This is a genomic window from Vibrio sp. J2-4 (assembly GCF_021728155.1).
Taxonomy (GTDB): domain Bacteria; phylum Pseudomonadota; class Gammaproteobacteria; order Enterobacterales; family Vibrionaceae; genus Vibrio; species Vibrio diabolicus.
Map to the genome: position 1 here is coordinate 344,407 of NZ_JAKKCN010000004.1, position 230,686 is coordinate 575,092.

Sequence of the window (230,686 nt, forward strand, 5' to 3'; positions counted from 1 at the left end):
AGCGGTCATCGGAGCGATCAATGCTTTTAATATGGTAGATGGTATTGATGGCCTGCTAGGTGGGCTTTCTATTGTAACCTTTGGCGCTCTTGCCTATTTATTAAGAGTAGATGCCCAACACGGCTTAGCTTATCTCTGTGTGGTTATTATTATTGCCATGCTGCCGTATATTTTCATGAACTTGGGTATTCTTGGCCGCGCTAGAAAAGTTTTTATGGGCGATGCAGGCAGTATGATGATAGGTTTTACTGTAATCTGGTTATTGCTGGGGGTTAGCCAAACAGAGAGCAAACCTCTGATGCGTCCGGTTACGGCATTATGGCTAATTGCCGTTCCGTTGATGGATATGGCTGCAATAATGATTCGCCGCGTTCGCCGTGGGGACTCGCCATTCAAACCTGACAGAGAACACTTACACCATATTTTCCAACGCATGGGTTTAAGCCCTAAGCAAACTCTAGTAGCAATCTGCGGTATCGCAACCCTCTATGCTGCTTTTGGTATTTATGGCGAGCTGACAGGCATTCCTGAACCAGTCATGTTCTATACCTTCATCGCCTGTTTTATTGTGTATTCAATTTTACTTGCTTATGTGTGGCGAATTACGAGTTACTTTCGAAATAAGTTTAGCAAACTCAAAGCAATCACTATTTCAAACAACTAACTAGATTTGTAATAAACTAAAAATACCGGTGTTCGTGATTCATCACGAACACCGGTATTGAAGTGTTGTTATTAAACCGTGAAATATTGTAAACGCTTAAACCTTCTTAGTTCCAACCAGGAATAAGTATTTTATGAGTTTTAATTGTCGAGTAACTCGAGTGGGTTGACAGGCCAAACGATAGAACCACTCTAAGTTGTATTTCTGCGCCCAATTCGGAGCACGTTTCACTCGATTCGTAAATACATCATAAGTACCACCGACGCCCATATAAAAAGCATCGGGATAGACTTCACGACACTTGTTAATGAAGTTTTCTTGTCTGGGAGAGCCTAGTGCTACTGTTACAATTTTTGCCTGGCTTTCCTTTATTTTATGTATAAGCTCCGCTTCATCTTTAAAATAACCATCACAGGCATCAACAACGTTAACTTTGAGCTCCTGCTTTAGTTTATCAACTGTCTGTTGATTAACTTCAGGCTTAGCACCAACGATAAATACTGGCACATTGAGCGGTGCAGACCCTTTCATTAGTTCTAACCACAAGTCACAGCCAGGGATCCTCGCACTTGGGCAACCACGCTTTGACATGACCAAAGAAACCCCTGCTCCATCAGGATAACGAATGCTTGCAGACTCTAGAGTTCTTTTTACATCAGCCTGCTCGTAACTTGATACGATTTTTTCAGCATTCACGGCAACAGCAAAGCCACTAACAACATTTCCCTGATGTAAGATAGAATCAACTGCGTGGTCCATACTGTCGAATGCAGATATATCTAGCCCACCAATTTTGCATGTTTTATTCATTTTCGTACTTCTTTTCTACTTCTTGGGCATTTCTATATTTGATTACTTTTGCTGGTACGCCCCCAACAATTGCATAGCTTGGGACGTCTTTTGTAACTAAAGAACATGCACCTACAATTGCACCTTTCCCAATAGTCACACCATGCTTGATAACCACATTGCGGCCAATCCAAACATCATCTTCAATGATAGGAGGGAGACCAAATACATCTTCTTGATCAACCATCGGAATATCTAGTCTTTCGTAACTGTGTGTGCTGGAAAGAATTGCTACGTTTGGCGCAATCATTACATTGTTACCAATTGTGGCACTTTGAATAAATGCATTCTCGTTGATACGAACGTTTTGACCGATTTTTAACTCAGAGGCATTGGATATGTAAATTCGATTTTCTAATCGATTTTTAGGGTGTGCACTCACCACTTTCAACACTCTGCTCAAATACCAGCAACGAAGTTTGCTAAAAAGAGGCAAGTACCTAGAGTTAGGTAAGTTGTAGAAAAATAGATAGTAAATTACGAGCTTTAGTTTTTTCATAGAGGTATTTTGGCACTATATATCCATAATTTGAGATGCTTTAGTAATGAAGATTATATTTTCGTCCTCCCCTCCCACCTTCATTACGTTGTTTTCAACAACATCAAGCACATAAGTTTTACCAAGAAGCTCCAGGGCTTCAAAGTGGCAGGAAGAAAATATTGAGAAGTGAGCTTTAGATGCACCAATTAACGTCAGCGTATCTTGGTAAGCCTCTCTATCAATGACCTTAAAGTTGTCATTTTTTACTAGAGCTAAAAGCTGTGTGTAGTTTTGATGCTCTCGTGGATGAGGTCGATAAACAACGGTGTAGTCTGGGAACTGCTCAATTAGACCTGTAACGAACTCAGCAACGTCTGTATAGCAAATACCCTGCCCAGTAAAAATAAAGAACTTATCGTTACCCACTTGTTTGAATATCTGTTGTTTTACCTCTTCACAAACTTGTGGCAACGCACCTTCTACTTCGATCTTATCCTCAGGTACAAAGTTGGCTTCACGCATTTTCATTTGCCAAAAACTTGAATAAAGCTTCAGACGTGTAGGTAACATGCTGCTGCGCCATAACTCCGCACCGGCATAGTGATAAGAGGGATGGTAAGGTGCCAGTAGACCGTGCTGGTATTCGAGTGTCTTAATGTCTAATTCACTAGCTGCACTAACTATAGCTGGCTTGGTATATGCTGACACGATTTCAACATTCTGAACTCCAAGCCATTTCAGCAATTTCTTATACGCCGCCTTCTTGCATTCGTAGTCCAGTAAAATAGCTTCTACTTGCTTCTGAGAGACACCATACTCTCGGATTAATAACTCAATAAACTCTTCAGAGAAGCTAGGAGTTCGAGAATACCAACCAAAACGTTTAATGAATAAAACGAGTAACTTTACGATAAGGTTTTCAAAGATCACCCCGCGCTTAAAGCATGTTAGAACTTTTGCACCTTCAAAATTTGAGCAGTGATATAGAATACATAGTTTTTGTTGCTTTTCTGCGGAAACGAATTCATCGCAAATCATGCCATCATTTATTGATACACGAGAAAAAGCGCCAAAATAAGCCGTGCTCTTTTTGCTAAACTTGGCTCTAAATAAATTAAGGAAGCTAACAATGAGAGGAAGCAGCAATGACATATATGACTTTGATGTAAACTCCATATCCTCCACCCCTTTAGACAGAGTGATATAGCGAGTCAATTGGTATTTAAGTAGAGGCCAAACTTCAGCTTCGTTGCTAAGGTTGTTTTCAATAATATGTGTTTCTACGACTTTATGCATTTGCTCGCTTCCGACTATGAACAAAAATAGCGTTGTTCGAAGTCAATATTCCTAGTAAAAAGAAAAGCAATAATCCTATCATATTCCCCATAATGGGTACCATCGAGCCAATCCCAACAAGCATTAAAAATCCATTAATACGAATCAACCTAACATGGACAACCTGGTCAACATAACCATCTTTTTCAGCAAAAAAAGGCTGAAAAATAAACCACATGACAAATATAATACCAAGACCATACTCAGCAATCAGTGAGACAAAAAACAAGTCAAAAATAGGGCCTTCAATCTGGCTTCCATAACCGATAATGGCTTTATCGACTTTAAAGAAAGTATAAACATCGGTATACATTTTGGACATTACGGTTCCGTATGTACCTGGCCCTGACCCAAATGGGAAATTATACTCGAAGATCTCCATTGCATAATAAAAGATCTTGTAACGAACATAGTTCTCATTGAAGTTCTCAAGAACAGAGTCGCCAATTAGTATCCAAAGTCCTCCTAAAACTATCGGTGTGGAAACAAAAAGAGCTATAGAACCTAGCAATCTTATTAGGCCCTTATTTTTATACATAATTGTTATAGCATATGCTAATAACAAAAGGAGCAACTCTTTACGAGAGAAAGTCAAGAATAATAAAACAAATGCAAATACAATTAGAAACCAATAATACCTAGGGCGATAAATAAAGTATTTTTTTGTAATCTCGTCATATTTAAATGAGAGAAGAAGGATGCTATACAGCAGCAAAAAACCAGAATATAAAACCCGAGAACCAAAAAATGAACCAGGTGAAACGCCCATAATTCCCCTTCCATCTTTTGCTAATGAATACAAAACATTCGGTATCAAGTAATCACAAACAACGAAAATAGAAGAAAGTAGAACTATGTAAGTTAAAAAAGCAGTAAACTTTGCTAAAATAAGAGGTCTGTCTGCATTTAATGCATAGGCCATTACAAAAAAGACAAACACAAATTTTAGCGTCAAAAAGGTTTGCAGAATATTAATTAATGGAACTCCACTCCTAATAACCATAAAGCCAGAGTACGCAAATAGAAATACAACTAAAAATAAAAATTGACGTTTTACTGGTTTATAGAGTACACATATAAAAAAAGCAGAAACACAAATTATTACATATATATGACTAAGGTAAGATAGCGCACCCAAATGAACTAAATTTTGGCGCGATATAAAAAATAAAACCACAATTGCTATCATCAGGTATAGGTAGCTTTTTGCAGAAAAAATCATAGAAAAACCAGAGTATTATCAACCAATTTAAATTAAACCTTCAAAACTAAAACTTGAAATTCAAAGAACCTTAAACCGAACACAACCAAACTACAACTTGTTATACAAATAAACCTCAATATAAGTTCAGCTTAGAATTAAAATAAAAGAGGATTAAAACTGTAGATAATGAGAAAGAAAAAAATATAAAGCTATCTTTAGCAAGGTAATATTTTTCAACCTTGACATTAACAAACAGGAAAAGAATAAATGCTGCGAAAGTGCAACTTGCCAAAGTTGATATCGAAGCTCCTAGAATCCCAAACTTTAATGTAAAGAAGTAACTGAGCGGAACATTTACAAATGTAGCAAACAAAAAGCCAAACATCTTATACTTCGCAGTACTCTCATCCAATGAAAGAACATTAGTAAATAATATATATAATGTATTTAATAAAAAGCTTAAACTTAGAACTAAAAACACGCCATAGTTAAAAGTAATTTTTTCACTATAAATATAGCCAAATAAAATAGGTAATATAATAATACAAAATAAAAATATAAAATAATTTGCCACCATGACTCTTTGAGTATCTTTTTTCATTTTATCTAACGAAAGATAGCCATGTTGTGAATATAGCTTGAGCAACTTTGGCATGTAGGCTTTATTCATGGCCAAAATTACAATTTGAATAGAACCAGAAAGTAAAAAGATAGATGTATAGTTTGCTAAATCTGCAACAGATAAAAGTGATGTAATATATACCTTGTCTATCATAGAATTTACTATAGAGAACATTGTCACAGGTAAAATCATCATCGAATATTTAATAATTCTTAAGTATACCTGTTTATCAAACGCCAAGAAATCTCGATTGGATAAGCTTTTTTCAAATGTTTTATATAAAACAAACAATGCAAACACAGTATTGAGAAACAATATTGAATTCAAGTAAGAATCAGAGCTTTCAAATATATAAATAGAACCTAAACCAAATAAAAATTTCAATAAGAAATAAAATACAAACCAAAAGAAATAATCAGTTTTTTTAAAGTCCAAACGACTAGAAAGAAGAAATATGTTAAAAAAATATTCTAAAAAAGCTATCAATAACATTTTTGTCATTTGATACTTTAACGATATTATACTAAACAAAAGGTTATCATCAAAATATGACAGTACTAGAGTAAACGCAGTAAAAACAACATAACCAGTCGCTGCAACCATTATGCTATTGATAAATAAACGCTTTTTATCCTTTCCTAATTCCTGATTATAGAATATAGAGAAAGCCGACTCACTTGACAAACTTACCACAGGAACTAGAGCCGTGAGTAAAGCTAAGAATAAAGTTAACTTCCCATACTCATCAATGCTAAGTAAATGAGATGCTGTTGGCATAAGAAAAAACTGCATACTCTTTACCAATACATCAGCCAGTAGATAAATAACCACTGGCTTTAGTAACAGTAGTTTAAAACTACTTATATTCATATTTGTGACACTTACAGTTAATAATCTTTAGTTGTACTATTATGTTTTTCTATCATTCTAATTAAATAGTTATACTTTGAAAGTTTTCTAACATCAGCTCCTTTAAAAACATCTATATCACAAAAGTTATAAGGGTTTGAGTTATACATATCTACTAGTTTTTCTTTTATTTTACCATTTTTGTCCGGAGTTTCATTCTTACTAGTTCTAACTTTAGAATAAAGCTCTTTCAAAGTTCTATGCAAGCCAATCTTATAGATATAATTCTTTAATTTTTCCTTAAACGCTTCAGGTTTTGCTAGCTTCAACGTATATGTCTTGCTACAAAAAATGTTGTTTCGGCAATGGGAAAATATAGGCAACTTAAGGAGCTTTGGATCTAGACGGTTAACTACTTTCAACATTAAACTAGAGTTAGCTTTCTCTTTAGCTGGTATCTGTTTGATCATTGTCTCGATTTGAGGCAATGAGAGTAAGTTTATAGAATAGCAGTAATAGTTCATCATGTTTACTAAAGCCGTATCTGCTGATTTTCTGTATTCATTATGTATTTTACAAAAATCATCTTTACTCAGATGTTCTGTGTCCAAATTATACCTCACACACACACCTTTCGCTTTTTGATACAAATATTCTCTAAACTCTTCAAATTCTAGTTGCGTTAAACTAACTTTAGCATTTTTATCAAGATAAATATCATCTATAAACTGTTCTAATGTGAATATATCTTTTTTAAAACCAGAAAGAGATTCAACATTCCTTAATGGTTCGCCGAAATAGCCAAAGTCGACTAAATTATCACCATCAAATTCAGATAAAGACTTGTGAACGTTTGGTATCCCTGAATAAACACTACCTAATAAGCCAAATTTCTCAATTAACCGCCCCCATGAATTATCAATATCTATATCTGCTGACCAGTCCATGACTTTCAAATTTAAATCAAACTCATCTTGTACTAATTTAACGATTTCTAGATCTCGCATTTTAGTATTTGTTAGAGATGAATCACCTACCCCATAAAACAATGATGGTGTTACTCCCGCAGATAAGTAAGATGAAAGTGCAATTCTCGAATCTAACCCGCCAGTCATACAAACAGAAACATTCTTATATGAAGATGATATGATTTTAGCCATGTCAGTACATTGTTTAGTTACTACTTCTGTGTAATCTAAATCTTTATACTCTTCTATATCAAAGTATATATTCTCATGTTCTAATACTAAGGGAACCTTAATTTCATGTGAGAAATATAGGTATTCATAACCTTTCAACCTAAATATAGAGTTAAAAATTGTTTGATTATCCAAAATTCCATTTTGAATAACCATCTCTAAAATGGCATTTTTATTCGCTTCAACTTTCCCATCAATTGCAGCAACAACATCATTAAGATTATTGGAAATTGCCCAGTTGCCTTTATCTAGAAAATAGAAAAGATCAAAGATATCATTACCGTCACAAAAACAATAAAACTCATTTTCTAATTCAATAGTAATTGAATAGTTACCAATAATATTTGACTTTAACTCAGCAATACTTTTATGAGAGAGGAAGTCTATCAGAACATTCTTTAAACCATCAGAACCTGTTTGATTTCTGTAGATAAAACTACCAACTGAAGACACTTTACCAAGTTCAGAGCTAAAATAGTCTTTTTTATCATTGTTCAATTTTTCATAAGAAACATGAAAGTAGCCTTTAGATTTTGACTTAGTACAAATGGAAAAATTATTTTCTAATGAACTCTCGATATTGTTATTAAAACTACGCTCTGTACTGCATAGTAAAAATTTAGACATTATATTACCTTTTATATAAAATCAAAAACGATTAGTAAGGCTAAGATATTTTATATATTTACCTTTCCTAAGTATTTCTTAGAAATTAAATTTATCATTAGATATTGATATTAGACTACTAAATTTCATAACTAACTGTTATTAAAACTATATTTTTGGAAGAAAAACTCTGCCATGTCGAAGTCAATTTGGTTATCAATATCAATCGATGCGTCGTTTGGCATCTTATAGGCATACGTATCTTCTCTATATGTCATTTCACCGGTAGCTAATAGTCTATGAAGATCATATACGTATATAGCACCATTTAAGCGAAAAGCTTCCCCAAGATCTTGAGAGCGTTTCCCATCACCTAATCGAAGGAAATCTTTCATTGAGCCATTGTCAGGTAAGGTATTTGCCCATTGGGGTGGGTGCTCACATGGTGTAACCGACACAACAGAAAAAGCCGACTTTTCAACCAAAGACTCTATTGCCTGATCGATATGGCCAGAGCTACGAAATGGCGAGGTAGGCTGAAGTAAAACAACAATATCGGCGTCTTTGCCATATTTCTCTAAAGTATAAAAAAGAACGCTTTGAGTTGTCGCAGTATCTGTCGATAGCTCTTTCGGCCTTAGCTCAGGTACAGTTATACCAAACTGACTCGCTACATCTGCAATTTCTTGGTCATCAGTACTGATGAAAATATCATCAATATAAGCACTGTTTTGTGCAGCTTCAATTGTCCAACCGATCAGAGGTTTTCCTCCCAATGGAAGTATATTCTTCCTTGGAAGTCGCTTGCTTCCCCCCCTTGCAGGGATTACAGCAATCACTTTCTTACCATCTAACATTACTCTAACCCCAGAGATAGTATATCCATCTGCGCACGGTTAAAGTCGTCCATACGGCCAATATCAAGCCAATACTCATGTATTGGGAACATAAGTACTTTTTGGCGCTCTTTCATATGTTGCTCAAGCAACGTAGGCATATCGATTTTTTGGTTTTTTTCGACTGATCGAATCACTCGTGGAGATACAACATAGATGCCTGCGTTAACAAAAAATCGCTGAATCGGTTTTTCGACCATGCTGGTAATTTGGTTACCATTGCCGTTGATCACGCCATATGGAATCTGGTAGTCGTATTCTCGAACACACATTGTCGCATCTGCTTCATTTTCCAAATGGAAATTCAGCAAGCGTTGAAAGTCTACTTTGGTCAGCACATCTCCGTTAATCATAATCAATGGCAAATCTCTTGGCATGTCCTCGGGCAGTAACCCAAGCGCACCACCAGTACCAAGCGGTATATCTTCGTGGACATATGAGATACTGACACCTAAGTCACTACCATCACCAAAATGTTGGTGAATTTGCTCCGGCATATAGTGCGTTGAGATGTAAAAGTTGCTAAACCCGGCTTTTATAAAGCTCTTGATTACCGTCTCTAAAATAGGTTTATCACCTACTTTTAGCATTGGCTTAGGGCACTTATCCGTCAGCGGCCGTAAGCGAGTACCAAACCCACCAGCCATAATAAATACAGGGTTTTGATATTTGTCCTTACTCAGAGCGCTGTGAAGGGTTTCCAAGCCGACGACTTTCTTGTCTTGATCGAGTAATGGAACCGAGAGAATTTGCTTTTTTTCCATTAACTCTACGAGGTGTTCTTTTGTTGCACCCAACTCTGCGGTTGTAGGCTTAGAGTTCATCACCTTGACAACAGAGTCGGTTAACACCAGATCATTTAATAAGCCACGTCGAATATCACCATCGGTAATCATGCCTAGAAGCTTTTGCTCTTGATCAACAACCACAGCAACACGCAATGCTTCGCTATTGATGATTTCTAATGCATGCTTAATTGTGCTTGACTCAGATATCAGCGTTTTTTTCCAACAATGACTCATATCCTACCTTTTGTTTTCTAAAAATTTGTTTTAATTACTGCTCTAGCAGGGTATGCAATGGTATTTTCTTCTAAAGACTGAGTGAGGCCAGCACCAGCACCCACGATAGCACCACTACCAATAGACATCCCTTGGATAACTGTTGAACTAGCTCCAACATAGACATTTTCTTGTGTCTCTACTTGACCACACAACGTTGCTTTAGGAGCGATATGGTTATAAGCACCTATTTTACAATCATGCTCAACCAGAGCACCTGTATTAATTATACTATGGCTACCCACTGTAGCCCCAGTCTGAACAATCGCCATAGGTAAAATCTGAGCGCCAGTTTCTATTTTGGAAAAGCATGAGACATATGCGCTATCCGCAATAACTGTCTCAAACTGATAACCTAATGAAAGAAAGTACTCATTGATTTTACGCTTAAAACCAGAGTTCGGCATCATTCCAATACCGTTTACTAAGAGAACTTTTTCTTTACTGAACGCCAACACATCTTCGTCATTTTTTAGATGTAAAATTCCATTGAACACTGGACGTTGACTTATATTTTCCGGGCTTATAACAGCAAGAATTTCTCTTCCTTGACAAATTAATATTTCAGTAAGGACGGAAGCATGGCCTCCTCCCCCAATCATTACAATTGGGGGAATTGACTTATTACTCAATGATGAGCTCTCCAGCTTTATAACCTTTTGTCGCTTTAGAACCGATAAGTTCCCAATAGCGGTACGGTGACAGACCAGAACCTGGACGCTTAATCGTTAGATTACATTCCGTTAGCTCTTCACCTTCTTTAATGTCTGTTGCCGCAACCAAGCTTTTACGTGCCACCGCTTTGTTCTTCACTTCCGAAACGGTCGGGGATTTTACTGCCGAACCCAACGCCACTTCTACTTGGCGAATAGCTTTCACCATCGCAGCCAATTCATAGGGTTCAAGTGAAGCCTTGTGATCGGGGCCTTCCATACGTTTATCAAGGGTAAAGTGTTTTTCAATCAACACTGCTCCACGCGCCACCGCCGCAATTGGGATAGTAATCCCTTCGCTGTGGTCAGAATAACCCGCAGGTAAAGCAAAGGCATTGCCGAGCGTATCCATTGCTCTAAGATTGATTTCAACCATCGGAGCGGGATATTCAGTGGTGCAGTGTAAAATGGTCACTTTCTCTTTGAGGGCTTTTTGCCCAGCAGCAGAGGCGTAAGCTTGTTGAAACTCCAATACCGATGGCACTGAGCTCTCCGCCGCAGTATAACCAAATGCGATGACTCCGAGTGCCATTTCGATCTCGGCCAGCGTCGCCATACCGGTGGAAACAATCAAGTCGCACCCGGTACGTGCATGCTCAAGCACTAACGGAGCATTGGTGAGTTCGCCAGAGGGCAATTTAAGGCGCGTTAATCCTAAATCGTTGACTAGAAAATCTAGGCTTTCAGAGTCAAATGCCGTCGATAGAAACTCAATTCCTAGGGACTGGCAATGCTTGACTAATTGGTGATGCGCGGTATAGGAAAGTTCAAGACGACTAAGCATCGCCAATTGAGACTCTTGTTTTTGCGTATTAGCCACTTGGTAATCGGCTTGCTTGGCTTGCTCAGTGACTAAGTTTTTTGCTTTAAAGGTTTGAAACTTAACGATGTCGGCACCGGCTTGATACGCAGCATCCACAAGTTGAAACGCCAGCGCTTCATCTCCGTTATGGTTTACGCCAGCCTCAGCAATAATAAGTGTCATAATATCTCCTTTATAAGCATAAATGCTTCAGCCGCGTTCGCATTGCACTGTACTCCTCTTATGTAAGCCAAAGACTCCAATGCTTTTCGTGAGCGAGGAAATGGGAAATCGTGTACCTCAGACTCAAAAACTTCTAATATGTCAAGCTTTGTCTTGAGGTACGTAGATATATCAATAAATACATTCGGTTTAAATCCGCCATCTTCAGGTTTCATGCCGAAATCAGTTTCAGAAAGCGTCTCATAGGCAAGTATTTTTCTAACAAACGGGGCGCGAAATGATTTCGTCGCAGACACTACCGAATCGTATACTATTTCGTGATCGCTGTGAGCATCATTCCGGAAGGGGACAAATATAATTTCAGGCTGTATCTCATGTATAATATATGAAATATCAGTCACAATATCACCTTTAGATATTGCATCAAGTCTAGCTGGTGGAAAGTTCAATTCATGAATAGCGGTAAATTTATATAAATTTGCGACATTTTCTATTTCTTTTTTACGAATTTCTATTTGTTTTTTTTCAAATCCAACTTCTTCACTCATTCCAGTGACAAGCAACCAATGAACACTATACCCCTGGGAAATAAGTTTTAGTATAGTACCTCCACATCCTAAAGTTTCATCATCAGCATGAGGGGCAACAATTAGTACCGATTTATTATTCAACATATAGTGGATCCTCATACTTTTTATATATCTCAGAAAAATCTATCGATTTTATAAGTTCAACAGCTTTATCCGTTGCATTTCCATCGCCATAAGGATTAGACACATTGCGAATTGATGATAAAAATTTTTCGTCTTTTATTTTCATGAGTGCATCTTTTATCTGATTTAAATCAGAATCCACAAAAATAACATTTTCCGCACTCAAACGCCCACGCTGTCTCAAGCCAACATTGATACATGGAATTGGCACACTTGCAGCCTCAAGAATACCTGCTGATGAATTCCCGATGATTAAATTACAAGCTTTAAATAATTGGACAAATGAATCTCTTGGTAGATTTCCGTATAAGGAAACATTAACGTCACTAGCATATTTTTTCAAAACTTTCCTAATTCCTGAATAACCATGATCGCTATTTGGTAAACCAATAAAAACATGATAATCATTTTTAATAAGTTCACAAATAATATTATCAACAAGGTTTGGAGCTATCTCTATTTCATCTTCAACTGGATGAAAAATAAAAAGAGCCGCCGGTCTTGCAACTTTACGATCTGCAACAACCTCTAATATGTCTTCACGAGTAGGTACTTCTTTAAATTTATCTAGTGCAACACTTCCAATGTTAAAAATTCTACTTGATGGTTCACCTATTTTAAGCAATCTTTTTTCATGCTCGGCAATACTAACAAAATGACAAGTTGACAATTTCGATACTGCATGTCGGATGGGATTATCTATATGTCCATCACATGCATGATCACCACCAAAAAAATGAACGGTAGGAATTCCAAGATATCCACCCAGAAGAGCTCCTATCATAACATCTTCTCTATCACCAGCATAAATTATCAGATCTGGCGAAAATGCATTAACCATATCAATGCACGATAGCAATAAAACCGAGGCGCTTTTTAATCTGGCTGCATTAGAATCAGAATCAATCAAACTATCAATTTGACACAGTATATTAAAACCATCGTTCTTTATATCTTCAACTGTTAAGCCAAACGATGGTGAATTATGACAGCCTCCGACCAAAAGACGGAGATCAATTCCAGACTCTTTATCGAGTTTTTTATAAACATAACTCATTAAGTCATATTCAGAGCGAATTGATGTTATTGCTAATATCTTCATTAAAAAACATCCGACATACACATTTGAACATTGAAAGAAATTTCATTCTCCATGTTGAATGTTCGATACCCAAATCTATATGGAAATAATATATCTCTACCATCTTCATTCTCTATATTAGAAAATGGTGAAACTATATTTACAGGTTTATCTGGTTGGAATTCAAATAAATCCTTAACTGTGGAATAATACATAAGATCATATGCATTATGTATTTCCTTTACACCAATTCCATGATGAATATCCCAAGTTTGATTAGGTTTATTGCAGCGCCATTCCTTAACTTGTTTTTCTGACATATCAAGTTGGAAGGAACCTTCAATTTCTGCGTTCTGTATAAGAGAACATTGACAACGCCAATCATTAGGATGAATTTGTCTTACTTTATATTCATCAGATATTATCCATCCCAACCTCTTTCTAAATCCTGCTATAGAGTTATTGTTTGGAAAGCCGTAGACAACACTTGGGATATTACTAGCATCAATCTTACTATATACTCGCTCGGCTAATAATTGAAAAAGGCCAAAGCGGCGAAAATCAGCTGATACCATCGTTGTCATTGATAAATAGCCTATAAGATTATTCTTATTATTTGTTAACATCTGAGGTATAACCGCATAATGCCCAATGACTTTTCCATGAAACACAGCCAAAGAAACTACGGGCGTTCCACATGGGTTATCTAAATATGCCCATTCCCATAGCTCTTTATTTAATTCTTTTCCAAAACACTCAGCAAAAAGAGATTTAATTTGAGGAAAAAAACTTACCAGAACATCAGTATTATTGACATCAATATATTCTATTTCATCTTTCATGATCAGATCTCTTTTACTTTGTTATTTTTGTTCTGGAATATATATTTCAGCACTTCCAGTAATTACCTTAGAGTTACCGACTTTACAGTATGTATTAAAATAAACTCTTCTTCGATTTAAATCGATATCTTTGACTTCTATATATGCTGTAACTGTATCACCAATATAAACTGGTTTTCTAAACTTAAGGTTTTGAGAAACATATACACATCCAGGTCCAGGAAGCTTCATCCCAAACAAAGCAGAAAAAAAGCTTGTACTAAACATTCCATGTGCAATTCTTTTTCCAAACCTTGATTGTTCCGCATATAACTCGTCCATATGGACTGGATTTCTGTCACCAGAAATATTTGCAAAATTTTTCACATCAGCTTCTGATATTGTTTGAGAATAGGACTCTGCCATACCAACTTTAATATCTTCCAACTTGTACATAAATTTACTCTCTTTTGTTAACCATTTCGCGCTTTAGTCAATCAAGGTTGGGAAGCTTGGTAGATTGATCAAGTGCGCTTCTAGCGACTGTGAATAACTAAGATCACCACGTAAAGCATGCTCAAACATCGGCAAGCGGTGCATAAGCTGCCAGATTGGACGAGTCATCACCCCAGCGGCATTGGTCTGCTCAAGCAGCTCATCGCGCTGCTTAGCATCGGCGCAAATGATGGCATTAAGCCAGTAGTTCGATTGCGCGTATTCTGGCTCGACCACAAATGTCACATCGCTGCCGGCGAAAAACGCTTGATACTGATGTGCCAGTTGGCGTTTGTTCTTTAAGTAAGGCTCCAGAACTTCCATCTGAGCACAACCTAGAGCCGCATTCAAATTCGGCATACGGTAGTTAAAGCCAGGCTCGTCATGGAAAAATTCATAAGGATGAGGAATTTTCGCTGTTGTTGTAACATGCTTAGTTCTTGCACCTAACTCTTGAGTTTTACATAGAACCATACCCCCACCACCAGTAGTAATGATCTTATTACCATTAAAGCTGACCGCACCAAAGTCACCGATAGTACCTGTATGTTTGCCCTTATAGAAAGAACCAAGGCTTTCTGCTGCATCTTCAACTAAAGTAATGTTCCATTTGAGACAAATGGCAACCAACTCATCAAGTTCTACTGGATGACCAAATGTGTGCATAGGTACAATAGCTTTAATTCTTTTACCTGTTGCTTTATGAATACAATCAGTCTCGGTTACTTCCGCGTACTCATTTAAAAATTCTTCAACAGCTTTAGGACAAAGACCTAAACTTGCAGGAGAAACATCCAAAAAAATCGGTTCTGCGCCCATATGGTATAGAGCATTGCAGGTTGCAACGAAAGTCAAAGCTTGCGTGATGACCAGGTCGCCTCTTTGAACATCAGCCATATACAATGCAGCATGTAATGCCGCCGTGCCATTAACTGTCGCTACTGCTTTAGCCGTCCCAGTATAAGCCTCAATCTTTCGCTCAAAGTCATCAACAAACTTACCAACACTAGAAACAAAAGTACTTTCAATCGTTTCCATTACGTAAGATTTTTCGTTGCCATCGAACTTTGGAGAGTGCAATGGAATAAACTCGTTGGTTTTGTAGGTATCCCTAACAAACTCAACAATAGATGTAGCCTTCATTGCTTTCTCCACTCACATCTTGCTATCGAGGTATTTACCCGTTTCTTTGTGTCCAAAATCAGGAATCATTGTAAAGAACAATTCTACAATTTGCTCTTTAGTCCAAGCTCGCTCACCTTTCATCTCAGAAATACTGCTTTCAAACAAAGTAAGAAGCTCTTGCTTATAAAGAGGATCATTTTTGATAATGCCTAGATTTTCAAATCGAGACATATCCAACTCTTCTTTGTCTGTGAAAAACTCTTCAAAGTCTTTCTCGCCAGTGGTATCACTCGTTGTAAACAAGCATGGCCACATACCCTGCTCTGGAAGCGTATGTGCTAGTTGACGCGCTTCTTCTTCTGTTTCACACAAATGAGGCTTATAGCCCAATTGCTCTAAGTACTTCACTGCAATATCAGCAAACGAGATAAGGTGCAAAGCTTCACTCAGTTTCGGAAAGAAAATGTCACGGTTTTCACCAAAGATACAAGACATTAAACATAGTTCACCCGACTCTTGAGGCGTAACAAAGTAGCGTTTGATGTCATTTGGCGCCACGATAGGTTGGCGCTTTTGGATGCGTTGGTTAAATCCGTGTAGCAGCGATCCATCAGAGAATGCGACATTTGCAAAGCGAGCAGTTGAGATTGTCATTTGCTCACTTTTACGCATCAAGAACATCTCCATAATACGCTTTGACGCTCCCATCATATTAACTGGGTTTGCGGCTTTATCTGTTGAAACACAGAAGTATTTTTTCGAGCCCGCATCAATAGACTGCTGAATGGTTTTATCTGTATTAAAGACGTTTACATCAATCATACGCATCAATGTATAAGGATCTTTTTCACTTCTAACATGCTTGAGCGCAGATAAGTTCAATACATAGTCAAACTTACCATCGGCTTTTATGAATGCGTCGTACTCTAGAGAACCAATATCCAAAGCAAATGTCTGGAAATCACCATCAATGTAACCAAATGAGCTACGGATATCTCGAACAAGCTCTACCATGTTGTTTTCACTAATATCGACAACATGCAACTTCTTAGGATTACGCTTGAAGATTTCTTTAGTTACAGCTTGGCCAATGGAACCTGCACCACCAAGAACAAGGAAACTGGACTCAGAAACAATGCGTGAGAGTTCTACTTCATGGTTTTCAATATCTTGTGTGAATAAGGCTTCGGTACGGCCGATTAAAGGCAAAATAGCGTTCATTACCAAATCCCCTTGGTATCTACTAAGTATGATGAGTTTAGTGACTCAGCTTTAAATTCTTTATGGTCAACGAGCATTACATGAATATCAGCTGTCGACTTTGCAAAGTCAAAACTCTGAAGTTCAACCTGCTCTAATGAATTCGGTAATTGATGGATATTAGGTTCAACTGCAATTACATTCCCAGTGTGGAAAGAAGCAATTTCTTTTACAATCTGCATTGCTGGGCTTTCACGTAAATCATCAATATCAGGTTTAAACGCTAAGCCATAGCATGCGATTGTAATATCTTTAGCGGTTTTATCAGAGTTCTGTTGCAAAAAGTCTGCAATAGCCATTTTAGTTTTACTCACAACCCAGCCGGGTTTGCTGTCATTCACTTTTCTTGCTGTATGGATAATTTGAGCTTCTACTGGCGTTTTTGAAACGATAAACCATGGGTCAACTGCAATGCAATGCCCACCCACACCTGGTCCTGGTTGAAGGATGTTCACACGAGGGTGACGGTTTGCTAGCTCAATCAGCTCCCAAACATTAATTTCTAACTTGTCACAGATAACTGAAAGCTCATTTGCAAATGCAATTTGGACATCACGAGAGCTGTTTTCTGTCAGTTTCGCCATTTCTGCAGTTCGGGCATTGGTAACAACACATTCCCCCTGAACAAATGTCTTGTATAACTCTACCGAACGTTGTGAACATTTAGGAGTAAGACCACCAATAACACGATCGTTTTCCACTAATTCACGTACAACATGTCCAGGTAAAACACGCTCTGGGCAGTGTGCAATATTGATATCTGCCTGTTCTCCATGAGTTTGTGGAAAAGTAAGATCTGGGCGTGCCCGAAATAGCCAGTCAGCCATCTGCTCTGTAGCACCAACTGGAGAAGTTGACTCTAAAATTACTAGGTCACCCTTTTTCAAGACTGGCGCAATCGCGTTACTGGCGGCTTCGATGTAAGAAAGGTCTGGTGCAGGTATTTCATTCTCTTTACAAGGAAGAAAAGGGGTTGGTACTGCAATAAGAAACGCATCAGCGGTTTCTGGAGTATTCACCGCTTTTAGATAGCCTTCTTTTACCGCCGCATTTACGATCATATCAAGCTCAGGCTCTACTATATGAATTTTACCTTGATTGATAGTATCGACAGCATGTTGGTTAACATCTACACCAATTACTTTTTTCTTACGTGATGCAAACATCGCTGCAGTTGGTAGGCCAATGTAACCTAGGCCTACAACCGAAACTGTTTCAAAAGACATATATACTTCTCGTTAAATTAAATTATTTTGCTAGAACATCTAGAATTCGTTGACATGCTTTTCCATCCCCATAAGGGTTATGTGCAAAGCTCATTTCTTTGTATGCTTGTTCATCTTGCAGCAAAGTTGTCAAACCTGTAACGATTCTATCTACATTAGTGCCAACCAACTTAACCGTTCCAGCTTCCACAGCCTCTGGACGTTCAGTGGTATCCCTCATAACTAGTACTGGTTTACCTAAAGAAGGGGCCTCTTCCTGGATACCACCAGAGTCCGTCAATATAATATGCGCCTTATTCATCAGATAAATAAATGGCAAGTATTGTTGAGGCTCGATCAAATGCACATTGTTGATGCCCGCAAGAATTCGATTAACGGGTTCTCGTACATTCGGGTTCAAATGCATTGGATAAACAATTTGAGATTCTGGATGTTTTTGTGCTGTCAAGGCTAGAGCCTCACAAATACGCTCAAAGCCGCCACCAAAACTCTCTCTTCTGTGACCTGTAACGAGTACTAACTTTTTATTTTCACAAAGGAATGGGAATTGCTCCGATAACTGCTGCTGAAGAGACTTATCATGATCAATTTTATCTTTAATTATAAATAGTGCATCAATAACCGTATTCCCCGTAACAGAGATATTCTTTTCATCGAAATTCTCTTGTAACAAGTTGTTTTGGGACGTGTCTGTTGGTGCAAAGTGATATTGGGTTAGTGTACCCGTCAGCTTTCTGTTTGCTTCCTCAGGCCAAGGCGAGTAAATGTTACCAGTTCTTAGACCTGCCTCTACATGACCAACTGGAACTTGCTCATAATATGCTGCAAGACTCGCTGCAAATGTAGTTGCAGTATCACCATGAACTAAAACAACATCGGGTTTAAACTCTTGTAATACTGGTTTTAATTCTAACAAGATTCGTGCGGTCACATCGTTTAAAGATTGCCCTGCTCTCATTAAATCTAAGTCATAGTCTGGCTTAATATCAAATAGTTCAAGCACTTGATCTAGCATCTCTCGATGTTGAGCTGTAACACAACACTTTGCTTCAAATCGTTCATCATTAGCTAAAGCATGTACCAATGGGGCCATCTTTATTGCTTCTGGTCGGGTACCAAATACCGTGAGTACTCTTTTCTTTGTCATCATTACTGGCCTAATGAAAATCTTAAAAAATATCCTTACAGGAGCATGAACTCAGTGTTATTTCAAGCCCCCATCAATCTCTGTATGATTTGCTTTGAGTCAACAACTCATCACTTCGACTCTAACTTGTCTCTTTTAGTAAACACGAAGCGGATTAGTACAATCATAATACCCAGCATACCGCCAAGCAGTGTACCCGCAATACAGATCAGAGCCCTTTTAGGTGACGCTTTTTCTTCTGGCACCACTGCTGGATCGATTACTTTAAATACGAATTCTTCTTGAGCTTCAGCAAGCATTAGGTTCTTTGTCTGCTCTTCAATTAGCTTGTAAAATGCAGATTGCATATCAGCAACAGCCGTTTTCTGAAGCTGTTCACTCAAGTAAGTTAGATTTTTATTAGTATCTCGAATTGTACGTTCACGCATGACTTGGTTAATATCTTCAATCAGCCAATTAACCCATTGTTGAGCTACATACGGTGAGTAGTGGTTAACCGATAGTCTAAATAAACCAGACTCTTTATCTGGCTCAATACTCAAAACCTCAGTAACGAATAAACGGTAGGCCTCTTGAGCTGTAGGCTTAACTCCCTTTAGTCCTTGAGGTTTTCTCAGCCAAACTTGTTTCTCTTCATCGTAAAGTTCATCATCTAGTATTAATTTGTTGGAACCCATGTCCCAGCCTTTGCTGCCCATAAGAGGAACTAAAATGTCATGTTTCTCTACAAAGGATTCAATAAACTGACGAGACTTAATGACTTGAACAGCTAAGTCAGTTTGATTACTTTGGCTTGGTAAGCTCACTCCGGCAAGTGACGCCAATCCGCCAAGTTGACCAGACATAGCCGCCAAGCCACTAGCATTGGTGTCTTGCGTTGGAGATAAAAGAGCGTCTGCTCTGTAAATATTCGACTTTGATAGTGCAAATGCCACAGCAGCGACAGCAAAAATGACCGTAGTAACAATGATGATCCATTTCCCCTGCCAAAATGCAGAGAGTAATTCACGTAGGTCTATCTCATCTTCGGCAGGAATGTAGGTATGTGGATATGGGGGCAGGTTTGGGTGTTGCTCAGATTTCATTTTACTTTATCCCAGTCAATTAGCTTCTTGCTCATTGATTAAATACAGATATATACAAAATACGTGAGCCCAGACATCACTTAGACTCACGAATGTTTTGCTATTTCAAAGCGTTAATTGCTACACCAGTTTGATATAGTATTTGTGTTGCCGCGGTCCAAGTACTCAACGCATCACGGTAATCCGTATCAATAGGTACAACAATTGTATCGCCAGCTTTTAACCCTTCTTTGTTATTTCCAAACCAGTAACCAGAGGATGGCTTATATACAGAACCATCTGCACGCACTACAAAAATACGGTCTTCGTCCGCTTGTTTCTTAGCTCCACCAGCTTTGTTCAAGTAATCATCAACATCAAGTTTGTTGTCTAACAAGTAGGTAATTGGAACCTGAACTTCTCCCATAATCGATACAGTATTACGGAAGGTTGGGACAAAGAGGAAGTCTCCATCTTCTAGCATAAAATCTGCTGAACGCTCCCCCTTTAAGATGCGATTTAACTGTACCACCATACGGCCAAGTGCTTTGCTGCGACTTGCTTCTTCAACAAATGCTAACGTTTTTTCTGGTTCTGAAATTACAGAACCTATATTGCTATCTGCTCGGAACGTTTTCTTCGCAGTTTCTTTACGCATATCCGCTGCGTATTGATTCAACAGTTTCTGCTCTTGTAAGCGCAATGCTTCACGCGTAAATATTGCTCCTTGAGGATGAGCAAACTCGGTTAGGCCGCCTGCTCGGTCCAATAACTCACTTAAGGTTTCACCCTGGCGCACTGTATAGGTGCCAGGGAAGCGGACTTCACCCTGCAAAGTGACTGTGCTTTGTAGTTTCACATTTGGCTTTTCTAGGATGTTCAAACGATCTCGGCCCACGATAATTGCATCGTCTGAAGCACTGCCTTGGATTGCTTTACGCAAATCAATGCGTTCAACATCAATATACGCACGCTCATCCGCACTATTTATCGCGGTTCGTGCTAGTTCTGCATTAATTGTGAATGCGTTGTAAGTCAAACCACCAGCGGCTTCAATCAGCGTTGATACCTTCATTCTGGGAGTAATCGGGTAGCGCCCAGGGTGCTTCACTTCACCAAAGACTTCAGCAATTTGAGGGGCTAGCCCCAAACGAGACTGTTGCTGAAGTTGTAACAACACTGGTGCAAGTAAAGTGCGACGAGTATTTTGCTTCAGCTTTTCAAAGTCTTCCTCTGTAATCTCTTTACCACGGAAAATGATTTTAGCTGGTTTCGCCAGCTCTGTGGTGTTCTGGTTGTTCAGCATACCGTTTTCTGAATGCGAAACGGCAACAGAAGAGCTCATCACTTCTTGCTCTTTCTGTTGTTCCAGCTCAGCTTGCTCTTGCGCTTGCTCCAATGTTTTTGCTTTTGAAACAGCCTCTTGTGTTGCCAATGTATCCAAGTCTTCGTTATTAAAGCGGTTGAAAACCAATATACGATCTCGTGATTGTAACTGGAGGTTGTCTTGACTACCTGGTGATAGAATTGCGTTGGCTAAACTTAGTTGGAACACTTCAATATCACGCTGTGGATTAACCTCTCTTACCACAACGGCATAGTTAACATCAGCTGTAGAATTAAAAGCTGAGTCAACAGATTTGAAAAGATCGGCAACACGAAGGCCATTGTGCCATTCCACATAGCCAGGATGACGAACATCCCCCTCTATCTGCACGTAACGAGTAAGCTCTTCGCTTTTTTTCAAGATCTTGATGGCGTCGCCATTTTTAACTTTACTCTGTCGATCTTGCGTTTTATTGAAATCAAGCGTCAAAGCCTCACGAGCGCCATGTGAAGCGTAGCGTTTTATCTCCAACTGCTCGACATGAGCATTCGCAGTAAAACCACCTGCCATCTGAATAAGTTGTTGGTAAGTTTCACCGGCCTTGACTTCATAAATTGCCGGACGGTTGATCTCGCCTTCTATAGACACTGTATCGTTAACAGAACCAATTAAAACAACATCATCCGGTAGTAAGCGCACATCATTACTTGCATCACCTTTTAGTAAAAGGTCATACATATCCAACTTACGAATGATTTTACCATCACGCTTTAGCTGGATATCTCTCAGCGCCCCACTTTCACCAAAACCGCCGCTGTAATAAATAGCTTGTGAAATTGTCGTTAATGCGCTAACCGTGTAGGCACCAGGCTTATATGCATCCCCCATGACAAACACTTGCATGGTGCGTAATTCCCCCAATGAGATATCACTGCGCACACCAATCATTTGCTCTTTTACACGTTGCGTCAGAGAGTCTCGAACATCAGAAAAGTGCATGCCAGCAACATTTACCGGCCCAAGTGAGGGAAAGTTGATTGTGCCCGCACGATTTACGCGTAAACGATGCGTTTCATTCTCCTTACCAAACAACTGCACAATGATTTCATCACCTGCACCCACGGTGTAATTTGCTGGCACAGGAACATCACTGATCGGAGCAAAAGTGCTTGGAGAACCAGCAAAAAGATCTAAACCAAAACGTTTAAGCTCTTCCTGCTCACCTTTTTTGAGCCATTGTTCTTCGATATTGGAAGATACAGCGCCACTAGATTCAGCTCTAGGTTTGATTACTTGCGGGTTTTCGTAAGGAGACTTGTTTGAAGATGAACTAGAAGGAATGGAGAGACCATATTTACTCGCCAAGGCCTGTTGTTGATCGGCGGGTAGATTTTGAAACATTTTTATTTGTTCTGGAGTGGGTGTTTGTGCCATCGAATAAGACGCAAACGTACTTGCCAATATAAAAGCGGCAATAGAGAAATATCCTTTAAACATGGTATGTCACTATAATAATTGAATAAAAGACCCTAGCCCCAAGTTTGAGCTCTAGGTATTTAAATTAGAATCGGTGCTGAAAACCCAGTGTAATCGAGTTAAGGCGAACTTGGTCTTCAGAGACGTTATCAACGAACTCAAATATCACCGCGCTTTGGTTATTTAAAGCGTAGTGCATACCTAACCCAAAACTAAATCCTTGTTCTTTATGAGAACCTACATTTTGTAGATCAAGCTGAACACTTGAATACCCAGCTAAACCATAAAGTGCAACTCGCTCTGAAACTGGCATATTCAACTTAACAAAGCCGCTCAAAACGCTATCAACGGCAAGACCACTGTCACGTTGAACTGATGTCCCATAACGTCCTTCGAGACCAATATAGTCATTAAAGAAGTACCCAGCTTGCGCACTAAGAAGAAAAGGACTCCCCTCTTTTACGGACTCAGAAGACGAGCTTTTCAATTCTGCATTTGAGTAGCTCACTAACGCACCAGCATAAAAATCGGCTGACGCTGAAAAAGAACTCAGGCTTAAGCCCAGTGCACTAAGTATTCCTAAACAATGCTGCTTTCTTATCACGTAAAAGTCCCTAGTACTGGTAATAATATGGGCTGCCAAAGCAAAGTTAAGCGTGCTATGCAGGCCATTAAATACTGAAGAGTTGGCACGCTACCGCCCTGAGGCGTTGAGCGTAAGCCACTGTATCGCTTTCTATATGGTGTAAGTAAAAACGGACTATTGACTCCAAGCCTCTAGTGCTGGAGGAAATAGACCGACAAATTATGCACTCTTGATAGTTTATCAGCAAGCAAGGGAGCAAGATAACCGCACAATGTCACGCTGGTGTTAGAAATGAGATCGTAAGCCATAGCAAAATAAGAAACTATTTACATGCTAAGGCTTTTTTATCTAGAATATAATTTGGAGCATTTTTTATGCTACCAAACATCGATGTTTTTATACCGGATATACAAGGATTAATAATGAAGAATACAGCTCTAGCTATTCTTATGGCTCTAAGCGCATCAACTGCATTTGCAGCAGAAGAAGCAGGTTCAGCAGGCGCAGCTTCTGCATCTGCAACAGGCACAACAGCTGTAGCAGTAGGTGCAGCAGCAGCAGTAACTGTAGTAGCAGTTGCAGCGTCAGATAGCGACTCAACATCTACTTCAACATCTACTTCTACTTCTACTTCTACAAACTAATTTCGTTTTGTAGATAGAAGATAATCGCCCTGAATGACTCAGGGCGATTTTATTTGTAAGAGGGAATAATGAATATCTTCCGAACGTCTAAATGGATACAACCACTCCTCACTCTTCCGCTTTTAGGTTTACTCTTTGGCTGCACACAGAAATTCAATGATGTTTCAGCAACCATCCAAGAAGCTTACGGTAACTACATTGATGTAGAGATGACACCAGAAGAAATAAATGCTGTTCCATATGCCAGCGCCTACTTGAAACTTGGAAATCAAAAACAGGTGTTTGTTGTTTTAGCTTTCGCGGAACGAAACCCACTCAGTGGTAAAAAACAACTAAAATGGGTAAGCGCCGATAAAGCAATGCTCGTTACGGAAAATGGACATATTGTCAAAACGATTGGTCTACAGAGTGGGGACTTAGCGGGCGTTTACGGTGACGTTCCAGATTTTTCTTTAGATTCAACCTCTGTCAACTACGCACTCTCATACGATTGGGCGACACAATACCGTTATGGCTTTCCAGCAAATGTAACACGCTCTTACTCAGGCCAAGAAACGTTAACAACACCTATTTCTAGCACTATAACCAACGTATATAGAGAAGTTGTTGAGTTTAGTAGCCTTTCTCGAGCGGTCGAAAACTACTATTGGGTCAATGAACAGGGTCAGGTTGTTAAAACCTTACAATATTTAGGACCTAATATGATCCCGGTTGAGTTGACAATTTTAAAGGGGTATAGCAAATCATGAGCAAGCGACTAATCACATTATTCTGTTTGGTCATGCCACTTTTGAGCTCATATAGTTTAGCTCAAACAGAAACCTCTACTACACAGCCATTAAATGTTGAGTTGCTGGACGTAGGCAAACAGCTACAATTCCAAGGTTCAGCTCGTTTAGAAAGTGTGTTAGAACTTGCTAAGGAGCAAAGCGCCTCTCTGCAATACTCTCTTGGTACGACGTTGTTTGACAAATCGGATCGTGCCGAGAAAACCTCTACCGCTTTAAAGAACTCGGTACTCAATCAAATGATTCAACACAATTTGGTTGCACACCCATTCTACAAATTCATTAAGAAGCAAAGCTTTGCTCCACGCTTACTGTCCGCGATCGATGTTGATAAAATTCGACTAAATAAATTCGACAACCCACTGTTGCGCGGCAATTACCTACTCGTAAGCCCTCTACGCGAGGAGAAAGTGTATTACTTGGGAAACCTAAATAGCGTGTATTCCGTTAAGGACCAGGCAGGCATCCCTTTGCAGAAACAAATAGAGAATTTGAAAAGTAACATTGGTACGTTATCAACGCCGCCAGTGTTGATCTACCCAGATGGTCATGTAGTTAAACCGCATCACGGAGCTTGGTTAACAACACAATATTATTTACCACCTCTGACATTGGTATATGTCCCGTTTGGTGATCTTGAATACTCCGAAATGGACCAAGATATTGTCCGCCTACTCACTCAACTGATACCAAATTCCACAAAGAGACCGCAATGATGCCAATTAGAAAAAGCTTAACCCTTTCTTTAATGGGCCCAGCATTGGTTTGGGCTCAAGACATGCCCTTTGAGGCTCCCACGTTACAGCCTTCTCAGTCTGACTTTGGTGGTGTTGGCTTAATCCAGATGCCAACCGGACGTATGGCCCCTGAAGGGGAATTCAACTTTTCTGTCACAGGTAGTAATGAGTACCTTTTTTACAACGCTACAATACAGGTGATGCCGTGGGCTGAAGCGACTATTAGATATACAATTGTCGATGGACTTCCATACTGTACGGATCCACGATTTTGTGGAGATAACGAATACACAGATAAAGGTATTGATTTTAAATTCAGGCTTTTAGAAGAAAGTCAATATGTACCAGAAGTGTCCTTTGGTGTTAGAGATTTTGCAGGTACTGGCCTTTTTGACTCTGAATATTTTGCCGCAACCAAACAATACTCCAATAGAAGTGTAGGGACACTTGATTTTACACTCGGTATTGGCTGGGGTTCTTTAGGCACCAGAGGAAATATCACCAATCCAGTATGTAAGATCTCCGATCGATTTTGTTCTCGCCCAGGTGATTATCAACTAACAGGTGGAACAACAAACACTGACCGTTTTTTCAAAGGCCCAGCTGCTTTATTTGGAGGTATTGAGTATCAGACTCTGCACGAACCTTTACGCTTAAAAATAGAATATGACAGCAATGATTACAGCGGGGACTTTCCTGTAACAAACGGTGGCGTGGACATGACTCCACATACACCGTGGAACTTTGGTGTACTCTACCGTCTAGGCATGGCCGATTTTCGTTTAAGTTACGAACGCGGAGACACTTTAGTGGCTGGCTTAACTCTAAACACTAATTTCAATGACATGCCATCTTTCTGGCGAGACACACCTACTCCAAAAGTAGAAAGCAATCAGCCAGAAGAACTGTCTGATGTTGACTGGGAACGTGTAACAGAAGACTTAGACAAAATTGCGGGTTACCAAAACACTCGCATTTATGTTGATGACAACACCGTAACTGTCGTTGGTGAGCAAAAGAAATATCGTGACCGTACAGAGGCACATGAAAAAGCGGCGGCTGTACTTCATAATGGAATGCCTGAAGATATTGATACCTATGCGATCAATGAACGTAGCCGAGGCTTAGTCGGCGAACAAACAATTATTTCCAAGGAGAAATATCGCGACTTTGCCCAAGTTAATTACATCAATCCCAAAATAGAAGATGCAACCGCAAAAGCTAACAATAAGCCAAGTGGAGAATCTGTCTATGATGGTTTTGAACGTTTTGATTGGGGCTTTGCACCGAAGCTTGTTCAAACTCTCGGTAACGCAGAAGACTTCTACCTCTTTAGTGTAGGATTAAGCGGTAATGCCTCATACTGGCTGACGGACAACCTTGAAATTGGCGGCTCGTTATACTGGGATTGGTATAACAACTATGATAAGTTTAATTATGTCACTCCACCTGATGGTACTACCGTTCCCCGGGTTCGTACCATGTTCCGTGCTTACCAAAATGAACATGCTGTAACCATGTCAAACTTACAATTGACTTGGTTCCAAGAGTATTCCGATACCATGGTTCAGCAATTCTACGCTGGCTATCTGGAAAGCATGTTTGCAGGAGTCGGTACCGAGTTTCTTTACCGACCACAAGGAGCTAACTGGGCGATTGGCGCTGACGTCAACTTAATTTCTCAACGTGATCCACAAAGTTACTTCGGTGTTTACGATGAGAAATGGCAAAACGTGCCAGAATATGGACGTCCGTTCCAAGTTATTGATAAAGGATTCACTGGTTTTGTATCTGGTTACTACTACCCTCAATGGGAATTCCTGCAAGATTTGATGATCCAAGTCGATGTTGGTCAGTTCCTAGCTGGCGATGTTGGTACACAAATCAATGTTTCTAAGCAGTTCAAGAGTGGCGTAATTGCTGGCGCCTTTGCCTCATTTACGGACTTGTCTGCGGACGAATTTGGTGAAGGTAGCTTTACTAAAGGTTTCTACTTGTCGATTCCGTTTGACATCATGACCGTTAAGCCAAGTAACAATCGTGCGAACTTTAGTTGGCAGCCTCTTACTCGTGACGGAGGGCAGAAGCTCGGCCGTAAATACAGCTTAATTGAGTTAACTGACGAACGAAATCCTTGGTACCAAAGACCTAACCGTTCGGATGTGGAATAATAAAATAATCAAGGGAGCTGCGGCTCCCTTTTTCATATATAGATACTGAGTCATAGAAGACTAAAACCTATCTTCCTGCTTCCAATAGCGCTACTTTTCGTTTCTTGCTAGAATTCCTGAGAAAATTTTAATCTATGGTGGAAGTTCTATGATCATCGTAACTGGTGGCGCTGGCATGATCGGCAGCAACATTGTTAAAGCACTAAACGAAGCTGGTATTAACGATATCCTGGTTGTCGACAACCTAAAAAATGGCAAAAAGTTTAAGAACTTAGTTGATCTGGACATCACAGATTACATGGATCGTGACGACTTTCTGACCCAAATTATGGCGGGCGATGATTTTGGTCCGATTGAGGCAATTTTCCATGAAGGTGCTTGTTCTGCAACGACTGAGTGGGACGGTAAGTACATGATGCTAAACAACTACGAGTACTCTAAAGAGCTGCTTCATTACTGTTTAGATCGCGAGATTCCATACCTATACGCTTCTTCAGCAGCCACTTACGGCGATACAGATACTTTCGTTGAAGAACGCGAATACGAAGGCGCACTGAATGTATACGGTTACTCGAAACAGCAGTTTGATAACTACGTTCGTCGCCTATGGCAAGACGCTGAAGAACATGGTGAAACCCTTTCTCAAATCACCGGCTTCCGCTACTTCAACGTATATGGCCCACGTGAAGACCACAAAGGCAGCATGGCTTCAGTCGCATTCCACCTCAACAACCAACTTAATGCAGGTGAAAACCCTAAGTTGTTCGCGGGTAGCGAGTCATTTAAACGAGACTTCGTTTACGTTGGTGATGTATGCAAAGTAAACCTGTGGTTCTTAGAAAATGGTGTGTCAGGCATTTTTAACTGCGGCACTGGCCGTGCTGAATCTTTTGAAGAAGTAGCAAAAGCAGTTATCAAGCATCATGGCAACGGTCAAATTGAGACCATCCCATTCCCTGAGCACCTAAAAGGCGCTTACCAAGAATTCACACAAGCGGATCTAACCAAACTGCGCGCCGCAGGCTGTGATGTTGAGTTCAAGACGGTTGCAGAAGGCGTTGCCGAATACTTAACTATCCAAAACCGTTAAGCACCACAAGGTGGCAGAACCATAACCTGCCACCTTTACTCAAGTGTAATAGCCTGTATCATTCCTTAATATCTTTTTTCTCATTTAAACCACTTCGCCAGTACACGAATAGGTAACTAGACACGCCATGACCATAAAACGTGATGACTTCGACCCTAAAGCATATAACCCTGAGTTTAAGCGCCACTTCCTGTCGCCTAAGTACTGGGGCACGTGGTTAGGTGTTCTCTTATTTTTACCTTTATCATTAATGCCACTGGGTTTACAAAAGTGGTTGGCGAAAACCGTAGCCAAAAAACTGTCGAAATCCCACAAAGGGCCAGCTCACCGAGCGAGGGTTAACTTTGAGCTGTGTTTTCCAGAAAAGTCGTTCCAAGAACGTGAAGCTTTGATAGAAAAAACACTCTACACAGCAGCCATGTTCTTTTTTCGCTTCGGGTTACTAAGTTTACGCTCACCAAAGTGGCTTCAGAACCGTTGCCAAATTCGCGGCCTAGACATTTTACGACAGCACATTGATAACAACGAAAATGTGATTTTAATGGTTCCCCACTCGTGGGCTATTGATGTGCCTGCTATCTTGCTCGCTTCACTGGGAATGCCAGTTTCTGCAATGGCGAAGAAACAAAAGAATGATGTTGCTGACTGGCTGATGCACAAGCAAAGAGTCCAATACGGTGGCCGTGTTTATGAACGCTCAGGTGGCATTAAGCCTTTTCTGAAATCCATTCGAGATGGCTATGTGGGGTATTATCTACCCGATCAAGATCACGGCCCAGAGCATAGTGTGTTTGTCGATTTTTTTGCCACGCGTAAAGCAACGCTACCTGGTTTAGGCAAAATTGCAAAACTATCACGCTCAAAAGTACTGCCTCTATTTGCGTCGATGAACACAGAAGATGGTACGTTTGATATTGAGATTTTACCAGCGTTTGAGCTGGATAAAGGCGAAGAGCAAGATGCTCGTACCTGTAATGAAGCCATTGAATATTTTGTCGGTGATAAACCCGAACAATATATGTGGGTATTGCAGTTGCTACACTCTCAAGAGGACGGCAATAACTATTACAATATCTTCAAGCCTAGATATGATACTGATTGGCAAGTAAATAAATGAAAAAGATTTTAATTATTGGCCCTGCATGGGTCGGCGATATGGTAATGTCGCAATCGTTATATATCGTATTAAAGCAACGCCATCCAGATAGCCAAATTGACGTTATCGCTCCAGGATGGTGTAAACCGATTCTTGAGCGTATGCCAGAAATCCACCAAGCGATTGAAATGCCTATCGGTCATGGTGAATTTAACTTATTAGGCCGCAGGGAAATTGGTAAATCATTACGTGAAAAGCAATATGACCATGCCTATATCTTGCCTAAGTCAGCGAAATCAGCACTGATCCCATGGTTTGCCAACATTCCTCTTCGTACTGGCTGGAAGGGAGAAATGCGCTATGGTTTATTGAATGACTTACGCCCTAACATGAAGTCTTTTCAGTACATGGTAGAGCGCTATGTAGCGTTAGCTTATCCAAAAGCAGAAATGGTGGATTCTAACTCTCTTGGCGGGCTTGAAACCTTACCTCGTCCACGCCTTGCAATCAACGCGGCAGAGCAACAAGCCACGCTCAAAAAGTTCAACTTAACGCAAGACCAACCAATCATTGGACTGTGCCCAGGAGCAGAGTTTGGTCCTGCCAAAAAATGGCCCGAAACACACTACGCTGAAGTTGCGACGCAAATGGCTCGATCTGGGCATCAAATCTGGTTGTTTGGTTCTCAAAAAGACTTAGAGACTTGTAACAATATCCGCGCACTTGTCCCGACGCAATTCCATAAGAACATTCATGTTCTAGCAGGACAAACCAGCTTAATTGAAGCGGTCGATCTACTTGCTGCATGTAAGACTGTTGTCGCGAACGACTCCGGCTTAATGCATGTGGCAGCTGCGGTTGGTTGTAATGTTGTTGCCGTGTATGGTTCAACTTCACCGAAGTACACACCTCCACTCGCAGAAAAGGTGGAGATTGTTCATACCGATATTGATTGTCGCCCTTGTTTCCAGCGTGAATGTCAATACAAACACCTTAAGTGCTTGACAGAACTTTCGCCTAAGCAAGTGCTAGATAGCATCCAAAAACTTGACGCCATTACGATAAGCTCATGTTAGTTCGTATTGTTTATACCTTACTACTCGCTCTAGCGTCACCGCTGCTTTTATTTGGTTTGTACAAGAGCAAACCAAATAAGCCTCAGTTTGGCTCTCGCTGGAAAGAGCACTTTGGCATAACTCCCAAGCTAAAAAGCAACGCCAAACCTATTTGGATACATGCCGTATCTGTTGGTGAAAGCATAGCTGCGACACCTTTAATCAAAGCCCTTAAGGAACAAAACCCCGAACAATCTATTCTAGTTACTACAACAACAAGTACCGGAGCTGAACAGATTGCTAAGTTGGGTGATTTAGTTGAACACCGCTATATGCCAATTGACTTTGGGTTCGCTATCAAAGGCTTTCTTAAAGCAGTGCAACCAAAACAGATGTTGATCATTGAGACTGAGCTGTGGCCAAACACGCTTCACAATGTTCACAAAGCGGGTATCCCTATAACTGTCGTGAATGCGCGCCTCTCTGAAAAATCGTGTCAGAACTACGCCAAAATACAGCGGCTTTTTAACCAGCTTCATCCATGCCTAACTCAAGTACTCTGCCAAACAGATTCAGATGCAGAGCGCTTCGAACGCTTAGGCGTCGAGAAAAAGAAACTATCCGTTACCGGTTCGATTAAGTTCGATATTCAAATATCAGAGCAAGTGAAACGGCAAGGACAGCAGCTTCGTGCTCAGATTGGAAACGATCGTCCGATTTGGATTGCAGCTAGCACCCACAAAGGCGAGGACGAACAGGTATTAGATGCACATAGACAAGTTTTAAAATCTCATCCAAATGCATTACTTATTTTGGTTCCTCGCCATCCAGAACGATTTGATGATGTGTTCACGCTTTGCCAACAGCAAGGCTTTAACACTGTGCGTCGTACTTCAACGCATTCAGTAGAGATAAATACTCAAGTATATCTCGGCGATACTATGGGTGAGATGCTAACTTTGATGGGTGCAGCGGACATCTGCTTTATGGGTGGAAGTCTAATTGGGGATAAGGTTGGTGGGCATAATGTTCTAGAGCCTGCTGCGTTAGGTATAGCTACTATTACTGGTCCCAGCTTTTTTAACTTCAAAGAAATTATAGAAATGATGCAATTTGAAGACAGTATAATACTGATTAAAAATAATCAGGATCTTACTTCTATCATTACATCGCTGATCATTGATGAGCAAAAACGCCAAGAACTTTGTGTAAAAATAACTGAGTTCGTCGCTCACAATACTGGCTCCTTGGAAAAAATACTTAAAGCGATAGAAGAAACATAGCAATGAAGATATACGTAATTAATTTAAAAGAGTCGGTTGAACGTCGCGAACAGGTGAGAAAAAAACTAGATTCAGTAGATTTTGAGTTTTTTGACGCAGAAAGTATAAAAAAAGATCCACATCACTTTATCTACTCACTTTATGATGAAAGAAAAACACTTAAATATAAAGGCTATAAACTAACGACTCCTGAACTCGGTTGCTGGGCTAGTCATATATCCCTTTGGCGTAAATGTGTCGAAGATAATACCCCTTTGTTAATACTGGAAGATAATATTGAGCTGTTTGATGATCTCAACAAGCAATTAGACAACATCAAAAAGCTAACGGATAAGTATGGTTTGGTAAAACTAGGTAATATCTTTGAACGTAAACATGTGGTAATAACTGTAATCGATACAACGTATAGCCTTATTTCTAATTTGAAAGGAGCTTGCGGCACCTCAGCTTATGCGATAACACCAACAGTAGCGGCGAACTATCTTTCAAAAACTGATGGCTTCTTTGAACCTGTTGATGATTTTATGGACAATGAATGGCGTACAAAGCAAACTGTCTATAGTTACTACCCTCAATTAGTCTCTCGTAGTGATACTGTCTCAACGATAGGCCAACGTAAAGTAAAGTTAAAAACTGACTTTTTAAATAAAATTAGCATTGAAGGTTACCGATTATTTAAACAATGGAATCAAAAAGTTTATAATAAGAGATATAAAAAATGAACTTGTTTATAGTATCAACTCCATTCCAGCTTATTAATGCCCTTGAAGCAATCAAGCAATATAAATGCAAATCAAACATTATATTGCTGAGGGAGCAAGAAAACGAAAATGCAGAAGAACAAATAAAAAAACTATTGAGTCATCATCAATGGGTGGGTATTGTAAAAATAAAAAGAACTCCCCAGACAAGCATATTCCCAAGATTGGTTCTTGTATTAAAAAAAATCAAACAATTAAATCCAAGCATGGTGTTTGATAATGTATTCTATACTGAATATCCAAGTAGAAGAGTAGCAACAATTTTAGGAAATATTAGTATTTTAAATAAGGAAGTAATGTATGATGATGGAACATGGACATTAAAGGCATTTGAGGACTACCTTCAAAAAAACATTAGAGTCAGTTACTCTAACTTTAAGCGAAACTTAATTCTAAATTTATTTGGATTCAAAAAACCAAAAGATTTTCATATACATGAAAAATTTGAACTGTTCACTTTGTTTGATATAGATTCTACTAATTTTAAAATATCTAAAAATAATCTAACTCTTTTAAGAGATCATATAGCTTCTCAAAGCCCAATGTTTAAAAGCACTAATCAAAGAGTTGCTTTCATTGGTGATGGAGCCACTAAAGATGGAATTAATCTTACTGAGTATAAAAAACAATTATCTAAACTAGCAAAAAGCGTTGATGAAGTAATATACTTCCCACATAGAAATGAAGAGAAAGATATCCAGCTATTACTTAGTAATATAAAAAACTTAACATACGCAAGAAAAACAATTCAACCAATAGAGTTTGAAATATGTAAGTATAGCAATATTACTGCTATTTATGGTTACTATTCAACAGCACTTTTTACTCTAAGTAAAAGCTACCCTAATTTACCTATTTATACTAGAAAGCTACGTGATGATGAAATTTTAAACAAGGCTCTTATTAATAGGTTAATACAACTAATTGATAAATATTTGAAGGGTAAAAACATTAATCGATGGCAGTAGTGAAAGTCTATCAATATAGTATTAATTATAATTAGTCTCACACTCTAAATTCATTACCATTCTGTAAATAATGTCACAGCAATCAAAATACTTATAGATACTTAAAAGTTATTTCTGCTACTGCTAATAACGTGACGAATAACTCACTAGACTTTACAATAAGAAAATACCTTAATTCTAAGGTGTTTTCTTCATAAAAAATTCAGCAAATTCAAAATCCAACATCTGGTCGATATCAAAAGAGACTCGGTTATCCATGACATAGGCGTATGACTTAGCGGTATAACGAATTTTTTTGTTCCAGCAGCTCTCTGGCATCAAAAATGTATATCGCTCCATTTAGTCGGTAAAATTCTCCGAGGTCTTGTGAACGATTAAGCGCTTCTGGCCTCAGAACCCGCCCCATCGAGTCATCTTCCGGAAGCGTGTTCGACCACAGCGGGGGGGGGGGCTCACATGGTGTTACAGAAGCCACTGACAAAGTTTGCTTTTCTATGAACAACTCCAGTGCTTCATTAATGTGCTGAGTGGTACGTAAAGGGGATGTCGGTTGTAACAAGACAAGTATCTCATCGCCATTACCAAACTTTTCAAGCGTATAAATCAACACACTTTCTGTTTTCGCTGTATCAGAAGCCAAATGTTTCGGCCGCAATTCAGGAACTTCAGCCCCCGAATTGTAAGGCAATATCTGCGATTTCTTGATCATAAGTACTCACCAATAATTTGTCGATGTATGAGCAACTTTTCGCTACCTCAATAGACTACGCAGCGGTAATACATTTTTTCTAGGCAAGCGCTGCTACCCCTACGAGCAGGAATGAGCGCAATTACTTTTTACCATCAATCAATACAATCCCCCCCCTAACGTATGGATATCTGCTTGAGCGCGATTAAAATCATCCATTCTACTAATGTCAAGCAGTACTCGTGAATTGGAAACATGAGTACATTTTCACGCTCGTTCATATGTTGCTCAAGTAAAGTCGGCATATCAATATGATGATTTCTCGGTACGGATTGGATGACTCTCGGAGATACAACGTATATTCCGGCATTAACAAAAAAGTTGGCTTGGTTTTCTACCATACTGGTAATTCTATTGCCATCCCCATTGATAACACCATACGGGACCTGATAATCAATTCACGGACACACATCGTTACATCAGCTTGATTTTCTGTATGGAACTCAAGAAGTCGCTGAAAATCAACTTTCGTTAAGACATCGCCATTAATCATTATTAATGTCAGGTCTGCTGGTAAGTCCTTAGGTAGCAAACCCAAAGCACCGCCAGTGCCTAACGGAGACTCTTCATAAACGTAGGTGATATTTACTCCGAGCTTAGAACCATCACCAAAATACGGCTCAATCTGTTGCGGCATGTAATGAGTAGAAATGTAAAAATTGGCAAAACCAGCCTTAATAAAGCTTCGAATAACCGTTTCTAGAATAGGCTTACCACCAATTTTGAGCATTGGCTTAGGACAAGCATCAGTCAGAGGCTTCAATCGAGTACCAAAACCGCCAGCCATGAGGAAAACGGGGTTTTGATAGGTTGACTGACGAAGAGCACGTGTAGTGTTCTAGGTCAACAACTTTTCCGTCTTTTAGCAATGAAATAGCAAGTACGCTACTGCCCTCCATTGCTGCAATTAACTCTTCACGAGGAGTATTAATATTAGCCATCAATGGGTTGGTATTCATCACTTGCGCAACATCAGCAGTCAAAGGCAGGTTTTTAGGCACCCCACGACGAATATCACCATCCGTAACGCCCCCCAAAAGATGGTCATTATCGTCAACAACTAGCACAACCCTCAACGCTTCATTGCTTATAACTTATAACTTATAACTTATAACTTATAACACATCAATAACATCTTCATAACACGCTTAGACGCTCCCATCGTATTGACTGTATTTGTTACTTTGTCTGTCGATACACAGAAATATTTCTTCGCTCCAGATTCTATGGATTACAGGATTGTCTTATCTGTATTGAATACATTCACGTCGATCATACGCATAAGTGTGAAGGGATCTTTTTCACTGCGCACGTGTTTCAGCACTGACAACTTCAGCACGTAATCCAGCTGACCATCAGCTTTTATAAACGCATCGTATTCAAGAGAACCAAATCTGCCATGTTATTTTCATTAACATCAACAACATGGAGATTTTTTGGGTTACGTTTAAAAATCTCTTTAGTGACCGCCTGCCCAATAGAGCCTGCCCCGCCTAAAAGCAAGAAAACGAGATTCAGAGACAATCTTTGAGAGCTCAACTTCATGATTTGCGATATCTTGAGTGAATAAAGCATCGGTTCGACCGATAAGTGAGAGTACGTTGCTTATAAACTGCCTAGAGTTTTCCGACTCAGATTTGATTGTTTAGCTGTGCTAAGCATGGAGAGAGAACTTTACTCTTCTTGCTTAATTTTAATAACATTGGCTTTCTATATCGACATAGTAAGGTGCTACTCTGTGAGCGTATCTACTTATTGACTTTGCCATTAAGCGGGCGTTTCACGAAGCGGTTTATACTTTACAGCCGCGATCATAACCGTCCTGAAAATGCTCAAAATCGGATTCTTGCCAAATAATCTGTCGCTTTAAACGCTCTTTATTAAATGAACGCAGGAGTCTATTTAGATTTTGAGCCTTCCAGTCACCAGAAGCTTCAAAACGGCACTTATCAAAATCGATAATCCATACCTTATCTTTGTCGTCGATCAAGATATTGTGGATATTCAAATCGGTATGGTTAACGCCAACCTGATGCATCTTGGCAATTTCTTGCCCTATTTTTTGATACATGTCTGCCGATAAAGACTGTTCTTGCAAAATACTAACCAGATCTCTGGCGTTTGGGATTCGCTCACTTAATAAATCAGCTTGATAGAAAAGTCCTGACTTTACGGCTCTTGCTGCAATAGGACGAGGAACGTGCACCCCAGCCTCGATTAGCGCCAACAAAAGCTGAAACTCTTGCGCACAACGGGTGTTATCCCAGCCAGAGAACCAATAATGATCGTTAACTAACTTCCCAAACAAACCACCACGACGGTAATGACGCAGTGCCGCTTGCATGTTCTCTAGTTGGATAAACCATGTCGTGCCTCGTCCCGTCGCACTGCCAACCACCTTGTCTAAGGACTGCCAGTATTCCGCATCAAATATCGGTTGGCTAGGATCTGTAATGATCTCGTCATCAAACCATATCACTTGGTTGTTGTTTTTGTACTGTTGAGTCATGCGCTCACCCTCTAGCCTAAATATCGGCTCGCTAATATATACAACCAAGTAAATCCGGCGAACGCCAATGCAACCATAACGGCAGCAGAGCCTATGTCTTTAGCTCGACCACTGAGTTCATGCCGCTCAATACCGATACGATCAACCACAGCCTCAATAGCTGAATTCACAAGCTCTACAATCAAGACTAACACCACGACCCCGATCATTAAGATACGCTCAATCATGCCGACATCCACTAGCCAAGCCAAAATCACAGCGAGACTCAACAGAGCCAACTCTTGTCGAATGGCAGCTTCATGCTTAAAAGCCGCTTTTAATCCTTGGATCGAATAACCCGTCGCTTTAACGATGCGCTTTAGCCCGGTATTACCCGGTTTGCCAGATTCTTGCGATTGATGCGGTGTTGTCTTTGACATTGCAGAACACTTATCAGTACTTAGCTATATTCGAGCCGTGTATTTTACATTTATTGGGGATGTCTGCATAATTTACCTGCCTCTATTCATCGAATCAGACAATAATTATGTTCACTTCTGCCCCATCGTCACTATGCGTCTTGCGTTTGTCCGCTATTGGAGACGTTTGCAATACTATCGCCACCATTCAAGCTATTCAGAAACACTGGCCTTCGACCCAGATTACTTGGATAACGGGTAAACTTGAAGCCCAGTTATTAGCCGCCATCGATGGTGTAGAAGTGATTGTTTTTGATAAAAAAGCGGGACTTGATGGCTACAAATCGCTTTGGCGACAGCTGAAAGGCAGAGAGTTTGATGCGCTATTGCATATGCAGTACGCGATTCGAGCGAGTGTCGCGACGTTGGGCATTAAAGCAAAATACAAACTTGGTTTCTCTTCTGATAGAAGCCAAGATTTTCAGACGCTATTTACCAATGTCAAAGTGCCTTCCCCGCAATCTCTTCATGTCGCAGATGGCTTAATGGCCTTTGCCCATCAAATTGGGGTACCAAAGGCAGAACTAGACTGGGTACTTTCTTATTCAGACCACGACCAAGCTTGGGCAGAGTCTCATATTTCTCGTAGTAAACCTAACCTGCTGATTGTGCCTGGTGCGAGCAAAGCTTATAAAAACTGGAACGCGGAAGGTTATGTGGATGTGATTCATCACGCCAGAGCAAAAGGCTGGAACGTGATTCTGGCAGGCAGCCCTGCTCAGGTAGAATTGGACCTGGCAGAGGCCATTCAATCTCGCTTGGAAGAACCGTGTCTAAATTTAGTTGGACAAAGTTCAATTCTGCAAATGCTTGCGTTGATAGATAAGGTCGAAATGGTCATCGCTCCCGATACCGGACCAGCACACATGGCGAATGCAATGAAAACGCCAATCATCGGGCTCTATGCACACCATAATCCGCTGCGAGTAGGGCCTTACCGTTATCTAAAATACGTTGTCTCAGTGTATGAAGAAACGATCTTTGCGGAAACAGGCAAAAACAGTCACGAGTTAAGCTGGCGAACTCGCGCTAAAGATGAAACGGCAATGAACCGCATTACTAACACTCAAGTAATGAGCATGTTCGATCAAGTCTTAGAAGATTTGTATCCTCAATACCAGTAAACTTACTGTCTTGATTTGTTAAGAAGGAAATGACCTTGTCCAAACCAACCTTAGCCGTTGCCTTAATTGTAAAAAATGAAGAGAAGCACTTACAAGCTTGTCTAGACACAGTAAAAGATTGGGTCGATGAGATTGTCCTTCTAGATTCGGGCAGCACTGATCGTACCGAAGAAATCGCCCGACAATACACAGATAAGTTTTACACCAACCTAGATTGGCCAGGATTCGGTAAACAGCGCCAACTTGCGCAGCAATACGTTACGGCAGACTACGTTTTATGGCTTGATGCAGACGAACAAGTCACTCCAGAGCTAAAAGAAAGTATCTTACACGCAGTATCAGCCAATAAGCCGAACGTTTTATACAAGCTTAACCGACTAAGCTCAGCGTTTGGTAAGTTCATCTACCATTCTGGCTGGTCTCCAGACTGGATTGTGCGTTTATATCGCACCGAATATACGCAATATAATGATTCGCTCGTTCATGAAAAAGTTGATGAGAAAAACTATCAAACTGAAAAACTGGATGGTCGACTGCATCACTACACTTACGAGCACCTTCATCATTACATCAATAAGACGACTGGTTACCTTAAGGCCTGGACGGATGAACGTGAAGGTAAAAAGAAAGCGGGTTTAACGACCGCTATCGTTCACGCTCTTGCGAGCTTTTTGAAGATGTATGTTCTCAAACGAGGCTTCCTTGATGGCAAACATGGTTTCATTCTAGCTTGGCTAAGCATGCACTCTACTTTTGTAAAATATATCGATCTCTACTTACGTGAACAGGCAAAAAAATCATGAAAACGACTTTAATTATCACCACTTACAACTGGAAAGAAGCATTAAAAGCGGTGTTAGAAAGCGTGAAACGTCAAACCGTTTTGCCTGATGAAGTCATCGTTGCAGATGACGGTTCTCGAGACGATACCAAAGCAATGATCGACCAACTGCGTGACGGCTTTCCCGTACCACTTATTCATAGCTGGCACGAGGATAATGGCTTTCAGCTTTCAATGAGCCGCAACCGTGCGATCGCCAAAGCATCAGGTGACTACCTCATCATGATTGATGGAGACATGGTGCTGTCCCAAACGTTTATTGAATCACATAAGCAAGTCGCAAAACCAAATTGGTTTGTGCAGGGTGGACGTGTGTTAACGGATGAAAGCTGCAGCAAGGCCATCATGGAAAACGGCTTAGTGCCTTCCATTTTCAGCAAAGGCATTCGCAATCGTAAAAACTGCATCACCAACGCCTTGCTATCGAAATGGTTCTCTTACGAGCGTAATAACGATAAAGCCACTCGCGGTTGCAACATGGCGTTTTGGCGACAAGATGTCTTAGAGGTCAACGGCTTCAACCAAGATTTTGTTGGATGGGGACGCGAAGACAGCGAGTTTGTTCATCGCATGTTGAATGCGGGTAAGTCACGTCTTTACCTAAAATTCGCAGGTGTAGGCTACCACTTGTACCACGTAGAAAACTCTCGTGCGTCACTCGGACAAAATGACGAGATTTTAGAAAACACCATTAAAAACAAGCTTAAACGCTGTGAGAATGGTGTTGATCAATTTCTGGAAGCTTAAGATTATAAAAAGGGGCGTTTCGCCCCTTTTTTATTGTTGCTGAGATAAAGCGAAGTACTTATCGGCAACCATCAATGAGATCAAACGCTCTTTACGTTTATCTTTGAACTGCTCAACCCACTGGTGCGCATTTTCAATGATCGCTAATGCTTCTTGCTCATTCGCTAGATAATAGTCCATCTTTTCGGGCAAATCCGAATAGTCATCCTTCACTTCAACATAGTGGACACCAGCCTCTAACTTACCTTCCATAAACCAAGTCTCATATTTTGGCTTTGACATAATAACCAAGGAGTTAGACGACATAGCCCACTTAAGGTTGGTGGCCACATCATTGCCTTCTATACACAACAAGAACTTGTATTGAAGTTGCTCCTCAATGCTCATAAAGCCTTTTTCCCAAGGCTGCCCTTCTACCGGGCGGGTCTGGCCAATGTTGCATTGCGGATGGTTGTAGAACGCATGAATCACCTTTTGACGATGAGGCTGAAAACCCACACCACGCCAAGCGACCATGTCCTTTTTATCTTGATAGCGAACAGGATCATCAACAAATTTAAAATGACGAACTTGGTTGAGTTTCAATACCACTGAATTTTGGTTGCTACCAAAAATAGGGCGGCTTTTTATAAAGCTCGGTACATTGGGAATGTGTGTAACATCACCGTTGATGTAGTTAAACGCAAAACTGGAAGGGAAATAGCGTACAACTTGGCGAAGATCGAAAAAATACGTCCAACCTTTCGTTTTTTTGAATGTATCGACAGTCGCGTAACTTTGTTCTCGGCTATCGACTGAAAACGGCGTTTCACACTTGTTGTAATAGTTCACCCGCTCAAGGCAGAGTTGCTTCTCGGCTTCAGTTAAATTCGAAAGTAAACGCTTTGCTTGTGCTTGATATACAAAACGAGGGATAAGTATCGAGAGAGCGTTTGAGAAATAATAAGGGAATTTACTGTCTTTCATTCAGTTTTTCCCCAATCGCGATGGCTACTGGCTTGGGAACGAACTGATCGATACTTCCGCCATGAATGGCCACTTCTCTCACGATAGTCGACGATAGAAACGCAAACTCTTCTTCAGGTGTCAAAAATACACTTTCGATACCTGGTAATAGCTTTCGGTACATGTTGGTCAGTCCAAACTCGTATTCAAAGTCTACCGTTGTTCGCAAACCACGAATAAGAACCTTAGCTTGCTCATCTCTCGCGAAGTCCACTAATAACCCAGAGAACCCCTTTACCGTCACCCCCGGTAAATGCGCTACAACGTCCTGCATCAGTGCAACGCGCTCTTCCAATGAAAACATGGTGTTCTTCGATGGGCTTGCGGCTACGCCAATCACAACCTCATCAAACATTTCGTGAGTACGTTCTATTAGATTGAGGTGACCATTAGTCACTGGATCAAAAGTGCCCGGATAAATGACTTTCATATAATTTACTAAGTTATTCGAAACTGATTGAATTATTGAGGCTCGAGCGCAAGATTACAACAACTTAAGCTCTATATTAGTTCGTCTTACTTCTGACAATCATTACAGAAGAAGGTATTACGTTGGCCAATCTTTAGCTCTTGAAGTCGTTCGCCGCATTCTGGGCATGGCTCTCCGGCTTTTCCGTAAACTAATAACTCTTGTGCAAAGTAACCCGGCTTTCCATCGGCTTGCGCAAAGTCTTTCAGCGTAGTCCCACCTTGCGTAATGGCAATCTCAAGTGTCATTTTGATATTTTCAACAAGTAACCCCCACTCTTGAGAAGTCAGCTTACCTGCGGGCCTTGAAGGGTGAATTCGAGATTTAAACAACGACTCATTCGCGTAGATGTTCCCGACACCAACTACGACTTTGTTGTCCATGATGAACTGCTTGACGGCGACACGCTTATTTTTAGCTTTCTCCGCTACATATTCCGCATTGAACTCTTCAGTTAAAGGCTCAGGCCCCATGTTTGCTAGTACAGCATGTGACTCGCCAGGAGCACACCACAGCCATGCCCCAAAACGACGCGGATCGTTATAACGCAGTATTTTTCCACTGCTTAGTTTGAGATCCACATGATCGTGCTTTGCTGGCGGAAAGTCGGCATCTAGAACACGTAAAGATCCCGACATGCCCAAGTGAACAATGGCTGTACCCGTGTTTGTCTCGATCAGTAAGTATTTCGCACGACGGCTAATCGCACGGATCACCTGCCCTTCCAATTTTTTAAGCTCTATAGGAATATCCCAGCGCAATTTAGGCGTTCGAAAAGTAAACGACTGGATCGTTTGTCCAACCATGTGGGGGCTAATCCCCATACGACTGACTTCTACTTCTGGCAACTCAGGCATTAGATTCTCCAATTCACCGGCTAATAGTTCTCGCTGCTAGCATAATCGAAAAGAAAAACGATAAATAGAGAAGCTTATTAGGGGTATAGACGCAAAAAGGCTTTACTCTGGCATAAGGTAGTTTTCATCGACGGAGATAGCGACCCATTTGTCTTGCCAGGTTTTAAATAGCCAGAAATCAGGTAAACGAAAGAAAGTCACCCGCTGCGGCTCTTCGAGATCTTGATACCAGACTTCTACCGTTTCAGGTGCCGTCAGGTTAGGTTTTAAGTGATCGTACTGTTCTGAGGTAAGCTCGGTCCCTTCCAATGATTGCCAACGTGATACAAGTTCACTGATCGGTGCGTCGACTTTGATGTTGGATTGCCATCGTCCATTATGCAGTTCGAACTCCCAGCCACTATAGTACAAAGACTCCACCGTATAGTCGGAGCGAAGTACATTTGGGTAGGGGTCTGCTTGGTCTGTTAATAGGTAAGTTTTGATCCACATCGGCGCATTTAAGATCACTATAAACGCGATAATGCCCAGAATAAGAATATTGTTCCATCGGCGGCGACGAGCCGGACTCACACGCATAACCATCTCTACTCTCTTATAGTTATGAGTAAACTACCAAAGAGTATTGAGCTTGACTAGAACAACGGTGTGCAAGTGTGTAGGGAAGTGGTAACTAAGCGGCAGAGAGCGATCAATCAAAAAATTCGAGTATAGAGTCGGACCAGTAAAATAACTTCGGCAGTACTTTATAATCCGATGACGTACTGAACCTTTTCTTCAGCACTTTTATTCAGGTAATAAAAAACCCAACTCGAAAGTTGGGTTTTTCAATTCATCAAAGAGACTGAAACCAATTATTTGATTTTTGCTTCTTTGTACATAACGTGCTGGCGAACTACTGGATCAAACTTTTTGATCTCAAATTTGCCTGGCATATTACGCTTGTTCTTATCAGTTGTGTAGAAGTGGCCTGTACCTGCAGAAGATACTAGACGGATTTTCTCACGAACGCCTTTCTTTGCCATTGCTTATTTCCTCTTAAACGTTTTCGCCACGTGCACGCATGTCTGCAAGAACAGTATCAATACCTTTCTTGTCGATGATGCGCATACCTTTAGCAGATAGACGTAGTTTAACAAAACGTTTTTCGCTCTCTACCCAGAAACGATGAGTTTGTAGGTTCGGCAGAAAACGACGCTTAGTAGCATTTCGTGCGTGTGAACGGTTGTTACCCGTTACTGGACGCTTACCAGTTACTTGGCATACTCGTGACATGAATGTCTTCTCCAAAATCGTTTCAGCTCGATATCAACCTTGGTGGCCGAACCTCTCTATCTCTCGAAAAGAAGTTAGAGGTTAAGAACCGCTATGGAAAATCCATACAAGGCTATCAAAGGTCGCGCATTATACTAACTTGATATGCATTGCTCAAGACCCGAACAGATCCTTTTTACAGGTTTTCGTGATCTTTTTTTAGACAGCAGATTTTTTTAGCAGTCCAAGCTGAATTCAGTTAAAAATTTAGTGGCGTGGATGATAGCAGATTTTTAGCAACTAACAACCTAAAAAACGCACAGTTATATCCAGCCTCTTTCAGCAAAAGAGACACTTTCCCCATCTCCGATAACGAAATGGTCCAAAATACGAATATCCACCAATGCTAATGCGTCGGTGAGACGCCTTGTAATCCTTCTGTCAGCTTGGCTCGGCTCAGCAACGCCTGAAGGATGATTGTGCGCCAAAATCAAAGCCGCCGCATTATGATGCAAAGCACGCTTGACGACTTCTCTCGGATACACCGACGCGGCATCCAACGTTCCTTCAAATAAAATTTCATCTTTTATCACTCGGTGCTGGTTATCGAGAAAAAGAATATAAAAAGCCTCTCTTTGCCGATCCCTTAAAATAGAAGAAAGATATAACTTAGTTTGGTCGGGGCTGGTTAAGGCGTCACCACGCTTTAGCGTTTCCGCTAAATAGCGCTGCGTCATTTCTAGTACCGCTTGCAACTGAACATACTTGGCTTGTCCCAACCCTTTATGACGACAAAACTCTTGCTCTGATGCTGAAAATAGTTGTCTTAGCGAACCAAAGTCTTGAATAAGGAATTCTGCAAGTTCAATTACGTTCATTCCGTGGGTGCCCGTCCGCAAGAAGATGGCCAGTAGCTCAGCATCGGTCAATGCTTGCGGTCCTCGTTGCAACAACTTCTCTCTGGGCATGGACTCAGTTGGCATAGCTTTCAGTATCATCTGATGTCTCTTTATATGGAAAGTGCCCCTATTCCACAAAACAAAAAGCGAAAGTCGAGTGTGACTTTCGCTTTCTTCGTACCATCAGTGCTTTCAATGCAACTTAACAGTTCATCAGAGTTTAAAGTTGCCAACCAAGCCGTGAATTTCTGTTCCAGATTGTGATAGCTGCGTGCTGATTGACTCGGCATGCTGCAACGTCTCATTAATGTTGTTCACGATCTGTTGAATAGCCACTAAGTTTTGGTTGATGTCTTCTGCAACCGCACTTTGCTCTTCGGCAGCAGACGCGGTTTGAATACCCATATCTCGAATTGTTCCGATAGAATGATGAACACTAGAAAGAGATTGCTGAATGAGCGCCGATTCTTCCACCGTTTTTACACCTCGTTTTTGGCTCACCGACATCGTACTGACCGCTCTTGATACACCATTTTGTAGCTGCTTAAGCATGTCACCAATTTCATGAGTACTATTTTGCGTACGACTGGCTAGCGAGCGAACTTCATCCGCAACGACGGCAAACCCTCGGCCTTGCTCACCCGCTCTAGCCGCTTCAATCGCCGCATTTAGGGCCAACAAATTCGTTTGCTCAGCTATCTCGCCAATCACATCCAGCACTTTGGTTATTTTTTCGGTTTGTAAACTCAACTCAGAAATTGCATCTGACGTACTGTCTATCTCCCTCACTAGCTCGGTAATGCCTTCAATTGCTTGTTCCACTTCACGCTGAGCTTCGGTAACTTGACTGTTGGCATCCTCAATCGCCTGTGCAGTCGCATTGGTATTGCTCGCTACTTCTTTCGCTGTCATGCTCATTTGTGTCACCGCAGTCACGACTTTGTCCGTCTCTAAACAGTGATCCTGCATTTGACCGCTCGCTTGGCTGGTCTGAGTGTTCAGGCTTTGAGAAACGGTCTGTACTGTCGTCGCAGAGCGGTGGATATCCTGCATCAGTGGGTGCAGCTTATCCATAAACTCATTAAACGCGGCCGCCACTTCACCGACTTCATCCTGACTTTCGACTTTTAAACGAGCCGTTAAGTCACCGCCGCCTGCGGCTACATCTTTCAATGACGCCGCGACATGTTGTAATGGCTGAATGCCTTTCGACACCACGATACTGGTGAGAACACTGGTAATGATCAACCCAACAACGGAAATCAACACGGCAGATAACGTATGCTCTTTTAGCTCTTGAGTCTTTAACTCTCTGTGCATCGCAACTTGCTGGTCGATGTCATCAATATAAACACCAGTGCCTAAAACCCAGTCCCATTTCGATAAATATTCTGCATAGCCTAGCTTAGGCGCTTGTGCGTCAATGGTCGGTTTGTGCCACGAGAAATAGAGGAACCCATCCCCTTTTTGAGAAGCATCAATCAAGCCCGCGATAACTGCGACCCCATTTTCATCTTTTAAATCGTAAAGGTTTTTACCCTCTAAAGAAGGTTTGATGGCATGTAACGTATTCACACCTTGAGAGTCGTAGGCAAAAAAGTAACCATCGCTTTCAAAGCGCATGGCTTTCAGAATTTCTTTTGCTGCCTCTTTATTACTTCCATTTACATCCGTGTCGTATAACGGTTTTATCGCCGTCACACCCATCATCATGTAGGCTTGTAACTCTTTCTTTTTCGTTTCGATGAGCTCTTGCCTGTCTCTTGCCAGCTCCGCTTCCAAACTTTTACTGCTGTTGATGTAATACACCACTGAGATCAACGTAGTGATCAACAACAACGGAATTAGGGTTATCAGCAGCAATTTGTTTCGACTTTTCAACACCATGGTTTCCAGCACCTCTTTTTCTTTTCAGACTTGCAAACTCCGCGCAACTTGTCTGTGAGGTAGGCGAGAATTTTCCCTTCCTCGGTCAGATTAATACTCTGGAGTTTGATGTGAATTATCTTCTCGTTATATATGCTCGGGCGGTCAGACTTTGAATTGTGTTAAAATCCGGTCATCAAATTGGAGATCTCACATGCAAACACTAGCAGGAAAGAAAATTCTACTCGGCATCAGTGGCGGTATTGCCGCGTATAAATGTGCGGAGCTAACCCGTCGCCTCATAGAGAGAGGAGCGCAAGTTCAAGTGGTAATGACGAAAGCAGCAAAAGAGTTCATTACCCCTTTAACCATGCAAGCCGTTTCGGGCCGTCCAGTCTCGGACAGTTTACTAGACCCAGCAGCGGAAGCCTCTATGAGCCATATTGAATTGGCCAAATGGGCAGATTTAGTGCTATTAGCGCCCGCGACCGCGGACTTAATCGCGCGCATGTCCGCAGGCATGGGGAACGATTTACTTACTACGCTCGTGCTCGCGACGGATTCCCCTGTTGCTGTTTCTCCTGCGATGAATCAACAGATGTATCGCAATATCGCAACCCAAGAGAACATCGCTACGTTAGCGCGTCGTGGTATGCACATCTGGGGCCCTGCGGCAGGAGAGCAAGCCTGTGGTGATATAGGACCAGGTCGAATGCTGGAACCAATGCAGCTAGTACATCTATGTGAACAGTTCTTTCAACCAAAATTGCTAGAAGGTAAGTCGATACTCATTACCGCCGGACCAACTCGCGAAGCGATTGATCCAGTGCGTTACATTACGAACCATAGCTCCGGGAAAATGGGCTATGCATTGGCGATCGCCGCAGCGCAGATGGGAGCAAAAGTCACCCTCGTGAGCGGTCCTGTCAGTTTAAATACGCCCGTAGGTGTTGAGCGCATAAATGTTTCCAGTGCACAAGAGATGCACGAAGTCGTTATGACACACGCAAACAAGCATGATGCGTTTATTAGCTGCGCTGCTGTTGCCGATTACCGCCCACAAACGATCGCGTCTCAAAAGTTGAAAAAGACAGAAGACAACGACGAAATGGTCATTAATATGGTTAAAAATCCTGATATTGTTGCATCTGTGGCAGCAATGACGGAGAAGCGTCCGTTTACCGTCGGTTTTGCGGCTGAAACCAATGATGTAGAGACCTATGCTCGAGGCAAGTTAACAAAGAAAAACCTCGATATGATCTGTGCAAACGACGTTTCGGTTGCAGGGCAAGGATTTAACAGCAACGACAACGCAATTACCCTTTACTGGCCTGAAGGTGAACTTGCGCTCGCTTTAGAATCAAAAGAAGCATTGAGCTTTAAAATTCTCGAAAAAATGCATCAATTGATGTAACTAACGTTTGAAAAACCTGCCAATTTTTTACAAAAGCTGGCATAAATTTGGTACAAAAATGACAACTAAGGGTGTTAAATCTCCCATTCCACCCTTAGTGGTCTAGTTTGAGGCGAAATAGCGTCTTATAATCCCCTCCGCTCAACTTTGTATTTTGAAAGGAAGTAACTAATGGCCGGCAGTAAAAAATCCAACCGTCGTGAAGAGATCTTACAAGCATTGGCAGAAATGCTTGAATCAACAGATGGCGCTTCACGCATTACTACGGCAAAACTGGCCAAGCAAGTCGGCGTTTCAGAAGCCGCGCTGTATCGTCATTTCCCAAGTAAAGCGCGCATGTTCGAAGGGTTGATTGAGTTCATTGAAGAAGCCTTGATGACACGTATCAACCGTATTCTAGACGACGAAAAAGATACTCTAGAGCGTATTCGTATGGTGATGCACCTGATTTTGGCGTTCTCTGAACGTAACCCTGGTCTGACACGCATTTTGTCGGGCCATGCTCTAATGTTTGAAAATGAACGCCTACGTGAACGCATCAATCAACTCTTTGAGCGCATAGAAACACAATTGCGCCAGATCCTGCGTGAACGTAAGATTCGTGAAGGGAAGTCTTTCCCTGTCGAAGAGCGCATCCTAGCCGCGCAAATTCTGGGACAAGTTGAGGGTAGCCTAAACCGCTTTGTGCGTAGCGACTTTAAATACCAGCCGACTGCAAACTTTGACGAGTACTGGGCGCTTTTGAGTGCACAAATAAAGTAAAAGATTATGAGTAAAGACAAATACACGCAGCCCGAGTTTTCTCTTTCACTTCTTCACCCTCGTAACTGGGGCGTATGGCTTGGGTTTGGTCTGTTGGCCATCCTCGTCAATATTCTTCCTTATCGGCTGCTGCTTTCATTAGGTCGTTCACTCGGCAAACTTGGCATGCGCTACGGTAAAAAGCGTGTCCACGTTGCTCAACGTAACTTAGAGTTGGCCTTTCCAGACAAAACACCTGAAGAGATTCAACATATTGTTGAAGAGAACTTCAAAAATACCGGTATGGCACTCATAGAAACCGGGATCACTTGGTTCTGGCCGACTTGGCGCTTTAAAAACCTGATCGTCGAGAAAGATCTCGGCGCACTGCGTGAAAAAGCCAAAGAAGGTAAAGGCGTCCTACTTTGTTGTGTCCATGCTCTTAATCTAGAGATCACTGCGCGTGCTTTCGCCGTGTTAGGCGTGGCCGGGTACGGCGCGTTTCGTCCGCATAATAATCCTGCTTATAACTTTATCCAGTATTGGGGACGGACACATAACGGCAATAAATTGATTGATCGTAAAGATGTAAAAAAGATGATTCGTGTATTACGCAGTGGTGAGCGTCTGTTCTATCTGCCGGATCACGATTACGGTCGAAAAAAATCTGTATTTGTGCCCTTCTTTGCCGTAGACGATACGTGTACGACAACAGGTACAAGCATTCTGGCGTATACCTCAAAATGTGCGATCATCCCAGGCTCAGGGTTTCGCAATGGTGAAGGGAAATACGACATCATCGCCGATAAGTGCATTGAAGCCGACTATCCACAAAAAGACGAAGTCGCCGCTGCCGCTTATATGAACAAGTATGTGGAAGAGGTCATCCTACGCGCTCCAGAGCAATGGATGTGGCTCCATAAACGCTACAAAACCATGCAAGATGAGCATGTCGAGAAAGGCATTCGCTATAAGTAAGTCGTCAAGGCGATAAATCCAAAAACAAAAAAAGGGCAGATGGATATCCATCTGCCCTTTTTACTTTTTCAGAAAAATAACAAATTAAATGCCGTATTCCGAGCGATAGGCTTTAACTGCTTCCAAGTGCTCAGCAGCGTCACCTTTCTCTTCTAAGTAAGTCACAAGATCACCCAAACTTACAATTGAAATCACGGCACAACCAAAGTCACGCTCAACTTCTTGAATCGCAGAAAGCTCGCCCTTGCCCTTCTCTTGGCGGTCGATAGCAACCAGTACACCAGCAAGGTCTGCGCCATTTGCTTGAATGATTTCCATCGATTCACGAATCGCAGTACCTGCTGTGATTACGTCATCCACTAGCATGATTCGACCTTCAAGCGCAGAGCCTACAAGGTTACCGCCTTCGCCGTGATCTTTCGCTTCTTTACGGTTGAAGCAGTAAGGCGTGTCGATATCGTGGTGATCCGCCAGCGCGACTGCCGTTGTCGTTGCAATAGGAATACCTTTGTACGCAGGGCCAAACAGTACATCGAATTCAATGCCAGAATCAGCGAGCGCGGCTGCGTAAAAACGGCCTAGACGTGCGAGATCACGACCAGTATTGAAAAGACCAGCGTTAAAGAAGTACGGGCTTTTACGGCCAGATTTCAAAGTAAACTCACCAAACTTAAGAACTTCTTTCTCAAGTGCAAACTCAATAAACTCACGCTGGTATGCTTTCATTATTTTCTCTCTATGTCCTTGGTTTCTTGTGTCTCTTCTCGACAATCATTCATTTCTCTATTGTCGAGATAAAAAAATAGCCCCCATAATGGGAGCTATCTAAATCAATTGGCTAACGCCGCCTTCTGCGCTGCGACAATTTCCGTAATGCCGATTTTCGCCGACTCGAGCAATGCCATCAGCTGTTCGTGACTGAACGGTTCACCTTCTGCGGTGCCCTGAATTTCAATCATCTTACCTTCTTCGGTCATTACAACGTTCATGTCTGTGTCTGCCGCTGAATCTTCAACGTACTCAAGATCACACAATACTTCATCGCCTAGCAAACCAACTGAAACTGCCGCTACGTGGCCTTTCATTGGATTCGCTTTTAGCTTACCGCTATCCACTAGGTGTTGGAACGCATCGGCCATTGCAACACTTGCGCCGCTGATCGATGCAGTACGCGTACCACCGTCAGCTTGGATAACGTCACAGTCAACGGTGATCATGAACTCACCCATGGCTTTTAGATCGACAACGGCACGTAGGCTTCGCGCGATAAGACGCTGAATTTCCATCGTACGGCCACCTTGTTTGCCGCTTGCCGCTTCACGACGAGTACGAGAATGTGTTGCTCGAGGTAGCATGCCGTATTCAGCTGTAACCCAGCCTTTACCTTGACCTTTTAGCCAACGTGGCACAGATTCTTCGACGGTCGCATTACACAACACTTTGGTGTTACCGAACTCAACTAGCACTGACCCTTCAGCGTAAGCTGTGTAGTTACGAGTAATTTTGATAGGGCGAACTTGATCCGCCTTGCGATCGTTTGGACGCATGGGCATCTACCTTAAATATGAGGAGAAGACGATTTGGTTGGGCGAAGATTATAACGGAATCGATTCCGGATTCATAGGTTACGCCGCTGGCACAACATAAACAATCCATACATCCCGCGCACCTATCGACGCAGCGTGATACACTCTTGAAGTAATTTTCAAAAAATGAAGACAGGAAAATTCGATGATTTACAGTATGACAGCGTATGCACGCAAAGAAGTAAAAGGCGACTGGGGTTCTGCGGTATGGGAAATCCGCAGCGTGAACCAGCGTTATTTAGAAACATACTTCCGCATGCCAGAACAATTTCGTGGATTAGAGCCCGTTTTACGCGAGCGTTTTCGTAAGCGCTTAGCGCGAGGCAAAGTGGAATGTAATCTGCGTTTTGAAGCAAACCCTGCTGCAAAAGGTGAGCTTAGCATCAACGAAGCGCTTGCTAGCCAGGTAATTAAGGCCGCTGAACAAGTCATGCACATGACTGGTGAACTGAGCCGAATCAATCCATTTCAAGTCATGCAATGGCCGGGGGTAATGGAAACGCCAGAGCAAGACATGGATGCGGTAAATAAAGTGCTACTAGAAGCGTTTGATGGCGCAATGGATGAGTTTATTGAAGCGCGTGCTCGTGAAGGCGAGAACATGAAAGCGCTGATTGAACAGCGTTTGAACGCCATTTCTGCAGAAGTCGTAAAAGTGCGTGCGCGCATGCCAGAAATTTTAGAATGGCAACGTGAGCGACTATTCTCGAAGTTCGAAGACGCTAAAGTGGAACTGGATCCGTCTCGTATCGAGCAAGAGTTGATTTTGCTAGCGCAAAAATCGGATGTTGCTGAAGAGCTCGATCGCTTGGACTCTCACGTAAAAGAAACCACAAACATTCTGAAAAAAGGTGGCGCAGTGGGTCGTCGTCTGGACTTCATGATGCAAGAGTTCAACCGTGAATCGAACACGCTAGCGTCGAAATCCATCAGCACCGACATCACCGCATCGGGCGTTGAACTGAAAGTTCTGATCGAACAGATGCGTGAGCAGATCCAAAATATTGAATAAGGTATTTTGAGTCTTTTTGAGCTTACTTAAGCTTACCAAGCCCCTGTAAATAGGGGCTTTTTTGTTTTCAGAAGATTTCAGGTCTTGGCCTCTGTTTTCAACCAACTGGTGAGTTTAGTGGTGAGTAGGATTGATCTAGTATGCCCTTAAATGGTGAGTAACTTTCCATGACAAGGAGAACACTATGGGCAAGCTCAATGCACGTAAAGTCGCCGCTTTAGCCAAAGATGAACCACGCAAAACCGCAGACGGTAATGGCCTGTACTTCGTTGTACCCGCATCTGGAGAACCGTTTTGGATCTTGCGATTTTCAATCAACGGCAGTCGTCCAGAAATGACACTGGGTCCTACCCAGAACTATCCCTTGCTGACGCACGCGATGCCGCCTTCCAGCAGCGAAAGCTCATTAAACAAGGCATAAATCCACTGGCCGAACGTCAACGCCGTCAATGGTCAGGTATAGAAACCGTCGAGCAACTGTTCGATGATTGGTATAAAAACGATCTTCAAGTAAGACTGCAACACGCCAACATCCCCAAGCGTATCTACACCAAAGAAATCCACCCAGTGATGGGCAAAATAAGAATCGATCAAGTCACTGCTCTTGATGTAAGAGAAGTAATCAAGCGCGTCGTAGATAGTGGCCGCAAAAGCATCGCAAATGACACCTTGATGTACATGAAACAGCTTTTTCGACATGCAAACAAACTCGACCTCACACAGTTCAACCCGGCAGCAGCTTTTCGTGTCAACGACGCAGGAGGTGTTGAAAAAAGTCGAGAGCGTGTTTTGACCGAAGACGAGATAGCAACTGTGTTTCGAGTGTTCAGAGAGAACAATGTAAGCTTTACACGAGAAAACTATCTAGCTTGCTGCTTATATCTAGTGCTAGGCGTCAGAAATAGCGAGCTCTGCCAAGCGCCTTGGGATGAGTTTGATTTAGATAATGGGATCTGGGAGCTCCCCAAAGAGAGAACCAAAAATGGCATACCATTAACTATCCCACTTCCTCGCCAAGCTGTGGAATGGCTGCAAGAACTCAAAATCAGAGCTCTTGATTCCGATTATGTATTTCCGAGTAGAAGGAGGAGCAAAAATCCATACATGGGCTCAGATACAATAACCACCGCTATTAAATATCTGTTTGGTCGTGACAAAGAGAGGCCAACCAAAAATAAAATGGAAGGGGTTGATTACTTTGTTGTCCATGACCTGCGTCGTACCTTCAGAACACTGGCTTCAGCCGAGGGCATTGATGGTCAAGTGGCTGAAAGGTGTCTAAATCACAAACTCAAAGGGGTTGAAGGCATCTACAACCGCCACGATTTTCTGGAGGAGCGACGAGAAGCACACCAGAAGGTTGCAGATCGTATATGCCACTTACTGTGATCGACAAGGGTACGCATTCTTAAATGCATCATACAGATTTACCCTTAAACCAGGCCCTGTAAGCAATGTACTGGGCCCTGGAGTAAAATCAGGCTGTTCTCGATACAGCAGCTCAAGGGATCGATCGACATGAGATCTTACTGATTCAAACTGAATGTTTCTTGGTAAGCAAAGCTGACCATTATCTTGAGGCATACTGACCCAACGCACGACATCATTTGCTCTTTTAAGATCAGGGCGAAGTAACGCCGCATCTTCAACCCACTGAGTCCAAAAAGAGGCTGATTGCAAAAAACCTTTTAGGAAAAAGTTGCACGCTTGGTTAGGCTGACCGCACATCTGCTTCCAGTCACCATATGTGAGCTCATAACTAGGCACAGCATATGCTTGGGCAGATAAACCTACCGATAAACATACACTGAGGACTTTCAACGGTACACCACTTCTCGTTTTTCTTTTAAGTGCAAACTTACTAGGCATTTTTGCTCTCCATGACTATTCCATCAACCACAAAGCTTAGATATCCTAAGTATACAGAATCATAAAAAACTTAGAAGATCTAAGCATCTAGAGATTGTCGATGAATGTGATTTGCCAACCCCAAGCCCCCTACCAACACGCCTTAAAGAGGCAAGAACGCGAGCAGGCATCAGCCAAAAAACGCTCGGTATTCGTATTGGTATGGACCCAAGTGTGGCGAGTGGACGCATGAACCATTATGAGAAAGGCCGCCATACGCCTGATATCAACACGTTAAGAAAAATGGCAGAAGAACTAAACGTACCCATTGCGTTCTTTTTCTGTGATTCACCAAAGACAGCTGAACTTCTATGCCTTATAGAAAATCTCTCAGAAGAAGAAAAAAGCACACTAATTCAAAAGTTAGCTAGCAACCAGCCCCACACCTCAAGTAAATCCTAAATTCACAGGGAAATTGGGAAACGTGGGAAATCGGGAAAACTACCCCTCCTTGTTACTCCCACCCCGCTTTGCCTGATATGCGGCATACCAGTAGACACATCCAACAGCAGCTATTGCCAACATCAGCCCCGCGAGCCAATACCAAAGCAAATCCATACAGCCTCCTTAAATCGTTGAATCAAAGGGATCGCATCTAATACCACCACAGTCAAAACCAGTATCAATGCTAGTCATGCTGTCATTCCCAAACACATTACCGCCGATATCAATGCAGGAGTTTTCCACCATGGGAAGACCGCTTGCTGGATTGATATAACCACACCAAAATGAGGGGCTCGAATCAGAACTGGAATCTGCGATATCAGGCATCAATTCTGCACTCGCTGCACTGACCAATCCAGCTCGGTATACTCCTGAACTTGATAACCCAGATAACGAACCATCTCGCATCGACATTTGTCCATGTCCAGCGAACCTTCGCCCCCTTCTTGACCTGCCATAACGTCGATGTAGCTTGTTCACGTAATAAGATGCAGTGAACAAAACAGTCAAAAATGAAATTGGGCTGGGCAAGGAAAACAACAGCACCACAAAAAGAATCCATTTCACCATTAGTTTTAGCGGCCAGAGCCAATCACGGTGAACGGTTGTCTTCGCGTCTTTTTCTGTGAAAGCATGTGGCTCAAAACCTGTGCAACCAGGGTGCTTTGCAGACACTTCATCAGAAACGGTATGCATCTTCAGAATCATGCTACCTCCTCAGCCATAGAGTGACTCAACTGGGAAAAAACAGTGACTACCAGCCAGTGAGTCTCCTGTGGCACTAGCAAGAAATATAGATCTCCCGTGGGGTGGTGCCAGATTTGACTGCCGTCGTCACCGTACTTCAGCAGTTTCTGAAATCGTGTACGATCTGAGAGTCTCGCTTGACGAAGCTCAGGGTTGCAAAGTTGACGTTGTAGGCTCAACCAGGGAGATTTCGTGTAACCGTGACGAAAGCGCTCTTGGTAACGCTGTATGGCATGGCGACTGATTGCCACTGGTCCCAAAACTGGTGAATCAAACACGGGCTGAGGTGAATGATATGGCTGGATCACAGGTATCTGTTCAGTAGAAGCAGCAACACCGACAATTTCATCTGGTTTGAGTTTCACGCCACCCAGCCACGTCTTTAAATACTGACTCGCTCGCAGCAACTCATCACTTGAGCACTGCTCCAAAGACTGAAAGGTCACATGCGGAAACCCTATCTCAAGACCTTTACCGCTACCAGGACGATGTCCGAAGACCTGACAGTCCCAGAGCAAAGAGCGTACTGCTGTTAACTCTGCAATAGCTACACGGTTCTCAATTCGCCCAATTTCCACATCAACTATCCCATATCTCGACAACCCAACGAACCAAGCAACGCTGACTGCGTTATGGCTGGCAGATACTGACTGAACTTTTAACTTCATCACTGGCATATCCTCCTTTTTACTACCAGCGTATCATCGAATTTTAAAATGCAACCCCAGACTCAAGGAAAGAAAAGCCTCACCCAAAAGCTAGATGAGGCTTTATTAAAAATCAATAACCAATTGATCTATTTAATCTTTGTTATGCCGGTGCAATTTATTCCTTCGCTACACTTTCATCGAAATGCTGACGAAGCTTGTTGAGGCGATTTTGATATGCCTCAGCCTTACAACGAAGCTGATTTGCATGCTTTCGGAGATCTCTAATAATTTCGAAAGCATCTTCCGTCATGTTAATTATTGGTAGCTCCCAATCTCGCGCATACTTAAATGTTCTCTGGGGATAGCGTAATCCTTTCCCCTTTGGAAAATGTTGCGACCTAACAGTATATTCAGGGTGACTTACATTCTTAATTTCAGTTTCGCTGAGAAACTTATTTTTGAACCATACTGCTTCAAATTTATTTTCTTTAATTCTAGCGCGGCATCCATAAGTACCCATTTTCACATCGCTACGGTTGCGGTACTGCTTATTGTGTCGCCAAAAGTGATTACAATAAATGTTGGCAATACACTCAAGACGATAGCCCTCGACCTGAGCAATTTCTTGAATGCTAGTAGCGAACTCAGTGGACTGCTTGAGCGCAAGCTCAAACAACTTATCTTCATGAACTACTTGCATGGTTTGAATCGTACGATGCCAGTCACGGGCAACTTCATTTTTTTCTATAAAATCCATGGCGTTTCTCCTGTGTTTTGGATCAACACCAAGTTACCGCACTAGCTAAAAGAACACCGACTCGGAAATTGCCCTTCCAGGGCGCGATGTGTCGAAAGTGCAAATTATTTGGGACTAGAGCTTTAGGAAATCTGAACTCAGGGTGGATGTCTAAACAGCTGTGACTCAATTCATCCAAGGCACCTAAGAAAATAGCTTTTTCTAATAGTAATAACCGGACCTTTCCAATTCCTTTCCAGATAACTATCTTTTTTGGGACTCTTCGCTTCGTTTTCCATGAAAATAGCCGTTACCTCTAATGGGACAAGTGGCGATAATTTCCCTATTATTTGGGACTACGATACGTAGCCTTCAAGCGCAATGGGACTTACCGTTAAGCTAGCCAATAAGTTTTGGGACCTTTACCTGCACTTTCACATGTGAAACTTCCCCTCCAAGGGGAGTTTGCTAAAAACCAAACTCCGCTAACAGATCACCATCATTAGCGACTGTTTGCTTCCATTCAATCAGTGACCAAACATCACGCAAATATCCCTGATCTTTATTAGCTAAGAATTCATAAACTCGATACCACCAAAACCGCCACTCAGCTTTCTTAACATCCAAGGGAAACCGCTGGGTATGCCGGTTTAACTGGTTGCAAAAATCATTGAAGTCCTGTGGCATCAAGTCCGAGGCTACCCGTTCACAGAAGTGGGTTATAACATGCTCTTCAACTCGGCTAGGAACTTGATAAACCTCTTTCCAAACACTGATTTTGACAGCGATCTCAGCGGGCGCAGTGGGAAACGTAACTGGAGCCGAGGCTATTGGGTCCTGCCAATCTCCACCATGCAGTTCAGCTAACCCTCTAAAACTAGGCTCTATACAAGCATACTGATGGCATGACTCTTGTGATGGTGGCAAGGGATAAAAAGCCGTTCGGCGTTGTTCTTGAGAACCGACAAGTACGTTCTTCGCCCCTTTTGCCTTACTGTTACAGATATGGCAAGTAGGGATGAAGTTTCCAGGGTGAGCCGTGTAAATCGGGTATTTATCTTTGCAAAGCACATGGTCGTAATCGGCTCGCCATTGCTCATCATCATCTAAGTTTGTTCTATCTTGCGACAGTAGTGAGGTACCACATAAAAAGCACAATTGGGAATTATTGTTTTCACGCCTAAACTCTTGAAAGTGTTGCTCTATCGAACTATCAGCCTGTTGCTTTGCTCCAGATAAATCTTTAGTCCGAGTGAATAAATGGGATGTCAGAGACTTAAACACTTCAAATAAGCTATCCTCTAACTCTGGTAGTGGAGCAGCTAAATCATCAAAATACACTGTGATATCTTGGGAGTTTTGAACAAGTTCAAATAATTCACGTCGAGTCTGTTGTTCTAAAGGCTCTAAAGCAAGCCATAGCGCTTCAAACTTTTCTTTCGTAGCCTTATTGCTCCAACAGACACTTATTGTTTGTTGACCGTCATGTTGGTACTGAGAAAACAGATCTTGATTGAAGCTGTTCGCCTGAACAGCTGCCTCTAAGAAATGCAAAAGCTCACTATTTAGTACCTCAAAAACACGGCACTGAGGGGTATTGGGATTCAATGGAAACAACATTAGCTTTGCAACTTCCTTAGCAAGTAGGCTTTTTCCATCGAGTCACCAAGATTTTCCTCAATCCACTCACGTGCAGCAGCTAGTGACTCAGGACGCTCATCCTTAGGTAGAAATTCTTTTACAGCTTCGACAACCGTCTGCGAGATAAGGGAGCGCAAACCAAAGTGGTTTTTGATCAACACTTCAAATGATGCACCGTATGTCTGGCTATCCACTGGTTTCATTTGAATCAAACCGTTATCAGTTCTCTCAAAGAGCATTACATCTTCCCGCTTCAGCGATGACACCATGAATGGTGAGTGGGTAGATATGAATAGCTGACCTTTCTCATTATCTTCGCCTACAACACCTTCTACAAAAGAGTGGAAGTACGTGCGCCAGGATGGATTTAGGTGGGTTTCTGGCTCATCAAGTAAAAACAGTGCCCTGCTATCTTTGTAGATATGAGCCATGGATAAAATCTGAATCAGCTGAGCTTCACCATCGGATAAGTCATCAAATTCAATATACTGGTGACCATCCGTCAACTTTAGCGATAGAACATTAATGGGCGATTTCCACTTTTGTGGCCTTTTTGCTGAACGGTCGAAATTATCTTGTCTAAGCTCTCGTTTGGTTTCACCCTTCCAAAAGTCTGCAGCCAGTAGATGTAAGCGGTAGAGCTTTTCAAACAACACTTGTGAAGTAAAAAAGCTGCTTTCCAAAACATCTCGCACACGATGGTCGCTAAAGTCAATCGTGAGTTCACCCGCTAAGTAGTCCAACTCGAACTGGTCAAAGAACTCTTCTGATGTTTTACTCACGCTTGGCAACGGCTGAAAGCTACAAGATGACAAATCCGCTAAAATGTCAATCAATTTAGCGATGTCCAACAGTGCACCCGTATCATATGTAAACTTGCGCAGATCATAACGAAACTTAACGGAATGAATTTTGTTGAAGCGCTGTTTGCCTTGCCAAATATCTAACTGCACTTCTCCTGGCAACATTCCCATGCTTGCCAACATCAAGGTTGTTGTGTCTTGGTCAAAATATTTAAGACGTGGTAGGGGGGTTGCCCTCAAACCAATATTGGTAAGGTCTACTATTGTTGAGCCTTGCGGTAAGGGGGGAAATATTGATGGGTGTCGAGTTTGATAGTAATCATATGCCTCTGAAAATTTCTCACCAATTAAATCTATATCCCCTTCGGTTAGGTACTTCCCTCTTTCATCTCGAGATTGATTGATCGAAGAGAGTCGTCGCTCCCACGCACGCCGAACATTCATTACGTCTAAGAATTGCACCGTGTTCTTCAAGAAAGCCCGCTGCAAATTTTCGTTGAGACCTGATGAATAACCAATAACTTGGCTTGGTAAAATCTGTTCTTCTATCCCTGAGTTTTCGTCACTACCTAGATCAATCAATATGTCATCGCAATAGGCAGTTACGATACCGTGCTCATTAATGTTGACAGAATAACGGTTAACTTGACCTTCTGAGTCATAGGGCTGGTTGGCATAACAAATTTCGATAGCTAGTGATGGGAACCAATTGCGACATTTATAATCTTTGCGTAAATCACGCTCTAAGTAGCCAAATATTTCCGCCACTAACTCAAGTAACTGGGACTTACCAGAACCGTTAAGACCGATTAATGCGACTATGTTTCCCTGAGTTCGAGAGAAATCAAAATACTGATCTTTAAGCCCTTTGTACTGGCCGTTCAGTTTTAACGAGAGTAACTTCACGAGTGTTATCCTATACGCTTGCGCCATCACCCCACGCTTATGGGGAAAATGATTTACCACGCAATGTGGTAATATAGTGCTTGAATTTTTTCTGGGCTGTCCACTATACTAAGCGCAAGTGGATTGGGAGTGCCCGGTCGGCGTTGGAACCTCGGTGAGTATCATCGAGGTTTTTCGCTATCTGGAGGTTAGCAAATTTGAAATAACCTCATAAAAATACTATGGAAAATGCTTTAGTCCCCACTGGTCATAGCCTTGACCAACAGCACACCTGCCACCCTCACAGTAAAACTTCTTCTGCAAGATATCGAATGCTTGGTTTGCCTGAGCTGGGTTGAGTACATGCCTACCGATAGGTCTCGCCACTAAATCTGCCAACTGTAACCCAGCCGAATTAGAGGTTTTCGATGCCATGCGTATCTTAAAAGGCAAATCTCGCTGATACTTGTTTTCACCATCACAGATGCGGCGAAACTCAAGCTCTAGTTCGTTGTCTTCTTTCTTGCCTCGACACTCTACAATGACATGAGTCTCAAGCTCTTGTTGCCCCTTCTCGGTTACCAGGTCATACAAGGTTTCTAAGCAGTGCTTGAGAGCAATGTGGTAAGGGTTACCCATCTCTTCAGGGTTGCGTATCTTGTTCTTCTCAATCACACAGGAAGCAAGAATAAAGTTGCTGCCGTCGATGATTTCACTTAAACGACCTAGGAATTGATTTTTGTCTGATCGATTCTTGAAAGTGGTGAAATCGCCTTTCTCTTTGCGGATTTCATGCTCATGTAAAATCACTAAATCGTGGCCAAAGTAGTCAAACTTAAGCTGTTGAAGCTGGGGCACAACATTAGATAGATAGTGCCCCTTATAGAAAATGCAAAACGCCAACACGAAGACAGGGTAATCCTGATCGATTGATGTCAGGCTATGGTCGCCACTTTCATCGACATAAACCACAAAGTCACTAAAACCGCGCTTTTGACCAATCAGCGCCTCTTGCTCTTTTGGTTGTGACTGATTTTCAACACTCGGGGTCATGCGCTAGTTGTCCTTGCTTTGCGCTTAGGCTTTGTAGCCGCTCGCTCTGCTTTAATCTTTTTCAGCAGTGCTTCTGCAGAGTTATCACCGGAGATGAGTTCTGGGTTTTCTTTGCGCCATTGCTCGGTCAACTCACCACGAAAAGCCTTGGCAAGGATCGATTGAGTAAGGTTATTGACCCGTTCTAATGCTTGATTAACTTGTTGTTCGGTAGCATCTGCGCCAGCAAATAGTTTTTCTACGCGACGGACAATTTCTTGCTGCTCTTTGAGCTGAGGTAACGGGATTTCTAACGCAGCTAGTTCTTTGCTATTGATATTATTTACACCTGAGGTTGATCTGGCATTAACTTCAATAACTTGCCTTAATTGAGGGCTATTTAGACAGAAAGACACATAGTGACTATCCACAAGGCTGGAATCCAGACGCACTCGAATCAAATAACCAGCAAATAAGCAGTGCTCATCATCTTGAGAGATAACAGCATTCTTACCCACTAGATCAACACTACCGTTGGAGCGTATGAGCAGCAAGTCTCCGCTTTTCAACGATAACTTTGCTAGCTCTTTTTCATCAAACTTCGCATACTTCAAATCATCCAAAGATATTTTGCCATTAGTTATATTTGGAATTCGCAGGACTGGAGTACCTATCTGTTCTGGAGAACATTTTTTAGAGGTTCCGTAGCGTATATCCTTGGCAATTGAGCTTATCGGTTTCGCTGCTGCAAACTCCTTTCGGTCACGCCAACCTTCCGTTAATTTTCCACTCACTGCTGCAGCCAACACCGATTGACGGAACTGCTTGAGCGTTTCAAGCGTGCTTTCTAGTCGAGCTTTGGTCACTTCTACCTGTGCAAGTAAAGCATCAATCTTTACTGTGATGACTTTTTGTTCAGCTAGAGGGGGAAGCGGTACGCCTACCTCTTGAAGCCCCTTTCCAGTAATTTGAGGCTGAGCTGAACCAGAAATAGTGTCTTCTAGCCCGCGAGCTTTAAGTGCATAAAATAAAAACTCCAAGCTAACTAGATCAGTAGGTTGACTATCTAAAGCCATCGCATTGCCATTTATGTAAGAGCACGGCTCAGAGATGTGCAGATTGCCACATGTTGCACCACGGCAAGTTATCATAAGAGTTGGCTTTTCATGCGTGTACTCGCTGTAAAAACCAATTTTTCCATTGGCACCGTATACTACGTAGCCTTTTTCAATTAAATTTTTAGTTGGGATTGTCTTCCATTGCTTTGGAGTAACCAAATCCACTAAAAGAGGTGATTTCCAATGCTTTGGAATATTGTTTCCAATCAAACCTAGGGACATCAGTTAATCTCCACCAAGTTCTGCAAGCAAGTTGTCAATCTCAGCCAAAGCATCATTCAATTGTTGCTTGGCTTCTTTTGCCAACACACTAGGCTCAGGAAGGCTTGAGGCATCGACACTGTCCTTGTCTTTTAGCCAGCTAATATCAAGAGAATCGCCTTTGCTTTGACGAATCCAATCACGGCTAAAGCAACGCCAACGGCTATGCGCCAAATCGTTATCAACGTTTTGGTTTTCTTCGCTAGCGGACTTGTCGACTTCAATTTCAAACGCATCGAATGACCATTCCCCCTCTTGGCGCGGGCTTTGGCCATTGGCATCCTCACCATAGACCTTTTCAAAAGGCGCAAGGTGGCTTTCATTAAATGGATTGCGCTTACCAAAGCTAGGCATATTGGTTCGAAGATCGTATAACCAAACATTCTCTGTACAGTTTTCTTCTTGCAACTTGTCCTTTGCGCTGCCCTTAGTGAAAAAGAGCACATTGGTTTTAACGCCTTGAGCGTAGAAAATACCGGTTGGTAGTCGCAGAATAGTGTGGAGATTACATTTGTTCATCAGGTCCCGACGAACATCCGTACCTACACCTGATTCAAATAACACGTTATCAGGCAACACAACCGCAGCGCGTCCGCCCGGCTTCAAATTGCGATAGATATGCTGCAGGAACGCCAGTTGTTTGTTGCTCGTTGGGTAGGTCAAATCATCGCGGGTAATCGACGCCTCACCACCTTTGCTGGTACCAAATGGTGGGTTGGCCAGAATCACATCTGCTTTTTCTAAGTTAGCTCCGACTTGACCTAACGCGTTACCTAAGTGAACCACGCCTTCATCATCACCTTCCATGCCATGCAGCAAACAGTTCATTAATGCTAGGCGACGAGTCGACGGTACAAGTTCCACACCAATAAATGCTTTGTTCTTTTGGAACGCCTGCTGCTTTGCATCGAGGTCGAAATAGTCATCAGTCTGACCTTTCATGTAGCGATCAGCAGCAATCAAGAAGCCTGCCGTGCCTGCTGCAGGGTCTTGAATCACTTCTCCTGGCTGAGGTTTGATGCAGCGCACCATAGAATCAATCAGGCTTCTTGGTGTGAAGTATTGCCCTGCACCAGATTTAGTTTCATTAGCGTTCTTTTGTAGTAAGCCTTCGTATAGGTTGCCAAGGCCATCTTTTTCATTGCTAAACCAATCTTTAATCTGATCGAGTGACTTAACAAGTTGTTCTAGATGGCGAGGCTCGCGTAAGCGGGTTTGTGCATCGGCATAAATCGCACTGATAAGCGGGTCGGTGTCTTGAGAGAGGTCGAGCAACATTTGCTTATAATGGTTGAGCAAATTAATGCCTGACTTGTTGTTCAAATCCGTCCAACGACAACCTTCAGGCAAAATATGCTTGTCCAATGTTTCGGCTTCAGTATTCTCGTGCACCATCTTAATGAATAGTAGCAGTACTAGTTCAGTTACATAGTCGGAGTAGTTGATACCGTCATCGCGCAGCACATCACAAAGGTTCCACAATTTTTGTACGATATTATCGTTAGTCATCTTACTTCCTATTTTGCCTGCTTACGCCATGACATTTGGCGGAGGCACTCAATTTGTTTCGGGTTTAGCTCGCTACCTGAGTAGGCCACATCGCTTCACTTAACTCAGCCAGCACGGTATCTAGCTGATTCACTAATATTTTATCCAATTGCTTGGCCCCACCATGATCAGCAAAACGTTGGTTGACGAACTCACGGTCAACAATGACTTCATGTACAAGTTGTTTGGCAAGCCGGTCAAGCCATTTTCGCTGTGCTGTAGTCCACTGATGATTGGTATAAATCCGGTCCATCGCCTGAGCAACACGCTGCTCAAATGGTAATAATGGTTCACCAAAAGCCGCACGGCGAATGTGTCCGATGATACTGGCCGCAATGTCTTGGTTGGTTTGGTTACGCACTGCACTTTGTAGTTTCGCTTCGGCGTAACCCGCTCCATCAAGAAGTAAGCGCACTTCTTTAAGCTGCTCTCGCGTTAAGTCTCTTGGCTTATTGACCACTACCGCTAGCGCAGCAGATTGATTTAACTGTTCTTTAATGAACTGGTTAAAACTATCGAGATAATCTTCAGGGCGTTGGTAAGCACCATAGCTTTGAGTGCGCTCTCGTATTTCATCTTCATGGTTGGAGAGCACAGGTTTACGCTCACTGCCAATCAGCAATGACACTTCCGCCAGTTGATTCAGTAGGCCGCTTTGCTGAGTTACAAACTGCGCCGCCTGTTTGGGCCCCAACTGATGCAAGTGTTTGTGCAGCAATTTAGGTTCAACTCCCCATAGCTCCTGTAATTCCCCTAGCTTCTCTTTCAGCTTTGGGTTTGATTCAGATTTTTTCTCGGCCTTACGCAACACTCGCATCAGCTTTTGGCTCAGTTGGCTAAGAATGACGTCCGCGTGCGATTCACCTTGTTGCTCACCAGGACTATTTAGCGCTTTATCCAACGTTTCGGGGTCCGTCAGCTCATCCACTAACTGCTCAATAGTGACATTCGGATCTTTCACCAAAGGCTTCATGGTGTTGACCTCGCTCAACGCTGCATAAATATCGACGGGGTCATAAATCCGAAATACGGTTTTACCGATCTCGTCACAACGGCGAGTAGCACGCCCAATCATCTGCTCATATAGAATGCGTGATTTTACGCGACGAAGAAAAACAAGGTTAGCTATTTTGGGAACGTCTATGCCTGTCGTCAGCAAATCTACGGTAATGGCAATGTTCGGATAACGTTCATTCTTGTATTGGCGAATGAGCTTATCGACTTTGTCACTTTGGCCAGTAATCTTAGCCACTGCTGCCTGATTATATTCACCGTTGTAAAGTTCTTTAAATGCAGTGTCCAACAGACGCTTCACCATATCGGCATGCAGGTCAGTCGCACAGAAGATCATGGTTTTTTCGTCACCAAATGGATCAAGTTCCTGTACCAGTTGCTCACAGATGACTCGATTAAAGTTCTCATTGATCACTCTGCGGTTAAACGCATCAACCTCAAACTTAAGCTCATCTTCCAGTTCTGATGATTCAACCTCACCTGTTTGGGTGTTGATCGCAGACACTTGTGAGCCTTTTTCAAAGGCAATGCCATTCTGGGTCAACAAGGTTTCGTAACGAATTGGCGGCTCATGATCAATCAGCCAGTCATCTGCGACCGCTTCGCGATAGGAGTAGGTGTAAACGGGCTTACCAAATATGTCACTGGTATGCTTTGCTGGTGTGGCGGTTAAGCCAATTTTAACGGCATCAAAGTAATCGAGTACTCGGCGGTAACTTGAGAGATACTGACTGCTATCACGAGTGACCAACTCTCCTTCAGTCATTTCTTGATCTAGGGTGTAGCCTCGGTGAGCTTCGTCAACAATGATACAGTCAAACTGATCCACTGACGGTGGGTTATCTGACATGAATATACGCTTGACCATGGCCTGCACCGTCGCAACCTGTACCCTCGTTTCCGCTTCCGCAGCCATATCACCTAGCTCTGCAACGTTGTAGATCTTGGACAAGGTCTGGTTTTGCTCCAGTGGTGCTTCGTTGAATGAATCTATCGCTTGTTGACCCAAAGCAGTTCTATCGACAAGGAACAAAATACGCTTAAAACGCTCCGCCTTTAAAAAGCGATACATCAAGCCAATGATGGTACGAGTTTTTCCCGTCCCCGTAGCCATCGCAAGTAACGCACTACGAATATTTTTTGCTAACGTGTTTTCTACCGCCGTAATCGCTTTTTCTTGGTAGTCGCGCAACTTTAGATACGCAAACCCTTCTTTCTGCAAGGCGTGCTCCGCCTCTTGTTTACTCCGTTTCAACAAGTCCATTAAACCATCAGGAGTGTGGAACTGCTGTAAAGCACGCTTAGTATTACTAAAGTCACGCACATCACGAAACCAGGTACCAGACTGCTCCTTAAGCTGTGGGAGATATGGGCGCCCATTGCAGGAGTAGACGAATGGTACTTTGTAGTGGTCATCGAGCTCGTCTGGCCATGCCACCGTTTGTCCTTCAACTTCCCACGCACCTTGCATTTGACCCTCGAGCTGAAAACCTTTGCTATAGCGCTCTGCTTGAGGAATCTTACCCGCGACATTTGTATTTTCTTTTTTTGCTTCTACCACGGCGATTGGTATCAGACCATGGAACAATACGTAGTCTGCTCTGCCGCCTTCACCATTGTATTTTGTTGGCCATTCTGCAATCGCTTTATTAACGCCTTTTTCTGGACGAGCGCCGTTTTGGTATGTTTGCTCTTGGCTATCAGCGGCCCAACCAGCTTCCGAGAGTTGTTGGTCAATCAGAATACGCGTTAACTCTTCGCTTAATACAATGTGCTGGCTTGCTCTACGCGCATTAGCGCTTACTTTTTGTTTCTGAGCTGCCGAGGCTTTTTCATCTTGCAACTCTAGCTTCTTCTGGAGGGCCAGCAGCTTAGACTCATATTCTTTTTTCTGTTCGGCTAACGCTAACTCGTGCTCTTTGGCGAGCTCAGCAAGTTGTTTGGACTCTTCATCCATCGCTAAAGCCAACGCTTCAAACTCTACTTTTTCTTGCTTGATTAAGTCATTCAGTTGTTTGCTGGAATCTAACTCTACATTGGCATTGGTGAGATCCGTTTTCAGTTTCTCAATTTCAGACTGGAGTTGACGCAGTTGGCTACTAGGATCTAAAGGTGGAAGGAATGGCCCGGGTTTAAAACTTGAGCCTTGCTTGCTAAAAGATTGATGAAACCAGATAGCGAGTGCTCTAGCGACTTTAAGGCCGTCGAGAGCTTCTCGATGTTGAGTTCTAAACTTATGAGTCGCTTTGTTACCTTCGATGCGGAGGGTATGGAAAAGTTCACGAACAACAGGCTCGAGCTTCAATTCGCGATTAAGACGATATATTAGATCTGCTTGGGTAGTTTTCTCATCAAATTCAACACCAATAAGTACGGCAATGTGCTGTGCTAGAGCTTCCCCTAGCTGCCTTAATTTGATTAACGTTGTATTTGGATCGCTTGAAAAAACGCGCTCCGCGCAGGAGGCTAGTTCAACAAAAAGTGGATCGTGTTCTTTCAGAAAAGCAAAGCTTGATGTTGTCTGCATTTTACCTTCCGTATCCTTACTTAATTTCTGGTACTAAAGCCAAGATAAAACTTATGCTTAAGCGTGATCCCGTTCCAATAGCTCACCCACACTGCAATCAAAAAGAACACACAAACGTTCTATCGTTTCCAAGTCCACTTTTTGAGCGGTTTCTTTGTAGAGGAGCGTTACTGTATTACGACTAAGGCCCGTCTCACGGACAACATCAGCAATACGCAACTTACGCTCTCCCATCAAACGAGCAAGATGGCATCGAATCATAGTTTCTATCCATATAGATGAAGTTATGAGGAACAAGATTTTATCACAAACTCCTCGCGATGAGAAAAAATACAACTTGAAATGAAATTATTAGCGGCAGGATGAAATTCGTGTTAACCCTCTTCCCGTACTCAAAATAACTCTAACTTGCTCTATCAGTACAGTGAATGCAGCGGAAACTGTACCGATAGAGCGGCACAGTTCGAAAGCGGTACACTTACTACAACAGTTTTTTTATTCCCCTCTTCTGTTTTTTCAATTTATTTCAGCACTGCGCCATGACTTTCACATGTGAAAGTAAAACAGGAAAAATCTACAAAAATAACGGCCAAATGGCCCTCTGGGGGCAACTTCAGAGCGCTAAAAAATCAAGCCTCTGAAATACCATAACGGTGTCGACAAAATGAACTGAAAACATTTGAAAACTATAGCGCCGCGGCCTATTTATTGAATAGGAATTTTTATGAACCAGAACGTTATAGCCAAGAAAGTTGGCTTGATACTAGAAGAAAAAGATAAGGATCCAATACTAATCGCAGGGCCAACCCATGTGAAAGCCTTTACCTATGATCCAACCTTTATGAAAGACTTCGGAGTGCTTTTGCAGTGGACATCTCGCTCAGGAAATGCTCACGAGCGCGTTTTCAAAATGAGAGATATTTTGGCTGACGGTGGTAAAAGCATGCTTCAAGCATTAGCTGATACTGGTTTGTTTATTCACCACAAAGCAAAGTACTGGCACTTTATTCTCGACTACCTTATGTCTGAAAATCCAGATAAAACAGTAGTAACCGTAGAGAAAACTGGTTGGTTTTTTGGCCAATTTGTCACACCAAGCTGGGTCGCTGGATTTGGAGAACAGGAGGTTATGTACACGGGTGATACGCCAGAAAAGCTTAACTCCAATGGAACGTTTTTTGAATGGCAAGATTCCGTCGCTGCACTATGCCAAGGTAATGCATTGATGATGGTCGCTTTGTGTGCAGCATTTGCAGCACCATTACTCGAAAAACTTGGTTGGGACTCATTCTTAATTCATCTGATGGGTTCATCAAAAAATGGCAAAACAACATTAATACGTTTATCAGCATCCGTTTATTCTGATTTTCAATATCGAGACACATGGAAAAGTACTGATGTTGGCCTTGAACGTCGAGCTACAAACAGAAACGGCATGCTAGTGCTACTTGATGAATTTAACCAAGCTAAACCTGACGAGGTGTCTGAATCTATCTATCAATTAGGAAATGGAGTATCCAAGCTCCGTAGCGAGAAAAAACTAGCTAACAGACCACAGGATTTCTGGAGCTTGATTGGTCTATCAACCGGTGAAATTAGTCTGGAGCAAAAACTAGCAAAGTCGAATGAAAAGCCACAAGCAGGCCAACTTATGCGCTTTTTCGAGATTCCTCTGTTTAAAACATTTGGTGTATTTGAAAACTTACATGGATCTAAATCGCCAAAAGAATTCGCTGAACGGATTGCTGATGTAACATCAGAGCAATATGGAACCGCTTTACAGCCATTTTTGAATCAGGTCTCTGCGATTTCGGATTTAAAGAATAAACTACTCAAACATGTAAAACAGATTTCCCAAGCTTGGATTCAAGATCTTCAGATTAATCCAAGTAACCAAATCTCTTTTGCTTTGGATCGCTTTGCATTCCTTGCTGCTGTCGGTGAACTCGCTATCGAACTGAGCACTCTCCCTTGGGAAAAAGGATCAGTAAAATATGAGGCCGGTAAAGTCTTTGAAGCATGGCTAGCCAACTACAGCGAAGAATTTGATTACGAGGAACGACATATTCGCGAGCAACTGCGCAAATTTCTTCCAAAGAACCAGTATTCAATCAAACCACAAGGTGCGGAGACTAAGGTCGGATGGTGGAAACTGAGTGGTCATGAATTGAGTTGGCATGTCCGCCGTGATGCTTTTAAAACTGGCCTAAAACTCGAATTTGATCATCAAATTATTCAAGCCGCCATGATATTAAAAAAGCAAGGCTGGCTTCAGACTAACGAGCCATCACGAGGCACATTTAAAAGTAGCATCTCAGGGAAAGCAGAAAGGCATTTCAAACTATTTCCCCGCCAGATCGCAAAGGACCTAAATATCAACATTGATTTCAGCCAGTTCCAACAAGGAGGTGAGGCATGATTTCCCACTTTCCCATTTCCCAAAAGGAACGAGCGGAAGCTAAAGCGCTGCTGGCAGATATCAAAACCGCCACAGAAGAACTCCGCACCTTGATAACATCGCAGAAGCAGTTTCTTAGTGCTGAAGAGACCGCCCAATACACAGGTCTGTCAGTTAAGTACATATACAAGCTGACCCATGCTAAGCAGATCCCGCACTACAAACTAAGCCGCAAGCTGTACTTCAAGCGTGATGATCTCGATGCTTGGTTGATGTCCCATCGCGTGGAAGAGGAGAAGTAAAATGAATTATACTGAACCTACTCTTGCACAAAGAGCGGAGATTTTGAGTGTATACGGTGAATCTGAGCGCCTAGTGAGAGAAGCTGAGCGCAAGCAGATCACCTCGGTCAGCAACACCACATGGTGGCGACTAAGCCGAAAAGGTCAAGTTCCGACAGCCAAGCAAGTTGGTACAACCAAGTCTTGGTTACTCTCCGATCTGCTGCTGTGGATGCAACATCAGTAAGTTAACCAAAATTTTTTTGGTGAGTATATCGGTGAGTAACAAATATGGGTTACTCACCATAATTTATTGAAAGCATTGATTTAAAGGGCATTATCAATGCTATTCTGCGAGCAGATCCAAAATATTGAATGATCTAAAAGTCATCGAGTATTGAAACAAAAAAGCCCCGCTAGTACGGGGCTTTCTTTTATTCATCTTTTTCCAAGGTTCTGTTATCAACGTAGGGCCAATAATGATGCCCGACTCTGATGAGCAACGTTGCCGCAGCTAAGATAAACGCTGCCAGAGATAACCACACAACCAAAACCGCATCCAGTTCTTTCATTCCGAGTGTGATATAGCGGGCGATCGCCATCATCGCGATATAGATAGGATAGCGTACCGGAATTTTTCCGTTCATCACGAACTGCTGCACCATGGCGAGCACTTCCAGATAGATAAACATCAAAAGAATATCCGTGAGTAAGACACGCTTCTCGACAAATACGTGTACAAACTCTTGCATCATGGCGTACAGCGTCGCCAAGGTAATAGAGACTAATAATACCGCCTCCAAAATATGGAAGATTTTCAGGAACGGTCGACTAAAGGATTTCGGTAAATTCGACGGCATGGTCCATTATCCAGACAAAGAAGATAGGCCTTGAGTTTAGCATGCAACGATCTTCAATCAATCATAATACTCAGGCGTCAATCAACACCAAGACCTAACATAGACCTATAAAAATGCTCCGCTTATTTGGCGGAGCGTTTTTGTGTTATAGGACCTGTGGCATCACTTACGCCACTTGCTGCTTTTTTTCAGCCAGGCGCTTTTTCTTCCGATATTTAGGGTGGGTGATCGGAATCGCAGATAGGAGTTTCTTGGTGTACTCGTTTTGCGGGTTTGCATAAATTTCTTTCGCGCTGCCTGCTTCTACCACTTTACCAAAATACATCACGGCAACTTTGTCAGAGACGTGTTTCACCACAGAGAGATCGTGAGAGATAAAGATGATCGCCAAGTTCATCTCTTGTTGCAGTTGTAGTAATAGGTTCAAGATTTGTGCCTGTACCGACACATCTAACGCAGATACCGATTCATCACAAATCAGTAATTTAGGCTTCAATGCTATCGCGCGAGCAATACCGATACGCTGACGTTGGCCGCCTGAAAACTCATGTGGATAGCGGTTGACTGCCGTTTCTGGCAAGCCCACTTTGATTAAAAGCTCTTTTACCCACTGTTTGCGCTCGGCTGGCGTACCGATTTTATGAATAACAAACGGTTCTTCTAGAATCATACCGATGGTATGACGCTGATTGAGTGATTCCATTGGGTCTTGAAAGACGATTTGCATGTCTTTACGCAGCGATCGCATCTCTTTGACAGACAGTTTAGTGATGTCTTTACCTTCAAAGAAAATCTTACCTTCCGTTGGCTCGTATAACTTTAAGATCGTGCGCCCAAGGGTGCTTTTACCACAACCTGACTCACCAACTAGTCCCAGTGTTTCACCTTCAGAAACAGACAGTGAAACCCCGTCTACCGCTTTGATGGTGTAGCCTTTCTTGAACAGCCCTTTACCAGAAACAAAGTGCTGCTTAAGATTTTCAATTCTTAATACTTCTTTTGCCATAACATCCTCTTTTATGACTCGTTCACTTTGCCCAGTTAACTGGCAAACATACTGGCATCAATAGGCTTGATATCGATCATCTGCTTCGGCTCATTATCTAAGCTCGGCATCAACCCCATCAAACGCTCTGTGTATGGGTGCTGTGGGTTATCAAACAACTCAAAAATTTCTGCTTTTTCGACAATACGCCCACCATACATCACGGCAACATCATCACACACTTCTGCCACAACCCCGAGGTCGTGAGTAATGAAGATCATCGCCATGCCTGTTTCTTCCTGAAGCTCATTCATCAGTTCAAGGATAGACGCCTGAACCGTAACATCCAACGCCGTAGTCGGTTCATCACAAATCAGAATGTCCGGCTTACAGGCCAACGCCATCGCGATCATGACACGCTGGCGCATACCGCCAGATAGGTTATGGGGATACTCATTCAATCGCTTCTCTGGCATTGGGATTTTGACTTTTGCCAGCATCTCAATCGAGAAAGCCTCCCGCTCCTTTTTGTCGAGCTCTGGTCGATGGAGTTCAAGCACTTCACATATTTGACGACCAATAGTGTGTACTGGATTGAGCGCCGTCATCGGATCTTGGAAGATGATCGAAATGCGATCGCCACGCATGGCGTACATCTCTTCCGCAGGCAAATCAACTAGGTTGGTGCCGCGATAATTCACTTCACCTTTGATGATGTTGCCATATGGCTTAGGCAGTAGCCCCATGATCGACATTGAGGTTACGCTCTTCCCACTGCCTGACTCTCCCACCAGACCGAGTGTACGTCCAGCTCTCACATCAAAGTTCACACCATGCAGCACCTTCACTGGTCCATCATCGGTGGTGAATTCAACTTCGAGATCTTTAACACTTAGGATTACATCGTTTTCCATAACCAATCCTTACAGCTTATAAGTGTCATCTACGACGACGACAGGTTCAAAAGCTTTGCCTGATTTCATCGCTTGTTTGGTTTCTTTCTTGATATCGCTATCAATCCAGTAAGTGCCATCCCCAATGATGCCACCACTGAACAACGCCTCTGTCATGCGATTCATTGGCTTATCAGGAAACTTTAGCCAGCGCCAGTGACCGTAGCGGACATAAGGAATCATGTAGCCTGTTACGATAACGTGCGCATCAATGATGTCACGCTGAATCTCATGACCTAGCTGGATCTTTTTATCCATATCCATGCTAAAACGATACTCGATGATCTTTTCATCCAGCTCTGGCGTGCTGTAGTTTGTGAAAGAGTTAGTTTGCGGCTTGTTCGCATTGACTGAATGGAAGTACTCCCAATACGTTGGGATCTCGGAAGTCCCCATATCTAAGAAAGCCAAATCGTGCTTTTTCTCACGGACGTATTTGAACATGGATGAGCCATCAACCAACTTGAGCTCAATATCCAACCCTGCTAGCTTGGCTTGCTCACGCAAAAATGCAATACGAGGAGTATGAACAGGTGTTCCGTAGGTCAGCTCGAAGCTTAAACGCTCACCTTTATCATTGACACGAATACCATCGGAACCAATTTTGTTAAAGCCTGCGGCTTCGAATGCCTCGGCCGCTTTTGCTGGGTCAAATTTCGGCGCTTTCGCGTCTGGTAGGGTGTATTTACCATGGCCATAACCGGTCGGGTTTGGCTTACGGGAGTAGTCACCACGCATGATATTCTCAATCATGCCATCAAAATCAATTGCGTAAGTAATGCCCTTGCGAACGTTTAAATCATCCAGTAAAGGCATCGCGGTGTTCATCCATACGCCGCCCGCACCGACTGGAAATTGGTTGTAACCCCAGAACTTTTGAATGTAGCCTTTTTGGTACGGTTCTGTGTTCGATTTATCGTGCCATAGACTTGGCAGAACCAGACCAAATGCATCCAACTTACCCTTTTCAAAATGCTTCATCGCAATATCGCTATCGCGGATCACTGTGATGCGAATCTTGTCGACATTGTAGCGATTTTGGTAGTACTTATTGCTGTAACCCCACCAATCTTCACCAACATGTTTGAAAGTCACACTTCTACCTTTTTTGATATCATCTAGGTAGTACGCACTGGTCGTTGGTTCACTCTTAAAGTTGTAGTAACGGACAAAGTTGTCGTGAATACCATCACCATTTTCATCCTTTGAAGGATTGGCATAAAAGTGTGCGGGACGCGGGCGTAAAGCCCCCATTCTTAGCAATAATTCTTCCGGATTGAACTCTTTCGCGGCCTTAACAGCAAACGTATGGGCGTCATACTTAATAACGTCCGCAATGGTTTTGTTGTAATAATCGTTGTACCAAGGCTCTAGGATATCCTTAGAACGATAAAACTTAAGCATGAATACAAAATCGTCGGCAGTCACAGGCTTGCCGTCCGACCATTTGGCTTCTGAATTGAGTTTGAAATAGACGGTTTTATTGTCGCCAGCTAATGCCCACTCATTAGCAAGTTCAGGGATGAACTCTAAAGTGTCTGGGTGGCGAACCACCAATCCAGGGGTTTCATCCAAGATAAAGGAACGCAACCCCGCATTGGCGTCTGGGCCAACACTACGTAACGTCTGTGGAAAACTTGACATGAAGGTGCGATAGGTCCCTCCACGTTTCGCTTCAGGCGAACCATATTGAGGCTCATCCCAGTTTGTTTGCCAGTTTAAGTCCGTCGGAAGCGTTGCTGACATTGCACCAAAACTCAGGGCGCTCAGCGTGGACGCTAAAAATAATTTCTTCATAAAACTTCCCTTTTTTATGTTTTGCTCACAATGCTCGCTTAAACATAGCGTGTGAATTTTTTCGGGTCGAAGGCCGCTCGAATGGCTTCACCAATAAAGGTCACCATTACCAACACGAGTACAATTGACGTCACCACTGAGGCAACAATCCATGGCGAGTCTAGGTTAGATTTACCTTGTTGTAGCAGTTCCCCCCAACTTGGCGTTGGTGGCATCAGACCTAAACCTAGATAATCCAAAGCGGTCAGCGCAGTGATGTTTGCTGCAATAGTGAACGGCGCCAATGTCACAATCATTACCATCGTATTCGGTAGGATGTGATTAAACAAAATACGTCCCGTCGATGCCCCTAAAGCACGTGCCGCCATTACGTATTCTCGTGCCGCTTCTTTATAAGTCATGGTCCGCATGTACCATGTCATGCCCATCCAGGTGAAAAGCACGTTAATAGCGACAAAGAGAGCGAACGTCGGTTGAACGATTGAGACAAGAATCATAATGACGTACAAAAACGGTACCATTGACCATATTTCGATAAGTCGCTGTACAAACAAGTCAAATTTACCGCCCCAAAAACCCATAGCACAACCAACTGCGGTACCGATCGCGTAGGAAATTGCCATGGTGAGCAACGCAAATCCCATTGCCGTTCTGAATCCGTAGACAAGTCGTGCCAAAATATCGCGACCTATCACATCTGTACCTAAATAATGCTTGTTTTCGGCACTAGGCGCTGTTGGCGGGAAATCACCACTAAAATCCTGTTCATATGGGTTCCATGGCACAAGCGGCAAAATAACAAAGTTGTCGCTCCCTTCGGCCTCAAACGCTTTTTGCAGTACGCGATAATCCGCTTCGCTGGATGACTCTTGGCCGAATTCACTGCCTAAACGGACATCACTGACAACAGGAAAATAGTAGCTACCATCGTACTTGACGACTAGCGCTTTACTATTAATCAGAAGTTCAGCAAAGAGCGACAGGATCAACATGATTGAGAGAATGACAAACGACCAATAACCTCGTTTGATCTCTTTAAAGTGGCGAATTTTCTTTTGAGTTAATGGACTAACTTTAATCATGTTACGCTCCAAACTTCACACGTGGGTCGACTAAAGCAACACAAATATCTGAAATAATGTTACCAATGAGCAGCAACAGCGCATTAATGGCGACAATACCCATAACAACAGGGTAATCACGCTCCATGATTGATTCGTAACCCAATAAACCAATGCCATCAATATTGAAGATAACTTCAATCAGGAAGGCACCAGTCATGAAGAACAACAAAGAGTTACCAAAGTGACTCGCGATTGGAATTAAGCTGTTACGCAACGCGTGCTTACGAACCGCCTTTTTGAAAGGTAAGCCCTTCGCGATAGCTGTACGGATATAGTCTGAAGAAAGGTTTTCCATCAGGTTGTTTTTCATCGTCATTGTCAGTGTTGCAAAGTCGCCAATGAGGTAACAGATTAAAGGCAACACCGCGTGCCACATGATGTCCTTGGCGCGTTCAAAGAAAGTTTCGTAATCGTCGAAGTCATCGCCGACAAAGCCTCCCATCGGAAACCATTCCAAGTGATAACTAAATAGCGTGATGAGCAATACACCCACCACATAGCCAGGCAAGGCATAGCCCACAAAGATGAGTATTGAAGAAGCGGAATCAAACACAGAGCCGTGCTTGAGCGCCTTGTAATAACCAAGAGGGATCGAGATAAAATAACTGATAAAAAAGGTCATGCCGCCATAAAATAACGACACAGGTAAACGCTCTGCAATCATGTCAGAGACAGGTTCGTAGTAACGTGTTGACTCACCAAGGTCTAGCACGACCAAGCGACTTAGCCACTCCACATACGCTTCTGTCACTGGCTTATCCAGACCGTAAAACGCATTTAGCTCAGCGATTTGATCATCAGAAAGGGCGGTATTGCCACCAGCAGACGTCATTGATGCGGCACCATCCCCTTGAGACTGCATTTGTGACAACATGCGTTCAACAGGTCCGCCCGGCACGAAACGAGTGATAGCAAAGATAAGAATAGTTATCCCGAGAAACGTTGGTATCACCAACGCCAAACGGCGTAAAAAGTACGACAGCATATACAACTTGCTCCTTGTCTACTGTCCAGTTCAGGCGGAGTGAAAGAGGAAGTTCCCCGCCCAAAGTGGTGCATATTTATCTCGTAGTAACTAAAACTGTTGAAACACACTCCCTGCGTTTCAAGAACCAGACTTTTCTACTACTGCAATAATTTCAGCGTCATATTTATCTTGAATCCACATCAGCTTCAAGTGTTTGAAACCAAAACATGACAAACTTCCTCCGAAGTCGAAAAACAGAAATGTTTTTGTAAAAAATTATAAAAAACCACAAAAATAATTCACACAGAATATCAATCTAGGCTGTTTAGAGCCAAAACCCTACATAAAAATGCAAATACATGGAATAAATAGACATATCCACCACATGTATATTTGACCTAAAAATACGAGTGAGCCCTTTTACAGCAATGGGTATCATATTTTGATACCACCCTATAAGTTCGAGTCACCAAAGTATGGATTCGATATAAAACTCATCTCAGAACAATTCACTGGAAAAATATCTTTTTTCAGATTCAATTACCCACTAAAAAACCATAGGCAAGATAAGTCATTAAAGTTTATAAGAAACACAAAATACGGTGTTTTATTGAAATTTGATGTCGCCTTGGTAAGGCTATTTAGTTTTTTATTCCGCGTTTTAAACCAACCCTGGTCATTTACATCTTTTTTACATTTAAGCATCCCCGTTTACCACTGGTTTGACTTCCTTTTTCATCTCGGTTATACATTGGCCGAACGTTAACGAAATATTAACGTCACAATTGGCCGCTATGCGGCCAGACATAGGAAATAATAATAATCGGAGCAACAAGGATGTATAAAAACACAACCGCTTTATCTGTTGCGATAAGCCTTGCGTTAGGGACAGCAGCAGTCGTAGCCCCAGCAACAGCACTGGCAGAAGAGCAACAAGTTGAAAAACTTCAAAAGATGAAAGTTACTGGTTCGCGTATCTCCACGACGGATATGGAAGGTCCTTCACCAGTTACTGTTATTAATAGTAAAGATATTGAATCTAAAGGTTTTAACAGCGCGCAAGACGTGTTGAACAGTTTGACTCAAAACACCGGTGGTGTAATGGCTCAAACGAACTCTTTCTCATTCACACCTGCAGCACAGTCAGTCAACTTACGTGGTCTTGGCGCTTCACGCACATTGATTCTTATCGATGGTCGTCGCCTTCCTCAATACCCACTGGCTCAAGATGGCACATCTAACTTCCAAGACATTGGTCAAATCCCTGTTGCCGCTATCGAGCGTGTTGAAGTAATGACTGATTCAGGTTCCGCTATCTACGGCTCCGACGCGATCGGCGGTGTCGTAAACTTCATTTTAAAGAAAGACTTTGATGGCGTTTCTGTAAAAGTACGTGCGGGTGACGCAACAGATGGTGGCTACCAAAATGGCCGTTTAGACGTTGTTGCCGGTAAAGATTTTGACGATAAACGTATTCTCTTCGTTGGCCAATTTGCGGGCAACGAAATGCTTAAACAATCTGACCGAGATGATTGGGCTGGCGATGACGGTTCAAGCCGTTCTCAGCTAAGTGGTTACTCTAGCTACGGTGCAAACTTTGAAGGCGCAAACGGAACACTTCTAACACCCGCTGATGCTGGTTCTTCATGTAAAGAAGTCGTTGGTGATGCCGCTATTGAACGAGCGGATGGCAAGTGTGGTGTTAACCGCTCTGCATACCGAACGTTGAAACCAGAGAACAAACAAGTAGACCTGCTTTTACGCGGTGAAATGGACATTAACGACAATGTTACTGCCATGGCAGAAGCCCGTTTTGGCTACAAATCTACAGAATCTGAATTCGAACCTAACCCTTACAGTGTCGAAGTTGATGCCACTCACTTCCGCGGCGAAGGTGAATACACTCGCCGTATGGTCGAATTTGGCCCACGCGAAAGTAACACTGAAGCCGATTCTTTTGGCTTAACCTTAGGCTTGAACGGCCTGCTTGCTGATACGTATGATTGGGACCTATCAGCTGGTTACTCAGAGCAAAGCGTTGAAACAAGCAACCCAGCAATCTACCTAACTCTTGATCAAGCAGTACAAAATGGCGATGTCGATCTTCTAGGGCCTATCTCTCAAGACGTTGTAAACAAATACAGCGGCACATCAAGCAAAGAAGCCTACTCAAAGCTTTACTCTGTTAACGGCTCACTGGCTGGTGATTTGGTTGAACTGCCTGCTGGTATGTCTGGCTTTGCTGTTTATGGTGAATGGAACCGTACTGACTACAATGAAACGATTGATGCGACAACAGCAGCTGGTGGTTTCTCTGGTCTAGGCGGAACATCAGGTGGCGGGGACCGTGATCAGATTGGTCTTGGTGTCGAAGCCCTAATTCCTATCATTGAAGATTTGGAAATGACTGTCGCTGGTCGTTATGACCACTACTTCGACGACTCGGCAACAGGCGGAGCCTTCACTCCTAAAGTAGCACTAGCATACCGTCCTACTGACACTCTATTGCTTCGTGGTAGCTACGGTCTAGGTTTCCGAGCTCCTGACTTGAAACGACTATTTGGTGATCAAACTCGAGGCTTTGGTTCTGGTTTTGACCCTGTGCTTTGTGCCAACGCTGGTGGTAGCGGCCCACAAGATAAAGATAAGTACCCAGAGTGTGATACTCAATACTTCGATACGCTTAACGGCCCTAACTCTGAGCTGAAAGAAGAAACAAGTACAAACATTAACCTGGGTCTAGCTTGGGAACCTGTGGATGACCTTGGCGTAACCGTTGACTGGTACCACATCAAGATGGAAGACGTCGTAACAGCACCAACTTACCAAGACGTAATTAACGATCCAGGTAAATACCCAGGCACAGAAGTAGTTCGTAATACAGACGGTACAATCAAGTCCGTATCTTACGGCCCAGTCAACCAGTCATATGAAGAGCGTTCTGGTGTTGACCTTGCTGTGAAATATGCTTACGACACTAATGAGTTCGGTTCATTCAATACGCGCGTAGCTGTAACTAAGATCTTGATTGCTGAATATCAAGAAAACGACAGTGAGCCAGTAACGGATGAAAGAGATTTCATGCCTGAATATACCGCAACGTTAAACCTTGGCTGGGCATACGAAGATGTCGCTATCAACCTATTTGGTAAATACCGTGACCGTATGTGTTCAAGCTATGCGAACCGTTACTACTTTGATGACTGTGACTCTGCTAAGAAAGCTGGTTACAAAGCAGAAATCGCGAGCATGACAACATGGAACCTAACGGCTTCTTACCAATTCAACGAGAGTGGTCGTGTAACTCTTGGTGCTATCAACATGTTTGACAAGGTACCGCCTGCCGATCCTCTAAATGATACCTCTCCATTCTATGCAACTGGATATGACGATCCAATCGGCCGTCAGCTTTACATCGAGGCATCATACGACTTCTAAAAAATATTTGGCGCGGGTTTTCCGCGCCCTTTTCGACTGACTAAAACACTGACAAGGATGCAACCATGAAATTCAAGGAATTTGGTCTCAGTGCCATAGCTGCAGCATTGCTTACTATCAGTAGTAGCTCTGTAGCGGCCAACTCTGGTGCTGTCGTTTCCACACAAGCAAAAGCAAATCAATCTTCAGAAGCTTCGCAACAAAAAATCGACAACTATGCCGAAAGCACTGAAGGCATGTTGGCAGAATACAAAGGCTTACTTCGTCAAATCGACAGTATGAAAGTCTACAACGAGCAAATTAACCGTATGGTTCAATCGCAGCAAGGCGAGTTGGACTCATTAAATAACCAAATTGCTCAAATCGATCAAACGGCAACAGAAGTGGTGCCACTTACATTAAAAATGATCGATGCACTCGACGAATTTGTGACTCTCGATCTGCCTTTCCAGAAAAAAGAGCGTAATAAACGTGTCCAAGAACTGCGTCGTCTCATGGATCGCGCCGACGTAACAACTTCAGAAAAATTCCGTAAAGTAATGGAAGCGTACCAAATTGAAGAAGGCTTCTCTCGCTCAATCGAATCTTACAAAGCTAGCCTAGACCGAAATGGTGAAATCGTGACTTACGATTTCCTACGTATTGGTCGCACAGCACTTCTATTCCAATCTCCAGACGGTGGTGAGACAGGTATGTGGAACCAACAAACACGTCAATGGGAAACATTACCAGAAAGCTACCGCATCGCGGTACAGCAAGGCCTTCGTATCGCGAAGAAGCAAGCGCCACCAGCGCTAATCAAACTGCCTGTATTTGCTGGGGAGGAATAAGAGATGAAAGGATTCAAAACGCTAGCCGCTGGCCTACTAGCGAGCTTATTTATGGTTTCTGGCGTACAAGCAGAAGCGCCTAAAAACTTATCTGAACTACTTAAAAACGTAAAATCAGAAAGCATCGTTGAGTCGAAAGAGAACAAAGCCCGTGAAGCTGAGTTCAAGAACAATCGCGATAAGCAAGCGGCATTATTGCAACAAGCTCGCGAAGAGTTAGCTGCGCAGCAAGCACTGGGCGATCAACTTAAAGCAACATTTGATGAAAACGATAAGCAGCTAACTGAACTAACAGAAACCCTACGTGTTCGCTCTGGTACTTTGGGCGAAATGTTTGGTGTGGTCCGCCAGTATGCGGGAGAGTTTAAGGGCTTATTTGCAGCCTCTCAAAACGCTGTTCAGTTCCCAGAGCGTGACGCTCTACTAACGAAACTGGCTGAAAGTAAAGAACTGCCGTCAACACAAGAGCTAGAAGCTTTCTGGCATACCATTCTTCAACAAGTGGTTGCTTCTGGCGAAACTGCAACAACCCAAGCAACGGTTGTTTATGGCGAAGGTAAAGAAGCGGTTCGCGATGTCACTCTCGTCGGTGAGTTTAACGCGATTGCCGATGGTAAGTACGTCACTTATGTACCTCAAACAGGTAAGTTCGAAGAACTCTCTCGACAGCCTCGCACCAATATTACACGTCATGTTGCAGGCTTTGAGTCAGCGTCAAACAGCTATGAGCCACTGTTTATTGACCCATCCCGTGGTGTCATTTTGTCTCTACTTGTGCAAAGTCCTACCGTTCAAGAACGTATTGATCAAGGTGGCATTGTAGGTTATGTCATCCTTGGTATGGGTGCAGTTGGCGCTATCATTGCTCTAATTTGCTTCCTACGCCTTCAAGTGATTAGCGGCAAAATGCGTAAGCAAGCAAAATCAGAAACCGTGATTCCTGGCAACCCATTGGGTGAAGTTATCCAAGCTTACCAAGAGCACAAAGGTGACAACCTTGAAGATCTGGAAGCGAAGCTGGACGAAATCATTCTACGTAATGCTCCAAGCATTGAACGCTTCATCAGCTCAATCAAGCTATTTGCTTCTGTAGCACCTCTACTTGGCCTACTGGGTACGGTAATGGGTATGATCGGCACATTCCAAGCCATTACTCTGTTCGGTACCGGCGATCCTAAACTGATGGCTGGCGGTATTTCTGAAGCTCTTGTTACCACTATGCTAGGTCTGGTTGTCGCAATTCCATTGCTGTTCCTTTACACCATCGTACACAGCAAAGGTCGTCGTTTGGTTCAAACTCTTGAAGAACAGAGTGCAGGCTTCATCGCTCGCTATCAGGAAAAACTGCATAAAGCCGAAAGCTAAGGAGGCGTTATGTGGTGGTTAGTTGGAGAACTTGAATCAATTAGGCGCTTCTTGGGAATGGGTGGCGATGTACTCGTCGCCATCTTCATCCTCAGCTTTATGCTGTGGGCAGTATTGTTAGAACGTTGGTTCTATTTTGCTGCCGTCGCTCCAAAAGCCATGAAAAAAGCCGTTGGCTCATGGCAAGGGCGCTCAGAGCATCAAAGTTGGAACGCTAAGATGATCCGACAAGAAATAGTTTCTCGTCAGGATATTGAGAATAAAAAGGGACTACCAATCGTGAAAGTATTGATTGCACTTTGTCCCCTACTGGGTCTACTCGGCACCGTTGTCGGCATGATCCAAGTATTCGACATCTTAGCGGTAACAGGAACAGGAAGCCCTCGAGCAATGGCCTCGGGGATCTCAAAGGCAACAATCCCAACTTTAGCCGGGATGGTGGCTTCTCTATCAGGACTGTTCTTTAGTTCACGTCTTGATCATTTAGCCAAAGTCACAACGCAAAAGCTGGAAGATAAGCTAAAGCATATTGCCTGAGTAAATGGAATTAGAGGTATAGGTCATGAAAAGACGCTATAGCAGTGATAGCAGTGATGAAACCGCTATCGATATGACACCGATGCTCGACATCGTATTTATCATGTTGATCTTCTTTATCGTAACAACATCGTTCGTAAAAGAAGCAGGTCTAGAAGTAAACCGTCCGACGGCAAGCTCAGCGCAAACCGTTAAGAAAGGTAACATCATGGTCGCAGTTGGTGCGGCGGGTGATGTTTGGGTTGATAAACGCCGCATCGAAGTGGACGCGGTTCGCGCGAATATTGAACGTCTTCGTGCAGAAAGTCCTGATGGCGCAGTTGTTATCCAAGCCGACACTGAAGCAAATGCTGGCGTAGTCGTGAAGGTTATGGACCAGATCAAAATGGCAGGTGTAGAAAGCATCTCCATTGCCGCAACCAATAAGGATTAAGCTTATGCGGTATCTGGCCTCAATTGCACTGGCGCTCATTGTCTCCCTCGGGTTGTTCTGGGGGATGGACAAGCTAGTAAACAAAGAGCGCCACGAGTTAGTGTCGAATGATGACCTGCGTATGGTCGAGTTTATTCGCATTAAACCAGAAGAAAAAATACAGGAGAAAAAACGCGAACTTCCAAAACCACCACCACCTAAGCGTCCGCCGCCGCCACCAGAAATGAAAGTGACAGCGACAGTAAAACCGGTGATGGAGCAGACCCCAATGGACATGCCAAAACTTGACCTACCCGTAAATGTTACAGGTGGCTCGGTGCTTGGACATTATAGCCAGGGTGGAGGTGCACAATTAGCGGGTAGCGGAGGTCCGACCCCTCTTGCAACATTCCAGCCTCAAATGCCTAGAAAGGCTGCGAAAGCAGGAATTGAAAAAGGGGTTGTCTTACTAGAGTTTACTGTAAACGCACGTGGTGCCGTAGAGGACATCAAAGTTCTTAAAGAGCAACCACGACGCTTAGGCCTCGGTCGAGCGGCAAGAAAAACAGTCTCTAAATGGACATTTAAACCAAAATTGGTTGACGGAAAACCTGTTAGCTCGCGCCTATCGCAAGAAATAGAGTTCTCAACCAATTAAGGAGTCACGATGAAAAGTTTATGGAAAAGCAAAGTGGCTTCTTTAATTCTCTTCGCAGGAGTGGCATTTGCCGCTCCTACGATGGCAAAAGAAGCTCCTCAGTTATCAGATCGGACATTTCGAACCGTCAACAAAGTGCAAGAGTTGATCGCAACTGAAAAATATTCAGCAGCGAAAGAAAAACTAGCAAGCGCTTTAGAAAGCACAAGTTCGAAAAAATACGACCGAGCAGTTTTACTTCAGCAAACGGGCTTTTTGTATTCGCTACAAGACAATTATGTGCAAGCCGCGAAATACTTTGCCGAAGCATTAAAGCTCGATGCGCTTCCCGTTCCAGTCGCTCAACAAGTTCGCTACAGCTTGGCTCAGCTTTACCTAGCTGAAGAGAAGTACACGTTGTCTGTGAAAACGATGAAGGAATGGTTCAAAGTTGCAGAAACAACCAAAGAGAAGCCTCAAGCTCATGCTTATATCACGTTAGCAAGCGCTTATGTTCAGTTGGAAGATTACAGAAATGCAATCCCACCAACCAAAAAAGCAATTGCGATGAGCAAGAGCCCAAGTGAGTCTTGGTACTTAATTCTCGTTGCCTCTCACTACGAGTTAGGCCAGCTGAAAAGCGTTGCCAGTGTGCTTAAAACCCTTACTTCAAAGTACCCTCAGAAAAAGCGTTACTGGATGCAACTTTCTGGCGTTTATATGGAGTTGGGTCAAGAGCAAAACTCTTTAGCAACCTTAGAAATGGTTTACAAAATGGGGAAACTGGAAGGAGAGAAAGAGTACTTACGTTTTGTAAACTTCTTAGCTTACCAAGGTATTCCATATAAAGCGGCCAAAACTCTTGAGAAGGAGATGGCATCTGGAAACATTGAAAAGACGAAGGAAAACTATGATCGCTTGGCCAGCTTCTGGCAGCAAGCTAAAGAGCTAGATAAATCGATTCTCGCTTATAAAAAGTCATATAACATCGCTCCTTCTGCTAAAACGCAAATTCAGATTGCTCGCTTAATGGTACAAGACAAGCAGTATTCTGAAGCGACTCGCTTTGTAGAAAACGCGGCATCGAATGCCTCTAAAGAGCAAAAGGCAGAACTTGAATACATTCGCGGGATGGCCTATTTCGAGCTTAAGCAGCCACAAAAGGCCTTGCAGGCTATGAAAGGCGCGGCTCAATCGCCAAAATTCAGGTCTACCGTTAGCCCTTGGATAAATTTCCTAGAATCCCAAGGATAATTTGAAAATTAAGTGTGAGTCAGTCGCACGCCTGGGGAAGTGAAAGCTTCCCCTTTTTTCGTTTGTTTTGTGCGCACGCGAGCTCTTTTCAACATTTAAGTAAGAAGAAAAGATCAACTGGTAACAAAATAGAGATCATGATACTCTTCGCCTCCATTTTTCTGGCGGGATTATCACCAATATCCATCCCTTTGGTGGTTGATTTATCATTGCCAGTGCTATCGTTAAAAGAATGTCGGACTTTCCTTCGGCACTCAATCAATCCAATCAAAAGTGGAACAGTACAATGGGCAAAGGTACTCTCTATATCGTATCTGCACCTAGCGGCGCAGGTAAATCTAGCTTGATCTCAGCGATGTTGGAACGCAATCCAACCTACGCAATGAAAGTGTCTGTGTCTCATACCACGCGTAACATGCGACCTGGTGAAGAAAATGGTGTCCACTACCATTTTGTAGCGAAAGATGAGTTTGAAGCCCTGATCGCTAAAGGTGATTTCCTAGAATACGCTGAAGTGTTTGGTAATTATTACGGCACCTCTCGTGTGTGGATTGAAGAAACGCTAAATAAAGGTATCGACGTTTTTCTAGATATCGACTGGCAAGGCGCACGCCAAATCCGTGAGCAAATGCCAGAAGCCAAAAGCATCTTCATTCTGCCACCATCAAACGGTGAACTAGAGCGTCGCTTGAACACTCGTGGTCAAGATAGCGATGAAGTGATCGCAAAACGTATGGCTGAAGCCAAGTCAGAAATCTCTCATTACAGCGAATACGACTACGTGATCGTAAACGACGATTTTGATACCGCTTTGATGGACTTTAAAGCCATCTTGCGTGCAGAGAGATTGAAGGAAGAAAAGCAAGCTGCTAAATATAAAGGTATGCTTGACGCGTTGTTAGCAGAGTAACTTCAAAAAAGTCACGCTGTAAAACATAAAGAATTTCTCGTTTTTTGCTCAGTGCGAAAAACACAATAAACTACCTGAGAAAGTCCACAAACGGTGGCTTGTCTAATTGCTAGTAAATAAAGTAGTTAGGTTGTATACTTTCTCGTCATTCTAAAATTTTAGTTAACTATTTGGAGTCCTCATGGCACGCGTAACTGTTCAAGACGCTGTTGAAAAAGTTGGCAACCGTTTCGACCTAGTACTGATTGCGGCTCGCCGCGCTCGTCAAATGCAAACTGGCGGTAAAGATGCACTAGTGCCAGAAGAGAACGATAAGCCAACGGTTATCGCTCTACGCGAAATCGAAGAAGGTTTAATTACTAAAGAAGTTCTAGACGCTCGTGAACGTCAAGAACAGCAAGAGCAAGAAGCGGCAGAGCTAGCGGCAGTAAGCAGCATCGCTCACAACCGTTAATTCTGACTTTAGAATTCAACAACCTCCCGGGCCTATAATTTGTATCTATTCGATAGCCTCAAAGACGTTGCCCAAGAATACCTAACAGAGCCTCAGATTGAGGCTCTGCGTCAATCTTATGTGGTAGCGAGAGATGCCCATGAAGGGCAAACCCGCTCTAGCGGTGAACCATACATCATCCACCCTGTCGCTGTGGCTCGTATCTTGGCCGAAATGCGCCTTGATATCGAAACCCTCCAAGCTGCTTTGCTACATGACGTCATTGAAGACTGTGATGTAACTAAAGAAGATCTCGAAGAGAAATTCGGCAACACTGTCGCAGAATTGGTTGATGGTGTATCTAAACTGGACAAACTCAAATTCCGCGATAGGAAAGAGGCTCAGGCCGAGAACTTTCGTAAGATGGTTCTGGCCATGGTGCAAGATATCCGCGTCATTCTGATCAAACTGGCTGACCGCACGCACAACATGCGTACGCTTGGCGCGCTTCGACCAGATAAAAAGCGTCGTATTGCTCGTGAAACGTTAGAGATTTACGCGCCACTCGCTCATCGTCTTGGTATTCACAATATCAAAACCGAACTCGAAGAGCTGGGCTTTGAAGCGCTATATCCCAACCGCTACCGCGTACTAAAAGAAGTGGTAAAAGCGGCACGCGGCAATCGTAAAGAGATGATCCAACGTATTCACAGCGAAATAGAAGGCCGTCTGCAAGATTTCGGCTTGAATGCTCGCGTCGTTGGTCGTGAGAAAAACCTGTTCTCTATATACAACAAGATGAAAACCAAAGAACAGCGCTTTCACACCATCATGGATATCTATGCGTTCCGAGTCGTTGTTGATACCGCTGATACTTGTTATCGCGTTTTAGGCCAAGTACACAGCTTGTATAAGCCACGTCCTGGTCGCATGAAAGATTACATCGCGGTACCAAAGGCGAACGGCTACCAATCGCTACACACTTCCATGGTTGGCCCACATGGCGTACCTGTTGAAGTTCAGATCCGTACTGAAGATATGGATCAAATGGCGGACAAAGGTGTCGCGGCACACTGGTCTTACAAAGACAAAGGCGACAAGTCTGGCACCACTGCGCAAGTGAAAGCTCAGCGTTGGATGCAAAGCCTGTTAGAGCTACAACAAAGCGCGGGTAACTCATTCGAATTCATTGAAAACGTAAAATCCGATCTTTTCCCAGATGAGATTTACGTCTTCACACCAAAAGGTCGTATCGTTGAATTGCCTTTAGGCGCAACGGCTGTCGACTTTGCCTATGCCGTACATACCGATGTAGGCAACTCTTGTGTTGGTGCTCGTGTTGATCGTAACCCTTACCCATTGAGTAAGGCATTGAAAAACGGTCAGACGGTGGAAATTATCAGTGCCCCTGGTGCGCGTCCGAATGCGGCATGGCTAAACTATGTCGTGACTTCTCGTGCCCGCACTAAGATTCGACAAGTACTGAAAACGATGCGTCGTGAAGAGTCGATTACTTTAGGTCGTCGCCTACTTAATCACGCACTTGGCCGCCACTCGATTGATTCAATTTATCCAGAAAATATCCAAGAAGTCTTGAATGATCTTCGCCTAGAAAGCATCGATGATTTATTGGCAGCTATTGGATTGGGTGAGTTGATGAGTATTGTGATTGCACGTCGTCTCCTTGGTGATACCGAAGAGCTCACGACAACAAGCTCAATCCCAACGGACTCGAAGAAGAAGCTTCCGATTCGTGGCGCAGAAGGCTTATTGCTGACGTTTGCAAATTGCTGTCATCCTATCCCAGATGATCACATTATTGCTCACGTATCGCCTGGTCGTGGTTTGGTTGTTCACCGAGAAACATGTCCGAACGTTCGTGGTTATCAGAAAGAGCCAGACCGTTATATGGCTGTCGCTTGGTCTGACGACTACGACAAAGAGTTTATTGCTGAACTTAAAGTCGACATGCTGAACAACCAAGGTGCTCTTGCAGAACTGACCAACGTGATCTCGAAAACAGGGTCAAACATTCATGGTCTTTCAACGGAAGAACGTGATGGTCGTTTGTACACTGTGACTGTGCTGTTGACGACGAAAGATCGCGTCCACCTTGCTGGTATCATGCGTAAGATTAAGGCAATGCCTCAAGCAACCCGAGTCAGACGCAGAAAGAACTAACCTCTATCGCCACCTACCCTGTTAGGTGGCGATTTTTTATACCTCAATAAATATGAACCTAGAACGTTACAACCGCATTCACCAAGTCCTAAAAACTCGCCAAACTGATCTGACACTTTGTCTCGAAGAAGTACATAAGCCAAACAACGTCTCTGCCGTGATCCGTACCGCTGACGCGACAGGTTTACACAAAGTTCATGCCATTTGGCCTGACAAAATGCGTACGCTGAGCCATACCTCAGCTGGCGCGCGTAACTGGGTTGAAGTTGATACTCACGATTCAATTGAAACTGCGATTACCGAGCTCAAAGCGCAAGGTATGCAGGTTTTGGTGACCAATCTTTCAGACACCGCCGTCGATTTTCGCGAAATCGACTACACCAAACCAACTGCCATCATTTTAGGCAGTGAAAAAGTTGGCGCTTCAGATCAAGCCAAACAACTTGCCGATCAAGACATAATTATCCCGATGATAGGCATGGTGCAGTCACTAAACGTATCGGTTGCCAGTGCTGTAATTTTGTATGAAGCGCAACGTCAACGTGAAGCCGCAGGCATGTACGACCGAGAAGAAAGCGCTCTGCCTAAAGAGACAATCAACCGTATTCTCTTTGAACGTGGTCACCCAGTGCTGGCAAAGGTCGCGAAACGAAAAGGGCTCGTTTACCCACCACTCGATGAAGAAGGTCAAATCATCGCCGATGACGCGTGGTGGCAAGAGATGCAAAGCAAGTAACAGACTTTCGTCATCCTGAACAGCGGCGAAGGGGCGTGATTCAAGATCTAATTCTGGAGTATACAGATGCTGGTAGTGTTAACTTCAGCGACATACTTGTTGGAAATAGAATCCTGATGTCGCTAGGCTCCTCGGAATGACAGGTTATAAGTCAGATCATGACACTAACTAAAGCATGACTATTTTTTCCTGTACAAAAACACAGCTCCATGGTTAACATACTGCTATGTTAACCATTTTCTTGAGCCCTCTATGTCCGCCCAAATGTTATCTGCCGTCCCATTAACCTCCCTTTCTGGGGTTGGCGCGAAAGTCGCAGAAAAACTCGCCAAAGTTGGCTTACATAGCGTTCAAGATTTGCTGTTTCATCTTCCACTGCGCTACGAAGATCGTACCCGTATTTATCCTATTGCTAAACTGCATGCCGGCCTTTGGGCGGCCGTGCAAGGCAAGGTCATGGCAGTCGATACCATCTTCGGTAAGCGCAAAATGTTAACGGTAAAAATCAGCGACGGTAATGGCACTATCACGCTGCGCTTTTTCAACTTTACCGCGGCCATGAAGAACAATTTCACACAAGGTAAGTTAGTACATGCTTACGGTGAAATTAAGCGCGGTGGCATGGGCTTGGAAATTGTTCATCCTGACTACAAGTTTTACGTCAGCGAGCAAAAGCCCGATGTAGAACAGAGCTTAACCCCTGTTTATCCCACTACAGATGGTTTACGCCAAATCACATTGCGCAACCTTACCGAACAAGCTTTAGCCCTGCTTGATAAAACCGCAGTGCAGGAATTACTTCCAGCCGGGCTGTATAACCATCAAATCACGATGTCGCAAGCGCTGCACACCATTCATCGCCCACCACCAACCATTAATTTAGATGAGTTTGACGAAGGCAAACATCCTGCCCAAATCCGCTTAATCATGGAAGAGTTGCTAGCACAGAATCTCTCGATGTTGGCGGTGCGTAGCAAAGGTCAGAAGGATTCAGCGCTACCTCTCGGTCCTTGTAATAAACTAAAAACGCAGCTTTTAGCCCAACTGCCTTTCTCTCCTACAAACGCTCAAACCCGAGTAGTACAAGAGATTGAAACCGATTTAGAAAAACCCCACCCAATGATGCGCCTAGTGCAAGGTGATGTGGGATCGGGGAAGACGTTGGTTGCCGCTCTGGCCGCCGTTCGTGCCATTGAGCACGGCTATCAGGTGGCACTCATGGCACCAACCGAACTATTGGCTGAGCAACACGCGATCAACTTCGCCAACTGGTTTGAAACAATGGGCATTCAAGTCGGTTGGTTAGCGGGCAAACTCAAAGGTAAAGCAAAGGAAGCCGAGCTGGCTCGCATTGCCAGTGGTGAAGCGCAAATGGTAGTGGGTACTCACGCGCTATTCCAAGAGCACGTTGAATTTCATCACCTTGCTTTGGTCATCATTGATGAACAGCACCGCTTTGGTGTCCATCAGCGATTAGAGTTACGTGAAAAAGGCGCTAAACAAGGCGCCTACCCACATCAGTTGATCATGACGGCAACGCCCATTCCTCGCACGTTAGCGATGACCGCTTACGCAGATCTGGAAACTTCCGTGATTGACGAACTGCCACCAGGTCGAACGCCGATTCAAACCGTCGCCATTCCTGACACAAAACGTGACGACATCGTCGAGCGTGTCCGAAATGCCTGTTTAAACGAAGGTAAGCAGGCATATTGGGTGTGTACTCTGATTGATGAGTCGGAAGTATTAGAAGCGCAAGCCGCGGCAGATACCGCTGAAGAGCTTCAACGTAAGCTACCGGACGTAAAAATTGGTCTAGTACACGGCCGAATGAAGCCGGCAGAGAAACAAGCGGTGATGCAAGATTTCAAAGACAATAAACTACATTTGCTGGTCGCAACGACGGTGATTGAAGTTGGCGTGGATGTGCCAAACTCTAGCTTGATGATCATCGAAAACCCCGAACGTCTTGGTTTAGCACAATTACACCAGTTAAGAGGTCGCGTGGGCCGAGGCTCCGTTGCTAGCCATTGTGTGCTGCTGTACCACTCCCCACTGTCGAAAACCGCGCAAAAACGTCTGGGAGTACTACGTGAAAGTAACGATGGCTTCGTCATCGCACAGAAAGACCTAGAAATTCGTGGCCCAGGCGAACTCTTGGGTACAAAACAGACTGGTCTTGCTGATTTCAAAATCGCAGACTTAGTTCGAGATCAACGCCTGATTCCCGAAGTTCAGCGCATTGCGCGTCATATTCATGACAATTACCCGACTAACGCAACAGCGATTATCGATCGCTGGTTGGGTGAGCGGGATATTTACTCCAAAGCGTAATGATTGAAAGCGAGCCAAATGGCTCGTTTTTTAATACGCTAAAAACCAAAGCAATCGTTTGCTTTTTAAGTAAATCTCTCTATAATCGCGCACAAATTTTTAAGTGTGTTGCATCACACTCCACCAACCTGAGTTGACTCTGATTAACAGCAATCACAGGTAACGACGTCAACTCCACCCTGCTCTCCCATTCAGCGAGATCTGGGAATATATTGCGACTAGCGAGACAAACAATGACAACTTCAAACCGATCTTCGGAACTGGTTTATCAACTCAATGATCGACCACCTTTGCCTCAAACCATTTTTGCCGCACTTCAGCACTTATTGGCGATGTTCGTCGCGGTTATCACTCCGTCACTGATCATCTGTCAGTCTTTGGGTGTACCAGCAGACCAAACGAATACCATCATCAGCATGTCTTTATTTGCGTCAGGCGTGTCTTCGTTTATTCAAATTCGCACCTTTGGCCCAATTGGCTCTGGTTTACTCTCTGTTCAAGGCACCAGCTTTAACTTTTTAGGTCCTATTATTGGTGCAGGCCTATCGCTGAAAGCAGGTGGAGCAGACATCAGCACCATGATGGCAGCCATTTTTGGTACGATTTTAGTGGCATCATTTGCAGAGATTTTCCTATCTCGCGTATTAGAGCATGCCCGTCGCATTATCACTCCGCTCGTTTCAGGCATTGTCGTCACTCTTATCGGTCTCACACTGATTCAAGTCGGCTTGGTATCAATGGGGGGTGGCTACGCGGCATTAAATGAAGGAACATTCGGCAGCTTAGACAAACTGGCGCTCGCTGGAACGGTACTTGGCTTGATTGTGATATTAAACCGCTCGAAAAACCCATACATCCGTGTGGCTTCGATTGTGATTGCGATGCTGGTTGGCTACATCATGGCGTATTTTATGGGGATGGTAGATACTTCTCAGCTAGGCACAACCGAGCTTGTAGCACTACCGGTACCAATGCAATATGGCTTATCGTTTGACTGGTCTCTGTTCATTCCGCTGGTACTGATTTTCTTTATTACCGCACTAGAAGCCATCGGCGATATTACCGCCACATCCGAAGTGTCTGGCGAGCCAGTCAAAGGCCCTGTGTACATGAAACGCATTAAGGGGGGTGTACTAGCAGACGGCTTAAACTCTGCAATCGCAGCCGTGTTTAACAGTTTCCCGAACTCCACCTTTAGCCAGAATAACGGCATCATTATGCTAACAGGGGTTGCGAGTCGTTACGTGGGTTACTTTATTTCTGGCATGTTAGTGATTCTTGGCTTGTTTCCTGGTGTCGCTAGCTTTGTTCAGCTGATTCCTGAGCCAGTACTTGGCGGCGCAACGATTGTCATGTTTGGTACGATTGCTGCCGCTGGTGTGCGTATTATCTCTCGTGTTGAGCTCGATCGCCGCGCAATTCTGATCATGGCCTTATCCTTCTCAATGGGGCTTGGTATCGCGCAAAAACCAGAGATTCTGCAATTCATGCCAGAATTTATTAAGAGTATTTTCTCCACTGGCGTTGCTGCAGGTGGTATCACAGCGATCATTTTAAACCTACTTCTGCCAGAGAAACTGGAAGACGAAGATGAACTTCCTCAAGAAGTGAAAGAGTCTTAATAAGATTGTAGAGAAAAACAAAGCCCAAACGGTTTAGGTTGGGCTTTTTGTTTTAAATGGTACAGTCACCGACTTACTTGGTAGGAAAGCTGATTTGAGCGATTAAACCGCCTTCACTGCGATTACGCATCACCACAGAGCCTGAATGCTGGCTGATTATACGCTTCACAATCGCCAACCCGAGCCCAGTGCCTTCACTACCGCGAGCTGTATCACCACGCGTAAAGGGTTCAAATAACCTCGCGATTTGAGAATGCTCGATACCCGGTCCGTTGTCCTCTACTGAAATCCACACTAGCTGCTTATCTGCTGTCACACCAGTGCTGATTTTGACCCAGCCATTGCCATAACGTAGCGCATTCACAACTAAATTACTGATCGCCCGCTTAATCGCAATCGCACTTCCTTTGGCTGGTGGCAAGTTAAGATTAAGATCCGTTTCAATTTCAACCTCATAGCCACCTTCAGAACTGGCTACGTCACTGGCAATCGTACTGATATCAACCGCTTCAAACGATTCTTTGTTCACCGGTTTGAGGTAGTCCATAAACTGACTAATGATCTCATTACACTCTTCCGTATCGCTAATGATCCCTTCAGCAAGGTAGCTGTCCTCGGGAGACATCATTTCTGTCGCTAAGCGAATGCGCGTCAGCGGTGTTCGCAAGTCATGGCTAATCCCCGCCATTAATAGGGCGCGATCTTCTTCGAGCTCCTGAATGCCTTTGGACATTTGATTAAACGCTCGAGTTACAGAGCGAATTTCCGATGCGCCTTTTTCTGCCAACGGTGGCGGGATTTCACCTCGACCGACGTCTTTCGCGGCTCTCTCTAAAGCCAAAAGTGGGCGGTTTTGTAAACGAATAAACAACCAACCACCAGCAATGATCAGCAGCGCCATAATCAAGCTGTTACGAAACAGCGGTGCAAAATCTTCTTCTTGCAGCTCAGATAAAGGAATACGAATGATGGAGTTCGGCAACTTTTCGATGTGCATCCACAAGATGTAACTTTCATCACCAAGCAATAAGCGCACTTCGGTCGGCGAACCTAGCTCTTGGCTCATTTCTTCAGACATCAAATCAATCGACATCGCGTGATGAAATTCAACCGCTTTATCGCTGTCGAGGCTGTGAACTGTCACCCCCAGCCTTTCTAATAATTGACGTCTCAGCGGTGCATCAGATTTTAATGGCCCTTCATCATCAAGCACCAAATTGAGCTCATGGGCGAGAATTTTATTGAACTGCTGCAAACTCGGCATCAACGCGTAGTTAAAAACGGCGTAGTAAGAGAAAACTTGGCTAGCGAGGAGCAAAGAGATGAACAGCAGAATAGATTGTGTCAGTGAACTTCGGATGCGCATGGAACGTTCCTGGTGGTCCTAATCGCGAAATTTCAGCCTTCGAAGGAAAGGGTTTGAAGGCTGAAGTTGCTATAGCCAAGTGCTGGCTATGGAGTGAGGAGATTACACCTCTTTACCGTCTGGGACGAAAACGTAACCTAAGCCCCACACGGTTTGAATGTAGCGTGGCTTGCTTGGATCATCTTCTAACATGCGACGCAAACGTGAGATTTGCACGTCAATAGAACGTTCCATCGCAGAATATTCACGGCCACGTGCCATGTTCATCAATTTGTCTCGTGACATCGGCTCTCGCGCATTCGTCACGAGCGCTTTCAGGACAGCAAACTCTCCTGAGGTCAGTGGCATTGCCTCGTCACCGCGGAACATCTCGCGAGTGCCTAGATTGAGTCGGAACTCACCAAACTCCACTACTTTTTCTTCGGTGCTTGGCGCGCCCGGCAACTCTACGGTTTGACGGCGTAGTACGGCTTTAATGCGAGCGAGTAATTCACGTGGGTTAAATGGTTTTGGCAAATAATCATCCGCCCCCACTTCCAGACCCACAATGCGGTCCACTTCATCACCTTTCGCGGTGAGCATTAAGATTGGCAGCATGTTGTTCGCGTGGCGTAGACGGCGACAAATCGACAAACCGTCTTCACCTGGCAACATTAGGTCTAGCACCATTAAGTGAAAGTTTTCGCGCGTTAGTAGGCGATCCATCTGTTCGCCATTAGCGACACTTCGGACCTGAAAACCTTGCTCAGAAAGGTAACGCTCCAATAGAGCACGTAAACGAGCATCGTCATCAACCACTAAAATTTTATGATTTTCTTGCATTGAAACATCCTTTCAGAAGCATCTATTGTCGAAAATGTATCACTGTTTTTCCTAACGTGCTCAAGCAAATTGTTACTCTTTTTATCTTAAGCGCTTTATTCTCTCTCTAGCAGGTATTTTCAGCACCTACTATTGGCCATAATTCCATTCCAGTTCACGTTTGGCCTCAAGTAACTCTTGCTGTGCCTCAGCCAATTTGTGACGTTTTTTCTCGATTTTGTCTGCTTTCCCTGAACGCTGCGCTTCCGCTAATTCTTGCTCACGCTCCTCAACGTCTCGCGCCTTTTCGTCCACTTCCGCTTGCAGTTCTTGACGCAGTTCACCTTCCGAACATTCATTCTGGATAGCGGTAAGTGCCTGTTCTAAGCCTTTAATTCGATGTTCATTACCTTGTGCTTTCGCATACTCAAGCTGCTGTTCTACCGCTAACTCTTTGGCGTCACAGCCTTTCACTTCATCTTGAGCAAAAACTGAGAGTGAGAATCCTATTGTTAGTGCAGCACCACACATGACTGCTTTGTTCATTTTACTTCTCCGATAAAGGCACCATGCCTTTGTATCCAATAAGCTGACGTTGAGACTCAAGTCACTTCTAGTGAACTTCAAGAGACTTGAATCGGTGATAAAGCCTCAGTCTTCCAAGGCTGGTTTGTTGTATTCAATCGAGTTAATGAACCACTCTTTTTCACCTTCTGGGGTTCGCACCGTGAACTCTTCATCCACTTGTTTTTTCAACATCGCTCGCGCCATAGGTGAATCGATAGAGATGTAGTCTTTCGCATCTCCATAAATCTCTTCAGGCCCAACAATGCGGAACTTCTTCACCTCTCCAGCCTCATTTTCTATTTCAACCCAAGCACCAAAAAAGACTTTGCCTTCTTGCTGCGGAGAATAGTCAACGATCGTGACTTCAGGCAGAAACTTGCGAAGAAATCGAACACGACGGTCGATCTGACGAAGCAGACGTTTATTGAAGGTGTAATCCGCATTTTCTGAGCGATCGCCCAGGCTCGCCGCCCAAGTGACGATTTTGGTGATTTCAGGACGCTTTTCATTCCAAAGGTAATCATGCTCTTGTTTGAGTTTGTTATAACCTTCACGGGTAATCAGCTTAGTTTTCAAGTTAACTCCTATCTCAACTAAAAAATGCCGCTCTTGAGCAGCATTAAGGAGATGATATACCCAAAGCACTGGCTTCGTTCGGGCTTTGGGTATCAAGATAATAAGGCGGCCAGAGTGCTACTTTTCGTAATCTGGTTTTTGCGTCACGATGTAATTCGTATCACTCGAAACAACCGCGCCATGTTTTAGGAAGTTTTTACCTAAAATCATGCTGTAATGGAAGCGACCTCGGTCTTGCAAATTGACTCGGATCTTCTTCTCTAACTCGCCAAGCTTAACGTGCATTTCTACTACAGGCCGTTCATTGGCCTTTTCTCCTTTTTTGGCCGTTATACGCATGACATCCACCACCTCACGGGTAAACGCCTTGGTCATGCCTAGATCGTTTTCATAAGTAAAGCTCACCATATCTTTACCGTCTTTTTGAAAGCGCTTGATGTCCTTGGCATTAATCGAGCTCACGTCAGCACCAGTGTCCAATTTAACAGGGAAAGACATCCCTTCCACTTCAGCCACTTCGATATGACCAGCTTTGAAAAGTGGCCTTGCATCTAGTAAATGGTCGGCGCGAGTATTCAGCAGCACACCGCCTTTGGCGATGTCATGACCAAAAACGAAAAATGGTTGCGTCTCGTCTTCATCTAGCACATCGAGTGCAAATTCCATTGATGTCTCTTTGCTACCGAAAAGGAAATCGCCATCAACAACGGGACGCACAGTGCTACCCACTTTGAGCTTTTTCACCACGGGCTTGGTAATTTTTTCTTCTTTACCCTCATCGTTCATTAAATAAAACGTGACGGATTCATCCTTACCTTTTTCTGTTACTTCAAAGCCATTTACACGCAGTAATGGCGTTTTCACCGTAAACGTGGGGTAAGCAGGAACGGTATAACCATCAATGGTGACTTGTTCTTCCGGTGAAATCACAAGGGGCTTTGACTTGAGTGCGCTCTTGAACGTTTTTTCAACACCGCCCAATAGGTTTTCTCTGTCGGTATCAATCACAAAGTGTTGGCTCGCGACATCCTGACCCAAGCGAATTTGTGAACTGAACTTACTGCGGTCACGCAAATAGACTAACCAACGTTGAGTTTCGTTTTCGTCGATTTTCACTGGTAAGTAGACTAACGGACGCTCGCTCTTAGTGGTTTTCAGCATGCGTACCAAAGGTAACGTCATTGGATGGCGCTTGCCGTTTTCACCTTCTAGCGTGAAAGAAACTGCATTGTTCTTTTTATCAACCTTGATATCCAGTGCGTGAACGTTGGTGTAGCGGCTGGTGGTTGATATGCTGATCTTGTATGGCACGCCCTCAACTTCAACCGTCTCTTTTTTGCCGATCATTTTTGCGCTTGGTTGCTCTTGAAGATAGTCGTAGCCAGCAAATACCCACGCATTGTTATCGAGATAGGTTTTACCAATCAAGATAGGAGAAGAGAATTGCGTGCGCTTGGTCAGGTTCACTTCTGTATCAACGGTGTGGCCTGCAATCGTCATCGGCATTTTTATCGTCGGGCGTAAAATAGGCTTTTTGCTTGTTCGACTACGAATGGCGCTCACTCGCTCCAGATCATCGGTAATCTGTATTTCTTTTCCTGTGTAAGGATGAGGAACCGTAAAGCTCACCTTCACTTGATATGGTTTAAAAGTATCGGCATCCCACTTCGCCTTCGTCCCACCTAAATCATCGACAATCGCCCACAACAACTCGTTGTCTTTCAAGTTCTGGTAGTCAGGATGAGAGCTACTGACATGGATGTTCTCTGCATGCATAGACGTGGTGTCAGCACCAGTATCAATCTTGCCAATAAATGGTACCGCTTTTAGCTCTGGAATATCACTGTAGTAAACGCTCTCCACTCGTCCAAGCACCAACTTGTCATCAAGCTGATATACAGGGTCTTGTGTGGTTGCTGATATGGATTGTGCCCAACTAAGCGGGGCGACAAGTAAGGCACTCGTAAGCGCTAACGCCAAAGACATTTTTTTCATCATGATTATCCGTATAAGCCGAGGTACATTTAGTTATATCAATAACCGTGGATATAGGTTAGTCGATAGTTGCGGATATAAGTTCTCAATTTAATTACAGTTTTGACACAAATCTGACTGATGTCCACCAGCGCCCGGTAAATTTTTGTCTCGTTAATTTAAAACATTGCAAATTCTTCGAACGACCCCAATGTTCTATACAACCCAAACCGAATTGAAAGAGAAAACACGGATGAGCCAAGCTATCTGTCGTATGATTGCTCAAGAACTGAATGTTCGCCCAGAGCAAGTCAACGCCGCTGTCACCCTAATTGATGACGGTAACACTGTCCCTTTTATTGCACGTTACCGCAAAGAGGTGACGGGTGGCCTTGATGATACCCAACTGCGTACTCTGGACAGCCGTCTGTCTTACCTTCGTGAAATGGATGACCGCCGTCAAACCATTCTCAAATCGATCCAAGAGCAAGGCAAACTGACGCCTGAGCTTGAGCAAGAAATTATTCAAGCCGATAGCAAGACTCGTCTTGAAGACCTTTACTTACCTTACAAACCTAAACGCCGCACTAAAGGCCAAATCGCCATTGAAGCCGGCCTAGAACCGCTAGCTGACATGCTGTGGAATCATCCGCAAACCGAGCCAGAAAGCGAAGCAAGTAAATATCTTAATGCCGACAAAGGCATCATAGATACCAAAGCCGCCCTAGACGGTGCCCGTGCGATCATCATGGAACGCATTGCTGAAGACGCAAACTTACTGGAAAAAATCCGTAACCACTTAAATCGTAATGCGGAACTTGTCTCACGAGTCGTTGAAGGAAAAGAGCAAGAAGGTGAGAAGTTCAAAGATTACTTCAATCACAAAGAACCGCTGAGCAAAGTCCCTTCTCACCGTGCACTTGCGATGTTGCGCGGCCGCAATGAAGGCTTCCTAACTTTAGCCATGAACGCTGATCCAGAGCAGGAAGAAGGTGCTCGCCAATCTTACTGTGAAACCATCATTGCCGACCATTATGGCGTGACGTTAAGTAGCGCCCCAGCAGATGCATGGCGCAAACAAGTGATCAGCTGGGCATGGCGCATCAAAGTATCGATGCACATGGAAACCGAGCTAATGGGCGCAATGAAAGAGCGTGCTGAAATTGAAGCGATTGAAGTATTTGCGACCAACCTAAAAGATTTGTTGATGGCGGCGCCGGCAGGCCCTCGTGCAACACTTGGTCTCGATCCTGGTCTGCGTACCGGTTCAAAAATCGCGGTTGTCGATTCAACGGGTAAAGTTCTGGCTACGGAAACCATCTACCCTCACCCTCCGCAAAAACAATACGACAAATCAGCGCAAATCGTTGACCAGTTAGTGCGTAAGTACAACGTGGATTTAATTGCGATTGGTAACGGCACGGCTTCTCGTGAAACCGATAGCTTTGTCGCAGACGTAATCAAACGCGGCAACCTAAAAGTTCAGAAAATCATCGTCAGCGAAGCAGGCGCATCAGTGTACTCGGCCTCTGAACTCGCAGCGAAAGAGTTCCCGAATATGGACGTATCACTGCGTGGTGCAGTGTCGATTGCGCGTCGTTTGCAAGATCCATTGGCTGAGCTCGTGAAAATCGATCCGAAATCGATCGGTGTGGGTCAATACCAGCACGATGTAAGCCAATCTATGTTGGCAAAACGCCTAGATGCGATTGTAGAAGACTGTGTAAACGCGGTTGGCGTTGATGTGAACACGGCTTCTGCCGCACTATTAACGCGCGTAGCAGGCTTATCAAGCACCATCGCGCAGAACATTGTCGACTTCCGCGACGAAAATGGCCGCTTCGAAGCACGTACGACGTTGAAGAAAGTACCTCGCTTGGGTCCTAAAGCGTTCGAACAGTGTGCTGGCTTCCTACGTATTATGGACGGCAAGAACCCACTTGATGCTTCAGCGGTCCACCCGGAAGCGTACCCAGTAGTCAAAGCAATCGCTGAGAAAAACAGCAAAGACATCAAGGCACTGATTGGTGACTCAGCATTCCTTAAAGGCTTACACGCTGTGGATTATACCGATGAACACTTTGGTGTCCCAACGGTTACCGATATCATCAAAGAACTGGATAAACCGGGTCGTGACCCACGTCCTGAATTCAAGACCGCTACGTTTGCAGAAGGCGTCAATTCAGTTTCTGATCTAGAACCGGGCATGATCCTCGAAGGCGTGGTCTCGAACGTAGCCAACTTTGGTGCCTTCGTCGATATCGGTGTTCACCAAGATGGTCTGGTCCACATTTCTGCGCTGACTGACCGCTATGTTTCTGATCCACGTGAAGTCGTGAAAGCAGGTGACATCGTCAAAGTAAAAGTGATGGAAGTGGACGTACAGCGTAAGCGTATTGGTCTATCGATGCGTTTGAAAGACGAACCGGGTCAAGATAACCGCAGCCAACGCTCTTCAGCCGCACCGCGTCGTAATGACCAAGCACAACGTCGTCAGCCTCGCCGCGATGAGTCTTCATCGAACAGTGCAATGGGCGGTGCTTTTGCGGCAGCGTTTGCTAAAGCGAAAAAGTAACCTTACCTAGGTTTCACTGCTAAAAAGAAAACGCTCCAATCAGTTCAATCTGCTTGGAGCGTTTTTGTTTGAGTAGGATATTGAGTCGTCATAATACTGCTATCACTTCTGACGGGGTATGGGGAGCGACTGCATGACCATAATGAAACTTGATCACCTTCCTGCGCTTTTCCATTAATCCTTCATTGATCGCAGCATCCAAAATGCGCTTTGGTAAGCGAAAACGAATTGCGTAGCCCTTACCTTGGTCTTCACTGTACGACTTGAGCGCAAGCAAACTAAAAAGCCGTTCTAGTGTATCTTCCGGCTCTTCTTGATAACGCGTGTCGACTTCTGTTTCCATGTCATAATCAGGATGCTCTGAAGGATCCCAAGAAGACTGACGTCGGCGCTTGTCATCACCTTTTACTTTTCGCTCTGCATTGGTTTTGGCCAATGCGACCGTTGGCGTCACAGGCTCTCGGACTTTATTGTCGCGAGCTGCTTGTTCCGTCTGCACATTCACGGATGGGGCGATCAGTGGCACACTTACGTTGGTCGGTGACACAATCATTGCGAACCCTCCTCAGAGTCGCCCAACTCGTCAATATGGCTTAGCTTTATTGGCTAATAAAACCTCACCAACCTTTATGTCGACCACTTTTTAAACAGCTTGAGCTTTTTCCGCTCGTATTTGATTAATCGTGAGCAAACTCTCGAATTTGGGCACAAAACTCGTCATGTTCAGTCATAAAGGGCGCATGAGAGGACTGATTGAAAACAAACTGCTGAGTATGAGGTAACTGTTCACTTAAATCATTCGCCACTTTAATCGGCACCAATCCATCCAAACGACCATAAAGACGCAGCATTGGTACAGAAAGAGACGTCAATGCATCGCGCAGGTCCACATCAGCAAGGATGTTTAGCCCAACCAACAGCGACTCAGGGTTTGGCTGAGGGCGCGACAGTACCGCTTGCTTGAGTTGTTTCACATCTTTGCGTGCAGATGGACTGCCCATCGCTTGCAACGCCATAAAGCGCTCAATGGTCAGTGAAAAATCTTCTAACAACTGAGAGGTGAACGCGCTCAGTACATTCGGTTGAATACCGCGCCAAGGCTTCTCTGCGGCAAATTTTGGTGAACTGGCGACGGTGATCAACTTAGTCACACGCTCGGGCATGTTTAATGCGACATGCGTCGCCACTAAGCCTCCGAGGGACCAGCCAAGCCAAATCGCTTTCTTTGGCGCACTTTGCGCGACCAAGTTAGCAATATGGTCTAAATCTTCACCATGATGCTCGGCACTGTGTCCATAGCCCGGAAGGTCAACAACATGAACACGGAAATCAGTTTGAAGTGATTCGACGGTTTGCTGCCAAACCGCGCCATTCATACCCCAACCATGTAACAACACCAGATCTGGTCCTTCACCAAACGACTGCCAATGTAATTTCGTGCTCATGCTCTCAATCTCTCCCACTAATTTTATTCCCTACGCCATCAGCCAAGCGTTAGGCTGAGTAAAATATCACCATGAATAAGCGCTATGTTATCTCATCACTGGCAAAACATCATGCATCGCGTGTTGAGCAGTCAATGCGGTCTGTGTCGATTCCCGATTCAAACACCAAACCACACGCATGCTCTGCGTTGGTGTGAGCACTGCTTACAACACCTAACTCCAATCAAGCGATGCCAACGTTGCGGTTTAACGTTACAGAAAGAAGAGATGAGTACGGATAGTATTTGTGGTGAATGCCTTTCAGAACCACCGCCATGGCAAAGGCTATACACGTTAGGCGATTACGACTTTCCCCTTTCACGGGAAGTACAACGCTTTAAAGATCATGGAGAGTCTTGGCATGTAAAAGCACTAACCCAGCAACTGGCGCAGCACATCACAACACCAGCTCCAATCATTACCAGTGTACCATTGCACTGGCAGCGCTACCTACACCGGGGATTTAATCAAAGTGATGTTTTAGCCCGACATTTAGCCCAGCAATTGCAGACCAATTTTGATGCGAAGGTCTTTCGCCGGGTCAGACTCGCCCAATCACAGCGCGGCAATACTAAAGCGAGCCGTGAACAAAACCTAAAAGGCGCATTTGTTCTCAATAAGCGACCGCCATCTTCCCACGTTGCCATCGTCGATGATGTGGTCACCACAGGCAGTACCGTCCGACAATTATGTCATTTACTACTTGAAGTTGGCGTAGAAAGCATCGATATTTACTGCATCTGCAGAACACCTGCTCCTCGTTCTCTCTAGATCGCTTCGCCATGCCTTAGCATCAAAAAGACTAGACCCATACGTCAACAAGAGTAGAATAGCAGCAGTAACCTACAAATTTACTCGGGTATTCGTCGTGTCAAATATTACTATTACAGAAACTGCGCAAACGCATTTCGCTAACCTTTTAGGTCAACAGCCTGAAGGGACTAACATTCGTATTTTCGTTGTGAACCCAGGTACACAAAACGCTGAGTGTGGCGTGTCTTACTGCCCACCAGAAGCAGTAGAAGCGACCGACACTGAAATCCCTTACAGCGGTTTTTCAGCTTACGTGGATGAGCTAAGTCTGCCATTCCTTGAAGACGCTGAAATCGATTTTGTTACCGATAAAATGGGCTCTCAGCTAACGCTAAAAGCTCCGAACGCTAAAATGCGTAAAGTTGCGGACGACGCGCCACTGGTTGAGCGCGTTGAATACGTTATCCAAACTCAAGTCAACCCACAGCTTGCTGGCCACGGTGGTCACGTAAACTTGGTTGAAATCACTGAAGACGGCATTGCTATTGTTGCATTTGGTGGCGGCTGTAATGGCTGTTCTATGGTTGACGTAACACTAAAAGAAGGCATCGAGAAAGAACTGCTAAACCAATTCATTGGTGAACTCACCGCAGTTCGTGATGCAACAGAACATGACCGTGGTGATCACTCTTACTACTAAGAGTAAATACGGTCAGAAAATGGGAGGCTTCGGTCTCCCATTTTTGTATCGATACTGAGGTAACCTTGAGATGCTTAGTGCTGCCCGCAAAATCCGCTAGAAACTCAGGCGGAGTTCTCATATATTAAGAATCTTACGCATCTCGTAAACGCCAACGACACCAAGGAGCCAGCGCCATGTCGAAACGGACCCCACCAGAGATACTCTCATGCCAAACGGTCGCAAAATCCAAACTGTTTGCCGTGGAAGCGCTCGACCTTCGTTTTTCCAATGGTGAACACCGTACTTATGAACGCATGAAGCCAAGTGGACGCGATGCGGTGATGGTGGTTCCTGTGACTGAGCAAGGCGATTTATTACTGGTACGTGAATACGCCGCTGGGACTGAACGCTACGAGTTGGGCTTCCCGAAGGGGTTGATTGATCCAGGTGAAACCCCACACCAAGCTGCGGATCGAGAGTTAAAAGAAGAAATCGGCTTTGGCTGCAATCAGCTGACTCCGTTGAAACAAGTTATCCTCGCGCCGTCTTACTTTTCGAGCAAAATGACTCTATTTTTAGGACAGGCGCTTTATCCAGAGAAGCAAGAAGGCGATGAGCCTGAGCCACTGGAAATTGTGCGTTGGCCACTTGCGCAAGCCGAAGAGTTATTAACTCACATGGACTTCTGTGAAGCACGAAGCATCACCGCGCTAATGTTGGCACTGAAACACTTACCAAACACCACTCACAAACATAACCAATAACGGTCATGAGAACCGAATAATACTGTGAGTAAGGACTATCACTTATGCCAATGACAAAAGATCTATCTCACCTGCTTCCTCAAGTCATCGAAATTGCCCGTAGTGCCGGGCAAATGATCCTCGAAATATATGAAAAAAAACAGTACGAGGCCTACACAAAAAGTGACGAGACTCCGGTAACGAGCGCAGATATCGCGGCTCACAAGCTCATCACTGAACGCTTGAGTGAACTCACACCCGACATTCCCGTATTGTCAGAAGAAGACGCAGACATCAGCCTCGAGCAACGAGCTCAGTGGGAACGGTATTGGTTAGTCGACCCTCTCGATGGTACTCAAGAATTCATCGCTCGCAGCGGCGACTTTGCGACTATTATTGCACTGGTCGACAACAACAAACCAACCATGGGGGTCGTTTATGGCCCTGTCTCTGGCGTGACTTATTACGCTTATAGTGGCAAAGGTGCTTGGAAAATTCCCGACATGTCGGACAGCGTAAAAATCCATACGCACAAACACGAGCAGCCAGGGCAAAGCATCGCGATTGCTATTAGCCGCCGTCAAGATATCAATCGCATCACTAGCCGCATGAGCAGTGCTTGGAATTACGATTTAATTCCGCTCGGCTCTGCGGCATTAAAAGCGTGTCTTGTTGCAGAAGGCGCTGTGGATTGCTATCTCAGACTAGGACCAACAGGTGAGTGGGACACCGCCGCGACACAGTGCATTGTTGAAGAAGCGGGCGGTCGCATTCTCAGCACGCAATTGGAGCCGCTGTCATATAACGAGCGGGAAACGCTAGAGAACCCAAACTTTATTGTGCTTGGTGACGCGGATTTACCTTGGAATGAGATTTTACAACGCAAAGATTAAGCGCTCTATCCGTAAAGTTAGCGCCTAAATACTAGCAATTGAAAGGCCACGAATATGTTCGTGGCCTTTTCTTTTTGACCTGTTTGTACAGCGTTAGGAGCATTTGGCCTACTATGTTCCAATCGCTTAAAGTGCTGAACACAAGAAAATAAACCCCTTAGAATCATAACCTTATAATTACATCCTATTATCACCACGATCTTTGTACAGCGAATAGAGGGTTTCGCCTACTATGATCCAAAAGCAAAAAGAGCTGCACAATCGCAGCTCTTTGAGAATTTTGGTTTTTGTCACGATAGGTTAGAAGCGACCTTGGTAATTAAACTCGTATTGACCTTGAGGGTTCGGCTTGCCCAACCATTTCAGTTGCTCACTCATGCTGGATGGGAACTCAGCTCCTGGCTTAAACCAAGCTTTGGTTGAGTATCGCTGATTAGGCATCAGCTCTGCCGAAAACGCCGCTGAGACTTGTTTGCTGCTTTGCTCACCAGTCGCTGTCAACACACTGTCCTGACAGTTTAGATCGGCAATCACAGGACCGAGTTCAAGGCTACCAACAGGGCTTTGAATACCACTGGCATTCCATACCAAAGTGCCTTCACCATTCTTACACCAAGGCGCGGCATAAGTCGCATGACGAATATTTAACTCAAGTTGCCCATCAACGCCGACGGGCACAGGGAGACGTGCTTGCTCAACAACTTTTACTGCTGGGATCGAGGCAACTAAGTTTTTGGCATAAGGGCCATTACTCAAGCTATAGCCAACAAAACCGCGACCACGAACGTCCATTTCACTACCACGACCAAAGCGTACGGCAAACTCAGCTTTACCAGTTAGTAGACTCGACCACTGGAAATCCCAATTAACTTCTCCAAGGTTCTGGCGCTGCCAACGAACACTAGAAGCTTGACCTTGCCATACAGAGCCATTGGCACCCTGAATGTCTAGTCCTCTCACGGTTGGTGCTTGCTGTAACACCCAAGAAACGGGTAATCCCATTAAAAGACTGACTGAAAAAAAGACGATAAAGATAACAACGTAAAGTACTGCTCGCTTCACCTTAACCTCGCTTAAACTGAAGGCGGTTCACATCAATCATGCCCGCTTGATCCGTTCGGTCGATATCTAAAAATTCGACTTCAATACCCTGTTGCTCTTTCAAGTAACGTAACCAGTCCACCAGCTGATTAAACGCGAGTGGTTTGATCCACACCTGAACACTCTCATTGCGAGGTTGTACTCGAATCAACTCAACTTTATAACGACGGGCTGAAGAAGAAACCAGTTGATTCAACGGTTGGCTAGAGTAGCTCACACCGCTGCTTTTGCGCAGTGCAGTAATGCCATCCGCTTTATCTTGTACCCAAGCCAGCAACTGTTTTTCACTTTGAATACGTGATTGAGCTAGCTCCGCACGTTGGCTCATTGGCTGTAGCAACCCCCAATAAATAATGCCGATAACGGCAATAGCGCCACATCCCATGACCAAACGCTGCTCACGCTGAGAGATGCTGCTCCACCAAGCCTGAGCTTGAGAAATTAAGTTTTTCATCATCACCTCACAAACGCTTCAAAACAAAGCTGCCAACCACAACGTTATCGCTACGGTTCAGCTGTCCTTGCTCAACATTAAACTTCTCTGCCAATTTCACGCGAGCCTGCTCAAAAGGTTGGAAGTCTGAACTGCGAGCTTGAATTCGCACTTCGCCACGTTGACCATCATATTTAAAGCTGGTGATTTCCAAATCGCTGACCTGACCCAGTGTCGCTGGCAGTGCCGCCAACCAAGACAACATCGCCTGCTGACCGCCACCACCAGATAAGCGGCGCTCTTCATCATCCATTTGTCGTTTGAGATAACTAACGGTAGGAATTCGTCGTTTATTCGGGAACACCTGGCGGAAAATACGCTCACTCTCCTCACGATACGCTTGTGCTTGTGCTTCGTACTTGTGGACGACGAGCAACTGCTGCGCAACCATAACAACGATAAGCACGCCCGCAGCAATGGTGGCTTTTTGCCAGAGCTTCCAGTATTTCCCCCAAGAGGATTTAGGCTTGAAGATCCCGGTCAGCAAATTGACTTTGCTTTCTGTAACCCCCTTCGCCAGTAACCCCATGGTCATTTCTTCTGGCTGCGGCTCCCATACTTCAGGTAACGCAGATTCAGGGACTGAGCTATAGCAATCGAGCTTCCAACCTTCATGATTTTGTAGATAAGAAGAGAGGTAAAGGTCTAACCAAGAAGCATCGACAACCGCACCCTCTGTCGCTGAGTGACGAATCAACCATTGATCACCAAGCATCGCGGCACTGCTATGCTCTCCCTGAACAGGTAACGCAAGCACATCTGGCAAGATGCGTTTGATGGTGATGCCTTGGCTTGAAAAACGCTGCAATACGGTCTGAATCCAAGCGCGTTCAACAGCGCACACTTGCGCTTTATCCGCTTGTTTACCTAACACGGTAAAGTGAAGGCCATCAACGTCCTGCGCGACTTCATCTTCCACGAGGTACGGTAACATCGCGTCGAACTGACGTGTTGCGCCAGGCGGTATATCCACTTGCGTCAAGACCACATCATTACTCGCCAATAGCGCCACAACTTGGCGCTGACCTGCATAAGAGATCAACTCATCTAAATGTTCCCATCCGGCGATTTCACCGCTGGCAATCACTTCCTGTTGATCTGTCGACCACACCACCCAAGGAATGGTACTTTGTTGTTCGCTACTCAGCCGAACGGTCAGAAACTCGCTCACTGATCCCTCCAAAACGACGGCGAACTACGGTCACCGTCTCTCTATTTGTACTTTGCAAAAGGCTTCGGATACGTACACGTGATTCATCCACCAACACTTGTGCATCCAATTCAAAAAAGGCGCTATCCACACCCAAATAGCCTTTGGCGTTTTTCTTTACATCTTCACTTAAGCCAGCCATTTCTGACTCTGCTAAAAATTCATCAATGCTATCCCACCCATCAAATGGGCGTTTTTCAATTAGCTGAATCGCATCACTACTGCTTAAGTTTGGTGAGAACATTGCCACCAAAATCGGAGCTTGCTCGACTTCAATCGTATTTACGTTTAAACGCCAGTCATCACTAGGCAATGCACAGACCAGCGGTTCCAATTTTTGGAAAATTTCACCACTCACCTGATAGACAGCCCGTAACTCGGAAGCATCTGCCATCCAGCCATTTGACGCTAAATACGCGGGTTTCATCGCTTCATATGTGCTGTCTTCGACCCCGGTTGTGGAGCGAACGGTGTCATCAGCATCAATGTATTCCCAGGTAGAGTCTGCAATGATTTCTGCCTGATACGACTCCACATCCGATTCTTCCAATAAACGCTGCAATACATTGACTAAATACGGTCTTGCGATTTGCTGTCCCGTCGGTTGCACACGGCTCAATACATTGAGGTTAAAGCACGCTTGTTTGTCTCTAATTCGTCCCGCCGCTTGACCATAATCTAGCGGATAGACTTGTTCTTTTATTGCCCACGGCTGACTCATATTGATCGTATCGGTGTCTTTGTAGCTTTGCTCGATACCGACTTTTGCCAACGCCTCTACCCCAAGGCTATACCAATACGCTTGCTGGTAGTTAACTTGATTGGCGCCCCGCTGAAACTGCAAAAACAAACGCTCCGACATGCTGGCGGCAACTGTCGCCATAATCGCCAGTAACATCAGCACAATAATCAAAGCGACACCGCGCTGACGATTAACCATTATTGCTGCCTCCTGAACTTCCTTCTTTCTGACTCAATGTGCCATCAGGAGTCAGATAAGTGCGGGCAATCTCTCCATAATCTTTTAGAGTAAGGATCACAGAAACCGCTTTCGGTAGCGACTTTTCATCATCCCACTCTTTTTTCCATTGTTTACCATCGTAAAAACGCATATCAAACGATTCGACCTGCGTCAGCAATGGGGTAACGATGCCTTGTTGACCCACTGGCGTGTCAGGGTAGCGCCACCATACTCGTTGTAATGTTTCTTCTTTTAAACGATAGCCAACCTTAGTGACCTCCCCTCGGGGAAACTGCAGTTGAGGGTTGTGCCATCCTAAGCGAGCAAACATTAGCCCTTTAGTATCGGAGTCGAGCAAGTAATCTGACCAAAAAATCAGTTGGCTCGCGGGCTCTTCACCATTTGTCCGCGTTTGGCGCATCGCCATTTGACGAAAGTCATTATCCATCATCACCATGGCGCGCTGAATTTCATTTAAGCGCTGAGTTCGCTCTTGTGATAGTGCATTGCTGCGCTGCACTTGCGATACCACTTGATACGCGGCGACACTTAAACTGGCAAAAATGGCAATCGAGACCAGCACTTCAATAAGTGTAAAACCTTTTGCCAGTTGGCGCTTACTTGCGCGTGGATTCTTATTGCGCCACATAACTTCGTACCGTCACGACTGGGCTCGCGTTTTTCTCGAGCGCGACACTCACATCAAATGCTTTCAGCAATGGCTGCGTGGTGGCAACAGGCGTGATTTTCCAGTACCAAGTGCGGCCAGCCAGCTCTTCTGTGCCGTTCTTTACTTTAAGTTCACTGGTACTCAACATCACGTTGGCCATCTGATTATCCACAACCATGGCTGCAAACATTTTTTCTTCTAAATAACTGATCGTATTAATATGCTGGCTCACCGAGCGAATGACGCTGATGGCAGCGGTGGCGAAAATAGCCAGTGCGACCAATACTTCCAGTAGTGTCATGCCTCTCGTCCGGCGATGACTCCAATGTGGGCGAGCTTGCTTAGAATTGCGCATTCTCATCCTCTTTCACTTCTTCGCCCGGCGCTAGTAACAAGATTTGTCCACTTTCTTTGCCGATGACTCGCCACCCGTCATTAAAGGCGTCACCATTTTGCGGAAAAAAAGACAGAGTAAATGGCGTAACTTCTGCACTGGAAAAGATAAACACTTGCGGTGGCTTAACTTTCTTTTCGTCGTCTTCTTCTTCAGCAAACATGTCTTCATCAAAAAGAGAGCCCGGTTTGAATAGGCGATCATCATTATCCCAAGCACCGCCACCTAGCTCGAGCAGTAGCGTAATGTCATCTTCCAACTTGGTTTTGCTCGGAATCTGCTTTAACTCCAGAGGCTGCCAACCTTCCGCGGTCAAACTCAGTAGAGCGTACGTTGATTTAGCGTCATCCACTCGAACGCCAAAGTCTTTACCGCTTAGTACGGCCTCTTCGTTAAGTAGCTGTAAACGCTGAAAAAAGCTTTGAGCATACTGTTTGGAAAGATCTTTTTGGCTGGTCGGTAATGTCGTGATCACGGCCACTGCCGTGAGGGATAGCAAAACCAGCACCAATAGAATTTCTATCAATGTAAAACCGTTGTGTTTTCGCATTTGCTTCATTAGTGCTGGCTTAGGCTCTATTTATTGGAAATCTTGCATGTTCCAGTTGCCAATATCTGCAGCTGGACCTTCTCCACCCTCTTGGCCATCTGCGCCTAGAGTGAAGATGTCAATCGTACCGTTATCGCCTGGGCTTAGGTACTGGTACTGGTTACCCCAAGGGTCATTAGGAAGACGTTTGATGTAACCGCCATCACGATAGTTGCGAGGCTCTGGGTTAGAAGGTTTGCTAACTAATGCTTCCAGGCCTTGGTCTGTCGTTGGGTAAACGCTGTTATCCAACTTGTACATGTCTAGGGCATTTTCCAGCGCTACGATGTCCGTAATCGCTTTTTGTTGGTCAGCCTTCTCTTTGTTACCCAATAGGTTTGGAACAACGAAACTTGCCAAAATACCAAGGATAACGACAACAACCATCACTTCTAAAAGTGTGAAACCGTGTTGTTTACTACGTTTAAATTTCATTTTTTTCTCCGAAAGTTAGATTCAAGCCATGCCGTAAGTAGACACGTCTTAATTCGAATTTATCCGCTCATCAAGTTATTCATTTCCAGCATTGGCATCAAGGTCGCCATCACAATGAACAACACTAATCCAGCCATTAAAGCAATTAATGCAGGAGTGAATACGCCTAACGCAATATTGACTGTAGATTCAAAGTTTTGATCTTGGTTATCGGCAGCACGCGTCAACATGCTCTCCAATTCACCACTTTGCTCACCACTGGCGATCATGTGTAGCATCATTGGCGGAAACAGACGAGTTTGATCCAACGCCTTACGCAGGCTGGCACCTTCTCGAACGTTATCCGCAGCAAGCAATACTTGCTGCTTCACGTAGCGATTAGACATAACATCCACCGCGACACGCATGCCTTCTAGAATTGGGATCGCACTGGAAGTACAAATCGAAAGTGTTCGTGCGAATCGTGCGGTATTCAAACCTCGAGAGATTTTGCCCAATAGCGGTAGACTCAAGATTTTTCTATCCCAAGCTAAGCGAAAGTCTGGTTTTTGCAACGCCAGTTTGAGCCCATAGAAAAACACCACCAGCACGACGAAGATGATAAGCCCCCAATCTTGCACAAACTCACTGGCTGCCAGTAAGAACTGCGTTGACTGAGGTAACTCTTGTCCCATCTGAATGATTGGCTCAATGATTTTGGGTACCACTGTCGCTAATAAGAAAGAAACAATAACAACCGCAAACACCACTAAAACCACCGGGTAGATCATGGCTTGAAGCAGTTTGGAACGCATCTTCTGACGGTTTTCGACGTAGTCCGCCAAACGCTCTAATACCGTATCAAGATGGCCTGACTTTTCACCCGCCGCAACCATGGAGCGATAGAGTTCATCAAACACGTGTGGGTAATCAGCAAAACTGTCGGCGAGCGGATAACCCTCGGTTACTTTCGAGCGAACCGCAGCCAGCATAGAACGAATTCTCGGCTTTTCAGCCTGCTCAGAGACCGCGCGCAAACATTCTTCCAGAGGCATACCTGATTGGACTAACGTGGACAATTGACGTGTGATTAGTGCCAGCTCAGATGTTGAGATGCCGCGCTTAAAGCTGACTGAGCCTGAAGACTTAGCCGATTTAGCTTTCGTCTCAACCACTTCAATCGGGATCATCCCTTGCTCTTTGAGTCGCTGGCGCACTTGTCGGGCGTTGTCCCCTTCTATCGTGCCTTTTTTATGCTTGCCTTTTGCATCTAGCGCTTTGTACTCAAATGCCGCCATTAGGTTTCCTTCGTCACTCGCATCACTTCTTCAAGTGACGTAATACCACGACGTACTTTGCTTAGACCATCACTGCGAATACTTGGCGTATGGGCGCGAACGGCTCTCTCAATTTCTTGCTCACCAGACTCTCGGTGAATCAATTCTTGCACTTGCTCATCGACCATAATGAGCTCGTGGATACCTGTTCGACCTCGGTAGCCTTTTTGGTTACACGCTTCGCAGCCTTTAGCACGGTGTAGCTCTAGTGGTTCATGCGCTTCCATACCAAACAGTTTCTTCTGTTCAGCATCGGCTTCATACGGTTCTTTGCAACTCGGGCAAAGCGTACGAACCAAGCGCTGTGCTAACACACCCAATAACGATGAAGAAATAAGGAATGGTTCAATGCCCATATCGCGTAGACGCGTGATCGCACCAACAGCGGTGTTGGTGTGAAGGGTCGACATTACTAAGTGACCCGTTAAGGACGCTTGCACTGCAATTTGTGCGGTTTCTAAGTCACGGATCTCACCGACCATCACCACGTCAGGGTCCTGACGCAGAATAGCACGCAAGCCACGCGCAAAAGTCATGTCGACCTTCGGGTTCACCTGAGTCTGACCGATGCCATCAATGTCAAATTCGATCGGGTCTTCGACCGTTAAGATATTGCGTTCGTTACTGTTGATCTCTTGCAAGCCAGCGTACAAAGTCGTCGACTTACCAGAACCCGTCGGGCCGGTGACCAAGATAATACCGTGAGGACGCTGAATAAGATGACGGAAATTGTCGTGCACGGAAGGCGTCATACCTAAGCTATGCAAATCGAGACGCGTCGCGTTTTTATCCAACAGACGCATAACTACTCGCTCACCATGTGACGACGGCATTGTAGAAACACGCACATCAACCGCACGACCACCAATACGCAGCGAGATACGACCATCTTGAGGTACACGCTTTTCTGCAATATCCAGCTTCGCCATGACCTTCACTCGCGACACTAACAGTGGTGCAAGCTTACGACTTGGAGTGAGCACTTCACGCAATACGCCATCGACACGGAAACGAATCGAAAGGGTTTTCTCGAAAGTTTCAATGTGAATATCCGACGCCCCTTCTTTGATCGCTTCACCCAACATCGCATTGATCAACTTAATGATTGGTGCATCGTCTTCTGACTCTAGCAAGTCTTCATCCTGCGGCAGCTCTTCAGCCAATGAGAAAAAGTCGTCGCTATCGGCACCGATGTCTTCCATCAATTGACGCGCTTCAGACGAGTCACGTTGATATGCTTCGGTCAGCTTTTTATCAAAGGCTTCTTTATCGATAGGCTGCGGTACGAAGCTTTTCTTCAGCACACGACGGACTTCGACCAGAGCCGCTGGGTTGAGCGGCTCGACATAGTAAAGAATGGGCGGACGCTCAGGATGCTCTGTCTCCAGCACCAGTTTAAAGCGATTGGCGAAACTGAATGGCAGACGACGCATACTTGGCGCTGTGTCTAACATATCAACCATTAGTTATTTTCCATTTGATCAATAAACGCTTGGATCTCAGTTGGGTGCTGACGCTCCTGGCCAAAGGCCGGCATTACGGGGATCTTCTCGTCAGCCATCAACTTCAATCCTTGATCCGCTTTGTAGAGCTGCTCTGCGCGAATAAAGTTGTATTTGCGCTGTGTAATGCCGTCTGCTGTCATACCATCACGAATAATCGTCGGCTTGATGAACACCATCAAGTTACGCTTTTCTGTTTGCGTACTGGTTGATTTGAACAGATGACCAAGTACTGGGATGTCACCCAGTAGCGGTACTTTTGACTCACTTTCAAGTGCACGTTCATCAACCAAACCACCAAGAACCAGCATCTGACCATCTTGGATCATAACTGAGGTATTTAGCTGACGCTTAGCAAATCGAACGTCAACCGCACCGTTTGCACCCAATACATTGGACACTTCTTGCTCAATATTTAGCTGAACAGAGTCACCTTCGTTAATTTGTGGCACAACCTTAAGCTTGATACCAACTTCTTTACGATCAACCGTTTGGAATGGATTGTCATTGTTTGAGCCAGCAGTAGAACCTGTGATAACAGGCACTTCTTCACCAACAATAAATGATGCTTCACCATTATCCATTACAGTGATACTTGGAGAAGATAGAATGTTTGAGTTGGAGTCGGTCGCTACTGCACTGACCAAAGCAGTCCAGTCACCCATCACGATGCTCATCGCAGCACCGTTAACACCGCTCAGTGCCGATGCAAGAGTAGAATAGTCACCAGATTCAGTAACATCATATGGCGTTCGTTCGCCATTCGCATTTGTGTAGTATTCAGTTCGAGTTTGATCTTTTGCTTCTTCTAGACCAACCATTACCTGACCAATCGGTGCACCAGAGTTACCGTACTGAATCACCGCACCGGTTTCCAGTGAGCCCCACTGAACACCTAAGTTAATGCCGTCACCTTCTGACATTTCAACGATCAGCGCCTCAATCAAGACTTGAGCACGACGAATATCAAGCTGAGCAATAACATCTTGTAGCGCATTCATGATATCTGGTGGAGCCGTTAATACTAAGGCGTTGGTCGCTGCGTGCGCAGCAATCACCACTTCACCACGCTGGGCACCTGACGCTTTCTGGCCGACTTGCTTTTCAGCTTGTAGGTTATCGGAAACACCTTTTAGTACATCCACCAAATCTTCAGCTTTCGCGTTCTTCAGGTAAACCACGCGGTTGTTACCTTTGGTCGCCATTTCAACGTCAAGTTGACGAATCAATCGCTTCAGACGCGCACGTACTTTAGGATCGCCAGAAATCAAAATCGCGTTGGTGCGTTCATCGGCAACAATTTTAGGCTCAAGGAACTCAGGCGTGCTCTTCTGATTGGTGCTTTTATTCAGTGCTTCAACAATACGCACCATTTCGGCAGCAGAAGCATTGCGCAGTTCCACCAGCTCAATTTCTTTATCACCCGCTTGGTCAACACGCTTAATGATTTCCGCTAAGCGATTCACGACCGCCGCACGACCTGTGATCAAGATGATGTTCGCAGGATCGTAGTGAACTACGTTACCAGCACCAGCATTATCAATCAGTTGACGAAGTAGAGGAGACAACTCACGAACCGACACATTACGCACCGCAACAACTCGAGTGATAACGCTGTCGCCTTGCGCGCTGCCATCACCTAATACAGGGATTGCTGACGTTTTTGAGTCTTTCGCTTTGATAACCTTAAGTACACCGTTGTCCATTTCTACGACGGCGTAGCCGTATACTTCGAGTACGTTAAGGAAAAAGCTGTAGTATTGCTCTTCGTTAAGCACGTCATAGCTGCGGACATCGATTTTACCGCGCACTGAAGGGTCAACAATGATGGTCTTTTCGAGATTACGACCCACTATGTTGATGAATTCTTGAATATCAGTGCCTTTAAAGCTGGCACTAAATTCGTTTGCTATTGCACCTGGGACGCAGAGTAAACTTCCTGCTAGTAGCCAAGCACTTTTGCTGAACCAATGTTTCACGTATGTCTCCCTGAACTTACGCCGGTTGCCTAAGTCTTACAATTGGATATAGATATCGTACTGTTGGCCGTCGCGCTCAACAGTTAAATTTAATTCTTGCGGATCGCTCATCACTTGCATCAGTTGTACTGAAGAAGACGGGTCGCTTAAATCGATCCCGTTAAGTTGCACCGCAATATCACCAGGTTCTAGACCCACATCATTAAACAGCGCGGCATCACGACCAGGTGACACTCGATAACCAACAATGCCCCCGTCTCTTTTGACGGGTGAAATGGTGATGTATTTGAAAACACTTTGTGGATCTTTCGCAATTTCCTCTCGGATTTGCTCTAATTTTTCTCCAACGTCAGACGTTGATTCTGCTCGTTGAGATTGGGCTCTGGCTATCTGCGGCGATTCAGATAGCTTCTTATATTCTATACCCTGCATCATTAAGGTCTCGTCTCGACCTTGGTTATCAATGATGACGCGATCCACTAATACGGCTTTTAGTGTCGCACGCGTACCTTCAATTTCTTCACCTAAACCATACGTTGCTTGCTTACCGCGGTTGGCAATGACAGCAAGACTGGTATTCGCATCACTGCTTGCAACCGCGCCAACCAGTGTAAGGTTAAGGCGCGTCTTAGGAGCGTCTTTAACAACAGGTTGTTCTACAACTGCAGGCTTTTGTTCAGTGAATTTACCGAATAGGTTGGCATTCTGAAGGGCATTAAAATCTATCGCGTCGCCTTTATTGCTCGCAACAACGCTGCTCGTCGATGGACGCCATTGCGGCACTTCCGACGATTGAGGTATGGCTAACCATACAATTTTGCCAAGTATCCATCCGGTTATCGCAATAAACAGACAGGTGAGCAACAAGCTAAGTTTGGCTTGAATTGTATAATTATTGGACTTGATCTGAGCCAGTAGCGGTCTGCTTGATAATCCTGCACTTAGCTCTAAACGTTTCACTGAATGGATTCCTTTATTCTAACGTTCGTCATTTAAGCTATAACAATAGCTATCGACTTTAAATTGCTAAATTTGCAATAAAATTATTACTCAACAAAGAGCAGTGAACTATATCACAAGTTGTCTTTCATACCTTTTTCTTATGCAGTTTTTGCCAACTCCCTTGAAAAAAATACGCCTTGACTCCATCTGTAGGTGAATAATCCATCACTCATTGCCATATTCGGGCAGTGATTAGATAGCGTAGTGTTCTATGAGTTCCCTAAATGAAGCCGTTAGGCTAGATAAATGGCTATGGGCCGCAAGATTTTATAAAACCCGCTCTATCGCTCGTAACATGGTCGATGGTGGTAAAGTCCACTATAATGGCCAACGAAGCAAACCGAGTAAAATCGTTGAAGTGGGCGCCGAAGTAAGACTTCGTCAAGGCAACGAAGAAAAAACGGTGATCATCGAAAAAATTTCTGATCAACGCCGAGGCGCTCCCATCGCACAGACCTTGTATCGCGAAACTAATGAAAGTATAGCGAAACGTGAGGAACACGCGACTCAACGTAAGCTTAATGCCCACAACCCAAGTCCAGAACGCCGCCCAGATAAAAAGCAGCGCAGAGACATCATTAAGTTCAAACACCAATAAAAGCCGGAATTACCAACGAGGAAAGCACTCCATGGCAAATAATGTTTTAAACCGCTACCTATTCGAAGATCTTTCAGTACGTGGCGAGTTGGTACAATTGGATGAAGCGTACCAACGTGTTATCTCCAGCAAGGAATATCCGGCAGCAATAGAGAAACTGCTGGGTGAGCTACTCGTTTCAACCACTCTTTTAACTGCCACTCTTAAGTTCGAAGGCTCAATCACCATTCAGCTACAAGGCGACGGCCCTGTATCTCTTGCCGTTATCAACGGTGACCACAAGCAACGCGTTCGTGGCGTGGCTCGCTGGGAAGGCGATATTGCCGATGATGCAAGCCTCCACGATCTCATGGGCAAAGGTTACCTCGTTATCACTATCGAACCGAAAAACGGTGAGCGTTACCAAGGTGTCGTTGGACTAGAAGGTGATACTCTAGCCGACGTACTAGAAGGCTACTTCGCAAACTCAGAGCAGCTAAAAACGCGCCTATGGATCCGCACGGGCGAGCATGAAGGTAAAGCCCATGCAGCAGGCATGTTGATTCAAGTAATCCCTGATGGCACTGGTTCACCAGATGATTTCGAGCATCTAGAGCAACTGACTGACACGGTAAAAGATGAAGAGCTATTTGGTCTAGAAGCTAACGAACTACTATACCGCCTATATAACCAAGACAAAGTGCGCCTTTACGAACCGCAACCTGTCGAATTCCATTGTGGCTGTTCTCGTGATCGTAGTGGTGCCGCTATCATCACCGTTGAGAAAGCTGAAATTTATGACATTTTGGCTGAAGTAGGATCCGTTTCTTTACATTGTGATTACTGTGGCACGACCTATACGTTCGACGAAGCGGAAGTCACCGAGCTGTATGCACAAGCTTCTGCGGACAAGAAAACCCTGCATTAATTTACATAGCTTATCAAGCACGTAATTTACCCTACAAAATGCCAGCTTAATGCTGGCATTTTTGTGATCAACCCCTCGTAATGCCTCGCTTCAAGCGTAATAAAACAACTGCTTAATTTTAAACAATTAATAATGATTTTGCCCTAGCGCAAAGGATTGCGTGCACGATAAACTATTCCCACCAATATGTGACGGGTTACCTAAAACCTTATTGAAATCATGGATAAATTTTGAGCTATCTCCCTGTTTTCTCCCCGCCCCGTTGCTAGCATGGTGAGCAGATTAAAATTAAAACATTCTTACAAAATCCCTACAAAAATCCTTATAAGGAGCACCTATGACCGTTATGGAACATACTAAGGCTGCAACACTTGATCTAACCAAGCACGGACTGCATAACGTTAAAGAGGTTATTCGCAACCCTAGCTACGAAATGTTGTTTGAGGAAGAAACGCGTGAAGACCTAACAGGTTATGAGCGTGGCGTGGTTACTGAACTAGGTGCGGTTGCCGTTGACACTGGCATCTTTACTGGTCGCTCACCAAAAGATAAATACATCGTCAAAGACGCTACGACAGAAGAGCATATGTGGTGGACGTCTGATCAAGTAAAAAATGACAACAAACCAATCACTCCAGAAGTGTGGGACGAGCTGAAAGAACTGGTCACAAACCAACTTTCTAACAAGCGCTTGTTTGTTGTTGACGGTTACTGTGGTGCAAACCCAGATACGCGTTTGAGCATTCGTGTTATCACGGAAGTCGCATGGCAAGCGCACTTCGTTAAAAACATGTTTATCCGCCCAACAGAAGAAGAATTGAAAACATTTGAACCAGACTTCGTGGTAATGAATGGCGCAAAATGCACTAACCCAAAATGGGAAGAGCAAGGTCTGAACTCAGAAAACTTCACCGTATTTAACCTAACCGAGCGCATGCAACTTATCGGTGGTACTTGGTACGGCGGTGAGATGAAGAAAGGCATGTTCGCAATGATGAACTACTTCCTTCCATTAAAAGACATCGCATCCATGCACTGTAGCGCTAACATGGGCAAAGACGGCGACGTAGCGGTATTCTTTGGTCTCTCTGGTACGGGTAAAACCACACTATCGACTGATCCTAAACGTGCGCTGATTGGTGATGATGAGCACGGTTGGGATGATGACGGCGTTTTCAACTTCGAAGGTGGTTGTTACGCGAAAACCATCAAGCTATCGAAAGAAGCGGAGCCGGACATCTACAACGCAATTCGCCGTGATGCACTGCTAGAAAACGTAACGGTACGTAGCGATGGCTCTATTGACTTTGATGATGGTTCGAAAACAGAAAACACTCGTGTTTCTTACCCTATCTACCATATCGACAACATCGTTAAGCCAGTATCAAAAGGCGGTCACGCGAATAAAGTGATCTTCCTATCAGCGGACGCATTTGGTGTGCTACCTCCAGTGTCTAAATTGACACCTGAGCAAACTAAGTACCACTTCCTATCTGGCTTTACTGCAAAACTGGCAGGAACAGAGCGTGGTATTACTGAGCCAACACCAACCTTCTCTGCATGTTTTGGCGCAGCGTTCCTAACGCTTCACCCAACTAAATACGCAGAAGTACTGGTTAAACGTATGGAAGCAGCAGGCGCTGAGGCTTACCTAGTGAACACAGGTTGGAACGGCACTGGCAAACGTATCTCGATTCAAGATACGCGCGGAATTATTGATGCGATTCTTGATGGTTCGATTGAAGATGCACCAACTAAGCACATTCCTATCTTCAATCTTGAAGTACCGACTTCACTACCAGGTGTGGATCCAAGCATTCTAGACCCTCGTGACACGTACGTTGATCCACTTCAGTGGGAAAGCAAAGCGAAAGACTTGGCTGAACGCTTTATCAATAACTTTGATAAATACACGGACAATGCAGAAGGTAAATCTCTGGTTGCCGCTGGCCCTCAGATTGATTAAGTCGCGTAAACCACAGTGGTAAGTGGTCAGCCACTTATCACTTTTACGTAGACCAAGTTACAAAAAAACCGCTTCAAGCCCCTCTTTTGAGGGGCTTTTTATTGAATACCGCAGAATATTGATACAAGCTAAAGCCTATCTAGTTTTATTTAATAGCAAACGTAGGTTCTAGCAGGGATGAAAACAGCGCGTCGAGTTCTAATTCTGTTACTGGTTATCTTAGTTGCCATTCCGGCCACTATGATTGCGCTGTTAACAACATCTTACGCCGATGCAACTTGGCGTCTGCTATCAAACAGCCTCTCCCTGCCCTTTCAAGCAGAAAGCGTGCGTTACGATTTTCCCTACCACCTAACTTTACAGGGTGTGAACACAAACGTAGACGACGGCTCTTACATCGAGCAAGTCGATTTATGGATGAATCCCGATGTTTATCGCGATGGTAAATGGATCGTTGATAGCTTATTGATTGATGGACTTAATTTGCAGTATGGCGCGCCAAAGCTCCCGCCTTTAGATAACGTTTTATTCCATCAAATCGCGCTCAAAAATATTGATTACGCCGACGAGCAGTTTTCTGGTAATGGCATTGACCTTCAAATTCAATCACCACAATGGAATGGCCAGTTAATACCATATGGCGAGGTTCAACTTGCAGCCGACCAGATCTATTGGAATGGCGAAGCCTTTAATCAGGTCTTGGTCGACATGGACTACAAACCGCAAGACAGTACGCTCTATGGCACTTCATTTAACTGGCGTAACAGTCAAATTTCAGGGCAAGGCGAGCAGTATCCACAAGGCTGGTCTTTAGTGAATGTGACCATCAATAAGTTGCAACTCAATCATATCCAGCTCCAATCACTGCTTGCTAAACCTTGGCAAGCAATACCATTCAAGATTAATCACATAAATAGCTTAGACTTACTGAACGCCGATATTGAATGGGGCGATTGGCACTGGCAAAACTTAGAGCTCTCCGTAGAAAACGCCACACTGCCACTGTCTCTCTGGGAGACAACGGCTCAAGTTTCATTGCAGGCGGATAGCGTCCGATTCCAACAGCAAACCGCAATAGAGCCGCGTTTAAGTGCTGCTATAGAGCCTGGAAAAATCCAGCTCAACGATCTCAGCTTAGATTGGCAGCAAGGTCGTGTGCAGGTCTCTGGGGTGTTCACTCCAACGCAATGGCAACTCGAAGAAGCCTCCATTCAAGGCCTCAAGTGGGCAATACAACCTGAAGATAACCAAAACTGGTGGCACGCAGCCATCAGTAAGTTAGATCATGTAACAATCCAACGACTCGACATCGAGCGCAGCCAGATCATTCAGCTATCTCACGAACCTTATTGGCAGTTCTCCGGTTTAAACATCGAAGGGCAGCAGCTTGATCTTAAACAGGTCAATCAACGTTGGGGCCTTTGGCATGGCGATCTGGACGCTAGCGTTGTAAACGCCAGTTATAACCAAGTGCTCACGTCTCATGCTGCACTTGCCATGCAAAGTGAGAATGGCTTTTGGAAACTGACACGCCTTTTTGCACCACTCGAGCAAGGCTACGTAGAAGGCATCGGACAGATAAACCTAAGTACTCCGAGCCAGCCTTGGGCACTCAACCTCAATGCCGATGGCATTCCCTTATCACTCTTCCACGATTATTTACCCAACACACTGGCCATTGATGGTTTTTCCGATCTCAGCCTCGATCTACAAGGGTTATCAGGTGATCGCAACATGCTGGCCTACAGCTTATCGGGTGAAGTGGAAGCCAACCTACGAGATACCCGTTTTAAATCCCAAGCGAATCATTCGCTCAAAGCCATTACCTTAAGTCCGCTGCGTTTAAGCGCGCAACGAGGGAAAGTCGCCATAGAACCAGTCATCATTTCAGGGAAAGCTATGAGTGGTAGGGTTTGGGGCGAGTTTGATATGGCCAACAACCCGCTAAATGGCATTGTTTATCAGTTGAAAGAGTCGTGCGGGAGCGTTGAAGGCGATCTACTCAGTGGCGAAATCCATCATAATGAATGTTTAAAAGCACCAGCTCCAAAAGAACCGGCTGATGTTGAAAGTACTCCACAAACAAGTGAATCATCCATTGAGCAGCCAACTGCGATCGATAACATCAATGTGGAGATTCAAGAGGAAGAGCTTTCCGAAGAAATTGTCGAAGAAGACGAAGCATCTGTCACTGATCCCACCACAGAGGAACACATCCTCCCACCGACAGAGCAAGAAAGCGAAAAGAATAAGCGCCCTACAGATCAGTAAGGCGCCCTCTCAATTAACAACTGAGTAATTGCGAATAGTTCGGTATCAGCATATAGGTACCAACAAAATCTACGGCTGGCGTGTCGCCACTATAAATCACCACGTGAATGACGATGCGTGCTTTGCGCCCTGACTCCAGTCGATCTAGGTCACCACTGATCCCATCCAACGAAGTGCTCGCCACAGGGTTTTGCTCGACTGGTTGACGATAACGAATCGAACTGTCGGCCAACACAATATCACCATGCAGACCGCGCTCTTTAAGCAGCAGCCACGTCATACCCCACCCCGTCAAGGTGGCTAAAGTAAAAGCCGACCCCGCAAACATGGTGTTATGCGGATTAAGGTTCGGATTAAGTTGCGCGCAGCATTCAAACTGATAACCCGTGTACTGGTTAATTTTGATCCCCATTTTGTCGCTAATTGGGATCTGTTGCTCCCAGCGCTGCTGAAGTTCAGTGCACCATTCTGGGCGACGCAACACATTCGCCATCGGATCCAATGGTTTCACCATTTGTTGGTGACGCACAGGACCGCGCTCGTCGGTCAGTTCACCGCGACGCTCAAAGCCATTTTTCTCGTAAAAGGCGATGGCATCTTCACGGGCATTACACACCAAGCGCTTCGCCCCTTCTTGGCGTGCTAACGACTCTAGCGCGACCAGAACCAGCGAGCCCATACCTTTACTGCGGCGATTATTTTTAACCGCCATATAGCGGATTTGGCCATCATTATCCGGCGTAATGTATAAACGACCGATCGCCATAGGACGACCTCGGCCATCAACAATCATACGGTGATGGCTCATTTCATCGTATTCATCGCGTTCAGAGCCAATTGGCATACGCCATGGCTCACGAAGCAGTTGCCAGCGAAACTGATAATACTTGTTTATCTGATTATCGGTTTTGGGAGTAATGAGTTTGAACATATCAATCCTTTGAAAGCACAACACTAATAAATGTCGGGAAAATCACTCCAAGCCAATTCCATGAGCTTGGAGTTAAAGCTTAGACCATGGCGCTTGTGTTACCAGACTAGACCTGCAACCAAAACGTCACCGGACCGTCATTCACTAAGGACACTTTCATATCGGCAGCGAAGCGGCCACGCTGTGTGGGTAAAACTTGTTCACACAAATCAGAAAAGTAATCATACAAGCGCTCAGCATCAGCAGGATGCGCACCGCGAGAAAAGCCAGCACGAGTGCCTTTTTTTGTATCCGCAGGTAACGTAAATTGAGAAACCACCAGCACTTTGCCTGCTACCTGTTTGACATTCAGGTTCATCTTACCTTCATCATCTTCGAACACGCGGTAGGTCGTAACACGCTCCATCAAGCGTTTTGCTTTGGCCTCATCGTCGTCTTTCTCTACTCCTAATAAGACCAGCAGACCACGATCAATTTCCCCTACGACTTCACCATCCACACGGACGGCAGCTTCACTGACTCGTTGAATTAGCGCTATCACTACTCTCGCTTCCTTCATCTGTTAACTGAGATTCAGCGGTCGAGTGTATCATGTCTAAATCTTCACTCCAGTGCTCTCGCTCACCAAGCGCAGCTGTGACTTCCGCACCCAATAACACGATCATCCAGCATAAATACACCCAAACAAACAAGATAGGAATCGCGGCTAACGCGCCGTAAATGAGCTGATAAGAGGGGAACTGCGTGATGTAGAGTGCAAAGCCCTTTTTACTTAATTCGAACAGTATCGCAGCGACTGCTGCCCCCATCGCGCCATGAGCCAGGTGCACTTTTTTATTCGGCACCAGAATATATAAGCCAAGGAAAGCGAAAAAAGACAACAACAGCGGTAACCAACGTAAAAACAGATTGAACGCACCAGATAATGTCTCGTTCTCTAAAATTTGCAGTGAGGTCACGTACGATGTAGCCGCGATACTCGCACCGACCATGATCGGCCCTAACGTGAGTACCATCCAATACATAGAGAATGAAAATACTAAACGGCGCTTATCTTTAACTCGCCAAATGTAGTTTAAGTTCTTATCAATGTTCGAAATCAGCATGACTGCAGCAATGAATAAAAACCCACCGCCAACCGCGCTCATTTTGCCCGTATTCGCCACAAATTCCTGCAATGCCGTATGTACAGCTTCCCCAGATGCCGGAACAAAATTCTCAATAATGTAGCCTTGCAACACCTCACCGACGTTCGCAAAAACGGGAAATTTCGACAATATTGATAACAATACCGTCAGCATTGGCACGATGGATAACAAGGTAATATAGGCAAGATAGCCCGCGTTCACATTGACGCGATCATGCGTTAATCGCTTAAGAAGATACTTAAAAAACGCGACGCAACTTGGCAGTAGATTGATTAATCTTGCCTTGTAACTCTCTGATAACTGGTTCATAGTTCATCCCATAATTAGCGTCGAGGACATAAGAATGCCTTATTTATTAGCAATTGTACTATCAATTTTCACTTTAACAGGGTGTCAATCTGCTTATTACTCAGCGATGGAGCAAGTTGGGTACCATAAACGAGATATTATGGTCGACCGCGTTGAAGATGCCAAAGAATCTCAACAAGATGCACAAGAAGAATTCACCAGTGCGCTCGAAGCCTTATCTGCGATCACTAATTTTGATGGTGGTGAGCTAGAAAGTGTCTACAACAAAATCAATGACAAGTACGAAGACAGCGAAAAAGCGGCGCAAGACGTTCGTGACCGCATTGCTGCGATTGAAGACGTTTCCGGCGCACTGTTTAATGAATGGCAAGACGAACTAGAGCTGTACTCGAGCGCGAAATTGCGCCGTTCAAGCGAACAAAAGCTACGTGAAACCAAAGCTTCGTACAAAACCATGCTTAGCGCAATGAAGCGTGCAGAGAAAAAGATGACACCTGTACTAAATACATTGCGCGACAACACGTTGTACTTGAAACACAACCTTAACGCGAGTGCGATTGGCTCTCTACAAGGTGAGTTTTCTAGTCTAGAGAAAGACATTCAGTTTGCAATCAAACAGATGAACGAAGCGATTGCAGAGTCTGATAAGTTCCTGCAAAAGCTCAATCAAAAGTAAATGATTCAAACCTCCTCCTAGCGAGGAGGTTTTAGTCTGTGACCTCACCAACTAAACCGATGACTCTTCGAACAAAGCCTACTCGTTCTAGCACACTGCCCCATGGCACTTCTACCACTTCGTAACCCAACTCAGCATAGATATCCACTAAGGATTGATGAATCTCCAATGCTTCTTCAAAGCTGTGTGGACGCACTTCATCTTGCACGTAAATGGATGCTTCAGGTCGACAAGTAAACACCTGACTATGGTACCCAGCACTTTCGGTTAAGAAAGCTTGGTCAACCTTACAGCCGCCCACTTGTAGGTATGTAATGATGTCAGGGATGGCGCGATCAACAAACGCAACGTCATGACAACGCGCATCATTCTTTTGCTTGCTCATCAAGTCGAGACACAATTGAGCAAACTCAGGCAGGTTCGTCCACGGCAAGATACCGTCGTCTAACTGGTTTTGCTGTTCAATTAGCGTACGAGAGCTCTCTGCAAACGTCGCATACCCTTGCCGCTCTAATGCATTCAGTAGGGTGGTTTTCCCCGCACCTGGGCCACCAGTAATCACAATTGGCTTCATGCTGATATGTTCATTCTCTAGATACAAAAAACCCTGAGCATAACTCAGGGCTTCTTCTTAATTGAATCGCTTAACGAAAATTATTTCGCGCCACGAGAAGCACGTTTACGATCGCTTTCCGTTAGGAATTTCTTACGGATACGGATGCTTTCAGGTGTTACTTCTACTAGCTCGTCGTCATCGATGAACTCAAGCGCTTGCTCTAGTGTCATGATGATTGGCGGAGTTAGAACCTGTGCGTCATCTGTACCAGATGCACGAACGTTGGTTAGCTGCTTACCTTTCAGTGCGTTTACTGTTAGGTCGTTGTCGCGGCTGTGAATACCGATAACCATGCCTTCGTAAACTTCCACACCGTGACCGATAAATAGACGACCACGTTCTTGAAGGTTGAACAGTGCGTTAGTTAGCGCTTTACCCGCAGCGTTAGCAATCAGAACACCGTTGATACGCTGACCGATGTTACCGCCTTTGTGTGGGCCGTAGTGGTCAAACGTATGGTATAGAAGACCAGAACCAGAAGTCAGTGTCATGAATTCCGTTTGGAAGCCGATCAGACCACGAGATGGCATGATGAAGTCCATACGTACACGGCCTTTACCGTCTGGAGCCATATCTTTCAGCTCACCTTTACGTAGGCCGATATTCTCCATGATACCGCCTTGGTGCTCTTCCATTACGTCGATAGTTACCGTTTCAAACGGTTCCATTAGCTGACCATCTTCTTCTTTGATGATTACTTCTGGACGAGATACGGCAAGCTCGAAGCCTTCACGACGCATGTTTTCGATCAGGATAGACAGGTGAAGCTCACCACGGCCTGATACGCGGAATTTGTCTGGATCGTCTGTTTGTTCAACGCGCAGTGCAACGTTGTGTACCAGTTCCTTCTCTAGACGCTCAAGGATGTTACGTGAAGTGACGAACTTACCTTCTTTACCAGCGAATGGAGACGTGTTTACTTGGAACGTCATGGTTACTGTTGGTTCATCAACAGACAGTGCTGGTAGTGCTTCTACTGCGTTTTGTGCACAGATAGTGTCAGAGATTTTAAGCTCGCCAAGACCAGTGATTGCAATGATATCACCCGCGTTAGCTTGCTCAACTTCGTGACGCTCTAGGCCTAGGTAGCCCATTACTGTACCCACTTTACCGTTGCGAGTTTTGCCGTCTGCACCAACAACCGTTACTTGCTGGTTTGGCTTAACGCTACCACGAGTTACACGGCCAACGCCGATAACGCCAACGTAAGAGCTGTAATCCAACTGAGAGATTTGCATCTGTAGTGGACCATCTAGGTCAACTTCTGGTGCAGCTACTTCGCCAACGATAGTTTCGAATAGCGGTTCCATGTTCTCGCCAGTTTCGCCTTCTTCTAGAGAAGCCCAACCGTTAAGAGCAGAAGCGTAAACCACTTTAAAGTCTAACTGTTCGTCAGAAGCACCTAGGTTGTCGAATAGGTCGAACACTTGGTCCATAACCCAATCAGGACGTGCACCAGGGCGGTCAATCTTGTTGATAACAACGATTGGTTTTAGACCATGAGCAAACGCTTTTTGTGTTACGAAACGCGTTTGAGGCATTGGACCATCAACCGCGTCAACGATAAGTAGTACAGAGTCTACCATCGACATGATACGTTCAACTTCGCCACCGAAGTCCGCGTGTCCCGGAGTATCTACGATGTTGATACGGTAATCGTTCCAGTCGATTGCTGTGTTTTTAGCAAGAATGGTAATACCGCGCTCTTTCTCGATGTCGTTCGAGTCCATGACTCGCTCTTCAGCTTCACCGCGAGACTCAAGCGTGCCTGATTGTTGTAGCAGCTTGTCAACCAACGTGGTTTTACCGTGGTCAACGTGCGCGATGATCGCGATATTTCTTAATTTATCAATCTGTGGAGTAGCCATGGATATTGATTCACTTAGATAGATGAAATGCCCCCACGCTGAGAACGGGTGCTCTCTGGCGACATTTGCTGATTAAAAAAACGGCCATAATGTACCAGATTTTAGCAAAAAGCCTAGAAATATGTGATCTACTCCCGAGCATTTCTGCGATTTTTACGCTTAATGCCCATTTTCTTCCTCAGAACGAATTGATTAAACGCAACTTTATTCCAATCGATGCATAATTCAAATTGACTCTTGCTCAAAAACTGGGCTGAATAAGCAATGCGCCTGTCACATTATGGTGCAATAATTATTTTCCGCACCACAATAGTGCAAGTAAAGATCATTTTGGTGCAATCATCTGCACCAAGCTAGCGCCAAAAAACACAATTGCTTGAAATTAATGGAATATTTTTTTTGGCACGGTTTTGGCTTTAGTTAAAACAGCATCGATTAATGAAAAGTCAAATTGATTAATCAATGCCAGGTTTCATGAATAATTCATAAATCGAGCTTTTACCGCTTATTAACACTGGAGGTTATCCAAGATGTCAGTAGAAAACGTTCTATCGCTGATCCAAGAAAACGAAGTTAAGTTTGTTGACCTACGCTTCACTGATACAAAAGGTAAAGAGCAGCACATTTCGATCCCTGCTCACCAAATCGACGCAGACTTCTTCGAAGAAGGTAAAATGTTCGATGGTTCATCAGTTGCTGGCTGGAAAGGTATCAACGAATCAGACATGGTAATGATGCCTGACGCATCTTCTGCTGTGCTTGACCCATTCACGGAAGACGCAACACTAAACATCCGTTGTGACATCTTAGAGCCGGCAACAATGCAAGGCTACGACCGTGACCCACGTTCTATCGCAAAACGCGCTGAAGACTTCATGCGCTCTACTGGCGTTGCAGATACTGTACTTATCGGTCCTGAGCCAGAATTCTTCCTATTTGACGACGTGAAATTCGCGACTGACATGTCAGGCTCTTTCTTCAAGATCGATGACGTAGAAGCAGCATGGAACACAGGTTCTGATTACGAAGAAGGTAACAAAGGTCACCGTCCAGGCGTTAAAGGTGGTTACTTCCCTGTAGCTCCAGTGGATTCATCTCAAGACATCCGTTCTGCTATGTGTCTAGTAATGGAAGAAATGGGTCTTGTTGTTGAAGCGCACCACCACGAAGTGGCAACAGCGGGTCAAAACGAAATCGCAACTCGTTTCAACACGCTAACAACCAAAGCTGACGAAATCCAAATCTACAAGTACGTTGTACACAACGTTGCTCACGCGTTTGGTAAAACGGCAACATTCATGCCTAAACCACTTGTTGGTGACAACGGTAGCGGTATGCACGTTCACCAATCTCTAGCGAAAGATGGAGTAAACCTATTTGCTGGTGACAAGTACGGCGGTCTATCTGAAATGGCGCTTTACTACATTGGCGGTATCATCAAACACGCTCGTGCAATCAACGCATTTGCTAACCCATCAACAAACTCGTACAAACGTCTTGTACCAGGCTTCGAAGCGCCAGTTATGCTTGCTTACTCTGCACGTAACCGCTCTGCTTCAATCCGTATCCCTGTGGTACCAAGCCCGAAAGCACGTCGTATCGAAGTTCGCTTTGGTGACCCAGCGGCTAACCCATACCTATGCTTTGCATCAATGCTAATGGCTGGTCTTGACGGTATTAAGAACAAGATCCACCCAGGCGAAGCAATGGATAAAGACCTTTACGATCTACCAGCAGAAGAAGCAGCAGAAATCCCAACGGTTGCATACTCACTGAAAGACGCACTAGCAGAGCTAGATGCTGACCGTGAATTCCTAACAGCGGGTGGTGTATTCTCTGACGACTTCATCGACTCTTACATCGAGCTGAAATCTCAGGACGTAGAGCGCGTGAACATGACAACTCACCCAGTTGAGTTCGAACTTTACTACTCTGTATAAGGTCGACACTGTGTAAAATGTAAACACAGCAACAAAATATTAGGCTCGCCTCGCAGGCGGGCCTTTTTTGTATTCGTCAGTCAAGATTCGACGTTTAACATGAGGGGATAATAAAAATACGCTTGGACTTTTTACCTTGTAGGTCAAAGAGCTAAGCCATTGAAACGTGAAATCATCGATCAAAAGAAGGTGAGCAATGAAAGTTCAGCTTATTCCATCGCTATGTGCTCTCAGCGGATTATTAATCGCCTCCATCGCATCAGCGCAGGTTGCTTATACATGGGTAGATAAAAATGGCGTGGTTCATTTTAGTGATACGCCAAACCAAGGTGCAAAAGCCATCGCGCTGCCAAACCTTGAAGCCAGCGCACCGGCTCCTAGGGTAGAAAGCACGGAATCACTCGCCCCTCAGACCAAGCCATCGAAAGAGCCACAAGACAAGCCAGAAAAGAAAACCGATAAACCTCTCCCATTAAAGCTCTCGATGCTGACTCCTCAACATAACGAAACCATCCGCAGCAACCGAGGCATCATCAATATTCAACTGGAAACCAATCGCAAGCTTGGTATCGGTGAACAGTTGCAACTGCTGCTCGACGGAAAACCTTATGGTGCGCCACAAAGCCATATGACGTGGCAGTTAAACAATATTGACCGAGGCACCCACACACTGGCCGTGCACGCGAAAAGAAGCGGCAAGCTTATTGCATCTACTAGCCCTATAACGGTGCATTTACATAGAGCAAGTGTTAAGCCGACCGTAAAAGGGGCAAAATAGAATATCTGGTGAAAAAAATAGCATCACTGCGGTGCTTTTCACTTTTTCTTCTGAGATTTATTCGCCATACTTAACGTTCAATTGCACCATTATTGTGCAACGCACAATCTTAAAGCAAAACAAGGACGTAATGTGGATACCAGTCTTCCTAGTGCCATTCTCAACAACATGGTGACAGCAACACTGATTCTTGATGATGGATTGGCTATCCGTTATGCCAATCCGGCTGCCGAGTTGCTGTTTTCTCAAAGCGCGAAACGTATTGTTGAACAATCGCTTTCTCAATTGATTCAACATGCGTCGCTGGATCTCGCGCTGCTCACTCAACCATTGCAAAGTGGCCAAAGCATCACCGACAGTGACGTCACTTTCGTTGTTGATGGCCGCCCCTTAATGCTAGAGGTGACAGTTAGCCCAATCACTTGGCAAAAACAACTGATGTTACTCGTCGAGATGCGCAAAATTGATCAACAGCGCCGACTCTCTCAAGAACTGAACCAGCACGCCCAGCAACAAGCGGCGAAACTGTTAGTCCGAGGGCTTGCACATGAGATCAAAAACCCGCTAGGTGGATTACGTGGTGCAGCGCAATTGCTAGAAAAAATGCTGCCAGATCCCTCTCTCACCGAGTATACGCACATCATTATTGAGCAAGCCGACCGTTTAAGAGCGCTCGTTGATCGATTACTCGGGCCACAAAAGCCAGGTAAGAAGACACAAGAAAACTTGCATCAAATTCTGGAAAAGGTTCGCCAGTTGGTTGAATTAGAATCGCAACGTTCAATCGTGATTGAACGCGATTACGACCCGAGCTTGCCAGAAATTTTGATGGATGCGGACCAAATCGAACAGGCGATGCTTAATATCGTCAGTAATGCGGCGCAAATTCTTAGCCATCAAGAACACGGTAAAATCACCATTCGCACCAGAACGGTGCATCAAGCTAATATTCACGGCAAACGCTGTAAACTCGCTGCGCGTGTCGAAATCACAGACAACGGCCCAGGCATTCCACCGGAATTACAAGACACGCTGTTCTATCCCATGGTCAGTGGCCGCGAGGGAGGAACTGGCTTAGGGCTGTCTATTTCACAAAATTTGATCGACCAGCACAATGGAAAAATAGACGTAGAAAGCTGGCCTGGTCACACAACATTTACTATTTATTTGCCGATCTGATTGCGCTAATGGACTTCAAGTCGCATCAGTTTTTCGGTTTGCTGCAAGGATTACTACATGAGTAAAGGATATGTTTGGGTCGTTGATGACGACAGTTCCATTCGCTGGGTGATGGAGAAAACGCTCTCCTCTGCCAACATAAAATGCGAAACCTATGCCGATGGGGAAAGCGTTTTGATGGCGCTCGAACGCGAAGTACCAGATGTGCTGGTATCAGACATTCGCATGCCGGGCATTGATGGATTAGAGCTGCTAAAACAAGTACAGCGCGATTACCCAGACCTTCCCGTGATTATCATGACCGCCCACTCAGATTTGGATGCGGCAGTGAATGCGTACCAAAAAGGCGCCTTTGAATACTTACCAAAACCTTTTGATATCGATGAAACCTTAACGTTAGTTGAGCGAGCGATTGCACACAGTCACGAAAATAAACGTGAGCAACTCTCTCCAGAAGACATTCCAGCAGAAACGCCAGAAATCATCGGTGAAGCGCCAGCCATGCAAGAAGTATTTCGCGCCATTGGCCGTCTTTCTCGCTCCTCAATTTCAGTATTGATTAACGGTGAATCGGGCACGGGTAAAGAGCTCGTTGCTCATGCGTTGCACCGCCATAGTCCTCGCGCCAACAAACCTTTTATTGCACTCAATATGGCGGCGATTCCCAAAGATCTGATTGAGTCAGAGTTGTTTGGTCATGAAAAAGGGGCATTTACCGGGGCGAACAATGTTCGTCAGGGTCGATTCGAACAAGCCAATGGCGGCACCCTATTTTTAGACGAAATCGGTGACATGCCGTTAGATATTCAAACCCGTTTGCTGCGTGTTCTGGCCGATGGACAGTTTTATCGAGTGGGCGGTCACTCCCCAATCAGCGTCGACGTAAGGATTGTCGCGGCAACACACCAGAATTTAGAAAAGCTGGTGCATGAAGGCGATTTCCGTGAAGATTTATTCCATCGCTTGAACGTGATTCGAGTGCAGATTCCGGCATTGCGTGAACGTAAGCAGGACATCGAAAAACTTACGCAGCATTTTCTTATCCGAGCGGCTGATGAGCTGGGGGTCGAAACCAAAACTCTGCATCCGTCGACCGTTGAAATTCTTAACCGCCTTGATTGGCCGGGCAACGTGCGTCAATTAGAGAATATTTGCCGTTGGTTAACCGTCATGGCCAGTGGTAGCGAGGTATTGCCAAACGACTTACCAAGCGAACTGCTCGAAGAGAAAAAATCCATTTCGGACTCTGAGCATGGCAGCTGGCAAGAACAATTGGCGGATTGGGCACGTCAATCACTCGCGGCAGGAGATAAAGAACTACTTTCTTATGCTTTACCAGAATTTGAGCGCATTTTATTAGAGGCAGCTTTGGAGCACACTAAAGGTCACAAGCAAGATGCCGCTAAAGTATTAGGCTGGGGGCGAAACACGCTTACCAGAAAATTAAAAGAATTGTACTGACAATCACTTACGTGGTGCGTTAACAACGAGAGTCGTTTGTCACTCGATATTAACAAAAATATCAGTACAATTGTGGCGCACCACCATCTATGTGATTAGGCAATGTCTACTGCTACGACTCAAATTACACTGCGTACCGCTGTTCTCATTCCATTTGTCATGATCTTCTTACTGGCGATCGGTGTCATTGTCTACGTCCAAAAGCAAAGCTACGAAGAAGTGGTCAAAGATATCAGCGACAAACAACTTTCCGTGTTAACCGAAAGTGTCCACGACCACCTTAATAGCTATCTGCGCAAGCCGTTTACTGCGGTTATGGCTCTCGCGCATAACGTCAGCTATCACAACCTTTATCATCCTCACGACACCTCAGATATTCAAAGCTACCTGCTGAGTGCATTCAAAAACCTTTACCAATCGATACCGCAGTTGGATGTCATCGCATTTGGTTCAGAAAGCGGTGACTTTGCCGGGTTCCGCCGCGAGCTTTCCGACGATTACACCTTAATGGTTCAAGATCGATATACCGATGGTGATCTGATTATTTATGGCACCAACCATGTGAGTAATAGCATTCGAACGGTTATCTCTCCATACGATCCTCGCACTCGCCCATGGTATACGCCCGTCGCAGAGACTCAAACCTCGATGTGGTCTGAGATTTATACGAATGCCGATGAACGCCAGGATATTACGCTGTCAGCCATGACACCGGTGTATAAACACGACCAATTTGCTGGCGTGTTGGTGACAGACATTCGCATCAACACATTTAACGAATTTCTACGTGAGTTAAAATACAACACCAAAGCTTCGGTCTACATCATGGACCCAGAGCATCGTTTAATCGCTCACTCAGGCCCGGGAAGCGTTATCTCATGGGGCACAAAGTTTTCTGATAAAGGGCAGCGTTTGTTTGCGGCTGAAAACGCAGATCCGATCATCAAAATCAGTGCGAGCCGCGTTCGGTCGTTTGATCTCAACAATACTAAGCAACCTTACACCTTTTCATTTGAGCATGACGGCCAACGTATTTTCAGCCGACTAACCCCATACCGAGATCAAAACGGTTTAACATGGTTTATTGGCACCTCTATATCTGAATCCGAGTTGCTGGGTACATTGCCGAAAAGCCAACAAAAGAGTTGGCTGGTCGGGTTTATCGTCAGCTTATTTGGTATCGCCATCAGTTGGATCATTTTCAACCGAGTCACCAGACCGATTAACGCGACGGCCGACGCCGCCCAACACCTTGCGAATGGCGATTGGGACAGCAGTATGCCAAAACCTGGTTATGTGTATGAGACAACGGTACTTGTGCATGCCTTTAATGAGATGACGAGTAACCTCAGAGCCTCATTTAAAGCGTTGCGTGAGCAGTTGGTTTATGACTCTCTGACACGCTTATACAGTCGTCAGGGCTTGGTCGAAATCTGTGAGAACCAATCTCACCTGTGCCACGGCAGTTTATTTTTACTTGGTATCAACAAATTTAGAGATATCAACGACAGTGTGGGTCATCATAACGGTGATCAACTGTTGGTCAGCATCGCAGAAAGGCTAAAACAAGAGTTTAGTGATAACGCGTTACTGGCTCGGATTGGCGGTGATGAGTTCGCAGTGTTTCTCTCAAACGCCGATACTGAAGCCCAAGTTAAACAAACCGAGCGTCGATTACAGCGACTCTTTTCCACCCCATTTATGGTGGAAGGTGAGAATGTAGTGATGAAGATTTCACTTGGCATTGTGCAAACCCAACCAAATGAAACCATGCCGCTGTGGCTTCGCAACGCCAGCATCGCATTAAGCTACGCCAAGCAAGATTCACTGACCGGTGTCTGTCATTACAGCCCTGAACTGGCAAGCGCTTCAAAGTTCCGCACCCAAATGCTGACTAAGATTCAAACTGGCATCGAAAACCGAGAGTTTATCCCTCATTATCAACCTATTGTGGATCTCGCTAGTGGTAATGTGTGTGGCGCAGAAGCGCTGGCGCGCTGGCACAGTGACTCAGGAATGGTGTCACCATTAGATTTTATTCCAATCGCAGAAGAAAGCGGCATGATCAAAGCCATTGGCCAACAAATTCTGTTACAAGCTTGCCGCGATACATACCAAGCCATTCAAAGTAATCAGTGGCCATCAGACTTCCAACTGCATGTGAACATCTCCGTTAATCAACTGTCCTGCCCTGATTTTGTCGATACGGTGACCAACGTATTGGATATCACAAAATTACCCGCCAGTAACCTAACACTGGAGATCACCGAGTCGCGCATTATTGATAGCGCACCAACCACACTGGAAAATATGACCAAACTGCGTGATATGGGGATTGGTATCGCGATCGATGATTTCGGTACCGGTTACTCATCACTGGGTTATCTTCACTCACTGCCATTTACTTGTTTGAAGATTGATCGCACCTTCATCAATCAACTCACGCAAGAAAACTTAGACAGTTCGGTCGTTGCTGCGGTCATCAATATCACCGCGGGCCTCAAAACCAATGTCGTCGCAGAAGGCGTAGAGGATAGCAATCAAGCACAATTACTACGCTCTTTAGGCTGCAACCAAGTGCAAGGCTTCTATTACAGCCGTCCAATGCCACTAGAAGAGTGGCCAACACATTTGGTTAACATGAAGTAGAAAAGAGCGAGAATCGTTGATTTCCTAGTCATCCTCTACTGACAATCTACCTAACTGTTATTTATACTTAACTGCAAATCTTACCCATGTATTGTCACAGATGATGTTTGGGCCCTGTTCCAGTTCATAACTATCCGGATCGACATAATGATAACGAAGAACCTTCCTCTTACTGATTTGCACCGCCACCTAGACGGTAACATTCGTACTAAAACGATTCTTGAGCTTGGCCAAAAATTTGGTATTGCTCTGCCAGCGTACGATATTGAGTCTCTAACTCCTCACGTTCAAATTGTCGAAGCGGAACCCTCTCTTGTTGCTTTCCTTTCTAAGCTCGACTGGGGTGTTGCGGTACTGGGCGACCTAGATGCATGTCGTCGTGTGGCGTACGAAAACGTAGAAGACGCACTAAACGCTCAAATCGATTACGCTGAACTGCGTTTCTCACCATACTACATGGCAATGAAACACAAGTTACCAGTAGCGGGTGTTGTTGAAGCAGTCGTGGACGGTGTGCAAGCGGGTATGCGCGATTTTGGCGTGAAAGCCAACCTGATCGGCATCATGAGTCGCACATTTGGCACCGACGCATGCCAACAAGAACTGGACGGCATTCTGAGCCAAAAAGATCACATCGTTGCCGTCGACTTGGCGGGTGACGAACTGGGCCAACCGGGCGATCGCTTTGTGTCTCACTTCAAACAAGTACGCGACGCTGGCCTTGGGGTAACGGTTCATGCTGGTGAAGCAGCAGGTGCAGAGAGCATGTGGCAAGCAATCAATGAGCTGGGCGCAACTCGTATCGGTCACGGCGTAAAAGCGATCCACGATCCAAAACTGATGGATTACCTAGCAGAAAACCGCATTGGTATTGAGTCTTGCCTAACATCAAACTACCAAACAAGCACGGTAGAAACGTTAGAAAACCACCCTCTCAAACAGTTCCTAGAGCATGGCGTTCTTGCGTGTCTGAACACTGACGATCCAGCGGTTGAAGGTATCGAGCTGCCATACGAATACGAAGTAGCGGCACCAGCAGCTGGTCTGAGCCAAGACCAGATTCGCCAAGCACAAATCAATGGCCTTGAGATTGCGTTCCTTTCAGAAGCAGAAAAAGCGGAACTGAAAGCAAAAGTAAAAGATCGCGCTTAAATCCAGCGAAAACATAAAAAAATGCCAGCATCTGCTGGCATTTTTTATATCTTGAATCGGCGTCTATGATTAGATAACACGAGAGAATTGTTGCTGACGCGCCTTCGCTCGCAGGTACTTATCGAAGCTCATACAAATATTACGGATCAGCAAACGACCTCGCAGCGTCACACGAATTTCATTGTCATCCACTTCCACCAGCTCATCGTTGATGAAGGTCTGAAGTAGCTGCAAATCTTCTTTAAAGTACTGATCAAACTTCACTTTAAACTCAGACTCGATCGCTTTCTTGTCTAGTTTAAAATTACAGATCAGCTGCTTGATCACTTCGCGACGTAGCAAATCATCAGAGTCCAGCGAAACCCCTTTCCACAGTGCATGACGAAGTTCGTTGACTTGAGCGTAGTATTTCTTCAGCTCTTTCTGGTTTTGCGCGTATGCATCGCCGATCATCGAGATTGCAGAGACACCAAAGCCAACCAAATCACATTCACCTTGTGTGGTGTAGCCTTGGAAGTTGCGATGCAAAATACCTTCGCGCTGAGCGACGGCAAGCTCATCGTCCGGTAAAGCAAAGTGGTCCATGCCGATAAATTGATAGCCAGCGCCAGTCAGTGTCGCGATGGTATCTTGCAGAATCGCCATCTTCTCTTCTGCTTTAGGCAGATCTTCGTCTTTAATCTTACGCTGCGCTGCAAATAGCTGTGGCATGTGCGCGTAGTTAAATACGGACAGACGGCCCGGCTGCATTTCCAGTACTTGTTCTAACGTCTTGGCAAAAGAGACTTTGGTTTGCTTTGGCAAGCCGTAGATCAAATCTAGGTTTGTCGAACGGAAACCCAACTCTTTTGCGCGCGCAACCATCGCAAAGATGAACTCTTCATCTTGCTCACGGTTCACCAGTTTTTGCACTTCTTTGTTGAAGTCCTGAACACCGATGCTCAAGCGGTTAAAGCCTTCGCTACGCAGGTGATCCAACATGGTGATCTGAATTTCACGCGGGTCAACTTCGATACTGATTTCAGCATCACTGCTAAAGGTAAACTCTTGGCGCAACAGGCTCATTACGCGTGTAATTTGCTTTTCAGAAAGGAACGTTGGCGTACCACCACCAAAGTGCAATTGCGTGACCGTTCTGCCCACCAATAAGGCTGCACGTTGACGAATCTCATGCTCAAGCACATCGAGGTATTCGTCCGCTTTGTGCGAGTGGCGCGTAATGACTTTATTACAACCACAGTAGTAACAAAGCTTGTGACAGAACGGAATGTGCACGTACAGCGATAATGGGCGGTCTGGGTACTGAGTGCATGCCATATCATAATCAGAAATGGTGAACGCTTCATGGAACTCCAGCGCCGTTGGGTACGACGTGTAGCGAGGACCGGAATAGTTGTACTTATCCAATACCGCTTGATCCCAGACGATTTGCTGCTTCGATTCAGTGTGTTGATTCGACATGGTGGTACTTTCCGTTAAATGCTAGGGCAACGAAAGCCGTCACCCGATATTCAGAGCCGCTATTTTGCCATACGACGATGACAAGCGTGGCAACGCCGACTGGCTTTTTAATTATAAAACTAAAGAAGTGCTAGCGTGATCACGATACCCCCAACAGTCATAAGGAAACCATTGGGGGTAACTATTAAATCATCTGAATATTGATTTGATTATTCAGTGGCTGGACGTTTTTCTGCAACACTTTGAGCTCCTCAATAATCGCGTCAGTGAGGCGGCTTTCCGCTTTATGACGCGTCAAGTTCTGTTGCATACGCTCTTTCTTGGCAAGTTGTTGGCGTTCTTCACCACGCGCCATATCTTTCACGATATGGTAAAGCTCAGAAATTGCAGGGTACGTTTTATCGAAATCGACACGGTCTTCACCTTGTACATAATCCATGATGTTATACACACGAATACTGATTTCAGATAAATCGCATTGGCCTTGAATACCCGCCTGACACAAGGTATGCACATTCTCAAAAATGTTGGCGTTACGTTTATCTATCGCCAATTTTTGATGCTTTAGCTGCAATTCCTTTTGCTTTTTCAATTGAAGCAGAAGGTAACCTGCATAAGAAGCAAGTGCGATGATAATCACAACACCAGCAATAGCTAATAAGGTTACATTCATAGCTTAATTATCCTTTGTAGTCGTCGAAGTTAATGTCGTCGAAATCTGCCAGCAAGTCATCATCATTGCGCGTGCTTTTCTCAGCAGGAGCAGTGAAGTCTTCCTCTTCTTCAGGTTCCAACAAACCTAGTTGGTCCATTAGCTTCTCAATGCGGTCGAGCTTCTCATCGACGTATTTCTGTAGACCTGTGCCTAGGTTTTCACCCGCTTCAATACGGTCTAGCAACACGTTCAATTGCGCGTCATTTTCTAGCATCTCTAGTTCTTGCTCTGCCGACAAACGACGCTCTTGCTTCGTCATTTTCTTCGCAGGCTCAACAACCAGAGGAATTTTCTTTTTACTGCCTAAACGCGGGTCGCGGTTTTGTGCAGCAGCTTGCTTTTTCTGCTCGTTAACTTCTGAGTTACGGTTACCCGTTTTCAAGCCTTTGCGCTTTTTAGCACGCTTGCGTAGGCGGCCTTCCACATCAGACTCTGTACGGTTACGAGTTACAACAAACTCAGGTGCGCCAGCGGCACCTGGCTTTCTAGATTTTTTACTACGGCTCATTACTGGGGTTTCCTCAGTAAAATTACATCATTACCAATAAATTCGAGTTCGAGCTTATCCCGCTCTGCTAGGAACTGGAACGTGTCACGACTAAAGAACACTACATGAGTGAGATCGTTCTTATAATGCCATGATTTGAAAGCCTCCACGTCGATGACCATTTTCGTCATCAGGCCTATCCAGCCCCCTGGCTTAACTAAATTCAACCATTGCTTCCACACCAAATCTGGGTGGTAGAGGTGCTCTATCACCTCTGTTGCTGTCATGAAGTCATACGTTTTATCTAAAACCGACGTATCAGGGTGGTAGTAGAGATCGTACAACGCCATGTTGTGCCCCGCCTCTTCCAGCATCAAGGAGAGCGTTGGGCCAGGACCACAACCAAAGTCGATACCATTTGATTGTGGAGAAATTCGCTCTGTGATCGGGTCAGCAATACGCGACAAAAAGCGTCGGTAACCTAAATCTTCAGGGTTGTTCTCATGCAAATCATAGTGAGCTTTTTCGGTTTCCGCATCCAAACGTTGGTCTGGATTCACGAACACCAAACAGCACTGCTCACATTGAAGATATTCACGTCGCTTATCTTCAAAATAGTGGTGAGTACGCTGATTTTGGCATAAAGGACAGGTATGCATGCTGACTTCCTCAAACAGGGATGCGAAACATACCAGAAAGTGAACTCAGATTGGAGTGTTGCTGAGCATTTTTTCAGCAATTTTTGTTAAAAAACTTTGTTTACAACCTATAAAGCTAAATAAGTGCAGTAATCTCAATTCAAGTTACGACTGAGCAAGTCAACGGATATAAAAAAAGCGACAGTCAGACTGTCGCTTTCTAAGTGCCATCAATTGGCGAAACTGTGTTGCACGCATTTGGTGCATCAATGTTCCCTTTGTTTTTCGAGCTTTCCCTGCCAAAAAGAGTTGTTTTTCATCTTCCTGATGAGTTTTGGCTATCCGTTTACTTCCTGTCTACTGAGCAACTTCCTGTGCCTGATCCGTTTCACTGTCTTAACCGTCAGACGAGATGACCATCCTTATCAGATAGGCTCCCTACCTATCTAAATCCCTTTCTAAATCACCAAGCATCCGAGCTACATCCTTGGAGACCTAAACCGTGGTCTTAAATCCTTACATTCACCCCCTGTGAACAACTTCTACTTTACGCCATCCCGCGATGCTCACAAGTAATGAGTTGAAAAAATCATCCGCCTATTTTTCTAAAACATCAAAATTATCATTTAATCAAAAACTTAAAAACACCAACAAGAAAAAGCCAACATCAAGTATGGCAAATGTCTCACAAACTGCCGAGCCAACTATCGCTTTCGCATCCAAACTCGACTGTGATATCTGTCACGAACAAAAATGCCCTAGTGGATTCACTAGGGCATTTTTGTACAAGTTGCTCGAACGATGTAGGGACATCTACCCAACCAGCTCAAGATGCAGGATCTTGAGCGATTTAGGTATATTAGTGCAGACCGCCAACGTATTTAGACAGCACTTCGATATCTTCGTCTGTCATTTTCTTCGCGATGTCGCGCATCATGGCATTCATATCATTACCACGGTCGCCATCACGGAATTTTTCTAGCTGAGCTTTGATGTAGTCAGCATGCTGACCAGAAATTTTCGGGAAACCTGAAAGCTCAGTACCATTGCCACGAGGACCATGACATGCAATACATGCGGTTAGGCCACGCTCGGCATCACCAGCGGTATAAAGCGTTTTGCCTTTTGCTACCACATCTTCAGGTGTTGAGTTTTCTGAAACTGGTAGCGAAGCGTAGTAAGCAGATAGGTCTGCGATATCTTCATCGCTCAGTGGCATTGCCATACCACTCATTACAGGATCGTAACGACCTTGTTTACCACCACTTGTCATGCCTAGCTTAAGTTCTTTTAACTGCTTCTCAAGATACTTAGCGTGTTGGCCTGCGAGTTTCGGGTACGTTGTTATTGCACTGTTGCCATCTGCTCCGTGACAGGCGACACAGGTTTGTGATTTTGCTTTACCAGCCTCAATATTACCTTGGGCCCATACTGAGCAACTGGCTAAAAGACTCAAAATTAGCGCTAATTTCTTCATGACATTCCATTATAATTATCAAGCTTCCAGTACCACGGAATGTGAACATACCGCGTACACTCATGGTACAATAGGCGACCTTATGCCGAGCACGGTTATTTTACACATTTTCACAAAAAAGTAATCAATCGACTACACAAAGTCGAGATGGAGTTAACAGTGAGCGTAAAAATTCATTACCAAAATACGCATTTCATCACCAGCGCACCCGATATTCGTCACCTACCGGAAGACGAAGGTGTCGAAATTGCGTTTGCAGGACGCTCAAACGCTGGTAAATCGAGTGCACTTAACCGTCTAACTAATCAAAAAAGCTTAGCCAAGACATCAAAGACACCTGGTCGTACGCAATTAATCAACCTTTTCAAAGTAGAAGAAGGTTGTCACATTGTCGATCTACCTGGGTACGGTTTTGCTCAAGTACCGGTAGAGATGAAAAACAAATGGCAGAAATCTTTGGGTGAATACCTACAGAAACGCGAGTGCCTAAAAGGCTTAGTGGTTCTGATGGACATTCGTCATCCAATGAAAGATCTCGACCAGCAAATGATTTTCTGGGCCATCGATAGCCACATTCCTGTGCAAGTTTTGCTAACCAAAGCAGATAAACTAAAAAGTGGCGCACGCAAACAAACCCTGCTGAAAGTTCGCAAACAGGTGGAAACTTTCGGTGGCGACGTTTCCGTTGATGTGTTCTCTTCCCTTAAAGGATTAGGCGTTGATCAGCTGCGTGCAAAACTGGATACCTGGTTTGCACCGGCGCTCGCACACCTGATAGAAGAAGGCGAACTGGATACCCCAGCAAGCGACGAAGAATAATTAACAATATTTGTTAAATTTTTTCGACACGGCCCTACCATTTGGTGGGGCTTTTGTTTATCTGAGCTAAATAACAGGCAATAAAAATCCCCACCTTCCTGGCAGGGATAACGGGAGAGAAAAATTGGTAATTATTGTTATGTGACGAAGCATTGCTGAACTATCGGATGATTTCAATAGCTTAAAAAGCCGCCTAACTTTAGCTTTCGCTTAATTAACTCACAACCATAACCAATAAAGAAAATACAATTCAACAAGTTAGACAGAAATCTACCCACTTCCACGTCAACTTAGTTTCCTTCAAGAAAAAATCATAGTGTGATTGGCATAAATTTACAGATTGAATAGTTTGCGAGTTTTTGAAGAAAATTGGAGTGTAGACAATAGGTTAAAGATGGGAGAAATATAAAGACAAGTCGTTACCAACCCAACACATTGAACAAAAAGAAAAATTTTCTTTCGCACAATAAAAAACGCCCCAGTCAAAAGCTGACTGGGGCGGCTGAATCAGCCTAATCCAATAACGTGAAACAAAAGGTCTGAAAGATAGAACATCTTACCTCTGTACCCTACGAGTATTAATGTACAACAATTGGTCAGAATTGCAAAGAATTTTTGTAGTTTTTTTTCATGAATTTTTTATTAAGCAACATCAAAATTAACTTTGTGCTAGCTTTTTTAATCGCAAAAAAAAGCCAGCGTTTGTGCGCTGGCTCATAATTAATTGGTTATTTTGGTCTAAAAGTGACTAATGAGCTTGATCCCAGTTATCACCGTGCCCTGCTTCTGCAACCAATGGTACTTTTAGCTCTGCTGCAGATTCCATCAATTTCTGTACTTTACTTTCAATTTCGGACAATGATGACTCTTCAACTTCAAAGACCAATTCATCGTGTACTTGCATTAACAACTTCACACGGCCATTGCCTTCTTCCTGAATCCACTGATCAACCAACAGCATCGCTTTCTTAATGATGTCCGCAGCCGTACCTTGCATCGGTGCGTTGATTGCCGCACGTTCAGCAGCTTTACGACGCATCCCGTTGCGCGATTTGATTTCTGGTAAATGCAAACGTCGACCAAAGATCGTTTCAACATAGCCCTTATCTGCAGCCGTGCTGCGCGTGTCTTCCATGTACTGCATAACGCCAGGGTAACGCTCAAAGTATTTATCCATGTAGGCTTGTGCTTCGCCGCGAGGGATACCAAGCTGCTTCGCCAAACCAAATGCACTCATGCCATAGATAAGCCCGAAGTTAACGGCTTTAGCACGGCGACGCTGCTCGCTCGATACCTGTTCAATATCCAGGCCCATAATTTCTGCCGCAGTTGCCGCGTGAATGTCTTTACCATCACGGAAGGCATCCAATAACGCTTGGTCGCCAGAAAGGTGCGCCATGATGCGCAGTTCGATTTGCGAGTAGTCGACCGCTAAGATTTTATGGCCAGCTGGTGCGACAAACGCTTGGCGAATACGACGGCCAGCTTCGTTACGAATTGGAATGTTTTGTAAGTTCGGATCGGTAGAAGATAGACGACCAGTTGCGGTTACTGCTTGATGGTAAGAAGTATGCACACGCCCAGTTGTTGGGTTGATCATCTTCGGCAGCTTGTCCGTGTACGTCGATTTAAGCTTCGCCAAACCGCGATATTCCAAAATCAATTTTGGCAGTGGGTAATCTAGCGCGAGTTCTTGTAGCACTTCTTCATTCGTCGATGGTGTACCTGATGGCGTTTTCTTCACCACCGGTAAACCCATTTTTTCAAATAGGATGGCTTGTAATTGCTTTGGCGAGTTCATGTTGAACTCTTGCTCTGCAATTTCATACGCTTTCTTTTCAAGCTCATCAAGGCGAGCGGTAATCTCGACCGACTGCGCACTCAGCTTCATTTCATCGATAAAGACCCCAGTGCGTTCAATGCGCGAAAGAACTGGCACCAACGGCATTTCAATCTCTTCGTACACTGTCTTTAGGCTTTCATCCTGCTCGATATTCGCAAACAAGCGATTGTGCAGACGAAGGGTCACATCCGCATCTTCTGCCGCGTATGGCGATGCTTGTTCCAACTCGATTTGGTTAAACGTAAGCTGATTTTTGCCTTTACCTGCAATTTGCTCAAAAGAAATGCAACTATGTTGTAGGAAGCGCAGCGCCAAGCTGTCCATATCGTGTTTACCGCCGACACTGTTGTAAATGTACGATTCCAACATCGTGTCGTGCTTGATACCTTTTAGCTCAATATCATAACGAGCCAATACAGACGCATCATACTTTAAGTTTTGACCAACTTTTGCTTTCGCTGCATCTTCAAGAATTGGCTTAAGCTGTCCTAGAACCCAATCACGATCAAGCTGTTCAGGTGCATCTAGGTAGTCATGTGCAACAGGCACATAAGCGGCAATGCCTTCATCGACAGCGAATGAAAAACCAACCAGGTTCGCTAGCATGTAATCTAGGTTGTCGGTTTCCGTATCAAACGCAAACAACTCGGCCGTTTGAAGTTTGTCTAGCCACGCATTGAAGGTTTCTTCATCCAGAATCGTTTCATATTGGCTGCGGTCGATTGTCACTGCGGAAGTTTCCATCTCGGCATGAGAAGCAGAGGCTTGAGCAGAGCCAGCAAGCTCAACAGCTTCTACCGACCCAGAACCGCCTTCAAGTAGCTCGTTCAACCAAGATTTAAACGTCAGTTGACCATACAGCTTCACTAGTTCGTCTTTATTTGGTTCCGCTTTCAGCAGTGATTCTGGCGTTTCTTCAAGTTCAACATCCAATTTAATGGTCGCGAGCTCGTACGACAGCATGGCATTTTCTTTGTTATCGATGAGCTTCTTCGCCATGGTTTTAGAACCACGGAAGCCAAGCGCAGCAATGTCATCGAGATTTTCATACAACTTCGTCAGACCACCAATACCTTGCAGTAGTGCAGTCGCTGTTTTGTCACCCACGCCTGGTACACCAGGGATGTTATCAACTTTATCGCCCATCAGCGCTAGGTAGTCGATGATTAACTCAGGTGGAATGCCAAACTTTTCAACCACACCTTCACGATCCATCACGACGTTCGTCATGGTGTTGATCAAGGTAATATTATCATCCACCAACTGCGCCATGTCTTTATCACCAGTACTGATCAATACAGGCATGCCTTTTTGTGATGCTTGATGCGCCAACGTACCAATGACGTCATCTGCTTCGACACCAGGAACGCAGATCAGTGGTAAACCCATCGCGCGAATAACATTGTGCAATGGTTCAATTTGGCAACGCAGATCATCCGGCATTGGCGGACGATTAGCTTTGTATTCTGCATACATATCATCACGGAAGGTTTTTCCCTTCGCATCGAAAACCACCGCGATGCGCTCAGACGCAAACTGACGCATCATGCTGCGTAACATGTTCACGACACCGTAAACGGCATTCGTTGGAATTTCACCATTGCTCATGGTGCCCGGGTAGGCGTGAAAAGCGCGATATAGGTAAGAAGAGCCGTCGATAAGGATCAACGGATTTTCAGGAATACTTGCCATAATTGTCTGTATCCAATTCAGTACTTGAGAGATCTGCCTAGGATGCCATGACTGCTGATCCGAATCTATCTTGTTCGCTCGATCTAGGTCGCGTAAATTTTTCGATTTTATTCACGAAGATAACCTCACCCTGTGGATAACTCTGTTTATAGAAATTATCCACTGGTTATCCAATGATAGAAAACACAAAAAACACGTACGTTAAGTTATTGTTTTTAAAAGTTTGTTTTACAAAACGGCGAGAAGATCAACGGTCCTTAAATGATCATCGTGTGTGGAAAAAATACGAATAGTGACGTCAAATAGAAATCGTAGAAAAGAAAAAAGCGACCCGAATGGGGTCGCCTAGCAGAAGTGGTAAAGCAAATTCTGTAAATAGAGCAGCTTAACCAAGAAGCTATAAATTACACTGGAAGCAATGTGAGCAATGTCGTGTCAAAAAGAATTCGTGCAAGTTCTCGGAAAAATGTTTCATCACTTCTCAACTTTCAGTTAATCAACTTCTGTTAATAAGTCATTCAACGTCCTTGTGAACTCTTCCTCATTCCCTAAGACAGGTTTAATAATAATGATTCTCATTTCGTAGTCAACAGTTAAATGAGAAAAAATCTCATTTATTTTCACATCGCTTTAATGAAATGAACTCGAGATTCACGAAGATTAATTTTTTCTTCAAATTTTTCAATGATATAGCCATTTCTCAATAACAATCGAAGCATAGCAGGAAACTGATTTCGAGATTTCACTTTTAACGTGTTATAGCCTTGCTCAGCCGCCCAATCTTCTTGTGCTTCCAAAAGCAATTGTGCCACGCCTTCATTTCGAGCCTCAGGAACAACACCACCCAACCAGCTATAGAAAACACCATCCTCTAATTCGTAACCTATTTTGAAGCCGACAATCGTGCCATTTTTTTCTGCAACGAGGATTAAACTGTTTTTCTCTTCTAAACGTTGAGTCATGGAGTCTGCCGTTTCTCCTTTCGAAAATTCGGTAACACGTGCCACAACTTGAAGTGCTTCTTCCAATGTGCCTTCACGAATCAGCATTGTCATTGTTCTCTTCTCCAAAATAAAAATACCCAAGCACCTTGGATTGTTACTGTTGTAATCCGCCTGAGGTTACTTGGGTATATACAGACGAACAACTCTTGTTGGTCTGGTGTTTCTCACTGAGCGATAATTACTCTTCAGTCGCTTCCGGAGTACGATTTAGGTGTTGAGCAGTTTGTGCATTCTCTTCTGCCAACCACTCAGCCACATCTTTCGCAAAGTACGTTAAGATGCCGTCAGCACCTGCACGTTTGAAGCACAGTAGTGATTCCATCACAATTTCGCGCTCTTTGAGCCAGCCATTCATGATCGCCGCTTTATGCATCGCGTACTCGCCAGATACTTGATAAGCAAATGTCGGTACTTGAAGTTCAGTTTTTACTCGGCGAACTACATCTAAGTATGGCATACCAGGTTTAACCATCACCATGTCCGCACCTTCATTGATGTCTAGCGCCACTTCGTGAATCGCTTCGTCAATGTTTGCTGGGTCCATTTGGTAGTTTTTCTTGTTGCCGCCTTTTAGATTTGAAGAAGAGCCAACCGCATCACGGAATGGTCCGTAGTAGTTCGACGCGTACTTAGCCGAGTAAGCCATGATTTGTGTATGAATGTAGCCCGCATTTTCTAATGCTTCGCGGATCTTACCAATACGGCCATCCATCATGTCTGAAGGCGCGACAACGTCAGCACCCGCTTCAGCGTGAGACAAAGCCTGCTTAACCAGTACTTCCGTGGTTTCATCATTCATTACGTAGCCATCTTCATCGATGATGCCGTCTTGGCCGTGCGTCGTGAATGGGTCAAGTGCCACGTCTGTGATCACACCGATTTGAGGAATATGTTCTTTAAGCGCACGTACTGCTCGCTGGACCAAACCTTCCGGGTTGTAGGCTTCAGTAGCACATAAGCTTTTAGCGTCTTGGTTTACGACAGGGAAAAGCGCGATTGCTGGAACGCCTAGATTTGCAAGGTATTGCGCTTCTTCTAGCATTAAATCAATCGACAAACGCTCTACACCCGGCATGGACTCCACGCTCTCACGACGATCTTTACCCATAAGAATGAACATTGGGTAAATCAGATCATTAACAGAAAGTTGGTTCTCAGCCATCAAACGACGACTAAAATCGTGCTTACGTAAACGACGCATACGGCGTGCAGGGAATGGACCTTGAATTGATACAGACACCATTTTCTCCTTGTCTGGACGGTTATGATGATCAAATCATCTGGTGAACAAAATCATATCACTCTTGATGCATGTTGCGAGTGACAATCTGGAAAAAGGTAATGAAAAAAACTGAAAATGACCCAGCACTCACACTCAAGTATACTTCGAATACGAAACCAACCATGAAGCACAGAGAGTAACGATGATCGATACCCACGCGCACATCTATGCCAGCGAATTTGATAACGACCGCGATGAAGTAGTACAACGCGCCTTAGCGCAAGGCATTAATAAGATCCTGTTGCCAAACATCGATCTGGACTCTATTGAGCCCATGCTACAAACCGAAGCGGCGTATCCTGACGTGTGCCACTCAATGATGGGACTCCATCCTTGCTATGTGGATAACAACGTTGAGCAAACGCTGGAAATCATCCGCGGCTGGTTTGAGAAACACAAGTTTATTGCGGTGGGCGAAATTGGTATCGACCTGTATTGGGACAAAACCTATCGCGCCGAGCAAGAGATGGCATTCGTGACTCAGCTAAACTGGGCAAAAGAGATGGATTTACCGGTCGTGATCCACACTCGTGATTCGATTGAAGAAACACTCACTTTGCTAAGACAAGAGCAAGATGGTCGTCTGCGTGGTGTATTCCACTGTTTTGGCGGCAGTTTAGAAGAAGCGCAAGCAATCAATGAGCTAGGCTTCCACTTAGGCTTGGGTGGCGTATCGACCTTTAAGAATGGCGGGATGGATAAAGTCATTCCACATTTGGATATGCAGTGGGTCATTTTAGAAACCGATTGTCCATACTTAGCGCCAGTACCGCACCGTGGTAAGCGTAATGAACCAGCCTACACTTCTCTCGTTGCACAACGTGTTGCCGACTTGCGTGATGTCGATGTCGCAACTATCGATGCCATAACGACTGAAAATGCCAAAAAGCTGTTTAATATTTAATTCACGAAAATTGAAAAAAGCGACGAAATCAACGTCGCTTTTTATTACCTAAACTATTGAATGAATGATTCAACCTATTGAAATAATAGAACAACCCACACAAAGTTATTGATAAACATAACAATTAACTAGCAACTCTACTTACCTCTCATATCGCCACTTTACTTCGTCTGTTTTGCAAAACTGTCGACAATTAGACATATTCTTTTTCTATACTGCTTTATGCCCATTAATTAGCACAAATGTAAAACAGCATGAATATGGAAGTTGAAGTGTGTACACATGGTGCTTACTTACAACGCGTACCGCGCAGTTTTTTTCAAAAGCTGCTGGGCATCAAGGAAGTATACGTATGCACAAAGTGTGGTTACGTCATGAAAGTTAAGTAGTTAGCCCAAGAAACAAACCAACCGCAAAAAAAGCGGCTCAATTGAGCCGCTTTTTACATCTACAGTAAACTTATTCTTCGGTTGCCTCTTCGCCTCGACGCGTATAAAAACGCGCAAAGAATAAACCGACTTCAAACAGTAAGCACATCGGAATGGCGAGTAAGGTTTGTGAGATCATGTCTGGCGGTGTTAATACCATACCAACGACAAACGCAGCCACAATGATATAAGGCCGTTTCTGTCTTAGATCTTCTGGTGTGGTGGCCCCAGTCCAACACAACAAAATAATCGCAACAGGCACCTCGAATGCGATACCAAACGCCATAAATAGCGCCAGTACAAAATCGAGATAGCTAGAAATGTCGGTCGCAAACTCTACACCACCCAATGAGATAGCAGTAAAGAAGCCAAACACTAGTGGAAACACCACAAAATACGCAAATGCCACACCGCAATAAAACAGCAGTGAGCTGGAAAACAGCAACGGCATAATCAAACGACGCTCATGTTTGTATAAGCCAGGAGCAACAAAGGCCCAAACTTGATACAAAATAAACGGCACCGCAATAAATACCGAAGCGATTAACGTCAACTTCAGTGGCGTGAAAAAGGGTGAAGCCACATCCGTAGCAATCATGGTTGCGCCTTCAGGTAGACGCTCTACTAAAGGTGCGGAAACAAACTCGTAAATGTGGTTAGAGAAATAAATTAGTCCGACAAACACCACCAACACTGCCAAAATTGAGCGCAGTAGTCGGTTGCGAAGCTCCAACAAATGACTAATTAAAGGTTGTGTCTGCTCGACGGTAGACATGGCAAACCTCTTATTAAAAACCAGATCAAAAAGGAGCTACCAATCACTAGTAGCTCCTCCTAATGAGACTATTCGGCTTTCTTATCTGCCGCTGTAACCTTGCTCTCTTCCGCTTTCTCTACCTTTTCTGCTGCTGGCTCTGTTTTTACAGGCTCAGCCTCTGAATCGGTGTTCTTTGCGTAAGGACGATTTACAGATTGCGCTGCCTTCTTCAATTCTTCGACTGAAGATTTCAACTCAGGAGACAAATCATCCATCCCCATTTGCTCTGCTTTGCGCAAGTTTTCTTGCAGCTCTTGGACTTTCAGCTCGTGTGACAATTCGTCTTTGACGCTATTTGCCATACTCTTAGCGGCACCGATAAAGCGAGACACGCTGCGAATAGCATGAGGCAAACGCTCCGGCCCAAGAACGACCAGACCAACAACAGATATTAATACCAGTTCCCAAAAACCGATATCAAACACGTTTTACGCCTGCTCTTTGTCTTTTTTCGTTTCAGGAGCAGCTTCTTTTTTCTGCTGCTCTTCTAGACTTTTTGGTTCGAAGTCTGCGTCTTTGTCATTTTTCGCAGGTTCATCTTCGCTCATCGCTTTTTTGAAGCCCTTAACGGCACCACCCAGATCGCCACCGATACCGCGTAGTTTCTTAGTTCCGAATAGCAATACAACAATTACAGCAATGATTAGAAGTTGCCAAACACTGATACCACCCATTCTCTTTACCTCGGGTCTTTAAATAAACAAAAATATTTCAAGAGTTTAACGTCTATTGACGATAAGCTCGCCAACTAAGCAGCCAAAATGTGACACCTGCGATACCGCTGGCCAACGAAAGCTGCTCAAAAGCATTGTTCACCAATATTGCCGAGCATACGACTAAAGTGGCGCCAACGCCAAATAAAAACTTTCCTGTCGCCTGCTGGCGCTTGCTCTGACGATACCCTTGGTAAAGCTGATCCATGCGTTGGTTCATCGCTTTACCTTGTTTCAGGCTATCGTAAAGCAGCTCTGGCAGTTCCGGTAACTTCTCCGCCCAAAATGGTGCGCGATCTTTAATTGCATTCACCAAAGCTTGCGGCCCAACTTGATTCATCATCCATTCTTCAAGGAATGGTTTTGCGGTCTCCCACAAATCAAGCTGAGGGTACAGCTGCCTACCAAGACCTTCCACGTACAGCAGCGTTTTTTGCAGCAATACAAGCTGTGGCTGAACCTCCATATTGAATCGACGTGCCGTGTTGAACAAATTCAACAGCACATGACCAAAGGAGATTTCGCACAGTGGCTTAGCAAAAATAGGCTCACACACAATGCGAATCGCGAACTCAAACTCATCGACATTGGTATCGGCAGGCACCCATCCTGAGTCCACATGTAACTCTGCCACTCGGCGGTAGTCTCGATTGAAAAACGCCAGGAAGTTTTCCGCCAGATAACGCTTGTCTTCACTATTAAGTGTACCAACGATTCCGCAATCTAGCCCGATCCACATTGGGTTCTCTGGATGTTCGGGTTTGACGAACACGTTCCCCGGATGCATATCGGCATGGAAGAAGCTGTCTCGGAACACCTGAGTGAAAAACACACTCACGCCGCGCTCCGCGAGCAATTTCATATTGGTGCCATTTGCTTTCAAGCCATCAATATCAGAGACTTGAATGCCATATATTCGCTCAGAAACCATGACAGTTTCATTACTGAAGTCAGGAAAAACTTCAGGAACATACAATTCTTCGCTGCCTTCAAAGTTGCGGCGCAACTGAATGGCATTCGCCGCTTCACGTCGTAAGTCGAGTTCATCAAGCAATGTTTTCTCGTACTCACGTACAACTTCAACCGGTTTCAAACGACGTGCTTCAGGCATTGCTCCGGCGACTATACGCGCCATTCGGTGCATCAGTTTTAGATCTGAATCAATGACCGGGCGAATATCTGGGCGGATAACCTTTAATACCACTTCTTGGTTAGAGTCTTTTAAACGCGCAGTATGCACCTGAGCAATCGATGCTGACGCCAGTGGTTTGATATCAAACTCGGTAAACCAGTTTTCTAACGGGCCACCTAATGCTTGCTCCATCTGCTTTTTTGCTAGCTCACCATCAAATGGCGCTACTTGGTCTTGAAGCAAAGCCAGGGGATCAGCAATGTGCGGAGGAAATAAGTCACGGCGCGTTGACATCATCTGACCGAACTTAATCCAAACCGGCCCCAGCTCTTGCAACGCTAAACGCAGGCGCTCACCGAGTGGTTTTTCTGGATGCTTGTTCTTAATCCAGAACAGGCTTTTGCGCAGCAATAACGGAGCTTTGGTCAGTTGGTGATCGGGAAGCAGCTCATCTAAGCCGTATTCCAGTTGTACTTTGGCGATGTGGTATAAGCGCTTTAGTTCTGCTGGCGTCATGGTTTCTCCAATGCCGGCTTATCCGCATCCAGCTTATTCAGCAAAGCAGTCAAGCGAGCTTCAACGCGAGAAGCCTGGCTGCGCACCTCATCAACCTGGTCGCAAAAATACGCCACTTCTAGAGGAGCAGGTGCCAACTTCCACTCTTCAGTCACTACTTGCGCAAGATGACGCTGGTGTTTCTCTGCTTGAGATGCGAGGAAGTTGCCTATGTTTTTTGAACCTTGCACAAAGGTATGTGCGGCGACATCGCCAGTTACGCGAGACAACCACTCTTCAACATCTGGTTTGCAATCCACCATCAACTGAGAGAATTTCTGCGCCAATTGAATATCGCCTTCAAGCTCGAGTTTATCTTGTTTAATAAGGCGAGTGATGTTGGCCTGGTCACGCAGCTCTGGCAACACGCTCAAGTTGAGCGATAGATAGCAGTTTGGCTGTCCTTCGTAATGACCGAGCACATCAATTTGCTGACTAAAAACGAATGTCAGTGTTTTATTGATCTCTTTCAGGTGAACTTGAATAACTTGACCTTTTAGACGCGCTAAACGACGGCCCAATGTAGGGTCGTCTTTGATCAGAGTATTCAGTGACGTTTCAATCACAGCGGTGATAAGTGGTTCAAATGGCATGCCGTTAACCCTTAGAATTTATAACCGCGATGCAAAGCCACAATACCACCAGTTAAGTTGTAGTATTTGGTGTTTTCAAAACCTGCGTCTTGCATCATGCCTTCCAGCGTTTCTTGGTCTGGATGCATACGGATTGACTCCGCTAGGTAGCGGTAACTCTCTGAGTCATTCGCAACTAGCTCACCGATTCTCGGCAACAAGTGGAATGAATATGCGTCGTATACTTTCGATAACGGCTCTAGCACTGGTTTTGAAAATTCCAACACCAATAGACGGCCGCCTGGCTTCAGTACGCGGAACATTGAACGAAGCGCTTTGTCTTTGTCAGTCACATTACGCAAACAAAAACTGATGGTGATGACATCAAAATAATCATCTGGGAACGGCAGTTCTTCTGCGTTGGCTTGAACGTAATGCACGTTACCCACAATTCCGTTATCGCGCAGTTTATCGCGGCCAACGTTAAGCATTGAATTATTGATATCAGCAAGGATGACATGGCCTTCATCGCCAACAATGCGCGAGAATTTCGCCGTTAAATCACCCGTACCACCACCTAGGTCAAGAATACGTTGGCCAGGGCGAGCACCACTACAATCGATAGTGAAGCGCTTCCAAAGGCGGTGAATACCACCAGACATCAGGTCATTCATGATGTCGTATTTTGTTGCCACGGAGTGGAATACTTCGGCAACCTTAGTCACTTTTTCGTCTTTTGCCACTGTAGAGAAACCAAAGTGGGTGGTTTCATTCTCTAACGCTGTATTGGATTGCAAACTTGTGTCCGTCATTCTAATTCCTCTTAGGCAGCGCTTTCTCTCTGCGGGGCGTTTGCTGACAAATAAAATCGCCCACTGCACTGCGGGCGATTAGTTTACTTTATCCTCAGCCGGATGTCTTTCTACTAACGGGTCATTTTCTGAAAATGAATCACTCTGCGCTAACTGTGCGAGGTCAGAAGAAATTGGTCGTTTGATTTCAACCCCAAGGTGCTTAAAGCTTTCGGCTTGACGAATCACATTCCCGCGCCCTGTGGCAAGCTTGTTCATTGCGCCTTGATAGCTTTGATTCGCCTTATCCAGCGCACCGCCGAGCCCTTCCATGTCGTCCACAAACAATCGTAATTTGTCGTAGAGTTTTGTCGCGCGCTGCGCAATCATTTTGGCGTTTTCATTCTGGCGTTCATTGCGCCATAGATTATCAATGGTGCGCAGTGCCACCAGCAACGTTGTTGGGCTCACCAAAATGATGTTTTGCTCCATCGCGTCTTTGATCAAACTTGGATCGGCTTGAATCGCGACTTGGAACGCAGGCTCAACCGGAATAAACATCAGCACATAGTCCAAACTCTGAATACCTTTGAGTTTGTGGTAGTCCTTCATGCTTAAACCCTTAATGTGCGCACGCAGTGCGGCTAAGTGCGCACTCAAAGCCTGATCTCGCTCAGCATCAGTTTCGGCGTTGAAATAGCGCTCATAGGCAACCAGCGCCATTTTGGAATCCACAACCACTTGTTTGTTTTGTGGGAGATGAACAATCACATCAGGTTGGTAGCGCTTGCCTGCTTCATTTTGCAAATTCACCTGAGTCTGATATTCGTGCCCTTCACGCAGTCCCGACTCGGCAAGTACCCTCGCGAGCACCACTTCGCCCCAGTTACCTTGCTGCTTGTTGTCCCCTTTCAACGCTTGGGTCAAATTAACCGCTTCTCGCGTCATTTGCTCATTCAAACGTTGCAGGTTTTTGAGCTCATGCACTAAGGTATGGCGCTCTTTAGCTTCTTGGCTAAAGCTGTCATTAACGTGCTTTTTGAATCCTTCTAGCTGCTCTCGGAGCGGTGACAACAAACCTTCCAAACTCTGACGGTTTTGCAAGTCGACCTTCGCGGTTTTTTCTTCAAACAGTTGGTTGGCCAAGTGCTCAAATTGCTGTTTCAGGCGCGCTTCCGCTTGCTCTAGAATTTGCAGTTTTTCGGCATTGGCTTGGTTGATTTGCTCATGACGTGCTTGCTGCTCACGCAGTTGCGTTTCTAGACGTGATTTGTGCTCACGCATCTGACCAAGCTCATCAAAGTATTGTTGGCGCTCTTGCTTTACGGCCTCGAAGTAACGCAGTTTTTCCATTGCGGCCATCAGCTTTCCGTGTGTTTGGCGTACTTCAAACGCGGCTTTATCGCGCTCATCATCTAATTCATCCAACTCTTGCTGAGCATCGGCAAGGCTTTGTTTAACCTGTTCAAGCTGCTGTTGGTGAAGCTGCTTTTCTGAAACAAGTTGTTGTTCGAGAAGCTGAGTTTGGGTGATAAAACGCTGTTTCACCCACCAACCGACGGCGACACCACTAAGCGTGGCAGCGCAAAGAGAAGAGAGAATGAGAGATTGGTACTCAAGAATCCATTGCATAATAGCGAGTTAGCCTGTGTTTTGTATCTATAACAATGGTATTTAGACACTGGATAAATGTCCAGTTTGTTGGATGAAAAATCCTCGCATACACTAGGCCTTCCTATAATATTCTTTCTTCCGCTCAAATGAACCAAACCGAGCGGCACATCATCACGCAGAGGCATCATGAACGAGCGTCGCGCCCTAGGATTTGGGCTCTCAGCAGTATTACTTTGGTCTACCGTTGCAACCGCATTTAAACTCACGTTGGCAGAATTTACGCCAATCCAAATGCTGTGCATTGCCAGTATCGTCTCTGCGATTGCGCTGACGATAATCTGTGGTGTGCAAGGCAAGTTGGGCCAGTTAAGTGCCACCTTCCTCTCAAACCCTTGGTATTACCTACTGCTTGGGTTGATTAACCCCTTGGCGTATTACGTCATTCTCTTTAAAGCGTATGACTTGCTGCCTGCATCCCAAGCCCAAGCGATCAACTACAGCTGGGCCATTACCTTGACGCTAATGGCTGCTGTTTTCTTAGGGCAGAAGATCCGTGCTAAAGATTGGCTCGCTTGCGGTTTTAGTTATGTAGGCGTGATTGTGATTGCCACACAAGGCAATGTTCTCGGCATGCAATTCGAGAGCCCGTTGGGCGTGGGGCTGGCGCTGCTATCGACACTGTTGTGGGCTGGTTACTGGATTTTAAACACCAAAAATAAGGCCGACCCTGTGGTTGGTGTATTACTTGGTTTTTTGGTCGCTATTCCATTTGCCATTGGTTTAAGTATTTATGAAGGTGCGAGCTGGCAGGCAATCTCAATTAAAGGCTGGGCAGCGGTGACGTATGTCGGGCTATTTGAAATGGGGATTACTTTCGTCCTATGGCTAAGCGCCCTCAAATCGACGCAAAACACAGCCCGCATCAGTAATCTGATCTTTGCTTCGCCATTCATCTCACTGATGCTATTGGCAACCATCATTGGTGAAGAAATTCATCCATCAACCTTGATTGGTTTAATACTGATCATCAGTGGATTAGTGGTCCAACAACTATCGTGGGGTAAAAAAACCAAAGCCATGAGCACTTCTCAATGATGAACAAAAAACCTCAATAAACGATGCAATGAGTTGGATAAAAAAGAGATATAGCTAACAGTTTAATGATAGAAAGCGCCTTACGCTGCTGGGAATTACCTAAGCGTTGGATACGATACCAACACGGCCCAATAGCTTAAGCTAGATTCTAATACCACTATCTTTGGGCGCTTCAGGACACGTTATTAATTATGTTTCGCTTCGCTATTCCTTCGCCTTTGATGGCAGACTGGCAACAGGCTCTGCAACAATGCTGTGATGCTACTCAAGCTCAGGGACAACTTTATACTCTGAGCGATACCCAGCAGTGGCTATCAACTGAGGTGTCCACCTCGGTTCAAAATCATTGCGCTATCGTCGAAGTGGTAGTGCAAGTTGCCGATCAATTTAAACCGACAGACTTGACGATAAGCCACACATCCTTTGGACAGCAAACCTTGAGCATAGGTCCAATTTGGCTACCAAATGGCGATCTGTTTGCCGTATTAGCGCTAACTCACCCTGACGATCAAATCACGGTAGTGTCTGCTTGGCTGAGTGCATTAGTGGGGCGAATGAGCTTTGATGTCAGCTCACACTACCAGCAAGAACGAACACGCCATCAAACTGCAGCGACCACACCATTACCGACGCTGCAAGAGTTTATCGACTGTCTTGAAGACCATATTTGGATAAAAGGCATGGATGGTCTTTATTCGATGACCAACCGAAGCGTAGAAAATGCGTGGCAAAAGACCAATAGTGAGATCATCGGCAAAGATGATTTCGCACTGTTTAGCCACGAGCGAGCAGAGAAGTTCATTGAGGCCGATAACTTGGTCGTGGCGACAGGCACGCTGAACATCGTCGAAGAATGCCGCCAAATTGATGAAAACAATAACCCAACTTGGCTAGAAACCATTAAGTCTCCTGTCCGTGATAATGACGGTAACTTAATTGGCATTCTGGGCATGACGCGCAACATCACACGCCGGAAAATGGTCGAAACGCAACTCTCATTGGCGTCCAAAATTTTTAATAACTCACAAGAAGGCATGGTCATTACTGATCGCAATGCCAACATCATTGATGTAAACACAGCCTTTACTCAAATCACCGGCTATCGCTCTGAAGAGGTGATTGGAAAGAACCCTAGAATTCTGCGCTCAGGTCATCATGACCAAGGCTTCTATAAACAGTTGTGGCATCAGCTCGAAACCAAAGGTCAATGGAAAGGCGAGTTCATCAACCGAAAGAAAGATGGCAGCATTTACCCGCAGTTAGCGACCATTAGTGCCGTAATGGACGATAAAAATCATCTCATTAACTACATCTGTGTATTTGAAGATATTTCCGTGCGTAAAGCACACGAAGAAAAACTGCAGCGCATGGCCTTTTATGATCCGTTAACGAATCTACCTAATCGCACCCATTTACTTAGCTTGCTTGAGCAACACATTGAAACCGGGCACAAGAACCAACAGACGTTTGCCACCCTATTTCTGGATATCGACCATTTCAAGCACATCAACGATAGCATGGGTCACTTTTGTGGTGATCAGTTGCTGTCTAAGTTGGCTATCCGTCTGCAAGATATTCTTCACTTAAATGCGCATGTGGCTCGTATTGGCGGCGATGAGTTCGTGATCATTTTGCCGGACGTCCACAGTGATGTGGCTTTGCTGGAAACCGTCGGCAATATTCTCAGCGTTTTCCAACAACCGTTCGACTTGGCAAATCACGACTCACTGCGCGTCTCGACCAGTATTGGCATAGCCTTATACCCGAGAGACGGCCAAGACAGCGAAACCTTACTCAAAAACGCAGATACAGCAATGTACTTAGCGAAGAAAAATGGGCGCAACGGCTACGCATTTTACTCGCCAGATTTAACCGATAAATCCGTATCTCATGTGCGCATTCAATCTGCTTTACATCAAGCGATAGAAAAACAGCAGCTTCGATTAGAGTTCCAGCCACAATATAACTTGGAGCAACATGCGATTGTTGGCGTTGAAACCTTATTACGCTGGCAGCACCCCGAATTTGGCCTTGTACCACCAGCCGACTTTATTCCAATTGCAGAAAAAACGGGGCTTATCCAAAGCATTGGCGAGTGGGTCTTGCTACACGCTTGTCAGCAAGGAAATGCTTGGCTGAAACAAGGCGTTGAGTTTGGCAGAATTGCGGTTAATGTGTCGGCATTACAGCTTCAGCAATCGAATTTCATTCAGAGATTGAGCGATATCCTCAATCAAACCGGTTTTCCTGCTCAACGGCTGGATTTGGAGATCACCGAGAGCTTTTTACTGATCGACCCTCAACAAGCCATAGCGTCGTTAAATCAACTAAGAGGCTTAGGCATCGAGATTTCTCTGGATGATTTCGGCACAGGCTATTCGTCTTTGTCTTATTTGAAAGGTTTACCCATCAATAAGCTGAAAATAGATCGTTCGTTTGTCAGTGATGTACCCAGCAATAGCGATAGCAATGCGATTGTGAATGCGATTATCGCCATGGGAAAAACACTGTCATTGAAAGTCGTAGCGGAAGGAATAGAAACTCAGGAGCAAGCCGATTACTTGTTCGAAAAAGGCTGTGTTTACGGTCAAGGGTATCTTTTTAGCCAGCCAGTAAGTGCGGAAAAACTTTTTCGTTGAGCCAGCTTGTAGCCCAAGTCATTCTCGTGGAGCCACATCCTCGGGGATGGTTTGGCTTGGTTGACTTTGAGTTGATTGACACAGCTCCAGACGCTCAACCAAAATATTAATGCAGACCAATAGCGGTACACCGATTAAGAGCCCCATACCGCCCCAAAGCCAACCCCAGAACACGAGCCAAACGAAGATCACTAACGGATTTAAGTTGAATCTTTTCCCTAATAACGTTGGCGTGACAAACTGGCTTTCAATCAAGTTGATCAACAAATAGATAGACACCACAGTGAGCATAAAACTGACCGACTCCAACTGCAGATAAGCCACAAAACCGAAACTCACCATGGAGATGACTGGGCCAAGATACGGCGCAAAATTCATCACGCCAGCAAACGCGCCCCACAAGAATGGGTCCTCAAGGCCTAAAACAAAAAACACCGCCCCAACACTCAACCCAAGTCCCGCATTCACTAACGTGATAGTACCAATGTATCGAGATAGGTCTTTCTGTAGTGCTTTGACCAGTTCAATCGCTTGGCGCTGCTTGGCAAACCCATGCAAGTACGACACTGACTTTCGAAATAAGCTGCGTCCGTGATTGAGCATAAAATAAACCATAAACAGCACTATCATCGCTTGTGTCAAAATGGTCGGCGTCGTGGTCGCGAGTGTCTTCACCAAAGAAAAGACGGTATTGTTCCCGACTTCATCCATACCCATATCGCTGGCAATATTCAGCGGCGTATTAAGGTGATCCGCCGAGGCTTGAGTCACTTCGCTCACTTCTTGCGACACATTTTTCACGATACTGGGCAGTTCAGACCACCACTGCTTGGCAGGCTCCGACATGGCAGCAAGGCCAATAATTGAAGCACCAACCAAGAATGACAGAGTCACCACGACGGTAATCGCGCGCGGTAAACCTTTGTCTTCAAGATAGTTAATGAAAGGACTGCATAACAGAGAAATAAAGGTACTAAGCACAATAGGTAACAAGATTGGCTTAGCAAAATACAGCCCAGGAACGAGCAATAAGACAAGAAGGGTTGCACCAATCGCGGTGTTGGCAGGGATGTTCAATTTCGCTGTCATAAAAAGGCTCAAGGCCGGTAGGAATCATTATCGGCGAAAGCCGTTATTGGGGTTGTTCGACTTCTGTTTCTGTCGCGGTCTCTTCTGTCGAAGCAGTATTGCTTGCTTGTGGTTCAGCATTTTGACCTTGTTCTACGCCCGACTGGTTAGAAGACGCTGCCATAACTGGCTTGGCAAGCGAATCCGTCAGTTCGGAGACACTACTCGCCAATAGCCCCATGGAAGAGATAGAGGAAGTCAATCGAGACAATCGACCTGCTTTGGCAGCGGTAACGGCAACGACAGCACTAATACCTAGCGTCGTCCAAGGATTTTCTTTCACAAACTTCTTAGTGGTAAACGTGAACATTTCCATCGACAAGCAGCATTGCTCTAAAGATGCCTTACCTTCCATCCGCTTGATTCGCATGGCTTGATTGAGCTTTTGTAGCGAGCGCATCCCACCCCTCCTGCAACTGTTCTGTCGTATTTTTGAATCCAAGGAAACCAACTAAACGCTTCTGCCACCAAGCTAAAGACAATAATGCTAAACCTAAGGACGCAATAAATACGCCCACTGCAACATACACGTTAGCGGTCAGCTGATAAGCCACCACACCAGAGGCAAGGCACAAACTGAACACGAACAATACCGACAATAAGGTAAAAACAATGGCGCACAGCAAAATCTGTCGCGCTGCGGACGCATTAATTTTCACCTCCAAGAGGAACAAATCCAACGTTGAACCCGACCACGCTTTCAGCGATTGAGTCAATTGGTCCAGTTGTGAAAGAATACTGCTCAAACCATTGATGGTTTGTTGGATATCCTGCTCTTCTGCCCCACTTGGGGCTCGACCGCTGTCTGCTGCGGCCGAGCCTGGTTGCTGGTTGGTGACTTGTCCGGAGTTATTCATTGGAACCCTCGCCTTCTGTTATGTGGCTTAATCCGTTGGACCGCGATTATTTGATCAGCTTCGAAACCGCCCAACCCGCAAGGAAGGCACAACCAATGCTCAGCAATGGACGCTCCTTGATAACGTTCTCTGCCGACTTGGTCGCCTGCTGAACGTGTTCCGCGCCCACATCAAATTTCTCTTTAGCTTGGTCTTTCATTGCGCCGACGGCTTCCGTCGTGGCTTGCTCCGCTAAGTGATATGCTTCTTCTAACTGCTCTTGAGGTTTTACTGTGCTTTCTTTTGTTGTAGCCATAACTAGCCTCCGTTGATGAGTTGAGTAGTAAATCAAGTGAAACAACTTTTGAACTCACTTACTCACTACAAAGCCATATTCGTGCCAAAATTATAAGCACATGTTTTTAATTGGTTTTTGTTTTATTTCACGACAAATCCTTATCTGTACGTGTAATTCTTTCCAGACTTCCCCAACATTCTTGTAATTTTTTCTTAGCGCCTCGTCTGCAACCCTCCAATTCTTGCGCAATAAACTCATAACCAATTGATTAATAGAAAAATAACATTCATTGGCATACAACCTGCAACTAAAGATGAAACATTGGTGTTTGTTCCCCATACGTACAAACACTCCCATCACCAACCAAATCAGGAGTGAGATATGAAAAATGAAAATATCGCCTCAATCATTGAGCTTATCGAGAGCGGAAATGACATTTACAACAAGGCCATTGAGAACATTGACAACACTTCTTTGAATAATGTGTTGGTAGAACTGCTTAGAGTACGTGAGCGAGCGGTGCTTGAGCTTACTCCCTACACATTGGCAAATAACCAGGAAGACTCTGCCGACGACACTCCGGTTTCCTACACCATTAAAGCGCGTGAGGTATACAGCGATGTGATGAAGGAGGTGTCTTCTGACAAAGAGTCCATGTATTTGGAACAGCTCGAAGGTGTTGAAAGCAAGGTGCTCAAAGAGATCGAAAACCTAATTACTAGCCACCCAGAGCAAGCGGATAATTCGGTTCTACTGAAAGTTCGCAGTGATATCAAAAGCTGTAAAGAAAAGCTCAGCAGCATCAGCCTTATCAGCTGATCCTTAGTGGTCGCCTTTGCAATCAAGCGCTGGCAGAGAAAATGGCCAACTCGTTTTGGCCATTTCTGATAAGACCACAGGCACCTCAATACAACCAAAACTAGAAAACACTAAACCGAGTAATCAACACGGTAGTCATAAATAAAGAGGTCAGTATGACATTGGATAATAATCGAGTAAGGGAGCTACTCGTAAAAATGACACACCATCGCCAAACGTGTTTGCCTCTCGTTAATCCGCAATCGCATATGACACTCGCAAGAGCGGCGTATCGATTCGTTAAAATAGAAAAAGTGATGATCAAAAAGATGGCGAAGTTGTTCTTCGACCAAGATGGTGAACAATTCATTGCGGAAAATGCCACCGAATACGGCGTTGCCGAACTAGGTAATTACAAAGAAATGCATTTCATGAACAAGTTGTTGTTAGATGATTTAAAAGCGCTACTCAGAGCCATTGACGACACAAACTTAACGGCGCTTGTTTCTTACTGGTTAGCTGCTTTACAAGTCGAAAACGATGAAATTGAAAAGCACTTACCCCAGGGTGAGTAGTCATACTCACCCCCTTCTTCCTTTCACTTCGAGAACGATAAATAGACGCTCTCTCAGATACAAAAAATGCCGATATAAAAAAGCCGCTGCACCTACGCAGCGACCTTATTGGTTCCTTCAAAACTACGACTAAACCGGTAAACAAAGGCACGCTATAAAGCACTAGGCAAATGGTGCATTATCCACTGCTTATCTGTTTTAAAGCTAAGCCGATTTACTTCTCCCGCTTGGGACAAATACGTTCAACGATTTTGGACGAAGCTTGATCGCTAATTGCTCATCAGAATAAAGCTCACCATCAATCACATACTCAATCGGTTTGTTCGCAGAAATAGTGACATTCTGAGCCGTCGCGTATTGAAAATGAGTCGATTCCTCCTGCGCACCTACGCTGGTTAATGTCAGATCAGACAATGCGATGAGGCGTCCGCCTAAAGATTCGGTGTTATCTAAATACGTGATATGCAGCTTGCCATCGTCAGGCTGCGGAGCACCACCACCTTGCGCGAGCAACGTACTAAAAGGAGCGATGTTCGCAACGACAAAGCTATGAACTTCTAGCGTTTGTGATCCATTTTCGCGGTTTCCGTCTTCAAATGGCGCATCCATCGCAACAGTCAACGTCTGCGTCTCTTCCGCCACCACCGCGTTAAAAAAGCCCGTTAAGTAGGCCAATTGTCCAAAGGTGTTTTTCTCTTCTCGCTGCGCATGTTCGATCATTTTCTGCTCTAGGCCAATACCTAGGACTAACAATATAAGCCTCTGATTACACTCCGCCGTATCAATACGTTGGCAGTGACCTGCTAGCAATGCTTCACACGCTTTTTCGACTGGTGAGAATTTTGCGCCAACGCCATAGAGCACATGACATAACGCATTGGCGGTTCCGAGCGGAACAATACCGAGTTTGATATCGGTACCTACCAGCTGGCTCGCCACTTCCGTCACTGTGCCATCGCCACCCGCTACGATAATTTGCTTAGCACCACTTTCTTTTGCCTGTTGTGTTAGCTGCTCGGCGCTGAGATTTGTGGTGGTTTGATGAATACTCAAGCGATATTTTTTGGTTAGTTCACGAATCAAGTGCTGTTCGTTTTCCTCCCATTTGCCGCCACCTGCAACAGGGTTAACTACCATCCAAGTGGACTGATCCAGACCCAGTACGCCTTTTTCACTTATCGCTCGTAACGTTTTGATCTGCAATTTATTCAATCTCGCGGTACTGCGCACGTCATTGATTTTTTTCATCACAGATTCAACCGTCAGCGACGGATCTTTGCTCAGTAGATACGCCGCAACAACAAACACCGAGCGACCACGCCCTAACGCACAATGCACAACCACAGCTCGCGAGCACGAGATTTGCGTATCAATCCAGTTAATCGCATGGCGAAGGCGCTCTAGCGTTGGGGCTTTGTGGTCAAGTACCGGAATCGAAAGGTAATGAAACTGCTTGTCGGTCATCGCACTTTCAAGCCCAGCAAATTCTGCTGTGACATCGACAATACAAGAGATGTCATTGGATTCGAGAAAATCTAAGTCACTCTGAAATAGCCGACGGGAGAGGTATAAATTATCGCTGACTTTTTGGATCGGAGGCACAGTATCGCGCCGTCTTTCCCAGGCATTATACGCTCTAGCGCCCAGTAAAAAGGGGATGAATGCCCAGCGGATCCACCTGACAATCTTGCCGTCTTGGTTTTTTCTAAAAATGGAGGGAATGTCGAAAACGTAGGCTACGCTGACTAATGCTAAAGAAAGAGATACCCATAAGAACAACAGGCTAACCATGATTTGGGGAATATAAATAGCGGCCAATAAACTGATCAGAGCGCCAAGAATATAATATTTGATGATAAACATTCGCTCTCCTTGCCTTCAGCGAGTGCGCTTTTTTAGTGAAAGTGAGAATAAGCTGGTTTTAGTTTAGGCTAATTAGCTTGGTAAACGCTTTGATTGGGCCCCTTCCCGTGCCGAAATGGCACGAAAAGGACCAATACTCCACCTAACTAGCCATTTCTTCGACGTAGCTATCCGCTAGTTTCATTTTCTGCTGATCGGTCATCACCTTACCGGCCAATTGGAAAAAACGCTGCTCTTCTTCTTCGAGGTGGTGCAATACTTTGTGACGCAAAGTTTTCATGAGGTTGAGCCATGCTGGCGAGCTCATGTCGGTTGCATCAAGCTGTGCAATCACTTTATCAATCTCGTGGTGCTCTGCGATGCCATGACGAGTAAGATCGATGGTTTTATCGCTCTCGATTAAAGGCGCGTAGAAAAAACGCTCTTCTGCGGCGGCGTGCTGTTCGAGTTCATCCTTCAGATTGTGGTAAAACTCTTCGCGTGCAGGGGAATCTCCAGACGTTTCCATCAGAGCATCGAGTAAAAGGCGTTGCTTTTCATGACTCTCTTTTAGTACATCAAATATGTTTTTCATCTTTGACTCCTCATCTGATTGTAAACACTTGGGATAAAAGGAAGGGCGGTGATTGACCGCCCTTCTCTTACATTGCTGTGAACAAAAAGCTGACCTGACTCGACTAACAATCTTGGTCTTCTGCGTTCAAGTTCTCTTTAATATTTTCACACTCATCTTCAATCGCATTTTGAGTTTCTTCGGCGGCTTCATCTATCTTCTTGCCTGCCTGTTCCATTGGCCCTTCTTCACTACAAGCAGCCAGTGCGAACACCAAACCAAATACTGCGGCGATACGGTAAATTAATGACGTAAGTCGCATGAAATCTCCTATCTATTTACGTTTTTTCTTCCTAGCAGAACAATCACTATTGATACAATTAATGACAATAGGAATAGGTAAAATATCACTTGCGCGATAGAGGCCGCCGCCCCTGCAATACCAGTAAAACCTAGTAGTGCAGAAACCAGTGCCAAAGCCAGAAAAATAAACATCCAACGAACCATAGTGTTACCTCCTAATAAAAGTGGGTTAGGTCACTCGGCTCGTTATTATTGAACCACTTCTAGCTTATCAATCACCTTATTTACATCATTGGTATTATTTGCAATTGAAAGTGCAAGATCATGCTCCGCATCTGAATTAACCTTACCTGCCAACGTTACCGTTTTACGTTCCGTCGTTACATCAATGTCCGTACCACTTACATTGGTATCCATCAGTAGGCGCGTTTTAACTATAGTCGTGATTTTAGAGTCGGTCAGTGTGGCTAATGCCTCTGAATCGGTTTCTTTCTTACCTTCATTCACCACTGACAATTCGTTATTTACTTCTTTCACACCATCAAGACCTGTTACAAGCTCTTCGGCAAGCGATTTTTCAAGGTCATTGTTTACCGAACCAGAAAGGGTAACTACCTGATTTTCAACATCGGTGTTGATATCAAAAGAGTTAAGGTTACTGTTTAGCAGCAGCGTAGTTTCGGCTTTACCATCTAGCCAAGCGTCCATGGATTCTTTTTCCCATTTATCACTCGCTAAGACTGCTGTAGATGAAGTAGCAAGAACTGACGTAAGTACAATTTTAGCTGCGATGTTATTCATGGTAATTCTCCTTTATTGACGTTGTATTTCCATAGGAGCAAACCATGTGCCAAGTTTTTAACCAATTGTTTTTAAAGGAATAATAAAAACAAAAGATAAAAATAAGACAAACAAGAAAATATAAGCATGAATTATTTACACAGAAGAAATGTAATTTTTAATCGTTAATAATTTCGCAATCAATTACATAATACGCCAATAAAAGATGAGACATTATTTCTTCAACTTTACTTAATCGCAGAATTATTATTTAAAACGTGAGATACCCGAATAAAGAAGCAATATTTATCAGAATTATTACTGATATATACCAAGATAGGTTCAACAACATTAAAATAGCCTACAGACCCTTAAATCTCTGCTGACAATATTTTGTCTTGTGCACTTAGAATAATCCACGTACATTGTTTCTGTCATAGTAAAGAGGACATTTCTATGTCGTTGCCAAGCCTGTTTCTACGAATACAAGACCCGACACTTAAAGATGCTATCGCCTCTTGCCAGGAACTGAACAAATTTCGTCTGCATAATACCGATGCCGCAGATGGTTGGATTGAAGATTTCCTACAACTCAAACCGGAAGTTGCGATTGTTGAAGTCGCCCACTTTACTAGCGCAGATTACCAGCGCCTTTCTAATATCGAAGACATCTACGATATGGACTTGATCATCATTAGCTCTGGTGCTCCAAACGAAAATTTGGATAAGCTAATGAACTTAGGTGCAATTTTTCACTACAGAAAACCCGTCGATATTGCCATTTTGACGGACACCCTAAGCGAAGTCAGCCAGTACTATCAGCAAAAACAAGATCAAGGACGTAAAGTGTCCACTAGCGATCTCGACCAATTTGGCCTTTTGGTGGGGTCCTCATCGCCAATGCATCAGCTCTATCGCATGATCCGACGCGTCGCAAAAACAGAAGCCAACGTCCTCATTGTCGGTGAAAGCGGCTCAGGTAAAGAGTTAGTCGCACAGACCATTCATTTAGCCAGTGATCGCAAGCAACAACCCTTTATCGCGATTAACTGTGGTGCGATTAGCCCAGAATTGGTCGATAGTGAACTGTTTGGCCATGAAAAAGGCGCCTTTACCGGAGCGAATAAAACTCACCAAGGTGTATTTAAACAGGCAGAAGGCGGCACGCTGTTTTTAGATGAAATCACCGAGATGCCTATCGAGCATCAAGTGAAGCTATTGCGTGTGTTGGAAACCGGAGAATATCGCCCAGTGGGCAGTAATACGGTACATATCGCCAACACTCGCATCATTGCCGCCACCAACCGTGATCCTAAAGTCGCCATTGAAGAGCAGTTCTTGCGTGAAGATCTGTTTTTCCGTTTATCGCACTTCCCATTAACGATACCGCCGCTGCGAGAGCGAGGCGGTGACATCGTCGGTCTGGCTAAGCACTTTATCGCGCACCGCAACGCAAATGAGGCTAAAACCAAAACCATTCTTGATTCTGCCATCCAAAAAATCGCCGTGCACGATTGGCCAGGTAATGTCCGTGAGCTCAAACACACGATCGAGCGCGCGTTTATTTTGGCTGACGACACCATCCGAGATGAACACTTGATATTCGATACGCCACCATTGGAAACAGGCACCAGCATCGAAGACCTTGTTCCAGCGGGCGTTTCGCTAGAAGAGCTAGAAAAAGCCGCCATTCTCAATACCCTTGAAGAGAATCAAGGCAATAAAACGGAATCTGCGCAAGAGTTAGGCATTAGCGTTAAAACGCTCTACAACAAACTCGAAAAGTATCAAGACGAGTAACTCGCTGTGGGAATACAATGAGAATATAAAAAGAGCACGGAATACGATTCAGTGCTCTTTTTTATCTTATCTTTTATGTGGATGTGCAGCGTTTGATTTGTGCAGCAACAATAAAGATTGCCCGTAAGAACATTTCTAGACAATAAAGTTTGCCCGTAGTAACAACTCTACCTGAAAGCATCTACCTTTCTGAACTCATTCTGCATTCTGAGAGACTGTCCTGAATACAGATTATAAAGTCATATACGCTGCATCTAGAATTCAATCGTCACACTTCAACTCTAAACAATTGATTATAAAATCGTTTTTTACTTCGCCGCTCAATTCTTTGGAGCTTATCTTTACTGTACAAGTGTTTGCTTCTAGGTATTCATTAAAAGATTCAAAGTCTTTAAAGAGACTTTGGACACATAACCAAAACACATCTGGTGGTACAGATCTGGTTTTATTCGTAAAGTAATTTCGTAAGCGCTCTCCTCCTAAAAACTTAGGAATAGATAACTGAGTAAACTTGATGCTTTGCCTGTCGTCAAAATGTATTCCATTGGCTTTAATTACAGCCTCATCGACAAATTTACGCGTCAATGAGCTTGAAAAATAAGGATAATTTTTCTTAAACACTCTGTATTCACTTGTGAAAGGAAGCTTAGCAAAGTCAAGAGGCTTAATTTTTTCAAAAGACTGTTCGTTACAAAGTGAAAAATTACAAAACCTACAACACCGATTCAAATAACTAAGCATCGTATCAAACTGGTTTTCTAAACTCTTACTACAATTAGAACAAATTGGCAGGCTCAACCTAGCCTGGTGTTTCGAGCAAAAGTAATGACCGTCTAAGCACCAATCTATATCAATCCAGATAAAACCAAAGTTAACTGCTCGTTCATACACACAATCAAAACAAAACTTAAAAATACGACTGCGGCTAAATACTGAATATGGTGCACCACGCAACCCCATCGATAGTCCTTCTTGGTATGATTCCATACAACTATCAATAAATTTAACTACGGTATCTGGGGGCAAGGTAGGAGCATATGCTTTTAATGCTGTATGTTTAGCTAGCAGGTCAACATGAGCTTCCGAGCTACCTCCATCCTTTTCACAAATATCCCCCATATATATTGAAGGTATATTTTTCCACCCCCTATCAGTAAATACTGCTTTACGCACATGCTGGGTAAACAGTGAGTCAGTAACATTTTTCTTTCGAACCAAAAAGCTAGTTAAAGACTCACCTCTTCTTATCCACATTGAACTTTCTCATAACACCGTTGAGTTATCTTACTCAGTAAACACTCTGCCCTTGCCCAGGATACTTCTCATAAACATGCATATAAACTTCAGAACAAGTCTTTGGCCATAGTTCATCATCGTATGATTCCGGTAGACGATCTAAAACATCTTCAATATAACTGCGAACACGAGCTTTGGTTCTCTGCTTCTTACGCCAGTCGATAACCAGCAACTCCTTCATGTTATCAATCAAGTCTTTTGCTATACGTTTAACCTCGTTTCGCTCTTTTTCATTGAGCGGTAATTCCTGAGTCATCAAATCAAAGACAGCTAACTCTTCTTCACTAAGCCCTTCTCTAACCGTTCTTTTCTCTTCGTGGTCAAGGTCATGTAAGAATCCAGAAAGCCGTTGGAAGAACTCCTCTGCGGTATAAGCGCCAAGGTTATATTCATCAATGAGATCTTGGAATTTTTGCTGTAAGTCCTGACGTGACTTATTTTTCAGCATCATTGGTTGCAGCTTTCGTTCAATGATATTTCTTAAGCGTTCGGCATCCGACTTCTGAGGCTTTTTAACCTTCGTTACCATTTCAGCCAGAGCATCAAAATCGATACCCGCGATATTGATTGGCTCTGGGAGATTGCTCTTTATCTGGATAGTCGTAATAGACTCATCAAGCAGTTCATTAACTTGATGGCGCACCACATCCAGCACATCTTCATCATCAATTGAAACACCTGATTTCTGGCGCATCTGAGCATAAATCACATTGATAGCAATGCGATGAGGTACGTATTCATTTGCATCATCATCGGGAAGAACGGCTTTGAAGATCCGATTTATTTGGCGAACAAAGGCGGTGAACTCACCTTTGAGGTCTGGAGCAAGCAGTATTTCACTCGCATCATCAAGCATTTTCAGCTTTGTAAATCCTTCGGCTGGGGCTGATATAACTGCATCGATGTCAACATCGTGCTTTGATAAGAAAGCCTTTAGCTCACCAATCGCAATGGCTAATGCTGCAACTAGTTCTCGCTTATCTCTGGCAGGGCTATCAACACCATAACCCGCACCTGGTTCTGCGACTTGCCCTCCACCATAGAGGCCAAGAGCAATCTGTAATGCACTAAAGATATTAATATAATCGACGACCTGACCCGCACTCTTGCCAGGGAATACTCGGTTCGCACGAGCAATCGTCTGCATCAAAGTGTGGTTCTTAAGTGGCTTGTCTAAATAGAGGGTCGAAACTGATGGTGCATCAAAGCCAGTAAGCCACATCGCACAAACGAATACGATACGAAGGTTGTCATCTGGATCTTTGAATTTTTCATCAATATCCTCTTTGACCATACGTTCTCTGTGTGTTTTATAGTCGAGACCTTTCTTAGCCAAACGTTCTTCATCATTCTGTTCACCAGACACAACCACTGCCATGTCTGTCGACTCCATGTGCTCAATTTGAAACTCTAGTTTCGCAAGTCGACTACCTTTCGCAAACTTAGCCTGAGACCTTAGGCTTTTTAGCTTAACTTGCCACGCATCTGATACTTTATCGTACATTTTAATTGCAGTAGCTTTATCAATTGAAACAACCATTGCTTTGCCCAACAGACCTCCTTGGAAAGGAGCTCTATTGATATAGTGCTCGACTATATCTTTGGCTATTGTTTCCAAGCGATCGCCACGGGTGATGATGTGATAAGACTTACTAAATTCTCGCTCTAGCTTTTCTTCTTGCTCATCAGTCAGATCTGCTTGTTCAATAATATCTGCAATTTCATCACCAACATCGTCACGGGATAAGTTGACTTCAGGAACTCTGTTTTCGTAGTACAATGGCAGTGTTGCACCATCATCAACAGCATCTGCAAAGTTATAGATACTGATGTAGTCACCAAATATCTCTTGGGTTTTTCCGCTCTCGTTGCTTCCTTCTTCTGACATCTGGTCAGATAGCAAAGGAGTACCCGTAAAAGCCATATAGGAAGCATTTGGCATGGAACTACGCATGTTCATCGCTAAAGAGTCATATTGACTTCTGTGCGCTTCATCGGTGATTACAATGATGTCATCACGTTCAGACAAAAGAGGGTAATTTCCTTTTTCATCCCCTTTGAATTTTTGAATCAATGTGAAAACGAAACGGTGGTCTTCTGCGAGCAGTGCTTTTAGCTCAGCACCCGATTCAGCTTGGCAGTTCTCAGTTAACGCCCCAGAAGAGTGGAAAGTTTTATATATTTGGTCATCTAAGTCTGTACGATCTGTGATAAGTACAAATGTCCAGTTTCCGGTGTATTTTCGGAATGCTTTTTTACAGAAGAAAACCATTGAGAAGCTTTTACCACTACCTTGTGTATGCCAAAAAACACCCAACTGACCTGAACGCTCTTTTACATTGGTAAGCCCTTCTAAGGCTTGGTTTACCCCAAGGTACTGATGGTATTTAGCAACGATTTTTAATGTCTGCTTTTTCTTCACAAACAATATGTAGTTTTCAATAATATCTAAGAAGCGAATGCGATCACACACACCTCTGATAACAACTTCGAGACTTACGCGGCGAGGCTCTTTTTCACTCTCAACTTTCTTCCATTCTGCAAAGTGTTCCCATTGGCTAGAGATAGACCCCACTCGCGATTGAATACCGTTTGAAAGGACAATTATTTGGTTGTAGTGGAACAGTCGAGGAATAGTATTGCGGTAGTCTTTTAGATTACTTTTGTAGGCATTAAAGAGGTTCTTATGGCTCGTTTTAAGCTCAATAAACAACAAAGGTAAGCCGTTTACAAAGCCTAATAAGTCTGGGCGTCGAGTTTCGATCTCTCCGGAAATTGACATTTGGCTGCAAAGCAAAAAGTCATTATTGTCTATTGTTTCCCAATCAATGTAACGGACAACAAAATCTTCTTCATCATCAGAAGTAGACGTATAGGTATAGCCATCTTTCAGCAAAAGATATATTGCTTCATTTGCAGCGATATCGCTCATAGAGGAGCGGTCACGACACATTTCATCCATTGCTTCCTGCAATATTAGAGATGGAATACCTTCATTTAACTTCAGCAAAGCTTTACGAAGACGGCCAGCTAAAACAACATCATTACGAGTTTCACGTCCAAACGCGAGATCACCTTCGGCATCACTGCCAAAAACCTCATCCCAGCAAGTTTCTGTATGCCAATCAAGGCTATCAAATAGCGCAATAGCTGGCTGCTCAACTAATCCATCTTCTGTGTATGTCATTTTCAACCTAATTTATCTGGTAACGGTCCGTTGTCCAAATATTTTAATAGTTCAGGGGTAGCCAATACTGATTTGTAGTAAATAGCAGGCCAAGAGTTTATTGACTTCTCTAATTCTGGCTCTAGATACATTTCAATCAAATCCTCTACCGAAGAAGGATTGCTACGCTTTCTTCTTTTAGCCATTAATTTCAATAAATGCATGTGTTTAGACCTACAAAAAGACTTCAACCTTTCTTGAAAGTCCACCCCAATAACATGCCTAATTAGTAACTTAACTACACTTAGTTCACCACGAACAATCTTTACTTCAAATGTTGGTGAGTTGAAGGGTGGGCGAATTTCAACATGAAAATAACTTTCATCTATGTTGTCAAAATAAGGATGAATATACGCCTTTCGATTAGCGGCAGTTAAATACTTCGTATTTTTCACTTCCTGACATCGATTACACATAGGCGTCAAGTTAGCTAAGCAAACTGAATACTCCGGAAAGATATCTTTGGGAAGATAATGGTCAAGAGTTCCAGGAGCCCCTTCTTCTCCACAACTTGGGCAACATAGAAGGCCATGATCCCTTCTCATATCCTGCAATATTTCATAGGGCAACTGATGTGGTTTTGGCGAGTATAAATTGATAAGAGTCTGCTTTCTCTCTTTTGGGTTATTGGTAACTTTTTGAAGTTCAAAAGGCTTAATAAACTCGGGGTTGCCCTTCATGCTAAGATACAACCTAAACTGATCAGTTAATTGAGGTCTTACATCATCATAAAAATCTTTTAGTGGAGGGTACTTACTTCGTTCATCTATTACAGAGTTCAAAATAGATAGTGAACACTCAATTGGCATATCTAGCTTAGCAACCATATTTATGCCCTAATTCCATTATTTTCATGATCATTTCTTCATTAACTTCTCGACGAAGCTCTCTGATCAACTCCCTACTACCATGCTCAACTACTAACTCTTCAAGTCGTTCTTCGAAAGGCTTACTTACAGAGTTTTCCCCAAATACATAAGTTGAAATCCTTTGCATATCACCACCAAACGTTTCGAATGGTGGAGAAACAACATCTAAGCCGTGCCCTTGATCTCTAAAAATATGAACGCATTTTGAAGGCACTTCTCTTACAACGGCTAAAGAGTGAGTAGCAAGAATAGCTTTTGATTTAAACGGCTCTAAAACCGTTTTTAATAGAGACACAAACTCAATCTCTAAGGTTGGGTGCAAAAACAGCTCCGGCTCATCAATAACCACCAAGCTATTTTCTTTCAGTTCACCAACAACATTAATCGCTATGTAAGTGAAAAGTCTTTGACCGGAGCTTAATGTACATAAAGCTTCATCCTTAAGGAAAATAACACCTTTCTCCAAATCGCATGCAGTCGTCAACACACCTTGCTCAATGAATTGGGGAATATATGAATCGAGTAGTAGATACTGCTTATCATTAATTGTTCTCAGACCGAGCGAGAGAAAGCCCAATTTTGATGGGTCTTTTACTTCTATGGCTAAGTGCTCAAACGCGAAAGCACTGCTTAGCGCTTCGTTGAGCTTTGGGAACTTTTGAACCCGACTTGCTATAAAGTTAAGTCTTGCATCATCATATATTGCTTTGATAATAGACAAAGCAGAATGATATGCAGGCAAGTTACGATTAATACCTATTGAGCCATCTGGTTTCTTATGGCGGAAACCAAAATATGTGTACGCTTGCTTATCCTGTAAGCGGTGTTGTTCCAAATCTAACTCAAACTCTTCAAACGGACTATAAGAGACTAAGATCAAGTTTCTAAAGTTAGGCATTTTATCAAAAGGCTGGTGACCTGACTCTTCAAGCAATTTAAGATCGCCAATACCTGTTTTTAGCCAGTACTCAACAAGAGACTTAATACTATAAGACTTTCCTATTCCATTAGGGCCAATAAGAACATTAATATCATAAGGCAGCAAAGGAGACTCAAACTTGAACGGTACATGTCTAACCCTCTGATCTTTCGTTAAAAGGTTTAACTTAAAATCTTTGATTTCAATAGACGTTCCATCAAAGATACGCCAACCATCCTCAAACGATTTAGTCGCTCCACTTTCTCTTAATAGAGAAGCTGAAAAATCAGGACTCATCAAGAGGTCAGTAAAAGTATCGTCCTTTATGACATTCTTCTGTAATCCAGCATCATTTAGGACTTCCAGAAATCTTCTAGCATTTTCAAGACCAAGTTTTGATTCGATTATTGAATAGAACTCAATATCAGAAGGTAACGAAATATAGTTGCAACTTGGAATGGGGAAAAAACCATCCCAGCCACCATTAGCTTTCATTTCATTCAGAGTAGCGGCTGTATAATCACTGCCTTCGATCAATACTTTTATATGAAAATCAAAATCCAACCTTTGACCTTCAAAATAAAGGCTGGCATTCAGTGTTGTTTTTGTACCATAGTCATCCCAATTGTTACCACTTAGAGCTAAAAGGTTAGGCTCTGTATCAAGACCTGATGGCGTATGATTATTACACCCGCCTTGTCCATGATAGAAAATTTTCATAGCTCAATTTCCCCTGAGATCAGCTTAGGCAGTAACATATCACGCTGTTTTTTAAGGTTTTCATTCTTGCGTTTGAGTACGTTAATTTGTTTATGATTAACACAAACAATATTTTCAAACTTTTCGATAAGCTCTTTAGGAGGAGCGATAACAGGGTTACCATGAACATCATTTCGATTTAAGGTCGGTACTGATGCGCCAGAGTTAAAACGTTCTAGACCAATAGAGTCCAATAAATAGTATGCGTAAAACGCAGTACACCCTTTAAACTCTTTAACCCATAGAGATGTGTTTAATGGCCAGTGATCTTCAAGTACCAAGTTAACAATACCAAGGGTTCCTGAGCGTCCAGTCACTATACCTGGACCTTTAGCTTTTACTTGGTCGTGATATCCGTTGATACCAGAAGCTGCATAGATTGGAACGCAACCTTTCTCATTACGTTTTTTCTTCGGAAGATCAAAACCACGTTGAAGAGTTACAAAGTCATCCAAACGCTTAACCTCCCACCCCTCAGGAATTTGACCTAGTGGCGAGTCGACGAGTTTTGGACTGCCGTCGGCATCAAGGTTATCTTGATAGCCTAGATAGCGAAACTTAACAAACCACTCGCGATAAAGTGATTGCGCCATGTCTTCTAAGATAGCGATCCGCCGGTTGTTGTTTTCGATTAGGTTGTCGTAATTTGCTCTAGCTTTGGCGATAAAATCCCTAGATGATTTACTGGGGTACGGGATATCAAGATTGCCAATATCAATTGCACTAACATTTGGTTGACCAGCACCAGCGCCAAGAGAGTATAGCCGTTGCTCAAATTCATCTAATGCAAGTACACCAAAAAGATAGTCAGCAATAGAGTCATCCTCACACTTGGGACGTACAATGCCAACACGCTGATTTACAATGTATTGTCCTTGTTGATTTGTCATTTTACCTATTCGACCCAAGCTGCCTTGTCCTGTCATAGCAACTAAAATATCGCTTTGTTGTAATAGATACTTTTTCAGCCTTTCGGTAACCAAGTCATCAGGCAAGAATTGATCACATTGTTTAGATACAATTTTATTATTTACGTTTTTAATTTTGACTACGGGAATACCACTTTCGCCTAGATCTTTACTTTTGAAGGCATAGCCAGAGAATACATCTGCAAGTTCATGCAATTTCTTAGTTGCAACAGTCATTACAATGCTCCCAAAACTCTTACTATATTTTCAGATATTGAATTTTCCAGCTCATGTGATTCTGTATTCAATATTTCTAACTCTTCTTGAAGTGCTCCCAACTTCGCGGCAAAGTCTTCATCGTGTTCCTGTTCACCTTCTGCAACCCCAACATAGCGACCAGGATTTAAGCTATAGCCCTGCTCAATAATTTCTGCTTTAGACGCTACTTTACATAGGCCTGCAATATCTTGATAAGCAAGTTCACCACTATCATTGGCAAAGAAGTCTTCTAGTTTGAATTTACCATCGTTTCCTGCGTCTGGATGCGTTTCAAGGTAGGTGTTATCAATATCTTGACCACGGTATAAACGCACAATATTGGCGATAAAGTTAAGTTGCTCACTTGTGTAATCACGCACTGCTCGTGTAACTTGACGGAAGATATGACGAGCGTCGATAAACAGCACTTTGTCTTTGTTGTGCGTTGCTTTGTTCTTGTCTAGGAACCACAACGCACATGGCAAGGTTACGGTATAGAAGAAGTTGCTTGATACTGCCACCATGACATCAACTGCATCATCTTCAATCAGCTTCTGACGGATTTCCTGCTCAGAAGCACGAGCGTCACTGGCTGAGTTTGCCATAACAAAACCCGCACGACCTTTTTGATTCAGTGCTGTATAAAACATTTGAATCCAAAGGTAGTTGCCATTGTCATTGCGTGGCATTCCAAATGGAAAACGCTTTTTGTCGTCTTCCAATCTATCTTTTTGAATTTCATTAACGTTAAACGGAGGGTTAGCCATTACATAGTCAAATTGACCATGTTGCTTACCGTCCACAACTTCGCCTTCCGCTAAATCAAATGGGTTTTCGTAGTAAGAGTTGCCTTCTCGAATATCACCTTGTAATCCATGAACAGCCAAGTTCATTTTCGACAGTCGAACCGTATCACCTGTTTTCTCTTGACCAAAAATAGATAGTTGATCTGAAGCATTCTTATTGTGGTTCGCTACAAAGTCAGCCGAACTTACAAACATGCCACCACTACCACAAGCAGGATCAAACACCTTGCCATGGTAGGGCTCAATAATCTCTGTAATTAAGCGAACCAATGCTGAAGGCGTGAAGAACTCCCCCCCGCCTTGACCTTCTGTTTTAGCGAATTCGTTAAGGAAGTATTCATAGATACGACCAAAGACATCTGACCCCATACTGAAGTCGATTGAGGAGAAATTTTTCAGCAACCCTTTTAGGATATCGTTATCAAAACGAGTGTATGTTTTCGGTAAGGCATCTTTAATTGCCTCGTTTTCGGCTTCAAGAGCCTTCATGGCATTATTGACATTAACACCAATATTCGAGCCTTCAGGCAGTGCTAAAAGGTTTGAATACAGTGCATCATCAGGTACATACATTGCACCCTCAGCTTGTATCTTCGATTTAATATCACTACTACCACGACGGCGAGAGTTACCTTGACTTTCAATATTGGCTTTAGCTTGAGTAAAGCGAAATTCTGCATATCTCAAAAATATCAGACCTAGGATTGGGCGAGAGTACTCTTGGGCTGTTAAGCCTGTATTTGCTCGCAAGCTATCGGCGGCGCTCCAAAGCTGTTTTTCTAATTGCTCAATCTTCTTAAAATCTGACATTTACGCATACTCAATATGAAATTAACTGAGTGATATTCTATCAAACTTAAAAGGTTAAGAAGTATTGCTTTATCAACAACTATGGCATTCTATGAATCAGAGGGAAGCAGGCCTTTCTCGCGAAGGAGTTCTCTTGTCTTGGGCAGTTTTGTAATTTTGGATGTGAGCCAACCATGTCCACCCAAGGATTTATCTAATTCAGTGCGGGATGGCTTATTACTTGAGGAAAGCAGCAAGTCACGAATCACGTCTACAAGTTCATTATCTCGCTTATACCAATCCACTCTATCAACATGCTGCGTCTGACTTGCAGTTGGAAGCACCGCTTCAAACCACGTATATTCGTGATTATATAGCCAGTAATAAGCTGCTTCATGGGCTCTCTTTATCTCTTGTCGACTCACATTAGGGTTCAAGTTAATAAACCGTACTATCTGACAACGGTATCTGCGCCTTAGAGAGTCAACTTTGCATTGCTTACGCCATTCAACAAGACCAGTTGTCGTCGAGATAATCTGCTCGACACTGCCAGAAGAGATATGATGCTCTTTTGCTATAACGTCTCTATGAAAGCCTTTTAGCGCCAGTTGTACTACCGATGCCTTTATGCTTTCCGTAATTTTCCTTGGCTTCAGATTGACCGGAATACTATTCCTCAAAGCAACACTTTTAACATAACAACGACTCTTATCAACCTCGCGACTTACAGCAACCATTGATAGCCCCGACTTCAGTAAATCACAACATTGTTCTTCTTTATTTATAGCAGTCTGAGTGTTTAAACTCTCGTCTGTCGCTCCCTTAATTGATTGGCAGCGAGACAGGAAAAACTCAAAAAGTAAGTGCTTAAATGGGTGCTGAGAGTACTCACCAGAGAGCAATGTCGATACAAAACTGAAATCTGACTTTGATCTGACGGACAAAAGTGTTGGTGAAAGCAATAAGCCTTCGGATAACTCATACAGCCCCTCTAAGATGCTCTTTCTTCTCACTCGGCCACTTGCTGTCAAAAAGCCACTCAAGCCTAGCTGGTTTTGGTAATCCTTACTCAATACCGCGTGGGCCTGTTTATGATTATTTGCTTGTAAAACTTGAACTCGCTGAGAAACAAAAAACGCGAAGTCAGTTGAGACACTAGTGCAGTGTATAGGTATCTTTTTTGGGCTAGGAAGGAAATGACAACACACATGACTGCGACCAGGCAACTCTTGATGAACTAGCCACGTTCTATGTATTGAACATGCCTCTACGCCTGGAATCTGATGATTTAGGTGCCAATAGGCAACGCCATATTCATACAAATCATTTTTTGCGCACACTGGGCAATATTTAATAGATAAACACTCTTTTTCACGAAAGGTTGAAAGCTGGCTCGCTCTTATAACCTCATTTGTGCTGGCAGCTACATCTTCAATCACGTTTCGATATTGTGGCAGATAATAGGAAAACAATGGACGCAGTGTTTGAGACGATAAGAGTGTCTTTGATGATTCATCAGCTGACTGAGCGAGAAAGTGTAAGTTTGATGTGAGGTACGGATGAACAGCGGCTCTCTTATCACCCACAAGCAGCTCTAAAGCTTGCTCAGTAGAATGTTCACAAACTGATAAGCAACGGCATATCCGACTGTGTAAGGACTCATCAGGTAGTGCTTTAGGCAGCTGCATGATGGGTCTCCTTAATTGATAATGCCTATATCTTAACTATAGGATAGCTCTGAAAGAGGGTCATCCAGAACAACATTACAAGACCTTAAGTAGAGCATAGGATCTTCCAAGCCAGCAGCTTGTTGAAATAAATCAGGGTCTTTAATTCTATCTAGTAGGTCTACCGCTCCTACTAGTTCGACAAGCTTAGAAGCAAATTCAGGGTGCTGAGGCTTAGTGATATCACCAGTTTTATCGACAGTCTTAACCGTTGGCTCATCTTTGCGCTGAGAGTTACGTTGCTTGCCTTTGGGTAACGGAATAAGAGCTACCTTTAAGCTATCCACTTCTTCCGTTTGCCTCGATAAACCACAAGCAACTGCATTACCGGCAGATAATGTTGCTGGTGTAATACGTTCATCATCCGAGCCAATAACCAAGCGTTGGGCTTCTCTATAGGTTCTACTTGCCATATCTATATTACCAACAGACAAAGAATGAAGAGCATCATTTAGCTCTTCCGTTAGCTCTGTATAAACGTTGGTCCATTGGTACTGCCATAGTTGCTCTATAAACGCATTCCATGAAATGCTGTCTCTTGGTAAAACAGACATAATATGGTGATAACCGCTTTCAGCTCGACGAGCAGCTTTGAGCTCTTTAATTAGAGACTGGTCAAACGGAGGGTTTGCGACAAAGAAAAGCGGAACACCTAACTTGTTCATTAGTCGATGTAAAAATTTTAATAGATTGTTCTCTCCACCTGTTCTTTTAAACTTTAGATTTTGCATTTCATCAATAACTAGCATGCCAAGAAAGCTTGATTTGATTGACCGCTCTAACTGCCGAATTAATTCTCCAATTGTCCCTGCTGGTTTTGTTCTTTCCCTATCCAAGGTTAAGTCTAGTGTTGAGAGTATCTCTTCACATAAATCCCTAACGCTAGAATTACTAGGACAGTCCACTTTTATCCAGACTACTTGTTTTCTTAGCTCAAGCGGCTGGCCTTTATAAGACTCGTGCACAATTACAGTTGGAAAATATCCTAGAACTTGCTCAACCATAGAGGTTTTACCAACACCACTTTCTCCGATTAGAGTCAGCCCATCCCCTTTAGGTTGAAAGTACCCTGTTCTCGGTTCAATATCTGGTCTTTCATCAACCAAATAATGTAAATATTGAGCAGTCGTAGGGCTCAGTGGATTCTTGGCCGAGTAGCCCTTTTTTATGGCTCTTTCCACAGCTCGGAAACATGATTCATAGTCGGTCAGAGGCTGTCTAATCTCTTCAATGCGATTCAGATATTCATCACGAACTAATGGGTCAGGATGGTCAGCTATCTCTTCTGAATAATCAGGATAATTACTAAACTCCTCCATAACACTTATCCATGCTCTTTTAACTGGAAGAGCTTCTATTATTGGATTGCCTTGATGCTCCGGAAGAATTGCATCTTGATACACTGCAGACTCAATTCTCATGACTCACCTCTACTCGTTCTTCTTTTTCGGCCTTTTGGTAATGGAACTACTTTATCGCTGAAGGGCGTTGTATCAGTCGTATCATTACCACCTGAAGCTACTGACTTTGGTGTAATCATGTTTGTTGTCGTTTCTAACTCGTCATTACGTCGCTGACGGATGTTTTTCGTTCTATCCGTTAAAGAAAGTTTACCCGCATCTTTATTTCTGTGTTTAGCTTGTCGAGTAACATCCTGTTGATGCTTATGGCCATCAATCGAAGTTACTGAAATTGGTGTTAGCTCCTTTTTGGAATCGAGCCAGTCTTGGATGAAATTGGACTCAAATATCGATTTATCGCTGAACATCCTGCTGCGAGGTAGAAGATCGCATCTAACAAAACCTCTATTTTTGTCCAAACGAACATAGATGTAATTGGTTGTATTTTCGTCGATTCTAGCTTCAAGCCTCCAACGACCTGAAGACCTGGCTACAGAAGCGAGGCTTAGCTCTTCTACCTCTGCACATGAGTAGTACAAACCATTAAAATATATACCACTTCGAGTCATACTTACTTCTGCTGAAGGTAACAACCTAGCGATAACTTCATCACTTTTAGCAAACTGAAGATCGTGTCTATGTTTTGCAAGATGTATTTTCCAGTAGTTGAGAGGCGTTGGGGATAAATCATGCTCAATGAGTAGAGGACTGGAAAAAGCCAAGTCATCGAAAATGGATCGGTTATGCTCTAGTACTGTTTTAATTATTTCGGCAGTCACTTCTTTTAGGGTATAGAGTGCCACTTTTCTTGGGTCTTCATTACCTCTAACAACTGGCCCACCTCTTGTTGAGCCTAGCAGATCATGAAGTAGTTCTTTATTAATAATATCAAACCGTTTCTCCACAACCCCTTTGCAATCAGGTCGATATGGTGGAGTAAATGATAATTGCGTCATTGGCGTCAGCGCTTTTTTGGGTTGCACTCCAATCATTTCACCATTATCACATACCAACTCTTTAGGGATGTGAGCACATGGCCACTCTGAGTCTTCTACGTCGATACCAAAGCTCTTGCAGTAATCAGATTTAGGCAAGAAAGCATTGGTTAATGCCTGTCGAGCTGCACGCCATGAAGCATGATATAGAGATACATGCATACCAACGATCATTCGACTTGCTCTATCCGCTACGATGTAAATCGTTGGTCGCCCTAAGATCTCTTCTGGCTTAAGTTCAGATACGATATGCACGTCAGCAACAGTCGCATCTATTTCAAAGTGAGTGCCCGGCAAATAGCTTCGGTCTGTAATGCTGCCTAGGGTTCCTCTTTTATTTCTGAGGTAATCATTTTCTGACGTTCGTTGTTTGATTATCTGCTCTTTACTAAACAACTTTGTACGCCAGTAACTGAACTGCTTCTTTGTTGGTACCAAAGGAGGTCTACCCATCGCCTCTGCGTGTCTGATTTCTTTTGAATAACTATCTTTAAGCAGGTTTTTATAAGTTTTTGCCAACGTAAGTCCAGATTCTTTAAGGTAGTACTTCTTTAATGCTTTCTTGAATTTCTTCTTGTCATCATTGCAAACAATATACTTCGCTGCTCTATCAACAGCTATCGTTCTAGGTTGTTTCGGTGCACCTAATGGTTTCGTTGTTGGAGCTCGCTCTTTCCCAGAACCACCACTATTCGCAAATGCCGGTAATAGAGCCATCTTATTCTGACCGTTTCTCCAATATAGAGTGAGCAATCTGGCTAAAGATTTGCGATCCGCTCCCAACTTCCGTGCATGTTCGCTTAGCTGAGGAAAACGCTTCTTGGTCGCATAGTCGAAAACAAAGCTCTGATCGAATATTACTCCTTCGATTAAATCATAATTTTTATCTCGGCGAGCTATATACTCTTCTGAAATTTTTTCTTCATCGACCATTAAATAAGCTGGCAATTTATATTGTGCTTTTTTCGTTTCACTACTAGAAATGGATTCAATGAAACCTTCCAAGGAAACTGCGACAGGCCTAACTACTGTAGAAGAATTCTCTAGCGAGAATAAAATGACAGACTCAACATCATGTAATAGATCCAACAATCGATAGAGGCCGTCTTCAAGCAAGTTTGAATTACTCACTCTCCAAACACTGTTTTTAGGAAGCTCCATATAAGATACCCCCTTGTTGTTCAGTGACATACGTAATATCAATAAGCCCTGATTCAACAATGTTTGTAGAAAGATCTACATCGATATATCTATCAGCGATTAGAAAACGAATTAACAATAGAGCATCTTCATGAGTAGTAACATTCAATGAGATTAGTTGATTACAAAGGTCTTCAATGAAGTACTGCCGAGCGGTTAAGATAGAGAGCGCATAATTAACCTGCTCGGACGAAAAGCTTACAGGGTTCTTACGGAAAGGGGAGGTAGCCCAGTGGAGGTTGCTGCTTTGGACTCTTGTTAATTCATTGCCAGTAAAATAACTGAACTTGATCCCTAGTAGCTCCCAGAAAACACGTTCGATATCTATTTTTTCAAGTACCCTTAAATAACTAGAGTCATCTTCGGGTTTAACAGAAACAGCGTGATATACAGTACCTTTTGGGGAGTCTATCGTGAGCAACTGATCTGTTGTAATTATCACTGGTTCTTTCGTTTTCGGGTGCTTGGGATGTTCAACACCAAGGGTTTTAGCAATTTTCTGAGTGAGGTTTAGAGGAAAAAGGGGAAACTGCTCTCTAATATCAACGACTTGATGGGAAAACTCAGCAAGATGGAAATGCTCACTCTCTATTGAAGACATCATATGATGGTCTCTTTGAGACTTCCTACCATAAATCAGTGAGCGTGTACCTTTAGATTTTACATCCTGAATCCTAAGCCAAGGTTTGTAGTTAGCACCTTGACCCTTTCCATATTTGTTCTTTAGATGCCGTTGATAATCATCCAACGACTCAATTTTTCGACCACGTCCCATACTCAATCCAATACAGCTTACCTGCATAGAGCATAGTAATGCGCACCACTATGGGCAAACTTTATTGTTTAAAAATGTTGTTATGGGCAAGCTTTAATGCTTACGGACGAACTTTATTGTCTCTACACATGATTACACCCACTGACCCGCGACAAAGCCGCTCGACCAGCACCACTGAAAATTGTAGCCCCCTAACCAGCCAGTCACATCCATCACTTCGCCAATGAAGTACAGCCCTTTGATGTCTTTGCATTCCATGGTTTTCGAAGATAAGTGATCGGTATCCACACCGCCTAGTGTCACTTCCGCGGTTCGGTAGCCTTCAGTGCCATTCGGGGCGATATCCCAATGTTCTAAGCGCGCCACAATCGCCGCAAGCTCCTTTTGATTGAACTGCTTTAGCGGTTTATCGACCAGCTCTTTACGTTCAATCAAGACTTCAACCAAGCGCTTTGGTAGCACTTTAGCGAGCGTATTTTTGAGCGACTGATTCGGATGCTTTTCACGGCTGCGTTCTAATAACTCGGCAACATCATCGTTTGGCACCAGATTAATCGACACCTTTTGCCCCGCTCGCCAGAATGATGAAATCTGTAAAACGGCTGGGCCAGATAAACCACGATGTGTGAACAACAGGGCTTCTTTGAACATGGTGCCATCTTCAGCTGTAATTTCCGCAGGTACCGCGATACCAGATAACTCAGCAAAATCTTCTTTGTCTTCTTTATGCAACGTAAATGGCACCAGCCCTGCCGTAGTTGGGATAACTCGAAGACCAAATTGTTCCGCGACTTTATAGCCAAATGGTGTCGCCCCCAGTTTTGGCATCGACAAGCCACCTGTTGCGATAACTAAAGACTCACACTCAACAATCTCAGTGCCAGCATGCAAACGAAAGCCTTCATCGATTTTCTCAATTGAGTGAACATCGCATTGGTAACGCTGCTCGATATTCGGCATATCACATTCAGCCAGCAGCATCTTCACGATGTCTTTCGCCGTAAACGCATCGACACAAAACAGCTGACCGTGATCGCGCTCTTCAAATTCAATACCATGCTTACACACCATCGAGATAAAATCCCAGTTGGTGTATTGAGAAAGCGCCGACTTAACGAAATGCGGGTTTTGGCATAGGTAGTTGCTGGCTGAGACGTCGTAATTAGTGAAGTTACAACGGCCACCGCCTGAGATAAGGATTTTACGTCCTGGCTTTTTAGCATGATCGAGCACCAAAACACGGCGGCCTCGCTTGCCGGCTTCTGCAGCACACATCAAACCCGCTGCACCTGCGCCAATTACAACAACATCAAATTTCTTACTCATCGGTAGCTCTTAGACTGATTGGGATCGAATCGAAATAAAAAAGGATGTGCACATTGCACATCCTTGCTTTCTAGGCGCGACATTCTACCGACAAATCTCGAAGGGGAAAAGCGCTTAAACGGTAAGCGCTATGCATACCCGTACAATCCTAGGAGATTAACTCGCTAGATTATTGATTCTTTAAAGAATGAAGGCCGCGAGTAGGGTAACACCGAGCAAAGCGGTCGATAAAACAAATAGCTCACGCACCCTTTCGCACTTACCAGTAAAAATCTCATCGTGGTGATGGTGATATTCTTTACTTTTGATGTAGTGGAACAAACGCACCTGTTTGGTGACATTTCCATGGGTGGTAAAAAAGCCATTGCCATCAACTTGCTGATATAACAACGGATGCGCTTCACGCATGATGTAAATTAGAGAACGAAGAGCGGTGAGATACCGGATCATGTTGACTCCAGTTACCACCATTAGCGCAAATAAGATTGTGTCTCCACTGATCATCTTTTCCTCCCTACATCTTCAACAATGCTCAAGAGAAAAAGACGATCAATGCTTCGTCTTTACCCGCTACTTATAGCGTCAAAAAACGCGTTTACGCAGCTGGAGCATCCATGATTGAAGATGAACCTTCTTTCGCCATTTGTGCTAGATCTTTGTCGATGAAGAACAATGCTTTACCATCTTCACCTACTAATTCGATCTTATCTAAAATCCCTTTAAACAACTTCTCTTCTTCGTGCTGTTCAGACACGTACCACTGTAGGAAGTTAAACGTTGAGTAGTCTTGGCTAGTAAATGCAACATGTGCCAATTTATTGATTTTTTCCGTGATCATTTGCTCATGTTCGAAGGTCTCGCGGAAAACATCACCTAAGCTAGCAAAATCATGCTTTGGTGCATCAATAGCGCCCAAAATTGGCATTGAGCCAGTTTCACTTACGTAGGTGAATAGGCGTTGCATGTGCTCCATTTCTTCTACGGCGTGAGCGCGTAAAAATTCAGCCGCACCTTCAAAACCTTTGTCTTCACACCAAGCACTCATTTGTAAGTATAGATTGGATGAGAAAAATTCTAGGTTAATTTGCTCATTCAATTGTTCGACCATAGTTTGAGACAGCATGTTAACTCCTATTAATGTGCATGCAATATACCCAAGTAACCTCGAGATAAACGACGCCGCGAGATTGACTTGCTCTACATCAGAGGCAAGGTTTTACTTGAACTATAGTCAGTAACGGAGCGCTGAACTCCGCATCTCAAAGTCACTTGGGTATAACGCCACTATAACATGATTACTGAGACAAGACTTTGTACCTACGACACTGATATGAGATCACTTCAGCAAATTTTTTTGGGGGTTAGTGCTAATCTAAAACTATGACCTTACAAGGAGATAGCAATATGAGTTACAAACACATACTTGTGGCAGTCGACCTGTCAGACGACAGTAAAGTGTTGATTAAAAAAGCCGTATCACTGGCTAAACCTCTGGATGCGAAAGTCTCTTTTATTCACATCGACGTGAACTACGCAGAGCTCTACACCGGGCTTATCGACATCAATATGGCAGAAGCGCAACATCAAGCAATGGAAGCGTCGCGCACACAATTGGCGAATTTCGCAGAATATGCGCAATACCCAATAGCCCATACGTTGGTCGGTAGTGGCGATTTGAGTAATGAGCTGTGCGATACCATTCAAGACTACAGTATCGATTTGGTGGTTTGTGGTCATCACCAAGATTTCTGGAGCAAGATTCTGTCTTCGACTCGACAACTGATTAACTGCTCTCCAGTCGATATGCTGGTCGTACCGCTAAAAGACTGATTGGCGCGACGTTAAAACTTGGTTAGACTGCGGGCACATTTGTTGTTGATAAAGATTCTCATCCATGGCTTATCTATCCGCAGTTACCCTACTTTGGGCATTCTCATTTAGCCTGATCGGCGTTTACCTCGCTGGTCAGGTTGATTCTTGGTTCTCGGTGTTCATGCGCGTGGCACTGGCGAGTCTGGTTTTCATTCCCTTTTTAAAATTCCGCGGCGTTAGCAAATCCTTAATCGCGAAACTGATGACGGTCGGTGGCTTTCAGCTTGGTCTGATGTACTGCTTCTACTACCAATCTTTTTTGCTCCTTTCCGTGCCAGAAGTATTGCTGTTCACCGTATTCACACCCATTTACGTCACGCTGATCTATGACTTCTTGAAAGGTCGCTTTTCACCTTGGTATTTGGTTACCGCGGCGATTGCTGTATTTGGCGCAGCCTGGATTAAGTTTGCAGGCATTAATGAAGACTTCCTGCTGGGCTTTTTGGTCGTACAAGGAGCAAACCTCTGTTTTGCCATTGGTCAGGTAGGCTACAAATACATCATGGAAAGTGAGCCGGTTGATTTGCCACAACACACCGTGTTTGGTTACTTCTACTTAGGTGCGCTTTGTGTAGCAACCGTGGCTTTCGCTCTGATGGGCAACCTCGACAAACTACCCACCACCGCAACGCAATGGGGCATTCTGACGTACCTTGGTTTAATTGCTTCCGGTTTTGGTTACTTCGCGTGGAACAAAGGCGCAACCATGGTGAACGCAGGAGCACTGGCAGTAATGAACAACGCATTAGTTCCGGCGGGTTTGATTGTGAACATTGTGATTTGGAACCGCGATGTTGACGTCATGCGACTCGCCATTGGCGGTGCGATCATCATGCTATCGCTATGGATTAACGAAACCTGGGTGAAAAAGCGCGTCGAAATGAGCTACGCCAAGAAGTAAAGCGACCGCTCCCAACACACATACCGACAATAAAAAACGCTCTCCAACTGGAGAGCGTTTTTTTGGATTAGATTAATGCACTTTCATTTGCGAACTTGCGCTCATCAACGCCTTGGGCGACGTTGGCAACAACACTTCTAGCTTGGCATTGCGCGCTTCAAGCTTGCGCTGACGCTTAAGTAACTTTTGTTGTTTTTTCGCTACTTTTAACAACTTCTTCTGCTGCTTATAATGCTTTTTCAGTGCTTTTTTCGCTTTCTTAAGCGATTTTTTATCCGCTAAATCAAACCATACTGGTGCGTCGGTTCTTACTGGCTCCAGGGATTTTTCGGCTTGCTTTTTCTCTTTCACGCGCTCAACAACACGCTTCACAATCGCGGCTTTTTCGTTGCTTTGTTTTGTTGTCATAGGAATCGGTTGTACTGGCAGCGCTTCAGCCAATAAGCCACATGATTGTTGCTCGTTCAATGGCTTGTCTTGGCATTTTTGCGGCGGAATAGCGGCTGGCTTACACAGGGTATCTTTGGCCGCTGAAGAACGTGCGCAAGAGCGACAAACAAACTTTGGTGCGACAACTAAACGATGGATATCGCCAAGCTCCGCCGCGATCTGTTTACGACTCATTTTACATAAGCGTTTAGCCATTCTACTACTCCAGCTTCCCAATTATCGACCGCATCACAACAAGTGAAATAATAATAATTCTTAGTTAGATATACAGTCAGGGAGGAGAATTAGCAAGAGAAAACTATCAGTAACGATTCAGAAAGAGAGGCTTTATCACAGCACGATACACCGTACTGTGACAAGAAAAGTTGAGCGGTCAGGAAGTTATGCCATTGAGGCTTTAACATAGACATCAAAGCGATTTTTTTTGGTTTCAATCGCCATAGTCGGCTTTTGCTCGTTCAGCCAGTTTGCATAGTCTGGGCGCTTCACCACCACGCGTTTTGTGGCTAACGCCATGGCAGGATCTAGCAAACCATCGGCGTCCAAATCGGCGCCAACCAACGATTGGAAAACGCGCATCTCTTTTTTTACGAGCGCCGATTTCTTCTTGTTTTCTGGGTGCGGATACATAGGGTCGAGATACACCACATCTGGCTGAACAAAGTCTTCATCTTGTGCCAGCTGTTCCAATGCATCATGACTGGAGGCATGGATCAGCGACATACGCTCTGATACCCAAGTTCCAATTTCAGGGTCTTGTTTCGCACGCGCTAAGCCGTCATCCAGCAACGCTGCGACTACCGGGTGTCGCTCCACCATCTGTACCTTACAGCCGAGCGAAGCCAAAACGAATGCGTCACGTCCCAGCCCCGCAGTGCCGTCTAGAACGGTTGGCGTTGCCCCTTTGTTCAAACCTGCGGCTTTTGCGATGGCTTGGCCCTTACCACCACCAAATTTTCGGCGATGTCCCACTGCGCCACCAATTAAATCGACAAAAATAGCGCCCAACTTTGGCTCATCCACTTTACGCAGCTCTAAACGCTCGGTGGTCAGCACCAAAGCAAAATCGCTCTCGTCAGTGTGAGAAAGCTGCCAGCGCGCAGCCAGTTCATCCAGATGAGATTGTTGAGACGGGTCTTCACAGATCAATTGCAGTTGCAAAAGGAGGCTCCAATAAAAAATCGCGGTAACTGGCGCTGAGTGTATACCTAAGTTACCTCTCAATGCTAGGTTGAGCTTGATATGACAGACTACTCAGCCGTCAGTCGCTCAACTAACTCAGAAAGCGGTTGAGGATGCCCAATACCGTAGCCTTGGCCATAATCCACACCAAGATCGATCAAATGCTGCATGACTTGTTCGTTTTCGACAAACTCCGCCACCGTCACTTTGCCTAGCTGTTTTGCCAGATCATTGATCGAGCGAACCATCACACGGTCCATTTCATTTACGTTGATATCTCGCACGAAAAGGCCATCAATTTTCACGATATCAACGGGAAGTTTCTTTAAGTAACCAAATGAAGACAAGCCCGAGCCGAAATCATCCAATGCAATAATACAACCCAACGCTTTGAGCTTGGTGAAGAGCTCAATGGCTTGCTCAAGATTACTCATCGCTGCTGTCTCGGTGATTTCTAGACAGATTTTTTCACACGGCATAGACGAACGTTCCAGTCGTTCCAATAAGAAATCGATAAACTCTTGATTCCCCATAGATTGACCTGAAAGGTTTATCGAACAACGACCGAGTTTTTCAACCACCTCCGGGCGTTGCTCAAACCATTCTAGCGTTTGAGTAATGACCTGTTTATCAATCCAATGCGCAATGTTGTAGCGCTCGGAAGCAGGAATAAACAATGCAGGAGAAACATAATCACCATATCCATTGCGAATGCGCACTAAAATCTCAAAATACATCTGAGCATCGTGCTGTTGTAAGCTTTTGATCGGTTGAGCAAACAACTCTAAACGCTGATTCGACAATGCCTCATGCACCAAATTGACGCTCTGCATTTCCATCTGGCGACGTTGTAGCTCTTCGTTATCTAAGCTGAACAGATTGTAGCGGTTACGGCCTTGCTCCTTGGCGGCATGACACGCAGAGTCTGCTTGAGCGTGCACCATTTGCGGCGTCTCTGCCGTATGGTCGATGATACGAATACCAATAGAACAACTGATGAACAAGCGTGTATCTTCCCAAATAAAGAGATGTTCACTCAACGTCGAGATGATCAGTTTGGCGATATTAATGGCGCCGTATTCGTCGCAATCTTTGAGTAGTACCGCAAACTCATCGCCTCCCATTCGAGCCAAGATGGAATTGTATGGCAGCACTTCCTCTAACATGCTGGCGCAAAATTGAATCGCCGCGTCACCCGCATCATGCCCAACCGTATCATTGAGGACTTTTAGCTGATCTAAGTCGAGGTACAGCATGGCGTGGACGCGACGATGGCTGTCCACCTCACGCAGTGCGGTCTTGAGCTCTAGTTCAAAGTGGTTTCGGTTATAAGTACCTGTCAGTAAGTCATAACGCGCTTGATATTCCAATTTCTCGGAAAGCTGTTTGGTTTCTGTAATATCTTCACCCACAATCAATAGCTGATCAGATTCACTCAGTGGACGAATGTTCTCGCGTACCCAAACACGATGACCGTTTGCATGGCGATACTCGACTTCACGTCGCCAGACCCCATGCACCTGTTGATTGGGTTGCAATAGCACTTGGCGAGGAAACAGTACCTTGTCATCAAAATAAAACTCCCTTAGGCGGTGTCCGAGCATGTCCATCGGTTTGTAGCCGAGGAGTAGCTGAGCAAATCGATTCACTTCTTGAATGCGGTTATTGCTGTCGAGTGTCACCATCATGACGGGCTGTTGCTCATAATAGTTACGCAGGGTTGATTCGCGTTGATAGAGCTTATCTTCCATCAACTTACGACTAGTGATATCGCGCGCTTCAAACAAGTATTGCTTTTGATTTCCTACTTGCTGAGAAAAAGGCTTGAGTGAAATTTCCAACACCAATGTACCGTGCTCTTTACTCCAAATTTCAGCCTCAAACGTCGACACTTGATGGTGAGGCGCGTGGAAATACGCCTCAAGCAACGCTTGCGCTTTCTCACTCCAATTGGGATGAAACCAAAGTGGTCGATCTAAACGCAGCCCTTGGTGATACAGCAAAGATTGCAGGTGATCGTTGCCCGATTTAAGTACACCGTTGGCATCCAAAATGCCCATATACTGCATGCTCTGATCAAAAATCGATTCTAAGATGGCTTGGCTTTCTCGCGCGGCACTCTCGCTGCGACGCATCCGCTGTAAATAGTAACCCATCAACAAAATGACCACCGACATCACCACAAACAGGCTACCAAACAAGCGAATTTCTTTGGCAAAACGCTCAGAAAACTTCATCGGTTTATTAAAAAATACCGCAGAGACCTCTTGCTCAGCCCCCAGCCCCCAGCGCACTACAGCTTGATAATCGAGCTTGATTTCAGAATCACTTTTCTTCACGGCTGGCAGAGCTTGGTCAGGGTTATCCAACACAAACTCAAGTATCTCAGCGCTCTCAATGCCATGCCGATAACCACTTTGGATCACGCCACCAACCGCACCATGCCCTAAGCCAATGTCGTGCACCATAAACAGCGGCGCATTTGAGGCTCTGTTGACGCCAATCCAGTCACGTTCACTGCCAACCACACCTTGTTTATCTCGGTAATAGGTCCAAAACAGGACGACTTTATCTTTATTCAGCTTCGCCACTTGTTGCTTTAAGTCAATGATACTATCGGGAATAACTTGCACGATTTTGTCGCGATATTGCGGATGTTCATGTACAAAATCGTCGATTTGATAGCGTAATACCTCTCCCGTTACGGAATGGTCACTGACAATAAGAATTTGAGTGTAATCAGGGTGTAGGCGCTCTATGAGGGCTAAATTTGCCTCCAAATCGACATCTTCTGTTACTCCTGTTGCGTTCAGGGATTGGTGCAAAGAAGGATGATAATTGTTGATGCCGTTAAATATAACCGGGGTGTCTTTGATGATTGGTGCCAAACGCTGCATCAGTTCAAGCGCGTTGTTGTCGCTCACTAAAATGGCATCGAATCGTTCTTTGCTTAATTTCGTACGATATAAGGATTCAAGCTGAGCGAAAAACTGCTCACTCTGGTTACGTTTCGAGTCTAAATAGAGCACGCGCATATCCAGCGATCGATCACCCAATTGCTGCTCGATACCTCGCTGTATGGAATCCGTCCAGAAAAAACCTTGATGATAGGAGTGCACGACCAAAACTTTCGGATCTGAGGCCGCGGCAAACGCGCTCCAACATAGCGCGACAATAACCAGAAAACGCTGCACATTATCTCCATAGCTCGGAGTTAACCCGCAGTTACTCCTGCCAAACCTTGTGAATCCTATCCGCTATGAGTATAAAAGGGAGGTAAAACTCTATCCCTAACGGAAATAATAGTATGAATGCGAGCCTGCCGAAACTCGACGACCTTGACCGCGCAATATTAAAAACACTGATGGCTGACGCCAGAACGCCCTACGCAGAAATGGCAAAGCAGTTCGATGTCAGCCCTGCCACTATCCATGTGCGTATTGAGAAGATGAAATCGGCTGACATCATCGAAGGAACGGAGGTGATCGTAAATACCAAAAAGCTCGGCTACGATGTGTGCTGCTTCATTGGTATTAACCTAAACGCAGCTCGCGATTACCATTCCGCGCTAGAAAAACTCAACGCGCTCGACGAAGTCGTTGAAGCTTACTACACCACGGGCGCGTATAACATATTCGTCAAATTGATGTGCAAATCGATTGAAGAACTGCAATTTGTGCTGATTGATAAGCTGCAAGCCATTGATGAGGTTCAGTCTACGGAGACATTGATATCGCTGCAGAACCCAATTAACCGCAGTGTGAATCCGTGAATTTTTTATAAAAAATGGACAAAAAAAGGCCAACCGAATGGTTGGCCTTAGTATTTTTGGAAAGACAGCGTGCGCTTACGCAGCAATACCAGAATGGCGCAATAGCGCATCAATTTGTGGTTCACGACCACGGAAGCGCTTAAACAGCTCCATTGGTTCTTCGCTACCACCCATTTCTAGGATGTTATTCAGGAAGCTTTGACCCGTTTCTTTGTTGAAGATACCTTCTTCTTCAAAGCGAGAATAAGCGTCTGACGACAGCACTTCAGCCCACAGATAGCTGTAGTAGCCCGCGCTGTAACCACCAGCGAAGATATGACCAAAGCTGTGCGAGAAGCGCGCCCACTCAACGGCTGGAACCACCGCGACTTTCTCTTTCACTTTCGCTAGCGTTTCCAGCACACGCGCGCCCACTTCTGGGTCGTATTCGGTGTGCAGAGTAAAGTCGAACAAACCGAATTCTAGCTGACGCAAAATGCCCATCGCCGACTGGAAGTTCTTCGCCGCGAGCATCTTATCTAGCATCGCTTTTGGCAACGGCTCGCCTGTCTCATAGTGACCAGAAATGAACGCCAGTGCGTCCTCTTCCCAACACCAGTTTTCCAGGAACTGACTTGGCAATTCAACCGCATCCCAAGGTACGCCATTAATGCCTGATACCGCGCCAGTTTCTACTTGCGTCAGCATGTGGTGGATGCCGTGACCAAATTCATGGAAAAGTGTCACAACTTCATCGTGCGTAAACAGTGCTGGCTTGTCGCCCACTGGACGGTTGAAGTTACACGTTAGGTAAGCCACCGGCGTTTGCAGTTCACCAGAGAGCGTAATACGACGACCACGACAGTCATCCATCCACGCGCCGCCACGTTTGTGCTCACGTGCGTAGAGATCTAAGTAGAAACTGCCACGCAGTGCGCCTTCAGCGTCAAAGATATCGAAGAAACGCACAGATTCGTGCCAAGTGTCCACGCCTTCGCGCTCAGTAACTGTCATGCCAAACACGCGGTTTAGCACTTCAAACAGACCACTGACAACCTTAGACTCAGGGAAGTACGGGCGCAGTTCTTCATCCGAGATTTGGAACAAGTGCTGCTTTTGTTTCTCGCTGTAGTAAGCAATATCCCACACATTCAATTCTTCAACGCCAAACTCACTTTTCGCAAACTGACGCAACTCTTCGACTTCACGTTCACCTTGCGGTTTCGCACGTGTCGCTAGGTCATTCAAGAAGCCCAACACTTGATCTGGCGTTTCGGCCATTTTCGTTGCTAACGATTTCTCGCTGTAAGTATTGAAACCCAACATGCGTGAAATTTCGTGACGCAGTCTCAGTTGCTCAGTAATGATTTCTGAGTTGTCCCACTTACCAGCATTTGGACCGCGATCAGAGGCGCGCGTCACATACGCTTCGTACACTTCTTTACGCAACTCTTGGTTGTCGCAGTACGTCATGACAGGTAGGTAAGATGGGATATCCAGCGTAATGAGGTAACCATCTAACTCTTTTGCTTCTGCCGCGGCTTTCGCTGCTGCCAGCGCCGATTCTGGCATGCCAGCAAGGTCTTTCTCATCCGTGATGTGCTTGGTCCAACCCATGGTGGCATCCAGTACATTGTTAGAGAATTTAGAGCTGAGCTCAGACATGCGCTTGCTGATTTCGCCGTAACGGTGCTGCTCATCGGATGGTAAACCAATACCCGATAGCTCAAAGTCTCGTAACGCATCGGTGATGGTTTTTTGTTGAGCGCGAATCAGCGTTGCGAATGCATCACTGGCTTTAATCGCTTTGTACGCTTCGTACAGGCCTTTGTGCTGACCAACCCAAGTGCCGTACTCTGACAAAATTGGCAAACAACTTTCGTACGCTTCACGCAGATCTTCGCTGTTCACCACGGAGTTCATGTGACCCACTGGCGACCAAATACGGCTTAAGCGGTCATCCGCTTCTTCAATTGGCGCAATCACACTGTCCCAAGTTGGGTGAGCATTATCTTTTAGAACTTCATCGATTTTCGCTCGGCATTCAGCAATCGCTTGTTCAACGGCAGGCTTGATGTGTTCTGGTTTAATTTGAGAAAACGGAGGTAAGTCCGTAAACGTCAGAAGAGGATTAGACATGAATAATTCCTTTTGTGTTTTGACTCTGTGATTGCCTGTCTATTTTGTGTAGATAGGCCAACTCAATGTACAGACGAGCCAGCAACATGGATTGGGGGAGCTCCGTTCCCTTTCTCTATGCTGCGATGACCATATAGTCAACGAGCGCTACTCTGTCCTTGAGTCTTGTTATACCTAAATGAGATTTCACACTCTTTGAGCACGAGAAACTCACCTAGTTCAATTCGATTACCAATAGTAAGTGTGGGTGACTTAAAGAAATTTCAATAGTGAGCCCCTAGTTAGAGGAACGGATTTGATTGGAAGTTCTACATCTTTAAGTTACTTGAGTATAATACCGCCATAGAGTGAAAATCACAGACCACACTCAGCCAAAGAGTGTTTCGAGAGTTTAATTTGTTAAGTTACCGCCACAGCTTCCACGCTGGCAACCATGCCGACGTGGTCAAACACATCGTTCAAAGCCTCATTCTTGATGCGCTGAAACAAAAAGATAAGCCATTCGTTTATCACGATACCCACTCGGGTGTGGGCCGTTACGATCTGACTCACGAATGGTCTGAAAAAACGGGCGAATACAAACAAGGCATCGCACGTATTTGGGATAACCCAAACATTCCTGAAGACATCAAAAGCTACATCGATGCCATCAAAGTGCTCAACAACGGCGAGAAGCTGCGTTACTACCCAGGCTCACCACGTGTGGCGCGCGCGCAAATCCGCCCACAAGATCGCATGGTGCTGACCGAGTTGCACCCAGCCGATCACCCATTGTTAGAGCAAGAATTCCATCGCGATCGCCAAGTGAGCATCTTCAAAGAGGACGGATTCCAACGCCTAAAAGCAAGCTTACCGCCACAAGAGCGTCGTGGTTTGGTGCTGATTGACCCACCATACGAGCTCGCGAAAGAGTACCGCGATGTAGTGCGCGCGATTCATCAGAGCCATAAGCGTTGGGCAACCGGTATCTACGCGATTTGGTACCCAGTGGTAAACCGTCACGACATCGAAGATATGATCGAAGGCCTGGAAGCACTGGGCATTCGTAAAATTCTGCAAATCGAGTTAGGTGTCGCACCCGATACCAACGAGCGCGGCATGACGGCATCCGGCATGATTGTGATTAACCCGCCGTGGAAACTGGAAAGCCAGATGAAAGAGATTCTGCCATTCCTGCAAGACGCGATCGCGCCAGCAACTGGCCACTGGAAAGTGGACTGGATTGTGCCAGAGTAAGCTCATCTGCACCGAAACCTTCTAGCGCAACGACATGCTCGTTGCGCTTTTTATGCTCTCAACCCCGCCGTCTGATCGCGCTTATTCTTCTTTTTGTGCCTCTCATCGCTATTTGTCATAAGTATTGTCGCTTTTTCCCATTTAGGAATTAGTCGAATTAGATTTATGATAGTGGGATAACGGTGGCATTGAGTTCGGGCAAGGTCATCCCAATCTATCTATGTACCAGATAAAATTTATAAGCTCTTGGAGAAAGTAATGGCGACTCATTTTGACTATATCTGTATCGGTGGCGGCAGTGGCGGCATCGCATCTGCAAACCGTGCGGCGATGTACGGCGCGAAAGTTGCGCTAATCGAAGCTCAAGATCTCGGTGGTACCTGTGTAAACGTAGGTTGTGTACCGAAGAAAGTGATGTGGCATGGCGCGCAAATCGCAGAAGCAATGAACCTGTACGCAGAAGATTACGGTTTTGATGTCGACGTGAAAGGTTTCGACTGGAGCAAACTGGTTGAGAGCCGTCAGGCGTACATTGGTCGTATTCACCAATCTTACGATCGCGTTCTTGGCAACAACAAAGTAAACGTGATTAAAGGCTTTGCTAAGTTTGTTGACGAAAAAACTGTCGAAGTAAACGGTGAACACTACATAGCGGATCACATCCTGATCGCGGTTGGTGGTCGTCCTACTATTCCAAACATTCCAGGCGCTGAATACGGCATCGATTCAAATGGCTTCTTCGACCTAGCAGAGCAACCAAAACGCGTTGCGGTTGTGGGCGCAGGCTACATCGCAGTTGAAATTGCTGGCGTACTGCACGCGCTAGGTACAGAAACGCACCTGTTCGTACGTAAAGAGTCACCACTACGTAGCTTCGATCCAATGATCATCGATACGTTGGTTGAAGTGATGGACGCAGAAGGTCCAAAACTGCACACCCACTCTGTACCAAAAGAAGTGGTAAAAGAAGCCGATGGCAGCCTAACTCTGCACCTAGAAAACGGTGAGAGCCAAAACGTTGACCAACTGATTTGGGCAATCGGTCGTCACCCAGCGACAGACGCAATCAACCTAGCGTCAACTGGCGTGGCAACGAACGAAAAAGGCTACATTAAGGTAGACGAATACCAAGAAACCAACGTGAAAGGCATCTACTGTGTGGGTGACATCATGGAAGGCGGTATCGAGCTAACACCAGTAGCAGTGAAAGCGGGTCGTCAACTTTCTGAGCGTTTGTTCAACAATAAACCAAACGCGAAGATGGACTACGATTTGGTACCAACTGTGGTATTTAGCCACCCACCAATCGGCACTATCGGTCTTACAACGCAAGAAGCGGAAGAGAAGTACGGCAAAGACAACATCAAAGTCTACACATCTGGCTTTACTGCGATGTACACCGCCGTTACTAAGCACCGTCAACCATGTAAGATGAAGCTTGTATGTGCGGGCGAAGAAGAAACGGTTGTTGGTCTACACGGCATCGGTTTCACGGTAGATGAAATGATCCAAGGCTTCGGCGTAGCAATGAAGATGGGCGCAACCAAAGCAGACTTCGACTCTGTTGTGGCTATCCACCCAACGGGCTCTGAAGAATTCGTAACGATGCGTTAATTGCGCGCTAATCGCATTGCTGATTTCAGCGAATCATTCGAAAAGGTCACCTTAGGGTGACCTTTTTTGTTTGCCCATGCTTAACTCGCATTCTCCAATAACGTGCGAATACACTCGGCTTTGATAGCACTCTCCTGCTTACCGTCATGAATCAGACACAAGTCTGCACGCAGTGACTCTTTCAGCTTGATAAAACGAATCCCATGCCAATGATGCTGAGAAAACGTCGACGGCACCAACGTCACGGTATTGCTGTTTGCTACATACGCCATCAAGGTGCTTGGCTCCACCACTTGTTTGCCAATATGGGGTGAAAAGCCTTCTTGCAGACAGGCATTGATGATGAAGTTTGCCGAGGCAGAATTCGCCAAGCTCATAAACGCAAACTCACACGTCTTTAAATCTTGGAGCCGCAGCAAAGATTTGCTGGCTAACTCATGTTGCTCCGACACCGCCACCACAAACACATCTTTGCCCAAAGATACCGACTGATACGGATAAATGTTGAGTGCATCGGCAAAACGAACAATGCCTACATCGATTTTCTTCTCGCTCAGATGTTTCTTTTGCGTCTCTGGGTTGAGGTCAAAAATGTCGGCGTGATAAGTGTCATGCTCAGCATGGAAGCGCTGTAACAGACGATCAAATCCGCCCCAAAATGCGCTACTTACCACACCAACTCGCAGGATATTTCTCTGGTTCAACCCCACTTGCTGCACTTGATTGAGCGAGACATCCAAGGTCTGAAAAATCAGTTGGCATTTGGACTCCAACAATCGCCCGGCCTCCGTCAGCATGACGTTTCTTGAATCACGCTCAAACAGTTTGACGTTAAGCACCTCTTCCAACTCTTTGATGCGATTGCTCAACGGTGAATTGGTGATATTGAGGTTCTCGGCCGCCTTAGTGAAATGCTTGGTTTGTGCGACCTCGTAAAAGTAACGCAGCATCTTCAGCGTCACGCGCTCAAATGGTTCTGACTTCATGCATTGAGTCCTAGCGAATTTCATCATCCTCTTTTTAAGGATGATAGTAGCGAATAAAGCAAAGATAACCAGCGCAGAAAGTCACACAATGGAATCAACACACAACCAGAAGGTGACTAACATGAATCACGATCCAGTAATCGGCGCACTACAAACCATTCGCGAACGCAAACCAAACTTCCAACCTAAAGCAGCGTTTATTTTAGGCTCTGGCTTAGGCGTATTGGCAGACGAACTACAAGACAAAGTGGTCATTCCATACGAAGAGCTCGAAGGCTTTCCGGTTAGCACCGTGCAAGGCCACTCTGGTGAGTTGGTGCTTGGTACCATGGGCGGCGTAGACGTAGTGTGCATGAAAGGTCGCGGTCACTACTACGAACACGGCTCAATGAAGGTCATGACCACGCCCGTGCGCACCTTTAAAAAGCTGGGCTGTGAGTTTTTGCTCGTCACCAACGCAGCAGGCTCACTTCGCCCTGAGCGTATTGATGTCGGTTCTCTGGTGGTATTTCATGACCACATCAATACCATGCCTGAATCGCCAATGATCGGTCCGAATGATGAAGAGTACGGCCCGAGGTTCTTCAGCCTCGCCAATGCGTACGACAAAGACCTACGCGCAGAAGCGTTTGAAGTCGGCAAAGCCAATGGTATTCACCTGAATGAAGGCGTGTTTGTCTCTTACACTGGCCCCAACTTTGAGACCGCAGCCGAAATCCGCATGATGCAAATCATCGGTGGTGATGTAGTGGGCATGTCGGTCGTGCCAGAAGTGATTTCTGCAGCGCATTGCGGCTTACCCGTATTGGCAGTGTGTGCGATCACCAACATGGCAGAAGGCTTGGGAGATGTAGAATTGTCTCACGCCCAAACATTGAAGTGCGCGAAGCTAGCCGAAGCAGATTTCATTCGCTTTATTAAGCGCTTTATGAAGCATCACTTCTAAAGCCGCTTCATTCCAAAAAGCAAAAGGGTCATCAAGTAACTTGATGACCCTTTTTCGTATCACGTTTTCTAACGTTCGGGGGTATTTCGGAGCCGTTTGTGCGTTTTACTTAACTGCGCGAACCAATTCAGCAATACCTTCCCAATCGCCGTTGTCCATCATTGCGGTTGGCACCATCCAAGTACCGCCACAAGCAACAACCGATTTCAGCGCTAGGTAATCTTCCACGTTGGATGGGCTTACGCCACCTGTTGGCATGAATTCCACTGGGTAAACCGCCGTGAGTGCTTTCAGCATGCTTACGCCGCCTGATGGCTCAGCAGGGAAGAACTTCAACGTACGCAGACCCATTTCCATCGCTTGCTCAACCAAGCTTGGGTTGTTTACACCTGGTACGATAGTCACGCCACGTTGCTGACAGTATTTCACTGTGGTTGGGTTGAAACCTGGGCTAACGATAAAGTCCACGCCCGCTTCGATCGCGATATCCACTTGTTCTGTGGTCAGAACGGTGCCCGCGCCAATCAACAGTTCTGGGTACGCTTCACGCATGATGCGAATCGACTCCGCCGCCGCTTCGGTGCGGAATGTCACTTCCGCACATGGTAAACCGTTTTCTACCAACACTTTTGCCAGTGGCAGAGCGTGTGCTACGTCGTTGATTGCGATAACTGGGACGATTTTGATTTCTCTTAATCGTTGTTCAAGTGTTGTCATGGGGAACCTCTAAAGAATAAAGCTTAATGTTGCGACGATAATAAACGCGATACCACCAAGTAACGTTTCCATTACCGTCCAAGTTTTTAATGTGGTTTTCTCATCCATCTCAAGGAGACGAGATACCAACCAGAAACCAGAGTCATTGAAGTGAGAAAGCACTGTTGCACCACCCGCAATCGCGATTACGATAAAGCAAAGGTCTAGTTCACTCAAACCTGTTGATGCTGCCACAACTGGCGCGATAAGAGCCGCCGTCGTGGTTAGCGCTACGGTTGCCGAGCCTTGAGCAACACGCAGACAGGTGGAAATCACAAACGCCGCCACAATCACAGGCATACCTGTGTCTGTAAGAACGTCAGCCAGTGCATCACCAATACCGCTTGAGCGCAGTACGCCACCGAACATGCCACCTGCGCCTGTTACTAGGATAACACCACAGATTGGAGCCAATGACTCACCACATAATTTTTCTAGTTTTGCCATGCCGTAGTCTTTGGCAAACACAGCCAGACAGACAATCAAAGTGATCAGCAACGCAACTGGGGTTTTACCTAGCATACGTAGGAACTCAACCAGTGCCGTTTTGCCATCAATCACACCCGCAACCGCCAGTGTGTTCAATACCGTATCCAAACAGATTAGCAGGACTGGCAGCACAAGGATGGTCATAACCGTGCCAAATTTTGGTGCGTTGCGCTCATCCACCATCGCTTCGCCATTAAAGAAGGCTTTAGATAGTGGGATATCGAATTTTTTGCCCGCGTACAAACCAAATAGGTAAGCGCCAAAGTACCAAGTTGGAATAGCAACCAAAATACCCACCACCAATAGCAGACCGATGTTTGTGCCAAGGAATTCTGCCGCTGCAACCGGACCTGGGTGTGGTGGAACAAACGCGTGCATAACCGCAAAAGCACCGGCAGCAGGCAACGCGTATTTAATTGGTGAGCCACCAAAACGAGCCGCCACACTTAGGATGATTGGCATCATCACTACAAGGCCAGCATCGAAGAAGATTGGGAAGCCAAACAGTAATGAAGCGACGCCCAAAGCAAATGGTGCGCGCTCTTTACCAAAGCGACCAATCAAAGTGTCTGCCAGCACTTTCGCACCGCCAGTCACTTCAAGAATTTTACCGATCATCGCACCAAGACCAACCAGCAATGCCACGGAAGCCAGTGTGCCGCCGAAGCCGCCCATCATGGTCGATACGACTTTCTCAGAAGGAACGCCAGTGGCGATTGCTGTGCCTAAACTCACCATAGTAAGGGAAGCAAAAGCATGGACTTTCAGTTTAATGATCAGAACGAGTAACGCTGCAATGGCAAGGCCTGCAATCGTCAGTAGGAACGTAGGATCTGGGGCTTGGGTTAATTGCTCCATAGGTTCACCTTTAAGAATTATTGTTTGTGTTATGGTTCACATTTATTTCAGTTACCGGTAACATGTTACCGATAACATGAATAAGATAAACCCATATTTTAAAGTGAATTCAAAAATTGAGATCACGCGCAAATTTGGTTATGAGGATAAGTTATGGCTGGTAGTAGTGTCATCGTTATGGGCGTTTGTGCTAGTGGTAAAAGCACAATTGGTGAGCATCTAGCGAAAAAGCTAGGGCGTAAATTCATTGATGGTGATGATCTTCATCCACGAGCGAACATTCAGAAAATGGCATCGGGCCAACCTCTGAACGATGATGATCGCAAGCCATGGCTAGAACGCATTCGTGATGCGGCGTACAGCCTAGAAAGCAAAAACGAACACGGCATTATTGTCTGTTCAGCACTGAAAAAGATTTACCGCGATCAGATCCGCGAAGGCAACGACAACGTGACCTTCCTGTTCCTTGATGGCGATATGGAGTTGATCCTTAATCGCATGCGTATGCGCAAAGGCCACTTCATGAAAGAAAACATGGTGAAGAGCCAATTCGAGACGCTAGAGCGCCCAGATAACGAGCCTCAAACTCTGATCATCAGTATCGACGGAGACATCAGCGACGTGGTGGAACGCTCTGCCGCTGAGCTAATCAAAATGCAAGCGATCGAGGTGGCGTAATGACTCACTCTGTTGTTCTTGAGGTCACACAACGTTTGACCGAGCGCAGCCGTGAAGCGCGCGCTGCGTTTCTTGCTCGCACCGAAGTGCAAGCCGAAGCTGGCAAAGGCCGTGTTGGTTTATCTTGTGGTAACTTAGCCCATGCAGTCGCCGCTTCTTGCTCTTCTGAAAAGAAAAATATTCTCGATTTTACTCATGCCAATGTCGCGCTGATCAGCGCCTACAACGACATGTTGAGCGCCCACCAGCCGTACCAAGATTACCCAGCACAAATCAAAAAAGTGCTGGCGGACTACGGACATACAGCGCAAGTCGCAGGTTGTGTGCCAGCGATGTGCGATGGGGTGACTCAAGGTCAAGCAGGCATGGATATGTCGCTGTTTTCGCGTGACTTAATTGCGCAATCAACGGCGTTGTCTTTGAGCCACAATGTCTTTGATGCCACATTGCTGCTTGGCATCTGTGACAAAATCGCCCCGGGGCAACTGATGGGCGCGCTGTCTTACGCGCACCTACCGACTGCGTTTGTACCAGCGGGTCTGATGGCAACAGGCATCAGCAACGAAGAGAAAGTCGACGTGCGCCAAAAATACGCAGCGGGTGAAGTCGGCAAAGACGCTCTGCTGGATATGGAGTGTCGCGCTTACCACTCTGCGGGTACGTGCACGTTTTACGGCACCGCCAACACCAACCAGTTGGTGTTCGAAGCCATGGGCTTGATGCTGCCAGGTTCGGCATTCATTCATCCCCATACCCAACTGCGTAAAGCGTTAACCGATCACGCGGCTCTGAAAATCGCCTCAATGACGGCGGGTTCTGTACACTTCCGTCCGCTGGCCGAGGTGGTCACAGAAAAGAGCTTGGTCAACGGCATCATCGCTCTACTTGCATCTGGCGGCAGCACCAATCACACCATTCATATGATCGCCGTGGCGCGTGCTGCTGGCATCTTGCTCACGTGGCAAGACATCAGCGATCTGTCGGATGTGGTTCCTTTGTTAGCTCGCGTTTACCCGAACGGCCCAGCCGATATGAACGCGTTCCAAAACGGGGGGGGCGTGCCAGCGTTATTGCACCGCTTGAACCAATCCGAGCTTTTACATCGCGATGTGAAACCCGTGTTTGGTGAATTTGAAGACCAAATGACGCTGCCGAGCCTTGTCGATGGCCAACTGACTTGGACACCGTGCCAAGGCAGCCAAGACGGTGACGTGATCGCCAAACCGGACGCCACTTTCCAAAACACTGGCGGCACTCGCGTACTGACTGGCAACTTGGGCAAAGCCGTGGTGAAAGTGTCTGCGGTGAAAGAAGAGCAACGCGTGATTGTTGCACCTGCGATCGTATTCCAATGCCAACATGAAGTGGAAGCGGCGTACAAACTTGGTGAGCTGAACAAAGATTGCATCGTTGTGGTCACACACAACGGCCCAGCGGCAAACGGCATGCCTGAACTGCACAAGCTGATGCCAATTTTAGGTAACGTGCAAAAAGCGGGCTTTAAAGTGGCGCTGGTTACTGACGGTCGTTTATCTGGCGCGTCAGGTAAAATTCCGTCTGCGATTCATGTTTCTCCAGAAGCCATTCGTGGCGGCGCGATTGGTTTGGTGCGCAACGGCGATTTGATTCGCCTTGATTGCCAAGCGGGCGAATTGAACAACTTAAGTGACACCACTGGTCGCGATTTGATTCATTTCGACACCGAATCTACCCAACAAACATGGGGACGAGGCTTGTTTAGCGTGATCCGCCAAAACGTCTCTAGCGCAGAAGAAGGCGCAAGCTTCATTGTTTAAGGCGAGAAGAAAGACCGCGTCATTTCGACAAGCCTAAGCAAGATCAGGAATTTAATATCAACGTGCTGTGAAGCCAGAGAAAACACCTCTGCCACAGCACTTTTTTGTTGGTAGATTCTGAATCACGCTCGTCCCTCGCTGTTCAGAATGACGAGCTTTGGGGTTGGTCACTGTTCTTCTTAAAAATGAATGACTCCGTCATTTCGACAAGCCTATGCAAGATCAGGAATTTAATATCAACGTGCTGTGAAGCCAGAGAAAACAACTCTGCCACAGCACTTTTTTGTTGGTAGATTCTGAATCACGCTCGTCCCTCGCTGTTCAGAATGACGAGCTTTGGGATTGGTCACTGTTCTTTTACAATAAACGAATTAGTCCGTTATTCCGACGAGCCTAAGCGAGATCAGGAATCTAATAGCAAAATGCTGTGAAGCCAGAGAAAATCCCTCTGCCACAGCACTTTTTTGTTAGTAGATTCTGAATCACGCTCGTCCCTCGCTGTTCAGAATGAAGATATCTGGGGCTCAGAGGATTGCATTAAGCGGTTTTCATCACCACGACCGCAGCAATCACCATAAAGATACCAAACCAGCCGATTGGCTTGAGTTTCTGCTTAAACAGTAAGGCACCACCCACTGCGGTACCCAAGATACCGATCGCGCCCCAAGAGGCGTAAGCAATGGCTAAGTCGATCTCTTTCACCGCTTGCGCCAATAACGTGAATGCAGCCAGTACCAACACAATCGCGGTAATGCCCCAGCCTTTGTATTTAAAGCCGTGAGAACGTGTGAGCGCCATATTGGCCACGATGTCGACCAAGGCAGCCATCACGACAAATCCAAATGACATCGTAAAAAATTGACTCATGATTCACACCTTACACTTGTAGAAAATGAACGTTCTTTTGCCAGTTTATCGGCGTTTTTCTTGGTGTTAGATTGACCGTGTGACTCACCTAAAGTCACACAAACGATGCCGATGACAGCTAACATCAAACCAAGCAGCTCTTGGGTATTTAAGTCAGAATCAAACAACACGATCGAAACGACCGTGATCAATGAGATACCCAACCCTTCCCAAACAGCGTATGCCACGCCGATCGATATTTTCTTCGCGGCAAACGCGAGAAAGTAGTAAGAGATTGCGATCAGCACATACATTACGATGTAGCCCCACCACCCGTGCCCTTGTCCGATAAGAGACATGGTGCTGGTGCCAGCCACTTCGGCAACGATGGCGAGCAATAAAAATAGACGTGCAACTAGCATGATTAATCCTCCATCAGAAATTAAAAAAATGCATAACGGAGAATGGTGAATGTCGCGTACCTGTATCGACATTCAAAAAGTTAAAAAGATAAAAATGAGCCACTTCTCCTGACTATTTGAGATAAGGTTAGCGCTGGGTAGGAAAAAGAGACAGGTAATTGAGATATTCATTTTTGAATACCTTAAGAAGTAAGTTGTCTATGTAATCACACAATACTGACAAGGTTAAAGCACCAGCTCTCTCATTCAGCCGATGCCATAAAGTGACGTCACTGCGTAAAAATCAGCGGCGTATTGAGGGTTTGTCGCACCACTTTATGCAGGTGTCTGTGCAAAGGATGGTTGCGGTTGGTTTGAAGGAAACCGCCAGAGACCACAAACTGACTGAACTCACGGTTGACGAGTGGCATTGCGTAAGACGCCAGTTCCGGCATCAACAATGCCGAGCTTTGACTGGCATACATAATTGCGTCGGTTTCTTGCAGCATTTGGCAAGCCACGCGCAAATTATAGGATTTCAATAACACCACGGGCTCATAGCCCATGCGGCGATACTCGGACTCCACGGTACAAAGCGGTTTATATGACGCGGGCGCAGGCAAAGAAACAAGGGGCAGCTTGGAGACCGTGTCCCAATCATTGCTGACTTTCGACAAGGTCGGATGGTTTTTACGCGCCAAAATCACTCGTTTTTCAACGAATAACGGGCGCATGTAAATGTCTTTCGACAGTTCGGTCTCTTGGTCAAGAATGCAGTAATCGTGCTCACCTTCGAGCATTTCATCGTGCGAGTAACTGTTCCAACTGGAAAAGGCAAAGTGCGCTTTAGGGAACGCTCGATGGCAGCCAGTTAGCAATCGCTGCCCTTGCTCATCCATCAAATAAGGGTCGGTCACAATCGCGATCTGCCCTTGGTATTGCAGTGGGTCGAACACTTCAAACTCTTGCACTACTTTTTCCAGTGGTGCAATCATGTTGTCGAACTCGGCGGCGAGGCGTATCGCCATCGGTGACGGCTCAACCCCATGCGCTTTACGCACAAACAGCGGGTCATCAAACACTTGCTTGAGCTTCATCACGCCGCGGCTGGCGCTCGGTTGAGAAATGCCCAACTGCATCGCGGCCAGCTTGATGCTGCGGTTTTCCACCACTGCCTTTAATAAACGCATTAAGTTGAGATCCAATGCATCCAGCTGATGTGCCATACCCTAACCTGCCAATACCATTGATGAGCGAATACAGAGAGCAGTTAACTGCGAGTTAAACACTCTCTCCGGAGGTAATTTGATACCCCATATCAACCACTTTTTCTTCTTGCGCTTCACCTTTCAGACGCGCGATCAAAAGCTCTGCGCTCTTTTCACCGATTTTGAAACGCGGTGTATCGACGCTAGTCAGTTTCGGGCTGATGGTTTGACCAATATCCAGCGCGTTATAGCCCACAACCGCCAGCTGCTGCGGAACTTGAATGCCACGTTGTTGCGCGCTCAGCATGGTCCCTATCGCGATGTCGTCGTTGGTACAGAATACGCCATCAAGCGTTGGGTGAGTTTCTAGCGCACGTTCAAGCAAATCATGCGCTAAAGAAAAGCTAGAGTGATCACCCGTTAATACGTGCTTAGGCTCTAGCCCTGCTTCCGTCATCGCGCGATCATAACCTTGCATACGCAGCTTGGTTCGCGTATCCAAACGCGCCCCAAAATAAACGATTGTACGCTTACCTGAATCTAGCATCTGCTTAACCGCCGTGTACGAGGCATCTTCATGATCTAGCCCAACCGCCATATCAATCGGCTTTGGTGGTAGTTCCATGGTTTCCACTACAGGGATCCCTGCATTTTTTATCATTTGCAATGTACGCGGCGTGTGATGGCTTTCAGTTAGAATAAGTCCATCGACCTGATAAGAGAGTAATGACGCGATCTTGCGTTCTTCTTCAAGCTCATCGTAGCTAAAATGCGCTAAAAGCGTCTCATAGCCATTGGCTTTGGTCACCATCTCGATGCCCTGAACAAAGGAAGCAAAAATTTGGTTGGACAATGAGGGCAGTAAAATACCAATGGCTTTACTGGACGACTTTGACAACATAGCGGGGGCGCGGTTTTCGATGTATCCCATCTCTTCAATCGCAGTCGCAATCTTGGCCCGAGTCTTTTCTGCCACCGATTCAGGGTTACGCATATAACGTGAAACCGTCATCTTCGTGACGCCAACTTGGTCTGCGACATCCTGCAATGTCGTGCGAGTTTTCTTATTCTGTTGAGCCATAAATATGTGATTTATCAGTAATGTTACAAGTAACATTATGACGAATAGACTCCCTGCCGACAAGCTCAGTGAAAATAATTCGCAAAATCATGACGTTATTATTCTATTAGCCACCAAATTGCGTTTCATACATTGTGAGTCAAAGCCGAATAAATAAATGACATTTATATCAAAGTTCTTATAAAATGCCGTACCTAAAAGAATAAGACATTAGGCACAGTGCAGTTAGGCTCTAGCGAAACCCAGATTTACTATCACTTGCTTGATCTGGACGACTCCCAAAAGCAGCAATACCTCCAAGCATTGCAACAAAGTCAACCTGAGCTGTATCAACAACTCGTTCCTCTTTTAGCCCACGAGACACCTGAAGAACAACTAACGCAGTTACTTTACTTTGGTGCTCACCAGGCTACGAACCGAGACGTCGATCTAAGCGGAGAAGTCATCAGTAAGTATCGCCTAACTCATGAGTTGGGTCGCGGTGGCATGGGTGTCGTTTACGCCGCCCTACGTGCAGATGAAACGTTCGAACAAGATCTAGCTATCAAGTTTATTCAAAGCAATTTGAGTAATGTGCTGGGACAACGTGCACTCTTCGATGAGGCACAACTGCTCGCGCGTCTAAACCATCCGTACATAGCGAAAGTGTTTGATGGCGGTCTTCATCAAGATTCAGTTTACATCGTGATGGAGCGGGTATTTGGTCAAACCTTAGATGAATACCTGTCAGAAAATAAGCTGGAAAAGACGGAAAAACTGCTGCTGTTTAAGCAGATTTGTCAGGCGATGGAGCACGCCCACCAGCATCATGTTTTGCATGCCGATCTAAAACCAGAAAATATACTGATTGATCGTAGCAAACGACCCAAACTGCTCGACTTCAACTTAACTCAAAAAGCGCACTCCACCCGAGAGGGAGCACCCTCGGCACTGATTGCGTTTAGCCAAAATTTTGCCAGCCCTGAGCAACAGGCAGGACAAGTACTGACAGAACAAAGCGATGTTTATTCATTGGGCAAAATCCTCGCGTTGATGTTTCCGTCACCAGCGGTTTGGTCTGATGTGTATTGGGTGATAAGACGGGCGACGCGTCCAGCCACCCAAGTGCGATACCCAGATGTGCGAGCGCTACGCATTGATATCGAGCGAATTATCGAACGTCGCCCTATCGAGCAGAAAAAACACTGGCCGTTGTATAGCGCCTTTCGCTTGGTGCAACGGCGCCCTCTTGCTTCTGCATTGTCAGGCATCATCGTGCTCTCAGGTGTGCTATTTGGCAGCGCCATGATGCAAAAGAATATCCAACTGCAACAAGAGAAGAAGATTGCAGAAGATATGATGTACGAAATGACCCGCCTTATCTTCCACGCGAAGGGGCAGAATGTCGAACACCTCTCGGTGAGCTCCATGATGGAGTTAACACGAAGGCGGATACTCTCTAATCCAGATATCCCCAAACATATAAAACAAAAAATGTTGTTGGCGATGATGACACCGGTGCCAAAGAAGCACCTAACTACTCCAATGAGTTGTCAGCCAAATTGTGCGTCTGAGGACAGCACCAACCAATAAGGCTTAAAACAAAATGTATACACGTTCAGTGGTATTTTGGCTGTCTGCATTGACGGCTACCTCCACGTTAGCAGCAGACACTTCTGCTGCTACTTCACACCCGCCTACTTCATCCTTGAAGCAAGGCTACTTTATCGATGCGCCGGTGACTGGCTTGTATTACAAAACCAGTTCCAATATCACTGGCGTTACCCAACAAGGGGCATTTCACTACCAACCTGGTGATGTGATTAGCTTCTTCCTTGGCAACGATGATAAGGGGTATCTGCTGACAACCTTATCGAGCCAAGAAGTGCTTACACCGACGATGGCAACAACCAAACCCAGTCGTAGCATCAATATGACGCGCCTGCTGCTCTCTCTCGACAGCACGCCTGAGAATCGTAAGGAAATTGTCTTAGCCAACCGCGTGTTATCTGATGCTCGCTTTCAAAACCAGCTCAAGGGCCTTGACCTCAATTATCTGGATGACGCCAAACGTCACCTCAATCTCGACTGGGTATCTGTCGATGAGGCAATCGAGCACCTAAACGAAAGCCAGCAGTACATTGAAAAAAACTTTGCCTCAGATGAGATCATCTTTGAACCTCGCGGCATGACGTTCAAAAACATCGTGATCAAAAAGAAAGATTGGCAAGGCCGAGCTTGTGCTTACGACTTACGTTATCAACATCATCCTAAATATCGCCCTCCGTTTGGTGAAACTCGATTCACCATCACCAAAGATTCATTGATTGAGCATCCAAGCATTGGCGATCATTTTCAAGGTTGCTTCCTCTCGATGAAGCGCCCTATCACGGAAGACATTGTCGAGCCGATAAGCAAATTTGCGGATTGGTTTAATATCGTCGGTTGCTCAATCACTGGGTGCACCCGCAACGACTTGAATGGTTTCTCTCTCGAAGACTTTGATGATGAAGGCGACTGGAAATACCGCTCCGTTGCACTCAACTTTGATCCAAGTACTGAGCTACTGATGGAAAAAGTACAAGGCCTTGGGCGTAAAAAAAACATCCACCACCACAATCGTACAGAAATGCTGTGGTTTACCTACCCCAACACGAACGAACACGACATCGACTACCTCGGGGTATGGCAGCAGACCCAATACCACCAACAGTCCATGACACAATCGTGCCTATTGATGCGCCACCAACAAGTCATGCGACTGCCGCACAATGCAGACACCTGTCCAACCGACGCAAGCCTATACACCCAAGATGTCACCCAAGAGTATGCGGACATGTGGTGGGTCAACAATGACGAACCCAAAGCCGAGCTTGCGCAAATGAATGTCATGGTACGTTGGTCAACGACCCCTGCCGAAATCAATTACACCACGTGGGAATATTTGCCCGCTGGCGCAACTTGGGAACAAGGCATTTTATATCGCTATCAACAAGATGTTCTCCGCAACCGAGACGGCTCTGATCGCATTGAAACCCACACCATTTCTGAATTTGTCAAAGTGAGCGAGGATGTATAACCATGGCAACAGCAGTAGCACTGACACAAATCATTCAACAATGGCAATCTGGTGATAAACAAGCTGAGAGTGAGCTCTACCAATTTGCGTATTTGCAGTTACGTAAGATCGCCCAACACGAGCGTGAACGAAACGCGGAAAAGTACGGCACCGACAACAAAGTATTGGCCGATAGCGTCAACAGCACCACAGCATTAATTCATGATGCTTACCTGAAGATGTCCAACTGCGACATGAGTGAAATTGAAACAAAACGTGATTTCTTTTTGATGGCTGCCAAAGTGATGCGTCAAATCTTGATCGATAACGCACGCTCGCACCAAGCACAAAAGCGTCAACACATAACATTGATGAGAGATGAAGAAGATCGCTTCGAACAATTGATCATCATGGATAAAGCTCTGGATAACTTCAGTAGCCGTTACCCACGCCAATCAAGTGCACTCAAACTCAAGTATTTAATGGGAATGAAAAACCAAGAAATCAGTGAACTGCTCGAGTGCAGCGCGAGCTTAATAGAGAAAGACCTAAAATTCTCTCGCAGCTGGTTGCAATCACGAATGGCGCACGCGTAATGAGAAGCAAAAAGTTTTGGATAATCGGCGCCATCTGCGTTGGTTTGCTCGGCGTATACTGCATGTCAGACGAAACCAGCTTAGCATCCGCGGCGAACTCATCAGACAGTACTAGCCAATCAACCACGCGAACACATCGTCAATATGAGCGCACATCTTTAGTTGAAGTAAAGCAAGCGTTGACGGGATCTGCGTTGGAGAACGCCCACACAAAAGACGGTGATGACGCCTTCAATTCTGCCATTTTAGGACAACCAGGGCCAGTTACGAACCCATTTCATACTACAGAAGACGGCTCTTTTTACGACTCGTCTGTGGGTTATGAAGACAGCCGCTCAAAAGAGGACCCATCAGAGAACAATAAACCCATCATCAACCTCACGGTGGAACAACAGCTACAAACCATTATTTATGCTTGGGAGCTCAACCAAAACTCTCCGATTAGCTATTCGCTCAATCTTAACCAACTGTTTGAAGACCCGGATGGTGATCTCCTCACCACTCGGATTTGGCTCGAAAACGCCAATGGATTAAGGGTGCTAAACCAAGGACAAATGATGGTGCTAGGTGCACCAGAGAACATTAAAACCACCACATACCTGGCGGTAGCGGCGCGTGATGATTACCACGGCGACAGCGACCATGCGTGGGTCACAACACGTTTTGAGTTGCCTGTTGTCACTCCAGGTCACAATGACACGGAACACCCGTTAATTGGCGACACTGTCTATCGCTTGGAGACGACGCAAAACCTTGGCGGTACCGCGTACGCGTATGAAGTGGTGTATTGCGAAGCGTTTCAGTTTGAGGATGACGAGGTACGTTATGCCGCCTCAAACAACAAACACCAGTGTCCTGAAAAGGGAGACTTAAAAAAGGTGGGTGAGTACAAAATCAGTGATGACTCGTTGATTGTTTATGTCCACGGCGTACGCCAAATTTGGACCACCAAAAAGGTATACGCATCTCAGGTTCATAAAGAGACTCAGAACTATTTCACCACCGTATTTGATGGCAAACAATTCGAAAGCTACACCATGCAAAAAAACAAGCAATCGATGGAAAAACGCATCAATGTCCACACTGGTGAGTACGAATATCAAGGAACGTTGTTTGACTACCTCTTTCCCATTTCAGGAGGAGGTTACATAAACGGGACTGCTAGCAACTACATATTTAATAGAAGTGTTCAGGGTAACGAACCAGTGCACAAACTGGACTCTGATCTCAATATGAAATCAAACCAACATGACCTATTTTGTCATGATTATTTATTTTACTGGTACAGCTCTATCGTAGCGGGGCGAGGCGAGTTTGCCGATATTATCTCTAGCTCAATGGATTTTGACGGCGTAAGTCCAATACATTGTGCTGAATGGCCAGATGATTACTGGCAACGGACATTTATGTTTTACAACCTTGAATACACAGATTACGACATATTCATTCCAGGCGAAGTCTACAGTTATGTGCTTAAACCTCACCCTCAATTTGCTGATCGCGTTGAGGAATTTAAGATCAACATGATTTATCACGCCCCAGTCCTTACCGACACCCAATAAACCTTTCTTTACAGATGGTTATTTTGACAAAACAATCATCCCAAAAACAAAACTGGAACCGTGATCAAATTATCAATTTTCCATCATAGACAAAAAATAGAAATAAATTTTACGGGTTTTGTGCGGTTTTTCGTGTCTTGAACCTAGGCTCAATAGTCATTAAAAAGACACCACTCTCTTCAATCTCACTAGTGAGATTGAAAGATAAAAACAATAAAAAAGCGACTTTCTCATTCGGAAACGAAACAAGGACAAATGAATAATGAATAAGGTGAGTTTATTAGCAGCGTCAGTGGCTATCGCTCTTACTGGCTGTGGCGGTTCAGATGGTGGTTCAAGCAGTGCTAACAACGGTGTTGTGATCACTGGCTTTGACGGCTACTTCAAACATGCAGTTGTTTTTGAAGATACGAACAACAACGGCCAATGGGACACTCAAGAAACATTCCTTGGTCTGACCGATGAGAAAGGTCAGCTTAAATTGGATGCAAAACCAGAAAACACTCTAGCACTGCAGACCATTACACCAAACGGTGCAAAGCAGAAACAGCTTATCGCTTTGGATGCTAAAGAGTACGCTGGCAAATACACGGTTGATATGGATCATCCAGGCCAAGCCATGGCCCACGAAATCGTGTTCCGTGCACCAACATCGTCAAACGTGATTTCACCTATCACAGACCTTGTTGCGATTGAAATGGCAAAAGATCCATCCATTAGTGAAGAAGACGCAAAAGCCAAGGTAAACCAAGCGCTAGGAGGCTCAGAAGAAGCACCAATTGATCTGTACAGTGATTTTGTTGAAGGTGCGACAAAAAACGCCGAACTACATAAAACCGCTCAGATTCTGACCGACTCAAAAGCGCAAAACCCAGCTAACTACGAGAAAAAGGCCACTGAATTTGCTCAAGCGGCAAACCAAGAAGTCGATCGTCTTATCGCATCCGGCGAAAACATCAATGATGCAAGCCTACGCCCAATCATCACTGACGCGACCCCAAATAGCGACAACTTAGCACCTGAAACGGCAATCAATAACAAGCTAACCGTAAACGAAACCATCGAAGAATCGGCTGAAGATAAGCTTGGTCAGTTACCAAAAATCGTACAAGGCGCAGGCTTTGATGGCGTTGAATTAAACATCGAAGGTCTTTTCACAGACAAAGACCAAAACCTTGTGACAACCAAACTGACGCACAACTTAGCAGGTACAGGCATTGAAGTTGTACAAACTGGCAACCTGATTGTTCTATATCCGACTGCTATCGTAGAAAAAGCTGGTGATTTTGAGATCGTCCTAACGGCGCAAGACATTGATTCTTCAGGTAAGGTTTTGGGTACGGTAAGCACCGTATTTAAGTTCGAAATCGAATCGGCAAACTTACCACCAATGGTTGTAGAAACAGAACAAGCGCGTCTACAGTCCATCGTTGATGGTTGGTACCTACAACAAGGTGAAGTGTTTGAACAAACGCTCGATATTTCTAGCTTGTTCCAAGATAAAGACGGCCATATCACCGACTACTCAGCGGACTATGTGGACATTGAAGGTCTAACAGTATCTGAGGATGGTAATGCGATTGTCACCATTAAAGGCACACCGACAAAAGCGAGCGAAGCTGGTGCAGCACTTGCGATTAGCGCAACAGATGGCCATACCGCGGTACAGATTGCGCTTAGCATGCCAACGGTTATCGAAGGCGTAACGCCACCACCGATAGTACCGACTTTGGGCTTCACTCACGAGCACTTCAACGGTCAAGAGTGGAAAATGGGTAGCTTTGCACAAAAAGACGGTGAAATTGGCTATGCCATGTTGATGCAAGACTCTGAAGGCCTATTATTCTGCTGGGGCTCAAACCATGATGAGATGAATCAAGAGTACAAAGCGAGCATCAGCGACTTCCTAGAAAACACATGGGAACACGATGCCTACGCTATTCTTGCCGATCTGGACCAACAAACTGGTTACGCGGAATACCACAATAAAGACTGTGAAGACGTCGAGCTGAAAGACGGCAAGCTATACAACAGCTACGGCGAAGAGTATGAAATGCTGTACCAGCACACAACCGAGCATAACGGCACTCAAATGATCGTTAAAATCTCAGATGATGAGCTGTTCTGGATGGATTCAAGCAATACACCATTCGCAGAATCACTTTCGGTTGCAGAACACATCAAACACGGCACGGTAGAGCATGACTTGATGGTAGAAAGTAAAGGCTCGGGCGACGACAAAGTCCTGAAATACTCGTCAGGTACGTACGAGTACAACGCTGATACTTACAACTACACGTCGTTCATGCCAACAGGATTCCAAACTCCAGGTAATTGGGAAATCCAGAGTGATGAAGGCCGTGAGCTGCTGATTCTAAAAGAAACAGGCTCAGAGTCAGATTACAAAACTCGTCATCGTTACATCAACCGTGATTTTGGTGACTTCTACATCGGTATTCGTTGGAGTAAAGAGCAAAACGGTCATGAATCCGCGCCGGAATATGGTCTGTACTCTCACAACAAAGAAGCCATGACAAGCATCGCGAGTTCACTCCCGATTTTGGAGCCTGGCGATGATGACTAAAGCAACCATCGTTAACCCTTGCTGTGATAGCGTGCATTTGCGTAGAAGACGCAGAACGCTTTGGGAACGCTTGGTCGGCATCAAAGAAGTGTATATCTGCTCTAACTGTCACAAAGAAACGCCACTCAAATAGCGATAATATTTGAGACCGCAAAAAAGCCCCGAACTCGGGGCTTTCTTCTATCTTTTGACCGCAATATTTGAGTCGTTATTTCACGCACACCACGTTCAATAATGAGGTTCCGGTGAGCTGGTTTGGCTCACGATCTGCGAACAAACCTTTCTTACCTTTGCCCCAATACGGCAGTTGCAGTGGCCATTGATTTTTTTCCATCACCCCAGACGCCCTCAACACTTTGAATTCTGCAGGGCTGGCTAAGCTCATACCCAGTTGCTGACATACTTTTTGCGAGTTTTCGTAGTTGAGACGATTCCACGGCTTGCCGTATTCCATGTAAAACTGATTGTGGTGGTCGAGTAAATATGGCACCACGTACATTTTGCCTTGTAAGGAGGTTCTCAACCGAACTTCAATGTCATCATTCCCGCTCACAACTGGCTTCGCTTTGGTCTTAGCAACAGGCTTGGAAGAAGAATTATCACGTGTATTTTTTGCCTTGGTCTTTGACTTCTCTGCCGGCGCTGTAAAGGCGTCGGTATCAGCTCGCACGGCAGGAACTGGCGCGAATTTCGGGGTCACCGTCGGTGTTGGCTTAACCGAAGATGCGGCTGATTTCGACGGCACTGCGGGTTTAGATGGTGTCGTAGACTGTTTATTCTCTTTTCCAACCACGCGGATGAAAGCTTCTTTGTAATTCGACAAGGTTTTGACTCCTCGCAAATCCCCCCTCGCATCAGACAGATCTTTGTAAGGCCCAATCAAACAGCGATAACCTTGGGACTCCGGCTTCATCCACACGTCGGTCGTAATCTTGCTGTAAAGCGGCTTTGCTTTCGCGAGTGACATTGGCTTTGGTAGTAATCCGCATTGAATCCAGTAGAGGTAGTTGCCTCCTTGCGGCACTTTCTTTCCCCATACTCCGTTACCAATTGGGCACGTTTTCTCAAGCATCGGCAGTTCTTTCTCGCTGGCTTGAGTAGCTTGGCAAAGGAACTCCTCCGCCGATACTGGGCTAGAAAACTGGGCGCATACCAGCAACAAGCCGAGAGCTAGGCTTGCTTGGAAGATACGAGATGGGTGTTGTGCCTTCTTCATTTCCATACACTTCACTCTAAATTAGTGGGTAAGGTCATTATGGCGGCAAAGCGCCAAAAAAATGTGAACAAAGAATAACTAGCAAAAAAAGAGCCGGAATTTGCATCCGGCTCTCAGTTTAGGAAGGAATTAAGCGAATTTACAACGCTTGGCGGGAAAATTCTTAACCTTTGTACAGTTTCGGGTTGAATACATCTCGTAACCAGTCACCCAATAAGTTGATAACCAGAACCAGTGTAACCAACACGATGCCTGGGAAGGCAGTAATCCACCACGCACCTGAGAAGATGTAGTTAAAGCCGATGCTGATCAGCGCACCTAGTGACGGCTGATCAACAGGAAGACCCAAACCTAGGAATGACAGTGCCGCTTCCGACATGATCGCATTCGCTACCTGTACCGTCGAGATAACCAAGATTGGTGATAGACAGTTCGGCAGGATGTGACGGAACATGATGCGTGGCGCTTTAAAGCCCATCACGCGTGCCGCTTCTACGTATTCCTTCTTCTTCTCAGCCAGTACTGAAGCACGAATGGTACGTGCGTATTGCGGCCATTCAGCCACACCGATGATCACCACCAGCATCACCACCGCGTATTGGCTGTAAAAATCACTGCCAAAGCTGGCTTTGAAGATAGCTGACACGATGATCGCGACCATCATGGTCGAAAATGACAACTGTACGTCTGCAAAACGCATCAAGAAGCTATCGATACGACCACCGAAGTAACCCGCCGACAAACCAATGATGATACCCAAAATCAACTGAAGACCGACGGCTAAAAAGCCGATCGTCAAAGACAGACGAGAACCGTAAAGAATGGTCGATAAAATATCACGGCCTTGCTCATCAGTACCAAGAACAAAACGCTCATCGCCCTCTTCCATCCAAGACGGTGGTAGCTCTGAATCCATGATGTCGATAGACGTCAGATCATACGGGTCAGTCGGAGCTAGAATTGGCGCAGCTAATGCCAACACTAAGAACATCATAAAGACCGTAAAACTTGCCATCGCCACTTTGTCGCGCTTGAAGTAATACAAGAAGTCCGACTCTTTAAAACGCTGCCATGCAGATGGAGCGGCTTCAGGAGCTGGTGTTACATTTGATTGGCTCATGATTAAGCTCCTTTTCCAGTTAAGTTCACAGTTGGGTTGATGATGCCGTACAGCAAATCAACGATGGTATTGGTTACCACGAAAATCAGACCAACAAAGATAACGTAAGCTGTGATCAACGGTGTATCGACACGGTTGATTGCCTCTAGGAAAAGAAAGCCTGTACCCGGCCACTGGAATACGGTTTCGGTTAGGATGGTGTAAGCCACCATGGTACCAATCTGCACGCCACCTACCGTCAATACTGGCAGCATGGTGTTCTTAAGTGCATGTTGGTAGTAAATCTTTTGTAAGTTCAAACCTTTTGCTTTCGCGAACTTAATGTATTCCGAGCTCAGTACTTCCAGCATTTCTGAACGTACCAGACGGATGAACAACGGCAGCATGATAGACGCTAGCGCAATACACGGCAGGATAAGGTGCTTAATACCATCGATGGTAAAGAAGCCAGATTCCCAACCGAGCACGTTAGCGGTTTCACCTCGCCCGTAGGAAGGCAGCCAGCCGAGTTCGATGGAGAAGACGTACATCAGCATGATTGCGGTTAGGAACACCGGAATCGAGATGCCGACACTACTCATCGCCATAACAAATTTGGTAAAGACACTCTTCGGGTGAATCGCGGAATACACCCCGAGTGGTATAGAGAAAACGATAATGATGAGCGTCGCGCCAAACACGAGCTCTAATGTTGCCACCAGCTTATCGAGGATCACCTCAACCGCAGGTCGCTTGAAAAAGTATGATGTACCCAAATCACCTTGCAGTGCATTACCCACAAAGCGCGTGTACTTTGTGATAAAGGGATCGTTCAGGCCCAATTCGTCACGTAGCGCTTGGCGCTCCGACTCCGAAACCGACTGACCTACAAGCTCACGCAGCGGATCACCCAGGTTGTCCTGAATGGCAAACGCCACCAAACTGATCACAAACATCACTATCAGTGCCTGAAACAGGCGCTTGACCAGAAACGAAAACATTCCTTGCCCCTTAACTATCCATAGATCTCTAAACTTAGAGAGAAAATTCAGTCTGTAAAACTGGCTCAATCCGACTGAAATAAACCGAGCCAAGTGTCGAAAACAGAGAAGGACTGGCGCCCCTCTCTGTCATGACTAAGTATGATTACTCGACAACTAGGTCGCCAAAGTAAGGCATTACCATTGGGTTCACGATGTCTGCGGCTTTCACGTTAGACTTCGCACCCCACGCTTCACTTTGCCAGTGTAGCGGTACAAATGCAGCATCGTTGTATAGCGTCGCTTCGACACCTTTCAGCATTGCTGCACGTTTCGCAGGGTCCGTCTCTACGTTTGCAGCTTCAACCACTTTGTCCATTTCTGGGTTTGAGTAGTGACCACAGTTGTACTGACCACGACCAGTTTCTTCGTTACGAGTCATAGTTAGGAACTCGTTGAAGTTTGCCGAGTCCTCTGTATCCGAGTGCCAACCGATCATCAGCATGTCTGCCGCACACTTATCAAACTCAGGCCAGTATTGCGCTTTTGGCATGGTTTTCAGATCAACCTTGATGCCAATCTTAGACAACATTGCCGCTGCCGCTTGCGCTACTTTCGCATCGTTTACGTAGCGGTTGTTTGGCGCAATCATAGTTAGCGTCAGGCCGTTCTCATAACCCGCTTCTTTCATCAGTTGTTTTGCTTTCTTCAGATCGTAGCGAGGTACTAGCTTGTCATCGTGACCAACGTAACCAGTTGGACTCTGCTGACCAGCTGCAGTAGCGAAGCCTTTCATGATTTTCTTAACGATGCCTTCGTTGTTGATTGCGTGAACAATCGCTTGGCGAACGCGAACGTCTTTCAGTGCTTCGTTGCTGTTTTGGTTTAGTTGGAACGTGATGATACGAGTACCTGGTAGCGTGACTAGATCGATGCCGTCTGCGTCTTTCACACGTTTGTGATCGTTTGGTGCTACCGGGTGAATCATGTCAACGCCGCCAGAAAGTAGCGCAGCTACACGAGTCGCATCTTCTTTGATTGGAACAAGCGTTAGCTTATCAACGTTACCTTTCGACTCTTTGTCCCAGTAATCTTTAAAGCGTTCAAATTCCACTTTTACGCCCTGCTCACGTGATGTCACGATGAACGGACCCGTGCCAGAAACGTTAGTCGATGCGAATGAGTTACCGTGCTTCACTAGTTCAGACTTGTCTTTGCCGTCTGCGGTTTTACCCGTATAGAACTTGCTGTCCATAGGGAAAATGTACGTTGCAGTTTGCAGCACTAGTGGGTAAGGACCTTTGGTTACAAGATCGAACGTGTTGTCGTCCACTTTGACGATTTTCTCGTACGGGTCGAAAATGTTTTTAAAATCAGGAGAACTTTGTAGACGCTCAAACGTCCATACAACGTCGTCAGCCGTTAGGGTATTACCAGAGTGGAATTTCACACCTTCACGCAATTTAAAACGAACGGTAGTGTCGTTAATGCGCTCCCAGCTCTCTGCTAGACGAGGTTCGAAATCCATTTTTTGAGTAAAGCGAACTAACGGATCAAATACCATGTGTGACATTTGCAGTGTGCCACCTGATAGCTGCTCATGTGGGTCAAGCGATACTGGGTCAGCTGCGTAGCCAACTTTGATATCTGCTGCCAGTGCATTAAAGCTTAGGCCCGCCGCCATTAGCGCCACTGCTAATTTGCTTTTCATGGTTTTCATTTGCATAACTCCTTCATGCGGGGATACGGATCCCTTGTTGTTGTGTTTGCGTCTTTGTTATGACTAAAGGTTTGCCAAGCGAGGTGCTTGGTTTATGCCGTCTCGATCTCTTCTCGCAAGCCTGTAAATTCAGGCATCAGAGAAATCAATTTTTTGCTGTATTCGTGTTGGGGTGCCGTAAATAACTGTTCTGTTGGTGCCACTTCTAAAAGTGTACCCATTTGCATCACACCTACTCGGTCACACATCTGACGAATAACAGGTAAATCGTGGCTGATAAACAACATAGTCAAGTTCAGCTCACTTTGCAGATCTTTCAGCAAGTTTAGAATTTGTGCCTGTACCGATACGTCCAGTGCCGATGTCGGTTCATCACAAATCAAAAGTCGAGGACGAGTCGCCAACGCACGCGCAATAGAAATACGCTGACGCTGACCACCGGAGAATTCATGAGGGTACTTAAGCCCTGCCATACGACCCAAACCAACATGATCGAGAAGGTCATTCACGATTTGGCGAGTTTCCGACTCGTTTTTCGTCAGTTTATGAAAACGGATTGGCTCAGCAATAATATCGAATACCTTCATACGAGGGTTCATTGAGGTATACGGGTTTTGGAACACCATCTGCATCTGACGACGCATTGGGCGGCGTTCTTTCTCAGAGGTTAAAGCTGTCAGGTCAATACCCTCAAACTTCACCTGACCAGAGTTAGGTTGGTATAAACCAGCAATAACTCGCGCAATGGTTGATTTACCAGAGCCAGACTCACCCACCAAACCAAAGGTTTCGCCTTCATGCACTTCAAAGCTCACATTATTGGATGCCTGCACGTATTCGCGACGGCTTTCAAATAAAGAGTCTTTGGTGACAAAACGTAGATTAACGTTCTTCACGTCTAAAAGCGGGCCTGTGTACTCGCGCTCATCCTGGCTTTGTCCTAGCCAGTGATTCTTAATGTCGAGAGGCTCCATTTCTGCCGCTTCTTCGATGTAGCTGACCAAAGGGAAGCGGTCTAGCTTTCTGTCTGAACGTGGAACGGCTGAAATTAGGCTGCGAGTATAGGAGTGATCAGGGTCGCCCAACACTTTGGCTGTTGGCCCAAACTCCACCAAGTCACCACGATACATTACCGCGACGCGGTCGGTGACGTTGGAGACTACACCCATATCGTGAGTAACCAGCATACATCCGACATTGTTCTTGATACACAATTCTCGGATCAAGTTGAGGATTTGGTCTTGGATTGATACGTCCAGTGCCGTGGTTGGCTCATCGGCAATGATCAGATCTGGCTCACCAGCCAAAGCAATCGCAATGACGACACGCTGACGCATACCACCAGAGAATTGGTGTGGGTATTGTTTTAAGCGGTTTTCTGGCTGCGGGATGCCAACTTGCTGCATCAGAGAAAGCGCACGCTGATACGCCTCTTCATCAGAGACTTTCATGTTGGCGTGGATCGTCTCTTTCAGCTGCTGCTCAACCGTAAAAAGTGGGTTAAGTGAGGTCATTGGATCTTGGAAAATAAAACCAATCTTCGATCCGCGAACCTTACGCATCGCTTCTGGTGATAAACCAGAAATTTTTTCTCCATCCAGGAAAACATCGCCGCTAGCAACGCGACCTGGAGGGCTAAGCAAATCAATAACGGCGTTACCAACGGTGGATTTACCCGCACCTGATTCGCCAACAACACCCACGATTTCACCACGTTCAATATGAAAAGAAAGTGACTTCACGGCAGCGTGAACGCCGTGTCGGGATGGGTATTCAATACGAAGGTTTTTCACTTCTAATAGTGACATTTCAGACCTCTACTGCCTTGTCTGTGGTATCGAATCGCGCCAAAGGCACCATTCATCACCTGAATGAATCCGTTCAAATTCAGAATAATACTCTGAAATCTTAATGCGGAAACAATTTGGCAAAAATCACACAAAAAAGCAACAATTAAAGTATATTCCGCCGAGAAAACATTAAATAAACGCACAATGAGCGAATAAAAATGCATTAACAAGTATTTAACCATTTTCATATCACACTATTTTTGTGCGCCATGCACCAATAAAACTAGAAAAATGCTCTAAAAACAAGCATGGGCCAACCAGAACCATTACCCACATTATTCATATGTGATTATTAACATTTAACAAACAATATCGTATGCGAAAAGCAATTTTTCAACATAAAAAACTATTAATAAAATAGTCGGCAAATATAAAAAGCCAAACTTACAAAGAGAAAGGATAGGCTAAAACGTGAACACAACAGCAAAACCACACAAATCCTTTGTCGACGACGATTATGCGCCGCTTAAGCGGTTTGTTGACTAAACAAAAGAAAGTGCGGTTACCATCACTCTCCCATTGTAGGTGAAACACGTCGGTTTTAACCCTTTACGGCACAATTGAGAGTGGGATAATAGATAATCAATGTTAGAGCCAAGCTGTAAATGAAAGGAGCCCCTGTGCTTAAAGCGATTTTTTTTGATATGGACGAGACTTTATGTGCGACGTCACAAGCCGATAAAGTTGCAGGACAAAAGTTTACGACTTGGATTCATAAGACCTACCCGCAAGTTACCGAACCACAAGCTTTCTTACAGCGCTACTTACAGGGTGTGTACAAGAAGCTGAATGCGGAATTCCCTCACCTTGTGGCTCTGCTACCTGATGAAAACGCGTTCCGTTGTGGCCTGATCCAAAACATATTGGCGGAGCACGGAGTCAGCATTAATGCCGAAGAGGCTCAACAAGCTCAAGACTACTTTGACTCTGCACGTATGGGCGCGTTCACTTTCTTCCCTGGTGTAAAAGAAATGCTCAGCGACCTTCGTCAGCATTATAAACTCGTCGTGATCACTAACGGCCCGATTTTTTCTCAACACCCTAAACTCAGCGCGACACAGATGAGCGACTGGGTGGACCATATTATTGTGGGGGGAGAAGAGCCTGAAGAGAAGCCCGCTGCGAGCATTTTCCAAAAAGCGCTCGACTTGGTCGAAGTAAAACCAGAAGAAGCCCTACACATTGGCGACTCTTTACCAGCAGATATAGCAGGCGCTAACAATATGGGCATTTTGAGTGTGTGGGTAAATGCGACAGGCGCAAGTAACTCAACAGATATAACGCCAAATTTTGAAATCCAAGAAACGGTAGAGCTGAGAGAAATCCTTAAAACACTCGCCCAATAAAAGTAGCGGATTAGAAAAACACAAAACCCCAGACGTCGTTCTGGGGTTTATTTTGTCAGCTCGAAAAGCATTTGGATCATAGGTGGTCAAAAGCCCCTAGAGCTGTACACTTTTGGTGAAATTGAAATCGAATGCAGATGCTTTTAAGAGGATAGATGCAAAAAAGCCCCAGTCTTTCGACTGGGGCTCTAAATAGCGGTCGGTGAAGAGCCGAATTCTAACTTCAGGCGAACCCCACTTGGGTTCAAATCCATTGATACATTACCGACTAATACAGTCCAAGCGAGATCATAAACTCTAAAACGACGAAAGCCTGCTAAAAAGCAGGCTTTCTAATAGTGGTCGGTGAAGAGGGATTCGAACCCCCGACCCTCTGGTCCCAAACCAGATGCGCTACCAAACTGCGCTATTCACCGAGCATATATTCTTTAAATAAAGAATGGGGTGGCTAACGAGACTTGAACTCGCGACAACCGGAATCACAATCCGGGGCTCTACCAACTGAGCTATAGCCACCATCAAATTGTCATGTTTACCGCTATCTCAGCCATAAACTAAATAGTGGTCGGTGAAGAGGGATTCGAACCCCCGACCCTCTGGTCCCAAACCAGATGCGCTACCAAACTGCGCTATTCACCGACGATGTTTTATCTTGATTTAATCAAGATTGGGAGCAATGCTACCGCATTCAATCTAAAAAAGAAAGAATGGGGTGGCTAACGAGACTTGAACTCGCGACAACCGGAATCACAATCCGGGGCTCTACCAACTGAGCTATAGCCACCACTGATTTTTACCGATGTATCCTCCGAGGCAATGGTACGCCCGAAAGGATTCGAACCTTCGACCTTTGGCTCCGGAGGCCAACGCTCTATCCAACTGAGCTACGGGCGCATGCCCTATCGGCGGAGTGGAATAATACGGATATCACACTATGCCGTCTAGTACTTTTTTTACTTTTTTTATCGTTTGGTCTCTTTTTCGACAGTTATCTTCCTTTAAACTGAATTTTTGATGTGATTCACGCCCTGTCATGGATAACTTGTTGTTTATTGCAACAAGTTATCGGGATATAATCACCCATTATTTACATTGATTTAACAGCTGCAACCAAGTTGTCTAATCATTCTATGCCATTCAGTGGAATTTAGTGATTTCTCTGCTCGGCATTAATACTCTAACTATATAAATAGGTAAGTCACTTACCTCGGGAATGTGAAGTGGGTTTAATGGATATGTCTCGACAAATGATTAGCGTTTTGTTCGCTGCCTTAACGTTTTCTACGGCAGCTTTAGCTTCTGACATCAGCCAAACTGAATACGATGCGATCGCAGAACGCATCCAACCTGTCGGTGATGTTTATCTAGCGGGTTCTGAGCCAGTGAAAGAAGAACCAACCGGTCCACGTGATGGCGCCACAGTTTATGGTACTTTTTGTATTGCTTGTCACGCATCTGGTGTAAACGGCGCACCTAAAACGGGTAATGCCGATGACTGGGCACCGCGTATTGCACAAGGCAAAGAGACGTTAGTGAAGCACGCGTTAGAAGGCTTCAATGCGATGCCTGCCAAAGGAACCTGTATGGACTGTTCTGACGATGAAATCATCGCAGCAATCGACCACATGATTGAAGGTCTATAAGTAAAGACATCAACGAAAAAGGCTTGCCAACTGGCAAGCCTTTTTGTTTTTAGTCAGTGAACACAAGGTTACTCTACTTCTTAAACATTGCTCGAATATTGGCAATGTGTGCCTGACCTTTCGCCATACGCTCTTCTGCTGATACTGGCTTTTTATTCACTTCCCATTCAACGTCATCAAATGGCAGCTCATCCAAAAAGCGGCTTTGAGTCGGTTTGATCAACTCGCCGAACTGTCGACGCTCTTTGCACATAGTGAAAGTCAGTTCACGCTGCGCACGGGTAATGCCAACATACATCAGACGACGCTCTTCTTCGACGTTGTCTTCATCAATACTGGTTTGGTGCGGTAAAATACCTTCTTCAGACCCAATTAGGTATACATATGGGAACTCAAGGCCTTTTGATGCGTGCAGCGTCATCAGTTGTACTGCATCGCTGTCTTCATCTTCTTCGCCACGTTCCATCATGTCACGCAAGGTCAAACGCTGAACGACTTCTTTTAACGTTTTCTCTTCTTGATCGTAGTTGTCACCTTCTAGGTCCGCCACTATCCAGGAGTAAAGATCAGAAACGTTCTTCATTCGCATTTCAGCGGCTTTCGGGCTTGCTGAAGTTTCGTATAGCCAATCTTCATAATGGATATCGCGAACTAGCGAGCGAACCGCTTCGACGGTATCACCACGCTCAGCTTGGTCAGCAATCGCCACTAACCATTGGGTGAAACGACGTAAGTTTTCCAGACCGCGTCCCGTTAAGTGCTGTTCGAGCCCCATTTCAAAACTCGACTCAAACAGGCTCTTCCCACGCATATTGGCATAACTGCCTAGCTTTTCTAACGTTACTGGGCCAATTTCACGTCGTGGTGTATTCACAATGCGTAAGAATGCATTGTCGTCATCTGGATTAACCAAAACACGCAAATACGCCATGATGTCTTTAATTTCTGCGCGTGCAAAAAACGAGGTGCCACCAGAAATTTTATACGGCACACGGTTTTGCATTAGAGACTTTTCAATTAAGCGTGATTGGTGGTTACCACGGTACAAAATTGCGTAATCACGATAGTCGGTTCGATTCAAGAATTTGTGTGCTATCAACTCCCCCGTGACACGCTCAGCCTCATGCTCTTCATTTTTAGCCAACAACACTTTGAGTTTTTCACCGTCAGGAATTTCTGAAAATAAGGACTTCTCATAGACGTGAGGGTTGTTGGCTATCAAAATGTTGGCCGCACGCAGGATTCGACTCGTAGAGCGGTAATTTTGCTCCAACTTAATCAATCGCAAATTCGGGTAATCTTCACCCAGCAAGACTAGGTTCTGAGGCTTCGCACCACGCCATGAATAAATGGACTGGTCATCATCTCCTACGACCGTCAATCGCCCACGTTCACCGACGATTAATTTCACCAACTCATATTGACTCGTGTTGGTATCTTGGTACTCATCGACCAATAGATAGCGGATACGGTTCTGCCAACGTTGACGAACGTCTTCATGATTGCGCAAGAGTAAGACGGGCATCAAAATTAGGTCATCAAAATCGAGCGCGTTATAGGCTTTCATTTGCTTTTGGTACATATCAAAGCAGAACGCAAACAATTGTTGCTGCTCACCTTGCGCACGCGCTTTGGCTTGCTCTGGCGTCAACATGTCGTTTTTCCAATTGGAAATACAACTCAGAAGCTGACGTAGCAGATCTTTATCACCATCAAGCTGCTTTTCGGTAAGTTCCTTGAGTAGCGCCAGTTGGTCTTGGTCATCAAACAGTGAAAAGCCCGCTTTCAACCCTAAATGCTTGTATTCGCGTTTGATGATGTTTAATCCCAAGGTGTGGAACGTTGATACCATCAAACCTTTAGACTCGGCTTTCCCCAACGTTTGGCCGACACGTTCTTTCATTTCACGCGCCGCTTTGTTGGTAAACGTCACCGCTGCAATATTACGCGCTTTGTAGCCACATTGCTGAACCAGATAAGCGATTTTATTGGTAATAACACGAGTTTTGCCCGAGCCAGCACCAGCTAGCACTAGGCATGGACCAGACACGTATTTCACGGCTTCATCTTGACTAGGGTTCAGCTTCATAGAAATTCTCTGCGGGTGATAAATGTGGCGCCTATGATAAAGGGGTGGCCTCGTGAAAGCTACGCTGATTTCTTGTAATTTTCATACCAACAAGCGCAACATTCTGTTGCATAAAAGGCGGGTATTTGAGCTATAATGAA

204 protein-coding genes, 5 tRNA genes and 3 pseudogenes (1 of these 212 cut by a window edge) are annotated in these 230,686 nt (G+C 44.6%); 76 read left to right on the forward strand and 136 right to left on the reverse strand.

Annotated elements, in window-relative coordinates; all coding sequences use genetic code 11:
• Positions 1-664 carry the 3' portion of a UDP-N-acetylglucosamine--undecaprenyl-phosphate N-acetylglucosaminephosphotransferase gene (wecA, locus tag L3V32_RS16160; protein ID WP_237284693.1) on the forward strand. 413 nt of this gene lie to the left of the window's left edge, so only the last 664 of its 1,077 coding nucleotides appear in the window; its start codon lies off the left edge, out of view; the stop codon is at positions 662-664.
• A gap of 96 nt (positions 665-760) precedes the next feature.
• Here wecA and L3V32_RS16165 read toward each other — a convergent pair whose 3' ends face one another.
• The 21 genes from L3V32_RS16165 to L3V32_RS16265 all read right to left on the reverse strand — a co-directional run bounded on the left by L3V32_RS16165 (position 761) and on the right by L3V32_RS16265 (position 23,803).
• On the reverse strand, positions 761-1,474 hold the full coding sequence (locus tag L3V32_RS16165) for a WecB/TagA/CpsF family glycosyltransferase (protein ID WP_237284694.1): 714 nt from the start codon (positions 1,472-1,474) through the stop codon (positions 761-763).
• On the reverse strand, positions 1,467-2,012 hold the full coding sequence (locus L3V32_RS16170) for a DapH/DapD/GlmU-related protein (protein ID WP_176318957.1): 546 nt from the start codon (positions 2,010-2,012) through the stop codon (positions 1,467-1,469). Before L3V32_RS16170 ends, L3V32_RS16165 begins: the two co-directional genes overlap by 8 nt.
• A gap of 15 nt (positions 2,013-2,027) precedes the next feature.
• A complete protein-coding gene (locus L3V32_RS16175) occupies positions 2,028-3,290 on the reverse strand; it encodes a hypothetical protein (protein WP_237284695.1) in 1,263 nt (420 codons plus the stop codon).
• Positions 3,283-4,551, reverse strand: a complete 1,269-nt coding sequence (locus L3V32_RS16180; RefSeq protein ID WP_237284696.1) for a hypothetical protein — start codon at positions 4,549-4,551, stop codon at positions 3,283-3,285. Before L3V32_RS16180 ends, L3V32_RS16175 begins: the two co-directional genes overlap by 8 nt.
• 115 nt (positions 4,552-4,666) lie before the next feature.
• Positions 4,667-6,025: a lipopolysaccharide biosynthesis protein gene (locus L3V32_RS16185; RefSeq protein ID WP_237284697.1), complete on the reverse strand. Its 1,359-nt coding sequence runs from the start codon at positions 6,023-6,025 to the stop codon at positions 4,667-4,669.
• A 17-nt stretch (positions 6,026-6,042) separates the two neighbouring features.
• On the reverse strand, positions 6,043-7,830 hold the full coding sequence (locus tag L3V32_RS16190; protein WP_237284698.1) for a hypothetical protein: 1,788 nt from the start codon (positions 7,828-7,830) through the stop codon (positions 6,043-6,045).
• A gap of 131 nt (positions 7,831-7,961) precedes the next feature.
• Positions 7,962-8,666 carry a cytidylyltransferase domain-containing protein gene (locus tag L3V32_RS16195; protein ID WP_237284699.1) on the reverse strand — a complete coding sequence of 235 codons (705 nt, stop codon included), beginning with the start codon at positions 8,664-8,666 and terminating at the stop codon, positions 7,962-7,964.
• Positions 8,666-9,727 (reverse strand): nucleotidyltransferase family protein, encoded by a 1,062-nt coding sequence (locus L3V32_RS16200; RefSeq protein WP_237284700.1) that lies wholly within the window; start codon positions 9,725-9,727, stop codon positions 8,666-8,668. Before L3V32_RS16200 ends, L3V32_RS16195 begins: the two co-directional genes overlap by 1 nt.
• Positions 9,728-9,744: 17 nt before the next feature.
• A complete protein-coding gene (locus L3V32_RS16205; protein ID WP_374044479.1) occupies positions 9,745-10,368 on the reverse strand; it encodes an acetyltransferase in 624 nt (207 codons plus the stop codon).
• Positions 10,369-10,390: 22 nt separating this feature from the next.
• On the reverse strand, positions 10,391-11,464 hold the full coding sequence (gene neuB, locus L3V32_RS16210) for an N-acetylneuraminate synthase (RefSeq protein WP_237284702.1): 1,074 nt from the start codon (positions 11,462-11,464) through the stop codon (positions 10,391-10,393).
• Positions 11,461-12,138 (reverse strand): PIG-L deacetylase family protein, encoded by a 678-nt coding sequence (locus L3V32_RS16215; RefSeq protein WP_237284703.1) that lies wholly within the window; start codon positions 12,136-12,138, stop codon positions 11,461-11,463. Before L3V32_RS16215 ends, neuB begins: the two co-directional genes overlap by 4 nt.
• On the reverse strand, positions 12,128-13,279 hold the full coding sequence (neuC, locus tag L3V32_RS16220) for a UDP-N-acetylglucosamine 2-epimerase (RefSeq protein WP_237284704.1): 1,152 nt from the start codon (positions 13,277-13,279) through the stop codon (positions 12,128-12,130). Before neuC ends, L3V32_RS16215 begins: the two co-directional genes overlap by 11 nt.
• Positions 13,279-14,100 (reverse strand): GNAT family N-acetyltransferase, encoded by an 822-nt coding sequence (locus L3V32_RS16225; RefSeq protein WP_237284705.1) that lies wholly within the window; start codon positions 14,098-14,100, stop codon positions 13,279-13,281. The genes neuC and L3V32_RS16225 overlap by 1 nt, the downstream gene beginning before the upstream one ends.
• Positions 14,101-14,121: 21 nt before the next feature.
• On the reverse strand, positions 14,122-14,535 hold the full coding sequence (locus L3V32_RS16230; protein ID WP_237284706.1) for a MaoC family dehydratase: 414 nt from the start codon (positions 14,533-14,535) through the stop codon (positions 14,122-14,124).
• A gap of 33 nt (positions 14,536-14,568) precedes the next feature.
• On the reverse strand, positions 14,569-15,717 hold the full coding sequence (locus L3V32_RS16235) for a LegC family aminotransferase (RefSeq protein ID WP_237284707.1): 1,149 nt from the start codon (positions 15,715-15,717) through the stop codon (positions 14,569-14,571).
• A gap of 12 nt (positions 15,718-15,729) precedes the next feature.
• Complete coding sequence (locus tag L3V32_RS16240) at positions 15,730-16,920, reverse strand: UDP-N-acetylglucosamine 4,6-dehydratase (RefSeq protein ID WP_237284708.1); 1,191 nt, start codon at positions 16,918-16,920, stop codon at positions 15,730-15,732.
• Positions 16,920-18,185 (reverse strand): UDP-N-acetyl-D-mannosamine dehydrogenase, encoded by a 1,266-nt coding sequence (gene wecC, locus L3V32_RS16245; protein WP_237284709.1) that lies wholly within the window; start codon positions 18,183-18,185, stop codon positions 16,920-16,922. Before wecC ends, L3V32_RS16240 begins: the two co-directional genes overlap by 1 nt.
• Positions 18,186-18,207: 22 nt before the next feature.
• The gene (wecB, locus tag L3V32_RS16250) at positions 18,208-19,332 is read right to left on the reverse strand and encodes a non-hydrolyzing UDP-N-acetylglucosamine 2-epimerase (protein WP_237284781.1); all 1,125 of its coding nucleotides are present in this window, start codon (positions 19,330-19,332) and stop codon (positions 18,208-18,210) included.
• Between the two features lie 110 nt (positions 19,333-19,442).
• Positions 19,443-20,417: a Wzz/FepE/Etk N-terminal domain-containing protein gene (locus L3V32_RS16255; RefSeq protein WP_176318946.1), complete on the reverse strand. Its 975-nt coding sequence runs from the start codon at positions 20,415-20,417 to the stop codon at positions 19,443-19,445.
• 100 nt (positions 20,418-20,517) lie between these two features.
• Positions 20,518-23,220, reverse strand: a complete 2,703-nt coding sequence (locus L3V32_RS16260) for an SLBB domain-containing protein (protein ID WP_237284710.1) — start codon at positions 23,218-23,220, stop codon at positions 20,518-20,520.
• Positions 23,221-23,284: 64 nt separating this feature from the next.
• A complete protein-coding gene (locus L3V32_RS16265; RefSeq protein WP_047103814.1) occupies positions 23,285-23,803 on the reverse strand; it encodes an outer membrane beta-barrel protein in 519 nt (172 codons plus the stop codon).
• Between the two features lie 404 nt (positions 23,804-24,207).
• Between L3V32_RS16265 and L3V32_RS16270 the strand changes: the two genes are divergently transcribed.
• The 10 genes from L3V32_RS16270 to L3V32_RS16315 all read left to right on the forward strand — a co-directional run bounded on the left by L3V32_RS16270 (position 24,208) and on the right by L3V32_RS16315 (position 34,378).
• Positions 24,208-24,429 carry a hypothetical protein gene (locus tag L3V32_RS16270; protein ID WP_005535462.1) on the forward strand — a complete coding sequence of 74 codons (222 nt, stop codon included), beginning with the start codon at positions 24,208-24,210 and terminating at the stop codon, positions 24,427-24,429.
• A 68-nt stretch (positions 24,430-24,497) separates the two neighbouring features.
• Entirely contained in the window at positions 24,498-25,178 is a 681-nt protein-coding gene (locus L3V32_RS16275) for a YjbF family lipoprotein (RefSeq protein WP_237284711.1), read from the forward strand.
• Positions 25,175-25,933: a capsule biosynthesis GfcC family protein gene (locus tag L3V32_RS16280; protein WP_237284712.1), complete on the forward strand. Its 759-nt coding sequence runs from the start codon at positions 25,175-25,177 to the stop codon at positions 25,931-25,933. Before L3V32_RS16275 ends, L3V32_RS16280 begins: the two co-directional genes overlap by 4 nt.
• Complete coding sequence (locus tag L3V32_RS16285) at positions 25,930-28,125, forward strand: YjbH domain-containing protein (protein WP_237284713.1); 2,196 nt, start codon at positions 25,930-25,932, stop codon at positions 28,123-28,125. The genes L3V32_RS16280 and L3V32_RS16285 overlap by 4 nt, the downstream gene beginning before the upstream one ends.
• Positions 28,126-28,273: 148 nt before the next feature.
• The gene (gene rfaD, locus L3V32_RS16290) at positions 28,274-29,215 is read left to right on the forward strand and encodes an ADP-glyceromanno-heptose 6-epimerase (protein ID WP_237284714.1); all 942 of its coding nucleotides are present in this window, start codon (positions 28,274-28,276) and stop codon (positions 29,213-29,215) included.
• A gap of 127 nt (positions 29,216-29,342) precedes the next feature.
• A complete protein-coding gene (gene lpxM / locus L3V32_RS16295; RefSeq protein ID WP_237284715.1) occupies positions 29,343-30,332 on the forward strand; it encodes a lauroyl-Kdo(2)-lipid IV(A) myristoyltransferase in 990 nt (329 codons plus the stop codon).
• Entirely contained in the window at positions 30,329-31,387 is a 1,059-nt protein-coding gene (gene waaF / locus L3V32_RS16300) for a lipopolysaccharide heptosyltransferase II (RefSeq protein ID WP_237284716.1), read from the forward strand. The genes lpxM and waaF overlap by 4 nt, the downstream gene beginning before the upstream one ends.
• Positions 31,381-32,649 (forward strand): lipid IV(A) 3-deoxy-D-manno-octulosonic acid transferase, encoded by a 1,269-nt coding sequence (gene waaA / locus L3V32_RS16305; protein ID WP_237284717.1) that lies wholly within the window; start codon positions 31,381-31,383, stop codon positions 32,647-32,649. The genes waaF and waaA overlap by 7 nt, the downstream gene beginning before the upstream one ends.
• Before the next feature lie 2 nt (positions 32,650-32,651).
• Complete coding sequence (locus L3V32_RS16310) at positions 32,652-33,371, forward strand: glycosyltransferase family 25 protein (protein WP_237284718.1); 720 nt, start codon at positions 32,652-32,654, stop codon at positions 33,369-33,371.
• Positions 33,368-34,378 (forward strand): alpha-2,8-polysialyltransferase family protein, encoded by a 1,011-nt coding sequence (locus tag L3V32_RS16315; RefSeq protein WP_237284719.1) that lies wholly within the window; start codon positions 33,368-33,370, stop codon positions 34,376-34,378. The genes L3V32_RS16310 and L3V32_RS16315 overlap by 4 nt, the downstream gene beginning before the upstream one ends.
• Positions 34,379-34,555: 177 nt before the next feature.
• Here L3V32_RS16315 and L3V32_RS16320 read toward each other — a convergent pair.
• The 5 genes and pseudogenes from L3V32_RS16320 to L3V32_RS16340 all read right to left on the reverse strand — a co-directional run bounded on the left by L3V32_RS16320 (position 34,556) and on the right by L3V32_RS16340 (position 38,054).
• Positions 34,556-35,209, reverse strand: a pseudogene (locus tag L3V32_RS16320) (cytidylyltransferase domain-containing protein).
• A gap of 16 nt (positions 35,210-35,225) precedes the next feature.
• Positions 35,226-36,220, reverse strand: a pseudogene (locus L3V32_RS16325) (nucleotidyltransferase family protein); the annotation flags it as partial.
• A gap of 29 nt (positions 36,221-36,249) precedes the next feature.
• A pseudogene (locus L3V32_RS16330) lies at positions 36,250-36,735 on the reverse strand (polysaccharide biosynthesis protein); the annotation flags it as partial.
• 183 nt (positions 36,736-36,918) lie between these two features.
• A complete protein-coding gene (locus L3V32_RS16335; RefSeq protein ID WP_237284720.1) occupies positions 36,919-37,635 on the reverse strand; it encodes a 3-deoxy-D-manno-octulosonic acid kinase in 717 nt (238 codons plus the stop codon).
• An 11-nt stretch (positions 37,636-37,646) separates the two neighbouring features.
• Positions 37,647-38,054 (reverse strand): diacylglycerol kinase, encoded by a 408-nt coding sequence (locus tag L3V32_RS16340; RefSeq protein ID WP_237284721.1) that lies wholly within the window; start codon positions 38,052-38,054, stop codon positions 37,647-37,649.
• A gap of 107 nt (positions 38,055-38,161) precedes the next feature.
• On the opposite strand from L3V32_RS16340, the gene L3V32_RS16345 reads away from it, so the two are divergent.
• Genes L3V32_RS16345 through L3V32_RS16355 form a run of 3 tightly spaced genes read left to right on the forward strand, consistent with a single transcriptional unit; the run spans position 38,162 to position 40,805 of the window.
• Positions 38,162-39,217: a glycosyltransferase family 9 protein gene (locus L3V32_RS16345; protein ID WP_048624640.1), complete on the forward strand. Its 1,056-nt coding sequence runs from the start codon at positions 38,162-38,164 to the stop codon at positions 39,215-39,217.
• 35 nt (positions 39,218-39,252) lie between these two features.
• Positions 39,253-40,020 (forward strand): glycosyltransferase family 2 protein, encoded by a 768-nt coding sequence (locus L3V32_RS16350; RefSeq protein WP_005395793.1) that lies wholly within the window; start codon positions 39,253-39,255, stop codon positions 40,018-40,020.
• Positions 40,017-40,805: a glycosyltransferase family 2 protein gene (locus tag L3V32_RS16355; protein WP_237284722.1), complete on the forward strand. Its 789-nt coding sequence runs from the start codon at positions 40,017-40,019 to the stop codon at positions 40,803-40,805. The genes L3V32_RS16350 and L3V32_RS16355 overlap by 4 nt, the downstream gene beginning before the upstream one ends.
• A 30-nt stretch (positions 40,806-40,835) precedes the next feature.
• Here L3V32_RS16355 and L3V32_RS16360 read toward each other — a convergent pair whose 3' ends face one another.
• The 8 genes from L3V32_RS16360 to L3V32_RS16395 form a co-directional block, all read right to left on the reverse strand.
• Positions 40,836-41,771, reverse strand: coding sequence for a glycosyl transferase family 90 (locus tag L3V32_RS16360; RefSeq protein WP_237284723.1), 936 nt, complete (start codon positions 41,769-41,771; stop codon positions 40,836-40,838).
• Entirely contained in the window at positions 41,758-42,240 is a 483-nt protein-coding gene (gene coaD, locus L3V32_RS16365; protein WP_005395788.1) for a pantetheine-phosphate adenylyltransferase, read from the reverse strand. The genes L3V32_RS16360 and coaD overlap by 14 nt, the downstream gene beginning before the upstream one ends.
• An 86-nt stretch (positions 42,241-42,326) precedes the next feature.
• Positions 42,327-43,136, reverse strand: a complete 810-nt coding sequence (gene mutM / locus L3V32_RS16370) for a bifunctional DNA-formamidopyrimidine glycosylase/DNA-(apurinic or apyrimidinic site) lyase (protein WP_047009422.1) — start codon at positions 43,134-43,136, stop codon at positions 42,327-42,329.
• A 102-nt stretch (positions 43,137-43,238) separates the two neighbouring features.
• Positions 43,239-43,715: a hypothetical protein gene (locus tag L3V32_RS16375; RefSeq protein ID WP_085343416.1), complete on the reverse strand. Its 477-nt coding sequence runs from the start codon at positions 43,713-43,715 to the stop codon at positions 43,239-43,241.
• A gap of 275 nt (positions 43,716-43,990) precedes the next feature.
• Entirely contained in the window at positions 43,991-44,161 is a 171-nt protein-coding gene (gene rpmG, locus L3V32_RS16380) for a 50S ribosomal protein L33 (RefSeq protein WP_004410866.1), read from the reverse strand.
• 13 nt (positions 44,162-44,174) lie between these two features.
• On the reverse strand, positions 44,175-44,411 hold the full coding sequence (rpmB, locus tag L3V32_RS16385; RefSeq protein ID WP_005384783.1) for a 50S ribosomal protein L28: 237 nt from the start codon (positions 44,409-44,411) through the stop codon (positions 44,175-44,177).
• Positions 44,412-44,713: 302 nt separating this feature from the next.
• Positions 44,714-45,388, reverse strand: coding sequence for a DNA repair protein RadC (radC, locus tag L3V32_RS16390; RefSeq protein WP_237284724.1), 675 nt, complete (start codon positions 45,386-45,388; stop codon positions 44,714-44,716).
• Between the two features lie 114 nt (positions 45,389-45,502).
• Positions 45,503-47,176: a methyl-accepting chemotaxis protein gene (locus L3V32_RS16395; protein WP_237284725.1), complete on the reverse strand. Its 1,674-nt coding sequence runs from the start codon at positions 47,174-47,176 to the stop codon at positions 45,503-45,505.
• A 193-nt stretch (positions 47,177-47,369) separates the two neighbouring features.
• On the opposite strand from L3V32_RS16395, the gene coaBC reads away from it, so the two are divergent.
• The 3 genes from coaBC to L3V32_RS16410 all read left to right on the forward strand — a co-directional run bounded on the left by coaBC (position 47,370) and on the right by L3V32_RS16410 (position 50,288).
• Positions 47,370-48,569, forward strand: a complete 1,200-nt coding sequence (gene coaBC, locus L3V32_RS16400) for a bifunctional phosphopantothenoylcysteine decarboxylase/phosphopantothenate--cysteine ligase CoaBC (protein ID WP_237284726.1) — start codon at positions 47,370-47,372, stop codon at positions 48,567-48,569.
• A gap of 171 nt (positions 48,570-48,740) precedes the next feature.
• Positions 48,741-49,331, forward strand: a complete 591-nt coding sequence (gene slmA / locus L3V32_RS16405; protein ID WP_005379386.1) for a nucleoid occlusion factor SlmA — start codon at positions 48,741-48,743, stop codon at positions 49,329-49,331.
• A 6-nt stretch (positions 49,332-49,337) separates the two neighbouring features.
• Positions 49,338-50,288 carry a Kdo(2)-lipid IV(A) acyltransferase gene (locus L3V32_RS16410; RefSeq protein ID WP_237284727.1) on the forward strand — a complete coding sequence of 317 codons (951 nt, stop codon included), beginning with the start codon at positions 49,338-49,340 and terminating at the stop codon, positions 50,286-50,288.
• 84 nt (positions 50,289-50,372) lie between these two features.
• Here the strand turns inward: L3V32_RS16410 and pyrE are convergent, their stop codons facing one another.
• Together pyrE and rph are read right to left on the reverse strand one after the other, a co-directional pair.
• Positions 50,373-51,014, reverse strand: coding sequence for an orotate phosphoribosyltransferase (gene pyrE / locus L3V32_RS16415; protein WP_005395770.1), 642 nt, complete (start codon positions 51,012-51,014; stop codon positions 50,373-50,375).
• A 104-nt stretch (positions 51,015-51,118) separates the two neighbouring features.
• The gene (gene rph, locus L3V32_RS16420; protein WP_104971148.1) at positions 51,119-51,835 is read right to left on the reverse strand and encodes a ribonuclease PH; all 717 of its coding nucleotides are present in this window, start codon (positions 51,833-51,835) and stop codon (positions 51,119-51,121) included.
• A 184-nt stretch (positions 51,836-52,019) separates the two neighbouring features.
• On the opposite strand from rph, the gene L3V32_RS16425 reads away from it, so the two are divergent.
• From L3V32_RS16425 to L3V32_RS16430, 3 genes are all read left to right on the forward strand, one after another.
• On the forward strand, positions 52,020-52,886 hold the full coding sequence (locus L3V32_RS16425) for a YicC/YloC family endoribonuclease (RefSeq protein ID WP_046874112.1): 867 nt from the start codon (positions 52,020-52,022) through the stop codon (positions 52,884-52,886).
• Between the two features lie 184 nt (positions 52,887-53,070).
• A complete protein-coding gene (locus L3V32_RS26325) occupies positions 53,071-53,307 on the forward strand; it encodes an Arm DNA-binding domain-containing protein (protein WP_374269942.1) in 237 nt (78 codons plus the stop codon).
• Complete coding sequence (locus tag L3V32_RS16430) at positions 53,193-54,275, forward strand: tyrosine-type recombinase/integrase (protein WP_374269998.1); 1,083 nt, start codon at positions 53,193-53,195, stop codon at positions 54,273-54,275. The genes L3V32_RS26325 and L3V32_RS16430 overlap by 115 nt, the downstream gene beginning before the upstream one ends.
• Here the strand turns inward: L3V32_RS16430 and L3V32_RS16435 are convergent.
• On the reverse strand, positions 54,267-54,755 hold the full coding sequence (locus L3V32_RS16435) for a hypothetical protein (RefSeq protein ID WP_079325070.1): 489 nt from the start codon (positions 54,753-54,755) through the stop codon (positions 54,267-54,269). The genes L3V32_RS16430 and L3V32_RS16435 overlap by 9 nt on opposite strands.
• Before the next feature lie 111 nt (positions 54,756-54,866).
• Here L3V32_RS16435 and L3V32_RS16440 point away from each other — a divergent pair, with 111 nt between their 5' ends.
• Positions 54,867-55,196 (forward strand): helix-turn-helix domain-containing protein, encoded by a 330-nt coding sequence (locus L3V32_RS16440; protein ID WP_001143087.1) that lies wholly within the window; start codon positions 54,867-54,869, stop codon positions 55,194-55,196.
• A gap of 165 nt (positions 55,197-55,361) precedes the next feature.
• Here the strand turns inward: L3V32_RS16440 and L3V32_RS16445 are convergent, their stop codons facing one another.
• The 10 genes from L3V32_RS16445 to L3V32_RS16490 form a co-directional block, all read right to left on the reverse strand.
• Positions 55,362-55,946 (reverse strand): hypothetical protein, encoded by a 585-nt coding sequence (locus L3V32_RS16445; RefSeq protein ID WP_237284728.1) that lies wholly within the window; start codon positions 55,944-55,946, stop codon positions 55,362-55,364.
• Positions 55,943-56,653 carry a hypothetical protein gene (locus L3V32_RS16450; RefSeq protein ID WP_237284782.1) on the reverse strand — a complete coding sequence of 237 codons (711 nt, stop codon included), beginning with the start codon at positions 56,651-56,653 and terminating at the stop codon, positions 55,943-55,945. The genes L3V32_RS16445 and L3V32_RS16450 overlap by 4 nt, the downstream gene beginning before the upstream one ends.
• 157 nt (positions 56,654-56,810) lie before the next feature.
• Entirely contained in the window at positions 56,811-57,392 is a 582-nt protein-coding gene (gene mobI, locus L3V32_RS16455; protein ID WP_237284729.1) for a conjugative transfer protein MobI(A/C), read from the reverse strand.
• Positions 57,393-57,839: 447 nt separating this feature from the next.
• Positions 57,840-58,991 (reverse strand): hypothetical protein, encoded by a 1,152-nt coding sequence (locus L3V32_RS16460; RefSeq protein ID WP_072605381.1) that lies wholly within the window; start codon positions 58,989-58,991, stop codon positions 57,840-57,842.
• Complete coding sequence (locus L3V32_RS26235) at positions 58,991-60,721, reverse strand: AAA family ATPase (protein WP_237284730.1); 1,731 nt, start codon at positions 60,719-60,721, stop codon at positions 58,991-58,993. The genes L3V32_RS16460 and L3V32_RS26235 overlap by 1 nt, the downstream gene beginning before the upstream one ends.
• Before the next feature lie 219 nt (positions 60,722-60,940).
• A complete protein-coding gene (locus L3V32_RS16470) occupies positions 60,941-61,753 on the reverse strand; it encodes a DUF3800 domain-containing protein (RefSeq protein WP_237284731.1) in 813 nt (270 codons plus the stop codon).
• Complete coding sequence (locus L3V32_RS16475; RefSeq protein ID WP_237284732.1) at positions 61,750-63,072, reverse strand: restriction endonuclease subunit S; 1,323 nt, start codon at positions 63,070-63,072, stop codon at positions 61,750-61,752. The genes L3V32_RS16470 and L3V32_RS16475 overlap by 4 nt, the downstream gene beginning before the upstream one ends.
• Positions 63,073-63,075: 3 nt before the next feature.
• Positions 63,076-64,620, reverse strand: a complete 1,545-nt coding sequence (locus L3V32_RS16480; protein ID WP_276441610.1) for a type I restriction-modification system subunit M — start codon at positions 64,618-64,620, stop codon at positions 63,076-63,078.
• Between the two features lie 64 nt (positions 64,621-64,684).
• Entirely contained in the window at positions 64,685-68,200 is a 3,516-nt protein-coding gene (gene hsdR / locus L3V32_RS16485) for a type I restriction-modification system endonuclease (RefSeq protein WP_237284733.1), read from the reverse strand.
• A gap of 57 nt (positions 68,201-68,257) precedes the next feature.
• The gene (locus tag L3V32_RS16490; protein WP_072605390.1) at positions 68,258-68,461 is read right to left on the reverse strand and encodes a helix-turn-helix transcriptional regulator; all 204 of its coding nucleotides are present in this window, start codon (positions 68,459-68,461) and stop codon (positions 68,258-68,260) included.
• A 463-nt stretch (positions 68,462-68,924) separates the two neighbouring features.
• Between L3V32_RS16490 and L3V32_RS16495 the strand changes: the two genes are divergently transcribed.
• The 3 genes from L3V32_RS16495 to L3V32_RS16505 are packed head-to-tail and all read left to right on the forward strand — an operon-like array spanning position 68,925 to position 71,126.
• Positions 68,925-70,619: a DUF927 domain-containing protein gene (locus tag L3V32_RS16495; protein WP_237284734.1), complete on the forward strand. Its 1,695-nt coding sequence runs from the start codon at positions 68,925-68,927 to the stop codon at positions 70,617-70,619.
• Positions 70,616-70,900 carry a helix-turn-helix domain-containing protein gene (locus tag L3V32_RS16500; RefSeq protein WP_225490974.1) on the forward strand — a complete coding sequence of 95 codons (285 nt, stop codon included), beginning with the start codon at positions 70,616-70,618 and terminating at the stop codon, positions 70,898-70,900. Before L3V32_RS16495 ends, L3V32_RS16500 begins: the two co-directional genes overlap by 4 nt.
• Position 70,901: 1 nt before the next feature.
• Positions 70,902-71,126 (forward strand): hypothetical protein, encoded by a 225-nt coding sequence (locus tag L3V32_RS16505; protein WP_237284735.1) that lies wholly within the window; start codon positions 70,902-70,904, stop codon positions 71,124-71,126.
• Between the two features lie 187 nt (positions 71,127-71,313).
• On the opposite strand, the gene L3V32_RS16510 is transcribed toward L3V32_RS16505, so the two are convergent.
• From L3V32_RS16510 to L3V32_RS16535, 6 genes are all read right to left on the reverse strand, one after another.
• Positions 71,314-71,739: a phosphate-starvation-inducible protein PsiE gene (locus L3V32_RS16510; protein WP_012841209.1), complete on the reverse strand. Its 426-nt coding sequence runs from the start codon at positions 71,737-71,739 to the stop codon at positions 71,314-71,316.
• Between the two features lie 166 nt (positions 71,740-71,905).
• Entirely contained in the window at positions 71,906-72,745 is an 840-nt protein-coding gene (locus L3V32_RS16515; RefSeq protein ID WP_005394930.1) for an ABC transporter ATP-binding protein, read from the reverse strand.
• Positions 72,746-72,780: 35 nt separating this feature from the next.
• Positions 72,781-73,638 carry an ABC transporter ATP-binding protein gene (locus L3V32_RS16520; RefSeq protein WP_005394932.1) on the reverse strand — a complete coding sequence of 286 codons (858 nt, stop codon included), beginning with the start codon at positions 73,636-73,638 and terminating at the stop codon, positions 72,781-72,783.
• 9 nt (positions 73,639-73,647) lie between these two features.
• The gene (locus L3V32_RS16525; RefSeq protein ID WP_237284736.1) at positions 73,648-75,474 is read right to left on the reverse strand and encodes an extracellular solute-binding protein; all 1,827 of its coding nucleotides are present in this window, start codon (positions 75,472-75,474) and stop codon (positions 73,648-73,650) included.
• A 38-nt stretch (positions 75,475-75,512) separates the two neighbouring features.
• Positions 75,513-76,556, reverse strand: coding sequence for an ABC transporter permease (locus L3V32_RS16530; protein ID WP_005394934.1), 1,044 nt, complete (start codon positions 76,554-76,556; stop codon positions 75,513-75,515).
• A gap of 1 nt (position 76,557) precedes the next feature.
• Positions 76,558-77,583 carry an ABC transporter permease subunit gene (locus L3V32_RS16535; RefSeq protein ID WP_005394935.1) on the reverse strand — a complete coding sequence of 342 codons (1,026 nt, stop codon included), beginning with the start codon at positions 77,581-77,583 and terminating at the stop codon, positions 76,558-76,560.
• An 819-nt stretch (positions 77,584-78,402) separates the two neighbouring features.
• Between L3V32_RS16535 and L3V32_RS16540 the strand changes: the two genes are divergently transcribed.
• The 13 genes from L3V32_RS16540 (at position 78,403) to L3V32_RS16600 (ending at position 94,254) form a co-directional block, all read left to right on the forward strand.
• The gene (locus L3V32_RS16540) at positions 78,403-81,003 is read left to right on the forward strand and encodes a TonB-dependent siderophore receptor (RefSeq protein ID WP_237284737.1); all 2,601 of its coding nucleotides are present in this window, start codon (positions 78,403-78,405) and stop codon (positions 81,001-81,003) included.
• A 65-nt stretch (positions 81,004-81,068) separates the two neighbouring features.
• Positions 81,069-81,833: a DUF3450 domain-containing protein gene (locus L3V32_RS16545; protein WP_006741812.1), complete on the forward strand. Its 765-nt coding sequence runs from the start codon at positions 81,069-81,071 to the stop codon at positions 81,831-81,833.
• Between the two features lie 3 nt (positions 81,834-81,836).
• The gene (locus L3V32_RS16550; RefSeq protein WP_237284738.1) at positions 81,837-83,198 is read left to right on the forward strand and encodes a MotA/TolQ/ExbB proton channel family protein; all 1,362 of its coding nucleotides are present in this window, start codon (positions 81,837-81,839) and stop codon (positions 83,196-83,198) included.
• Between the two features lie 9 nt (positions 83,199-83,207).
• Positions 83,208-83,735 carry a MotA/TolQ/ExbB proton channel family protein gene (locus tag L3V32_RS16555; RefSeq protein ID WP_005379363.1) on the forward strand — a complete coding sequence of 176 codons (528 nt, stop codon included), beginning with the start codon at positions 83,208-83,210 and terminating at the stop codon, positions 83,733-83,735.
• 25 nt (positions 83,736-83,760) lie between these two features.
• The gene (locus L3V32_RS16560) at positions 83,761-84,168 is read left to right on the forward strand and encodes a biopolymer transporter ExbD (RefSeq protein WP_005379359.1); all 408 of its coding nucleotides are present in this window, start codon (positions 83,761-83,763) and stop codon (positions 84,166-84,168) included.
• Between the two features lie 4 nt (positions 84,169-84,172).
• A complete protein-coding gene (locus tag L3V32_RS16565) occupies positions 84,173-84,805 on the forward strand; it encodes an energy transducer TonB (RefSeq protein ID WP_006741809.1) in 633 nt (210 codons plus the stop codon).
• A gap of 9 nt (positions 84,806-84,814) precedes the next feature.
• Entirely contained in the window at positions 84,815-86,038 is a 1,224-nt protein-coding gene (locus L3V32_RS16570) for a lipopolysaccharide assembly protein LapB (RefSeq protein WP_047009404.1), read from the forward strand.
• A gap of 286 nt (positions 86,039-86,324) precedes the next feature.
• Positions 86,325-86,948, forward strand: coding sequence for a guanylate kinase (gmk, locus tag L3V32_RS16575; RefSeq protein WP_005394946.1), 624 nt, complete (start codon positions 86,325-86,327; stop codon positions 86,946-86,948).
• A 181-nt stretch (positions 86,949-87,129) separates the two neighbouring features.
• Positions 87,130-87,402: a DNA-directed RNA polymerase subunit omega gene (gene rpoZ / locus L3V32_RS16580; RefSeq protein WP_005379346.1), complete on the forward strand. Its 273-nt coding sequence runs from the start codon at positions 87,130-87,132 to the stop codon at positions 87,400-87,402.
• 39 nt (positions 87,403-87,441) lie between these two features.
• A complete protein-coding gene (gene spoT, locus L3V32_RS16585) occupies positions 87,442-89,562 on the forward strand; it encodes a bifunctional GTP diphosphokinase/guanosine-3',5'-bis pyrophosphate 3'-pyrophosphohydrolase (RefSeq protein ID WP_005394948.1) in 2,121 nt (706 codons plus the stop codon).
• 52 nt (positions 89,563-89,614) lie between these two features.
• Positions 89,615-90,298, forward strand: coding sequence for a tRNA (guanosine(18)-2'-O)-methyltransferase TrmH (trmH, locus tag L3V32_RS16590; RefSeq protein WP_012841211.1), 684 nt, complete (start codon positions 89,615-89,617; stop codon positions 90,296-90,298).
• 252 nt (positions 90,299-90,550) lie between these two features.
• Entirely contained in the window at positions 90,551-92,632 is a 2,082-nt protein-coding gene (gene recG, locus L3V32_RS16595; RefSeq protein WP_065646534.1) for an ATP-dependent DNA helicase RecG, read from the forward strand.
• A 233-nt stretch (positions 92,633-92,865) separates the two neighbouring features.
• Positions 92,866-94,254, forward strand: coding sequence for a uracil-xanthine permease family protein (locus tag L3V32_RS16600; RefSeq protein WP_047009401.1), 1,389 nt, complete (start codon positions 92,866-92,868; stop codon positions 94,252-94,254).
• A 73-nt stretch (positions 94,255-94,327) separates the two neighbouring features.
• Here the strand turns inward: L3V32_RS16600 and envZ are convergent, their stop codons facing one another.
• From envZ to L3V32_RS16625, 5 genes are all read right to left on the reverse strand, one after another.
• Complete coding sequence (envZ, locus tag L3V32_RS16605) at positions 94,328-95,620, reverse strand: two-component system sensor histidine kinase EnvZ (protein ID WP_237284739.1); 1,293 nt, start codon at positions 95,618-95,620, stop codon at positions 94,328-94,330.
• Positions 95,621-95,722: 102 nt separating this feature from the next.
• Positions 95,723-96,442, reverse strand: coding sequence for a two-component system response regulator OmpR (ompR, locus tag L3V32_RS16610; RefSeq protein ID WP_005394960.1), 720 nt, complete (start codon positions 96,440-96,442; stop codon positions 95,723-95,725).
• Positions 96,443-96,571: 129 nt separating this feature from the next.
• Positions 96,572-96,967 carry a DUF1090 domain-containing protein gene (locus L3V32_RS16615; RefSeq protein WP_085343388.1) on the reverse strand — a complete coding sequence of 132 codons (396 nt, stop codon included), beginning with the start codon at positions 96,965-96,967 and terminating at the stop codon, positions 96,572-96,574.
• A 105-nt stretch (positions 96,968-97,072) separates the two neighbouring features.
• Positions 97,073-97,564, reverse strand: coding sequence for a transcription elongation factor GreB (greB, locus tag L3V32_RS16620; protein WP_005394962.1), 492 nt, complete (start codon positions 97,562-97,564; stop codon positions 97,073-97,075).
• A 117-nt stretch (positions 97,565-97,681) separates the two neighbouring features.
• Complete coding sequence (locus L3V32_RS16625) at positions 97,682-99,562, reverse strand: RimK/LysX family protein (RefSeq protein ID WP_104971142.1); 1,881 nt, start codon at positions 99,560-99,562, stop codon at positions 97,682-97,684.
• Between the two features lie 229 nt (positions 99,563-99,791).
• On the opposite strand from L3V32_RS16625, the gene L3V32_RS16630 reads away from it, so the two are divergent.
• Complete coding sequence (locus L3V32_RS16630) at positions 99,792-102,113, forward strand: Tex family protein (RefSeq protein ID WP_237284740.1); 2,322 nt, start codon at positions 99,792-99,794, stop codon at positions 102,111-102,113.
• 88 nt (positions 102,114-102,201) lie between these two features.
• Here L3V32_RS16630 and L3V32_RS16635 read toward each other — a convergent pair whose 3' ends face one another.
• Together L3V32_RS16635 and bioH are read right to left on the reverse strand one after the other, a co-directional pair.
• Positions 102,202-102,666, reverse strand: a complete 465-nt coding sequence (locus L3V32_RS16635; protein WP_005379316.1) for a hypothetical protein — start codon at positions 102,664-102,666, stop codon at positions 102,202-102,204.
• Positions 102,667-102,790: 124 nt separating this feature from the next.
• Positions 102,791-103,558 carry a pimeloyl-ACP methyl ester esterase BioH gene (gene bioH, locus L3V32_RS16640; RefSeq protein ID WP_006741796.1) on the reverse strand — a complete coding sequence of 256 codons (768 nt, stop codon included), beginning with the start codon at positions 103,556-103,558 and terminating at the stop codon, positions 102,791-102,793.
• An 84-nt stretch (positions 103,559-103,642) separates the two neighbouring features.
• Between bioH and L3V32_RS16645 the strand changes: the two genes are divergently transcribed.
• The 4 genes from L3V32_RS16645 (at position 103,643) to cysQ (ending at position 106,668) form a co-directional block, all read left to right on the forward strand.
• The gene (locus L3V32_RS16645) at positions 103,643-104,368 is read left to right on the forward strand and encodes a ComF family protein (protein ID WP_237284741.1); all 726 of its coding nucleotides are present in this window, start codon (positions 103,643-103,645) and stop codon (positions 104,366-104,368) included.
• A 97-nt stretch (positions 104,369-104,465) separates the two neighbouring features.
• Complete coding sequence (nfuA, locus tag L3V32_RS16650; protein ID WP_006741794.1) at positions 104,466-105,050, forward strand: Fe-S biogenesis protein NfuA; 585 nt, start codon at positions 104,466-104,468, stop codon at positions 105,048-105,050.
• Between the two features lie 176 nt (positions 105,051-105,226).
• The gene (gene nudE / locus L3V32_RS16655; RefSeq protein ID WP_005394971.1) at positions 105,227-105,796 is read left to right on the forward strand and encodes an ADP compounds hydrolase NudE; all 570 of its coding nucleotides are present in this window, start codon (positions 105,227-105,229) and stop codon (positions 105,794-105,796) included.
• 44 nt (positions 105,797-105,840) lie between these two features.
• Positions 105,841-106,668 (forward strand): 3'(2'),5'-bisphosphate nucleotidase CysQ, encoded by an 828-nt coding sequence (gene cysQ, locus L3V32_RS16660; protein WP_005394972.1) that lies wholly within the window; start codon positions 105,841-105,843, stop codon positions 106,666-106,668.
• 300 nt (positions 106,669-106,968) lie between these two features.
• Here cysQ and L3V32_RS16665 read toward each other — a convergent pair whose 3' ends face one another.
• Genes L3V32_RS16665 through gspC form a run of 12 tightly spaced genes read right to left on the reverse strand, consistent with a single transcriptional unit; the run spans position 106,969 to position 118,278 of the window.
• Positions 106,969-107,730 carry a type II secretion system protein N gene (locus tag L3V32_RS16665; RefSeq protein WP_182019143.1) on the reverse strand — a complete coding sequence of 254 codons (762 nt, stop codon included), beginning with the start codon at positions 107,728-107,730 and terminating at the stop codon, positions 106,969-106,971.
• 1 nt (position 107,731) lies between these two features.
• Positions 107,732-108,223, reverse strand: a complete 492-nt coding sequence (locus L3V32_RS16670) for a type II secretion system protein M (RefSeq protein ID WP_012841219.1) — start codon at positions 108,221-108,223, stop codon at positions 107,732-107,734.
• 7 nt (positions 108,224-108,230) lie between these two features.
• Positions 108,231-109,433 (reverse strand): type II secretion system protein GspL, encoded by a 1,203-nt coding sequence (gene gspL, locus L3V32_RS16675; RefSeq protein ID WP_005394975.1) that lies wholly within the window; start codon positions 109,431-109,433, stop codon positions 108,231-108,233.
• Positions 109,402-110,412 (reverse strand): type II secretion system minor pseudopilin GspK, encoded by a 1,011-nt coding sequence (gspK, locus tag L3V32_RS16680; RefSeq protein ID WP_139060255.1) that lies wholly within the window; start codon positions 110,410-110,412, stop codon positions 109,402-109,404. The genes gspL and gspK overlap by 32 nt, the downstream gene beginning before the upstream one ends.
• On the reverse strand, positions 110,405-111,082 hold the full coding sequence (gene gspJ, locus L3V32_RS16685; RefSeq protein ID WP_237284742.1) for a type II secretion system minor pseudopilin GspJ: 678 nt from the start codon (positions 111,080-111,082) through the stop codon (positions 110,405-110,407). Before gspJ ends, gspK begins: the two co-directional genes overlap by 8 nt.
• Positions 111,069-111,464, reverse strand: coding sequence for a type II secretion system minor pseudopilin GspI (gspI, locus tag L3V32_RS16690; protein WP_031780439.1), 396 nt, complete (start codon positions 111,462-111,464; stop codon positions 111,069-111,071). The genes gspJ and gspI overlap by 14 nt, the downstream gene beginning before the upstream one ends.
• On the reverse strand, positions 111,445-112,047 hold the full coding sequence (gspH, locus tag L3V32_RS16695; RefSeq protein WP_124007329.1) for a type II secretion system minor pseudopilin GspH: 603 nt from the start codon (positions 112,045-112,047) through the stop codon (positions 111,445-111,447). The genes gspI and gspH overlap by 20 nt, the downstream gene beginning before the upstream one ends.
• Before the next feature lie 30 nt (positions 112,048-112,077).
• A complete protein-coding gene (gene gspG / locus L3V32_RS16700) occupies positions 112,078-112,521 on the reverse strand; it encodes a type II secretion system major pseudopilin GspG (protein WP_005394985.1) in 444 nt (147 codons plus the stop codon).
• A gap of 59 nt (positions 112,522-112,580) precedes the next feature.
• Positions 112,581-113,798 (reverse strand): type II secretion system inner membrane protein GspF, encoded by a 1,218-nt coding sequence (gspF, locus tag L3V32_RS16705; protein WP_005394987.1) that lies wholly within the window; start codon positions 113,796-113,798, stop codon positions 112,581-112,583.
• A complete protein-coding gene (gene gspE / locus L3V32_RS16710) occupies positions 113,798-115,300 on the reverse strand; it encodes a type II secretion system ATPase GspE (RefSeq protein ID WP_237284743.1) in 1,503 nt (500 codons plus the stop codon). The genes gspF and gspE overlap by 1 nt, the downstream gene beginning before the upstream one ends.
• Positions 115,300-117,318, reverse strand: coding sequence for a type II secretion system secretin GspD (gspD, locus tag L3V32_RS16715; protein ID WP_005394995.1), 2,019 nt, complete (start codon positions 117,316-117,318; stop codon positions 115,300-115,302). The genes gspE and gspD overlap by 1 nt, the downstream gene beginning before the upstream one ends.
• Positions 117,319-117,354: 36 nt before the next feature.
• A complete protein-coding gene (gene gspC, locus L3V32_RS16720) occupies positions 117,355-118,278 on the reverse strand; it encodes a type II secretion system protein GspC (protein WP_048624610.1) in 924 nt (307 codons plus the stop codon).
• A 253-nt stretch (positions 118,279-118,531) separates the two neighbouring features.
• Between gspC and hslR the strand changes: the two genes are divergently transcribed.
• The 4 genes from hslR to L3V32_RS16740 all read left to right on the forward strand — a co-directional run bounded on the left by hslR (position 118,532) and on the right by L3V32_RS16740 (position 124,062).
• Positions 118,532-118,918, forward strand: coding sequence for a ribosome-associated heat shock protein Hsp15 (hslR, locus tag L3V32_RS16725; protein ID WP_031780440.1), 387 nt, complete (start codon positions 118,532-118,534; stop codon positions 118,916-118,918).
• Between the two features lie 31 nt (positions 118,919-118,949).
• Entirely contained in the window at positions 118,950-119,825 is an 876-nt protein-coding gene (gene hslO, locus L3V32_RS16730; protein WP_046874147.1) for an Hsp33 family molecular chaperone HslO, read from the forward strand.
• Positions 119,826-120,162: 337 nt separating this feature from the next.
• Positions 120,163-121,791 (forward strand): phosphoenolpyruvate carboxykinase (ATP), encoded by a 1,629-nt coding sequence (pckA, locus tag L3V32_RS16735; RefSeq protein WP_237284744.1) that lies wholly within the window; start codon positions 120,163-120,165, stop codon positions 121,789-121,791.
• Between the two features lie 177 nt (positions 121,792-121,968).
• The gene (locus L3V32_RS16740) at positions 121,969-124,062 is read left to right on the forward strand and encodes an AsmA family protein (RefSeq protein WP_237284745.1); all 2,094 of its coding nucleotides are present in this window, start codon (positions 121,969-121,971) and stop codon (positions 124,060-124,062) included.
• A 13-nt stretch (positions 124,063-124,075) separates the two neighbouring features.
• Here L3V32_RS16740 and L3V32_RS16745 read toward each other — a convergent pair whose 3' ends face one another.
• The 3 genes from L3V32_RS16745 to L3V32_RS16755 form a co-directional block, all read right to left on the reverse strand.
• Complete coding sequence (locus L3V32_RS16745) at positions 124,076-124,993, reverse strand: bifunctional GNAT family N-acetyltransferase/hotdog fold thioesterase (protein ID WP_005395003.1); 918 nt, start codon at positions 124,991-124,993, stop codon at positions 124,076-124,078.
• Between the two features lie 106 nt (positions 124,994-125,099).
• The gene (gene dtd, locus L3V32_RS16750; RefSeq protein ID WP_048624608.1) at positions 125,100-125,534 is read right to left on the reverse strand and encodes a D-aminoacyl-tRNA deacylase; all 435 of its coding nucleotides are present in this window, start codon (positions 125,532-125,534) and stop codon (positions 125,100-125,102) included.
• The gene (locus L3V32_RS16755; RefSeq protein WP_005379281.1) at positions 125,506-126,450 is read right to left on the reverse strand and encodes a virulence factor BrkB family protein; all 945 of its coding nucleotides are present in this window, start codon (positions 126,448-126,450) and stop codon (positions 125,506-125,508) included. Before L3V32_RS16755 ends, dtd begins: the two co-directional genes overlap by 29 nt.
• 34 nt (positions 126,451-126,484) lie before the next feature.
• On the opposite strand from L3V32_RS16755, the gene L3V32_RS16760 reads away from it, so the two are divergent.
• Entirely contained in the window at positions 126,485-127,126 is a 642-nt protein-coding gene (locus L3V32_RS16760; protein WP_006741783.1) for a DUF2959 domain-containing protein, read from the forward strand.
• Between the two features lie 31 nt (positions 127,127-127,157).
• Here L3V32_RS16760 and L3V32_RS16765 read toward each other — a convergent pair whose 3' ends face one another.
• Positions 127,158-127,700: an AAA family ATPase gene (locus tag L3V32_RS16765; protein ID WP_237284746.1), complete on the reverse strand. Its 543-nt coding sequence runs from the start codon at positions 127,698-127,700 to the stop codon at positions 127,158-127,160.
• Between the two features lie 80 nt (positions 127,701-127,780).
• A complete protein-coding gene (gene typA, locus L3V32_RS16770; RefSeq protein ID WP_046874152.1) occupies positions 127,781-129,610 on the reverse strand; it encodes a translational GTPase TypA in 1,830 nt (609 codons plus the stop codon).
• A 530-nt stretch (positions 129,611-130,140) separates the two neighbouring features.
• Between typA and glnA the strand changes: the two genes are divergently transcribed.
• The 6 genes from glnA (at position 130,141) to add (ending at position 138,769) form a co-directional block, all read left to right on the forward strand.
• Entirely contained in the window at positions 130,141-131,550 is a 1,410-nt protein-coding gene (gene glnA, locus L3V32_RS16775) for a glutamate--ammonia ligase (protein ID WP_005395023.1), read from the forward strand.
• 196 nt (positions 131,551-131,746) lie between these two features.
• Positions 131,747-132,328, forward strand: coding sequence for a DUF4124 domain-containing protein (locus L3V32_RS16780; RefSeq protein WP_182019137.1), 582 nt, complete (start codon positions 131,747-131,749; stop codon positions 132,326-132,328).
• 132 nt (positions 132,329-132,460) lie between these two features.
• Positions 132,461-133,507, forward strand: a complete 1,047-nt coding sequence (gene glnL, locus L3V32_RS16785) for a nitrogen regulation protein NR(II) (RefSeq protein WP_012841226.1) — start codon at positions 132,461-132,463, stop codon at positions 133,505-133,507.
• A gap of 57 nt (positions 133,508-133,564) precedes the next feature.
• Entirely contained in the window at positions 133,565-134,968 is a 1,404-nt protein-coding gene (gene glnG / locus L3V32_RS16790; RefSeq protein WP_005395036.1) for a nitrogen regulation protein NR(I), read from the forward strand.
• A gap of 102 nt (positions 134,969-135,070) precedes the next feature.
• On the forward strand, positions 135,071-137,617 hold the full coding sequence (locus tag L3V32_RS16795; protein WP_237284747.1) for an EAL domain-containing protein: 2,547 nt from the start codon (positions 135,071-135,073) through the stop codon (positions 137,615-137,617).
• 147 nt (positions 137,618-137,764) lie between these two features.
• Positions 137,765-138,769, forward strand: coding sequence for an adenosine deaminase (add, locus tag L3V32_RS16800; RefSeq protein WP_005395038.1), 1,005 nt, complete (start codon positions 137,765-137,767; stop codon positions 138,767-138,769).
• A gap of 69 nt (positions 138,770-138,838) precedes the next feature.
• Here add and hemN read toward each other — a convergent pair whose 3' ends face one another.
• The 5 genes from hemN to L3V32_RS16825 all read right to left on the reverse strand — a co-directional run bounded on the left by hemN (position 138,839) and on the right by L3V32_RS16825 (position 143,547).
• The gene (gene hemN / locus L3V32_RS16805; protein WP_109168673.1) at positions 138,839-140,230 is read right to left on the reverse strand and encodes an oxygen-independent coproporphyrinogen III oxidase; all 1,392 of its coding nucleotides are present in this window, start codon (positions 140,228-140,230) and stop codon (positions 138,839-138,841) included.
• Positions 140,231-140,414: 184 nt separating this feature from the next.
• Positions 140,415-140,903 (reverse strand): DUF2489 domain-containing protein, encoded by a 489-nt coding sequence (locus tag L3V32_RS16810; RefSeq protein WP_005379254.1) that lies wholly within the window; start codon positions 140,901-140,903, stop codon positions 140,415-140,417.
• Between the two features lie 7 nt (positions 140,904-140,910).
• On the reverse strand, positions 140,911-141,453 hold the full coding sequence (gene yihI / locus L3V32_RS16815) for a Der GTPase-activating protein YihI (RefSeq protein WP_005394455.1): 543 nt from the start codon (positions 141,451-141,453) through the stop codon (positions 140,911-140,913).
• Positions 141,453-142,091 carry a class I SAM-dependent methyltransferase gene (locus L3V32_RS16820; protein ID WP_199803651.1) on the reverse strand — a complete coding sequence of 213 codons (639 nt, stop codon included), beginning with the start codon at positions 142,089-142,091 and terminating at the stop codon, positions 141,453-141,455. The genes yihI and L3V32_RS16820 overlap by 1 nt, the downstream gene beginning before the upstream one ends.
• An 838-nt stretch (positions 142,092-142,929) precedes the next feature.
• Entirely contained in the window at positions 142,930-143,547 is a 618-nt protein-coding gene (locus tag L3V32_RS16825; RefSeq protein WP_005379248.1) for a cytochrome c, read from the reverse strand.
• A gap of 159 nt (positions 143,548-143,706) precedes the next feature.
• On the opposite strand from L3V32_RS16825, the gene yihA reads away from it, so the two are divergent.
• Positions 143,707-144,366: a ribosome biogenesis GTP-binding protein YihA/YsxC gene (gene yihA / locus L3V32_RS16830; protein WP_005394452.1), complete on the forward strand. Its 660-nt coding sequence runs from the start codon at positions 143,707-143,709 to the stop codon at positions 144,364-144,366.
• A gap of 748 nt (positions 144,367-145,114) precedes the next feature.
• Here the strand turns inward: yihA and polA are convergent.
• The 3 genes from polA to hemB all read right to left on the reverse strand — a co-directional run bounded on the left by polA (position 145,115) and on the right by hemB (position 150,145).
• Positions 145,115-147,901, reverse strand: a complete 2,787-nt coding sequence (gene polA / locus L3V32_RS16835) for a DNA polymerase I (protein WP_237284748.1) — start codon at positions 147,899-147,901, stop codon at positions 145,115-145,117.
• A 620-nt stretch (positions 147,902-148,521) separates the two neighbouring features.
• Positions 148,522-148,956 carry a GNAT family N-acetyltransferase gene (locus tag L3V32_RS16840; RefSeq protein ID WP_237284749.1) on the reverse strand — a complete coding sequence of 145 codons (435 nt, stop codon included), beginning with the start codon at positions 148,954-148,956 and terminating at the stop codon, positions 148,522-148,524.
• Between the two features lie 127 nt (positions 148,957-149,083).
• Positions 149,084-150,145, reverse strand: a complete 1,062-nt coding sequence (hemB, locus tag L3V32_RS16845; RefSeq protein WP_031777176.1) for a porphobilinogen synthase — start codon at positions 150,143-150,145, stop codon at positions 149,084-149,086.
• 184 nt (positions 150,146-150,329) lie between these two features.
• Here hemB and L3V32_RS16850 point away from each other — a divergent pair, with 184 nt between their 5' ends.
• The gene (locus L3V32_RS16850; RefSeq protein ID WP_006741775.1) at positions 150,330-151,091 is read left to right on the forward strand and encodes a TatD family hydrolase; all 762 of its coding nucleotides are present in this window, start codon (positions 150,330-150,332) and stop codon (positions 151,089-151,091) included.
• A gap of 459 nt (positions 151,092-151,550) precedes the next feature.
• Here L3V32_RS16850 and tatC read toward each other — a convergent pair whose 3' ends face one another.
• From tatC to rmuC, 7 genes are all read right to left on the reverse strand, one after another.
• Positions 151,551-152,294, reverse strand: a complete 744-nt coding sequence (gene tatC / locus L3V32_RS16855) for a twin-arginine translocase subunit TatC (protein ID WP_237284750.1) — start codon at positions 152,292-152,294, stop codon at positions 151,551-151,553.
• 68 nt (positions 152,295-152,362) lie between these two features.
• Positions 152,363-152,761: a Sec-independent protein translocase protein TatB gene (gene tatB / locus L3V32_RS16860; protein WP_005382959.1), complete on the reverse strand. Its 399-nt coding sequence runs from the start codon at positions 152,759-152,761 to the stop codon at positions 152,363-152,365.
• 3 nt (positions 152,762-152,764) lie between these two features.
• Positions 152,765-153,010, reverse strand: a complete 246-nt coding sequence (tatA, locus tag L3V32_RS16865; protein ID WP_005382958.1) for a Sec-independent protein translocase subunit TatA — start codon at positions 153,008-153,010, stop codon at positions 152,765-152,767.
• A 52-nt stretch (positions 153,011-153,062) separates the two neighbouring features.
• On the reverse strand, positions 153,063-154,697 hold the full coding sequence (gene ubiB, locus L3V32_RS16870) for a ubiquinone biosynthesis regulatory protein kinase UbiB (RefSeq protein WP_006741774.1): 1,635 nt from the start codon (positions 154,695-154,697) through the stop codon (positions 153,063-153,065).
• On the reverse strand, positions 154,694-155,329 hold the full coding sequence (locus L3V32_RS16875; protein WP_237284751.1) for an SCP2 domain-containing protein: 636 nt from the start codon (positions 155,327-155,329) through the stop codon (positions 154,694-154,696). The genes ubiB and L3V32_RS16875 overlap by 4 nt, the downstream gene beginning before the upstream one ends.
• Positions 155,330-155,340: 11 nt before the next feature.
• Positions 155,341-156,120 (reverse strand): bifunctional demethylmenaquinone methyltransferase/2-methoxy-6-polyprenyl-1,4-benzoquinol methylase UbiE, encoded by a 780-nt coding sequence (gene ubiE, locus L3V32_RS16880; protein ID WP_005379210.1) that lies wholly within the window; start codon positions 156,118-156,120, stop codon positions 155,341-155,343.
• Positions 156,121-156,198: 78 nt separating this feature from the next.
• Positions 156,199-157,731 carry a DNA recombination protein RmuC gene (gene rmuC / locus L3V32_RS16885; protein ID WP_005394435.1) on the reverse strand — a complete coding sequence of 511 codons (1,533 nt, stop codon included), beginning with the start codon at positions 157,729-157,731 and terminating at the stop codon, positions 156,199-156,201.
• A 168-nt stretch (positions 157,732-157,899) separates the two neighbouring features.
• Here rmuC and L3V32_RS16890 point away from each other — a divergent pair, with 168 nt between their 5' ends.
• Positions 157,900-158,808, forward strand: coding sequence for a DMT family transporter (locus L3V32_RS16890; RefSeq protein WP_237284752.1), 909 nt, complete (start codon positions 157,900-157,902; stop codon positions 158,806-158,808).
• A gap of 191 nt (positions 158,809-158,999) precedes the next feature.
• Positions 159,000-161,447 carry a bifunctional diguanylate cyclase/phosphodiesterase gene (locus tag L3V32_RS16895; protein WP_237284753.1) on the forward strand — a complete coding sequence of 816 codons (2,448 nt, stop codon included), beginning with the start codon at positions 159,000-159,002 and terminating at the stop codon, positions 161,445-161,447.
• Between the two features lie 18 nt (positions 161,448-161,465).
• Here the strand turns inward: L3V32_RS16895 and L3V32_RS16900 are convergent, their stop codons facing one another.
• From L3V32_RS16900 to L3V32_RS16915, 4 genes are read right to left on the reverse strand one after another with little or no spacing between them, the layout of a single operon-like run.
• Positions 161,466-162,536, reverse strand: a complete 1,071-nt coding sequence (locus L3V32_RS16900) for an AI-2E family transporter (protein WP_005394430.1) — start codon at positions 162,534-162,536, stop codon at positions 161,466-161,468.
• 43 nt (positions 162,537-162,579) lie between these two features.
• The gene (locus L3V32_RS16905; RefSeq protein WP_237284754.1) at positions 162,580-162,975 is read right to left on the reverse strand and encodes a hypothetical protein; all 396 of its coding nucleotides are present in this window, start codon (positions 162,973-162,975) and stop codon (positions 162,580-162,582) included.
• Positions 162,920-163,432, reverse strand: a complete 513-nt coding sequence (locus L3V32_RS16910) for a hypothetical protein (protein WP_167427035.1) — start codon at positions 163,430-163,432, stop codon at positions 162,920-162,922. Before L3V32_RS16910 ends, L3V32_RS16905 begins: the two co-directional genes overlap by 56 nt.
• A 46-nt stretch (positions 163,433-163,478) precedes the next feature.
• Positions 163,479-163,727: a hypothetical protein gene (locus L3V32_RS16915; RefSeq protein ID WP_005394426.1), complete on the reverse strand. Its 249-nt coding sequence runs from the start codon at positions 163,725-163,727 to the stop codon at positions 163,479-163,481.
• 363 nt (positions 163,728-164,090) lie between these two features.
• Here L3V32_RS16915 and L3V32_RS16920 point away from each other — a divergent pair, with 363 nt between their 5' ends.
• Together L3V32_RS16920 and L3V32_RS16925 are read left to right on the forward strand one after the other, a co-directional pair.
• Positions 164,091-164,528 carry a DUF2383 domain-containing protein gene (locus L3V32_RS16920; RefSeq protein WP_005394423.1) on the forward strand — a complete coding sequence of 146 codons (438 nt, stop codon included), beginning with the start codon at positions 164,091-164,093 and terminating at the stop codon, positions 164,526-164,528.
• Positions 164,529-164,683: 155 nt separating this feature from the next.
• Positions 164,684-165,082, forward strand: a complete 399-nt coding sequence (locus tag L3V32_RS16925; RefSeq protein WP_005379193.1) for a hypothetical protein — start codon at positions 164,684-164,686, stop codon at positions 165,080-165,082.
• A 204-nt stretch (positions 165,083-165,286) separates the two neighbouring features.
• Here L3V32_RS16925 and L3V32_RS16930 read toward each other — a convergent pair whose 3' ends face one another.
• The 5 genes from L3V32_RS16930 to L3V32_RS16950 form a co-directional block, all read right to left on the reverse strand.
• Positions 165,287-166,945, reverse strand: a complete 1,659-nt coding sequence (locus L3V32_RS16930) for a diacylglycerol kinase family protein (protein WP_109168663.1) — start codon at positions 166,943-166,945, stop codon at positions 165,287-165,289.
• Positions 166,946-167,087: 142 nt separating this feature from the next.
• Complete coding sequence (locus tag L3V32_RS16935) at positions 167,088-167,519, reverse strand: hemerythrin domain-containing protein (RefSeq protein WP_005394414.1); 432 nt, start codon at positions 167,517-167,519, stop codon at positions 167,088-167,090.
• A gap of 103 nt (positions 167,520-167,622) precedes the next feature.
• Complete coding sequence (locus L3V32_RS16940; RefSeq protein ID WP_048624594.1) at positions 167,623-167,820, reverse strand: hypothetical protein; 198 nt, start codon at positions 167,818-167,820, stop codon at positions 167,623-167,625.
• 8 nt (positions 167,821-167,828) lie between these two features.
• A complete protein-coding gene (locus tag L3V32_RS16945) occupies positions 167,829-168,005 on the reverse strand; it encodes a DUF1328 family protein (RefSeq protein ID WP_012841233.1) in 177 nt (58 codons plus the stop codon).
• A gap of 45 nt (positions 168,006-168,050) precedes the next feature.
• Positions 168,051-168,602, reverse strand: a complete 552-nt coding sequence (locus L3V32_RS16950; protein WP_047009372.1) for a BON domain-containing protein — start codon at positions 168,600-168,602, stop codon at positions 168,051-168,053.
• Positions 168,603-169,037: 435 nt separating this feature from the next.
• On the opposite strand from L3V32_RS16950, the gene L3V32_RS16955 reads away from it, so the two are divergent.
• The gene (locus L3V32_RS16955; protein ID WP_012841235.1) at positions 169,038-170,381 is read left to right on the forward strand and encodes a sigma-54-dependent Fis family transcriptional regulator; all 1,344 of its coding nucleotides are present in this window, start codon (positions 169,038-169,040) and stop codon (positions 170,379-170,381) included.
• Positions 170,382-170,642: 261 nt separating this feature from the next.
• Here the strand turns inward: L3V32_RS16955 and L3V32_RS16960 are convergent, their stop codons facing one another.
• The 13 genes from L3V32_RS16960 to ftnA all read right to left on the reverse strand — a co-directional run bounded on the left by L3V32_RS16960 (position 170,643) and on the right by ftnA (position 188,757).
• The gene (locus L3V32_RS16960) at positions 170,643-171,635 is read right to left on the reverse strand and encodes a hypothetical protein (protein WP_237284755.1); all 993 of its coding nucleotides are present in this window, start codon (positions 171,633-171,635) and stop codon (positions 170,643-170,645) included.
• 34 nt (positions 171,636-171,669) lie between these two features.
• Positions 171,670-174,864, reverse strand: a complete 3,195-nt coding sequence (locus tag L3V32_RS16965) for a type I restriction endonuclease subunit R (protein ID WP_237284756.1) — start codon at positions 174,862-174,864, stop codon at positions 171,670-171,672.
• Between the two features lie 2 nt (positions 174,865-174,866).
• Complete coding sequence (locus tag L3V32_RS16970; protein WP_237284757.1) at positions 174,867-175,730, reverse strand: hypothetical protein; 864 nt, start codon at positions 175,728-175,730, stop codon at positions 174,867-174,869.
• Entirely contained in the window at positions 175,720-177,411 is a 1,692-nt protein-coding gene (locus L3V32_RS16975; protein ID WP_237284758.1) for an AAA family ATPase, read from the reverse strand. The genes L3V32_RS16970 and L3V32_RS16975 overlap by 11 nt, the downstream gene beginning before the upstream one ends.
• Positions 177,408-178,595 (reverse strand): restriction endonuclease subunit S, encoded by a 1,188-nt coding sequence (locus L3V32_RS16980; RefSeq protein WP_237284759.1) that lies wholly within the window; start codon positions 178,593-178,595, stop codon positions 177,408-177,410. The genes L3V32_RS16975 and L3V32_RS16980 overlap by 4 nt, the downstream gene beginning before the upstream one ends.
• Positions 178,595-180,232: a class I SAM-dependent DNA methyltransferase gene (locus L3V32_RS16985; RefSeq protein WP_237284760.1), complete on the reverse strand. Its 1,638-nt coding sequence runs from the start codon at positions 180,230-180,232 to the stop codon at positions 178,595-178,597. Before L3V32_RS16985 ends, L3V32_RS16980 begins: the two co-directional genes overlap by 1 nt.
• An 89-nt stretch (positions 180,233-180,321) precedes the next feature.
• Complete coding sequence (locus tag L3V32_RS16990) at positions 180,322-181,899, reverse strand: TnsD family Tn7-like transposition protein (protein ID WP_237284761.1); 1,578 nt, start codon at positions 181,897-181,899, stop codon at positions 180,322-180,324.
• Between the two features lie 32 nt (positions 181,900-181,931).
• Complete coding sequence (locus L3V32_RS16995; RefSeq protein ID WP_237284762.1) at positions 181,932-183,359, reverse strand: ATP-binding protein; 1,428 nt, start codon at positions 183,357-183,359, stop codon at positions 181,932-181,934.
• Entirely contained in the window at positions 183,356-185,494 is a 2,139-nt protein-coding gene (locus tag L3V32_RS17000) for a transposase (RefSeq protein WP_237284763.1), read from the reverse strand. The genes L3V32_RS16995 and L3V32_RS17000 overlap by 4 nt, the downstream gene beginning before the upstream one ends.
• A complete protein-coding gene (locus tag L3V32_RS17005) occupies positions 185,481-186,308 on the reverse strand; it encodes a TnsA endonuclease N-terminal domain-containing protein (RefSeq protein ID WP_237284764.1) in 828 nt (275 codons plus the stop codon). Before L3V32_RS17005 ends, L3V32_RS17000 begins: the two co-directional genes overlap by 14 nt.
• A 132-nt stretch (positions 186,309-186,440) precedes the next feature.
• Positions 186,441-187,634, reverse strand: coding sequence for an NAD(P)/FAD-dependent oxidoreductase (locus L3V32_RS17010; RefSeq protein WP_006741765.1), 1,194 nt, complete (start codon positions 187,632-187,634; stop codon positions 186,441-186,443).
• A 180-nt stretch (positions 187,635-187,814) separates the two neighbouring features.
• Positions 187,815-188,138 carry a universal stress protein UspB gene (gene uspB / locus L3V32_RS17015; protein WP_005394407.1) on the reverse strand — a complete coding sequence of 108 codons (324 nt, stop codon included), beginning with the start codon at positions 188,136-188,138 and terminating at the stop codon, positions 187,815-187,817.
• A gap of 91 nt (positions 188,139-188,229) precedes the next feature.
• The gene (gene ftnA, locus L3V32_RS17020) at positions 188,230-188,757 is read right to left on the reverse strand and encodes a non-heme ferritin (protein WP_005379167.1); all 528 of its coding nucleotides are present in this window, start codon (positions 188,755-188,757) and stop codon (positions 188,230-188,232) included.
• Positions 188,758-189,038: 281 nt separating this feature from the next.
• On the opposite strand from ftnA, the gene uspA reads away from it, so the two are divergent.
• Together uspA and L3V32_RS17030 are read left to right on the forward strand one after the other, a co-directional pair.
• Positions 189,039-189,464 (forward strand): universal stress protein UspA, encoded by a 426-nt coding sequence (gene uspA / locus L3V32_RS17025; protein ID WP_005379165.1) that lies wholly within the window; start codon positions 189,039-189,041, stop codon positions 189,462-189,464.
• Positions 189,465-189,528: 64 nt separating this feature from the next.
• The gene (locus tag L3V32_RS17030; RefSeq protein ID WP_006741764.1) at positions 189,529-190,407 is read left to right on the forward strand and encodes a carboxylate/amino acid/amine transporter; all 879 of its coding nucleotides are present in this window, start codon (positions 189,529-189,531) and stop codon (positions 190,405-190,407) included.
• Positions 190,408-190,479: 72 nt separating this feature from the next.
• Here L3V32_RS17030 and L3V32_RS17035 read toward each other — a convergent pair whose 3' ends face one another.
• From L3V32_RS17035 to L3V32_RS17045, 3 genes are all read right to left on the reverse strand, one after another.
• Complete coding sequence (locus L3V32_RS17035; RefSeq protein ID WP_237284765.1) at positions 190,480-191,052, reverse strand: hypothetical protein; 573 nt, start codon at positions 191,050-191,052, stop codon at positions 190,480-190,482.
• 186 nt (positions 191,053-191,238) lie between these two features.
• On the reverse strand, positions 191,239-192,018 hold the full coding sequence (locus L3V32_RS17040) for a class I SAM-dependent methyltransferase (protein ID WP_237284766.1): 780 nt from the start codon (positions 192,016-192,018) through the stop codon (positions 191,239-191,241).
• 89 nt (positions 192,019-192,107) lie between these two features.
• Positions 192,108-195,233, reverse strand: a complete 3,126-nt coding sequence (locus L3V32_RS17045; protein WP_237284767.1) for an EAL domain-containing protein — start codon at positions 195,231-195,233, stop codon at positions 192,108-192,110.
• Between the two features lie 113 nt (positions 195,234-195,346).
• On the opposite strand from L3V32_RS17045, the gene asnC reads away from it, so the two are divergent.
• The gene (asnC, locus tag L3V32_RS17050; protein WP_005394393.1) at positions 195,347-195,811 is read left to right on the forward strand and encodes a transcriptional regulator AsnC; all 465 of its coding nucleotides are present in this window, start codon (positions 195,347-195,349) and stop codon (positions 195,809-195,811) included.
• A 75-nt stretch (positions 195,812-195,886) separates the two neighbouring features.
• On the opposite strand, the gene prlC is transcribed toward asnC, so the two are convergent.
• Positions 195,887-197,929, reverse strand: a complete 2,043-nt coding sequence (gene prlC / locus L3V32_RS17055; protein ID WP_237284768.1) for an oligopeptidase A — start codon at positions 197,927-197,929, stop codon at positions 195,887-195,889.
• A 396-nt stretch (positions 197,930-198,325) separates the two neighbouring features.
• Between prlC and L3V32_RS17060 the strand changes: the two genes are divergently transcribed.
• The gene (locus tag L3V32_RS17060) at positions 198,326-199,165 is read left to right on the forward strand and encodes a 23S rRNA (adenine(2030)-N(6))-methyltransferase RlmJ (RefSeq protein WP_005394390.1); all 840 of its coding nucleotides are present in this window, start codon (positions 198,326-198,328) and stop codon (positions 199,163-199,165) included.
• Positions 199,166-199,423: 258 nt separating this feature from the next.
• Positions 199,424-200,779 (forward strand): glutathione-disulfide reductase, encoded by a 1,356-nt coding sequence (gene gorA, locus L3V32_RS17065; RefSeq protein ID WP_237284769.1) that lies wholly within the window; start codon positions 199,424-199,426, stop codon positions 200,777-200,779.
• A gap of 80 nt (positions 200,780-200,859) precedes the next feature.
• On the opposite strand, the gene L3V32_RS17070 is transcribed toward gorA, so the two are convergent.
• A complete protein-coding gene (locus tag L3V32_RS17070; protein ID WP_237284770.1) occupies positions 200,860-201,765 on the reverse strand; it encodes a LysR family transcriptional regulator in 906 nt (301 codons plus the stop codon).
• Between the two features lie 121 nt (positions 201,766-201,886).
• Between L3V32_RS17070 and xapA the strand changes: the two genes are divergently transcribed.
• Positions 201,887-202,711, forward strand: a complete 825-nt coding sequence (gene xapA / locus L3V32_RS17075) for a xanthosine phosphorylase (protein ID WP_005379149.1) — start codon at positions 201,887-201,889, stop codon at positions 202,709-202,711.
• Positions 202,712-202,816: 105 nt separating this feature from the next.
• On the opposite strand, the gene L3V32_RS17080 is transcribed toward xapA, so the two are convergent.
• Positions 202,817-203,428 carry a bifunctional 4-hydroxy-2-oxoglutarate aldolase/2-dehydro-3-deoxy-phosphogluconate aldolase gene (locus L3V32_RS17080; protein WP_005379148.1) on the reverse strand — a complete coding sequence of 204 codons (612 nt, stop codon included), beginning with the start codon at positions 203,426-203,428 and terminating at the stop codon, positions 202,817-202,819.
• A 9-nt stretch (positions 203,429-203,437) separates the two neighbouring features.
• Entirely contained in the window at positions 203,438-204,814 is a 1,377-nt protein-coding gene (locus tag L3V32_RS17085; RefSeq protein WP_237284771.1) for a GntP family permease, read from the reverse strand.
• Positions 204,815-204,967: 153 nt separating this feature from the next.
• Between L3V32_RS17085 and L3V32_RS17090 the strand changes: the two genes are divergently transcribed.
• Complete coding sequence (locus L3V32_RS17090; RefSeq protein WP_005478642.1) at positions 204,968-205,492, forward strand: gluconokinase; 525 nt, start codon at positions 204,968-204,970, stop codon at positions 205,490-205,492.
• Positions 205,492-207,288, forward strand: a complete 1,797-nt coding sequence (edd, locus tag L3V32_RS17095) for a phosphogluconate dehydratase (protein ID WP_237284772.1) — start codon at positions 205,492-205,494, stop codon at positions 207,286-207,288. The genes L3V32_RS17090 and edd overlap by 1 nt, the downstream gene beginning before the upstream one ends.
• 537 nt (positions 207,289-207,825) lie before the next feature.
• Here the strand turns inward: edd and L3V32_RS17100 are convergent.
• The 4 genes from L3V32_RS17100 to L3V32_RS17115 all read right to left on the reverse strand — a co-directional run bounded on the left by L3V32_RS17100 (position 207,826) and on the right by L3V32_RS17115 (position 210,824).
• Positions 207,826-208,155 carry an SMR family transporter gene (locus L3V32_RS17100; protein ID WP_237284773.1) on the reverse strand — a complete coding sequence of 110 codons (330 nt, stop codon included), beginning with the start codon at positions 208,153-208,155 and terminating at the stop codon, positions 207,826-207,828.
• Complete coding sequence (locus L3V32_RS17105) at positions 208,152-208,556, reverse strand: SMR family transporter (RefSeq protein ID WP_237284774.1); 405 nt, start codon at positions 208,554-208,556, stop codon at positions 208,152-208,154. The genes L3V32_RS17100 and L3V32_RS17105 overlap by 4 nt, the downstream gene beginning before the upstream one ends.
• Positions 208,557-208,825: 269 nt before the next feature.
• Positions 208,826-209,761 (reverse strand): LysR family transcriptional regulator, encoded by a 936-nt coding sequence (locus L3V32_RS17110; protein ID WP_017449353.1) that lies wholly within the window; start codon positions 209,759-209,761, stop codon positions 208,826-208,828.
• Between the two features lie 55 nt (positions 209,762-209,816).
• Complete coding sequence (locus L3V32_RS17115) at positions 209,817-210,824, reverse strand: LacI family DNA-binding transcriptional regulator (RefSeq protein ID WP_005394370.1); 1,008 nt, start codon at positions 210,822-210,824, stop codon at positions 209,817-209,819.
• Positions 210,825-211,043: 219 nt separating this feature from the next.
• On the opposite strand from L3V32_RS17115, the gene L3V32_RS17120 reads away from it, so the two are divergent.
• The 6 genes from L3V32_RS17120 to L3V32_RS17145 all read left to right on the forward strand — a co-directional run bounded on the left by L3V32_RS17120 (position 211,044) and on the right by L3V32_RS17145 (position 218,736).
• The gene (locus L3V32_RS17120) at positions 211,044-212,396 is read left to right on the forward strand and encodes a serine/threonine-protein kinase (protein WP_085343348.1); all 1,353 of its coding nucleotides are present in this window, start codon (positions 211,044-211,046) and stop codon (positions 212,394-212,396) included.
• Between the two features lie 13 nt (positions 212,397-212,409).
• Positions 212,410-213,882 carry a chromosome partitioning protein ParA gene (locus tag L3V32_RS17125; protein ID WP_237284775.1) on the forward strand — a complete coding sequence of 491 codons (1,473 nt, stop codon included), beginning with the start codon at positions 212,410-212,412 and terminating at the stop codon, positions 213,880-213,882.
• A gap of 2 nt (positions 213,883-213,884) precedes the next feature.
• Positions 213,885-214,457: a sigma-70 family RNA polymerase sigma factor gene (locus L3V32_RS17130; protein ID WP_005394366.1), complete on the forward strand. Its 573-nt coding sequence runs from the start codon at positions 213,885-213,887 to the stop codon at positions 214,455-214,457.
• Positions 214,457-216,019 (forward strand): hypothetical protein, encoded by a 1,563-nt coding sequence (locus L3V32_RS17135; RefSeq protein WP_237284776.1) that lies wholly within the window; start codon positions 214,457-214,459, stop codon positions 216,017-216,019. Before L3V32_RS17130 ends, L3V32_RS17135 begins: the two co-directional genes overlap by 1 nt.
• A 262-nt stretch (positions 216,020-216,281) precedes the next feature.
• The gene (locus L3V32_RS17140) at positions 216,282-218,603 is read left to right on the forward strand and encodes an acid phosphatase (protein ID WP_237284777.1); all 2,322 of its coding nucleotides are present in this window, start codon (positions 216,282-216,284) and stop codon (positions 218,601-218,603) included.
• A complete protein-coding gene (locus tag L3V32_RS17145; RefSeq protein WP_012841245.1) occupies positions 218,593-218,736 on the forward strand; it encodes a hypothetical protein in 144 nt (47 codons plus the stop codon). Before L3V32_RS17140 ends, L3V32_RS17145 begins: the two co-directional genes overlap by 11 nt.
• Before the next feature lie 75 nt (positions 218,737-218,811).
• On the opposite strand, the gene L3V32_RS17150 is transcribed toward L3V32_RS17145, so the two are convergent.
• The 5 genes from L3V32_RS17150 to L3V32_RS17170 all read right to left on the reverse strand — a co-directional run bounded on the left by L3V32_RS17150 (position 218,812) and on the right by L3V32_RS17170 (position 225,426).
• Entirely contained in the window at positions 218,812-219,825 is a 1,014-nt protein-coding gene (locus L3V32_RS17150) for an SPOR domain-containing protein (protein WP_237284778.1), read from the reverse strand.
• 157 nt (positions 219,826-219,982) lie between these two features.
• Complete coding sequence (locus tag L3V32_RS17155) at positions 219,983-220,939, reverse strand: ABC transporter permease (RefSeq protein WP_005394358.1); 957 nt, start codon at positions 220,937-220,939, stop codon at positions 219,983-219,985.
• A 2-nt stretch (positions 220,940-220,941) separates the two neighbouring features.
• Positions 220,942-221,919, reverse strand: coding sequence for an ABC transporter permease (locus L3V32_RS17160; RefSeq protein WP_031780394.1), 978 nt, complete (start codon positions 221,917-221,919; stop codon positions 220,942-220,944).
• Between the two features lie 145 nt (positions 221,920-222,064).
• Positions 222,065-223,618, reverse strand: coding sequence for an ABC transporter substrate-binding protein (locus tag L3V32_RS17165; RefSeq protein ID WP_005394355.1), 1,554 nt, complete (start codon positions 223,616-223,618; stop codon positions 222,065-222,067).
• A gap of 92 nt (positions 223,619-223,710) precedes the next feature.
• Complete coding sequence (locus L3V32_RS17170) at positions 223,711-225,426, reverse strand: ABC transporter ATP-binding protein (RefSeq protein ID WP_005379108.1); 1,716 nt, start codon at positions 225,424-225,426, stop codon at positions 223,711-223,713.
• Between the two features lie 662 nt (positions 225,427-226,088).
• On the opposite strand from L3V32_RS17170, the gene L3V32_RS17175 reads away from it, so the two are divergent.
• A complete protein-coding gene (locus tag L3V32_RS17175) occupies positions 226,089-226,814 on the forward strand; it encodes an HAD family hydrolase (RefSeq protein ID WP_005394354.1) in 726 nt (241 codons plus the stop codon).
• 339 nt (positions 226,815-227,153) lie between these two features.
• Here L3V32_RS17175 and L3V32_RS17180 read toward each other — a convergent pair.
• The 5 genes from L3V32_RS17180 to L3V32_RS17200 form a co-directional block, all read right to left on the reverse strand.
• Positions 227,154-227,230, reverse strand: a tRNA-Pro gene (locus tag L3V32_RS17180).
• Between the two features lie 24 nt (positions 227,231-227,254).
• Positions 227,255-227,330 (reverse strand) — tRNA-His (locus tag L3V32_RS17185).
• 46 nt (positions 227,331-227,376) lie between these two features.
• A tRNA-Pro gene (locus L3V32_RS17190) sits at positions 227,377-227,453 on the reverse strand.
• A gap of 69 nt (positions 227,454-227,522) precedes the next feature.
• Positions 227,523-227,598 (reverse strand) — tRNA-His (locus L3V32_RS17195).
• Positions 227,599-227,631: 33 nt separating this feature from the next.
• Positions 227,632-227,708, reverse strand: a tRNA-Arg gene (locus L3V32_RS17200).
• A gap of 335 nt (positions 227,709-228,043) precedes the next feature.
• Here L3V32_RS17200 and L3V32_RS17205 point away from each other — a divergent pair.
• The gene (locus L3V32_RS17205) at positions 228,044-228,457 is read left to right on the forward strand and encodes a cytochrome c5 family protein (RefSeq protein WP_012841248.1); all 414 of its coding nucleotides are present in this window, start codon (positions 228,044-228,046) and stop codon (positions 228,455-228,457) included.
• 73 nt (positions 228,458-228,530) lie between these two features.
• Here L3V32_RS17205 and rep read toward each other — a convergent pair whose 3' ends face one another.
• Positions 228,531-230,546: a DNA helicase Rep gene (rep, locus tag L3V32_RS17210; protein ID WP_005398170.1), complete on the reverse strand. Its 2,016-nt coding sequence runs from the start codon at positions 230,544-230,546 to the stop codon at positions 228,531-228,533.
• Between the last annotated feature and the right edge of the window lie 140 nt (positions 230,547-230,686).

What these genes read in the sequence shown, in the direction of transcription:
- L3V32_RS17165 (WP_005394355.1), bottom strand. Translation starts at nt 223,618, where the DNA reads ATGAAAACCATGAAAAGCAAATTAGCAGTGGCGCTAATGGCGGCGGGC.
- L3V32_RS17150 (WP_237284778.1), bottom strand. Translation starts at nt 219,825, where the DNA reads ATGGAAATGAAGAAGGCACAACACCCATCTCGTATCTTCCAAGCAAGC.
- L3V32_RS16205 (WP_374044479.1), bottom strand. Translation starts at nt 10,368, where the DNA reads ATGATTGGGGGAGGAGGCCATGCTTCCGTCCTTACTGAAATATTAATT.
- L3V32_RS16555 (WP_005379363.1), top strand. Translation starts at nt 83,208, where the DNA reads ATGTGGTGGTTAGTTGGAGAACTTGAATCAATTAGGCGCTTCTTGGGA.
- neuB (WP_237284702.1), bottom strand. Translation starts at nt 11,464, where the DNA reads ATGACACTTATTATTGCTGAGGCTGGCGTAAACCATAACGGAGATGAA.
- coaBC (WP_237284726.1), top strand. Translation starts at nt 47,370, where the DNA reads ATGCAAACACTAGCAGGAAAGAAAATTCTACTCGGCATCAGTGGCGGT.
- bioH (WP_006741796.1), bottom strand. Translation starts at nt 103,558, where the DNA reads ATGAGCACGAAATTACATTGGCAGTCGTTTGGTGAAGGACCAGATCTG.
- L3V32_RS16565 (WP_006741809.1), top strand. Translation starts at nt 84,173, where the DNA reads ATGCGGTATCTGGCCTCAATTGCACTGGCGCTCATTGTCTCCCTCGGG.
- L3V32_RS16535 (WP_005394935.1), bottom strand. Translation starts at nt 77,583, where the DNA reads ATGCTGTCGTACTTTTTACGCCGTTTGGCGTTGGTGATACCAACGTTT.
- L3V32_RS16600 (WP_047009401.1), top strand. Translation starts at nt 92,866, where the DNA reads ATGACAACTTCAAACCGATCTTCGGAACTGGTTTATCAACTCAATGAT.
- L3V32_RS16340 (WP_237284721.1), bottom strand. Translation starts at nt 38,054, where the DNA reads ATGTCAAAGACAACACCGCATCAATCGCAAGAATCTGGCAAACCGGGT.
- L3V32_RS16260 (WP_237284710.1), bottom strand. Translation starts at nt 23,220, where the DNA reads ATGTTTAAAGGATATTTCTCTATTGCCGCTTTTATATTGGCAAGTACG.
- L3V32_RS16190 (WP_237284698.1), bottom strand. Translation starts at nt 7,830, where the DNA reads ATGTCTAAATTTTTACTATGCAGTACAGAGCGTAGTTTTAATAACAAT.
- rpmG (WP_004410866.1), bottom strand. Translation starts at nt 44,161, where the DNA reads ATGGCAAAGAAAGGCGTTCGTGAGAAAATCCGTCTAGTATCTTCTGCA.
- L3V32_RS17155 (WP_005394358.1), bottom strand. Translation starts at nt 220,939, where the DNA reads ATGAGCCAATCAAATGTAACACCAGCTCCTGAAGCCGCTCCATCTGCA.
- L3V32_RS17005 (WP_237284764.1), bottom strand. Translation starts at nt 186,308, where the DNA reads ATGGGACGTGGTCGAAAAATTGAGTCGTTGGATGATTATCAACGGCAT.
- L3V32_RS17170 (WP_005379108.1), bottom strand. Translation starts at nt 225,426, where the DNA reads ATGTCACTATTAGAAGTGAAAAACCTTCGTATTGAATACCCATCCCGA.
- L3V32_RS16760 (WP_006741783.1), top strand. Translation starts at nt 126,485, where the DNA reads ATGCCTTATTTATTAGCAATTGTACTATCAATTTTCACTTTAACAGGG.
- L3V32_RS16180 (WP_237284696.1), bottom strand. Translation starts at nt 4,551, where the DNA reads ATGATTTTTTCTGCAAAAAGCTACCTATACCTGATGATAGCAATTGTG.
- L3V32_RS17205 (WP_012841248.1), top strand. Translation starts at nt 228,044, where the DNA reads ATGGATATGTCTCGACAAATGATTAGCGTTTTGTTCGCTGCCTTAACG.
- L3V32_RS16275 (WP_237284711.1), top strand. Translation starts at nt 24,498, where the DNA reads ATGAATATCTTCCGAACGTCTAAATGGATACAACCACTCCTCACTCTT.
- envZ (WP_237284739.1), bottom strand. Translation starts at nt 95,620, where the DNA reads ATGCGCATCCGAAGTTCACTGACACAATCTATTCTGCTGTTCATCTCT.
- L3V32_RS16460 (WP_072605381.1), bottom strand. Translation starts at nt 58,991, where the DNA reads ATGTTGTTTCCATTGAATCCCAATACCCCTCAGTGCCGTGTTTTTGAG.
- L3V32_RS16930 (WP_109168663.1), bottom strand. Translation starts at nt 166,945, where the DNA reads ATGTTTATCATCAAATATTATATTCTTGGCGCTCTGATCAGTTTATTG.
- rph (WP_104971148.1), bottom strand. Translation starts at nt 51,835, where the DNA reads ATGCGTCCAAACGATCGCAAGGCGGATCAAGTTCGCCCTATCAAAATT.
- L3V32_RS16530 (WP_005394934.1), bottom strand. Translation starts at nt 76,556, where the DNA reads ATGATTAAAGTTAGTCCATTAACTCAAAAGAAAATTCGCCACTTTAAA.
- glnG (WP_005395036.1), top strand. Translation starts at nt 133,565, where the DNA reads ATGAGTAAAGGATATGTTTGGGTCGTTGATGACGACAGTTCCATTCGC.
- L3V32_RS17070 (WP_237284770.1), bottom strand. Translation starts at nt 201,765, where the DNA reads ATGAAGTCAGAACCATTTGAGCGCGTGACGCTGAAGATGCTGCGTTAC.
- L3V32_RS16510 (WP_012841209.1), bottom strand. Translation starts at nt 71,739, where the DNA reads ATGCCGTCGAATTTACCGAAATCCTTTAGTCGACCGTTCCTGAAAATC.
- L3V32_RS17140 (WP_237284777.1), top strand. Translation starts at nt 216,282, where the DNA reads ATGAATAAGGTGAGTTTATTAGCAGCGTCAGTGGCTATCGCTCTTACT.
- mutM (WP_047009422.1), bottom strand. Translation starts at nt 43,136, where the DNA reads ATGCCTGAGTTGCCAGAAGTAGAAGTCAGTCGTATGGGGATTAGCCCC.
- L3V32_RS16280 (WP_237284712.1), top strand. Translation starts at nt 25,175, where the DNA reads ATGAGCAAGCGACTAATCACATTATTCTGTTTGGTCATGCCACTTTTG.
- L3V32_RS17030 (WP_006741764.1), top strand. Translation starts at nt 189,529, where the DNA reads ATGGCTTATCTATCCGCAGTTACCCTACTTTGGGCATTCTCATTTAGC.
- xapA (WP_005379149.1), top strand. Translation starts at nt 201,887, where the DNA reads ATGAATCACGATCCAGTAATCGGCGCACTACAAACCATTCGCGAACGC.
- L3V32_RS16505 (WP_237284735.1), top strand. Translation starts at nt 70,902, where the DNA reads ATGAATTATACTGAACCTACTCTTGCACAAAGAGCGGAGATTTTGAGT.
- L3V32_RS16945 (WP_012841233.1), bottom strand. Translation starts at nt 168,005, where the DNA reads ATGGTTCGTTGGATGTTTATTTTTCTGGCTTTGGCACTGGTTTCTGCA.
- waaA (WP_237284717.1), top strand. Translation starts at nt 31,381, where the DNA reads ATGTTAGTTCGTATTGTTTATACCTTACTACTCGCTCTAGCGTCACCG.
- L3V32_RS16940 (WP_048624594.1), bottom strand. Translation starts at nt 167,820, where the DNA reads ATGCGACTTACGTCATTAATTTACCGTATCGCCGCAGTATTTGGTTTG.
- gspK (WP_139060255.1), bottom strand. Translation starts at nt 110,412, where the DNA reads ATGGTTAATCGTCAGCGCGGTGTCGCTTTGATTATTGTGCTGATGTTA.
- L3V32_RS16955 (WP_012841235.1), top strand. Translation starts at nt 169,038, where the DNA reads ATGTCGTTGCCAAGCCTGTTTCTACGAATACAAGACCCGACACTTAAA.
- L3V32_RS16490 (WP_072605390.1), bottom strand. Translation starts at nt 68,461, where the DNA reads ATGATTCGATGCCATCTTGCTCGTTTGATGGGAGAGCGTAAGTTGCGT.
- L3V32_RS16755 (WP_005379281.1), bottom strand. Translation starts at nt 126,450, where the DNA reads ATGAACCAGTTATCAGAGAGTTACAAGGCAAGATTAATCAATCTACTG.
- L3V32_RS16850 (WP_006741775.1), top strand. Translation starts at nt 150,330, where the DNA reads ATGATCGATACCCACGCGCACATCTATGCCAGCGAATTTGATAACGAC.
- waaF (WP_237284716.1), top strand. Translation starts at nt 30,329, where the DNA reads ATGAAAAAGATTTTAATTATTGGCCCTGCATGGGTCGGCGATATGGTA.
- L3V32_RS16910 (WP_167427035.1), bottom strand. Translation starts at nt 163,432, where the DNA reads ATGAATAACTCCGGACAAGTCACCAACCAGCAACCAGGCTCGGCCGCA.
- L3V32_RS16435 (WP_079325070.1), bottom strand. Translation starts at nt 54,755, where the DNA reads ATGCCTAGTAAGTTTGCACTTAAAAGAAAAACGAGAAGTGGTGTACCG.
- L3V32_RS16230 (WP_237284706.1), bottom strand. Translation starts at nt 14,535, where the DNA reads ATGTACAAGTTGGAAGATATTAAAGTTGGTATGGCAGAGTCCTATTCT.
- L3V32_RS16500 (WP_225490974.1), top strand. Translation starts at nt 70,616, where the DNA reads ATGATTTCCCACTTTCCCATTTCCCAAAAGGAACGAGCGGAAGCTAAA.
- tatA (WP_005382958.1), bottom strand. Translation starts at nt 153,010, where the DNA reads ATGGGTGGTATCAGTGTTTGGCAACTTCTAATCATTGCTGTAATTGTT.
- L3V32_RS16965 (WP_237284756.1), bottom strand. Translation starts at nt 174,864, where the DNA reads ATGACATACACAGAAGATGGATTAGTTGAGCAGCCAGCTATTGCGCTA.
- rmuC (WP_005394435.1), bottom strand. Translation starts at nt 157,731, where the DNA reads ATGCAATGGATTCTTGAGTACCAATCTCTCATTCTCTCTTCTCTTTGC.
- L3V32_RS17085 (WP_237284771.1), bottom strand. Translation starts at nt 204,814, where the DNA reads ATGGAGCAATTAACCCAAGCCCCAGATCCTACGTTCCTACTGACGATT.
- gspE (WP_237284743.1), bottom strand. Translation starts at nt 115,300, where the DNA reads ATGGTTGATATGTTAGACACAGCGCCAAGTATGCGTCGTCTGCCATTC.
- L3V32_RS16335 (WP_237284720.1), bottom strand. Translation starts at nt 37,635, where the DNA reads ATGACTCAACAGTACAAAAACAACAACCAAGTGATATGGTTTGATGAC.
- add (WP_005395038.1), top strand. Translation starts at nt 137,765, where the DNA reads ATGATAACGAAGAACCTTCCTCTTACTGATTTGCACCGCCACCTAGAC.
- L3V32_RS16200 (WP_237284700.1), bottom strand. Translation starts at nt 9,727, where the DNA reads ATGAGTCATTGTTGGAAAAAAACGCTGATATCTGAGTCAAGCACAATT.
- L3V32_RS16480 (WP_276441610.1), bottom strand. Translation starts at nt 64,620, where the DNA reads ATGACTAACGATAATATCGTACAAAAATTGTGGAACCTTTGTGATGTG.
- ubiE (WP_005379210.1), bottom strand. Translation starts at nt 156,120, where the DNA reads ATGACGGACACAAGTTTGCAATCCAATACAGCGTTAGAGAATGAAACC.
- L3V32_RS16270 (WP_005535462.1), top strand. Translation starts at nt 24,208, where the DNA reads ATGAAGAATACAGCTCTAGCTATTCTTATGGCTCTAAGCGCATCAACT.
- L3V32_RS17160 (WP_031780394.1), bottom strand. Translation starts at nt 221,919, where the DNA reads ATGTTTTCGTTTCTGGTCAAGCGCCTGTTTCAGGCACTGATAGTGATG.
- L3V32_RS16540 (WP_237284737.1), top strand. Translation starts at nt 78,403, where the DNA reads ATGTATAAAAACACAACCGCTTTATCTGTTGCGATAAGCCTTGCGTTA.
- L3V32_RS16925 (WP_005379193.1), top strand. Translation starts at nt 164,684, where the DNA reads ATGACATTGGATAATAATCGAGTAAGGGAGCTACTCGTAAAAATGACA.
- L3V32_RS16450 (WP_237284782.1), bottom strand. Translation starts at nt 56,653, where the DNA reads ATGAAGTTAAAAGTTCAGTCAGTATCTGCCAGCCATAACGCAGTCAGC.
- glnA (WP_005395023.1), top strand. Translation starts at nt 130,141, where the DNA reads ATGTCAGTAGAAAACGTTCTATCGCTGATCCAAGAAAACGAAGTTAAG.
- gspF (WP_005394987.1), bottom strand. Translation starts at nt 113,798, where the DNA reads ATGGCGGCATTTGAGTACAAAGCGCTAGATGCAAAAGGCAAGCATAAA.
- L3V32_RS16740 (WP_237284745.1), top strand. Translation starts at nt 121,969, where the DNA reads ATGAAAACAGCGCGTCGAGTTCTAATTCTGTTACTGGTTATCTTAGTT.
- hemN (WP_109168673.1), bottom strand. Translation starts at nt 140,230, where the DNA reads ATGTCGAATCAACACACTGAATCGAAGCAGCAAATCGTCTGGGATCAA.
- rfaD (WP_237284714.1), top strand. Translation starts at nt 28,274, where the DNA reads ATGATCATCGTAACTGGTGGCGCTGGCATGATCGGCAGCAACATTGTT.
- L3V32_RS16950 (WP_047009372.1), bottom strand. Translation starts at nt 168,602, where the DNA reads ATGAATAACATCGCAGCTAAAATTGTACTTACGTCAGTTCTTGCTACT.
- L3V32_RS16795 (WP_237284747.1), top strand. Translation starts at nt 135,071, where the DNA reads ATGTCTACTGCTACGACTCAAATTACACTGCGTACCGCTGTTCTCATT.
- hslO (WP_046874147.1), top strand. Translation starts at nt 118,950, where the DNA reads ATGGCAAATAATGTTTTAAACCGCTACCTATTCGAAGATCTTTCAGTA.
- prlC (WP_237284768.1), bottom strand. Translation starts at nt 197,929, where the DNA reads ATGTCTAATCCTCTTCTGACGTTTACGGACTTACCTCCGTTTTCTCAA.
- recG (WP_065646534.1), top strand. Translation starts at nt 90,551, where the DNA reads ATGTCCGCCCAAATGTTATCTGCCGTCCCATTAACCTCCCTTTCTGGG.
- L3V32_RS16810 (WP_005379254.1), bottom strand. Translation starts at nt 140,903, where the DNA reads ATGAATGTAACCTTATTAGCTATTGCTGGTGTTGTGATTATCATCGCA.
- L3V32_RS16165 (WP_237284694.1), bottom strand. Translation starts at nt 1,474, where the DNA reads ATGAATAAAACATGCAAAATTGGTGGGCTAGATATATCTGCATTCGAC.
- gspH (WP_124007329.1), bottom strand. Translation starts at nt 112,047, where the DNA reads ATGCGAAAACACAACGGTTTTACATTGATAGAAATTCTATTGGTGCTG.
- L3V32_RS16445 (WP_237284728.1), bottom strand. Translation starts at nt 55,946, where the DNA reads ATGATTCTGAAGATGCATACCGTTTCTGATGAAGTGTCTGCAAAGCAC.
- L3V32_RS16990 (WP_237284761.1), bottom strand. Translation starts at nt 181,899, where the DNA reads ATGCAGCTGCCTAAAGCACTACCTGATGAGTCCTTACACAGTCGGATA.
- gmk (WP_005394946.1), top strand. Translation starts at nt 86,325, where the DNA reads ATGGGCAAAGGTACTCTCTATATCGTATCTGCACCTAGCGGCGCAGGT.
- L3V32_RS16615 (WP_085343388.1), bottom strand. Translation starts at nt 96,967, where the DNA reads ATGAACAAAGCAGTCATGTGTGGTGCTGCACTAACAATAGGATTCTCA.
- L3V32_RS16980 (WP_237284759.1), bottom strand. Translation starts at nt 178,595, where the DNA reads ATGACTGTTGCAACTAAGAAATTGCATGAACTTGCAGATGTATTCTCT.
- L3V32_RS26325 (WP_374269942.1), top strand. Translation starts at nt 53,071, where the DNA reads ATGGGCAAGCTCAATGCACGTAAAGTCGCCGCTTTAGCCAAAGATGAA.
- edd (WP_237284772.1), top strand. Translation starts at nt 205,492, where the DNA reads ATGACTCACTCTGTTGTTCTTGAGGTCACACAACGTTTGACCGAGCGC.
- L3V32_RS16185 (WP_237284697.1), bottom strand. Translation starts at nt 6,025, where the DNA reads ATGAATATAAGTAGTTTTAAACTACTGTTACTAAAGCCAGTGGTTATT.
- neuC (WP_237284704.1), bottom strand. Translation starts at nt 13,279, where the DNA reads ATGAAGATATTAGCAATAACATCAATTCGCTCTGAATATGACTTAATG.
- gspG (WP_005394985.1), bottom strand. Translation starts at nt 112,521, where the DNA reads ATGAAATTTAAACGTAGTAAACAACACGGTTTCACACTTTTAGAAGTG.
- L3V32_RS16175 (WP_237284695.1), bottom strand. Translation starts at nt 3,290, where the DNA reads ATGCATAAAGTCGTAGAAACACATATTATTGAAAACAACCTTAGCAAC.
- L3V32_RS16645 (WP_237284741.1), top strand. Translation starts at nt 103,643, where the DNA reads ATGTTATCTCATCACTGGCAAAACATCATGCATCGCGTGTTGAGCAGT.
- L3V32_RS16745 (WP_005395003.1), bottom strand. Translation starts at nt 124,993, where the DNA reads ATGTTCAAACTCATTACTCCCAAAACCGATAATCAGATAAACAAGTAT.
- L3V32_RS16375 (WP_085343416.1), bottom strand. Translation starts at nt 43,715, where the DNA reads ATGCGTGTGAGTCCGGCTCGTCGCCGCCGATGGAACAATATTCTTATT.
- gorA (WP_237284769.1), top strand. Translation starts at nt 199,424, where the DNA reads ATGGCGACTCATTTTGACTATATCTGTATCGGTGGCGGCAGTGGCGGC.
- L3V32_RS16345 (WP_048624640.1), top strand. Translation starts at nt 38,162, where the DNA reads ATGTTCACTTCTGCCCCATCGTCACTATGCGTCTTGCGTTTGTCCGCT.
- polA (WP_237284748.1), bottom strand. Translation starts at nt 147,901, where the DNA reads ATGGCAAGTATTCCTGAAAATCCGTTGATCCTTATCGACGGCTCTTCT.
- L3V32_RS17130 (WP_005394366.1), top strand. Translation starts at nt 213,885, where the DNA reads ATGGCAACAGCAGTAGCACTGACACAAATCATTCAACAATGGCAATCT.
- L3V32_RS16765 (WP_237284746.1), bottom strand. Translation starts at nt 127,700, where the DNA reads ATGAAGCCAATTGTGATTACTGGTGGCCCAGGTGCGGGGAAAACCACC.
- L3V32_RS16560 (WP_005379359.1), top strand. Translation starts at nt 83,761, where the DNA reads ATGAAAAGACGCTATAGCAGTGATAGCAGTGATGAAACCGCTATCGAT.
- ubiB (WP_006741774.1), bottom strand. Translation starts at nt 154,697, where the DNA reads ATGACGCCAGCAGAACTAAAGCGCTTATACCACATCGCCAAAGTACAA.
- pyrE (WP_005395770.1), bottom strand. Translation starts at nt 51,014, where the DNA reads ATGAAAGCATACCAGCGTGAGTTTATTGAGTTTGCACTTGAGAAAGAA.
- L3V32_RS16975 (WP_237284758.1), bottom strand. Translation starts at nt 177,411, where the DNA reads ATGAAAATTTTCTATCATGGACAAGGCGGGTGTAATAATCATACGCCA.
- L3V32_RS16410 (WP_237284727.1), top strand. Translation starts at nt 49,338, where the DNA reads ATGAGTAAAGACAAATACACGCAGCCCGAGTTTTCTCTTTCACTTCTT.
- L3V32_RS16935 (WP_005394414.1), bottom strand. Translation starts at nt 167,519, where the DNA reads ATGAAAAACATATTTGATGTACTAAAAGAGAGTCATGAAAAGCAACGC.
- hsdR (WP_237284733.1), bottom strand. Translation starts at nt 68,200, where the DNA reads ATGCAGACAACATCAAGCTTTGCTTTTCTGAAAGAACACGATCCACTT.
- rpmB (WP_005384783.1), bottom strand. Translation starts at nt 44,411, where the DNA reads ATGTCACGAGTATGCCAAGTAACTGGTAAGCGTCCAGTAACGGGTAAC.
- L3V32_RS16515 (WP_005394930.1), bottom strand. Translation starts at nt 72,745, where the DNA reads ATGGCAAAAGAAGTATTAAGAATTGAAAATCTTAAGCAGCACTTTGTT.
- L3V32_RS16310 (WP_237284718.1), top strand. Translation starts at nt 32,652, where the DNA reads ATGAAGATATACGTAATTAATTTAAAAGAGTCGGTTGAACGTCGCGAA.
- slmA (WP_005379386.1), top strand. Translation starts at nt 48,741, where the DNA reads ATGGCCGGCAGTAAAAAATCCAACCGTCGTGAAGAGATCTTACAAGCA.
- coaD (WP_005395788.1), bottom strand. Translation starts at nt 42,240, where the DNA reads ATGAAAGTCATTTATCCGGGCACTTTTGATCCAGTGACTAATGGTCAC.
- L3V32_RS16545 (WP_006741812.1), top strand. Translation starts at nt 81,069, where the DNA reads ATGAAATTCAAGGAATTTGGTCTCAGTGCCATAGCTGCAGCATTGCTT.
- L3V32_RS16215 (WP_237284703.1), bottom strand. Translation starts at nt 12,138, where the DNA reads ATGTTGAATAATAAATCGGTACTAATTGTTGCCCCTCATGCTGATGAT.
- L3V32_RS17105 (WP_237284774.1), bottom strand. Translation starts at nt 208,556, where the DNA reads ATGCTAGTTGCACGTCTATTTTTATTGCTCGCCATCGTTGCCGAAGTG.
- L3V32_RS16820 (WP_199803651.1), bottom strand. Translation starts at nt 142,091, where the DNA reads ATGCATACCTGTCCTTTATGCCAAAATCAGCGTACTCACCACTATTTT.
- lpxM (WP_237284715.1), top strand. Translation starts at nt 29,343, where the DNA reads ATGACCATAAAACGTGATGACTTCGACCCTAAAGCATATAACCCTGAG.
- hslR (WP_031780440.1), top strand. Translation starts at nt 118,532, where the DNA reads ATGAGTTCCCTAAATGAAGCCGTTAGGCTAGATAAATGGCTATGGGCC.
- L3V32_RS16520 (WP_005394932.1), bottom strand. Translation starts at nt 73,638, where the DNA reads ATGGAAAACGATGTAATCCTAAGTGTTAAAGATCTCGAAGTTGAATTC.
- L3V32_RS16315 (WP_237284719.1), top strand. Translation starts at nt 33,368, where the DNA reads ATGAACTTGTTTATAGTATCAACTCCATTCCAGCTTATTAATGCCCTT.
- L3V32_RS16670 (WP_012841219.1), bottom strand. Translation starts at nt 108,223, where the DNA reads ATGAAAAACTTAATTTCTCAAGCTCAGGCTTGGTGGAGCAGCATCTCT.
- L3V32_RS16630 (WP_237284740.1), top strand. Translation starts at nt 99,792, where the DNA reads ATGAGCCAAGCTATCTGTCGTATGATTGCTCAAGAACTGAATGTTCGC.
- L3V32_RS16285 (WP_237284713.1), top strand. Translation starts at nt 25,930, where the DNA reads ATGATGCCAATTAGAAAAAGCTTAACCCTTTCTTTAATGGGCCCAGCA.
- L3V32_RS17125 (WP_237284775.1), top strand. Translation starts at nt 212,410, where the DNA reads ATGTATACACGTTCAGTGGTATTTTGGCTGTCTGCATTGACGGCTACC.
- L3V32_RS16875 (WP_237284751.1), bottom strand. Translation starts at nt 155,329, where the DNA reads ATGCCATTTGAACCACTTATCACCGCTGTGATTGAAACGTCACTGAAT.
- L3V32_RS17135 (WP_237284776.1), top strand. Translation starts at nt 214,457, where the DNA reads ATGAGAAGCAAAAAGTTTTGGATAATCGGCGCCATCTGCGTTGGTTTG.
- rpoZ (WP_005379346.1), top strand. Translation starts at nt 87,130, where the DNA reads ATGGCACGCGTAACTGTTCAAGACGCTGTTGAAAAAGTTGGCAACCGT.
- L3V32_RS16900 (WP_005394430.1), bottom strand. Translation starts at nt 162,536, where the DNA reads ATGACAGCGAAATTGAACATCCCTGCCAACACCGCGATTGGTGCAACC.
- L3V32_RS17110 (WP_017449353.1), bottom strand. Translation starts at nt 209,761, where the DNA reads ATGGCACATCAGCTGGATGCATTGGATCTCAACTTAATGCGTTTATTA.
- wecB (WP_237284781.1), bottom strand. Translation starts at nt 19,332, where the DNA reads ATGACAAAGAAAAGAGTACTCACGGTATTTGGTACCCGACCAGAAGCA.
- L3V32_RS16550 (WP_237284738.1), top strand. Translation starts at nt 81,837, where the DNA reads ATGAAAGGATTCAAAACGCTAGCCGCTGGCCTACTAGCGAGCTTATTT.
- L3V32_RS16985 (WP_237284760.1), bottom strand. Translation starts at nt 180,232, where the DNA reads ATGTCAGATTTTAAGAAGATTGAGCAATTAGAAAAACAGCTTTGGAGC.
- L3V32_RS16475 (WP_237284732.1), bottom strand. Translation starts at nt 63,072, where the DNA reads ATGTCCCTAGGTTTGATTGGAAACAATATTCCAAAGCATTGGAAATCA.
- gspJ (WP_237284742.1), bottom strand. Translation starts at nt 111,082, where the DNA reads ATGTGGCGCAATAAGAATCCACGCGCAAGTAAGCGCCAACTGGCAAAA.
- L3V32_RS16195 (WP_237284699.1), bottom strand. Translation starts at nt 8,666, where the DNA reads ATGTTAGATGGTAAGAAAGTGATTGCTGTAATCCCTGCAAGGGGGGGA.
- L3V32_RS16355 (WP_237284722.1), top strand. Translation starts at nt 40,017, where the DNA reads ATGAAAACGACTTTAATTATCACCACTTACAACTGGAAAGAAGCATTA.
- L3V32_RS16895 (WP_237284753.1), top strand. Translation starts at nt 159,000, where the DNA reads ATGTTTCGCTTCGCTATTCCTTCGCCTTTGATGGCAGACTGGCAACAG.
- L3V32_RS16780 (WP_182019137.1), top strand. Translation starts at nt 131,747, where the DNA reads ATGAAAGTTCAGCTTATTCCATCGCTATGTGCTCTCAGCGGATTATTA.
- L3V32_RS17010 (WP_006741765.1), bottom strand. Translation starts at nt 187,634, where the DNA reads ATGAGTAAGAAATTTGATGTTGTTGTAATTGGCGCAGGTGCAGCGGGT.
- L3V32_RS16995 (WP_237284762.1), bottom strand. Translation starts at nt 183,359, where the DNA reads ATGAGAATTGAGTCTGCAGTGTATCAAGATGCAATTCTTCCGGAGCAT.
- trmH (WP_012841211.1), top strand. Translation starts at nt 89,615, where the DNA reads ATGAACCTAGAACGTTACAACCGCATTCACCAAGTCCTAAAAACTCGC.
- yihI (WP_005394455.1), bottom strand. Translation starts at nt 141,453, where the DNA reads ATGAGCCGTAGTAAAAAATCTAGAAAGCCAGGTGCCGCTGGCGCACCT.
- tatC (WP_237284750.1), bottom strand. Translation starts at nt 152,294, where the DNA reads ATGTCTACCGTCGAGCAGACACAACCTTTAATTAGTCATTTGTTGGAG.
- gspI (WP_031780439.1), bottom strand. Translation starts at nt 111,464, where the DNA reads ATGAGAATGCGCAATTCTAAGCAAGCTCGCCCACATTGGAGTCATCGC.
- typA (WP_046874152.1), bottom strand. Translation starts at nt 129,610, where the DNA reads ATGGCTACTCCACAGATTGATAAATTAAGAAATATCGCGATCATCGCG.
- L3V32_RS16970 (WP_237284757.1), bottom strand. Translation starts at nt 175,730, where the DNA reads ATGGTTGCTAAGCTAGATATGCCAATTGAGTGTTCACTATCTATTTTG.
- L3V32_RS16915 (WP_005394426.1), bottom strand. Translation starts at nt 163,727, where the DNA reads ATGGCTACAACAAAAGAAAGCACAGTAAAACCTCAAGAGCAGTTAGAA.
- L3V32_RS16570 (WP_047009404.1), top strand. Translation starts at nt 84,815, where the DNA reads ATGAAAAGTTTATGGAAAAGCAAAGTGGCTTCTTTAATTCTCTTCGCA.
- L3V32_RS16170 (WP_176318957.1), bottom strand. Translation starts at nt 2,012, where the DNA reads ATGAAAAAACTAAAGCTCGTAATTTACTATCTATTTTTCTACAACTTA.
- rep (WP_005398170.1), bottom strand. Translation starts at nt 230,546, where the DNA reads ATGAAGCTGAACCCTAGTCAAGATGAAGCCGTGAAATACGTGTCTGGT.
- asnC (WP_005394393.1), top strand. Translation starts at nt 195,347, where the DNA reads ATGAATGCGAGCCTGCCGAAACTCGACGACCTTGACCGCGCAATATTA.
- L3V32_RS16425 (WP_046874112.1), top strand. Translation starts at nt 52,020, where the DNA reads ATGATTTACAGTATGACAGCGTATGCACGCAAAGAAGTAAAAGGCGAC.
- L3V32_RS16625 (WP_104971142.1), bottom strand. Translation starts at nt 99,562, where the DNA reads ATGATGAAAAAAATGTCTTTGGCGTTAGCGCTTACGAGTGCCTTACTT.
- L3V32_RS17000 (WP_237284763.1), bottom strand. Translation starts at nt 185,494, where the DNA reads ATGGAGCTTCCTAAAAACAGTGTTTGGAGAGTGAGTAATTCAAACTTG.
- L3V32_RS16905 (WP_237284754.1), bottom strand. Translation starts at nt 162,975, where the DNA reads ATGCGCTCGCTACAAAAGCTCAATCAAGCCATGCGAATCAAGCGGATG.
- L3V32_RS16890 (WP_237284752.1), top strand. Translation starts at nt 157,900, where the DNA reads ATGAACGAGCGTCGCGCCCTAGGATTTGGGCTCTCAGCAGTATTACTT.
- L3V32_RS17145 (WP_012841245.1), top strand. Translation starts at nt 218,593, where the DNA reads ATGATGACTAAAGCAACCATCGTTAACCCTTGCTGTGATAGCGTGCAT.
- wecC (WP_237284709.1), bottom strand. Translation starts at nt 18,185, where the DNA reads ATGTCTTTTGAAACAGTTTCGGTTGTAGGCCTAGGTTACATTGGCCTA.
- mobI (WP_237284729.1), bottom strand. Translation starts at nt 57,392, where the DNA reads ATGGATTTTATAGAAAAAAATGAAGTTGCCCGTGACTGGCATCGTACG.
- L3V32_RS17080 (WP_005379148.1), bottom strand. Translation starts at nt 203,428, where the DNA reads ATGACAACACTTGAACAACGATTAAGAGAAATCAAAATCGTCCCAGTT.
- L3V32_RS16495 (WP_237284734.1), top strand. Translation starts at nt 68,925, where the DNA reads ATGAACCAGAACGTTATAGCCAAGAAAGTTGGCTTGATACTAGAAGAA.
- uspB (WP_005394407.1), bottom strand. Translation starts at nt 188,138, where the DNA reads ATGATCAGTGGAGACACAATCTTATTTGCGCTAATGGTGGTAACTGGA.
- L3V32_RS16360 (WP_237284723.1), bottom strand. Translation starts at nt 41,771, where the DNA reads ATGAAAGACAGTAAATTCCCTTATTATTTCTCAAACGCTCTCTCGATA.
- nudE (WP_005394971.1), top strand. Translation starts at nt 105,227, where the DNA reads ATGTCGAAACGGACCCCACCAGAGATACTCTCATGCCAAACGGTCGCA.
- L3V32_RS16840 (WP_237284749.1), bottom strand. Translation starts at nt 148,956, where the DNA reads ATGACAATGCTGATTCGTGAAGGCACATTGGAAGAAGCACTTCAAGTT.
- L3V32_RS16240 (WP_237284708.1), bottom strand. Translation starts at nt 16,920, where the DNA reads ATGAACGCTATTTTGCCTTTAATCGGCCGTACCGAAGCCTTATTCACA.
- L3V32_RS17090 (WP_005478642.1), top strand. Translation starts at nt 204,968, where the DNA reads ATGGCTGGTAGTAGTGTCATCGTTATGGGCGTTTGTGCTAGTGGTAAA.
- L3V32_RS17100 (WP_237284773.1), bottom strand. Translation starts at nt 208,155, where the DNA reads ATGAGTCAATTTTTTACGATGTCATTTGGATTTGTCGTGATGGCTGCC.
- L3V32_RS16920 (WP_005394423.1), top strand. Translation starts at nt 164,091, where the DNA reads ATGAAAAATGAAAATATCGCCTCAATCATTGAGCTTATCGAGAGCGGA.
- ompR (WP_005394960.1), bottom strand. Translation starts at nt 96,442, where the DNA reads ATGCAAGAAAATCATAAAATTTTAGTGGTTGATGACGATGCTCGTTTA.
- L3V32_RS16235 (WP_237284707.1), bottom strand. Translation starts at nt 15,717, where the DNA reads ATGAAGGCTACATCTATTGTTGAGTTTGTTAGGGATACCTACAAAACC.
- radC (WP_237284724.1), bottom strand. Translation starts at nt 45,388, where the DNA reads ATGATACTGAAAGCTATGCCAACTGAGTCCATGCCCAGAGAGAAGTTG.
- uspA (WP_005379165.1), top strand. Translation starts at nt 189,039, where the DNA reads ATGAGTTACAAACACATACTTGTGGCAGTCGACCTGTCAGACGACAGT.
- L3V32_RS16525 (WP_237284736.1), bottom strand. Translation starts at nt 75,474, where the DNA reads ATGAAGAAATTATTTTTAGCGTCCACGCTGAGCGCCCTGAGTTTTGGT.
- L3V32_RS16470 (WP_237284731.1), bottom strand. Translation starts at nt 61,753, where the DNA reads ATGACCCCGAGTGTTGAAAATCAGTCACAACCAAAAGAGCAAGAGGCG.
- L3V32_RS16225 (WP_237284705.1), bottom strand. Translation starts at nt 14,100, where the DNA reads ATGAAAGATGAAATAGAATATATTGATGTCAATAATACTGATGTTCTG.
- L3V32_RS17115 (WP_005394370.1), bottom strand. Translation starts at nt 210,824, where the DNA reads ATGGCTCAACAGAATAAGAAAACTCGCACGACATTGCAGGATGTCGCA.
- L3V32_RS16255 (WP_176318946.1), bottom strand. Translation starts at nt 20,417, where the DNA reads ATGAAATCTGAGCAACACCCAAACCTGCCCCCATATCCACATACCTAC.
- L3V32_RS16825 (WP_005379248.1), bottom strand. Translation starts at nt 143,547, where the DNA reads ATGAAGAAATTAGCGCTAATTTTGAGTCTTTTAGCCAGTTGCTCAGTA.
- L3V32_RS16635 (WP_005379316.1), bottom strand. Translation starts at nt 102,666, where the DNA reads ATGATTGTGTCACCGACCAACGTAAGTGTGCCACTGATCGCCCCATCC.
- L3V32_RS17035 (WP_237284765.1), bottom strand. Translation starts at nt 191,052, where the DNA reads ATGGCTAAACGCTTATGTAAAATGAGTCGTAAACAGATCGCGGCGGAG.
- ftnA (WP_005379167.1), bottom strand. Translation starts at nt 188,757, where the DNA reads ATGCTGTCTCAAACTATGGTCGAACAATTGAATGAGCAAATTAACCTA.
- pckA (WP_237284744.1), top strand. Translation starts at nt 120,163, where the DNA reads ATGACCGTTATGGAACATACTAAGGCTGCAACACTTGATCTAACCAAG.
- L3V32_RS16960 (WP_237284755.1), bottom strand. Translation starts at nt 171,635, where the DNA reads ATGTGGATAAGAAGAGGTGAGTCTTTAACTAGCTTTTTGGTTCGAAAG.
- cysQ (WP_005394972.1), top strand. Translation starts at nt 105,841, where the DNA reads ATGCCAATGACAAAAGATCTATCTCACCTGCTTCCTCAAGTCATCGAA.
- L3V32_RS16395 (WP_237284725.1), bottom strand. Translation starts at nt 47,176, where the DNA reads ATGGTGTTGAAAAGTCGAAACAAATTGCTGCTGATAACCCTAATTCCG.